We start from the raw sequence: 230,686 nt of genomic DNA, 5'->3' as shown, positions 1-230,686 counted from the left end.
GGCGCTCGGAGCGGCGCACATCACGGTGAACAAGAACGCCGTGCCGAACGATCCGCAGAGCCCGTTCGTCACCTCCGGCATCCGCATCGGCACCCCAGCGGTGACCACTCGCGGTTTCCGCGAGGGCGAGTGCCGCGAACTGGCTGGCTGGATCTGCGACATCCTCGACGATATCGACAATCCCGAGGTCGGCGAACGGGTCAGGGGCCAGGTCGGCGAATTCTGCCGGCACTTCCCGGTCTACGCTGATTGAACAGGAACGCCGCCGTGGTGGCGGCCAATCCGCAAGCGGAGACGAGCATGTCCCTGAGTGTCTTCGATCTGTTCAAGATCGGCATCGGGCCGTCCAGCTCCCACACCGTGGGGCCGATGCGTGCCGCCGCGCGCTTCGCCGAGGGGCTGAGGCGCGAGGGGTTGCTGGAGGCCACTGCCAGCGTCAAGGTCGAGCTGTACGGCTCGCTCGGCGCCACCGGCAAGGGCCACGGCAGCGACAAGGCGGTACTGCTCGGCCTGGAGGGCGAGCAGCCGGACACGGTGGATACCGCCGCGATTCCCGCCCGGCTCGATGCCATCCGTTCCAGCGGCGAGCTGCGCCTGCTCGGCGAGCGGCCGATCCGCTTCGTCGAGAAGGAACACCTGGCGCTGATCCGCAAGCCGCTGGCCTACCATCCCAACGGCATGATCTTCCGTGCCTTCGACGCCGCCGGCCTGCAGGTCCGCAGCCGCGAGTACTACTCGGTGGGCGGCGGTTTCGTGGTCGACGACGAGGCCGCCGGCCTCGACCGCATCGTCGAGGACCGCACGCCGCTGGCGTTCCCCTTCAAGACCGCGCGGCAACTGCTCGACCATTGCGTCCGCGAAGGCCTGTCGATCAGCCAGTTGATGGCCGAGAACGAGAAGGCCTGGCGCCCCGCCGAGGAAACCCGCGCCGGCCTGCTGCGTATCTGGCAGGTGATGCAGGATTGCGTCGAGGCCGGCTGCCGCAACGAGGGCATCATGCCCGGCGGACTGAAGGTCAGGCGCCGCGCGGCGGCGCTCCACCGCCAGTTGTGCCAGCGGCCGGAGGCCGGCCTGCGCGACGCCCTCAGCGTGCTCGACTGGGTCAACCTCTACGCCCTGGCGGTGAACGAGGAGAACGCCAGCGGCGGCCGCGTGGTGACCGCGCCGACCAACGGCGCGGCGGGGATCATTCCGGCGGTGCTGCATTACTACGCGCGCTTCATCCCCGGGGCCGACGACGATGGCGTGGTGCGCTTCCTGCTCACCGCCGCGGCGATCGGCATCCTCTACAAGGAAAACGCCTCGATCTCCGGCGCCGAGGTCGGTTGCCAGGGCGAGGTCGGGGTGGCCTGCTCGATGGCCGCCGGGGCGCTCTGCGAAGTGCTCGGCGGTAGTGTGCAGCAGGTCGAGAACGCCGCCGAGATTGGCATGGAGCACAACCTCGGGCTGACCTGCGACCCGGTCGGCGGGCTGGTCCAGGTGCCCTGCATCGAACGCAACGCGATGGCTTCGGTGAAGGCCATCAACGCGGCGCGCATGGCCCTGCGCGGCGACGGCCAGCACTTCATCTCTCTCGACAAGGTCATCCGCACCATGCGCCAGACCGGCGCCGACATGAAAAGCAAATACAAGGAAACCGCGCGCGGCGGCCTCGCCGTGAACATCATCGAATGCTGAACCGCGCCGCTGCGCCGGCGCTTCTTTTTTCTTTCCCGACAATCGATCGCGGCTCTCCGGCAGACAGGAGGCCGGGATGCCATGGAGTGAAACATGACCGCAGAAACCCTCGCCAAGACGCCCCTGCACGCCCTGCACCTGGAACTGGGGGCGAAGATGGTGCCCTTCGCCGGCTACGACATGCCGGTGCAGTACCCGGCCGGGGTGCTCAAGGAGCACCTGCACACCCGTGAGCAGGCCGGTCTGTTCGATGTCTCGCACATGGGCCAGATCCGCCTGGTGGGCGCCGATGCGGCGCTGGCGCTGGAAAGCCTGGTGCCGGTGGACATCCTCGATCTGCCGGTGGGCCAGCAGCGCTACGCGTTGTTCACCGACGAGCAGGGCGGGATCCTCGACGACCTGATGGTGGCCAACCTCGGCGATTGCCTGCTGCTGGTGGTCAACGCCGCCTGCAAGCACCAGGACCTGGCGCACCTGCGTCGTCACCTGGAGGGCCGTTGCAGCGTCGAGCCGCTGTTCGAGGAGCGTGCCTTGCTCGCCCTCCAGGGACCGGCGGCGGTGCGGGTGCTGGAGCGCCTGGCGCCGCAGGTGGCGCAGATGACCTTCATGCAGTTCGCCCGTGTCGAGCTGCTCGGCCAGGAGTGCTACGTCAGCCGCTCCGGCTATACCGGTGAAGACGGCTACGAGATCTCCGTGCCCGCCGCCCATGCCGAGGCCCTGGCGCGGCGCCTGCTGGCCGAGCCGGAAGTGGCGCCGATCGGCCTCGGCGCGCGCGACTCGCTGCGCCTGGAAGCCGGCCTGTGCCTCTACGGCCACGACATGGACAGCGCCACCACGCCGGTCGAAGCCAGCCTCGGCTGGGCCATTTCCAAGGCGCGTCGCGCCGACGGCGTGCGCGCCGGCGGGTTCCCCGGCGCCGAGCGGATCTTCGCCCAGCAGGCGCAGGGCGTTGCCAGCAAGCGCGTCGGTTTCCTGCCGCAGGGGCGGATGCCGGTGCGCGAGGGCGCCGAGATCGTCGATGCCCAGGGCCGGGCGATCGGCAAGGTCAGCAGCGGCGGTTTCGGTCCGAGCCTCAACGCGCCGTTGGCCATGGGCTACGTGCCGAACGAACTGGCCGGCCTGGGCAGCGAGGTGACGGCGATGGTGCGCGGCAAGCCGGTGACCCTGGTGGTCAGCAAGATGCCCTTCGTGGCGCAGCGCTACTACCGCGGTTGAGCCCCTGGCCCTCTCTCGCTTCGGCGGGAGAGGGCGGCGACCGGCCTCACGGGTGTTTCGGCCGCTGCCGTTGCAGGCCGAGCTTCTTGGCTCGGTGGAATACCGCCGCGCGGGTCTTGCCGGTCTGCTGCGCGCACCATAGCGAACCGCGCTGCTGGTAGTGCTGGCGCAGCAGGTCTTCCTCGGACTTGCTCCAGATCGCATTGTTGCGGTCGCGCTGGCTGTGCGGGGAAAGCTCCTCGGCCTTGCTGGCGACACTCTGGTAGCTGCGGCCGAGCATGTAGGCGCACCAGGCCAGGCTGCGCTTGCTGCCGTGGCGGCGGATGAACTCGACCTCTTCGCTGGACCAGGCGGCCGGTGCCTTCGGCGGCGCCTTGCGGTCCAGCGAGCGGGCGAGGGCGGCGCGGGCGCGCGCCACCGCCTGGTCGCCGGGATTGTTGCGGCGGGTCACGCCGAGGGCGCGGCGCCAGCGTCCCACCAGGCTCGGACTGAAACCCCACCAGAACTGCACCGACTCGGCGCATTCGGTACGTACCGCGCGCAGCAGGTCGCCGCAGAGGATCGGCGAAGGGCGGCCGCTGCGCTTGCGCGTCGGCCAGCGGAACAGGCCGTCGGTGAAGCCGCCGACTTCCACGGCGCCTTCCAGTTCGTCGACCAGCCAGTCACCGGGGATCACCAGTGGGCTGGTGTAGGGCGCGCCGAGCAGCAGGTGGTTGATGGTAGCGACAGAGGTAGGGGTGTCTGCAGTCATGGGACGATCCTTGCTGATACCGGGCCAGCTGGGCTGGCCATATCCCTGAGAGCGGCGTCGCTGCGGCGTGGCGGGCGACGGCGCGTTCGCTTCCCGTGGTTCGGGCGGTCTTCCGGCGGAGGGCGACTGCCTGTCGCGCCTCCTTGGGAATGGGCTAGAGGCCGTGCTCATGGACGGGCTCCACGATAGATGCGCCAGGCCAGCCGGCCGGGACGGGCGGCGATCGCCGCGTCCACCTCGATGCGCGGCAGGTCCAGCGGGTCGCAACGGGTATCCACCAGGCCATTGCGCGCGCCGAAGGCGAAGCGGTAGCCAAGCCGGCCGAGGGCGGCGCGCAGGCCGGGTTGCGCAGGCGTCGCGGCGGGCGTGGCGCGAGCTTGGCAGAACACCGGCAGAGGGGCGGCGCAATGCTGCTGGAGCTGGCGGTGGGCGCGGCCGAGACAGTCCTCGGCGCAAAGGCCTGTCGCTGGGTGCGGGTCCTGGCCGTGCAGGCCGAAGCGAACCAGGCCGCTGTTTTCCAGGCGGCGGACCCGTTCCCAATCGCCCGCGCCGTACGCCGCGGGGGCCGTGCAGGCCGCGCGCAAGGCCTGCTGCGAAGCCGGGTCGAGGCGTTCCAGCTTGCGCAGGAGGAGGTCGAGGCTACGGCTGCGACGCTGGTCGTCGCCGGTGCGTTCGAGCACCCGCATGAGCGCAGCGCCGCCGTAACGCTCCAGCAGTTCCAGCAATGGCTCGGCGGTAGCCGCATCGGCCTGCCAGAGGGTGTCGGCGACCGCTTCGCGCCAACTGCGCGGGTCGCCGCCGATGAAGGCGCTCGCTGGCATTTCGTAGCGCTCCAGCAGCGGGTAGACCAGCTCGGCCAGTTCCGCAGGGTTGCCGTCGACGCTCAGGGCGATCCGCAAGCAGGCTGGAGCGGGGCTCTCGAGCAGGTGTTCCAGGGGCACGCAGAGGAAGTGCCGCTGTAGCCACAGCAGCAGGGTTTCCAGGCCCTGACGGTCGAGGCAGCGCCCTTGCCGGTGCGGCAGGGCCGCGCGCCGGCGATCCGCGACTACCCGTCCCAGGCGCAGCACGATGCCGTTCTGGCGCAGCCGGCGCTGGCCCACGGAGGAGTTCAGGAACGTCATCCCGATCAGGCTTCGCATGGCATCCCCCGGCTCATCGACGATCCGTCACCGGCGATGGTTCCGCGTGCGCGGCAGGGCTTTCGCCAGCCTGTCCGGACGCTGCGCCGTGAACTCCGGCCCCGGCGGTCGATTCGGTCATGGGCGAGCCTCCTGGGTAATCCGCACAAACGTTTGCTGCGGCCACGCCAACGCGTGGCTCGAACCGGGGCTTGGCGGGGACCCGGCGGGTGTTCGGTAAGGACTGCATGGCACCGGATAACGCTGCAAAGGATCGATGTGATTCTTTTTTGACGCTACCACAGTCGATAGTCGAATTATTGACGCTTTGCCGCTGTTATAAAACCGTCAGGCTATGCGAAAAGTCCTGCTGGCTACGCGTGGAGGCCCGGAGCGGCGTGCCTTTGAGGGGGAAGCGGGGGAGCCGGCAGGCCTATGCGGATTGGTTATAAGAAATCCGTTTCGAATGAAAATTGCCGACGAATGGTCGTTTGCGCGGATGTCCGGTGGTTTTTCCCGACTGCTTAGAACCTTTCGGTTGGTCGGGGGCTTGCCAAGTGGGTTGCCCCCAGTCTTTCGTCTTCCAGTCAAGAGCCTGGGGATGCAGACTGTTTTTCAAATCATGACAACTTCTTAACGCGCATTGTTATAAAGTTGCGGACGTTTGCGCCGGCCTGGCCGGCACCTTCGAGTTTTGCCTGGAGTGAAGATGAGAGTCGACCTGGACGCCGAGGGCGTCGCCGCCGAATCGCTGCCGCGTTTCCAGCAGGCGCCCCGGCAGTTGCGCCAGTTGTGGCGATGGGCAGCGGCCAGCGTCGCATTGGCCGCCGCCTGCGCCGTGCTGGGGTTCTTCATCGGCCTGTTCGCCGCCGACTCGCTCTGGCCGCCGCTGCTGTACAACCTCGGCGCGGCCTGGCTGGTTCTGTTCGCCGGTCTGCACGCGGCCTACCGGGTCGCGGCCTGGCGTTGCGTGGTCCTCGGCGCGGAGGCAAGCGCGCGGCCTGCCTGGCTGCGCTGGCAGCGGGGCGAACCCGACGCCGCCGCCGACAGCGCCTATGAACGGCTTCTGGAGCGCCTGGGCCAGGCCATCGCCCACGGCCTGGCCCAGCTCGGGCACGCTGCGCTGTGGCTGGCGGCGAGCGCGGCGCTGGCGTTGTGCCTGGTAGCCGCCGGCTGGCGTCTCGACCTGCCGCCGGCCAGTTCCGGGCAAGCGGCCGACCTCGCCATCGGGATCTGCCTGCTGCTGGCCTTCGCGGTGCTGGTGCTGGAACGTCGCTTCGCCAGCCAAGGGCCGGCGCAGTGGCCGGAAGCCCCGGCCCTCGGGCAACTGGCGCGGGCGCTGATCGGTACCCTGGTGCTGGCCGCCCTCTGTCTGTTCCTGGCTCGCCAGGGACACCCCTGGGCCCCGCGCCTGGCGGTACTGCTCGGCCTGTTGCCGGCGGCGCTGGCGTTGGAGTTGCTGGGCAGGGCGATCCTGGCGATGTTCGCGCCGCAGCGTGCCGGCCTCGAACCGCGCCTGGTCGCCACCAGCCTGCTGGCCGACCTGTTGCGCTGGCCGCCGCGTCCCCTGCAGCGTCTGCAGCATGAGTTGCACCAGCGCTTCGGCATCGACCTGCGCCAGGTCTGGGCCTTCGGTTTCATGCGGCGGGCGTTCCTGCCGGTGCTGGCGGTGGTGTCGCTGAGCGGCTGGCTGCTCAGCGGCGTACGCGAGATCGGCATGGATGCACGGGGCGTCTACGAGCGCTTCGGCAAGCCGGTCGCGGTGCTCGGCCCCGGCCTGCACCTGGGGCTGCCCTGGCCGCTGGGGCGGGTGTTGGCGGTGGAGAACGGGGTGGTCCACGAGTTGGCCACCAGCGTCGCCGCCGGCGACGGCGGAGCCGAGCCGCTCGCGCCCGCCGAAGGTCCGGCCCCGGATAGCGCCAACCGCTTGTGGGACGCCTCCCACGTCAGCGAGAAATCGCAGGTCATCGCCAGCCTGGCCGACCGCCGGCAGAGCTTCCAGATCGTCAACATGGACGTGCGCATCGTCTACCGCATCGCTCTCGACGACGCGGCAGCGCTGGCGGCGACCTACCGCAGCGCCGACGTGCCGACGCTGGTGCGCAGCACCGCCAGCCGCGTACTGGTGCATGCCTTCGCCTCGCGGACCCTCGATGAGGTCCTCGGCGAGCAGCGCGCGGGCCTGGCCGAGCAGATCGGCCAGGCCGTGCAGGCCGATCTCGACCGCCTCGGCAGCGGCGTCGAGGTACTGGGCGCGGCGGTCGAGGCGATCCATCCGCCGGCCGGTGCGGCGAACGCCTACCACGCGGTGCAGGCCGCGCAGATCACCGCACAGGCGCTGATCGCCCGCGAGCGCGGGCAGGCTGCCGCGCAGCGCAACGAGGCGCAACTACAGGCCAGCGTGGCGCACGACCGGGCCAGCGCGCAGGCCCGCGAGACCCTGGCCGCCGCGCAGGCCGCCGACCGGCGCTTCGCCGCCGAGCGGGAAGGCTATGCCGACGCCGGCCAGGCTTTCCTGCTGGAGGCCTACTACCGCCAGCTCGGGCTCGGCCTGGGCAAGGCCAACCTGCTGCTCATCGACCACCGCATCGCCGGCGCCGGTGCGCCGACCATCGACCTGCGCAGCTTCGGCCTCGGCCGCCTGGATTCCCCGTCTTCGTCCCGTCCGTCCGCCGCTCCGGCGTCCGCGGCCGGGCAATCCGCACCATGAGGAGAGCGCTCTTGAGCCTCGGTCACTCCCACTCGCACAGCCACCACGAGCATCATCACGATCACGATCACGATCACGATCACGATCACGATCACGGCCATGGCGCACAGGCCGCGCCGCCCTGGCGCCGGCTGCTGGTCGCCGCGCTGCTGGTGCTGTTCGCCGTCGCCGCCGCTTGCCTGGTGCAGGTGCGTTCCGGCGAGGCGATGGTCATCACCCGTTTCGGCAACCCGGCGCGGGTCCTGCTCGAACCGGGCCTGGCCTGGCGCCTGCCGTTGCCGTTCGAGAGCGCGATCCCGGTCGACCTGCGCCTGCGCACCACCTCCAGCGGCCTGCAGGACGTCGGCACCCGCGATGGCCTGCGGATCATCGTCCAGGCCTACGTGGCCTGGCAGGTCCAGGGCGACGCCGACAACGTGCAGCGCTTCATGCGCGCGGTGCGCAACCAGCCGGACGAGGCTGCCCGGCAGTTGCGCACCTTCGTCGGCTCGGCGCTGGAAACCACCGCCAGCGCCTATGACCTGGCCGACCTGGTGAATACCGAGGCGTCGCGGGTGCGTATCGGCGACTTCGAAGCGCGCCTGCGCGAACAGATCGACAATCAGTTGCTGGCGACCTACGGGGTCAAGGTGGTGCAGGTCGGCATCGAGCGCCTGACCCTGCCCAAGGTGACCCTCGGCGCCACCGTCGACCGCATGCGCGCCGAGCGCGAGACCATCGCCACCGAGCGTACCGCCGAGGGCCGTCGCCAGGCCGCGGAGATCCGTTCGGCGGCGGAGCGCGACGCCCGGGTGATCCAGGCCGAGGCTTCGGTGAAGGCCGCGGAGATCGAGGCCCAGGCGCGGGTCGAGGCGGCGCGCATCTACGGCAAGGCCTACGCCGGTTCGCCGCAGCTGTACAACCTGCTGCGCTCGCTGGACACCCTCGGCACCATCGTCAACGGCGATACCCGCCTGGTCTTGCGCACCGATGCCGCACCGTTCCGCGTGCTGGTCGACGGGCCGCCGGCGCTCCCCGCCGAAGCGCCGGCCAACGGGCGCCGGCCATGAGCGACGAAGCGCACGAGGGGCTGCGCAGCCCCTGGCTGCAGGCCGGACGCCTGGCGTTCCTCGCACTGTTCGGCGTGACCCTCCTGGCGGCGCTGGCCTGGGCGTTTTCCAACGTCCGCCAGATCGGCCCGGAGAACCGCGCCGTAGTGCTGCGCCTGGGCGCGCTGGAGCGCCTGGCCGGTCCCGGCCTGCTGCTGGCCTGGCCGCAGCCGCTGGAGCAGGTGGTGCTGCTGCCGTCCGCCGAACAGGTGATCGAACGCCGCGTCGAGGGCCTGCTGCGTTCCGAGCAGGCGCGTCGCGCCGATCTCGACGTCAGCCTGTCCAGCGACGCGCTGGCCGGCTCCGGCTACCTGCTGACCGGCGACGCCGGGGTGGTGCAACTGGACGTGCGGGTGTTCTACAAGGTCGACGACCCGTACGCCTACGTCCTCCAGGGCGCCCACGTGCTGCCGGCGCTGGACCGCCTGGTGGCGCGCAACGCCGTGCAGGTCTGCGCCGCGCGCGACCTGGACACCATCCTGGTGGCGCGCCCGGAGTTGCTCGGCAACGACAGCGCGGTCGCCGAGCGCCGCGAACGCCTGCGCGGCGACCTGGTGCAGGGCATCAACCACAGCCTGGCGGCGCTGGCCGCGGCCGGCAGCGGGCTGGGCATCCAGGTGGTGCGGGTCGACGTGCAGTCGAGCCTGCCGCGCAATGCGGTAAGCGCCTTCAACGCGGTGCTGACCGCCAGCCAACTGGCCGAGCAGAACGTCGCCAAGGCGCGCACCGAGGCGGAGAAACTCACCCAGGCGGCCACCGAGGGGGCCGACCGCACCCTGCAGGTCGCCCGCGCCGAGGCCGGCGAACGGCTGGCCCAGGCGCGCCGCGACACCGCCAGCATCGTTGGCCTGGCCCCGGCGCTGGGTGCGACCGATCCCGGCCTGCTCTGGCGCCTGTACCGCGAGCGGGTGCCGGCGATCCTCGGCAAGGCCGGTTCGGTCGGCAGCGTCGATCCGCGTGATGACGGCCGCCTGATTCTGCAAGGCGGGCAGCCATGAGCCGCTGCCCGACGGCACCCTTCGCGGGCTGTGAAACAATGGACGGACAAGCGAACGTGAAACGGCTACCCTGCGTCGGCATCAACCTTCGGTACGCGCTTCCGCCAGCGGAACGCGGCGCCGAGTCGAACAACCAGGCGAACGGGACGGGCAATGACGGCAGGCGGTATTCCATTCACGGGCAACGGTGCGCGGCTATCACCGGGCAGGGCCCTGCTGTGCGGGCTGGCGCTGTTGCTGTGCGGCGGCGAGGCGCTGGCGCGGCAGTTGCCGAGCGACATGCTGGTGGGCTTCGTGGCCAGCGCGCAGTACCCGGTCATCACCCTGAAGAAGCCCAAGCAGAGCCTGCTGCGCAGCGTGCTCACCCTGGGGCTGGGGAAGAAGACCGTCAGCTATTCGGTGGCGCCGTCGGTGCGCATCCGCACGGCGCAGAACCTGTTCATCGTCTATGGCCGCATGCCCCAGCTCAAGGGCAGTTTCGTCGGCCTGAAGAGCGACAACAACGGGCAGGTCAAGCAGATCTGGGAACTCACCGAGAAGGAAGCCCTGGACTACGTACGCCGGCCGGACGCGCGCTTCCCGCAATAGCCGCCGCGGCTCGCCCCGGGAGGTGCGCATGAGCGAGCCGACCGCCCACGGCAGCCATGGCGGCTGCGCGCATCACCATCATCACCTGCCGTTCGGCGGCGGCCTGCTCAGCCGCGACGAGCAGCGCCGCGCCGCCCGCCAGCTGAGCCTGGCGATGCTCGCCCTTGGCCTGTTGCTGCTCGGCCTGGCCTGGCGCTGGCTGGCGGCGGACCAGGCCGGGGTCAGCCAGATCCTGCTCGGTGTCGCGTCGCTGCTGGTGGCGCTGCCGGTGGCCCGCTCGGCCTGGGACAGCCTGCGGCATCCGAGCCTGCACGGCGTCACCGACCAGTTGATCGCGCTGGCCATGCTCGGCGCCTGGGCCAGCGGCGACCTGCTGACCGCCGCGCTGCTGCCGATCATCATGATCTTCGGCCATGTGCTGGAGGAGCGCAGCGTGATCGGCTCCCAGGAGGCCATCGCCGCCCTCGGCGAGCTGACCCGCAGCCATGCCCGGCGGATCGAGGCCGACGGCAGCCTGAGCGAGGTGGACAACGCCAGCCTGCGGGCGGGCGACCAGGTGGAAGTGCGCGCCGGTGACCGGGTTCCGGCCGACGGGCGGGTCCTGCAAGGCCAGGCCAGTCTCGACACCGCGCCGATCACCGGCGAGTCGGTGCCGCTCGAGGTGGCGCCGGGGATGGAGGTCTACGGCGGCGCGATCAACCTCGACGGCCTGCTGCGCATCGAGATAACCCGTACCGGCGAGGCCTCGACCCTGGGCAAGGTGATCGGCCTGATGCAGCAGGCCGAGCGCGCCAAGCCGCCGATCACCCGCCTGCTGGAGCGCTACGCCGGGCAGTACATGTTGCTGGTGTTGCTGATCGCCGCGGTCACCTGGTTCGTCACCAACGATGCCCAGGCCATGCTCGCCGTGCTGGTCGCCGCCTGTCCCTGCGCCCTGGTGCTGTCCGCCCCGGCCACTGCCATCGCCGGGATCGCCGTGGCCGCCCGTCATGGCATCCTGATCCGCAGCTCGGCCTTCCTCGAGGAACTGGCGGACCTGACTTCGCTGGTGGTCGACAAGACCGGCACCCTGACCCACGGCAGCCTGCGTCTGCAGGCGCTGCGCCTGGCCGATGCCGCCGAGGAGGCGTCGGTGCTGCGCCTGGCCGCCAGCCTCGGCGCCGCCAGCAGCCATCCGGTGAGCCGAGCGCTGGCGGCCCTGGCGGCGCACGATGCCTATCATCCATTGAGCGATATCCGCGAACGCCAGGGGTTCGGCGTGGTCGCACGAACAGCGGCGGGCGAAGCCGCCCTCGGCCGGCCCGAGCTGTTCCAGCAACTGGGCATCGACGCCGGCGAGGTGCCGGCGCACGAGGGACCGATCGCCGGAATCGCCCTGGACGGGCGCTTCCTCGGCTGGCTGCTGCTGGCCGACAGCGTACGCGCGGAGGCCGCCGAGGCCCTGGCCGATCTACGCGAACTGGGTCTGGGCCGGCAACTGTTGCTGACCGGCGATCGCCAGGCGGTGGCCGACGCCGTGGCCAAGCAGGTGGGGATTCGCCAGTTGGTGGCGCAGGCGTTGCCGGAGGACAAGTTGCGCCAGGTCGGCGCGGAGATCGGCAGCGGTTTCCGGCCGATGGTGGTCGGCGACGGCATCAACGATTCGCTGGCGCTGAAGGCCGGTGTGGTCGGGGTGGCAATGGGCGCCGGCGGCGCCGACATCGCCCTGGCCTCGGCGGATATCGTGCTGATCGGCAGCGACCTGCGCCGCCTCGGCACCTGCGTGCGGCTCAGCCGGCAATGCCGGCGGACCCTGCAGGTCAACGTGGCGATCGGCCTCGGCTGGACCCTGGCGATCGTCGCCGCGGCAGCCTTCGGCCTGCTCGGCGCGGCCGGGGCGATGGTCGCGGCGCTGCTGCACAACCTCAGCACCTTGCTGGTGCTGGGCAATGCCGGACGCCTGCTGCGTTTCGAGGAGCCCCTCGGGCAGCCCCGGCCGGCCGTGGAGGGACGCGAAGAGGAGGGTACACCGTGAGGCAGGCGCAAACGCGACGCAACGGCTGGCGCTGGCTGGCCCTGGCGGTCGGCACGCTGTCCGCGCTGAGCCTGGCCGAGGCGTCGATGGCGCGCTGGCCGGCGGGCTGGCAGGTCAGCGACCTGCCCGCCGCGCAGCCCGGCCAGGCCGGCGCCGGCCAGCGCCAGCGCGCGGTCAAGTTGCAGGCAGACGGCTCCCAGGCACTGGTGATGGAAGTGACGCGGATGCCCCTGCAGAGCGGGCAGGCAGTGAACCTGGAGAAAGTCCTCGGGCACATGCGCAAGCTGGTGCAGATCGAGTTCCTGCGCAACGGCCTGCAGACCGCCTGCACCTCGCCGCAGCCGTCCACCACCGGCGGGCTGGCGGCGCTGGAGACCACCTGCACCATTCGCCAGCGCGGCGCCGTGGTGATGAAGCAGACCTTGCTCACCGCGGCCGGCAAGACCTCGGCCTATTCGCTGTCCTATGCCGGCCTGGCCGAGGCCTACGACGCCAGCCAGGCGGAAATCCGCGCGGTACGGGAAAGCCTGCGCTTCGAGTGAGCGAAATCGGACGCGGTCGGGGCGGGGGCTGGAGTGTCGGCGGATAACGCCTGCGGCGCTATTCGCCCTACGGAGGGTTGCATTGGGGTAGGGCGGATAACCGCTTGCGGTTATCCGCCTTGCGTCTGTCGCGGATCATTTCTTCCCGGCGTTCTGCAGGATCTGCAGGGCCTGGGTGGTGGCGGTGATGCAGCCCTTGGTGTCGCCGCTGGCCTGGTCCTGCCTGGCCTTGGCCTGGAGTTCCTTGACCTCGGTGACCCGCGCACCGGTGACCGAGGTCTTGCCGCGCACGGCGAGGATATCGTCCAGCTTCTGCAGGTTGGCGCCGCACAGGTCGGTGCTTTCGGCGGCTTGGGCGGTACCGCCGAGCAGGGCGGCGGCGATGAGCAGGGTACGCACGATCATGGCAGTTCTCCTTTGTGGGCCGGGTGGCCGGACGGGGGAGAGACGACAGGCTCCTGGGAGTCTTCTCCGCATGCCCAGTATCTGACCGGAGCGTCGCCGGAATGGTTCGGTCGCTCAGCCGTTGCCCCAGGGCGGGATCGACAGCGCCTGCTGGAGATGCTGGATGAACGCCTTGACCTTCGGCGACATCGCCGCCGCCCGCGAATACATCGCGTAGATCACGTCGTCGAGTGGGCGCAGGCCGGGCGCGGCGTCCACCAGGCGGCCGTTCTTGAGGTCCTCGGCGACGATGAACAGCGGCAGCAACGCCAATCCCTGGCCGCGCAGGGCGGCGTCGCGCATGGCCTGGCCGTTGTTGCTGCTGAAGCGTCCGCGTGGCGAGACGGCGCGGGGCTTGGCACCGGGGAACGCCGGTTCGAAGGTCCAGACCTGGCTCGGCGTGGCGTTGTTGTAGCCCAGGCACTCGTGTTGCATCAGTTGTTCGAGGGTGTCCAGCGTGCCGTGGCGTTCCGCGTAGTCGGGGCTGCAGCAGACCACCCGCTGGCTGTTGGCCAGCGGCCGGGCGATCAGCGAACTGTCGTCCAGGCGGGTGACGCGGATGCTCAGGTCGTAGCCTTCCTTCTCGAAGTCGGTGAGGCGGTCGTCCATCTGCAGGACGATCTCCAGGCGCGGGTGCTGGCTCATGAAGTCGGCGATGATCGGCGACAGCCAGAGGGTGCCGAAGCTCATCGGGGTGACGATGCGCAATTCGCCGCACAGGTCGTTCTCGCGCAGGGCGACGATCTCCGCGGCGTTGTTGAGTTCCTGCAGCGAGGCCTTGGCGGCCTTGTAGAAGAAATGCCCGGCCTCGGTCGGCTCGACGTTGCGCGTGGTGCGATAGAGCAGGCGGACGCCGAGGCGACGTTCGAGATCGCTGACGCGCTTGCTGATCACCGACTTGGACAGGCTCATGCGCTCGGCCGCCGACGTCACGCTGTTGAGTTCGGCGACGTTGAGGAAGGCTTCGATATCGTCGAAGCGCAGGCTCATCGGTGGGCCCACGATACAGTGGCAATCGCTCGACGCATTCTCGGCTCCTCCTGGTCGTTTTCCTTGGGCTTTCTATCCGCTTGATTCGCAAGCTAAATCGATCCAGCCCTGAGCAAGCTTACCCAATCGAAAGGCGCCGCAGCGTTCGTTCTCAGCGAAAACGGTTTTCGCCTGGACGCGCTACCGGGAAGGCCGCCGGGGCTTTTACCCTGTAGTCGCGACTCGTCGCTCCGTGGCCGACCGCACCTGCCCGCCCCCGTAGGCGGCCACGGATTTCCTTGCGCCTTCTAGACTGGAAGCCAACCCGCCGCATCAACCCCGAACGAGAAACCAGCATGTCGAGTCGCTTCATCGCCGCCTGGTCCGCGGCCAACCGTTGCCTGGAGGTGCGGGGCCGGGCATGGAAGGGCTGAAACTCTACGCCCGCTTGCTCTGGCGGCCGCCGCGGGAAACCCTGCTGTTCGCCCTGCGCACCGTCGCCGCCGGGCTGCTGACCCTCTACCTGGCCTTCCTCTTCGACCTGGAGCAGCCGAAGTGGGCGCTGATGACCGTGGTCATCGTCAGCCAGCCGCTGGCCGGGATGGCTCTCAAGCGCAGCTTCGCCCAGGTCGTCGGTACCTTCGCCGGCGCCGTGGTGGCGGTGCTGATCATGGCGCTGTTCGCCCAGCAACCGTTGCCGTTCTTCGTCGCCCTGGGACTCTGGCTGGCGCTCTGCACCGCCGGCGGCACCTTGCTGCGCTACACCGATTCGCACGCCTTCGTGCTCAGCGGCTTCACCGCGGTGATCGTCGCCGTGCTGTCGATTCCCGATCCGGAAAACACCTTCATGCTCGCCGTGGTGCGGGTCACCGAGACCCTGCTGGGCGTCGCCTGCGTGGCCCTGGTCAGCCTGCTCAGCGCGCGTCCGCAGGCGGTGGCGAAGGGCTACTTCGCCCAGGTCGACGGCCTGATCCGCAGTACCGCGCGGCACGCCGCGGCGGTGATCCGCGGCGACGAGGGCGACGAGTCGTTCAACCAGCGGCAGATGCAACTGGTCGCCAGCATCACCGCGCTGGACGGCCTGCGCCGGCACCTCTATTTCGACGCGCCGAACCTGCGCCGCGCCGATGGCCTGGTGCAGTTGCTGGGCAACCTGCTGGTGCTGATGGCCTCGCGGCTGTTGCTGCTGCGCCAGCATCGCCTGCTGGTGCGGGCGCACTGGGTCGGGCCGTTGCCGGCGGATATCCAGGCGCTGCTGGATCGTGCGCTGCGGGTGCTGGACGCGCTGGCCGAGCAGGGGCGGGCGGTACCCTCCGAGGTGCTGGAGGAGTTCCAGGCGGTGCGCCAGGCCTTCGATGCCGCGGCGACGCGCGCGGAGTCCTACGACGAGGCGCTGAGCCCGGCGCTACGCCCGCAGGTGGCGATCCTGCGCTGGGAATACGCGCGGCTGTTCCAGCGCCTGGGCGAAGTGCTCGAACTCAACGATGCGATCCAGTCCGGCCGCCAGGCCAGCAGTTTCTACCGCCGTGGCCAGGCGCAGGCGCTGCACCTGGACTGGGCGCTGGCCTCGATGAACGCCGTGCGCGCTTTCGTCGCCTTGTCCTGCGCCGCCTGGCTGTGGATCACCAGCGCCTGGAACGGCGCCCTCAGCAGCCTGCTGCTGGTCGGCGTGATGTGCTCGCTGATGGCGACCTTCCCGCGTCCGCTGCTGGCGGCGCAGAACTTCCTGCGCGGGCTGCTGCTGGCGATCCTGATCTCGGCGGCGCTGCTGTTCGTGCTGTTGCCGGCATCCGCCGACTTCGAGTGGCTGGCGCTGTGGATGGCGTTGCTGCTGTACGTGGTCGCGGTCGGCCTGAGCAGCCCGCTGAGCGCCGGGATCGCCATGGGCATCGGCCTGGAGACCCTGCTGATGGTGGCGCCGCAGAATATCGCGGTCTACTACAGCAACGCTTCGCAGTGGTTCGAGTTCGTCGGCGGCTTCCTCGCCGCGGCGGTCCTCGCCGTGCTGGTGTTCGCCCTGGTCTATCCGTTCCGCGCCGACCCGCGCCTGCGCCGGCTGCTCTACCTGTCGCGCCAGGACGTCGCGGAAATGTCGCGCTGCGAGGCCAGCGAGGCGCAGCGCTTCGCCTTCGAGACGCGGATGATCGATCGCCTGGCGGTGATGGTCGGCCTGCTGCCGGCGAGCCAGGAGCCGGCTGCGGCGGAACGTTTCCAGTGCGCCCTGGGCTGCGTGGTGATGGGCGTGGCGTTGAACCGCCTGCGCGAGCCGCTGCATGACGCCGGGGTGGTGCCGCTGGAGTTGCAGCCGCTGCTGGGCGAGGCGCTGCGCGAGGTCGCCGCCTACATAGCCGGCGGCGCGGACGCCCCGCGGCAGGACCTCGCCCTGGCCGCCCTGCGGCGTTTCGGCCGGGGCCTGGAGGCCTTGCTGGCGCAGCCGTCGAAGGACCTCGGGGCGACGCGGCAGCGCTTCATCATGAATGTCGCGGTACTGATCCTGCAGCAGTCGCTGCAACGCTATCGGACGTTGCTGGAGGAGGACCGCGGCGCACCGGCGGTCGTCGAAGAACCAGAAGAGGAGGGCGGACATGCCCGTTGATGTCGAGATCGGGGGCGCCTACCTGCCGCCGATCGCCCAGGCGCTGCTGCTGGCCTGGCTGATCCTGCTGCTGCTCAACCCGTTGTTGCGGCGCTTCGGCGTGTTGCAGCGGGTCTGGCACGAAGCGCTGTTCCAGGGCGCGTTGTACTGCGCGATCTGCGCCGGTCTGATCCTGTGGATGGGGGAGATGTCCCGATGAACCTGTTGCAAGGCAAATGGCCGCGCCTGGCCACCCTGCTGGTGGTGCTGGTGGCGGCGGCGCTGGTGTTCCTCGCCTGGGAACGCTACACCCGCACGCCGTGGACCCGTGACGCGCGGGTCCGCGCCGATGTGGTGACGCTGTCGGCGGACGTTTCCGGGCTGATCACCCGGTTGCCGCTGAGCGACAACCAGCCCGTGGAGAAGGGCGCGCTGCTGCTCAGCATCGACCCGGCGCGCTATGAACTGGCGGTGCTGCGCGCCGAGCGCGCGGTGAACGTGGCGCGGGCGGCGCTGGGCGAGTCGCGCGCGGCGATCGAGGCCAGCCAGGCCCAGTTGCGCCAGCGCCGCAGCGAGGCGCAGCGGCGCTCGGCATTGCAGAAGCGCTCGATGCTATCGGTGGAAGAGAACGAAAAGGCCCAGACCGACGTCAGCCTGGCCCAGGCCGAGTTGCTGAGGAACCAGGCCAGCCTCGGCCTGGCCCAGGCCAACGTGGAGCTTGCCGAAGCCGCCTTGCAGCAGGCCCGTCTCGACCTCGAACGTACCCAGGTACGCGCCCCGGTCAGCGGCTACGTGACCAACCTGCAGACCCGCGAAGGCGACTACGCCCACGCCGGGGTGCCATTGCTGGCGCTGGTGGACCGCGATTCGTTCTATGTCAGCGGATACTTCGAGGAGACCAAGTTGCCGGGCATCCGCGTCGGCAGCCGGGCGCTGGTGGAACTGATGAGCGGCGAGCGCTTCGACGGGCGCGTGCAGAGCATCGCCCATGCCATCACCGACCGGGAGAATGCCGAGGGCTCGCGCCTGCTGGCGAACATCAACCCGAGCTATACCTGGGTCAAGCTGGCCCAGCGAATTCCGGTGCGCATCGCCATCGATCCCGCCTATCGCCAGCGCAACACCTTGCGCGCCGGCGTGACTGCGACCATCCGGGTGCTGCCCGCGGAGGACACCGCGAAAGTCGATTCCGCGGCGCCCGGGACTGCCGTGCGGCCTTGAGTCAGGCCGAACCGGTCAGTCTGTGCCGGTCATGGCTCAGGGTTGTTCGCGGACGATTTCCGCCAGTTGCAGGATCAATCGCTCGTCAGCCTGGTTGCCGCTCTGCTGGCGGAATTGCCTGGCCTCCTCGCGGGCGCGCTGGAAGGCCGCATCGACGCTGGCCTGGCCATGGCTGTCGCGAATCCACAGGTAGAGGCCCATGACCAGGCTCTGCAGGGTGGCCAGGTCGCTGCTCTGGGCGTTCAGCGCATCGATGAGTTGCTGTTTGGAAAACGCTTGCATGGTTGATCTCCGATCAATGGCGCCGCAAGGGCGCGGTTCGCCCCGGCGGTCGCCGGGGTGCGCGGAGCATGTGGAAAGTGCGGAGAGGCTGGCCAGCTTAGGCCAAGTCATTCAAATGATTAGGGAATTTTCTGACTTTCAGTGACCTTTTGACTGTTTTCGACGGCGAGCGATCGCTACGTTTTCATCGAACCGTCACCAAACCGTCATGAAGACGCGCCTAGCATTCGCGGTATTTCGGCATGACGTGGAGAGCAGCGCATGGACTCCTATGGCGATACCTCGGGCCGCATCGGTCGCGACTGGCTCGATCGACACGACGAAGAGCTGGAGCAGGAACTGCTCGACGACGAGCTGAACCTGGACGAGCTGTTCGGTCCCGAGCAGGAGGATGCGCCCGGCGAGTTGAGTCGGCGCCGCTATTTCCGCGAACTGTTCCGCCTGCAACGGGAACTGGTGAAACTGCAGAACTGGGTGGTGCACACCGGGCACAAGGTGGTGATTCTCTTCGAGGGGCGCGACGCGGCGGGCAAGGGCGGCGTGATCAAGCGCATCACCCAGCGCCTCAACCCGCGGGTCTGCCGGGTCGCCGCGCTGCCCGCGCCGAACGACCGCGAGCAGACCCAGTGGTATTTCCAGCGCTACGTCTCGCACCTGCCGGCCGGCGGCGAGATCGTCCTGTTCGACCGCAGCTGGTACAACCGTGCCGGGGTCGAGCGGGTCATGGGTTTCTGCAACGACGAACAATACGAGGAATTCTTCCGCAGTGTGCCGGAGTTCGAAAAGATGCTGGCGCGCTCGGGCATCCAGTTGCTCAAGTACTGGTTCTCCATCTCCGACGCCGAGCAGCACCTGCGCTTCCTCAGCCGTATCCACGATCCGCTCAAGCAGTGGAAGCTCAGCCCGATGGACCTGGAGTCGCGGCGGCGCTGGGAGGCCTACACCAAGGCCAAGGAAACCATGCTCGAACGCACCCACATCCCCGAGGCGCCCTGGTGGGTGGTACAGGCCGACGACAAGAAGCGCGCGCGGCTGAATTGCATCCACCACCTGTTGCAGCAGATGCCCTACCGGGAAGTTCCGCAGCCGCCGGTACACCTGCCGGAGCGCCTGCGCCACGCCGATTACGTCAGGCATCCGACGCCCGGTGAGATCATCGTGCCGGAAGTCTACTGAGCTAGTAGGCGCCGCGTACTTCGCTCACTCGGGTTCTTCCTTGTTCCTCCGGCCGCGCCTGTGGATGACGCTGGCGACTCGACCGCGCGCGTTGCCGCCTGGCTCGCGCGAGCGCTTAAATTTCCTCCTTCACATGACGTTCCTCTGAGAACAACTCCGTGTCTCGAGTCCGATCATGCCCCTGTTGAATTCCCTGACTGTATTGCCGTTGCCTGGCGGGCAGCGTTTGAGTGGCGACGAAACCGATAGCCGGCTCAGCCTTGCCCTGGATGGTGCGTTGCTGTTGCGCCTGCGCCTGGAGCGCACAGACACGGAAATACGGCTGGCGGTGGAGGAGCTTCCCGGCGGCGATGCCGAGCATGCGTTGTGGGCCGCCAGCTACTGGCTGTTCGCCCGCGATCCGGATTGCCAGCGGCTCGCCTGGTCGCTGTCCTGGGAGCCCGAAGAGTCCCTGGCGAAGGGGATGCTGACAGGAGCCGCCGCAGCGGGCACCTATGTCTGCGAGAGGGGCCGGTTCTGGCAGTTGCCATGGCCCTGGCTGCCGCTTGCCCAGCCGTGCTATCCCCAGTCGATGCAACTTACCGATGGAAAGCGTCATCCACTGCGCCGGCCGAAGCCCAGGGGAGAGGTCTATCGGCGCTTCGATGCGCGATTGGGGTGCTGGATATCCTTGCGTACCTTGGACATCGAGAGGGACCTGGAACGTTTTCATCGCTGGCAGAACTCGCCCAGGGTGGCGGAGTTCTGGCAGGAAGATGGAAGCCTGGAACAACATCGCGAGCGTTTGCGCCAGCTCGAAGCGGATCCTCATGCACTGGGGCTCATCGGCTGTTTCGACGATGAGCCCTTCGCCTATTTCGAGGCCTACTGGGCGAAGGAGGATCGCATCGCGCCGTTCTACGCGGCCGAAGACTACGACCGCGGGATCCACATGCTGGTCGGCGAGGAGGCCCACCGGGGGCCGCACAAGGTCGCCTGCTGGCTATCGGCACTGGTCCACTACCTGTTTCTCGACGACCCGCGCTCGCGGCGAGTGGTGGCGGAACCGCGCGCGGATAACGCGCGGATGATCGGTCACATGCACAACCTGTGCTTCCACTGCGAGAAGGAGTTCGACTTTCCGCACAAGCGGGCGGCACTGATGATCATCGGCCGCGAACGGTTCTTCGAGCGCTGTCGCCTGGCCTGACGGGGCGGGAAGAAGCTCGAGGCGTCCGGCGGACGCCAACAGAAGAACGGGCAGGCGCAATCCCTGCCCTTGTGTCTCAGCGACGTGCGCTCAGGTTCGTCAGATTGTCGCCCTGGCGCTCGGCGGTGACCTTGCGGCAGTGCACCAGGGCGTCGCGGATCATGAAGTTGACCAGGGTCGGCGAGACGCCCAGTTCCTTGGCGATGTCCTTCTGCGGCACGCCGTGCAGGCGGTACATCTCGAAGGCGTAGCGGGTGCGCTTGGGCAGCTCGGTGAGGGCATCCGCGATGTGTTCGAGGGTCGCGTAGTTGATGTGCGAGGTTTCCGGCGAGGCGCCCTGGATCACCACGTTCAGGCCTTCTTCCTCCGGCCCCGAGTATTTCTGTTCGAGCGCCTGCTTGCGGTAGTGGTCGATGGCCAGGTTGCGGACGATCTGGAACAGGTAGCTGAGCTGTGCCTTGAACGACGAAGTGATCTGCGGCGCCGACTGGAGCCTGAAGAACGCATCCTGGACCACATCTTCGGCTCGCGAGCGGCAACCGGTAATGCGGGCGGCGATCTTCACCAGGATCGTGCGGTTATCGACGAAAGCCTGGAGGAGCGGGGTATCGCATCTGCGGGTAGACAGTTGTTCCGACATGGAAATCACCTTGCTGCGGAGGGGGCTGCAGAGCACTGGCGGTGGGGGAGACCCACACATGGCGCAACAAATTATGTTGAATGATAATGATTGTCAATTACGAAGAAATAACCAATCTCACCTTTATTCGTGAATGGTCCGCATGCTGGCAAATAGCCGCTGCGAATGATGGAGGGGAGAAATTCTTCGGCGTTTCAGAAGGATGGCCGCGCCAATGTTGCAGTCATGCGTCGCAGACGAAATTTTTTTAATAGTCTTTAGGAATCAGCTAGTTAGAAATCGGTATTGAATGCCTCGCCGCTCCTGCCGGTGTTCCGCGCAAGAACTGCGCGAAGGCGCTGCGACAACCGTCCCCGGCTGCTCCATGGCGTACATCGCTATCGCCGATGCGGCGATAGCGCCGGGCACAACCCATCAGAATGGATAGGGGTTGGCGTCCTTTCGCGCAATGCTCCGCGGTTGCCCGGAGATTGCGGTTACATGCGCTAATTATTTGCCGTTGTTATCCGTTCCCCTCTGTGACAGCGCGGGCAGGTGCCCGGCGCCCCGGCGTGCGCAGCAGGAGATGGAAATGCCGATCGATCATGGGAAAGCGCTCTGCCCCGGACGAGGGCCACGACAGCGGCGCAAGGAGGTCGGCAGGTGAGCCCGGCCGTTTCCCTGCAATTGTTCTGCCTGCCTTATTCGGGGGCCAGCGCCACGCTGTTCCGCCGCTGGCAGCCCAGCCTGCCGAGCTGGATCCGCTTGCTGCCCCTGGAATTGCCGGGGCGCGGCCTTCGCTTCGGCGAGGCCCTGCATACCGATGCCGCCAGCCTGGTCGCGCAATTGGCCGGCGAACTGCACGGCACCCTCGACAGCGCTTCTCCCTACGCCTTCTTCGGCCACAGCCTGGGCGGGCTGCTGGCCTTCGAACTGGCCCATGCCATGCGCCGGCGCGGCCTCGAAGGGCCGCTGGCGCTATTCCTCTCCGGCGTATCCCCGCCCGCCGAAAACGATGTCAGCGGCTACCGGCGCGCCAAAGCCGACGCCGAACTGGTCGCCGCGTTGCGCGACTACCGGGGTACTCCGGAGGCCGTCCTCAACGATCCGTCGCTGATGCAGATGCTGTTGCCAGTGGTGCGAGCGGACTTTCTCGTCACCGGCAGTTACCGCTACCAGGCGCATGGGCCGCTGGACGCGGCGCTGCACCTGTTCGGCGGACGCGAGGACAGCCTGCGCAGCGCCGAGTTGCTCGGCTGGCTGCATGAGGCCGGGGGCGACTTCACCCTCGACCTGCTCGACGGGCAGCACTTTTTCATCCGCGAACAGCAGGGGCAGTTGCTGCGCCTGCTGCGTCGCTACGCCGGCCAGCATCTGCTGCGCTGGCACAAGGACAAGGTCCGGGGAAGCATGCGCGCCGCCAGTTGAGGGGCGGCCGCGACGACTGTTTCCGGAGACTCACTAGAACTCGATTGCAAGCCGAATTCAGGCAGGAAAACACATGATGGACGCCTTCGAACTTCCCACCACCCTGGTCCAGGCCCTGCGTCGCCGCGCTGTCCAGGAGCCCGAGCGCCTGGCGCTGCGCTTCCTCGCCGAGGACGATGGCGAAGGCGTGGTCCTCAGCTATCGCGATCTCGACCTGCGCGCGCGGAGCATCGCCGCGGCCCTGCAGGCCCATGCGCAGCTGGGCGATCGCGCGGTGCTGCTGTTTCCCAGCGGCCCCGACTACGTCGCGGCGTTCTTCGGTTGCCTGTATGCCGGGGTCATCGCGGTGCCGGCCTATCCGCCGGAGTCGGCGCGCCGCCATCACCAGGAACGCCTGTTGTCGATCATCGCCGACGCCGAGCCGCGCCTGGTCCTGACCACCGCTGACCTGCGCGAGCCATTGCTGCAGATGAACGCGCAACTGTCCGCCGCCAACGCCCCGCAACTGCTCTGCGTCGACCAGTTGGACCCGGCCGTTGCCGAGGCCTGGGACGAGCCGCAAGTGCGTCCCGAACACATCGCCTTCCTCCAGTACACCTCCGGTTCAACCGCACTGCCCAAGGGCGTGCAGGTCAGCCATGGCAACCTGGTCGCCAACGAGGTGCTGATCCGCCGAGGCTTCGGCATCGGTGCCGACGACGTGATCGTCAGCTGGCTGCCGCTGTACCACGACATGGGCCTGATCGGCGGCCTGCTGCAACCGATCTTCAGCGGCGTACCCTGCGTGCTGATGTCGCCGCGCTACTTCCTCGAACGTCCGGTGCGCTGGCTGGAAGCCATCAGCCAGTACGGCGGCACCGTCAGCGGCGGTCCCGATTTCGCCTACCGGCTGTGCAGCGAGCGGGTCGCCGAGTCGGCCCTGCAGCGTCTCGACCTGAGCGGCTGGCGGGTAGCCTTCTCCGGTTCCGAGCCGATCCGCCAGGACAGCCTGGAACGCTTCGCCGAGAAATTCGCCGCCAGCCGCTTCGAGGCGTCCAGTTTCTTCGCCTGCTACGGCCTCGCCGAGGCGACCCTGTTCGTCACCGGCGGCCAGCGCGGCCAGGGCATTCCCGCCCTGGCGGTGGATGGCGAGGCGCTGGCGCGCAACCGCATCGCCGAAGGCGCAGGCAGCGTGCTGATGTGCTGCGGCCGCAGCCAGCCGGAACACGCCGTGCTGATCGTCGACGCGGCGAGCGGCGAGGTTCTCGGCGACGACAACGTCGGCGAGATCTGGGCCGCCGGGCCGAGCATCGCCCACGGCTACTGGCGCAACCCGGAAGCTTCGGCGAAGACCTTCGTCGAGCGTGACGGGCGCACCTGGCTGCGCACCGGCGATCTTGGTTTCCTCCGCGACGGCGAACTGTTCGTCACCGGGCGCCTGAAGGACATGCTCATCGTCCGCGGCCACAACCTCTATCCGCAGGACATCGAGCGCACCGTCGAGAGCGAGGTGCCGTCGGCGCGCAAGGGCAGGGTCGCGGCCTTCGCGGTCACGGTCGATGGCGAGGAAGGTATCGGCATTGCCGCCGAGATCGGTCGCGGCGTCCAGAAATCGGTGCCGGCCCAGGAGCTGATCGACTCGATCCGCCAGGCGGTGGCCGAGGCCTACCAGGAAGCGCCGAAGGTGGTGGCGCTGCTCAATCCCGGCGCCTTGCCGAAGACGTCCAGCGGCAAGCTGCAACGTTCCGCCTGCCGCCTGCGCCTGGAAGACGGCAGCCTGGACAGCTATGCGCTGTTTCCCGGCCTCCAGGCCGTGCAGGAAGCGCAGCCGCCGGCAGGCGACGACGAACTGCTGGCACGCATCGGCGAGATCTGGAGGGCCCGGCTGGGCGTGGCGCAGGTAGCGCCGCGCGATCACTTCTTCCTGCTCGGTGGCAACTCCATCGGCGCCGCCCAGGTGGTCGCCCAGGTGCGCGACAGTCTCGGCGTCGCCCTCGACCTGCGCCAACTGTTCGAGGCGCCGACCCTGCAGGCCTTCAGCGCCACGGTGGCCCGCCAACTGGCCGCCGGCCTGCCGGCCGAGGCACCGATGGCGCACCTGCCGCGCGGTGTCGACCTGCCGCAGTCGGCGGCGCAGCAGCGTCTCTGGCTGACCTGGCAGATCGATCCGCAGAGCGCCGCCTACAACATCCCCGGCGGCCTGCGCCTGCGCGGCGAGCTGGACGAAGCGGCGCTGCGCGCCAGCTTCCAGCGCCTGGTCGAACGCCACGAAGCGTTGCGCACGCGTTTCCTCGAGCGCGACGGCGCGGCCTTGCAGCGTATCGAAGAGCGGGGCGAGTTCGCCTGGCAGTTCGTCGACCTCGCCGCGCTGGCCGAGCACGAACGCGCCGCGGCTGCCGCGCAGCGCCGCGAAGCCGAGGCGCAGCAGCCGTTCGACCTGGAAAAGGGGCCGCTGCTGCGGGTCAGCCTGGTGCGCCTGGACGAACAGGAGCACCAGCTCTGGGTCACCCTGCATCACATCGTCGCCGATGGTTGGTCGCTGAACCTGCTGCTCGACGAATTCTCTCGGCTCTACGCCGAAGCCTGCGGCGGCCAGCCGGCCGACCTGGCGCCGCTGGAACTGCACTACGCCGAGTTCGCCGCCTGGCAACGGCAGTGGCTGGACGCGGGCGAGGGCGCCCGCCAACTGGCCTACTGGCGGGAGTGCCTGGGCGACGCGGCGCCGGTGCTGGAACTGGCCACCGACCATCCGCGCACGGCGCGCCAGGCGTCGCCGGCCGCGCGCTACAGCCTGCGGGTCGACGAAGCCCTGGCGCGGGCTATCCGCGAGGCCGCGCTGGACCATGAGGCGAGTGTCTTCATGTGGCTGCTGGCGGCGTTCCAGGCGCTGCTGCATCGCCACAGCGGGCAAGGCGAGATCCGCATCGGCGTGCCCAGCGCCAACCGCCAGCGCCTGGAGACCCAGGGGCTGGTCGGCTTCTTCATCAACACCCTGGTCCTGCGCGGCACGCCCCGGGCGCGCCAGCCGTTCGCCGCGTTGCTCGGCGAGGCTCGCGAGGCGACCCTCGGCGCCCAGGCCAACCAGGACCTGCCGTTCGACCAGGTGCTCGCGGCCTGCGGCCAGGGCGGCCAGTTGTTCCAGGTGCTGTTCAACCACCAGCAGCGCGACCTGTCGGCGTTGCGCCGGCTGCCCGGCCTGCTCGCCGACGAGCTGCCCTGGCACAGCCGCGAAGCCAAGTTCGACCTGCAACTGCAGAGCGAGGAGGACGCTCGCGGTCGCCTGACCCTGAATTTCGACTACGCCGCGGACCTCTTCGACGAGGCCAGTATCCGGCGTTTCGCCGCGCAATACCTGGAGTTGCTGCGCCAGGTCGCGGAAGACCCGCAGCGCTGCCTCGGCGATATCGCCCTGGTCGACGCCGAGCAGGCGGCGCGCCTCGCCGAGTGGGGCAGCGCGCCCTGCGAGCCGGCGCGCGCCTGGCTGCCGGAGCTGCTGGAGCGGCAACTGGCGCAGTCCGCCGAACGCATCGCCCTAGAGTGGGACGGCGGCAGCCTCGGCTACGCCGAACTGCACGCCCGGGCCAACCGCCTGGCCCACTACCTGCGCGACAAGGGCGTCGGCCCGGACGTGCGGGTAGCGATCTGCGCCGAGCGTTCGCCGCAACTGCTGGTCGGTCTGCTGGCGATCGTCAAGGCGGGCGGCGCCTACGTGCCGCTGGACCCGGACTACCCCAGCGAACGCCTGGCCTACATGCTCGCCGACAGCGGCGTCGAGCTGCTGCTGACCCAGGCCCATCTGTTCGAGCGCCTGCCTGGCGCGGAGGGCGTCACGCCGATCTGCCTGGACAGCCTCAAGCTCGACAACTGGCCGAGCCAGGCACCGGGCCTGCACCTGCACGGCGACAATCTCGCCTACGTCATCTACACCTCCGGCTCCACCGGCCAGCCGAAGGGCGTGGGCAACACCCACGCGGCGCTGGCCGAGCGCCTGCAATGGATGCAGGCGACCTACGCCCTCGACGGCGACGACGTGCTGATGCAGAAGGCGCCGGTGAGCTTCGACGTGTCGGTGTGGGAGTGCTTCTGGCCGCTGGTCACCGGTTGCCGGCTGGTCCTCGCCGCCCCCGGCGAGCACCGCGATCCGGCGCGCCTGGTGGAACTGGTGCGGCAGTTCGGGGTGACCACGCTGCACTTCGTGCCGCCGCTGCTGCAACTGTTCATCGACGAACCCGGTGTCGCCGCCTGCGGCAGCCTGCGCCGCCTGTTCTCCGGCGGCGAGGCGCTTCCGGCGGAGCTGCGCAACCGCGTGTTGCAACGCCTGCCGGCGGTGGCCCTGCATAACCGCTACGGGCCGACCGAGACCGCCATCAACGTCACCCATTGGCAGTGCCGCACGGAAGACGGCGAGCGTTCGCCGATCGGTCGGCCGCTGGGCAACGTGGTCTGCCGCGTGCTGGACGCCGAGTTCAACCTGCTGCCGGCCGGCGTCGCCGGCGAGCTGTGCATCGGCGGCCTGGGCCTGGCCCGTGGCTACCTGGGGCGCCCGGCGCTGAGCGCCGAGCGCTTCGTCGCCGATCCGTTCTCGGCCGGCGGTGAGCGCCTGTACCGCACCGGCGACCGTGCGCGCTGGAACGCCGACGGCGTGCTGGAATACCTCGGCCGCCTCGACCAGCAGGTCAAGCTGCGTGGCTTCCGCATCGAGCCGGAGGAGATCCAGGCACGCCTGCTGGCGCAGCCGGGGGTGGCCCAGGCGGTGGTGGTGATCCGCGAAGGCGTGGCCGGCAGCCAGTTGGTCGGCTACTACACCGGCGCTGCCGGCGCCGAGGCGGAAGCCGAGCAGAACCAGCGCCTGCGCGCCGCGCTACAGGCCGAACTGCCGGAATACATGGTCCCGGCGCAGTTGATGCGCCTGGCGCAGATGCCCCTTGGCCCGAGCGGCAAGCTGGATACGCGGGCGCTGCCGGAGCCGGTCTGGCAGCAGCGCGAGCACGTCGAGCCGCAGACCGAGCTGCAACGGCGCATCGCAGCGATCTGGAGCGAAGTGCTCGGCCTGCCGCGGGTCGGCCTGCGCGACGATTTCTTCGAACTCGGCGGGCATTCCCTGCTGGCCACCCGCATCGTCTCGCGCACACGCCAGGCCTGCGACGTCGAACTGCCGTTGCGCGCGCTGTTCGAGGCCAGCGAACTGGAGGCCTTCTGCGAACAGGTCCGCGCAGCCCAGGCCGCCGGACGTACCGACAGCCACGGCGCGATCCGCCGCATCGACCGCGAGCAGCCGGTGCCGCTGTCCTACTCGCAGCAGCGCATGTGGTTCCTCTGGCAACTGGAGCCGGACAGCCCGGCCTACAACGTCGGCGGCCTGGCGCGCCTGAGCGGGCCGCTGGACGTGGCGCGCTTCGAGGCCGCGCTACAGGCCCTGGTGCAGCGCCACGAGACCCTGCGCACCACGTTCCCCAGCGTCGACGGCGTGCCGGTACAGCGCGTACATGGCGATGGCGGCCTGCACATGGACTGGCAGGACTTCTCCGCGCTCGACCGCGACAGCCGCCAGCAGCACCTGCAGACCCTCGCCGACAGCGAGGCGCACCGGCCCTTCGATCTTGAGAGCGGGCCGTTGCTGCGGGTCTGCATGGTGAAGATGGCCGAGCGTGAGCACTACCTGGTGGTGACCCTGCACCACATCGTCACCGAAGGCTGGGCGATGGACATCTTCGCCCGCGAACTGGGCGCGCTCTACGAGGCCTTCCTCGACGACCGCGAATCGCCGCTGGAGCCGTTGCCGGTCCAGTACCTGGACTACAGCGTGTGGCAGCGCGAGTGGCTGGAGAGCGGCGAGCGCCAGCGCCAGCTCGACTACTGGAAGGCCCAGCTGGGCAACGAGCATCCGCTGCTCGAACTGCCGGGCGACCGGCCACGCCCGCCGGTGCAGAGCCACCAGGGCGACCTCTACCGCTTCGACCTGAGCCCCGAGCTGGCCGAGCGCGTGCGCCGCTTCAACGCCGCCCGCGGGCTGACCATGTTCATGACCATGACCGCCACCCTTGCGGCCTTGCTCTACCGCTACAGCGGCCAGCAGGACCTGCGTATCGGCGCGCCGGTGGCGAACCGCATCCGCCCGGAGAGCGAAGGGCTGATCGGCGCCTTCCTCAATACCCAGGTGCTGCGCTGCCGGCTCGACGGACAGATGAGCGTCGGCGAGCTGCTTGAGCAGGTGCGGCAGACCGTGATCGATGGCCAGTCGCACCAGGACCTGCCGTTCGACCACCTGGTGGAAGCCCTGCAACCGCCGCGCAGCGCCGCCTACAACCCGTTGTTCCAGGTGATGTGCAACGTCCAGCGCTGGGAGTTCCAGCAGACCCGGCAACTGGCCGGGATGACCGTCGAGTACATCGCCAACGATGCGCGGGCGACCAAGTTCGACCTCAACCTGGAGGTCACCGACCTCGACCAGCGCCTCGGCTGCTGCCTGACCTACAGCCGCGACCTGTTCGACGAACCGCGCATCGCGCGGATGGCCGGACACTGGCAGAACCTGCTGGAGGCGCTGCTGGGCGACCCGCAGCGGCGCATTGCCGAATTGCCGCTGTTCGCCGCCGAGGAGCGGAAGCAACTGCTGCTCGCCGGCACGGCCGGCGAGGCAGGGCTCCAGGACACCCTCCATGGCCTGTTCGCCGCCCGCGTGGCGGCCAGCCCACAGGCCCCGGCGCTGACCTTCGCCGGACAGACCCTGAGCTATGCCGAACTCGACGCCCGCTCCAACCGTCTGGCGCGCGTCCTGCGCAGTCACGGCGTCGGCCCGGAAGTGCGGGTCGGCCTGGCCCTGGAGCGTTCGCTGGAGATGGTCGTCGGCCTGCTGGCGATCCTCAAGGCCGGCGGCGCCTACGTGCCGCTGGACCCGGAATATCCGCTGGAGCGCCTGCAATACATGATCGAGGACAGCGGCGTACGCCTGCTGCTCAGCCACGCGGCGCTGTTCGAGGCCCTCGGCGAGCTGCCGGCGGGCGTGGTGCGCTGGTGCCTCGAGGAGGACGGCCCGGCGCTGGACGCCGAGGACCCCGCGCCGCTGGCAGCGCTGAGCGGGCCGCAGCACCAGGCCTACCTGATCTATACCTCCGGCTCCACCGGCAAGCCGAAGGGCGTGGCGGTCTCCCACGGCGAGATCGCCATGCACTGCGCCGCGGTGATCGAGCGCTTCGGCATGCGCGCCGACGATTGTGAACTGCACTTCTATTCGATCAACTTCGACGCCGCCAGCGAGCGCCTGCTGGCCCCGTTGCTGTGCGGCGCCCGCGTGGTGCTGCGGGCCCAGGGCCAGTGGGGCGCGGAGGAAATCTGCGAGCTGATCCGCGCGGAGGGCGTGAGCATCCTCGGCTTCACCCCGAGCTACGGCAGCCAGCTCGCCCAGTGGCTGGAGAGCCAGGGCCGGCAGTTGCCGGTGCGCATGTGCATCACCGGCGGCGAAGCGCTGACCGGCGAGCACCTGCAACGGATTCGCCAGGCCTTCGCCCCGGCGTCGTTCTTCAATGCCTACGGACCGACCGAAACGGTGGTCATGCCGCTGGCCTGCCTGGCTCCCGAACGCCTGGAGGAGGGTGCCGCCAGCGTGCCGATCGGCAGCGTGGTCGGCGCGCGGGTCGCCTACATCCTGGATGCCGACCTGGCCCTGGTGCCGCAGGGCGCGACCGGCGAACTCTACGTCGGCGGCGCCGGCCTGGCGCGCGGCTACCATGAGCGTCCGGCGCTCAGCGCCGAGCGCTTCGTGCCCGATCCCTTCGCTGCCGAGGGCGGCCGCCTGTACCGCACCGGCGACCTGGTGCGCCTGTGCGACAACGGCCAGGTGGAATATGTCGGCCGCATCGACCACCAGGTGAAGATCCGTGGCTTCCGCATCGAACTGGGCGAGATCGAGGCGCGCCTGCTGGAGCATCCGCAGGTTCGCGAAGCGCTGGTCCTGGCGCTCGACAGCCCGAGCGGCAAGCAGTTGGCCGGTTATGTCGCCAGCGCGGTGGCCGAGCAGGACGAGGACGCCCAGGCGGCGCTGCGCGAGGCGCTGAAAACGCATCTCAAGCAGCAATTGCCGGACTACATGGTGCCGGCCCACCTGCTGTTGCTCGCCAGCCTGCCGCTGACCGCCAACGGCAAGCTCGACCGCCGCGCGCTGCCGGCGCCCGACCCGGCGCTCAACCGGCAGGCCTACGAGGCCCCGCGCAGCGTGCTGGAGCAGCAACTGGCCGGGGTCTGGCGCGAGGTGCTGAACGTCGAGCGGGTAGGTCTCGGCGACAACTTCTTCGAACTGGGCGGCGATTCGATCCTGTCGATCCAGGTGGTCAGCCGCGCCCGCCAGCTCGGCATCCACTTCAGCCCCCGCGACCTGTTCCAGCACCAGACCGTGCAGAGCCTCGCCGCGGTGGCCCGGCACAGCCAGGCCAGCCAGGCCGAGCAGGGGCCGGTGCAGGGCGACAGCGCGCTGACGCCGATCCAGCACTGGTTCTTCGACCTGCCGCTGGCGCGCCGCGAACACTGGAACCAGTCGCTGCTGTTGCAGCCGCGGCAGGCCATTGACCTCGGCCTGCTGCGCAAGTCCCTGCAACGCCTGGTCGAACAGCATGATGCCCTGCGCCTGGCGTTCCGCCAGGTCGACGGCGAGTGGCTGGCGCAGCATCGTCCGCTGCGCGAACAGGAACTGCTCTGGCACGTCCCGGTGCAATCCTTCGACGAATGCGCCGAGCTGTTCGCCAAGGCCCAGCGCAGCCTCGACCTCGAACAGGGGCCGCTGCTGCGCGCGGTGCTGGTGGATGGCCCGGCCGGCGAGCAACGCCTGCTGCTGGCGATCCACCACCTGGTGGTGGACGGGGTGTCCTGGCGGGTGCTGCTGGAGGACCTGCAACAGGTCTACCGTCAGTTCGCCGAGGGCGCCGAACCGGCGCTGCCGGCCAAGACCAGTGCCTTCCGCGACTGGGCCGGACGCCTGCAGGCCTACGCCGGCAGCGAATCGCTGCGCGAGGAGCTGGGCTGGTGGCAAGCCCGGCTGGGTGGGCAGCCGGTCGAGTGGCCGTGCGACCGCCCGCAGGGCGACAACCGCGAGGCGCTGGCGGAAAGTGTCAGCCTGCGGCTCGACCCGCAACGTACCCGGCAATTGCTGCAACAGGCGCCGGCGGCCTACCGCACCCAGGTCAACGACCTGCTGCTGACCGCCCTCGCTCGCGTGCTCTGCCGCTGGAGCGGGCAGCCGTCGACGCTGGTGCAGTTGGAAGGGCATGGCCGCGAGGCGCTGTTCGACGATATCGACCTGACCCGCAGCGTCGGCTGGTTCACCAGCGCCTACCCGTTGCGCCTGACCCCGGCGCAGAGCCCGGGCGAGTCGATCAAGGCGATCAAGGAACAGCTCCGCGCGGTGCCGCACAAAGGCCTCGGCTACGGCGTGCTGCGCTACCTCGCCGATCCGGCGGTGCGCCAGGCGATGGCCGCGCTGCCCACGGCGCCGATCACCTTCAACTACCTCGGACAGTTCGACCAGAGCTTCGCCGACGCCCTGTTCCAGCCGCTGGACCAGCCCACCGGGCCGATCCACGACGAGCAGGCGCCGTTGCCCAACGAGCTGAGCGTCGATGGCCAGGTCTACGGCGGCGAGCTGGTGCTGCGCTGGACCTACAGCCGCGAGCGCTACGACGCGCAGACGGTGAACGAGCTGGCGCAGGCCTATCTCGCCGAACTGCAGGCGCTGATCGAGCATTGCCTGGAAGACGGCGCCGGCGGCCTGACCCCGTCCGACTTCCCGCTGGCGCAACTGAGCCAGGCGCAACTGGACGCCCTGGCGGTGCCGGCCGGCGAGATCGAGGACGTCTATCCGCTGACCCCGATGCAGGAAGGGTTGCTGTTGCACACCCTGCTGGAACCGGGCACCGGCATCTACTACATGCAGGACCGCTACCGGATCGACAGCCCGCTCGATCCCGAGCGCTTCGCCGCCGCCTGGCAGGCGGTGGTGGCCCGCCACGAGGCGCTGCGCGCGTCGTTCGTCTGGAATGCCGGCGAAACGATGTTGCAGGTGATCCACAAGCCCGGTCGCACCCGCATCGAGTTCCTCGACTGGAGCGAACTGCCGGAGGACGGCCACGAGGAACGCCTGCAAGCGCTGCACAAGCGCGAGCGCGAGGCCGGCTTCGACCTGCTCGAACAGCCGCCGTTCCACCTGCGCCTGATCCGCCTGGGCGAGGCGCGCTACTGGTTCATGATGAGCAACCACCACATCCTCATCGATGCCTGGTGCCGTGGCCTGCTGATGAACGACTTCTTCGAGATCTACAGTGCTCTCGGCGAAAGCCGCCCGGCGAACCTGCCGACGCCGCCGCGCTACCGCGACTACATCGCCTGGCTGCAACGCCAGGACCTGGAGCAATCGCGACGCTGGTGGAGCGAGAGCCTGCGCGGCTTCGAGCGGCCGACCCTGGTACCCAGCGACCGACCGTTCCTCCGCGAGCACGCCGGCGAGAGCGGCGGGATGATCGTCGGCGACCGCTACACGCGTCTGGACGCCGCCGACGGCGCGCGCCTGCGCGAACTGGCGCAGCGCTACCAGCTCACCGTCAACACCTTCGCCCAGGCCGCCTGGGCGCTGACCCTGCGCCGCTTCAGCGGCGAGCGCGACGTGCTGTTCGGCGTCACCGTGGCCGGGCGCCCAGTGGGCATGCCGGAAATGCAGCGCACCGTCGGCCTGTTCATCAACAGCATCCCATTGCGCGTGCAGATGCCGGCCGCCGGCCAGCGCTGCACGGTGCGCGAGTGGCTGAACCGGCTGTTCGAGCGCAACCTGGAGTTGCGCGAGCACGAGCACCTGCCCCTGGTGGCCATCCAGGAAAGCAGCGAGCTGCCCAAGGGCCAGCCGCTGTTCGACAGCCTGTTCGTGTTCGAGAACGCCCCGGTGGAAGTCTCGGTGCTGGACCGCGCGCAGAGCCTGAACGCCAGTTCCGACTCCGGGCGTACCCACACCAACTTCCCGTTGACCGTGGTCTGCTATCCGGGCGATGACCTCGGCCTGCACCTGTCCTACGACCAGCGCTACTTCGAGGCGCCGACCGTCGAGCGCCTGCTCGGCGAGTTCAAGCGCCTGCTGCTGGCCCTGGCCGACGGTTTCCATGGCGAACTGGAGGCCTTGCCGCTGCTCGGCGAGGACGAGCGCGACTTCCTCCTCGATGGCTGCAACCGCAGCGCCCGCGACTACCCGCTGGAGCAAGGCTACGTGCGGCTGTTCGAGGCGCAGGTGGCGGCCCATCCGCAGCGCATCGCCGCCAGTTGCCTGGAGCAGCGCTGGAGCTACGCCGAGCTGAACCGCCGGGCCAACCGCCTCGGTCACGCCCTGCGCGCCGCCGGCGTCGGCATCGACCAGCCGGTGGCACTGCTGGCCGAGCGCGGCCTCGACCTGCTCGGCATGATCGTCGGCAGCTTCAAGGCCGGTGCCGGCTACCTGCCGCTCGACCCCGGCCATCCGACCCAGCGCCTGACCCGGATCGTCGAGCTGAGCCGCACGCCGGTACTGGTCTGCACCCAGGCCTGCCGTGAGCAGGCGCTGGCGCTGTTCGACGAACTCGGCTGCGTTGACCGGCCGCGCCTGCTGGTGTGGGACGAGATCCAGCAGGGCGAGGGCGCCGAGCATGATCCGCAGGTCTACAGCGGGCCGCAGAACCTCGCCTACGTGATCTACACCTCCGGCTCCACCGGACTGCCGAAGGGCGTGATGGTGGAGCAGGCGGGCATGCTCAACAACCAGTTGAGCAAGGTCCCGTACCTGGAACTGGACGAGAACGACGTGATCGCCCAGACCGCCTCGCAGAGCTTCGACATCTCGGTCTGGCAATTCCTCGCCGCGCCGTTGTTCGGCGCCCGCGTGGCGATCGTGCCGAACGCCATCGCCCACGATCCGCAGGGCCTGCTGGCGCACGTCGGCGAACAGGGCATCACGGTGCTGGAAAGCGTGCCGTCGCTGATCCAGGGCATGCTCGCCGAAGAGCGCCAGGCCCTCGACGGCCTGCGCTGGATGTTGCCCACCGGCGAGGCGATGCCGCCGGAACTGGCGCGCCAGTGGCTCAAGCGCTACCCACGGATCGGCCTGGTGAATGCCTACGGGCCGGCGGAGTGTTCCGACGACGTGGCGTTCTTCCGCGTCGACCTGGCCTCCACCGAGAGCACCTACCTGCCGATCGGCAGTCCCACCGACAACAACCGCCTGTACCTGCTCGGCGCCGGCGCCGACGACGCCTTCGAACTGGTGCCGCTGGGCGCGGTGGGCGAGCTGTGCGTGGCCGGCACCGGCGTCGGTCGTGGCTACGTCGGCGATCCGCTGCGCACCGCCCAGGCCTTCGTCCCGCATCCGTTCGGCGCGCCGGGCGAGCGTCTGTACCGTACCGGCGACCTGGCGCGGCGGCGCGCCGACGGAGTGCTGGAGTATGTCGGGCGGATCGACCACCAGGTGAAGATCCGCGGCTTCCGCATCGAACTGGGCGAGATCGAGGCGCGCCTGCACGAACGCGCCGACGTCCGCGAGGCGGCGGTGGCGGTCCAGGAAGGGGCGAACGGCAAGTACCTGGTGGGCTACCTGGTTCCCGGCGAGACACCGCGTTCCAGCGCCGACTCGCCGGCCGGACTGATGGTGGAGCAGGGCGCCTGGTTCGAGCGGATCAAGCAGCAACTGCGCGCCGACCTGCCGGACTACATGGTGCCGCTGCACTGGCTGGTGCTGGACCGGATGCCGCTCAACGCCAACGGCAAGCTCGACCGCAAGGCGCTGCCGGCGTTGGACATCGGCCAGATGCAGAACCAGGCCTACCAGGCCCCGCGCAACGAACTGGAGGAAACCCTGGCACGGATCTGGGCCGAGGTGCTGAAGGTCGAGCGGGTCGGGGTGTTCGACAACTTCTTCGAACTCGGCGGGCATTCGCTGCTGGCCACCCAGATCGCCTCGCGGGTGCAGAAGGCCCTGCAACGCAACGTGCCGCTACGGGCGATGTTCGAATGCACCACGGTGGAAGAGCTGGCCAGCTACATCGAGTCCCTGGCCCCGAGCGAGATCAGCGAGCAGAAGGCCGAGCGCCTGAACGACCTGATGTCGAAGCTGGAAATGCTCTGATCGGATCCGGCCGCCGAGCCCTTCGCGGGGGGCGATGAAAATGGCCGGAAGGGAATGTTCCATACTCCCTTCCGGCCATTCTTCATATATGTGCGTATATATAAACGCCGATATATGGGTCGGCTTTATTCATTACAACGCGATATTCCCGACTTTCGCCGAAGCTGCGTTGTAACGCTGGTGCTGTTTACGCTTGACCGAAGAACTGCGCTTGAAACGCCGGGTCGCCGTAAAGATGTTCTTCAAGGTGATCGGGAATACCGTGATCAATCCGTTGCCCTTGTGATATTCCGGGTTCCGATCGAGGAAGAAACGCACATTCGGATTGCTGTGCGTAGCCCAGCGTGCCCGTTCGTGATCGGCCTCGGTGGTGGTCCAGCCGGTGTCGACCACCAGCGGATCGTTGCTGCTGCGCTTGAAGCTGAACTGGGCGATCAGGTGTTCGAGGAACTTCACGTGGTGGCTTTCCAGGTCGCAGTGGCAGGGCCAGACGTCATCCACGTACTTGGTCACCAGGGCGTAGCTGGAGGGATGGATCAGCGTGTCGAGGAACAGCAGGCGCTTGCCGGGGTTGAGCAACTTGTAGCGCAGCACCTGGCGGGTAAGGAAGGGAATGCTCTGGTTGCTCCCGCGGTACTCCGGGAGGATCCCCGACTCGGCGCGGATCACGCAGGCCTTGCTGTACTGGAAGACTTCCGAGTCGTGGAAATGCACGGCGCAGTAGCCGACGATCTCGTGCTGGCGGTTGCGGTAGATGGCGATGCGGGTGAGGCGGGCGGTGGAGTGGATGACCTCGCGAGCGAAGGATTCATACTGGACGCCATGAAAGATCCTGGCGTGAATCGCGTAGAGTTCGCTTGCGAGGTTTCCCCTCTGTGTTTCGTCGAGTTTTCCCGGGTTGACGACTTCCCGGTAGATCCTGGCAGTCATAATCTTCTCCGAAGGAATCATCCAATATTAATTTTCGAATTTTTTTCATGCCGATGACTTCTTGTTGTTGTGCGTGGAGGTGAGGCTAGGGAAAGTCTATTTCCATATTGTTAACTGGCGCCGCCATACGCCTTAAGCTGCCAGATCTGACAGGGTATTAACTTATATTCGGAACTTGCTTCGGCTCGCTGCGCTGGCGGTCGCTCTTCGCCGCCGGCCCTTATTCTTTCGCTGTCCTTCCGGGAGGTGGCAGATGACGCAGAACATCCACGATCGCGACGACTTCTTCGCCGCCTGCCGGTCAACCTGCACGCCATACCGCTGCCCGGCGTCTCCATCGAGCAACCTGTCTACAGGTGGTCCCGCCAGCCTGGCTGGCGCACCTGCCGGACCGCTACTCGAACGAAGGGCCGCGTACCACCGACTGGCTGGCCAGCGGCGTGGTCAAGCGTCACCGCACGCTGGGCAGCCTGCTCAACCTGTTGATCGGGTTCGGGCTTTCGTCTCGAACGGGTGGAGGAGTGGAGCCCCGGCGACGAGCAAGTGGCCGCTCGCCTAGAGCGGCCGCAACTTGCGCAACCAGCGTCGCCAACCCAGTTGCACCATGGGCTCGCCCTGGCGTTCGAGGAGGTCGGGCATCTCGCTGAAATTCACCCAGAGCTTGCCCTGCCAGTCGAGCATGTGCACCACCTGGCGCTCCCAGCGCAACTTGACGTAGCGTGGCATGCCGCTGTCGTCGGTGGCGCTGCGCAACTCCGGCACCACCTCGCCACTGAGCCAGCGGCGCAATTCGCCGCCATCGCCGCGCTGCTGGTAGATCAGCGCGGCATACGCGCCGGACTCGCTGATCAGCCACTGCGCCTGGTCTTCGCCACGTTCGGAACGCAACGACTCGCGGCGCGCCTGGTCGTCGTCCAGGCGGGCGAGCATCTGTTCGGGCTGGCTGTGTTCGATCAGCCGGGCGAAGTCGTCGAGGACGAACCAGGCCTGGTCGTCGATCAGCAGCGCGCGCAGCAATCGCTGCTGTCGGAAGAAGTAGTGCGGGGCAAGCTGGGTATGGCCGTGCATAGGAGAAATCCTTCTCTGAGCTGTCCGCTGCCTGGCTTCTGCCGGCGCGGCAGGGAGACAGGCCGCTCGTGGGTGTTGGGCCAGCAGGCTGTGGCCTGCCGGGAACCGAAGTCGCCGGCGAAAAAAGCCTACTGACAGCGCCTGTAGGACGGCAATGGCTAAGCCTTGTACGAAGTCTCCGATGGCACAAGCCCGCTGAACAGCTAGGCCTATGAGGGTAGGCTCTTGTCCACTGTCTATATGGCGGTGAACTGCTCGCAGCCGAACCCGTTCCCTGAGCATTTCCTGGTTATCTGCGTGGCACTGGGCTGGCCCGGAAAACCTATAGCCATTTGGTGGAAAACAGGAGCGGCGGGTTTTTCCCTGCCAGAAACCCTCTTTTTTCGAGGTCTCGTAACTTGCTGATTTATAAGGGCGTAAGAAATCGTCCGAAAAAAGGGTCGGAAGCTTCGGGCAATTGGCGGCCGTTTCGCGAGGACCGGGACGGCGATCAACCGTGCCGTTCGGGCGCGAAAGGTCCTGTGATGGGCGATGCCGCAAAGCCCCCGGCCAGGCCGGGGGCGTCGCGCCGGGAAGCGGCGCTACAGGCTCGGGTGGCCCGCCTCGATTTCGGACAAGGCATCGCTGAGCAGCGACAGCAACGCACCGTTGATGTAGGCCAGGGTGCCGCCGGGCTCTTCTTTCTCATCGAGCAAACGGGTCATGGCCAGGATGTTGATCGCCGACCTCAAGCGCACTTTCGCGTTGTCGAACAAGTGCGTGGGGAGTGCATGGGTGTCCACGTACAGGGTGGCGCTACGCGGACACATGTCGGCCTGGGAGGTGGGGAGCAGCGGGACGAAGCGGGGGGACGATTCTGTTACCTCGGGGTTGGACGTATCATTCGGCTTAGCCATGGGTCAGCTCCTTTATAAGCTGGTTTGTGGTTAGCGGGTCGTAGGTGTTCCCGCACCTGCGGCCCGCGTCTTTTTTGCCCTCAGAAAATAGAGGGCAGTGCCGTTCGGTCCTGTCCCTGCGGGATGGATTTGCCGGCCCCTCCATCATCCTCCTACTGGGTTTTTATCCAATTCCCGGGCTTCTGAGAGAGCCTGCGGAAATGTCCGGGGGAGCTGTCCGGCGTTTCCAGGGCCTGTAGGGCGAATACCGCCACAGGCGGTATCCGCCGATACCCCGGATAAGCGGCGGATAACCGCGAGCGGTTATTCGCCCTACGGAGTTGGGACGTTGTCCGGCGTTTCCGGGGTGCGTAGGGCGAATAACGCCATGGGCGTTATCCGCCGATATCGCGGATAAGCGGCGGATAACCGCGAGCGGTTATTCGCCCTACGGAGTTGGGACGTTGTCCGGCGTTTCCGGGGTGCGTAGGGCGAATAACGCCATGGGCGTTATCCGCCGATGTCGCGGATAAGCGGCGGATAACCGCGAGCGGTTATTCGCCCTACGGAGTTGGGGAGGTGTCGGCGTTTCCAGGGCGTTATCCGCCGATTCAGAACGCCAGCAGGTAGCGCAGGGTCAGTTGGTTGCCTTCGCTGCGGTTGCGCGCGCCGCTTTCGGCGTAGAGGTTGGCGAACAGCGTTTGCCTGCCCTGGCTGTACATCACCCCCGGGCCTATGCCGAAGACCTGCTCGCGCGAGTCGGCCTGCCGGTGGTCGTCGATGCGGTCGGCGCTGATCTGTTTCAACTGGTAGCCGGCCAGGCCGATCCGCCAGTGCGGGTCCAGCGCGTAGGAGATCGAGAAGTTCGCGTGCAGCGCCTGTCCCGGCTGTACGTCGTTTGCGCCCAGGCGCGGCGAGGGGTCGTCGTTGCGGCTGATCCAGGCGTAGTGCAGGCGGCCGCTGAGTTCCAGGCGCTCGCCCAGTTCCCAGGTGAAGGCGTAGTGCGGGTTGAAGATCCAGGTGTTGCTGCCGGTGTTGATCGCGGCGTCCTTGTCGTAGTCGCCGGTGGGCAGGGAGAAGACGAAGTTCAGGCGCTGCCAGTAGGGGCGGCCGAACAGTGTAGCGGGGCCCCATTGCAGCATCAGCGGACTGACGATCAGGTCGCCCTGGCGGGTGCGCCGGCCGTCCGGGCCGCCGTCGATATCGAGGTCCAGGCGTACCAGCGGCAGCAGCACTTCGGCGCCGTAGTGGGCGCCGAGCAGGGTGTTCTGGCTGAGGTAGGCGAAGTGCGGCAACAGCGTGGTGCCACGAACCCGTTGCCGACCGGGAACCGAATGCCCGCCGGCGTCGCTGGCGTTGTTTGCCCGAACGTATTGCAGGGGCAGTTCGAAGAGCATGCCGGGACGGCTGACGCCGTCCATGAAGCTGGCGTTGCCGAGCGCCAGCGGCGGCAGCGCGACGGCGTCGGCGCGGGCCTCCAGGCAGAGTGCGGCGGAGAGGGCGCCGAAGGTGGGTAGCAGGGCTGCACGCATGAGGGAGTTTCTCTTTTTTCTGGTTCCGTGGGTTCAGAGCAACCTGATCGGGTAGTCGACCACCACCCGGTATTCGTCGGAGCTGGAGTTGCCGCGGGTGTTGCCGGGGGCGGTGTAGCCTTCGCCGGGGCGGTGGGTGGCCCAGCGCAGGGTCACGCTGAGGCCCTTGGCCGGGCCGGCGGGGAAGGCGTAGCGCAGCGACAGGTCGCGTTCCCAGTGCTGGGCGTTCTTGCCATTGGGGTTGTAGAGGTAGCCGTAGCCCGCGCTGTCCGGGTCGACCCGGGTCAGGTCGGCCTGGCCACGGCCGTAGGCGGCGCCGAACTGCCAGTCCGGGGCGGCGAGGAAGGCCAGGCTGGCCTGGTACTGGATCTTCCACGAGCGCTCGCCGGGGCCGTTGAAGTCGGCGTACTGCATGGCGTTGCTTTCGTAGAGGAAGGTCCGGTCGTTCTGCGCGATGAAGTCGAACGGGGTGTCGCCATCGACCTTTTGCAGGCTGAGGCTCAGCGACTGGCCGCCGCCGGCCAGGGTCAGCCCGGCGTTGTAGAGGTCGTTGTCGATCCGGCCGAGCTGGCTGCGGCCCTGGTCGCGGGTCTTGTAGTAATGCAGCCAGGGCGTCAGGGTCAATTGGCTGGAAAGCCGCCACGGCTGGCTGAGGCCGAGGTAGTGCTGGTTCCAGATATCCTCCAGGCGGCCGCTGTAGAGCGTTGCCTGGCTGCCGCCGGGGGCGCTGTAGCTGGCGCCCAGCCAGGCGATGTGCGGGCTTTCGCGATCGGCGGCGATACCGCCCTTGGTGCCGTTGCCGTAGCCGCTGGTGAGATGACTGTGGCCGCTCTGGTTGCGTAGGCGGGTGGCTTCGACGAAGCCGGCGTCCAGTTCGAACGCGCGGAAATGGTAGTTCTTCAGGGTCACGCCACGGTAGCTCTGCGGCACCATGCGACTGACGCCGCTGGCGATCACCGGGTTCTCCAGCAACTGGTCGCCGATCTTCAGCAGGCTGTCCAGGCCGCGCAGCTTGAGGGCCGCGCCGGCGGCGGAGAAGCTGTCGGCGGGGCGACCGGCGGAGTCCAGCGGCAACACGCCGGCGCCGCCGCTGCCGCCACCGCCGTCCAGGCGCAGGCCGTAGAAAGCGTGCGCATCCAGGCCGACCCCTATCGGCGTGTCGGTATAGCCGGAGCGGAACGACAGCATCAGGCCCTGGGCCCATTCGCGCTGGTCGCGGCGGGACGGGGTGTCGTGGTTGTCGCGGGCGAAATAGTAGTTGCGGAGGAAACCGTTCAGCGTCGAGCCTTCGACGAAGCCCGGCGGCACCTTCATTTCGGCTTTCTGCCGTTGGTTCAGGCCGGTGCTGATGTTGTCGCGATGGCCCAGGGAGTCGTCGGCCAGGAGCGAGCCCGGACCTATGGCAAGGGCAACGCAGAGCGTAGCCCCGCGCTTCGTGGAGGAATCAGGCATGGGTCCGGTCCGTAGTCGTTGCTGTCCACCAAGCACCCGCTCGGGAAGGAAGGGGCATGCCGCCCCTTCCTTCCCATGGATCACTTGCGCTGCGAGTCCAGTTGCTCGTGGTTGGTGACCACGGCCTGGGCCTTGGCGTAGCTCTCGATCAGCAGTTGGTAGTGCGGGAAGACCGCGCTGTAGGCCTCGGCGAACTGCACAGCGTCGTCGCGGTTCCAGGTGCGCTGGATTTCCGAGCAGACCGCGGCGGTGTCCATCGGCACCACGCCGGCCTGGACCACCCGTGCCAGGGTGATTTCCTGGGCCATCTTGGAGTAGGTGCCGGAGGCGTCGATCACCGCGAACACCTGATAGCCGTCGTGTACCGCGGCGATGCTGGGGAAGGCCATGCACACACTGGTGATGGTGCCGGCGATGATCAGTTGCTTCTTGCCGGTGGCCTTCACCGCGGCGACGAATTCCGGGTTGTCCCAGGCATTGATCTCACCCTTGCGCGCGACGTACTGGGCGTGCGGCGCGGCCTCGTGGATCTCCGGGATCAGAGGGCCGTTGGGGCCCTGCGGTACCGAGGCGGTGGTGATCACCGGGATCTTCGCCAGGGTGGCGACCTTGGCCAGGGTGGTGGCGTTGGCGCGCAGTTCGGTCATCGGCATGTCCTTGACCGTCTGGAACAGGCCGCTCTGGTGGTCGATCAGCAACATGGCGGCGTTGGCCGGATCGATCTTCGGGGTCTGGCCGTTGAAGTTGGCGGGAGCGCTCATTTCCATTTCCTCTTGCAGGGTGGTCGTCCGTGAATTTCGGGCAAAGCCCGGCCGGGCCCGCGCTTCCTGCGCGGGCCATGTCGTAGGGGGGCGGACTTCAGTGGGCGCGGATGAAGCGCCCGTTCTCGAAGTCCTCGATGGCCTGGTCGATTTCCTCGCGGCTGCTCATCACGAAGGGGCCATAGCCGATGATCGGCTCGTCCAGCGGCTCGCCGCTGAGCACCAGCAACTGCACGTCGTTGTTGGCTTCCAGTTCCAGCCGCGGGTCGTCGCGGTCGAGCAGGGCGACCTGGGCTTCGCGAACGATCTCGTCGCCGACCGCGAGGGTGCCGCGCAGGACCACCACGGCGCAGGTATGTCCCTTGGGCAGGTCGAGGGCGAGGTGCTTGCCGGCCTTCAGCTGCACGTCCCAGACCGCCAGCGGCGAGTGGGTCAGCGCCGGCCCCTGGTGGCGGCCGTAGCGTCCGGCGATCACCCGCAGTTCGCCGGCCCTGTCGGGCAGGCCGACGCGGGGAATGTCGGCATCCAGCAGGGTCTGGTAGCGCGGCGGGTTCATCTTGTCGCTGGAGGGCAGGTTGACCCATAGCTGGACCATTTCCAGCGTTCCACCTGTGCTACGGAAGCGTTCCGAGTGGTACTCCTCGTGGAGGATCCCGGAGGCCGCCGTCATCCACTGCACATCCCCCGGCCCGATGCGTCCGCCGGCGCCGGTGGAGTCGTGGTGCTCGACCTCGCCCTGGTAGACGATGGTCACCGTCTCGAAGCCGCGATGAGGATGCTGGCCTACGCCGCGGCGCTGCTGTGCGGGGGGGAAATCAGCAGGCCCGGCGTAGTCCAGCAAGAGGAACGGGCTGATATGCTGGCCCAGTGTGTTGTAGGAAAAGAGCGAACGAACGGGGAATCCGTCGCCCACCCAGTGGCGGTTGGCGTTGCCGTAGATTCCCAGGACCTTTTTCACGTCGGTGCTCCTCGATTGAGTCGATGGAGCGATACGCTAGTTCCCGGGAGTGGGAACCGGTAGTCCGCAAATCAAGTCTCAGAGTCTCGCAGGTGGAACGATGAGTGGTGAGCTGGTGTTCGATCTGAACGCGCTTTTCATCTATGCCAAGGTGGTCGAGCACGGTGGCTTCGCCCCCGCCGGGCGGGTGCTGGGGATTCCCAAGTCGACCATCAGCCGCAAGGTCGCGCAGCTCGAGGCGCGCCTGGGCGTACGCCTGGTGCAGCGCTCGACGCGGCAATTCCAGGTGACCGAGATCGGCCAGGCCTACTACCGTCATTGCGTGGCGATGACGGTGGAAGCGGAGGCTGCCGAGGACGTCATCGAACAGAACCGCTCGGAGCCGTGCGGAATGGTCCGCCTGACCTGCTCGACGCCGCTGCTGCACTTCGAACTGGCGCCGATGCTGGCGCGCTTCATGGCGCAGTATCCGAACGTCGAGCTGTACGTGAAGACCTTCAATCGCCGGGTCGACGTGATCGCCGAAGGCTACGACATCTCGCTGTCGCTGCGTTTCCCGCCGCTGGAGGACAGCGACCTGGTGATGAAGGTGCTGGCACGCAGTCCGCAGGTGCTGGTGGCCAGCCCGGAGCTGCTGGCCCGCTACCGCCCGCCGGAGCTGCCGGCCGACCTGTCGGCGATGCCCTACGTCGGCTGGGAGCGTTCGCGCCTGGACGGCAGCCTGCGGCTGGTCGGCGCGGATGGCAGCAGCGCGGCCCTCAACCTGCGCCCGCAACTGCTCAGCGACGACCTCGGCACCTTGCGCCAGGCGGTGCTGGAGGGCGTCGGGATCGGCGGCCTGCCGCTCTGCGTGGTCAGTCGCGACCTGGCCGAGCGCCGGCTGGTGCGGGTGCTGCCGGAGTGGACGCCGGTGGAAGGCATGGTGGTGGCAATGTTCCCTTCGCGGCGCGGGCTGTTGCCTTCGGTCCGCGCGCTGATCGACTTTCTCGCCGCAGGCTTCGCCGACGCCGCGCAGCGCCAGTACCCGGCGCCGGGCTGAGGCTCAGCGACCGGCGCCCGGGCCGTAGAGTCGGAGCAGTTGCAGGGTCACGCCGTTGGACCAGCCGAAGCCGTCCTGCAGCGGGTACTCGCCACCGCCGCCGCCGCCCTGGTTGCCGCTGATGTCGTATTTCTCCACCAGTTTTCCTTCGCGGTCGTAGACCTGCTGCACCTGGGCGAGGAATCGCCGGCCGATGTCTTCCGCCAGGGCGTCCCGGCCGTAGGCGCGCAGGCCCTGTACGGCGACCCACTGCAAGGGTGCCCAGCCGTTCGGCTCGTCCCATTGCTGGCCGCTGGCACGGGTGGTGGTGGCCAGTCCGCCCGGGCGCAGCAGTTGGGCGGCGACGCTGTCGGCGGTACGACCGGCGCGTTCGGCGGAGGCCAGCCCGGTGAATAGCGGGAAGAGGCTGGCGGCGTTGATCCGCTCGATGGGCCGCCGGCGTTGCCAGTCGTAGTCGGCGTAGTAGCCCGCCGGGTGCCAGAGGTGATCTTCGATGGCCTGTCGTCGCTTCTCCGCGCGGGCGCCGTAGCCTTGCTCGCAGGCCTTCAGCGCGCTGCTGGCGCAGGCCTTGGCGATGGTTCGTTCGAGATGGTAGAGCAGGGCGTTGAGGTCCACCGGGACGATGGCGGTGGTGCGGATGCTGGCCAGCTCGCGGTCGTCGTCCAGCCAGCGGGAGGAGAAGTCCCAGCCGCTTTCCGCGCCGGCCCGCAGGTCGCGATAGACCTCGCCCGCGGGGCGCTGCGGGGCGCGCGCGGCGGTCGCCCGGTCCTCCAGGAAGGACTCCTGGCGCGGTGTGTCACGGTTGTCCCAGTAGCGGTTCAGCAGGCTTCCGTCGGCCAGTTTCACCACGTGCAGGCGCGCCTCGTTGGGGCGCAGCCCGGCGGAGCCTTCCATCCAGTAGGCGTATTCCTTCTGTAGCTGCGGCAGGTAGCGCCGGTAGGCGGCGTCGCCTTCGCGTCTTGCCTGGAGGTCCACCATGTAGGCGAAGAACGGCGGCTGCGAACGGCTCAGGTAGTAGCTGCGGTTACCGTTGGGAATGTGCCCGTAGGTATCGATCAGGTAGGCGAAGTTGTCGAGCATGTCGCGCACCCGCTGGTGCTGCCCGCTCTCCGCAAGGCCGAGCATGGTGAAGTAGGAGTCCCAGTAGTACACCTCGCGGAAGCGTCCGCCGGGGACCACGTAGGGTTTCGGCAGCGGCAGCAGGCTGCTGTGGGCCGGCACCTGCTCGTAGTGGCGGGTCAACGCCGGCCACAGGTCGCTGATGTGGCTGGCGAGATCGGCGCCCGCTTCCGGCGGGGCGGTCTCGACGCTGCCGGACTCCTCGAAGTTGCGGCCGACGAAGGCGCGCAGGTCGAAGCCGGGCCGCTCCCTCTCGCGCAGGTAGTCGGCGCGGATCCGTGCAGGCTCGCGCAGCGGGAGCGCATCGACGAAGTGCTTCTGGTCGCTGAACAGCCGGCTTTCCTGCACCGCCTGGAACAGCTCGGGATAGGCTTCGTCGGGGGCGATCGCGCGTTCGCCGCTGGCGTCCTGCCAACCCCAGGACGCGGGCGGGGTAGGCGCCGGGCCCTGGCTGCAGGCCGCCAGCAGGAGCAGGACCCAGGCTGCGAGCATGGCGCGGGGCAGAGCGGTTCGATCAGGCATCGGCTGTCTCCTCTTCGGCAAACGCCGGGCGCGGATCGGTCGCCGGCGGGGTGTGCCTGGGGCGGCGCGGCAACCCGGCGGGAGGGCCGGGAAGGGCGCTACCCCTGTTTCGGTGAGTCGCGGCGCACGAAGTTCCATCGGAAGGATCGCCAGCGTACCTATCGCTTCCGACAGGTCCTTGCGGATGAACTCCAGCGTTTCGCGCAGGTCCGTCGCAGAAGGGGCGCGAGCGCCCCCAGTTGCCGTTTCGCCGTGTCGCTCCCCGCCGCCTGCGTTTTGTGCAGGGCCTCGGCGGCGCGTATCTCCTGCCCGTCCCTTCACGTCGGGAAGCCTGCGTTTCCCGAGAGGAGTGTTTCGCAATGGCCACTGCACTACGCTTCAGACCCCTGGACGCCTTCTACAACGTCCTCAACCCGGTTCCCTTCGGTTTCTTCGTCGCCGCCCTGGTCTTCGATGCCATCTATTTCGCCACGGCGGAGGTGATGTGGGGCAAGAGCGCGGCCTGGCTGATCAGTCTCGGCCTGCTGTTCGCCATCCTGCCCTGCATCGTCGACCTGTGCCGCGTATGGCTGCTGCGGCGCGCGGCGGTCGTCGCGGCGGCCAGGGTTTCCTCCTTGCTGAAGTTCGCCGGCATCGTCCTGGCCATCTTCAATGCCTTCGTGCACAGCCGCGACGCCTATGCGGTGATGCCGGCCGGGCTATGGCTGTCGATCGCGACGGTGCTGCTGCTGGCACTGGGAGAGGCGCTCCTGGCGGTATCCGCGGAGGAGGTGGCGCATGGCTAGCCTCCACTCGCTGCGTCCCGTCGCGCTTGCCCTCGGCCTGGTCCTGGCCGGCTGCAACCAGGGGTCGCAGAACGATCCGCAGCAGCAGACCGGCGCCAATCCGGCGCTTCCGGAACCGAAGCACTTCCTTCTGCCGCCGATGAAGGTACCGGAAGGCGTGGGCTGGTCGGGAGAGGCCAAGCCGACGGTGGCCCAGGGCCTGAAGATCGAGAAGATCGCCGATGGCCTGCAACACCCTCGCCAGTTGCTGGTCTTGCCCAACGGCGATGTGCTGGTGGTGGAGGCCAACTCGCCCGGCACCGCGCCGGTGACCACGCCGAAGCAACTCATCGCGGGGATGGTCAAGGGCCAGTCCGGCAAGGCCGGCAAGGGCGGCAACCGCATCACCCTGCTGCGCCGAGCCGGCGCCGGAGGCCAGTGGCAGAAGTACGTGTTCCTGGAAGGGCTGGACTCGCCGTTCGGCGTGCAGCGGGTGGGGGATTACCTGTATGTCGCCAATACCGGGAATATCATGCGCTACCGCTACGTGCCGGGTGAAACCCGGGTCGCCGACCCGGGGATGGAGTTCACCGACCTGCCGGACACCATCAACCACCACTGGACCAAGGCGCTGCTCGCCAGTCCCGACGGGCGCAAGCTCTACGTGGGCGTCGGTTCGAACAGCAACATCACCGAGAACGGCGCGGCGATCGAATACCGTCGCGCGGCGATTCTCGAGGTGGACGTCGCCAGCCGCGGCAGCCGCATCTACGCCTCCGGCCTGCGCAACCCGACCGGCCTGCAGTGGGAACCGGTCTCCGGCAAGCTGTGGACCATCGTCAACGAGCGCGACGAGATCGGCAACGACCTGGTCCCGGACTACCTGACCTCGGTACGGGAGGGCGGCTTCTACGGCTGGCCCTACAGCTACTTCGGCCAGCACCTGGATTCGCGGGTGAAGCCGCAGCGTCCCGACCTGGTGGCGAAGGCCATCGTCCCCGACTACGCGCTGGGTTCCCACGTGGCTGCGCTGGGCCTGTTCTTCTACACCGGCGACGAGTTGCCCGAGCGCTATCGCAACGGCGCCTTCGTCAGCGAGCACGGCAGTTGGAACCGCTCACCGGTCAGCGGCTTCCAGGTGGTCCATGTGCCGTTCGCCGACGGCAAGCCCGCCGGTGCGCCGCAGCCGGTGGTGACCGGGTTCGTCTCCGCGGACGAGAAGCAATTGTTCGGCGCGCCGGTGGGGTTGGCGCAGGCGGCCGACGGGGCGTTGCTGATCGCCGACGACGTCGGCAACGCGATCTGGCGGGTGAGCGCTGCGGGCACCGACTAGCGGCCCGCTCGACGGTGTCCGGGCCGGAGCTGGCGGTCCGGGCACGGTGCTGCGGTCCGGCGCAGTAAATCCGTGCGTCCCTCCTGCGTCTCCTGTGCATCCGATCCGCGAATGCCGCCCCTGGCGGCCGGATCGCCGGTTGCCAGTGGAACACCACCACGCCTTGAGGGTTGAAGACATGCACGTCGCCACCAGCGTCATCGAAGACCAGCCGCTCCGCGCCACCCCGGCGGAGGGCGAAACGCTCTACGAATTCTCCCAGTCGCCCTTGCTGGAACGGCAAAGCCGCCAGGAGTCCAACGCGCGCAGCTATCCGCGGCGGATTCCGCTGGCGCTGAAGAAGGCCAGGGGGCTGCTGGTGGAGGACGTCGAGGGGCGTACCTTCATCGATTGCCTGGCCGGCGCCGGCACCCTGGCGCTGGGGCACAACCATCCAGTGGTGATCGAGGCGATCCGCCAGGTTCTGGCCGACGAGCTGCCGCTGCACACCCTCGACCTGACCACCCCGGTGAAGGACCAGTTCGTCCAGGACCTGTTCGGCCTGCTGCCGCCGGCGCTGGCCGCCGAGGCGAAGATCCAGTTCTGCGGCCCGACCGGCACCGACGCGGTGGAAGCCGCGCTGAAACTGGTACGCACCGCCACCGGGCGCAGCACCATCCTGTCGTTCCAGGGCGGCTACCACGGCATGAGCCAGGGCGCGCTGGGGCTGATGGGCAATCTCGGACCGAAGAAGCCGCTGGGCGCGGTGCTCAGCACGGGCGTGCAGTTCCTGCCGTATCCCTACGATTACCGTTGCCCGTTCGGTCTCGGCGGCGAGGCGGGGGTCAAGGCGAACCTGCACTACCTGGAGAACCTGCTGAACGATCCGGAAGGCGGCGTGCAGTTGCCGGCGGCGGTGATCGTCGAGGTGGTCCAGGGCGAGGGCGGCGTGGTTCCGGCCGATCTCGACTGGCTGCGCGGCTTGCGGCGGATCACCGAGCAGGCCGGGGTGGCGCTGATCGTCGACGAGATCCAGAGCGGCTTCGCCCGTACCGGCAGGATGTTCGCCTTCGAGCACGCAGGCATCGTCCCCGACGTGGTGGTGCTGTCCAAGGCCATCGGCGGCAGCCTGCCGCTGGCGGTGGTGGTCTACCGCGAATGGCTGGACAAGTGGCAGCCCGGTGCCCACGCCGGCACCTTCCGCGGCAACCAGATGGCCATGGCCGCCGGTTCGGCGGTGATGCGCTACCTGAAGGAACACGACCTGGCGGCCCACGCGGCGGCCATGGGCGAGCGCCTGGCCGAGCACCTGCGCATCCTCCAGCGCGACTATCCGCAACTGGGCGATATCCGTGGTCGGGGGCTGATGCTCGGGGTCGAGATCGTCGACCCGCAGGGCGAGGCGGATGCCCTCGGTCATCCGCCGACCGACGGCGCCCTAGCCTCGCGGGTCCAGCGCGAGTGCCTGAGGCGCGGCCTGATCCTCGAACTGGGCGGCCGCCACGGCAGCGTGGTGCGCTTCCTGCCGCCGCTGATCATCGGCGCCGAACAGATCGACGAGGTGGCCCGGCGTTTCGCCCGCGCCCTCGGCGCGGCGCTGGCCGGCTAATTTTCCCGCCGGGCTTTTCGTTATCCAACGCAAGGGCCGTGCTGCGCGCGGCCGTTCGATCCCATCAGGAGCAAGCAATGACTTCAGTGTTCGACCGTGACGACATCCAGTTCCAGGTAGTGGTCAACCATGAGGAGCAGTATTCCATCTGGCCGGAATACAAGGAGATTCCCCAGGGCTGGCGGGCGGCCGGCAAGAGCGGCCTGAAGAAGGACTGCCTGGCCTACATCGAGGAAGTCTGGACCGACATGCGCCCGCTGAGCCTGCGCCAGCACATGGACAAGGCGGCCGGCTGAGTGGGCGGTACGCCCGTACGGCTGTTCTGCCTGCCGTATTCCGGCGCCAGCGCCATGACCTACAGCCGCTGGCGGCGCAAGCTGCCGGCCTGGCTGGCGGTGCGTCCGGTGGAGTTGCCGGGGCGCGGGGCGCGGATGGCCGAGCCGTTGCAGACCGACCTGGCGAGCCTGGCGCAGCAACTGGCGCGCGAGCTGCACGACGAGGTCCGCCAGGGCCCCTACGCGATGCTCGGCCACAGCCTCGGCGCCTTGCTCGCCTGCGAGGTGCTGTATGCCTTGCGCGAACTGGGTTGCCCGACGCCGCTGGGGTTCTTCGCCTGCGGCACCGCGGCGCCCTCGCGACGCGCCGAGTATGACCGCGGTTTCGCCGAACCGAAGAGCGACGCCGAGCTGATCGCCGACCTGCGCGACCTGCAAGGTACGCCGGAAGAGGTGCTGGGCAACCGCGAGCTGATGAGCCTGACCCTGCCGATCCTGCGCGCCGATTTCCTGCTCTGCGGCAGCTATCGTCACCAGCGGCGCCCGCCGCTGGCCTGTCCGATCCGAACGCTTGGCGGCAGGGAGGACAAGGCCAGCGAGGAACAGTTGCTGGCCTGGGCCGAGGAAACCCGCAGCGGTTTCGGACTGGAGCTGTTCGACGGCGGGCACTTCTTCATCCATCAGCGCGAGGCCGAGGTGCTGGCGGTCGTCGAGCGCCAGGTCGAGGCCTGGCGCGCGGGGCAGGGCGCCGCGGCGTTGGTGGTGGAGTCGGCGGCGATCTGCTGATGCCCGCGAGGGCGCCATAGGCCCTGCGGCGGGTCCGATGTCGACGAAAAAAAGGCCGGTGAGCAGCGCTCCCCGGCCTTTTTCGTTACGAGGCGCGGCTCAGCCTTTACCGGCCAGCAGCCCTTCGACTATCGCTTTCATGTCGCTTTCCAGGCCGGCCACCGGGTCCGCCGCCTCGGTGTCCACCACTACCAGGCGTGCGCCGCTGGCGGCGATGGCATCGGCGAGGGGCTTCGGTGGTTGGCGATGGTGCAGGACCAGGGCGATGTCCTCGCTCTTCAGCTCCTCGGCGAAAGCCTGGATATTGGTCTCGGTCCAGCCGTCGTCGGCCTGGATCTCCACGTCCAGCGGGTCCAGGTTGAGCCCGGCGAGCAGGTAGCCGAGGCGTTCGGAGAGGCTGATCACGCTGAGGTTGTCGGCCTTCGCCAGGCGAGTTTCGTTACTGGCGGTCGCTTCCAGCAATTGCTTCTTCAGCGTCGCCAGGTTGGCCTGGATGGTCGCTGCGGCGCCGGGCGCCAGGCGTTCCAGGTCGCTGGCAAGGACATCGGCCATGCGCCCCAGGTTGGTCGGGTTGAGCCAGGGGTAGGCATGCAGGTCGCTGCCGGGGCGCAGGGCGATGCCGGGTAGGGCGCCGTCCACCGGACGCGCGGCGTCGATCTCGACGATACGGATATTGCTACGGCGGGCCAGCGGGTAGAGCGGGTCGTCGCTCCAGATCGAGCGCAGGTCGATCACCGCGTCGGCCTGCCCGGCGGCCTTGGCCAGGCCGCCGGCGCCGCGCCCGGCGAAGAACGAGGCCTGGCGGCTGGCCGGCAGGTTGGCCGGGGCGACCCGTTGCAGCTTGACCTTGGTGTCCCGCAGCAGGCGTTCGGCGAGGGCGTGGGTGACCGGCAGGCTGGCCAGTACCGTGACTTGCGCGGACTGAGCCGCGGCCGGCGTCGCGGCGAGGGCCGGGAGCGGGCCGGCGAGTCCGGCGCAAGCCAGGGCCAGGGCGAGGCAATGGGGTTTCAGGTTCATCCGGGGGTTCCTTTCAGGTGCGGCAGGCAGCCGCGAGCGATGGCGGCGAGGCCGAAGGCCAGGCCGGCGACCAGGATGATCGCGGCGCCGGAGGGAATCGGCAGGTCGAACATGATCGGCAGCAGGATACCGGCCAGCGTGCTGACGGTGGCGATCAGCACCGCCAGCCAGAAGAACCCTTTCAGCGACTGGCTGACCAGGCGCGCCGCCGCCGCCGGGATCACCAGCAGGGCTCCGACCAGGATCGCGCCGATCACTTTCACCGCGGCGACGGTGACCAGGGTCACCAGGGCCACGAACAGGTAGTCCAGGCTCTTCACCGCGACCCCGCGCACCGCCGCCAGTTGCGGGTTGAAGCTGGCCAGCATGATGCGGTTGTACAGCGGCAGGGCCAGGCACGGCACCAGCACGGCGACCGCCGCCAGCACCGCGAGGTCATGGCCGTTCACGGTCAGCACCGAGCCGAACAGCACGTTCTCGAGGATATGCACGTTGATCTTGCCCGCCAGCACCAGCAGCAGGCTGGCGCCGAGCGCCAGGGACACCGAGAGGAACACCCCGATCAGGGTGTCCGGGGCCAGGCCGGTGCGGTTGCGCAGGTAGTTGAGCAGGACGCCGAACAGCAGGCAGTAGCCGAACAGGCTGCCGTAGGGCCCGGTGTAGGGCTCGCCGAGGAGGATGCCGATGGCCACGCCGGTGAGCGCGGCGTGGCCGACCGCCTCGGAGAAGAAGGCGAAGCGCTTGACCACCACCAGGGTGCCGAGGCCGCCGAGCACCGGGCCGATCAGCAGTCCGGCGAGGAGCGCGTTGACGACGAAGCCGTAGGCCAGGGTCTCCGGCAGGTAGCCGGCGGCGGCCCAGGCCTGGACGGCCTGGCGCAGTTGTTCGTAGGCGTCGTTCATCGGCTGGCCTCCGCGTTCTTCCGGGGCTGGGTGGAGAACAGCGTGAGCAGGCGTTCCGGGGTCAGGCTGCTGGCCGCCGGACCGTCGAACAGCAGGTGGCGGTTGAGACCGCTGACCCGGTCGGCGAGGCGGCCGACGGCCTCCAGGTCGTGCTCGATCCAGAGCACGGTGACGCCGGCCTGGCGCCAGTCCAGCAGCAGCCGCTCGAAGACCTGGATGCCGCCCTCGTCGAGGGCCGACATCGGTTCGTCCAGCACCAGCAGTTGCGGCGGCGGTACCAGGCCCTGGGCCAGCAGCACGCGCTGGCGCTCGCCGCCGGAGAGGGCGCCCATGCGCCGACCGCGCTTGGCCAGCATGCCGACCCGCTCCAGGGCCGCGTCGATCGCCGGGCGCCGGCTGCGCGACAGGCCGAGGAAGGCCGGACGGCGCTGGCACATGGCGGCCATGAAATCGTCGACGGTGAGCGGCAGGCCGCGGTCGAACTCCAGCGCCTGCGGCACGTAGCCGATGCAGCCGGGCGCGCCGGGCCACTCCAGGCGCAGCTCGCCGCGATGCGGCATCTGCCCGAGCAGGGTCTTGACCAGCGAACTCTTGCCGCCGCCGTTCGGTCCGACCAGCGCGTGCACGCTACCGGCCTCGACGCGCAGGCGCACGCCATCGAGGATGCGGCTGCCGCCGAGACTCAGGTCGATCCCGGCGAACTCGATGGCCGGCCCGCAAGGCGTGGCGCAAAGCCGTTCGGCCACGGTCATGCGCCGGACTCCTGGATGGCGCGGACCACGGTGTCGAGGTTGCGCGCCATTTCTTCCTCGTACTTGCCGGCGCTGTAGTCGCCATAGGAAATGTGCGACAGCGAATAGAGCTTCACCCCGGACTCGCGCTGGATGGTCTCGACGTAGGTGGAGGGGAAGTCGATCTCGGAGAAGATCACCTTCACGTCCAGCGCCTTGAGCTGGTCGATGGTCTTCTTCAACTGGCTCGGACTCGGCTCGATGCCGTGGGCCGGCTCGACCACGGCGGTGACTTCCAGGCCGAATTCGCGCAGCAGGTAGTCGTAGGCGCCGTGGATGGTGGCGACGCGGAAGTCGGCGGCCGGGGCCTTGTTCAGCCGCGCCAGGGCGTCGGCGCGCAGGGCCCGCAGGCGCTTGGCGTAGGCCCGGGCGTTGCGGGTGTAGGCCTTGGCGTTGGCCGGGTCGAGCTTGCCCAGTTCGCGGGCGATGGTGTTGACCTGGGTGATCGAGGCGCTGATGGACAGGAAGGTATGCGGGTTGACCACCTTGCCGGCGCCGCGCGCGGCCATGCCAGTGGCGGCCAGCAGCGGCACCTTGGCATTGGCCTCGATCACCGGGATGCCGGGCTTTTCGCTGGAGGCGATCATGCGCTCGGCGAAATCGTCGTGGCCGACGCCGTTGAGCACCACCACGTCGAGCGTGCCGATGCGCTTGATGTCCTCGGCGCGCGGCTCGTAGGCATGCGGGTTGAAACCGGCGGGGATCAGCGGCACCACCTCGGCCTTGTCGCCGACGATGTTGCTCACGTAGCTGTAGTAGGGATGCAGGGTGATGCCGATGCGCAGGCGCTTGCCGTCTTCGGCCTGGGCCAGCGGGGCGAGCAGGGCCAGCAGCAGGGCGGCCAGCAGGGCGCGGCCCGGGAGGAGGGCGGCGAAGCCGCGCGGACGGGATGAGCGACGGGAGAACAGCATGGAAAAACGCCTTCTGTGGAGTCGATGTGCGATCAATGGCGGTGCTGACGGGTCACGCCGGCGTCGAAGCGGCTGACCACCTGGCGCCAGCCGGCATCGGCCAGGGCTCGGGCGTCGCCCGGTACGGCGCCGGCAGCGGCCGCGGCGGGCTTCAGCCAGACTTCGGCGGGGCCGAGCAGCAGGAGGAACGAGCCGGCCACCTCGGGCTTGCCGCTGACGCCCAGGTAGCTCGGACGCCCGGCGGTTTCGCCGTGGCTCCAGCGGTGCTCGCCGCGGCTGCTCGCGGCGACGTCGGCGACGAAGGGCGGGAAGCCCTCGGCGGCCAGTTCGTCGACGGAGGGCGCGGCTTCGCCGTCGTCCAGGCGCGCCTGGATGTCTTCGGCGGCGACCTGCAGGTCGGCATAGATGCCCTGTTCGGCGGCATTCAGGTCGAGCCGGGCGTCCACCTGGTGGGCGTCCAGGGCTTGCGCTTCATGGGACTGCTGGCGCAGCCCGACCACCGTGGCGGCGAGGGCCAGGATCAGCACACTGCCGAGCAGTACGTAGAGGGTCTCGTGGCCGGCGCCGGCCGGGCGGACGGTTTCGACGCTCATGGCGCGGCGATGTCGGCGTGGTCGATTTCCACCACGTGGCCGGGACCGGCGTCGAACAGCACGTAGAACTCGCCGTCGGGACGCTTGAAGGTCAGGGTCGAGTCGGCGCCGAGCTTGCCGGGAACCAGGATCTGCTCGTCGTAGCCGATCACGTCGAGGGTTACGCCGGGGGCGCCGCTGCCGTCGGAGAAGCCGCCCTTGCAGCGGATCTCGCCGGCCTGCACTTCCTCGCATTCGCAGATCGGGTTGTGCGCCAGGGCCGCGCCGCTCAGGCCGAGCAACAGGGCGGCCAGGGGCAGGCGCCAGGGGCGGGTGTGGATGCTCATTGCTTACCTCGTTTGTTCAGCCAGGCCACGGTGGCGGGGGATGCCTCGGCCAGGGGAATGGAAGCCTGGTGCATGGAGCCGTCCCAGCCTTCCATGGTGATCCACAGCTCGGCGTCGGGCCGGGTGCGCGGCGGGATCGGCACGCTGGTGCCCATGCGGTAGGGGCTGCCGAAGAAGATCACCCCGGCGGCACGCAGGCTGCGCGGCTTGCCGATGCGCAGGTAGGTCGCCTTGACCTGGGGAATGCAGGCCTGGCAGAGGGCGGCATTGAAGTCCTTCATGAAGCCGGCGGGGCCTTCGTCGTGCGGCGGTTCGATACGCATTTCCGCCAGGCGCAGGCTCCAGGGGCCGACCTGGATCTCGCCCGCCTCTCGTTCGCCGAGGCCGCTGGTGCCGCGGAACAGTGCGACGTCGGCGAAATAACGCGGCATGAAACCGAGTGGGATCAGGATCAGCAGAACGTTCAGGTGGAAACGCCAGCGCAGCCAGAACTGGCGCAGCGGCGAAACGGGCTGGGCAACGGCGGCCTTGCTCATGGCTGTCCCTCCGCGGTCTGGTTGGCCATTACCGGCGCCGGCTTGGCCGGTTTCGGCTGGCGCGCCGGGCGCTTGCCGCGCTTGACCAGCGCGGCGGTGGCCTGTGCGGTGCGCCTGCTCCAGATCAGCAGGCCGCTGAGCACCATCATGCTCAGCAGCAGGCCGAAGACGAACCAGATCAGCTTGACCCAGATACCGCCGAAATCGCCGGTGTGCAGGGGACGCATGGATTCGGTGACGAACTCCAGCGGGGTGCGGTCGCCGAGCAGGCGGGAAGACTCGATCCTGCCGTTGTAGGGATTGATCGCTGCCGACTGGTACATCAGCGGGTACCAGCCGCGGCCATAGACATAGAGCGGGCTGTAGGCGTTGCCGGGGAGGAACAGCCCGCTGGCTTCCAAGCCGGAAATGTCCCGGGTGGCGATGCGCACGGCCTCGTCGAGGTCGATCTGCACAGCCGGCTGGCCGGAAGGCGAGAGCGGCACCTCGCTGCGGGCGATGACCGGCGGCGGGCCTTCGCTGGAGAGAGTGATGTGATTGTCGGCGAGGATCGCCTGGATCAGGAACCAGGTGCCGGTGATGGAGATCACGGCGATGAACCAGATCGACCAGATGCCGCTCAGGCGGTGGAAATCGCCCCAGAAGATGCGTGCGCCCTGGCTGATGCGCAGGCGTGGTCTGAAGAAACCCTTCCAGAATCGTTTATAGACCACCAGACCGGTGACCAGCGAGGCCAACATCGGCAGGCCGAGCAACGAAACCAGGTACCAGCCCCAACTGTAGCCATTGTTGAACGGAACCAGCCACCAGCCGTGCAAGGCACGGGTGAACTGGCGGAAATCGAAGTTCGGGCTCTTGCCCTGGATGGTGCCTGTGTAGGGGTTCACGTAGAGCGCAGCGCTGCTGCCGTCGGGATAGCTGACATCCACGGTCAGGGCGAAGTGGGATTCGTCGGGGCGTTCTATCGATTCGACCTTCAGCTCGGGCCGGGCCTGGTTGATGCTGGCGAGGACCTGGCTGTAGCTCAGCGGTTCGGCGGAGTCGCTCGGCTTGCTGGCGCGGATTTCCGGGTTGGCCAGCCAGACGATCTCCTGGCTGACCACCGCCAGGGTGCCGGTGACGCAGACGATCAGGACGAAGAACCAGATGGGCAGGGCCAGCCAGCTGTGGACGAGGAACCAGAGTCTGGAGCGGGACTTTTTCGACATGAGGCTAACGGTAGGTTAGGGGTCGTGGGCACCGACCATGGGTTGCGGGGACTGGATGCGCCCCGTTCATCCATATAGGACGAATGAGGCCGGTAGAACCTGAAGGGGAAGATGAAAGCAAATGTTTCGCAGTTGCTTTCAGCCTGGCGCCGGCGGCTTGTCCGAGGGCTTCCGTAAACGCCTGATGGCTATGCAAAAAAACCGATCGGCCAAGGTGCGACCGGAAGTCGCTGTCCGGTTAATTTTCACGATGTGTCGTCCGTTTCACATGAATGACCGAGCCCCGCGCTCGTTGCCCATGTGCACGGAAGAAGACCGATGAACGCAGAAGATTCCCTCAAGCTCGCCCGCCGCTTTATCGAATTACCCGTTGAGAAGCGTCGGGTCTTCCTCGAAACCCTGCGAGGGGAGGGAATCGATTTCTCGCTGTTCCCGATTCCGGCCGGCGTGTCTTCGGCCGAGCGCGACCGCCTGTCCTACGCCCAGCAGCGCATGTGGTTCCTCTGGCACCTGGAGCCACAGAGTGGCGCCTACAACCTGCCCAGCGCGGTGCGCCTGAACGGACCGCTGGATCGCCAGGCGCTGGAGCGCGCCTTCGCCAGCCTGGTGCAGCGTCATGAAGCCCTGCGTACGGTGTTCCCGCGCGGCGCCGACGACAGCCTGGCGCAGGCGCCCCTGCAACGCCCGCTGGAGGTTGCCTTCGAGGATTGCAGCGGCCTGCCCGAGGCCGAGCAGGAAGCCCGCCTGCGCGAGGAGGCGCAGCGCGAGTCGTTGCAGCCGTTCGACCTGTGCGAGGGGCCGTTGCTGCGGGTCCGCCTGATCCGCCTGGGCGAGGAGCGGCATGTGCTGCTGTTGACCCTGCATCACATCGTGTCCGACGGCTGGTCGATGAACGTGCTGATCGAAGAATTCAGTCGTTTCTACAGTGCCTATGCGACTGGCGCGGAGCCCGGCCTGCCGGCCTTGCCGATCCAGTACGCCGATTACGCCCTGTGGCAGCGCAGCTGGCTGGAGGCCGGTGAGCAGGAGCGCCAGCTGGAGTACTGGCGCGGCAAGCTCGGCGAGCGGCATCCGGTCCTGGAGTTGCCGACCGACCACCCGCGTCCGGCGGTTCCCAGCTACCGTGGCAGCCGTTACGAGTTCAGCATCGAGCCGGCCCTGGCCGAGGCCCTGCGCGGCACCGCCCGACGCCAGGGGCTGACCCTGTTCATGCTGTTGCTCGGCGGCTTCAATATCCTCCTGCAACGCTATAGCGGGCAGACCGACCTGCGGGTCGGCGTCCCCATTGCCAACCGCAACCGCGCCGAGGTGGAAGGGCTGATCGGCCTGTTCGTCAACACCCAGGTGCTGCGCTCGGTATTCGACGGCCGCACGTCGGTGGCGACCCTGCTGGCCGGGCTCAAGGACACCGTGCTTGGCGCCCAGGCCCATCAGGATCTGCCGTTCGAGCGCCTGGTCGAGGCGTTCAAGGTCGAGCGCAGCCTGAGCCATAGCCCGCTGTTCCAGGTGATGTACAACCACCAGCCGTTGGTGGCCGACATCGAGGCGCTGGACAGCGTGGCCGGCCTGAGCTTCGGCCAGCTCGACTGGAAGAGCCGTACCACCCAGTTCGACCTGAGCCTGGATACCTACGAGAAGGGCGGCCGCCTGTACGCCGCGCTGACCTACGCGACCGACCTGTTCGAGGCGCGGACCGTCGAGCGCATGGCGCGGCATTGGCAGAACCTGCTGCGCGGCATGCTGGAGAACCCGCAGGCCAGCGTCGACTCGCTGCCGATGCTCGATGCCGAGGAGCGCTACCAGTTGCTGGAAGGCTGGAACGCCACTGCGGCCGAGTACCCGCTGCAACGCGGCGTGCACCGGTTGTTCGAGGAGCAGGTCGAGCGCACGCCGACGGCGCCGGCGCTGGCCTTCGGCGAGGAGCGCCTGGACTACGCCGAGCTGAACCGCCGGGCCAACCGCCTGGCGCATGCCCTGATCGAGCGCGGGATCGGCGCGGACCGCCTGGTGGGCGTGGCCATGGAACGTTCCATCGAGATGGTCGTGGCCCTGATGGCAATCCTCAAGGCCGGCGGCGCCTACGTTCCGGTGGACCCGGAGTATCCCGAGGAGCGCCAGGCCTACATGCTGGAGGACAGCGGCGTGCAGCTGCTGCTCAGCCAGTCGCACCTGAAGCTGCCGCTGGCGCAAGGCGTGCAGCGGATCGACCTGGATCGCGGTGCGCCCTGGTTCGAGGATTACAGTGAGGCGAACCCGGATATTCATCTCGATGGCGAGAACCTCGCCTATGTCATCTACACCTCCGGTTCCACCGGTAAGCCCAAGGGCGCCGGCAACCGCCATTCGGCGCTGAGCAACCGTTTGTGCTGGATGCAGCAGGCCTATGGCCTGGGCGTCGGTGACACGGTGTTGCAGAAAACCCCGTTCAGCTTCGACGTGTCGGTCTGGGAGTTCTTCTGGCCGCTGATGAGCGGGGCGCGTTTGGTGGTGGCCGCGCCGGGCGACCATCGCGACCCGGCGAAGCTGGTGAAGCTGATCAACCGCGAAGGGGTCGATACGCTGCACTTCGTGCCGTCGATGCTGCAGGCCTTCCTGCAGGATGAAGACGTCGCCTCCTGCACCAGCCTGAAACGCATCGTTTGCAGCGGCGAGGCGCTGCCGGCGGACGCGCAGCAGCAGGTGTTCGCCAAGCTGCCGCAGGCCGGCCTCTATAACCTCTATGGCCCGACCGAGGCGGCCATCGACGTCACCCACTGGACCTGCGTGGAGGAGGGCAAGGACGCGGTGCCGATCGGCCGGCCGATCGCCAACCTGGCCTGCTACATCCTCGATGGCAACCTGGAGCCGGTGCCGGTGGGCGTGCTCGGCGAGCTGTACCTGGCCGGTCGGGGCCTGGCCCGTGGCTACCACCAGCGTCCGGGGCTGACTGCCGAGCGTTTCGTCGCCAGCCCGTTCGTGGCTGGGGAGCGGATGTACCGCACCGGCGATTTGGCGCGCTACCGCGCCGACGGGGTGATCGAGTACGCCGGGCGGATCGACCACCAGGTGAAGCTGCGCGGCTTGCGCATCGAGCTGGGCGAGATCGAGGCGCGCCTGCTGGAGCATCCGTGGGTGCGCGAGGCGGCGGTGCTGGCGGTGGACGGCAGGCAGTTGGTCGGCTACGTGGTGCTGGAGAGCGAGGGCGGCGACTGGCGCGAAGCGCTGGCCGCGCACCTGGCGACAAGCCTGCCGGAATACATGGTGCCGGCGCAGTGGCTGGCGCTGGAGCGGATGCCGCTGAGTCCGAACGGCAAGCTGGATCGCAAGGCGCTACCGGCGCCTGAAGTAAGCGTGGCGCAGGCAGGCTACAGCGCACCGCGCAACGCAGTGGAGCGAACCCTGGCGGAAATCTGGCAGGACCTGCTGGGCGTCGAGCGGGTCGGCCTGGACGACAACTTCTTCAGCCTCGGCGGCGACTCGATCGTCTCGATCCAGGTAGTCAGCCGTGCGCGCCAGGCCGGATTGCAACTGAGCCCGCGCGACCTGTTCCAGCACCAGAACATCCGCAGCCTGGCCCTGGCGGCCAAGGCGGGTGCGGCGACGGCGGAACAGGGGCCGGCAAGCGGCGAGGTGGCGCTGGCGCCGGTACAGCGCTGGTTCTTCGAGCGGGCGATTCCCAACCGCCAGCACTGGAACCAGTCTCTCTTGTTGCAGGCGCGCCAGCCGCTCGACGGCGACCGGCTGGGGCGTGCCCTGGAACGCCTGCAGGCGCAGCACGATGCCCTGCGCCTGCGTTTCCGCGAAGAGCGCGGCGCCTGGCACCAGGCCTACGCCGAGCAGGCCGGCGAGCCGCTGTGGCGCCGGCAGGCGGGGTCCGAGGAGGCGTTGCTGGCGCTTTGCGAAGAAGCCCAGCGCAGCCTCGACCTCGAACAGGGGCCGCTGCTGCGTGCGCTGCTGGTGGACATGGCCGACGGCAGCCAGCGCCTGCTGCTGGTCATCCACCACCTGGCGGTGGACGGGGTGTCCTGGCGCATCCTGCTGGAAGACCTGCAGCGTCTCTATGCCGACCTCGACGCCGATCTCGGGCCGCGTAGCAGTTCCTACCAGGCCTGGAGCCGGCACCTGCACGAACAGGCCGGCGCGCGCCTGGACGAACTCGACTACTGGCAGGCGCAACTGCACGACGCTCCGCATGCGCTGCCATGCGAAAACCCGCACGGAGCCCTGGAAAACCGCCATGAGCGCAAGTTCGTCCTGACCCTGGACGCCGAGCGTACCCGGCAGTTGCTGCAGGAAGCCCCGGCGGCCTACCGGACCCAGGTCAACGACCTGCTGCTGACCGCCCTGGCCCGTGCGACCTGCCGCTGGAGCGGCGACGCCAGCGTGCTGGTGCAGCTCGAAGGGCACGGCCGCGAGGACCTCGGCGAGGCCATCGACCTGAGCCGCACGGTGGGCTGGTTCACCAGCCTGTTCCCGCTGCGCCTGACCCCGGCCGCGGACCTCGGCGAGTCGCTGAAGGCGATCAAGGAGCAACTACGCGGCGTGCCGGACAAGGGCGTCGGCTACGGCCTGCTGCGCTACCTGGCTGGAGAGGAGGCTGCGACCCGCCTGGCCGCGCTGCCGCAGCCGCGGATCACCTTCAATTACCTGGGCCGGTTCGACCGTCAGTTCGATGGGGCGGCGCTGCTGGTACCGGCCACGGAAAGCGCCGGCGCCGCCCAGGATCCGTGCGCCCCGCTGGCCAACTGGTTGAGCATCGAAGGCCAGGTCTACGGCGGCGAGCTGAGCCTGCACTGGAGCTTCAGCCGGGAAATGTTCGCCGAGGCGACCGTCCAGCGCCTGGTCGATGACTACGCGCGGGAGCTGCACGCGCTGATCGAGCATTGCTGCCAGGAGGGCAACGTCGGCGCCACGCCGTCGGACTTCCCCCTCGCGACGTTGCGCCAGGAGCAGTTGGATCGCCTGCCTCTGGCGCGGATCGAGGACATCTACCCGCTGTCGCCGATGCAGCACGGCATGCTGTTCCACTCGCTCTACGAGCAGGCTTCCGGCGATTACCTGAACCAGCTCCGAGTCGACGTCCATGGACTCGATCCCGCGCGCTTCCGCGCCGCCTGGCAGGCGGCGCTGGACAGTCATGACATCCTGCGCGCCGGTTTCCTCTGGCAGGGCGATCTGGAGCAGCCGCTCCAGGTGATCCACAAACACCTCGAACTGCCGTTCGCCGAGCATGACTGGCGTGGTCGCGAAGCGCTCGCCGAGGCTCTCGACGAGCTGGCCGCGAGCGAACGCCGGCGGGGTTTCGAGCTGGAGCAGGCGCCCTTGCTGCGGCTGGTCCTGGTGCGTATGGACGAAGAGCGCTACCACCTGGTCTACACCCACCACCACATCCTGCTGGATGGCTGGAGCAGCGCGCAGCTGCTCGGCGAGGTGCTCGCTCGCTACACCGGCGAACAGGCCGAGCGCACGGGTGGGCGCTACCGCGACTACATCGCCTGGCTGCAGGCACAGGACAAGCGCGTCAGCGAAGCATTCTGGAAAGAACAACTGGCGGAACTGCTGGAGCCGACACGCCTGGCCCAGGCGGTCGCCGCCGAGCGCGAGCAGGTCGGCAGCGGCCAGTTCCAGCGCAGCCTGCCGCCGGCACGCACTGCGCGGCTGAAGACGTTCGCCCAGCGGCACGCGGTGACCCTCAATACCCTGGTGCAGGCCGCCTGGTCGCTACTGCTGCAACGCTACACCGGGCAGGATACGGTGGTCTTCGGCGCCACCGTCGCCGGCCGTCCCGCCGAACTGGCCGGGATCGAAAGGCAGATCGGCCTGTTCATCAATACCCTGCCGGTGGTCGCCACGCCGCAACCGGGCATGCGCCTCACCGACTGGTTGCAGGAGGTGCAGGCGCGCAGCCTGGCGCTGCGCGAGCAGGAGCACACGCCGCTGTTCGAGATCCAGCGTTGGGCCGGGCTCGGCGAGGCGCTGTTCGACAGCTTGCTGGTATTCGAGAACTACCCTGTGGCCGAAGCCCTGGAAAAGGGCTCGCCAGGCGGCGTGCGCTTCGGCCCGGTGAGCAATCATGAACAGACCAACTACCCGCTGACCGTCGCCCTGGGCGTCGGCGACAGTCTGACGCTGCAATACAGCTATGACCGCCAGGCGTTTTCCGATGCCGCGGTCGAGCAGTTGGACCGGCACCTGCTGAACTTGCTCGAAGGCTTCGTCGACAACGCCGAACGGACACTGGTCGAGCTGAGCCTGCTGGATGCCGAGGAGCGCGCGCTGATCGATTCGCTGTGGAACCGCAGTGAGTCGGGCTTCCCCGCTTCGCCGCTGATCCACCAGCGGGTGGCGGAGCGCGCGCGCCTGGCCCCGGACGCGCCGGCGGTGCTGTTCGACGACCAGGTGCTGAGCTTCGCCGAGCTGGACAGCCGGGCCAATCGCCTGGCTCACGCGCTGATCGCCCGCGGCGTCGGTCCCGAGGTGCGGGTGGCGATCGCCATGCAGCGCAGTGCGGAAATCATGATTGCCTTCCTCGCCGTGCTGAAGTCCGGCGGCGCCTACGTGCCCCTGGACATCGAGTACCCGCGCGAACGCCTGCTGTACATGATGCAGGACAGCCGCGCGCACCTGCTGCTGACCCAGAACCACCTGCTCGACCGACTGCCGATTCCCGACGGACTGTCCTGCCTGTGCCTGGACCGCGAACAGGAGTGGGCCGGTTTCCCCGCCCATGATCCAGAGGTGGCGCTGCATGGCGACAACCTGGCCTACGTGATCTACACCTCCGGCTCCACCGGCATGCCCAAGGGCGTGGCAGTGTCCCACGGCCCGCTGGCCGCGCACATCGTGGCTACCGGCGAGCGCTACGAGATGACCCCGGCGGACTGCGAGCTGCACTTCATGTCGTTCGCCTTCGACGGCTCCCATGAAGGCTGGATGCACCCGTTGATCAACGGTGCGCGGGTGCTGATCCGCGACGACAGCCTGTGGCTGCCGGAGCAGACCTACGCGCAGATGCATCGCCACGGCGTCACCGTCGCGGTGTTCCCTCCGGTCTATCTGCAGCAACTGGCCGAGCACGCCGAGCGCGACGGCAACCCGCCGGCGGCCCGGGTCTACTGCTTCGGCGGCGACGCGGTGGCGCAGGCCAGCTACGACCTGGCCTGGCGCGCGCTACGCCCGCAATACCTGTTCAACGGCTACGGACCGACCGAAACGGTGGTCACCCCGCTGCTCTGGAAAGCCCGCCCGGACGACCCCTGTGGCGCCGCCTACATGCCGATAGGTACGCTGCTGGGCAATCGCAGCGGCTACATCCTCGATGCCCAGTTGAACCTGCTGCCGGTCGGCGTGGCCGGTGAGCTGTACCTTGGCGGGGAAGGCGTGGCGCGCGGTTACCTGGAGCGTCCGGCACTGACCGCCGAACGTTTCGTGCCGGATCCCTTTGGCGCGCCCGGCAGCCGCCTGTATCGCAGCGGTGACCTGACCCGTGGGCGGGCGGATGGCGTGGTGGACTACCTGGGACGGGTAGACCACCAGGTGAAGATCCGCGGTTTCCGTATCGAGCTGGGCGAGATCGAAGCACGCCTGCGCGAGCAGGCGGCGGTGCGCGAGGCGGTGGTGGTCGCCCAGGCGGGTGCCAGCGGCCAGCAACTGGTCGGCTATGTGGTCCCGCAGGATCCGGCGCTGGTCGAGGATGCCGGTGCCCAGGCGGCCTGCCGCGACGCCTTGCGCAAGGCGCTGAAGGAACGCTTGCCCGAGTATATGTTGCCGGCGCACCTGCTGTTCCTGGCGTGCATGCCGCTGACCCCCAACGGCAAGCTGGATCGCAAGGGCCTGCCCAAGCCAAGCGCCGATCAGCAGCAACGCGACTACCAGGCACCGCGCAGCGAAGTGGAAAGACAACTGGCGACGATCTGGGCGGAGGTGCTGAAGCTGGAGCAGGTCGGCCTGGCCGACAACTTCTTCGAGATCGGCGGCGATTCCATCATTTCCCTGCAGGTGGTCAGCCGTGCGCGCCAGCTCGGCATCCATTTCACTCCGAAGATGCTCTTCGAGGCGCAGACCATCGGTGCCCTGGCTCCGCTGGCCGAGAGCGGTACGCAGGTGCTGGCTATCGACCAGGGACCGGTGACCGGCGTCACGCCGTTGCTGCCGATCCAGCAGGGTTTCTTCGCCGAAGAGGTCGCCGAGCGCCACTGGTGGAACCAGTCGGTGCTCCTGGAAGCCCGCGAGCCGCTCGATGCCCGGCACCTTGAGCAGGCCCTGCGGGGCGTGCTGGCGCACCACGATGCGCTGCGCCTGTCCTTCACCCGCGAGGCGGCCGGCTGGACGGCGCGCCACCGGGGGGTGGAAGAGGGCGCTGCGGCGCTGCTCCGCGTCGCTCGGGTCGCCGACCTGGCGGCGCTGCGGGCGCTTGCCGACGAAGTCCAGCGCAGTCTCGACCTGGCCGATGGGCCGTTGTTGCGCGCCCTGCTGGCGACCTTCGACGACGGCAGCCAGCGCCTGCTGCTGGTTATCCACCACCTGGTGGTGGATGGCGTGTCCTGGCGTATTCTCTTCGAAGACCTGCAGACCGCCTACCGGCAGTTGCTGGCGGGTCAGGCCGTCGAGCTACCGGCCAAGACCAGCGCCTTCAGGGATTGGGCCGAGCGCCTGCAGGCGTTTGCCGGTGACGGCGGCCTGGATGGCGAACTGGCGTACTGGCAAGGGCAATTGCAGGGCGCCTCCAGCGACCTGCCGTGCCTCGACCCGCTGGGCGACCAGAGCAACCGCCATGCCCGTTCGGTCAGTTGCGGACTGGACGCCGAGGCGACCCGGCAATTGCTGCAGGAAGCGCCGGCCGCCTACCGCACCCAGGTCAACGACCTGCTGTTGACCGCGCTGGCGCGGGTGGTCTGCCGCTGGACCGGGCAGGTCGATGCGTTGATCCAGTTGGAAGGGCATGGCCGCGAAGAACTCTTCGCCGAGATCGACCTGACGCGCACGGTGGGCTGGTTCACCAGCCTGTTCCCGCTGCGCCTGACGCCGGCCGAGGGCATCGCCGCATCGATCAAGGGCATCAAGGAGCAACTGCGCGCGGTGCCGAACAAAGGCATCGGCTTCGGCGCCCTGCGCTACCTGGGCAGCGCGGCGAGCCAGGCAGCCCTGGCCGGATTGCCGATGCCGCGCATCACCTTCAACTACCTCGGCCAGTTCGACGGCAGCTTCGCCATGGACGAGGGCGCACTGTTCGTTCCGGCCGGCGAGCGCGCCGGCGACGACCAGAGCCCGGACGCGCCGCTGGCCAACTGGCTGGCGCTGAACGGACGCATCTATGGCGGCGAACTGCGCATCGACTGGAGCTTCAGTGGCGAGCGCTTCGAAACCACCAGCATCCAGCGCCTGGCCGACGCCTATCGCGACGAACTGCTGGCGCTGATTGCCCACTGCCGAGTGGCCGAGGGCCAGGGTCTGACGCCCTCGGACTTCCCGCTGGCGCGCCTTGACCAGGCGCGTCTCGACCAATTGCCGCTGGCGCCCTGCGAAGTCGAGGACCTCTACCCGCTATCGCCGATGCAGCAGGGCATGCTGTTCCACAGTCTGTACCAGCAGGAGGCCGGCGATTACATCAATCAACTGCGGGTCGACATCGACGGTCTGCATCCGGAGAGCTTCCGCGCGGCCTGGCAGGCGGCGCTGGACGAGCACGATGTGTTGCGCAGCGGGTTCCTCTGGCAGGGCGCCTTCGAGACGCCGCTACAGGTGGTGCGCAAGCGTGTCGAAGTGCCGTTCAGCGTACTTGACTGGCGCGGTCGCGAGGACCTGGCGGCGGCCCTCGACGAGCTGGCTGCCGGCGAAGGCCGGCTGGGCTTCGACCTGAGCGAGGCGCCGCTGCTGCGCCTGGTACTGGTGCGCACGGACGAAGAGCGCTACCACCTGATCTACACCAATCACCATATCCTGATGGACGGCTGGAGCAACTCGCAGCTACTCGGCGAGGTACTGCAGCGCTACCGTGGCGAAACGCCGCCGCGCTCCGGCGGCCGCTATCGCGACTACATCGCCTGGTTGCAGCGCCAGGACGCCGCGCTCGCCGAGGCCTTCTGGCTGCCGCGCCTGCGCCAACTGGACGAGCCGACCCGCCTGGGGCAGTCGATCGCCCAGGCCAGGCAGCGCGGCAAGGGCTACGCGGAACGGTTGCGCGAGCTCGATGGCGAGCAGACCCGGCGCCTGGCCGAGCTGGCCCGCGAGCAGAAGATCACCGTCAATACCCTGGTCCAGGCCGCCTGGCTGATGTTGCTGCAACGCTATACCGGACAGGACAGCGTGGCCTTCGGCGCTACTGTCGCCGGTCGCCCGGCGGAACTGAACGGTATCGAGGAGCAGATCGGCCTGTTCATCAATACCCTGCCGGTCATCGCTACCCCGCTTCCGCAGCAGAGCCTGGCGTCGTGGCTGCAGGCGGTGCAGGGCGAGAACCTGGCCCTGCGCGAATTCGAACACACGCCGCTGTACGACATCCAGCGCTGGGCCGGGCAGGGCGGCGAGGCGCTGTTCGACAATATCCTGGTGTTCGAGAACTACCCCGTTTCGCAGATGCTCCAGCAGCAGGCCTCGCAAGGCCTGGCTTTCGGTGCCGTGGGCAACCACGAGCAGACCAACTACCCGTTGACCCTCAGCGTAAGCCTGGGGCAGCGCCTGGAACTGCAGTTCGCCTATGACCGCGAGCATTTCGACGACGCCAGCGTGGCGCGCCTGGATCGTCACCTGACGCACCTGCTGGCGCAGATGGTCGAGCGTCCTGCCAGCACCTGCCTGGCCGAGTTCCAGCTGCTGGAAGCGGCGGAGCGGCGCCAGGCGATCTTCGACTGGGGGCGCAACCCGGGACGCTATCCGGACGAGCGCAGCGTCGAGCAGCTGTTCGCCAGCCGCGCGGCGATGGAGCCCGAGCGGGTGGCATTGCTCTTCGAGGAGCGCCAACTGAGCTACGGCGAGCTCAACGCCCAGGCCAACCGCCTGGCCCACCGCCTGATCGAGCTGGGCGTGGGGCCTGACGTGCTGGTTGGGATCGCCGTCGAGCGCGGGCTGGAAATGATCGTCAGTCTGCTGGCGGTGCTCAAGGCCGGCGGCGCCTACGTACCGCTGGACCCGGAATATCCGCAGGAGCGCCTCGGCTACATGATCGAGGACAGCGGCATCGCCCTGTTGCTCAGCCAGAGCCACCTGCTGCAACGCCTGCCAGCGGCCTCCGGGATCGCCTGCCTGGCGCTCGACCAGGCGCGGGACTGGCAGGACCGTCCGGCGAGCGACCCGCAGTTGCGGGCGCATCCGCAGAACCTCGCCTACGTGATGTTCACCTCCGGTTCCACCGGCCGTCCCAAGGGCGTCGGCATCAGCCGAGAGAGCCTGTCGCGGCATACCCACGTTTCGCTGGAGTTCTTCGGCATCGGGCCGGACGACCGGGTGCTGCAATTCTCCACCTTCAATTTCGACGGCTTCGTCGAGCAGCTCTACCCGCCGCTCGCCTGTGGCGCCTCGGTGGTGCTGCGCGGCACCGAGATCTGGGACAGCGAGACGCTGTACCGGGAGATCGTCGAGCGACGCATCACCACGGTGGACCTGACTACCGCCTACTGGAACATGCTGGCCAAGGACTTCGCCAACCAGGGCGTGCGCGACTACGGCGCGCTCCGTCAGGTCCACGCCGGGGGCGAGGCGATGCCGCCGGAAAGCCTGGTGGCATGGAAGGCCGCCGGGCTGGAGCATGTGCGCCTGCTCAACACCTACGGCCCCACCGAGGCGACCGTCACGGTCACCACCCTGGATTGCGCGCCCTACGTCGACGGCAGCAAGGCGATCCCGGCGACCATGCCGATCGGCAAGGTGCTGCCGGGCCGCGCCATCTATCTGCTGGACGATGCCGGGCAACCGGCGCCGGTCGGGGCGGTCGGCGAGCTGGTGATCGGCGCCGAGCTGCTGGCGCGTGGCTATTTCAAGCGTCCCGACCTGACGGCCGCACGCTTCATTCCCGATCCGTTCGACGAGCAGGGCGGCGGCCGCCTGTACCGCACCGGCGATCTGGCACGCTACGGCGCCGACGGGGTGATCGAGTACGTCGGCCGGGTCGACCATCAAGTCAAGGTCCGTGGCTTCCGCATCGAACTGGGCGAGATCGAGGCCTGCCTCGGCGAGCACCCGGCGGTGCGCGAGGCCCTGGTCATCGCCGTCGAGGGTGCTGCCGGGGCGCAGCTGGTGGCCTATCTGGTGCCGCAAGCGGAAGCGCTGGCTAGCGCCACGCTGGAGGTACAGGCCGCGCTGCGCAACGAGCTGAAGGCCCTGCTGCGCGACAGCCTCCCCGAATACATGGTGCCGGCGCACCTGCTGTTCCTCGAACGCCTGCCGCTGAGCCCCAACGGCAAGGTCGACCGCAAGGCTCTGCCGGCGCCTGACGCCAGTCTCCTCCAGGAGGCCTACGTGGCGCCGCGCAGCGAGCTGGAATGCCAGGTCGCGGCGATCTGGCAAGAGGTGCTGAAACTCCAGCGGGTTGGCCTCGACGACCATTTCTTCGAACTCGGCGGGCACTCGCTGCTGGCCATCAACGTGATTTCGCGCATTCAACTGGAGCTGGGCATGAAGCTCACCCCCCAACTGTTGTTCCAATTCCCGACCCTGGGGCTTTTCGTCAGCAATCTGGAAAAGGCCGGTGGGCAGGTCGACACATCGAAACTGAACAAGCTGGAAGCCCTGCTTGATGAAATGGAGGAAGTTTGAATGGACATGAGCGTAGCTTTGCGGGTTGCCCGGCGCTTCATCACGCTTCCTCTCGACAAGCGCAAGCTGTACCTGGCGAAGATGCAGGAGGAGGGCGTGACGCCGGCCAACCTGCCGATTCCCGAGGTGGCCTCGGCCTTCGAGCGTATCCCGTTGTCCTATGCCCAGGAGCGCCAGTGGTTCCTCTGGCAGATGGACCCGCAGAGCGCCGCCTACAACATTCCCTCGGCGCTGCGCCTGCGTGGCGAACTGGACGTCGAGGCGCTGTCCGCCAGCCTGGGCGCCATCGTCGAACGCCACCAGAGCCTGCGCACCGTGTTCGTCGAGGACGAACAACTGGATGGCTTCCGCCAGCAGGTGCTGGCGTCGGTCGACGTACCCGTCCCGGTTACGCTGGCGGGCGACGACGACGCGCAGGCGCAGATTCGCGCTTTCGTTGAAAGCGAGACGCAACAGCCCTTCGATCTGCGTAACGGTCCGCTGCTTCGCGCGCGCCTGCTGCGCTTGGCGGCCGACGATCACGTGCTGACCCTGACCATCCACCATGTGGCAGCCGACGGCTGGTCCATGCGGGTACTGGTGGAGGAACTCATTGCCCTGTACGGCGCGCGCCGGCAAGGCATCGAGGCGACGCTGCCCGATTTGCCGATCCAGTATGCGGACTATGCGATCTGGCAACGACACTGGCTGGAAGCCGGCGAACGCGAGCGCCAGCTGGAGTACTGGATGGCGCGGCTGGGCGGAGGGCAGAGCGTGCTCGAACTGCCGACGGACCGCCAGCGCCCGGCGCTGCCGAGCTACCGTGGCGCGCGCCATGAACTGCAGTTGCCGCAGGCGTTGGGCCGACAGTTGCAGGCGCTGGCGCAGCGCGAAGGGACGACGTTGTTCATGCTCCTGCTGGCCTCGTTCCAGGCGCTCCTGCATCGCTACAGCGGCCAGGACGAGATCCGCGTCGGCGTGCCGGTGGCCAACCGCAACCGGGTCGAGACCGAGCGGCTCATCGGCTTCTTCGTCAATACCCAGGTGCTGCGCGCCGATCTCGATGCGCAGATGCCGTTCCTTGACCTTCTACAGCAGACCCGTGTCGCCGCGCTCGGCGCCCAGTCACATCAGGACCTGCCGTTCGAGCAACTGGTCGAGGCTTTGCAACCGGAGCGCAGTCTCAGCCACAGCCCGCTGTTCCAGGCCATGTACAACCACCAGAACCTGGGTTCCGCAGGTCGCCAGTCGCTGGCGGCGCAGTTGCCGGGGCTGAGCGTCGAGGACCTCTCGTGGGGCGCGCACAGCGCGCAATTCGACCTGACCCTGGACACCTACGAATCGGAACAGGGCGTGCACGCCGAATTCACCTATGCCACCGACCTGTTCGAGGCTGCGACCGTGGAGCGCCTGGCACGTCACTGGCGCAACCTGCTAGAGGCCGTCGTCGCCGAGCCGCGAAGACGCCTCGGCGACCTACCGCTGCTCGACGCCGAGGAGCGCGCCACGCTGCTGCAACGCAGCCGTCTGCCGGCGAGCGAATATCCCGCCGGGCAGGGTGTGCATCGCCTGTTCGAGGCCCAGGCCGGGCTGACCCCGGACGCGCCGGCCTTGCTGTTCGGCGAGGAACGCCTGAGCTACGCCGAACTCAATGCGTTGGCCAACCGCCTCGCCTGGCGTCTGCGCGAGGAGGGTGTCGGCAGCGATGTACTGGTCGGTATCGCGCTGGAGCGCGGCGTACCCATGGTGGTGGCCCTGCTGGCGGTGCTCAAGGCCGGTGGCGCCTATGTGCCGCTGGATCCGCAGTATCCCGCGGACCGCTTGCAGTACATGATCGACGACAGCGGACTGCGCCTGTTGCTCAGCCAGCAAAGCGTGCTGGCGCGCCTGCCGCAGTCGGATGGGCTGCAAAGCCTGCTACTCGACGACCTGGAGCGACTGGTGCACGGCTACCCGGCGGAAAACCCGGACCTGCCGGAGGCGCCCGACAGTCTCTGCTACGCGATCTACACCTCCGGTTCCACCGGCCAGCCGAAAGGCGTGATGGTCCGCCATCGAGCCTTGACCAACTTCGTCTGCAGCATCGCCCGGCAACCGGGCATGCTGGCGCGGGACCGTCTGCTGTCGGTGACCACCTTCTCCTTCGATATCTTCGGCCTCGAGCTATACGTACCGCTGGCGCGTGGCGCCAGCATGCTGCTCGCCAGCCGCGAGCAGGCCCAGGATCCCGAGGCCCTGCTCGATCTGGTCGAGCGGCAGGGCGTCACGGTATTGCAGGCGACCCCGGCGACCTGGCGGATGCTGTGCGACAGCGAGCGTGTCGACCTGCTGCGTGGCTGCACCCTGCTGTGCGGTGGCGAGGCGCTGGCGGAGGACCTGGCGGCGCGTATGCGCGGATTGTCGGCATCGACCTGGAATCTCTACGGGCCGACCGAGACGACGATCTGGTCGGCACGGTTCCGCCTCGGCGAAGAGGCCCGGCCGTTCCTCGGCGGGCCGCTGGAAAACACCGCTCTGTACATCCTCGACAGCGAAATGAACCCATGTCCGCCCGGCGTCGCCGGCGAACTGCTGATCGGCGGCGATGGCCTGGCGCGTGGCTACCATCGCCGCCCCGGCCTGACCGCCGAACGCTTCCTGCCCGACCCGTTCGCCGCCGACGGTTCGCGCCTGTACCGCACCGGCGACCTGGCTCGCTACCGCGCCGATGGGGTCATCGAATACCTTGGACGGATCGACCATCAGGTGAAGATCCGGGGATTCCGCATCGAACTCGGCGAAATCGAGACGCGCCTGCTGGAGCAGGACAGCGTGCGCGAGGCGGTGGTCGTCGCCCAGCCGGGGGTGGCCGGGCCGACCCTGGTGGCCTACCTGGTGCCCACCGAGGCCGCGCTGGTCGGCGCCGAGTCGGCGCGCCAGCAGGAACTGCGCAGCGCATTGAAGAACAGCCTGCTGGCGGTTCTCCCGGACTACATGGTGCCGGCGCACATGCTGTTGCTGGAGAACCTGCCGCTGACGCCGAACGGCAAGATCAACCGCAAGGCGCTGCCGCTGCCGGACGCGAGCGCGGTCCGGGACGCCCATGTCGCGCCCGAGGGCGAGCTGGAACGGGCCATGGCGGCGATCTGGAGCGAGGTCCTGAAGCTCGGCCACATTGGTCGGGACGACAACTTCTTCGAGCTGGGCGGCCACTCGCTGCTGGTGACCCAAGTGGTTTCCAGGGTACGCCGCCGCCTCGACCTGCAGGTGCCGCTGCGTACCCTGTTCGAGCACAGCACCCTGCGCGCCTATGCGCAGGTCGTGGCGCAGTTGGCGCCGGCCGCCCAGGGCGGGATCGTCCGATGCGCCAGGGACGCATCGCCGCAGCTGTCGTTCGCCCAGGAACGCCAGTGGTTCATCTGGCGCCTGGATCCGCACAGCGCGGCCTACAACATCCCGGTGGCGTTGCGTCTGAAGGGACCGCTGCGGCGCGATGCCCTGCAGGGTGCCCTGGACCTGCTGGTGCAGCGCCATGAAACGCTACGCACCACCTTCCTCGAACACGATGGTGCGCCGCGGCAGGTCATCCACCCGACGCTGCCGATAGCCATCGAGGAGCGACGACCGCCGGTGGCCGGCGAAGACCTGAAGGGGCTGGTGGAAACCGAGGCCCATCGGCCGTTCGACCTGCAACGCGGACCGCTGCTGCGGGTCCTGCTGTTGCCGCTGGCGACGGACGAATGCGTGCTGGTGCTGACTCTTCACCACATCATCGCCGATGGCTGGTCGATGCAGGTTCTGGTGGACGAACTGATCCGCGTCTACGCCGCGCTTCGGCATGACCAGCCCCCCGCATTGGCGGAGTTGCCGATCCAGTACGCCGACTTTGCGGCCTGGCAACGCCAATGGATGGATGGCGGCGAGCGTGAGCGTCAACTGAACTACTGGGTTTCCCGCCTGGGCGGCGAGCAGCCGTTGCTGGAGTTGCCCAGCGACCGGCCGCGCCCGCAGCAGCAGAGCCATCGCGGCCGGCGCATCGGCATCCCGTTGCCGGCGGAACTCGCCGAAGCCCTGCGGCGGCTGGCCCAGGCCGAGCAGGGCACGCTGTTCATGCTGCTGCTGGCCTCGTTCCAGGCACTCCTGCATCGCTACAGCGGGCAGAATGACATTCGTGTCGGAGTACCCATCGCCAACCGCAATCGCGAGGAGACCGAGGGGCTCATCGGCTTCTTCGTCAACACCCAGGTGTTGCGCGCCGAACTCGACGGGCAACTGCCGTTCCGCGAGCTGCTACGGCAGGTCCGGCAGGCGGTGGTGGAAGCGCAGGGCCATCAGGACCTGCCGTTCGAGCAACTGGTGGATGCGTTGCAGCCGGAACGCAGCCTCAGCCATGCGCCGTTGTTCCAGGTGATGTACAACCACCAGCGCGACGACCATCGCGGTTCGCGTTTCGCTACCCTGGGCGAACTCGAGGTCGAGGACCTGGCCTGGGACGTGCAGACCGCGCAGTTCGACCTGACCCTGGATACCTACGAATCCTCCAATGGCCTGCTTGCCGAACTGACCTATGCCACCGATCTCTTCGACGCGTCGAGCGCCGAGCGCATCGCCGGCCACTGGCTGAACCTGCTCCGGTCGATCGTGGCCCGGCCGGAGGCGCGCATCGCCGAGCTGAAACTTCTGGACGAGGCCGAAGCGCGTGCCGACCTGCTGCAATGGAACCCCCATCCGCAGGACTTCCCCCCGGCCTCCTGCCTGCACCGCCAGATCGAGCGCCAGGCCGCCGAGCGGCCGCGGGCGACGGCAGTGGTCTACGGCGAACGCGCGCTCGACTACGGCGAATTGAACCTGCGGGCCAATCGCCTGGCGCACCGGCTGATCGAACTCGGTGTCGGCCCCGACGTGCTGGTCGGCCTGGCGGCCGAGCGCAGCCTGGAGATGATCGTCGGTCTGCTGGCGATCCTCAAGGCCGGCGGCGCCTATGTCCCGCTCGATCCGCGCTACCCCAGCGACCGGCTGGGCTACATGATCGAGGACAGCGGCATCCGCCTGCTACTGACCCAGCGCGCGGCGCGCGAGCGCTTACCGCTCGGCGAGGGCCTGCCCTGTCTGCTGCTGGACGCGGAGCATGAGTGGGCCGGCTACCCGGAGAGCGATCCGCAGAGCGCCGTCGGCGTCGATAACCTGGCCTATGTGATCTATACCTCCGGCTCTACCGGAAAACCGAAGGGTACTCTGCTGCCGCATGGCAACGTGCTACGCCTGTTCGATGCCACCCGGCACTGGTTCGGTTTCTCCGCGGACGACGCCTGGAGCCTGTTCCACTCCTACGCGTTCGATTTCTCCGTCTGGGAGATCTTCGGCGCGTTGTTGCATGGCGGCAGGCTGGTCATCGTCCCGCACGAGACCAGTCGTTCGCCAGAGGACTTCCTGCGCCTGCTGTGCCGGGAACGGGTGACGGTGCTGAACCAGACGCCGTCGGCCTTCAAGCAACTGATGCAGGTCGCCTGCGCCGGCCAGGAGGTTCCGCCGCTGGCCCTGCGGCATGTGGTGTTCGGTGGCGAGGCGCTGGAAGTGCAGGCCCTGCGCCCATGGTTCGAGCGTTTCGGCGATCGAGCGCCGCGCCTGGTCAACATGTATGGGATCACCGAGACCACGGTCCACGTGACCTATCGTCCGCTGTCGCTGGCGGATCTCGACGGCGGGGCGGCCAGTCCGATCGGCGAACCGATCCCGGACCTGTCCTGGTATCTGCTCGACGCCGGGCTGAACCCTGTGCCCAGGGGCTGCATCGGCGAGCTGTATGTGGGGGGCGCGGGATTGGCGCGGGGCTATCTGAATCGCCCCGAGCTGAGTTGCACGCGCTTCGTGGCCGATCCGTTCTCCACGACTGGGGGACGTCTGTACCGGACCGGCGACCTGGCCCGCTATCGTTGCGACGGGGTGGTCGAGTACGTCGGTCGGATCGACCACCAGGTCAAGATTCGCGGCTTCCGCATCGAACTGGGCGAAATCGAGGCCCGCCTGCTCGCACAGCCGGGCGTGGCCGAGGCGGTCGTGCTGCCTCACGAGGGGCCGGGCGCTACGCAACTGGTCGGCTATGTCGTGACGCAGGCGGCGCCAAGCGACCCCGCCGCGTTGCGCGACACGCTGCGCCAGGCCTTGAAGGCGAGCCTGCCGGAGCACATGGTGCCCGCCCACTTGCTGTTCCTCGAGCGCCTGCCGCTGACGGCCAACGGCAAGCTGGACCGGCGCGCCTTGCCCGCCCCGGACGCCAGCCGCCTGCAGCAGGACTATGCCGCGCCGCGCAGCGAGCTGGAGCAGCGCCTGGCGGCAATCTGGGCGGATGTGCTGAAGCTTGGCCGCGTCGGCCTGGACGACAACTTCTTCGAACTTGGCGGCGACTCGATCATTTCCATCCAGGTGGTCAGCCGCGCGCGCCAGGCCGGGATCCGGCTGGCGCCCAGGGACCTGTTCCTGCACCAGACGATCCGGGGCCTGGCCGGCGTGGCCGTCGAGGGTCGCGGCTTGGCCAGCGCCGAACAGGGGCCGATCAGCGGGAGCACGCCGCTGCTGCCGATCCAGCAGATGTTTTTCGAACTGGATATCCCGCGGCGCCAGCACTGGAACCAGTCGGTCCTGCTAGAGCCGGGGCAGGCGCTCGACGGTACGCTTCTGGAAACGGCGCTGCAGGCCTTGCTGGCGCACCACGATGCGTTGCGCCTGGGCTTCCGCCTCGAAGACGGGACCTGGTGCGCCGAACACCGCGCGGTCGAGGCCGGCGAGGCGTTGTTGTGGCAGCAGTCGGTCGCCGACGGCCAAGCGCTGGAAGCCTTGGCGGAGCAGGCCCAGCGCAGTCTCGACCTGGGCCGCGGGCCACTGTTGCGCGCGCTGCTGGCGACGCTCGGAGACGGCAGCCAGCGGTTGTTGCTGGTGATCCACCATCTGGCGGTGGACGGGGTTTCCTGGCGGATCCTGCTCGAAGACCTGCAGACCGCCTACCGCCAGTTGCAGGCCGGCCAGGCCGTTGCGCTACCCGCCAAGACCAGCGCCTTCAAGGCGTGGGCCGAACGCTTGCAGGCGCATGCCCGCGACGGCGGCCTGGAGGGCGAGCGCGGCTACTGGCTGGCGCAGCTCGAAGGCGTATCCACCGAACTGCCCTGCGACGATCGCGAGGGTGCGCAATCGGTCCGGCATGTCCGTTCGGCACGTACCGAGCTGACCGAAGAGGCCACGCGCCGGTTGTTGCAGGAAGCGCCGGCGGCCTACCGGACCCAGGTCAACGATCTGCTGCTCACCGCCCTGGCGCGGGTCATCGGTCGCTGGACCGGCCAGGCGGATACCCTTATCCAGCTCGAAGGACACGGGCGCGAGGAGCTGTTCGAGGACATCGACCTGACCCGCACGGTAGGCTGGTTCACCAGCCTGTTCCCGCTGCGCCTGTCGCCGGTGGCGGAGCTGGGCGCTTCGATCAAACGGATCAAGGAGCAACTGCGCGCGATTCCGCACAAGGGTCTGGGTTTCGGCGCCCTGCGTTACCTCGGCAGCGCCGAGGATCGGGCGGCGCTGGCGGCCTTGCCGAGTCCGCGCATCACCTTCAACTACCTGGGGCAGTTCGACGGCAGCTTCTCCGCCGATTCCTCCGCGCTGTTCCGTCCCAGCGCCGATGCGGCCGGCAGCGAGCGCGACAGCGACGCGCCGCTGGACAACTGGCTGAGTCTCAACGGCCAGGTCTATGCCGGCCGGCTCGGTATCGACTGGAGCTTCAGCGCCGCGCGTTTCAGCGAGGCGAGCATCCTTCGCCTCGCCGATGCCTATCGCGACGAGCTGCTGGCGCTGATCGAGCATTGTTGCGCCGCCGATGTCGAAGGCGTGACCCCTTCGGACTTCCCCCTGGCCGGGCTCGACCAGCGGCAACTGGACGCTTTGCCCCTGGCGGCGGGCGAGGTGGAGGATCTCTATCCGCTGTCGCCGATGCAGCAGGGTATGCTGTTCCACAGCCTGTACCAGCAGAACAGCGGCGACTACATCAACCAGATGCGTCTGGACGTGGAAGGCCTGGATCCCCAACGCTTCCGCGAGGCCTGGCAGGCGGCGCTGGATGCCCACGAAGTCCTGCGCAGCGGGTTCCTCTGGCAGGGTGCGCTGGAAAAGCCGCTGCAACTGGTGCGCAAGCGCGTCGAGGTGCCGTTCAGCGTGCACGACTGGCGCGACCGCGCGGACCTCGCCGAGGCGCTCGATGCCCTCGCCGCCGGCGAGGCCGGGCTCGGCTTCGAACTCGCCGAGGCGCCGCTGCTGCGGCTGGTGCTGGTGCGTACCGGCGAACGCCGGCACCACCTGATCTACACCAATCACCACATCCTGATGGACGGCTGGAGCAACTCGCAGTTGCTCGGCGAAGTCTTGCAGCGCTACCGCGGCGAGACGCCGTCGCGCTCGGATGGGCGCTATCGCGACTACATCGCCTGGCTGCAACGCCAGGATGCGGGTCGCACCGAGGCGTTCTGGAAGCAGCGCCTTCAGCGGCTGGGCGAGCCGACCCTGCTGGTTCCGGCGTTCGCCCACGGGGTGCGGGGTGCCGAGGGCCATGCCGATCGCTATCGTCAGCTGGACGTCACCACGAGCCAGCGCCTGGCAGAGTTCGCCCGTGAGCAGAAGGTGACGCTCAATACCCTGGTCCAGGCGGCCTGGCTGATACTGCTGCAACGCTACACCGGGCAGGACACCGTGGCCTTCGGTGCCACCGTATCCGGTCGTCCGGCGGAGTTGCGCGGGATCGAGGAGCAGATCGGCCTGTTCATCAACACGCTGCCGGTGGTCGCCAGCCCGTGTCCGGAGCAGCCGCTCGGCGACTGGCTGCAGGCGGTGCAGGGCGAAAACCTGGCGCTGCGCGAGTTCGAGCACACGCCGTTGTATGACATCCAGCGTTGGGCCGGGCAGGTCGGCGAGGCCCTGTTCGACAACATCCTGGTATTCGAGAACTACCCGGTTTCCGCAGCGCTGGCGGAAGAGACACCGACGGACATGCGGATCGACGCGCTTAGCAACCAGGAGCAGACGCACTATCCGCTGACGCTGCTGGTGAGCGCCGGAGAGACCCTCGAACTGCACTACAGCTATTCCCGCCAGGCTTTCGACGAGGCGGCGATCGAGTGCCTGGCGGAACGCCTCGAACGCTTGTTGCTGGGGATGTGCGAAAACCCGGGGGCGTCGTTGGGCGAGCTGGACAGCCTGGCTGCCGCCGAGCGCTACCAGTTGCTGGAAGGCTGGAACGCCACTGCGGCCGAGTACCCGCTGCAACGCGGCGTGCACCGGTTGTTCGAGGAGCAGGTCGAGCGCACGCCGACGGCGCCGGCGCTGGCCTTCGGCGAGGAGCGCCTGGACTACGCCGAGCTGAACCGCCGGGCCAACCGCCTGGCGCATGCCCTGATCGAGCGCGGGGTCGGCGCGGACCGCCTGGTGGGCGTGGCCATGGAGCGTTCCATCGAGATGGTCGTGGCCCTGATGGCGATCCTCAAGGCCGGCGGCGCCTACGTGCCGGTGGACCCGGAGTATCCCGAGGAGCGCCAGGCCTACATGCTGGAGGACAGCGGTGTGCAGCTGCTGCTCAGCCAGTCGCACCTGAAGCTGCCGCTGGCGCAAGGTGTGCAGCGGATCGACCTGGATCGCGGTGCGCCCTGGTTCGAGGATTACAGTGAGGCGAACCCGGATATTCATCTCGATGGCGAGAACCTCGCCTATGTCATCTACACCTCCGGTTCCACCGGCAAGCCCAAGGGCGCCGGCAACCGCCATTCGGCGCTGAGCAACCGCTTGTGCTGGATGCAGCAGGCCTACGGCCTGGGCGTCGGCGACACGGTGTTGCAGAAGACCCCGTTCAGCTTCGACGTGTCGGTCTGGGAGTTCTTCTGGCCGCTGATGAGTGGGGCACGTTTGGTGGTGGCCGCGCCGGGTGACCATCGCGACCCGGCGAAGCTGGTGGCGCTGATCAACCGCGAAGGGGTCGACACGCTGCACTTCGTGCCGTCGATGCTGCAGGCCTTCCTGCAGGACGAAGACGTCGTCTCCTGCACCAGCCTGAAACGCATCGTTTGCAGCGGCGAGGCGCTGCCGGCGGACGCCCAGCAGCAGGTGTTCGCCAAGCTGCCGCAGGCCGGCCTCTATAACCTCTATGGCCCGACCGAGGCGGCCATCGACGTCACCCACTGGACCTGCATGGAGGAGGGCAAGGACGCGGTGCCGATCGGCCGGCCGATCGCCAACCTGGCCTGCTACATCCTTGATGGCAACCTGGAGCCGGTACCGGTGGGCGTGCTCGGCGAGCTGTACCTGGCCGGTCGGGGCCTGGCCCGTGGCTACCACCAGCGTCCGGGGCTGACTGCCGAGCGTTTCGTCGCCAGCCCGTTCGTGGCTGGGGAGCGGATGTACCGCACCGGCGACCTGGCGCGCTACCGCGCCGACGGGGTGATCGAGTACGCCGGGCGGATCGACCACCAGGTGAAGCTGCGCGGCCTGCGCATCGAGCTGGGCGAGATCGAGGCGCGCCTGCTGGAGCATCCGTGGGTGCGCGAGGCGGCGGTGCTGGCGGTGGACGGCAGGCAGTTGGTCGGCTACGTGGTGCTGGAGAGCGAGAGCGGCGACTGGCGCGAAGCCCTGGCCGCGCACCTGGCGGCGAGCCTGCCGGAATACATGGTGCCGGCGCAGTGGCTGGCGCTGGAGCGGATGCCGCTGAGTCCGAACGGCAAGCTGGATCGCAAGGCACTGCCGAAGATCGAGGCGGAAGACGGACTCGGCGAATACGTGGCACCGGCCAGCGAACCGGAGCGGCAACTGGCGGCGATCTGGGCGGATGTCCTGGGGCGCGAGCGGGTTGGCGTGACCGACAACTTCTTCGCCCTCGGCGGCGACTCGATCGTCTCGATCCAGGTGGTCAGCCGAGCGCGCCAGGCCGGATTGCAACTGAGCCCGCGCGACCTGTTCCAGTTGCAGAACATTCGCAAGCTGGCCGAGCGCTGCAGCGCGGCGGCGCCCGTCGCAGAGCCGGCGAGCGTGCCCGACGGCGCCGTCCTGCACAATCTACTGCCGCAGCAAGTGCAGGCGCTGCCGTTGCCCCACGAACGGCTGGAACACCTCTACAGCCTCTCGCCGATGCAGCAGGGCATGCTGTTCCTCGGGCTGAACAGCCCGGACGCCGAGTTGTACATCAACCAATTGAGCATCGCGGTCGACGGACTCGATCCGCAGCGCCTGCAACGCGCCTGGTCGGCGGTGGCGCAGCGCCATGAAGTGTTGCGCAGCGGCTTCCTCTGGCTGGACCAGGAAGAGCCCCTGCAATTTGTCCTGGCCGATCCCGGGCTGCCGTTCGAGGTCCTCGACTGGCGTGGGCGGGCGATAAGCGACGAAGCGCTGGAACAGGTCGCGCAACAGGAGCGGCGCAAGGGCTTCGACCTGGGCCAGCCGCCGCTGCAACGGGTACGCCTGCTGCGCCTGGGCGAGGATCGCTACCAGTTGATCTGGACCTACCACCACATTCTCATCGATGGCTGGAGCACTTCGCAGCTGTTCGGCGAGATACTCGAACTCTATTCCGGCGGCAGCCTGCCGCCCGCCGTCCCTTACCGGCACTACATCGCCTGGCTGCGGGCGCGCGATGGCAAGGCCAGCGAGGCCTTCTGGCGCCGCCAACTGGCACGCATGGACGAGCCGACCTATCTGGCCGACGCCTTCAACGCTGCCCGCGAAGGATATGGGCACCAGGCGTTGTACACGCGCCTGGACAGCGATGCCACCGAGCACCTGAAACGTTTCGCCCAATCCCAGCGAGTGACGCTCAATACCCTGGTACAGGGCGCCTGGCTGCTCCTGCTGAGTCGCTACAGCGGCCAGCGCTGCGTGTCCTTCGGCGCCACCGTTGCCGGTCGGCCGGCCAGCCTGGAGGCGTCGGAACGGATCCTCGGGCTGTTCATCAATACCTTGCCGGTGGTCTGCGAAGTGGCGCCGGAACAGTGCGTCGGCGATTGGCTGAGAGCCTTGCAGGACTACAACCTGGAGATGCGCGAGCAGGAGTACACCCCGCTCAGCGACATCCAGCGCTGGGCTGGGCGCAGCGGTCAATCGCTGTTCGACAGCATCATCGTGTTCGAGAACCATCCGGTTGACCGGACGCTGCGTGACTGGCGCGACGATTCGCTGCGCTTCGGCGAGATGCGCAGCGCAGGCCTGACCAACTTCCCCATGGACCTGATGGTGACCAGCGACGATTCCGGCCTGGCGATCGAATACATGTTCCTGCGCGAGCACTTCGCCGTGGCTTCGGTCGAGCGTCTGCGTACGGACATGGAAGGGCTGCTCGCAGCCTTGAGCGGCGACGCCGAGTGCCGCCTGGGCAACATCGGCTTGCCGAGTGCCCGGGTGCCGTTGGCGGATGGCGCGTGTCCGGATCGGTATCCGCTGGTACACCAGCGCATCGGCGAGTGGAGCCGGCGCACGCCGGACGCCACCGCGCTGGTGTTCGACGAGCGCAGCCACTCGTTCGCCGAGCTGGACGCGCGGGCCAACCGCCTGGCGCATGCGCTGGTCGAGCGCGGCGTGGCGGCCGACGTGCGGGTCGGTGTGGCGCTGCCGCGCGGCACCGAGCTGGTCGTCGCGCTGCTCGCCGTGCTCAAGGCCGGTGGCGCCTATGTGCCGCTGGACCTGGCGTATCCGCGTGAGCGGCTGGCTTACCTGATGCAGGACTCCGGCATCGCCCTGCTGCTGAGCGAAACCCAGGCGCTGGTGCAATTGCCGGTGCCCGCCGGCGTGCCCGCCCTGGCCCTGGACCGCCTGGATCTGCTGGAGCATTCGGCGCAGGCGCCGCAGGTCGAGGTCCATCCCGCCAACCTCGCCTACGTCATCTATACCTCCGGCTCCACCGGCCTGCCCAAGGGCGTCGCGGTGAGCCATGGTCCTCTGGCGATGCACATCGACGCGGTCGGCGAGCGCTACGAGATGACCCCGGCCGATCGCGAGCTGCACTTCATGTCGTTCGCTTTCGACGGCGCCCATGAGCGCTGGCTGACCGCCCTGGGCCATGGCGGCAGCCTGCTGCTGCGCGACGATGCGCTGTGGACGCCGGAGCAGACCTACGCGGCGATGCAACGCCACGGCGTGACGGTTGCCGCGTTCCCGCCGGTCTACCTGCAACAGCTGGCCGAGCATGCCGAGCGTGACGGCAACCCGCCGCCGGTACGCATCTACTGCTTCGGCGGCGACGCGGTGCCGGTGGCCGGTTTCGAACTGGCCAAGCGCGCGCTGAAACCGCGCTACATCATCAACGGCTATGGCCCGACGGAAACCGTGGTCACGCCGCTGATCTGGAAGGCTGCCATGGACACTGAATGCGGCGCTGCCTATGCGCCCATCGGCAGCTTCGTCGGCGAGCGCTGCGGCTATGTCCTGGACGCCGACCTGAACCCGTTGCCGGCAGGCGTGGCCGGGGAGTTGTACCTCGGCGGTGTCGGCCTGGCGCGAGGCTATCTGCAGCGACCGGGGTTGAGCGCCGAGCGCTTCGTCGCCAACCCGTTCAGCCGTACCGGCGAGCGCCTCTATCGCACCGGCGACCTGGTTCGTCAGCGCGAGGATGGCACCTTCGACTACCTCGGGCGCATCGACAACCAGGTCAAGGTGCGGGGCTTCCGCATCGAACTGGGCGAGATCGAGGCGCGCCTGCAGGATGCCGGCGAGGTCCGCGAAGCGGTGGTGGTTGCCCGCGACGCGGCGAGTGGCAAGCAACTGCTCGGCTATGTGGTTGCGGAAGACGGCGTGGACGCCTCGGGCCTGCTCGAGCGCCTGCGCGAGCGCCTCAAGCGCGATCTGCCGGAGTACATGGTGCCGGCGCACCTGGCCCTGCTGCCGGCGATGCCGCTGACGCCGAACGGCAAGATCGACCGCAAGGCGCTGCCGGACATCGACGTCACCGCCAGCGAGGCCTACGTTGCGCCGCGCAATGAGCTGGAGCTGGCCCTGGCCGGTATCTGGCAGGAAGTGCTCGGCATCGCAAGGATCGGTGTGCACGACAACTTCTTCGAGCTGGGTGGCGACTCTATCCTCAGCATGCAGGTGGTGGCCAAGGCCCGTGCCCTGAAGAAGCTGGGCTTCAGCCTGAAGCTGCGCGACCTGATCCAGAAACCGAGCATCGCCGCCTTGTCCGGGTACGACGACAGTGCTGCGCCGCCGTCGCCGATCCTGGCGCTGAACGCGGCGGTGGACGGATGCCCGCCGCTGTTCTGCGTGCATGCCGGCTTCGGCACGGTGTTCGACTATGAACCGCTGGCCCGGCGCCTGAATGGCCGCCGCAGCGTACTGGCTATCCAGGCCCGCTCGCTGCTGGATCCGAACTGGCGGGACGTTTCCCTGCAACGGATGGCCGAGGATTACGTCGCGCTGATCCGCCAGCGCCAGGCCGAGGGTCCCTATCACCTGCTCGGCTGGTCGCTGGGAGGGACCCTGGGCATGCTGATGGCCGCCGAACTCGAGCGGCAGGGACAGCAGGTGGCCTTCCTCGGTCTGCTGGACAGCTATGTGCCGGGAACCGAGGCGCCTGCCGCCGATGACTGGCGCGAGGATCTGCTGGACTTCCTCAGCGTCAGCGCCGGCCTGGAAACCCGTCCGCCACTGGCCGCCGGGTTGGAGCAACGCGACAACGTCAGCGCCGCCATCGCCGAGTGCCTTGGCGTCGGCCAGACCGGGAAGGGAGGGCTGGGCTGCGACGAACTGGCCCAGGTATTCCTGGTCGCCCGGCAACTCAAGCAACTCTCCGGGCAACTGGATAGTTGCTCGCCGATCCAGGTCCGGCCGCTGTGCTGGTGGACGCGCGGGCGTGGTGAAGAGGTGCGGGCGCTGTCGCGGCAATTGGGTGGTCAGCCTCTGGCCGGTCGGGTCGCCGCGTGCGGGCATTTCCAGATACCCCATGCGCAGGAGGTGCTCGACTCCCTGGTGGAGGCGCTTGAAGAAATCCACGGCAGCCTCGTCTATTCATGACGAAGCTTTGGCCGGCCCCGCCGGGGCCGGCCCGTTGGAGACTATGAAATGGCCTTGAACCCCGATATCGCGGCATACCTGGAACTGGTCGGCAACGGCCGCAGCAGTGGCAAGAGCCTGCCCATGCACCAGTTGACGGTGCAACAGGCGCGCGAGCAGTTCGACCAGTCGTCGGCGTTGATGGACCCAGGCCTCGACGAGCCGCTGCCGCGCGTCGAGACGCTGTTCGTCCCGGCGCGGGACGGTACGCCGTTGCCGGCGCGCCTCTACAGTCCCCAGGGGCTGTCCGCGTCGCCGCGGTTGCCGGGCGTGCTCTACCTGCATGGCGGCGGCTACGTCGTCGGCAGCCTGGACTCCCACGACGCGCTGTGCGCCAGCCTGGCCGAGCGCGCCGGTTGCGTGGTGCTTTCTCTGGCCTACCGGTTGGCGCCGGAGTGGCGTTTTCCGACCGCCGCCGAGGACGCCGAGGATGCCTGGTGCTGGTTGGCTGCCGAAGCCGCACGGCTAGGCATCGATCCGCAACGCCTGGCGGTTGCCGGCGACAGCGTCGGCGGCAGTCTGTGCGCGGTGTTGTCGCATCGCTTGGCGCTGCGGGGAGACGCCTCGCAACCGCGTCTGCAGGTACTGATCTACCCGGTCACCGATGCCAGCCGCACGCACCAATCGATCGAGCGTTACGCCGTTGGCCACCTGTTGGAGAAGGACAGCCTGGAGTGGTTCTACCAGCACTACCAGCGTAGCCCCGAGGACCGTCAGGACCCGCGTTTCTCGCCGCTGCTCGGCGTGGTGCCGGCTGACCTGGCGCCGACGTTGCTGCTGGTCGCGGAGTGCGACCCGCTGCATGACGAGGGCATCGCCTATGCCGAGCACCTGCGCCAGGGCGGCGCCCGGGTGGAGTTGTGCGTCTATCCGGGGATGACCCATGATTTCCTGCGCATGGGTGCGATCGTCGACGAGGCGGACGACGCCAAGGACATGATCGCCGACGCGCTGGTGGCGGCCTTGGCACCCTGAGACTGCGGCATTCGCCATGAAAAAGCCCCGCCAGGTTCCCCTGGCGGGGCTTTTTCATGAAGGCTGGGGCGAGGGGAGGCCAGCGGCCTTCCGGGACGCCTTACCAGTTGTAGGTCAGGTCGGTGGTGATGGTACGGCCCTGGCCGTAGTAGCAGTCGAGATCAGAGGAGCAACGGCTGACATACTTCTTGTCCTCGAGGTTCTCCAGGTTGACCTGTACCTTCAGGCCTTTCACCTGCAGCGGGGATTTCTCGAAGTCGTAGGACAGCTTGCCGTCGTACAGCGTGTAGGACGGGATGGTGAAGTGGCCGTCGGCGGTTTCGGTGCCGTCGCTGCCGCGGGTGTAGCGCGCGCCGATCCCCGCGCCGAGGCCGGCGAACGCGGTATCCGCGCCGAGGGTGTAGTCCAGCCAGACCGCGGCGGTCATCGGCGGCGTGCCGGCCGGATGGCGGCCTTTGCGCCCGTCGTTGTCCTTGGTGTACTTGATGTCGTTGCGCGAGAACGAGGCGATGACATCGAGATTGTTGGTCAGGCTGGCCTTGCCTTCCAGCTCGAAGCCCTTGGAGCGCATGGCGCCGGACTGCTTGCTGAAGTTGGGGTTCAGCAGATCGGTGGTGAGCACGTTCTTCTTGTCGATCTGGTAGACCGACATCTGGATGAAGCTGTTCTGCCCCGGCGGCTGGTACTTGATGCCGGCCTCGTACTGCTTGCCGGTGGTCGGCTTGAAGGCCTTGTTGCCTTCGTCCATGTTCAACCCGCCGACCGGCTGGAACGACTCGGAGTAGCTGACGTAGGGCACGATGCCGTTGCTGAACTCGTAGCCGAAGCCGGCGCGGCCGCTGAACTTCTCGTCTTTGGCGTCGACCTTGCCGCCGGTTTCCTTGGTGTCGGTCTTGGCCCAGTCATAGCGACCGCCGAGGGTCAGGAACCATTGGTTCCATTTCATCTGGTCCTGCAAGTAGATTCCGGTTTGGTCGGTGGTGCGGTTCCAGCGATAGGGATTGGTGAAGGTGAACTTGCTGCCGTACACCGGCTTGTACAGATCGATGATCGTGGTGGGTTCCTGGTTCGAGTAGAGACCGAAGAACTTGGATTTGAAGTGGTAGTAGTCAATACCGATCAGCGCGGTGTGATCGATCGCGCCGGTCTTGAATTTGGCCTGGGCCATGTTGTCCATGCCGAAGGCCTTGTTGGTCTGCGACCAGTCCACGCCATAGCGTGTGGCATAGCGTCGGTCATCGGCACCGGTGTTCGGGTTGGGTACGAATCTGTAACCGTGCAGTGGTGCCACGTATTGGTCGTCGAGATAGGCGTAGCGGGTGTTCTGCTTGAAGGTCCAGACATCGTTGAATTCGTGGCTGAACTCGTAGCCGAGGACGAACTGGTCACGGTCGTAGGAGTTCAGCCCCGGCTCGCCGATGAAGGTGCTGCGCTTGATCCGCCCGTTGGGCGTACTGAACACCGTGCCGTAGGCCGGCAGGCCCTGGGCCTCGGGCACGTCGTTGTCCTTCTGGTACTGGCCGTAGAAGGTCAGGCTGGTCTGCTCGTTGGGGTTCCAGGTAAAGCTCGGCGCCAGCATGAAGCGTTTCTGCTCGGCATAGTCGATCTCCGAGTTGATGTCCCGGCCCACACCGGTCAGCCGGTACAGGTAGGTGCCCTGTTCATCGAGCGCGCCGCCGACGTCGAAGGCGCCGTAGCGGCGGTCCTGGCTGCCGCCGCCGAGCACCACTTCGCGGATCGGGGTGGCGGTGGGACGCTTGGACACCATGTTGACGATGCCGCCCGGTTCGTTCTGGCCGTAGAGCACCGATGCCGGCCCCTTCAGCACCTCGATGCGTTCCAGGGTATAGGGGTCGATCTGCAGGGCGCCGCCGGTACTGCCGCCGCCGTAGGGCATGTGCAGGCCGTCGAGATACATCGGCGCCGGGCTGAAGCCGCGCGAGGTCGGCTCGTCGAAGATCTTCACCCGGTCGGCGAAGCCGCCGCCGGTGATCCCCGGGGTGTAGCGCAGGGCCTCGGTGACGGTCTGCGAACCGCGCGCCTTGATCTCGTCCTGGGTGACCACGTTGATGGTCTGGGGGATCTCCTTGAGCGGGGTATCGGTCTTGGTGCCGGTACCGCTGCGCTTGGCCACGTAGCCGTTGACGTGACCCCAGGCCGACTCCTGGCTGGTGACGGTAATGTCGCCGAGGTCCACCGAGTCCGCCGAGCGCTGGGCGCTGATGGTAACGCTGGAGCCTTGCAGGCTGTAGCTGGCGCCGGTACCGCGGAGAAGTTCGGCGAGAGCCGCTTCGACGCTCAGTTGACCGCGGACCGCGTTGCTGCGCAGGCCTTGCACTTCATCGGCGCTGTAGAGCACCTGCAACTGGCTCTGCTGGCCGAACTGGCGCAGGGCGCTGGGCAGGGACTGGGCGCCGATGTCGAACTGGATCTTCTGCGCTTCGGCCTGGCTGGCGATCGGCGCCAACAGGGCCATGGCCAGGGCGGCGGTGCTCAGGCGCGGATGCAGCGTCAGGGTATTGCGCATCACTAGAGCCTTGGTGAAACGGGGGAGTGTGCGGAGTGCTGGCATGCTCTCTAGTACTCTTATGGATGTCATGATTGGGAATAATTGTTATTTGGTTTCCCATTGAGACGTTTGGTCGGCGCGAAACCGGAAAACAAAAATCGTTTTTCCCGTGTTCGCAGGCAGAGCGCTTCAGGCCGGTTGCAGCTCCTCGACCACTCGACCGCCGGCCAGACGCAGCAGTTGGTCGGCGCTGTCGAAGTAGCGGTCGTCATGGGAGATCACGATGATGGTCTTGCCCATTCGCTTCAGCTCGGGAAGCAGCTCGGTATAGAAGATCCGGCGGAAGGTGGGATCCTGGTCGGCGGCCCATTCGTCGAAGACCAGCACCGGGCGCTTCTCGATCCAGGCATTGACCAGCGCCAGGCGCTTGCGCTGGCCGGTGGAGAGGTCGGTGGTGGTGAAGCTGCCGTCGCTGACGCTGACCTTGTGGGCGATTTCCAGGCGCTTCAGGTAGCGCCCGGCTTCTTCCGGCAACTGTTGCTCGCCGTCGACGAGGTCATCGAACAGGTAGTAGTCGGCGAACACGGTGGTGAACAGCTGACGATAGTCGTCGCGCGCCTGTGCCGTCACTTCCTCTCCGTTGAGCAGCAGCGAGCCCTCGTGGGGCGTGTACAGCCCGAGCAGCAGCTTGATCAGGGTGGTCTTGCCGCAGCCGTTCTCGCCGACGATGAAGAGTATCTCTCCCGGGCGGATCGTCAGGTTGACCGGGCCGAAGCGGAAGGGCGTCGAGCCCGGCACGCCCGGATAGCTGTAGCCGACATCGCGCAACTCGATGCTGCGCACCTCTTGAGCCGGTCTGGAGACGTCGTTCTCGAGCAGCAGGTAGGGTTCGGGATTGGAGAACTGCTCGTTGAGTTCGGCGATCCGGCGCAGGGCGATACGGTTGCGACTGATCAGCGGCAACAGGCTGAGTACGCTTTCCAGCGGCCCCTTCATGAACAGCAGGGTCATGACGAAGCCGCTGAGCACGCTGCGGTCGGAGGTCGGCCACCAGGTCTGGACCGCCAGGGCGGTGCCGATGACCACGAAGAACAGCAGCGAACCGAAGGTGCTGGCAGTGAGGAATATATTCACCGAACGCACTTGCAGGCGGCAGATGCGCTCCACGGTCTCGTCCAGCAGTCGCCCGTGCAGGCGCTGCCGGCGCGGGCGGTTGATGCGCAGCTCCTTGGCTCCCTCGGCCATGCCGCGGTAGTGCTTCTGCAGCAGGTCTTCCTCTTCGCGCGCCGCTTCGAAACCGGCCATTCCATAGCCGCGGGCGACGTACTGGGCGATGGTGCCGAGCACCACGGCGCTGGCGGCGACCAGGAACATCGGCAGCGACAGGGTGGCCAGGTAGCCCAGGCAGCCAAGGGTCACGGTCAGGGAGATCACCAGTTGCGGCAGGCCGAAGGCAAGATCGCTGACCGTATCGATGTCGTGGGTGAGTACCGGGATCAGGCGGTGCGTGCGATAGCGTTCGAGTTGTTCGATCGGGGCGGACAACACCCGGCCGCCGAGGGTCTTGCGCAGCCGGGCGATGACCTTCTGGCCGACGTAGTTGGTGCCGATGTTGGACAGGATCGAACTGAGCAGGGCCAGCGCGCAGATCGCGCTGAAAGCCAGCATCATGCCGCTGGTCATGCCGCCCTCGGCGTTCAGTACGCGGTTGATCGAGGTGAGCAGCGCGGTGATGGCCAGGCCGCCGACGATACCCAGTCCGATCGACAGGCTGAGCGCTGGCCAGAAGGGTTTGAGAATGCTCAGGAGTTCTCGAGTGGCGCTACGGGGTGTTGCGGACATGGGGTTTCCTCGGCGCGGCCGACTGGACGCAAGGGCAGAGAGGCGGATGGCGGAGTGGCGCACGCTCGCGCCTGCCCTGAAGACGAGGCCGGGGAGGGGAAATTTAGCCTGTGGCGCTGCTTCGCCGAGGCGTCCGGCAAAAGCGCAGGGGACGATAAATTCGGCGGCCGGCCGTTCGTTGCGTTTAAGTGAGAGCGACGCTCGAGCGGGTTCCCCGGGAAGCCCTTGTCGAGTCCAACACTGTGCCGGAGCACGCGCTCAAGTCCGACCCATTCCCTGAGAAAGACGAGATGACGAAAAGGAAATTAGCCTATATCTGGTCCCTGAGAAACGCCGCCGCCGACAAGGCCGGACAACAGGTGGCCTACAAGGGCGAGCTGCGCTACATGAAGTCCCCGCTGGAGTTTCTCGCCGAATCGCTGAACCGGACGGCGCTTGGGGACGCCTACGAATTGGTCGGGGTGATCTACGACGACGACCCGGAGCTGCCCCGCGACCAGCAGAAGATCGAGGACTACGGATTCGCCTACCGGCCTGGACAGCAGTGGTTCTACCCGGCGGAACTGGAGGTACAGGGGCGGCGCATGAACGATCTGCTGCTGAACGTGCCTTCCACCTACCGTCGCCACCCGCGCGGGAGCGCGGAGCATGTGGCCGGCAAGCGCGACTTCGAACGACGCCTGTACGAGACGCTGGTCGAGCTGCGCGCCGAGGTCGTCGTCCTCGACGGCCTGCTGGTCATCCTCGATGAGTTGGTGCGGCCCGGGGCGCCATTCGCCCGACGGATCATGAATATCCATCCCGGGGTCACGCGCGCCGACTCGCCCTACGAACGGCGCGGCGCCTGGGCGACCCTGGATGCATTGCATGGTGCGCGGGGTGAGAAGATCGTCGACTGGGCGACGATGGAAAGCGTACCGGTCGAACCCTTGTACCTGACCGGCGCCTCGTTCCACTACGTGGACAACGGCATCGATTCCGGCGAGGTCTTCCACGACGTGCTGAAAACGAAGATATCTCCCGACGACACCATCCTCGAGCTACGCTGGAACAACTTCAACGACAGTCTGTTCCCGGCCTTGCATGAAGGCCTGGCGCTGCTGGCCGAGAAGGACTGAAAACGCCTGGTCGCGGATGCGCAAAGGCCGGAGCGACCCGCGTCGCTCCGGCCTTTCTTCGTCCGTATCAGAGTTCGCGGGCCACGCGGAAACCTATCCAGTCGCCACGGGCGTCGGGGTAGGCATTGTTGCGGTTGCCCGAGCGCGAGAAGATCGGCGGCTCGCCCCAGTCGTTGCCGCGGATCTGCACCAGCTCGCACTTGTCCTCCATCCACGCGCTGCCGTCGCTCGGCGCGCCGTTGTAGTGGTCGTGCCAGCAATCGGCGACCCACTCGTAGACGTTGCCGTGCATGTCGTAGACGCCGAAGGCGTTGGGCGGGAAGCTGCCCACCGGCGAGGTGAAGTTGTAGCCATCGCTGGCGCCGTAGGTGTTGGCGTGCTTGGCGATGCTGTATTCCTTGCCTTCGTCGAACGGAAAGGGGAAGGGGCCGGCGCTGCCGGCGCGGGCGCCGTACTCGCGCTCGGCCTCGCTGAGCATGCGGTAGTGTTTGCCGGTCTTCTTCGACAGCCAGGCGGCGTAGTTCTTCACGTCGTTGTAGTCGACGCATACCGCCGGCTGGCGAGGGTCTTGCTGGTAGCGCGGCTTGCCGGCGATGCATTCGCGGCCGGGGCGGGTATCGCCGTCGGCCAGCTTGACGCCGGTGGCCTTCAGGTAGGCGTCCAGTTCGCCGGCGGTGACCTGGTAGCGGCTGATGGCGAACGGCTTGGCGAAGGTCACGTCGTGCAGCGGGCCCTCGTCGGGCTGGCGGCCGACCTCGTCGTCCGGGGTGCCCATGGTGAAACTGCCGGCGGGCAGTACGACCATCTCCGGGCAGTCCTTGCAATCCTTGAACACCGTGCCGGGTTTCTTCGCTTCGTCGGCGAAGGCGGGGGCGGTGGCGACGATCAGTGCGGCCAGGGCCAGGGGCGATAATGCGTGCATGGCGGTTCTCGTTGAGTGGCGAAAGGGGTCAGGCGAGTTGCGGGGCGAGGATTTCCAGCACCCGGTCGATCTCCTCCTCGTCGTTCAGCAGGCTCGGCGCCAGGCGCACCACCGGGCCGACATCACGATCCACGGCGTCGCTGATTACCCGGTGCGCCATCAGGTGTTTGGCGACCGCCTCGCAATCGCGGCCTTCGACGCGGAAGAAGGTGAAGCCCGAAGACAGCTCGGGGCTGGTCGGCGTGACCAGGCGGACCTTGGGATGCTCGCCCAGGCGCTGCTTGAGGTAGGCGTTGAGCTGGTGGATACGCGCCTGGACCTCGGCCTTGCCCAACTGCAGGTGCAGCTCGAAGGCCGTGCCCAGGGCCAGGCGATGTTCGAAGGCGTGGTAGCCGCCAGGGGTCATCAGGGTGCCGAAGTTGTCGGCGCGGGAGAAGGTCGGGATGCTCGGCACCAGGTGCTCCTGGAGCTGTTCCGAGCGGGCGATGATGACCCCGGTGCCACGCGGACCGAACAGCCACTTGTGGGTGCCGGCGATGAAGTAGTCGCAGTCGAAGTCGGCGAAGCTGACGTCTTCCACGCCGAAACCATGCACGCCGTCGACCACGTAGATGATCCGGTCCTGTTCGTCGCGCTTCTGGTTGAGTTCGCGCACCAGCTTGCCGATCTCCCGGATCGGCAGCTTCACGCCGCTGCCCGACTGCACCCAGGTCATGCCCAGCACCCGGGTCTGCGGGCGGATCTGAGCGGCGATGCTGGACAGGATCTCGTCGACGGAAACCCGATGCGGGTCCTTGAACAGCGGGAACTCGCGGACCTGGGTACCCATGCGCTTGTGCCGGTATTCCAGGGTGGTGTAGGTGGAGTAGTGCTCGTGGGAGGAGGTCAGGATCTCCTTGCCCGGCTGCACCAGCAGGCCGCCGTAGATCGCCGCCAGGCCGTCGGTGGTGCTGCCGGTGAGCGCCACCTGGCCAGGTTGCACGGCGAAGTAGCGACCTGCCCAGGCGCGAGCCTCGTCCTCGTATTTCCAGATTTCCTCGCGATGCCAGTCCACCGCTTCGCCCGGGTTGCGGTCGAAGCGGACCCGCAGGCGCTCGATGGCCTCCCGCACCGGCCGAGGGTGGGAGGTGAGGAGGAAGTTGGCGAAGTGCAGATACTGCGGGTCGAGATCGAATTGCTGGCGCAGCGCTTTCCACTTATTGCCGGCGTCGCTCGGTGCGCCTTCGGCGCGGAGCGACTGGGCAGCGGAAAGCAGCGGCAGGCCGGCGGCGAGAATGCCGGCCTGCTTGAGAAAGGTACGACGGTCGTTCATCGGGAGGTCCGTTGCGGCGTGGTCAGGGGGTAGCTGTCGGCTTGGCGCGTTTTTGCACTTCGCCCCAGGCGCGCAGGAAGTTGCCTCCCCAGAGCTTGGCGATGTCGGCATCGGAATAACCGCGGGTGATCAGTTCGGCAGTGACGTTGCGGATTTCGCTGACATCCTTCCAGCCGTCCACGCCGCCACCGTCGTTGAAGTCCGAGCTGATGCCCACGTGGTCGATGCCGACCTTCTTCACCGTGTAGTCGATGGCGTCCACCAGTTCCTTGAGGCCGGCCTTGGGCTCCTCCTCCAGGATGCCGTAGAGGGCGCTGGCGTATTCACCGAAGCGTTGTTCCGGCCAGATGGTGATGATCGGATCGCCCGGCATCAGCGCATAGTCCAGGCCTTCCAGGGGCGGCAGGTCGAAGCGCGCGCGCAGGGCGTTGAGCTTGTCCAGGGTCGGTTTGCTCAGCGGACGCAGGTAGGCGGGGAAGCCGACCACCTGGATCACGCCGCCGCTGTCCTTGATCAGTTGCATCTCGTGGTCGCTGAGGTTGCGCTTGATGTCCACCAGGGCGCGTGGCGCGGAGTGCGAGGCGACGATGGGCGCACGGCTGAGGGCGGCGACCTGTTCCAGGGCCTTGGTCGACATCTGCGAGACGTCGATGATCACCCCGAGATCGTTGAGCCGTTCGACCGCCTGCTTGCCTAGCGGGGAGAGGCCGCCCAGGGCATCCGCCGTGTCGTTGAAGAACGGCAAGGGACGGGAAGAGTCGGACCAGTCGTTGTTGCCGACATAATTGAAGCCGAACATGCGCACGCCGCGGGCGGCCCATTTGTCCAGCTGGGACAGGTCGTCGCCCAGCGGGTAGGCGTTGAGCATGCTCATGACGATGGCGAACTTGCCTTCCATGGCCAGGCGGCGAAAGTCCTCGGGGGAGTAGGCGATGCCGACCTGGTTGGGAAAGTCGCGGACCATGCCGGTGAGAATCTTGTAACGAATTTCCTGCTGGTGACGAGCCTCGTCGACGAATCCTGGGGTCGGCTTGTGCGGCGCGTTCGGGCCGTTCCACATCTCCGGCCAGCCGAAGATCGCCAGGGCAGCGCCAGACAGGCGCCCGCGGCCCGCCTTGACCAGGTCGAGCTGGTTCGGTCCGTCCTTGTCGAACTCGTTGCCGGTGGTGCCGAAGTCCAGCGGCACGGTGATCCGGCTGTCGAAGGAGAGGATGCGTTCGTGCAACTCCTCTGCGTGTTGCATGACCTTGCGCGGGTAGCCGGCGCTGCCCAGCCACTGGGTCCAGGCCAGCCAGCCGCCGACGGCCAGCAGGACGATGAGCAGTGGCAGGCCGAGGTAAAGCGCTGTTCTTTTGCGAGTTCTAGTCATTGCCGTCCCAGTCAGGTTCGAAATCGGTGGACGCCGGTCGTTCCGCATTGCAGAGCGGGGCACCTGTCAGGGTGGGACGAGGGCAGGGACGGAAAATTTAGCGGGCCGACGAATTCGCCGGGTGCCGCCAGCGACGCCGGCTCCGGTAAATTTGCCGATGGACGGAACGTTCTAGCTGGATAAAGCGAGCTTCATGGCTGAACAGGTAGGACGATGACGGTTTCTCGACGCGGATTCATGGCGGGTTTGGCGCTCACCGGAGCGGCTGCCCTGCCGGTGGCTTACTACACACATCGTCATCTGGTCCGCCTGCGCGAAGACGAGGAGCACCCGGCCACGCCCGGCGAAGCGACGCTGGACCTGGCCGCCACCGAGGCCATGCGCCTGGGCGACCGCCTGCGCGGTATCTGGGACCTGCGCCTGCTCGGCGCCGACGCCGGCCTGCCGGGGTTACCGCTGGAGGGGTTGGAGCTGGTGCTCGACGTGGCGCCCAGGGGGCTGGGCCTGATCGGATACCTGGATACTCCGGAGCGCCTGAGAGGGCCGCAGGAACCGCGCTTCCGCCTGCTTGGCGACCTGGTCGGTGCGCGCTCCGCGCGCATCCGCTGGCGCCTGGTGGACGGCAACACCGCATCGATGACCCCGAGCTACGATTGCTCGGCGGTCTTCGACGAGGTCTGGGACAATCTGGCCAATGCCGGCGACGGCACCCTCAGCGGTCGCATTGAGCGCCTCGAGCGCTCGCCACTGCAAGCGCAGGAGGATTTCCGCTTCGTGGCGGTCAAGCGCCCGTTTCCGCTGGCTCGCGAGCGCATCGGCCTCAACGAGCGCTTGCTCGCCTGGCTGATCTCGCCGCAGCATCGCCTCTTCCACCAGCTCTGGCATGCCTCGCGGGACAAGTGGCATCGGCTTTCCGAGAAGCAGCGCAACGCCCTGCGCGGCGTCGGCTGGCAGCCCGGCCCACTGGACCGCGAACGTGACGCCCGTGGTCGTCACAAGGACCGCAATGCTTCCGGTATCGACTTCTTCTTCATGCACCGGCACATGCTGCATACCGCGCGCTCGATGCAGGACCTGCCGTCCTGGCGGCGCCTGCCGCTGCCGGGCGTACCGCTGGCCCACGACCGGGTCGGCTTCCTGCGCTACTTCGACAACCCTGACGGCTGTTCCGTCCCGCCGGCCTGGGTCGCGGTGGACGACGACGAATACACCGAGTGGCTGCGTGGGCTGAAAAGCGACGAGGGCTATCACGCCAATTTCCTGGTCTGGGAGTCGCAATACCAGGACCCGGAATACCTGGCGAAACTGACGCTCGGTCAGTTCGGCTCGGAGATGGAGCTGGGCATGCACGACTGGCTGCATATGCGCTGGGCTTCGGTGACTCGCGATCCTTCCAACGGCGCGCCGGTGATGAGCGACCGGGTACCATCGGACTTTTCCCCGCGCTGGTTCCGCCCGGAGAACGACTTCCTCGGCGACCCGTTTTCCTCCCATGTGAATCCGGTGTTCTGGTCGTTCCACGGCTGGATCGACGACCGCATCGAGGACTGGTATCGCGCCCACGAGCGTTTCCATCCTGGCGAAGTGCAGCGCCGCGAAGTGGAGGGCATCCAATGGTTCGCGCCCGGTCGATGGGTCGAGGTCGGCGATCCCTGGCTGGGTCCGGCGACCCATGGATGCGGGCTTTCGGATGTCCAGGCGAGCAGCAACTCGGTGGAGCTGGACGTGGAAACCATGAAGCTGGCTTTGCGCATCATCTTCAGCGAAGAAGATCAACTGAGCGGCTGGCTCAAGCGTGCGCCGCGGCGGCCCTGGTACGCGCGCAACCTGAAGCTGGCGCGCGACCAGCTCAGGCGCTGAACGGCGAAAGAGCGAGTAAGGATGGAGGAGGCCCGCGCAACGCGGGCCTCAGTCTTTCCGCGCGAGACCCTGGCGGTCGCTCTGCCAGCCGCCGCCGAGGGCCTTGTACAGGCCGACCGAGGCCTGCAGGCGGGCCAGTCGCAGTTGCACGGCGGCATCCTGCGCCGCGTACAGCGTGCGTTGCGTATCGAGGACCGTCAGCAGGGTTTCCGCGCCGGCCTGGTAGCGGCTGTCGGAGAGATCGAAGGCGCGCTGCGCCTGCTCCAGCTCCTGCTGCTGCCAGTGCAACTGGCGGTCGAGGCCGTCGATGCTGTTCAGCGAGCGTTCGGTGTCGGCAAAGGCGGTGAGGATCGCCTTGCGGTAGGTTTCCAGCAGTTCTTCCTGGCGCGCCAGGCTGCGGTCGCGCTCGGCGCGCAGGCGGCCGTGGTTGAAGATCGGGGCGAGCAGGTTGGCGCCCAGGTTGTAATAGGGGTTGCGGAAAGTGTCGGCGGCGCGGTTGGCGCCGGACGACAGCGAGGCGCTCAGGGTCAGCTTGGGGAACAGCGCCGCGCGCGCCACCTGCACGTCGGCCTGGGCCGCGGCCAGTTGCGCTTCGGCGTTGGCGATATCGGGACGGCGGCTGAGCAGTTCGCTCGGCAGGCCCGTTCCGGTCTCCGGCCAGCGCAGGCTGTCGAAAGGCCGCTCGGCCACCTGTAGCGCCTGCACCGGCTCGCCGATCAGGGTGGCCAGGGTAATCAGCGCCTCATGGGCCTGCTGCTCGAGCAGCGGCAGCTGCTTGCGCTGGCTGGCGACCAGGCTGCTCTGCTGGGCGACCTCCAGGGCGGTGGCCGAGCCCGCGGCATGGCGGGTCTCCACCAGGCGCAGGACGTGCTCGGCGTTGTCCAGGTTGAGCCTGGCGATGCGCTGCTGTTCGCGCAGCGCCAATACCTGCAGGTAGCTATTGGCGACGCCGGAGAGCAGAGTCAGCTCTACCGTGGCGCGGTCGTACTCGCTGGCCTTGAGGCTTTCCAGGGCACTGCGGTAGGCAGCCCGGCGACCGCCCCAGAAGTCCACTTCGTAGCTGGCGCTGAGGCCGGCGGAGAAGGAGTCGACGGCATCGTTGTCGGAGGTCGCATCGGTACCGCTGTAGCCCGAGTCGCGCAGGAGTTTCTGCCGGCTGGCGCCGAGCGTCGCATTCAGCTCCGGCAGCAACGGCGCGCCGGCGATCACCGCCGAGGCCTGGGCCTGGCGCACGCGGGCCACCGCCGCGCCGAGGTCCTGGCTGTTCAGCAGGGCGCGTTGCAGCAGGCTGTCCAGTTCCGGCGCGCCGAAGGCCTTCCACCACTGGCGGATGTCGCTGGCATCGCTGCGCCCGGCCGCCAGGTAGCGCCACTGAGGGGGCGCGGCCAGGCCGCTGTCGAGGGGCGCCGGCGTGCTGCCGCAGGCGCCGAGCAGCAGGCAGGCGGAAATCAGGGAAAGATTCTTCATGGACATGTCCGTCATTGGCTGGCCAGGGCGGCCACCGGGTCCAGCTGGGCGGCCTTGCGCGCCGGCATGAAGCCGAACACCAGGCCGGTGACCAGCGCGCAACTGAAGGCGCCGACGATGGCCGACAGGGAAAAGGCCACCGCGACCTGGCCGAGCAGCAGCACGCCGCCGATGCACAGGGCCAGGGCGATCCCGGCCAGGCCGCCGACCACCGAGAGCATCGCCGCCTCGGTGAGGAACTGGCGGAGGATATCGCCCTGGCGGGCGCCGGTGGCCATGCGGATGCCGATCTCGCGAGTGCGTTCGCGCACGGTCATGAGCATGATGTTCATCACGCCGATCCCGCCCACCAGCAGGGAGATCGCGGCGATCGAGCCGAGCATCAGCGACAGGGTGTTCTGGGTCTTCGCCTCGGCCTGGATCATCGCCGCGTTGTTGGTCAGCTCGTAGTCGCGCTGGCCGCGGTGCAGGCGCAGCATCAACTGGTCGATGGCGCGTTCGGCCTGGTGCACGCGCTGGGCGTCGGCGGCGGCGATGATCACGTACTCGGGGTTGCGCGTGCCGAACAGGCGGATGCTGGCAGCGGAGTAGGGGATGGCGATGCGGTTGTCGGCATCCTTGTCGCCGGAGCTGGAGCCTTTCTCGGCGAGCACGCCGATGACCTGGAACGGCACGTTCTCGATGAGGATGTAGCGGCCGATCGGGTTGGCGCTGCCGAACAGCTTCTTGCGCACCTTGTAGCCGATCACCGCGACCGTGGTGGCGGCGTCTTCGTCGCGCTCGGTGAAGTAGCTGCCCTCGGCCACCGGCCAGTTGAGGATTTCCGGGAAGTCGGTGTTGTTGCCGCCGACGTAGGCGTGGTAGTCGATGTTGCCGTAGCGCACCACCAGCTCGCCGCCGTTCACCGGCATGACCTTCTTCACCTGGGGCAGGGTGGCGATGGCGGCGACGTCGTCGCTGCTGACGATGCCCATCGGCGCGCGCGGGTTCGGCGAGTAGCCGCTGAGATAGATGATGTTCGAGCCGAACGCGCCCATCTGCGCCATCACCTGGCGCTTGCTGCCCTCGCCGACGGCGAGCATGACCACCACCGAGGCGACGCCGATGATGATCCCGAGCAGGGTCAGCGCGGTGCGGAACCGATTGATCCACATCACCCGCCAGGCGGCGCGCACCGCCTCCAGCAGTTCGGCGCGCCAGGCCCCCGAGGGTTCGCTGCTGCCCTCGGCGAGGCGCTGGCTGAGATCGTCGGCCTGCAGGTGGCGCTCGACGCCGGCGCTCGGTTGCGCCGGGCGCTCGTCGTTGGCGCTGTCGCTGACGATCTCGCCGTCGCGCACCTCGATGATGCGCTTGGCGCGGGCGGCGACGTCGCGGTCGTGGGTGATCAGGATCACCACGTGGCCCTGGCTGGCCAGCTCGTCGAGCAGCGCCATGACTTCCGCGCCGCTGTGGCTGTCGAGGGCGCCGGTGGGTTCGTCGGCGAGGATGATATGGCCGCCGTTCATCAGCGCGCGGGCGATCGACACCCGCTGTTGCTGGCCGCCGGACAACTGGTGCGGACGGTTGGCGGTGCGCTCGGCCAGGCCCAGGCGTTCGAGCAGGGCCCGCGCACGGGTGTGCCGCTCGCTCGCCGGGGTGCCGGCGTAGATCGCCGGCATCTCGACGTTTTCCTGGGCCGAGGCGGAGGGGATCAGGTGATAGCCCTGGAACACGAAGCCGAATGCCTCGCGGCGCAGCCAGGCCTGCTCGTCGCTGTCCAGTTCGGCGACGTCGTGGCCGGCGAAGTGGTAGCTGCCGGAGCTGGGCCGGTCGAGGCAGCCGAGGATGTTCATCAGGGTCGACTTGCCGGAGCCGGAGGCGCCGACGATGGCGACGAACTCGCCGGCGTGGATCGACAGCGATACGCCCTTGAGTACCTCGACTTCCGGAGTGCCATTGCCGCCGTAGCGCTTGCGGATGTCGCGCAGTTCGATCAGGGGGACGGGTTGCGTGGCGTTTTCCATCAGCTGTCGCTGCCGTCGGGAGCGGCCATCAGCAGGCGGTCGCCTTCCTCCAGGCCGGCAAGCACCTGTACCCGCAGGCGGTCGCTGATGCCGGTCCTGATCTGGCGGCTCTGCGGCTTGCCATTGCTGCCGACCACCCAGGCGACCTGGCCGCCCTTGCCGTCGTCGTGGATGGCGGCGACCGGCGCGGTGAGGATGTTTTCCGCGGTGGCGGCGACGAAGAACACCTGGGCGGTCATTTCCGCCATCAGTTGGTGGTCGCCGTTGTCCACGTCGACCAGCACGGTATACAGCACCACCCGGCCGCTGCCGCTCTGCCCGCCGCTGCCGCTGGTGGGGCTGCCGCCGCCCTGGTTGCTCTGGTCCAGCGGCTTGGGTGGCACCGGGAGGATCTGCCGGACCTTGCCGGTCCAGCGCCGGCCTTCGCCGCTGAGGGTCGTGAAGTAGGCCGGCATGCCGGGCTTGACCCGGCCGATGTCGGCTTCCGAAACCTGGGCCCAGACGGTCATCGGCGACAATTTGGCGATCCGCAGGATCAACGGGGTCTGCTGCTGGGCATTGAGGGTCTGGCCTTCGCGCGCATCGACCGCCACCACCGTGCCGGACATCGGCGCGTAGATGCGGGTATAGCCGAGTTCGGCTTCGTCGCTGCGCAACGAGGCCTGGGCCTGGCGGATCTGCGCCTGGTACATCTCGATCCGCGCCTGGGTGGCGAGCATCTGCGCCTGGGCGCTCTGCACGTCCTCGGTACGCGTTGCGCCGCCGGCGGCCAGCCGCTGCTGGCGCTGGTACTGCTGGCGGGCGAGGGTGTACTGGGCACGTTGCTCGGCCAGCTGGGCCTTGAGCATCTCGATCGAATAGCGGCCGGCATCGACCTTGGCCTGCTGGGTGGAGGGGTCGATCTCGACCAGCAACTGGCCTTCCGTCACATCGTCCCCGGCCTCGACGTGCAACTTGCGGATCTGCCCGGAGGCCTGGGCGCCGACGTCGACGTAGCGCCGCGGTTGCAGGGTGCCGAGCGCCGAGACGCTGCTCTCGATGCTGCCGCGGCTGACGCTCACGGTATCGAAGCTGTTGCTGCGGAACGGATAGGCCTGCCAGGCGGCGAGGGCGATCAGGGGGCTGAGGCAGACTGCGACGAGCAGTGCGCGACGAGTACTACGGGTTCGTCTCATTCGGGAATCCGGCCGGTGCGTGGAGAGACCGCCGCTGTATGTCGGGCGGGCTGGCGCTCCCAGGTATACGAAGGCGGAAGCGGATAATTTAGCGTCGGATCAGAGCTGGGCGTAGCGGCTGCTGATGCGGATGCTGCCGTCGTCGCGGTGCTCGAGATCGACCGGCAGGACCTTCGGCAGGGCCTCCACCAGGTTGCGTATCTCGCGGGTGCTGTAGATGCCGCCGATGCGCAGTTCGGCGCTGGTCTTGTCGGTGAGGACCAGCGGATGCTCCAGGTAGCGGTTGATCAGCGGTAGGGCCTGAGCCAGCGGCAGGTCGTCGAGAATCAGGCGGCCTTCGCGCCAGGCCAGTGCCTGACGGGTATCGACCGCCTCGACCAGCGGTTGCAGCAGCCCGGGGTAGTAGCTGGCCTGCATGCCCGGGGTCAGGCTGCTGTCGTTGCCCGAGCCTTCGCTGCGGACCTTCACCGAGCCTTCGGTCACGGTGACGACGACGTTGTCCTGGTACTTCCAGACGTTGAAGCGGGTGCCGGTGACGGTGATCGAACCCTTGCCGGCCCTGACCACGAAGGGGTGGGCCGTATCGTGGGTGACATGGAAATAGGCCTCGCCGTCGTCCAGTACGACGCGGCGGATGTCCCTGAAGTTGGCGAAGCTGAGGCGGGTCTTGAGATCCAGTTCTACCTCGCTGCCGTCGGGGAGGGTGACGTGGCGGATATTGTCCTGCGCCGTGTAGCGTTGATAGCTGGAGGGAATCCAGCCCTGCAACCAGCCCAGGTAGGCCGAGGCGGGGAGCAGGAACAGGGCGAGCGCGGCAGCTCGCGCCTGGTTTCTCCAGTGGCGCCTGCGGGAAGTACGCGGGCGCGGCCATGCCGGGGCGGCCGCCGGGGTGTCGGAGCGGCGGGGCAGCAATTCGCTGAGTTGCCAGATTTCTTCCATTGCTGCGTATTCGTCGGCGTGCCTCGGATCGCTCGCCAGCCAGCGACGGAACTCGGCACGCTCTTCCTCGCTACAGTCCTCGGCATGCAGGCGCATGCACCAGTGTGCGGCGTCCTGGACCAAGGTGTCGCTGTCGGCGGGGAGGGGTGTCTTCATCGAGGGTTCCGTTTGCGCCCTGTCGTCTCTGTTCGATGGCAAGGCTTTAAAGCTGGATGAGAATTATTATAAATTTAATGATTTCAGGCTGCCAACATCGCCTGTGGGGTTTCCCATTCTGTCAAGGATAGCGCTCACGCGGTAGCGAGCAGGAGTTGTCTTGGAAAACCATTATCGGGAGCTGTTGCGCTTTCTCAGCGCCAGGCTCGGAGACCGACAGGCGGCGGCCGACGTTGCTCACGACGCGTATTTGCGCGTGCTGGAACGCTCCAGTCAAGCGCGAATCGAGCATCCGCGGGCGTTCCTGTACCGGACGGCGCTCAATCTCGCGGTCGACGAGCATCGCCGCAGCCGGGTGCGCAAGGCCGAGCCCTTGCACGTCCTCGACGAGGAGGAGGGTATGTCCGAGCCTTCCCCCCAGGTACTCGAGGACCAGCGTCAGCGCCTCGACCTCCTGACCCTGGCGCTGAACGAACTGCCGCCGCTGTGCCGCGAGTCCTTCCTCCTGCGCAAGCTGGAAGGTCTTTCCCACAACGAGATAGCGGCGCACCTGAATATCTCCCGCAGTCTCGTGGAAAAGCACATCGTCAATGCGATGAGGCACTGCCGCCTGCGCATGCGAGCCTGGGAGTCCAGTTGATCCAGCGCGGTTAAATTTCGTTTCCCGGTCCTCGTTCCTAGTCAACAGACGCCCTTACGGGCCGCTCTTGACCTATCGCTCCCCGGTTTCGGGAGCCTATCCAGAGGACACTGGAAATGACCCAGGCTACAGCAACCGCCGTCGTTCACGACCTTATCGGTATCGGCTTCGGCCCCTCGAACATCGCCCTGGCGATCGCCCTTGAGGAACGCGCGAGGACCCAGGGGGAACTGCAAGTCCTGTTCCTCGATAAACAGGCCGACTATCGCTGGCACGGCAATACCCTGGTCAGCCAGAGCGAGTTGCAGATTTCCTTCCTCAAGGACCTGGTATCCCTGCGCAATCCAACCAGTCCCTATTCCTTCGTCAACTACCTGCACAAACATGGGCGCCTGGTGGACTTCATCAACCTGGGCACCTTCTACCCCTGCCGCATGGAGTTCAACGACTATCTGCGCTGGGTCGCCGGCCACTTCGCCGAGCAGAGCCGTTATGGCGAGGAAGTGCTGTCGGTCGAGCCGATGCTGGTCGAGCGCAAGGTCGAGGCGCTGCGGGTGACTTCGCGCAACGCCGAAGGCGAGGAGCTTGTGCGGACCACTCGCTCGGTGGTGGTCAGCGCCGGCGGTACGCCACGAATTCCCCTGGCGTTCCGCCACCTGAAGGATGATGGCAGGGTCTTCCACCATTCGCAGTATCTGGAGCGCATGCTCAAGCAGCCCTGTGTCAACGGCCAGCCGATGAAAGTCGCGATCATCGGCGGCGGACAGAGTGCCGCCGAAGCCTTCATCGATCTCAACGACAGCTATCCATCGGTACAGGTCGACCTGATCCTGCGCGGTTCGGCGCTGAAGCCGGCGGACGACAGCCCGTTCGTCAACGAAGTATTCGCGCCCGAGTTCACCGACCTGATCTACAACCAGGAAGGCGCGGAGCGTGAGCGCCTGGTGCGCGAGTACCACAACACCAACTATTCGGTGGTGGATATCGACCTGATCGAGCGTATTTACGGCATCTTCTATCGCCAGAAGGTTTCCGGAGTCCCGCGCCACGCCTTCCGTAGCCTGCGCTCGGTGGAGAAGGCCACGGCAGGCGCCGAGGGTATCGAGCTGGCGCTGCGTAATACCGCCAATGGCGAACTGAGCGTGCAGCGCTACGACCTGGTAATCCTCGCCACCGGTTATGAGCGGCAGTTGCATCGTCAACTGCTGGAGCCGATGGCCGACTACCTCGGGGACTTCGAGGTCGACCGCAACTATCGTCTGATCACCGACCAGCGTTGCCAGGCGTCGATCTACATGCAGGGCTTCTGCCAGGCCAGCCACGGCCTCAGCGACACCCTGCTGTCGGTGCTGCCGGTGCGTGCCGAGGAAATCTCCGGCTCCCTGTACCAGCACCTGAAGCCCGGTACTGCGGCCCGCGCCCTGCACGAGCACGCCCTGGCCAGCTGATCGGCGCCACGCCGCCACGCCCTGTGTTGCCCGTTTCCCCGCCAGGGGATGCCCGGCACGCAGGGCGTTTTCGTTGTATGTCCCGGCCGTTCCGGCCACCACTTTGCAGAGAAACGACATCGATGGGGATGCGTACCGTACTGACCGGCCTGGCCGGCATGCTGTTGGGTTCGATGATGCCGGTCCAGGCCGATATGCCGCGGCCGACCGGGCTGGCCGCGGATATCCGCTGGACCGCCTATGGCGTGCCGCACATCCGGGCCAAGGATGAGCGCGGCCTGGGCTACGGCATCGGCTACGCCTATGCGCGCGACAACGCCTGCCTGCTGGCCGAGGAGATCGTCACCGCGCGCGGCGAGCGGGCGCGCTATTTCGGCAGCGAGGGCAAGTCGTCGGCGGAGCTGGACAACCTGCCGTCCGACATCTTTTACGCCTGGCTCAACCAGCCCGAGGCGCTGCAAGCCTTCTGGCAGGCGCAGACGCCCGCGGTGCGCCAGTTGCTCGAAGGCTACGCCGCCGGTTTCAACCGCTTCCTCCGCGAGGCCGACGGCAAGACCACCAGTTGCCTTGGCCAGCCCTGGCTGCGGGCCATCGCGACCGATGACCTGCTGCGCCTGACCCGGCGCCTGCTGGTCGAAGGCGGGGTCGGCCAGTTCGCCGACGCGCTGGTGGCCGCCGCGCCGCCCGGCACGGAGAAGGTCGCCCTGAGCGGCGAGCAGGCGTTCCAGGTCGCCGAGCAGCGGCGCCAGCGCTTCCGCCTGGAGCGCGGCAGCAACGCCATTGCCGTTGGCAGCGAACGTTCGGCGGACGGCAAGGGCATGCTCCTGGCCAACCCGCACTTCCCCTGGAACGGCGCGATGCGTTTCTACCAGATGCACCTGACCATTCCCGGCCGGCTCGACGTGATGGGGGCCTCGCTGCCCGGCCTGCCGGTGGTCAACATCGGCTTCAGCCGCCACCTGGCCTGGACCCACACGGTGGATACCTCCAGCCACTTCACCCTGTATCGCCTGGCGCTGGACCCGAAGGACCCGCGGCGCTACCTGGTCGACGGTCGTTCGCTGCCGCTGGAGGAGAAGTCCGTCGCGATCGAGGTGCGCGGCGCCGACGGCAAGCTGTCGCGCGTCGAGCACAAGGTCTACCAGTCGATCTACGGCCCGCTGGTGGTCTGGCCCGGCAAGCTGGACTGGAACCGCAGCGAGGCCTATGCGCTGCGTGACGCCAACCTGGAGAACACCCGGGTACTGCAACAGTGGTACTCGATCAACCAGGCCAGCGACGTCGCCGACCTGCGCCGGCGCGTCGAGGCGCTACAGGGGATCCCCTGGGTCAACACCCTGGCTGCGGACGAGCAGGGCAACGCCCTGTACATGAACCAGTCGGTGGTGCCCTACCTGAAGCCGGAACTGATTCCCGCCTGCGCCATTCCGCAACTGGTCGCCGAAGGCCTGCCGGCCCTCCAGGGGCAGGACAGCCGCTGTGCCTGGAGCCGCGACCCGGCCGCGGCCCAGGCTGGCATCACCCCGGCGGCGCAACTGCCGGTGCTGTTGCGCAGGGACTTCGTGCAGAACTCCAACGACAGCGCCTGGCTGACCAACCCGGCGAGCCCGTTGCAGGGCTTTTCGCCCCTGGTCAGCCAGGAGAAACCCATCGGTCCGCGGGCGCGCTACGCCCTGAGCCGGCTACAGGGCAAGCAGCCGCTGGAGGCGAAGACGCTCGAGGAAATGGTCACCGCCAACCATGTCTTCAGCGCCGACCAGGTGCTGCCGGACCTGCTCCGCCTGTGCCGCGACAACCAGGGCGAGAAGTCCCTTGCCCGCGCCTGCGCGGCCCTGGCGCAGTGGGACCGTGGCGCCAACCTCGACAGCGGCAGTGGCTTCGTCTACTTCCAGCGCTTCATGCAACGCTTCGCCGAACTCGACGGCGCGTGGAAGGAACCGTTCGATGCGCAACGTCCCCTGGATACGCCGCAAGGCATCGCCCTCGACCGGCCGCAGGTGGCGACCCAGGTGCGCCAGGCGCTGGCGGACGCGGCGGCGGAGGTGGAGAAGAGCGGGATTCCCGACGGCGCGCGCTGGGGCGACCTGCAAGTGAGCACCCGTGGCCAGGAACGCATCGCGATTCCCGGCGGCGATGGCCATTTCGGGGTCTACAACGCGATCCAGAGCGTCCGCAAGGGCGACCACCTGGAGGTGGTCGGCGGCACCAGCTACATCCAGCTGGTGACCTTCCCCGAGGAAGGGCCCAAGGCTCGCGGGTTGCTGGCTTTCTCCCAGTCCAGCGATCCGCGCTCGCCGCACTACCGCGACCAGACCGAGCTGTTTTCCCGCCAGCAATGGCAGACCTTGCCGTTCAGCGACAGGCAGATCGACGCCGACCCGCAACTGCAACGGCTAAGCATTCGCGAATGATAAGCAATGCCTATCAGATCTGATGGGAAAAAAACTGACGGTTTTTCCGCGCTCGTTCGTCTTTAACCATAGAGGCGGCCCACAGCCGCCCGGTTCCAGGGAACACGTGCAGGCAGCGAGCAGGGATGCTCGGCTTCGGCGGGGACCCGCTACCCACTCGTCCACGAAAGGAGCGTCACGATGACCCATTCGCCCGTCAAACAGATGTTGAAGGAGGCCGGCCTGAAGATGAGCCTGGCCCGGCTGAAAGTGATCGATGCGCTCTGGGAAGCCTCGGGGGAGCAGGGCCGGGTGCCGATCCGCACCCTGCACCGGCGTCTCTCCGAAACCGGTACGCCGTTGTCCCTGGTGAGCATCCGCCAGGTCCTCGGGCGCCTGGTAGAAAGCGGCCTGGTGACCCTCGACGAACAGGATGTCTACAGCCCCGGCAAGGCTTCCTGGGGCGGTGCCGCCGGTTCCGCGGCGCCCGAGCGCCGCGCCGCGGCCAACGAGCAGCGGCTCTGACGCGGTACCCCTGATCTTGGGCAGCGGGTAAAGTCTGCCCCATGCTCAATCCCGACGATTTCCGTTTTCCTTCCATCGAAGCGTTGCAGGCGTTCGAAGCGGCTGCCCGGCTGGGTACCTTCGAGCGCGCCGCCGAACTCCTGTCGATCACCGGCAGCGCCGCCAGCAAGCGGGTTTCCGGTCTCGAGGGGATGCTCGGGGTGAGCCTGTTGCAGCGCGACGGCCGCTCGCTGGCGCTGACTTCCCACGGCCGCGAGTACCTCGAACAGATCGCGCCGATCCTCGCCCAGCTCGCGGCGGTTCCGCTGCATCGTCGCCAGGTCCAGCGCCAGCAGCGACTGACCCTGCGCACGCCGCCGACCTTTGCCCGGCAGATCCTGATTCCGCGCCTGGCGTCCTTCGCCGAGGCCTGTCCGGAAATCGAGCTGGAGATTCTCCTGTCGAGTCCTTCGGACGGCCAGGACCTGCCGCTGGCCGATGTCGAGGTGCGCGGCGACAGCCATGGCGTGGCGGCCGGCGAGCGGCTGCTGGAGGAGCGCGTGCTACCGATGGCCGCGCCGGGGCTGCTGCTCGGCCTGCCGCGGCCCTGGACGCCAGCCATGCTCGCCGGCCTGCCGTTGCTGCGCTCGCCGCTGGAACCCTGGCAGCCGTGGTTCCGCGTGGCCGGGCTGGACTGGCCGGAGCCCTGCGCCGGGCCGCGCCTGCTCGATTTGGGCATGACCCTGGAAGCCGCCGCCAACGGCCAGGGCGTGGCCCTCGCGCGACCCTCGCTGGCGCGCGCCTGGCTTGCCGAGGGGCGGCTGGTGGTGCTGTTCCCGCTGCGTTCGGCGCCGACCCACCATTACCACCTGCGCAGCCACCAGGCCTCGCCGGCCAGCCAGCGTTTCGCTGCCTGGCTGGCGGCGATCTGCCGCGAGGCGGTGGTCCAGGGCAGGGAATTCCTTCCGGCGGCGGACGACTGAAACGGCGGAATTTCCTTCCGCCGATGCCGACAATTATTCCGCCTGCGGCGGTACGTCGCGCTCTACCATCCAGCCACCCCCGAAGGAGTGGACTGCATGAGCGTCATCACCGATATCGAAGACCTGCGCCGCCTGGCGCGCAAGCGCGTGCCGCGGATGTTCTACGACTACGCCGACTCCGGTTCCTGGAGCGAAGGCACCTACCGCGCCAACCAGGACGACTTCGCCGCGATCAAGCTGCGCCAGCGGGTCGCGCGGAACATCGAGAACCGCTCGCTGCGCACCCGCATGCTCGGCCAGGAGATGGCCATGCCGGTGGTCATCGCGCCCACCGGGCTGGCCGGCATGCAGCATGCCGACGGCGAGATCCTCGCCGCCCGCGCCGCCGCCGAGTTCGGCGTGCGCTACACCCTGTCGACCATGAGCATCTGTTCCCTGGAGGACATCGCCACGGAAGTCGGCCAGCCGTTCTGGTTCCAGCTCTACGTGATGCGCGACCGCGATTTCATCGAACGCCTGATCGACCGCGCCAAGGCCGCCGGCTGCGACGCGCTGGTGCTGACCCTCGACCTGCAGATCATCGGCCAGCGCCACAAGGACCTGAAGAACGGTCTCTCGGCGCCGCCGCGGCCGACCCTGGCCAACCTGCTGAACATCGCCACCAAGCCGCGCTGGGCGCTGGGCATGCTCGGCACCCGGCGTCGCGGTTTCGGCAACATCGTCGGGCACGTCAAGGGCGTCGACGACATGGGCTCACTGTCCGAGTGGACTGCCCGCCAGTTCGACCCGCGGCTGAACTGGGGCGACGTCGAATGGATCAAGCGCCTCTGGGGCGGCAAGCTGGTGCTCAAGGGCATTCTCGATGCCGAGGATGCGCGGCTGGCCGCCGACTCCGGCGCCGATGCGCTGGTCGTCAGCAACCATGGCGGACGCCAACTGGATGGCGCGCCCTCGACCATCAGCGCGCTGCCGGCGATCGTCGAGGCGGTGGGCGAGCGCATCGAGGTCTGGCTCGACAGCGGCATCCGTTCCGGGCAGGACGTGCTCAAGGCCATCGCCCTCGGTGCGCGCGGGACCATGATCGGCCGTCCCTATCTCTACGGGCTGGGCGCGCTGGGGCAGGCCGGAGTGACGCGGGCGCTGGAGATCATCGCCCGCGAGCTGGACCTGACCATGGCCTTCTGCGGCCATACCGACATCCGCGAGGTCGGCCGGGACATCCTGTTGCCGGGAAGCTATCCGCGATAGCCGCGAACGGCGAAGGGGAGGGAAGAGGGCAAGCCGCGCGGCTCGACGGCCGCGCGGCAAACAGGATCAGGCGGCGGAACTCCAGCGCAGGACGATGCTGCCGTCGCGCTGCGGGTCGAGCAGCCACTGGTTGGAACGGTCGAAGCTTTCCAGCAGGTGGGCCCAGTCGCCCTCGTCTTCGCCGGGCAATCGGGAAATGCAGGCCTGGCAGGCCTGTTGCGCAGCCGGGGCGTGGATGATGCGCTGGATGCGGGTGTTCAGCAGGTCATAGGCCGTGGGCAGGGCGGGGATCGATGCAGTGTGGTTCATGGGTGCCTCCGCTTGCTTTCTCGGTTATGGGTGGGTGGACAAAGGAACCCTCGGTTCCGGCGAGATACCTTTGTAGCGGAACTCGTGTGAAGAAAGTATTGCAACGTTGTCGCAGGGGCGCGCCGCAGGGATGTACGGCTCTTGGCAACGGCTCTGGCGGTAGGCGACACTGCGTCGCGAGGAAAATCGTTGCGCATTGTTTCAATTCGCGGAAAGGCGTTTTTCCAGGGATGGGCTTTGACCGGCACCCAGTGCAAGGCAAGGTGACCGGTACTTCTCGACGGATACGACTGCATGGCGTTAGAACCTTCCGATGTTTTGCTCGAATCGGTGTTTTGTCAGCTGGATGCCGACACCCCGCGTTCCCTCCATGATCTCAAGGGCGACCCCAGGGCCAACCTGCTGGCGATCCGCCTGCTGTTCCGCCAGGGCCGCATCACCGGCGTGCTGCTGGACGACCCTAGCGGTGCCGAGGACCAGCATGGGCCGTTGATCTACCACGCCGAGCGCCTGCGCCTGCGCGTGCGGCGCGGCTAACGCCGTTTCCCCTGGCCGAGCCGCTCGCTTTCCGGCGAGCGGCGAGGAGCGGGCCACCGGGAATGCTGCCTCGCCCGGGCGATTCCCGCCCGGCTTGGGTATCGTTGAATTCCATTCAACGATACGTTCAGTTCTGCCAGGTTATCCGCCGCAGTCCTCTCGCCAATAATCTCCCTTCAGTCCGATGAGAGACTCGCCGCGCCCATGGGGGGCGGCGCAGTCGCCGTGCGACTCCATAACCAGAAACCAGAAAAGGCGTGCACCGATGATTACCCTGAACCTCAATGGCAAGGATCATCAGCTCGATGTCACCGAGGATATGCCCTTGCTCTGGGCTATCCGCGACGTCGTCGGCTATACCGGGACCAAGTTCGGCTGCGGCATGGGCCTGTGCGGCTCCTGCACCATCCATATCGACGGCCAGGCCACCCGTTCCTGCATCACGCCGGTGAGCCTGGCGCAGGGCAGGAAGGTCACCACCATCGACCACCTGCACACCGACAAGGTCGGCGAAGTCGTCCAGCAGGCCTGGCTGGACATCGGCGTGGCGCAGTGCGGCTACTGCCAGGGCGGGCAGATCATGTCGGCCACGGCGTTGCTGAAGAGCAACCCCGCGCCCAGCGACGAGCAGATCGAGGCGGCCATGGCCGGCAACATCTGCCGCTGCGGCACCTACAACCGGATCAAGACGGCGATCCACAACGCCTCCGCCAAGTTGCAGGAGGCCAAGGCATGAAGCGCTCGTACCCCGACGATCTGGTCATCGGCAATCTCAGCCGCCGCGGTTTCCTCAAGGGCGTCGGCGCCACCGGCGTGCTGCTGGTGGCTGCCAACTGGGGCTGGCGCGACGCCCTGGCCGCCGAGAAGAAGGCCTTCGGCGCCGACGCCATGCCCCATGGCTGGGTGGACAACCCGAAGATCTACGTGAGCATCGACCGGGACGGCACGGTCGGCATCGTCTGCAACCGCTCGGAAATGGGCCAGGGCGTGCGCACCAGCCTGGCGATGGTGGTGGCCGACGAGCTGGAGGCCGACTGGAGCCGGGTCAAGGTGATCCAGGCGCCCGGCGACGAAGCGCGCTACGGCAACCAGGACACCGATGGCTCGCGCAGCATGCGCCATTGGTTCGAACCCATGCGCCGCTGCGGAGCGGCGGCGCGACAGATGCTCGAACATGCCGCGGCCAACCAGTGGAAGGTCCCGCTGGGCGAGTGCCGCGCCGAACAGAACAAGGTGCTGCATGCGCCCAGCGGCCGTTCGCTGTCCTTCGGCGAACTGGCCGAGGCCGCCGCGGGCCTCGAAGTGCCGGCGCGCGACAATCTGCTGCTGAAGAAGCCCGAGCAGTTCCGCTACATCGGCAAGGACGTGGCGCGCGCCATCGACGGCGCCGATATCGTCAATGGCCGCGCCGGCTTCGGCTTCGACGCGCGCTTCGACGACATGCTCTACGCCGTGGTCGCCCGGCCGCCGGTCTACGGCGGCAAGCTCAAGCGCTACGACGCCGCCGCGGCGCTGAAGGTGCCGGGGGTGGTCAAGGTGATCGAGATCGAGGGCCGGCCGATCCCGTCCGAGTTCCAGCCGCTGGGCGGGGTCGCCGTGGTGGCGCAGAACACCTGGGCGGCGATCAAGGGGCGCGAGGCGCTGGTGGTCGAGTGGGACGCCGGGGTCAACGGCGGCTACGACTCGGTGGCCTACCGCAAGCAACTGGAAGAGGCCGCGCGCAAGCCGGGCAAGGTGGTGCGCGACAGCGGCGATGCCGCGGCGCTATTCGCCAAGGGCGGGGATATCGTCGAGGCCGAGTACTACCTGCCGCACCTGGCCCAGGCGCCGATGGAACCGCCGGTCTCCACCGCCTGGTACAAGGACGGCGCCTGCGAGGTCTGGGCCCCGACCCAGGCGCCGCAAGTGACCCGCGAGCGCATCGCCGAGCGCCTGAAACTGCCGTTCGACAAGGTCACGGTCAACGTGACCCTGCTCGGCGGCGGTTTCGGCCGCAAGTCCAAGCCCGACTTCGTGCTGGAAGCGGCGATCCTGGCCAAGGCGTTCCCCGGTCGCCACCTGCGCGTGCAGTGGACCCGCGAGGACGACCTGCATTTCTCCTATTTCCACACGGTCTCGGTGGAGCGCCTGCAGGCCGTGCTTGGCGCCGACGGGCTGCCGCAGGCCTGGCTGCATCGCTCGGTGGCGCCGAGCATCACCGCACTGTTCGGCCCGGACAGCAAGCACCAGGGCGCCTTCGAACTGGGCATGGGCCTGACCAACCTGTCGTTCGCCATCCCCAACGTGCGCCTGGAGAACCCCGAGGCCCCGGCGCACACCCGGGTCGGCTGGTTCCGCTCGGTCTCCAACATCCCCCACGCCTTCGCCATCCAGAGCTTCGTCGGCGAACTGGCGGCGAAGGCCGGCCAGGACCCGAAGGACTACCTGCTCAAGCTGCTCGGCCCGGCGCGGCGGATCGACACCGCCGAACTCGGCGACAGCTGGAACTACGGCGAGTCGCCGGAGCGCTACCCGCTCGATGTCGGCCGCCTGCGCGGGGTGATCGAGGAGGCGGCGCGCCAGTCCGGCTGGGGCGGCGAGCTGCCCAGGGGCAGGGCGCGGGGAATCGCCGCGCACTACAGCTTCGTCACCTACGTGGCGGTGGTGATCGAGGTGGAGGTGAAGGACGACGGCGCGCTGCTGGTGCACAAGGCCACCATCGCCGCCGACTGCGGTCCGCAGATCAACCCCGAGCGCATCCGCTCGCAGCTCGAAGGCGCCTGCGTGATGGGCCTGGGCCTGGCGGCGCTGGGCGAGATCAGCTTCAAGGATGGCAAGGTCCAGCAGGACAATTTCCACCAGTACGAGCTGGCGCGCATGCCGCTGGCGCCCAAGGCGGTGTCGGTGCATCTGCTCAAGCCGGATGGCGACCTGCCGTTGGGCGGGGTCGGCGAGCCCGGCGTGCCGCCGATAGCGCCGGCGCTGTGCAACGCGATCTTCGCCGCCACCGGCAAGCGCATCCGCGAGTTGCCGATCCGCAATCAGTTGCAGGGGTGGCGGAAGGCCTAGGTCCTTCGTCCTGGTCGTCGCCTGCGTGAGTTCGCGCGAGCGCAGGCGATGGATCAGGTTCTACGCGGAAGTCGTTGTCGAAGAAGAGTTTTCCGTGCCGCCGTCCCTCCCTGGCAGAGGCCTGTCGGCGGATAACGCGCGTGGCCTCGTTCGCCCTGCGCAGCGAAGGCGGTAAGCGGATGCCACGGCGGACAACGGGTAGCGTTATGCGCCGCCTTGTCGTTTCAACTTAAAGTGAATTCTAGTATTTTATTTATCTTATTAATCAATAGGATAAATCGTTTATTAAAAGTATTTTATAAGAAGTGGGGGTCTTCCCAGCCGCTCCAGGCCGCCTGCTTGCCGTCGAAACCTGATTGGCAATTCTCCAGGATCGACGACCCCGCGTCGTCCGTGCGCGAGGCCGTCATGGCGGTTCAGTAGATCGGCAGGTCCGGTTCGGGCAAGGCGACGATGTCGTTCGCCGTCAGCCCCAGCAGGCTCATCAGCGCCGGGTCGCGCAACGGCGACTCGCCGCGTACCGGGCCGAAGATTTCCGCCATGTGCCTGCGCAGGCTGGCCACCCGTTGGCGATCGGCCATCCAGCGGGTGAAATCGTGCACATCGACGTTCTTCAGCGACTCCAGTGGCGGCAGCCCAGGCGCTTCGCCGACGTCAGCGCGGGCGCGCCAGCCGCCGTAGCTGGACTGGAACTCGGCCGAGCCCAGGTAGGACAGCAGCAGCTTGGCCGTGGCCGGATGACGGGCGGCCTTGAAGATCGCCGCGCGCTGGTTCCAGACGATGAACGGCTCGTCGGTCGGGATGAAGTAGCCGGCCGGCGTATCGCTGTCGGTCGCATAGCCGGTCAGGTTGCCCAGCGAACCGATGGAGTCGGTGCCCACCGAGGCCGCCGGCGCCGCCGTGCCGCGCAGGAAGTTCGGCTTCTGCGCCGCCAGGGCGCGCAGGAAACCGCTGCCGTAGCGCCGTTCCAGCTTGTCGTAGACGTACAGCACCGCATCGTCGTCATGGGGGTAGGTCAGCACCAGCTTGCCCTTGAAGGCCGGCTTCAGGTAATCGGCGAAGCGCGTCGGATAGCGCTCCGCTGGCAGCCGGACGGAAGCGTAGGTCGGCACGAAGGCGTTGTTGTAGGCCGTGACATAGGCGCCGTCGGGATCGGCGTAGCCTTTCTTCTGCCGGGCGAAGCCGATCGGCTTGTAGCGCAGCAGCACGTCGCGGGCCTTCCATTTGTCGAAATCGAAGGTGGTTTGCAGCATCGCCACGTCCGGCGTCAGGGTGCCGGCGGCGAGTTCCTGGTCGATGCGCAGGTCGTGGAACTTGGAGAGGTCCACCGTGACGTCCAGGGTCACGCCGGGAAAGCGGCTCTCGAAGGCCGTCTTCAACCAGTCCATCTGGTTCGGCGCGTCGCCGCCGGCCCAGAGCACCACCTTGCCGCCTTCGCCCCGTGCGCGGGCGTAGAGCGAGGCGAGCCTGTCGGTCTCGCCGGGAATGACCAGGGTCGCCCCCGCGGTTTCCGGCCCTAGAGCTGGCTTTCGTGGCAATTTCCCCGCCGTTTCGCCGGCGAACGAAGAAGATGCGAAGACCAGAACCCATGCCGCCATCAGCGGCTTCACCCTGTCGATCATGTGCCGTTCCTCTGCTGAAAACGAGCGTCGCCGCTCCCGGTGAGGCCGGCGCGCAGGCGCGCCCCTCATGGATGGGACTGGTCCGCCGCGACGGGCTTCAGCGCCGCGAGGAGACTTCGCGGAAAATCGCGGCAGACTTCTCGTTTCGGCATTCCCGGATGCTTGCGCGGGAACTCCGGGTACGGCCGCGTGGAACCTGCCTAGAAGCCGGCCTTCACCGCCAGCGCCGCGGCGGCCGTCCGCGTGTTCACTTCCAGGGCGCGCAGCAGCGAGGAAACGTGCACGCGCACGGTGAACGGCGAGATCGACAGCGCGCGGCCGATTTCCTTGTTCGACAGGCCATCGGCGATCAGCCGCAGTACCGCTTGCTCCCGTGGGGTCAGGGCGTCCAGGAGGGCGCGTTGCCGACTGCCGGCGCTCGACCCGCCGCGCAGGCGCACCACCGGTTCGCCGCTGCCGAGCGTCTGCAACGCCGTGCCGATCTCCCCGGCCTCCAGGGATTTGCCGAGGTAGCCGTCGGCGCCGGCGGCCAGCACCTCGTCCACCAGACGCGGGTCGTCGAGCATCGAGACGATGACGATTGCGCTGTGCCGATAGGCGCGACGCAAGCGCTCGATGGACTGGGAGGCGGCGAAGCCGGGAAGCAGCAGGTCGAGGACGAAGAGGGCGGGAGGTTCCGGCGAGACGCTCGAGGCCAGGCGTAGCACCTCGTCGAAGCTGCCCGCTTCGCTTACGGCGGCTTGCGGGAGGTAGCGGCGGACGACCCGTCTCAGGCCATCGCGGAACAGGGGATAGTCATCGGCGACGATGACCCGTGCGGGGAGGCTTCTTGTGCTAGGCATTGTCGTCCCGTCCTTGGGGGCGGCCAGGGTGCGGCAACCCCTGCATCGACCGGCCGCAGGCCGGCCGGCGAGGGCGCTGCGGGCACCGTTCGATCCGCCGAAAATCCTTTTTCGTCGATCCCTGTCGCGGGGCTCCGCCCCGCATGACAGCGGAATTCTAGCGCCGCTGGCGACACGCATGTCGGGCATTCGTCAGAAAAACAGCAAGCCAGCCCCACGGCGAGCGCGATGGGCTGGTCTATCCTGCTACAACGCCATCGCGCTCGGGAGGACGGCATGGGCTGCCCGCAGGTCTGCGCCGGCGCCACCCTGCAATGCAGTTTCGGGGCGGCGCCGACGGTGCTCAACGTGTTGCCGCAGAACCGCACCCTGACCAGCGGGATGCCGGCGGCGAACATCATGGACCACATCCCGCTGCTGAACATTCCCACCTTCGGCCTCTGCCAGAGTCCGGCCAACCCCGTGGTGGCCGCCGCCACCGCCGCCGCCCTCGGCGTACTGACGCCGATGCCGTGCATTCCCGCCACCGCCAGCCCGTGGATCCCCGGCGGTCCGCCGACCCTGCTGCTGGGCGGGATGCCCGCGCTGGACGCCAACGGCACGCTGATCTGCACCTGGGGCGGGGTGATCAAGATCAGCGTGCCGGGACAGGTGCAGATGCTGATTCCCTGAGCGCCGCCTGGCCGATGCGCGCCTAGGGCTCCGCCAGCCTGATCCACCACCAGCGCCAGCGCGCCATGGGTCTGCCCTCGTTGTCCAGCGGCCGGCCGTCATCGGCGAACGGCTGGGCGCCGTCCAGTAGCTGGCCGTTCAGGTAGCGTCCGTCGAAGGCCAGTTGGCCATTGCCATGGAAGCGCTGGTAGACCCCGTCGCGCACGCCGTCGCGGTAATGCTCGCGCTCGGCCACCTGGCCGTTGGCGAAATAGGTGAGCGCTTCGCCGTGGAGCAGCCCGTTGCGGTAGTGCGCCTTGCGCTGCAACCAGCCTTCCGCGGCATGGAAACTGACCGGCCCGTGCAGCTTGCCGTCGACGAAGGCGAGTTGCGCGGAGACCTTGCCGTTGGGATGGAACAGGGTGCTGGCGCCGTGCAACTGGCCCTGCCGGTAGCCGAGGCTGGCCTGCGGCCTGTCGTGCTCGTCGATGCGCAACGGACCTTCCAGGCTGCCGTCGAGCAGGTTACCAGCGAGATGGCTGTCGCCACGAACCAGGTCGAGCTTGCCGGATGCCGCCATGCGCTTCTCCTCAGTTGACCTTTACCAGGCCGCCCTTGATGGTCAGCATGCCGCCGCCGTCCACCGTCTGTTCGGCGCCGGCCTTGTTGGTCAGGCTGACGCCGGCATCGTTGGTCAGGCTGGTGCCGGCCTTGTTGGTGAGGGAGGTGCCGGCCTGGTTGGTCAGCGACGTCCCGGCCTTGCTGGTCAGCGAGGTGCCGGCCTGGGCGGCGAGGTCGGCGTCGCTCTTCAGGGTCAGGCTGCCGCCGCTCTGCAGGGCGAGGGTGCCGCTGACCTTGATGGTCAGGTTGCCGTCCACCGTCAGCTCGAAGTTGCCGCTGACCTTGTGGCTGTAGTTGCCGCCGGTGCTGTGGGTCTGGTCGGCGCCCACCGTCACCGTGCGCGTGTCCTTCACATCCAGACTGTCGCTGCCGGTCTGGATGGTCACCGTGCGCTTGCCTTTCTCCAGGGTGACGGTCTCGTCGCCTTCCTTCACCGTGCGGGTGCGGGCGTTCTGCACCGTCAGGGTCTCGTCGTGGCCGATGCTGGCGGTGCTGTCGTTGAGCACGTTGACGTTGAAGTCCTTCTGCGCCTGGAGGAAGACTTCCTCGGCGTCCTTCTTGTCCTCGAAGCGCAGCTCGTTGAAACCGCCGCCGCCCTTCGACGAGTTGGTCTTGATCCCGGACTGCGTCTGATTGTCCGGCAGCGCGTAGGGCAGGGCGTTGTCGCCGTTGTAGACGCAGCCGGTGACCAGCGGGCGGTCCGGGTCGCCGTCGATGAAGGTGACGATCACTTCCTGGCCGATGCGCGGCACGAACTGCATGCCGAAGCCCTTGCCGCTCCAGGGCAGCACCACGCGCACCCAGCAGGAGGAGGTCTCGTCGTTCTTGCCGTCGCGGTCCCAGGGGAACTGGATCTTGATCCGGCCGTACTGGTCGGTCCAGATCTCCTCACCGGCCTTGCCCACCACCAGGGCGGTCTGGGTGTGCATGCGCGGCTTGGGCGTGACCCGCGCGGGGCGGTAGGCGGTGGCCTTGGGGATCGCCTCGAAGCGATTGCGGTAGTGCGCGTGACTGGCGTCATGGGTGACCGAGGTCAGCACCCAGTCGATATTCAGCGAATCGTCGTCATGCCCGCTGAGGGTGAACCAGTGGCCGGGCACCAGCCAGCGGCAGTCGCTCTCGCCGATCAGGCGCGTCTCCTGGCTGCGCAGGCCGTCGATGCGTTGCTTGGTCAGGCTGTCGCCCTGGGCCTTGGCGGTGTAGCCGCCGGGGTGCTGGTAGACGCCGGCGGCGCCGGAAACCGCCTCGGCCTGGGAGTACAGCGAGGTGCCCGGGGTGGTGAACTCGTAGTCGGTGGCGCTGTAGGTCCCGGATACCGCCTGGAGGCTGTACTGCGCCGAACGCACGCCCTGCAACTCGCGCACGCCGATTCCTTGGCCCAGGTAGGCCACTTGCGGGCCGTTGGGAATCGGCGGGAAGGCGTCGTTGCTGTCGGCCAGCACCAGGGTGTGCTTGCCGGCGGCATGGGTGAAGAACCAGAAGATGCCGTCTTCCTCCAGCAGCCGCGAGACGAAGGCGAGGTCGCTCTCGCCGTACTGCACGCAGTATTCGCGGGGCTGGTAGCTGCCGCTGAGCTGCAACTGGTAGTCGCTGAAGCCGTGCTGGTCGAAGACCTGGGTGACGATGTCGCTGGTGGCCAGGTTCTGGAACACCCGGTTGTTGCTGGCCAGCGTCAGCCACCAGAGCCAGGGGCGCAACAGCACCTGGTAGCGCTCGGCGCTGGCATCGCCGGGGAGTTGGCGGATCTCCGCGACCAGGCCGTCGAGCGGACGCTGGTCGGCGTCGTTGTGCAGGGTGGCGGTGAGATGGGTGGCGATTGCGCCGTCCAGGGCTAAGGGGCTGGCGCTGTAGCCCAGCAGTTCCCAACCGGGCAGTGCGTTCAGGCGTTCTTCCCCGGCCAGACGCTCCGGGAACAGGGCTGCCAGCGCCGAGGCGGTCAGGGAGAGGCTGGTAGTGCTATCGGTGGGACGGGGCATCTGGGTCCCTCGTTTCTGTCGGGACAGCGGCGACAACTACATGTAACTGATGCGTTTGCCGATGGCCTTCCTGTTCTCTGGGTCGCTTCCGGGCACCTGCTGGCAGGCATAGCTCCACCATTCTTTGCGTAGGGCATTTTCCGATAATGGTGCTTCGTCCCAGGGGCCGAGGCCGACGCAGCGGTATTCGAACAGTACCGTGGAGTAGTGGTTGTCGTCGTAGCCGGGTTGTGCGCCTCGGCAACTGTAGTAGGCATGCAGCAGCTCATGAGCCAGGCCGATTGCCGGAGGACGTATCCGGTTCAGCGGGTTGGTCGCTGTGGGGTTCCATCTCACATGGGCGGAACAGCCAGCCGAAGGCGGCGAAACGTCCTTAAGGGCAACTATGGTCGCAAGCCGCGCATGGTTCTGCTGGGCATCGCTGAGGCGGTGGGGTAGCGGCTGTCCGGCAAGCCAGGCCGCCACTTCGTGGTTGGTGATGGCGATGTTGTGGGCGGAGATACTGAAATGTCCGCTGTAGCTCTGCTCATTGAAATAGCCTTCATTGCTGTCGCTCCAGCGGAAGTAGCGGTGGTCGAACAGCAGCATCCAGCGGTTGGCATACTGGCGGGCGCGCTCTAGATAGCCGTAAAGGCCACCACCGTTGCCCGGCACGCCGTCCAGGGCCCAATGCGGCGAACTGTTGATGACATAGGTCAGCCACTGGGTCTGCGCCTGCGGGGCGATGCCTGTCTGATTGAGCGCGATCTGGGTCTGGGGGCCGGGACCGGTTCCTACGATGATTTCTCTGGCGACCTGATTGAGCGCCATGGGCTGATTGGTGGACTGGACATTGTTGCCCAGCGACGAGGGGGTGATGTCGACGAAATTGTTCGTCGTGTAGAGGTTCCAGAGCAGCGATGCGCCCGTCGGCGTAGCGTTTATGTAGTTCAGCGCGCGATACACCTGTCCCTTGAAGGCGGAGGGATACGGGCTTTCCTCGTAGAAGCCGGTGGCTTCGTTGAGCACCTCCCAATCGCTGTCCTGGGTCAGCACGGCGATTCCGGGCGGGGTCGCATGATACAGGCCGTTCGTGGGGCGCCAGTATTCGATGGTTCGGGGCATGACGGCAGTCCTCGAAGGTGGGGCAGTTCGGCGGGCGTTCAGCGTCGGTAGAACACCAGCCCGGTGGGTGCGAAGAGGAAGATGGTGTTGTCGGGGGCGCCGTCGTAGCCGTCATCGCTGGAGACGACGATAGTATGTGGTCCGTTCTGGGCGAGCTGGCGGTAGCCGGCGCGGCAGCGCGTACAGGGTGCGACGCTCTGGCGCACGATGATGTTGCCAACGATGGCGTTGATGCGACCGACCAGGGCATCGTTGAACAGTGTGTTCTCGTAGCACACGGCGGAGCCGGCTTTCTGACCGACGAACTGGCTGGTGATGGTCAGAGACGCGCCACCGGGCACGTATTGGGCGATGTGGAAGGAAATACCGTCGGACACACCACCGCGCCTGGTCCTCGGGGCCTCGGTCAGACGTAGGGCGTCGGCAGCGTTCATCATGGCGGTCAGCGTCGCGCCGTTGGGCATTCCGGTCCTTCCACGTCGGTCGTGGTCGACGCCGGGACCGACCAGGGTCGGGATGTCTATGGCTTTTCCGGCTACCGTGTTTATTCCGCAAAGATCGTTCCAGTTCATGAATTCGTCCGCTGTTCTCTAGCCGATACGTTCTCCATCGGAAACGGGCGGATGCCGCGATGCCTCGGGACGCTCATTCGAGTACCCACTCCGCCAACTTCCCCGTCACCTGCGCCATCAGCACGTTCTCGATATCCCGCGCGCCCGCCGCGCTGCACTTGGCGAGCACGGCCTTGACGATGGCCGGGTCGAAGTCGAACTGTTTGCCGGTAGCGGCCTTGTAGCGTTCCCGCAGTTTTTCCAGCTTGGCCACGACGATGCCTTCCAGGGTGGCTTCCTCCAGCGGCCGGTAAGGCACCACGGTCATGCGCGCGAGGAACGCCGGGCGGAAGGTTTGCAGCAAGACTTTGCGCAGGCGCTCGTCGAAGGCCGGGGTGGCGACCTGTTCGGCCGGGCTGTCCAGCAGCAGTTCGGCGCCGACGTTGCTGGTGGCGAGGATCACGGTGTTCCTGAAGTCCACCACCAGGCCGGTGCCGTCTTCCATCACACCCTTGTCGAACACGTTGTAGAAGGCTTCCAGCACGTCCGGATGGGCTTTCTCGATCTCGTCCAGCAGCACCACCGAATAGGGCTTGCGGCGCACCGCTTCGGTGAGCACGCCGCCGCTGCCGTAGCCGACGTAGCCGGGCGGGGCGCCCTTGAGCTGGCTGACGGTGTGGGCCTCCTGGTACTCGGAGAGGTTGATGCTGATCAGGTTGCGTTCGCCGCCGTAGAGGGCGTCGGCCAGGGCGTAGGCGGTCTCGGTCTTGCCCACGCCGGTGGGGCCGGGCAGGAGGAATACGCCGACCGGCTTGGCCGGGTCGCTGAGTCCGGCGCGATAGGCCTGGATGCGCTGGGCGATGGCGCCCAGGGCGGCCTCCTGGCCCATCACCCGCTGGCCCATTCGTTGCGCCAGGGAACGGATGGCGTGGGCTTCGTCGGCGAGCATCTTGCCCACCGGGATGCCGGTCCAGCCGGCGATCACCGCGGCCACGGTACGCGAGTCCACCTGCTCGGGAACCAGCGGGTCGTCCTGGCGGATGGCTTCGAGGCCGGCCGCCAGGCGCGCCAGTTCGGCGGCCAGGTGGTCGATGCGACCGTCCAGTTCCTCGTCGGGCTTGGCCGCGTCGGCGCTTTCGCTGAGGGCCAGCAATTCGCGGCGGGTGTCGAGCAGTTCGCGCACCGCTTCGCGTTCCTCGTCCCAGCGGGTCTCCAGCTCGCGGATGGTCCGGCGGTTATCGCCCGACTCGCTTTCCAGGGCGGTGATACGCGCGCTGTGGTCGAGGCCGGTGGCCTGTTCCCGGCGCAGCCGCTGCAATTCCTCTTCCAGCGCCTGCTCGCGGTGGCGCAGGCTTTCCAGCGGCGGCGGCACGTCGTGCTGGCCGAGGGCGACCCGCGCGCAGGCGGTGTCGAGCACGCTGATCGCCTTGTCCGGTAACTGGCGGCCGGAGATGTAGCGGTGCGACAGCTTCACCGCATCGACGATGGCCGCGTCCATGATCTGCACGCCGTGATGCAGTTCCAGCTTGCCGGCGATGCCGCGCAGCATCTCCACGGCGGTGGCCTCGTCCGGCTCCTCGACCTGGACCAGTTGGAAGCGCCGGGTCAGCGCCGGGTCCTTCTCGAAGTATTTCTTGTATTCCAGCCAGGTGGTGGCCGCCAGGGTGCGCAACTCGCCGCGCGCCAGGGCCGGCTTGAGCAGGTTGGCGGCGTCGCTGCCGCCTTCCGCGCCGCCGGCGCCGATCAGCGTGTGCGCCTCGTCGATGAACAGGATGATCGGCTGCGCGCTGTTGCGCACGGCGTCGATCACGCCCTTGAGGCGCTGCTCGAACTCGCCCTTCATGCTGGCGCCGGCCTGCAACAGGCCGAGATCGAGCACCCGCAGGATCACCTCCTGCAACGACGGCGGCACCTCGCCGGCGGCGATGCGCAGGGCCAGGCCCTCGACCACCGCGGTCTTGCCGACGCCCGGCGCGCCGACCAGGATCGGGTTGTTCTGCCGCCGGCGCAGGAGGATGTCGACGCACTGGCGGATCTCCCCGTCGCGCCCGACGATGGGGTCGATGCGCCCGGCGCGGGCTTCGGCGGTGAGGTCCTGGGTGTACTGGTCGAGCAGCGGGTCCGGGGCGCTTTCCGGCTTGTCGCCGCCTGCCGCCGGGCGGTTCGGCGCGGCCGGCTGTTCGCGGGAGGCCTGGATCCACTCCAGCAGGTTGGCCTGCAAGGCCTCGTGGGGAATCCGCAGTAGCGACGACGCGCTGTTCAGCAGCAGGGCGCGGCGCTCCTCGCGGTCGAGCAGGGCGAGCAGCAGCAGGCCGGAACGGATCTGCGCCTGGCCGAGCACGCTGGCGTGGACCACGGCGTCCTCGAGCAGGCCGATGGTGTGCGCGGACAGCGCCGGAGTGCGGGTATTGCCGGCCTTGAACAGCTCCAGCGACAGGTTGATCTCGGCGACCAGGGCGTCGCGCTCCAGGCCGAAGCGCGGCAGCAGGCAGGCGAAGTCGCCGCCGTCGATGTCCAGCAGCTCCAGCAGCAGGTGCTCGATCTCTACGTAATGATGGGTGCGTTGCAGGCAGCGTTGCGCGGCGTGCTCCAGGGCGCGGCGACAGTCCGGGTTGAGGCGGCCGATCAGGGCGGCGAGTTCCATTTCAGGCTACCTCCGGCTGCCGCAGGTCAAGATCGATGCGCTGCCGCTGGCCGTCTTCGACGCGCTGCAGGCCGGTGTTCCAGCTCAGCCTGGGCGGTGCACCGCGCTCCAGGCGCAGCGGCGCGCCGCCGCTCACCAGCAGGCTCAGGCGACAATCCAGGTCGGGGCCGAAGTACAGCGCGGCGAGGCTGGCCAACTGGCCATGGGCGTCGCCGTCGGGGAAGAAGCGGGCGGCTTCGCGGGCATCCAGCGGACCGAGACTGAGGGCGATGCCGGCGTGCTCGTCCCAGGTGCGCGTGCCGGCTATGGCGTCGCGACCCAGGCGCAGGTTGCGTCCGCCGCGTTGCAGCCGGCTGCGGCTGGCCGCGGGGATTTCCTTCCAGGCGCCCTGGTAGGCGTCCAGCCGTGCCTCCACGCCGAAGTGCTGGCGCACCAGGCCGGCGAAGCCGGCCAGGGAGCGACGCCCGCCGGCGAACAGCGCGGTGCGTGCCAGCACCGCGCTGTCCGGCAGCGCCAGGCGCTCTTGCAGGGCTTTCGGCAACAGGCCGCTGAGGGCGCGTAGCTGCGCCTGCACCGGGGTCGCCGCCGGCACCGCGAAACCGAGCGCCACGCGATGCTTGCGCAGTACCCGGTAGAGCAGGCTGAGCAGGCGGTGCTGGAACAGGTCGAGGAACTCGGCGGGGGCATGGTCCTTCTGCCGGGCACGCTGTTGCAGCCATTCCTGGTAGGCATAGGGCAACGGGCCGTCGGGGCCGCCGAGGCCGAACACCGGGGTGGACAGCACCGGTTGCTGCGGGTCGTCGAGCAGGCTTTCCACCTCGCTCGAGGCGAACAGCGGCAGCAGCGGCCCGCGCAGGCGCAGGGCCTCCGCCCGCGGCGCGTTGCCGGTGCCCAGCGGCAACGCCTGGGGACGCTCGCGTTCGAGCAGCAGCAGCGCCTGCAACAGTTCGAAGCGCTGCGGCGTGCGGCGCAGCCGCTGACTCAGAGGGAGAGCGGCGAGCCGGCCTGGGGTTGCCATGTCTTCACCTCCTTGTCGGCTTCCACCAGGACCGTGCGCACGAAGCGGTTGGCGGTGGCATACAGCGAGAAGAACTGCGCCAGCACGGCGGAGAACAGCACGCCGCTGGCGCCGACGAAGTGTTGCGGATCGAGTCGCAGGCGGATTTCCAGGCCATTGCGCCAGCCGCGCCAGGCATCCTCGCCGACGTGCGCCACCACCCGCTGGCAGTCGAGTTGCCGCAGGCCTTCTATCTGCCGGCGGGCGCTGGCGTCGTCGCGCAGGTTGTGCAGGGCGAGGATTTCCCGCAAGGCTTCGAGGGCGCGCGGACCTTCCACCAGCGAGAGGTGGTTGAGGGTCAGCTGCGAGACCAGTCTCCAGCGCGACTGGCCGTCCAGGCGCGGCTGGCTCTGCGCGCTGGGCGCGTTGCGCAGGCGTGCGGCGGCGACCGGCCCGGGCCGTTCGAAGCCCAGCGCGGTGCCGGCACCCAGGCGCTCGGCCAGATAGCGATTGGTGCATAGCAGCTCGGCGGTCAGGCTGAAGGCCGGGGCCTCGCGCAACGGGTCGAAGCCGGTATCCACCAGGCTCAGCAGCAGGTCGCTGCCCAGCCGGTTCGGGGTCAGCCCGGCGATGCGCCGGGCGTGCCAGTAGAGCGTGCCGAGGTGGCTGTCGTGGCGGCAGCCATAGTAGGCCGGGACTGGCTGCACGGTGCTCCCGGCAACCGAGCGCACGGCGCGGATGCTATGGATTTCCACGCTGTTCTCGCGGTGACTGTCGGCGACCAGGCGGTACTCGCTGCGGGTGCCGTCCGGGCGCAGCGGCTCCGAGGTCCGCGGAAAGAGGTTGATCGCCGGCGCGCAGCCGAGCTGGAAGTCTTCCGCCTGCAAATGCAGGCGTGCCGTCGGTGCGCGATCGAAGACCAGGTACAGGTAGAGCGTCTGTCCGTCGGCGAGCGCGCCGGACAGCGGCAGGTCGAAGAAGTGGAACTTGTCGGGGAAGGCGAAGTACTCGGCGAGCAGGCGCAGGCCCGGATGTCCGCCGTCTTCCTCCGGCAGCAGCGCCTCGTCGGCGGCGAAGCCGACGATCTCCGGCAGTCCGCGGAGCGCCGCCGGCGGCGTGCCGGGCGCCCCCGCCATGACCTGCACGGCATGCGCGGCGAGCAGGTCGTAGAGGATCGCGCAGCCCATCGGCGAAGCCGCCAGGTGGATGCGCAGGCGCTCGATCGACAGTTCGTCCCAGCGGTACTCGCCCAGGCAGCGCAGGCTCAGGCGCAACGCCGAGCGGGCGGCGCCGACTCCGGTCAGGGCTTGCGCCTCCTCGCCGCCGAGCAGGGTCGCCTCGTCGATCGCCAGCGGCCACAAAGTCGCCTCGGCGCTGCTGCGGAAATGCACGCTGTCGCCGCCGCGGGTGGTGACGAACAGCGCGGTGTCGCGCGGCAGCCGGTAGCCCTCGGCGAGGTTGCCCTGGGTCGGGTCCGGTTCGAACTGGACGATCGCGCAGGACGGCAGCGGGCGCAGCGCCAGGGGGTAGAGCTGTTCGAGGAGGGCGTCGCTGAACTCTGCGTAGTCGTCGTCGAGGCGCCGTTGCAGGCGCGCGGTGAGCAGCGAGAAGCCTTCCAGCAGACGCTCGACGTGCGGGTCGGGGCATTCGCCGGGGGCCAGTTGCAGGCGCCGGGCGACCTTCGGATAGCGCTCGGCGAAGGCGCCGCCGGCATGCCGCAGCCAGGTCAGCTCGCGCTGGTAGTAGTCGAGCAGGTCGGCATCAATCGAATCGCTCATGGCGCACCTCGAGGCCATCGTTGCCCTGTTCGATGACGAATAGCGCAGGCATCAGGCGCGACCCGCTGCGCAGGCGGCCACCGAGCTGGATACGCAGGCGCTGCGGATTGCCCGGGTCAGGTTCGACCTCGACCTCGGCCAGTTGCAGGCGCGGCTCGAAATGCTCGACCGCCGCCCGCACCTCGCGTGCCAGCTGGCGCCGGTCCTCGGCGCGCAGGCGTTGCACGGCGGTCCAGTCGGCGAGCCCGTAGGCGAGGATGCCGCTGCGCGCATGCGCCGGGCGCCGTGTGTTGAGCAGGCGCAGCAGCTCGCCGCGGACCGACTCGGCCAGCGCCCGGTCGTCGAACGCGGGACGTTCGTCGGCCTCGGCGCTGAGGCGCTCGAACAGCGGCGGCAGGGCTCCGGACATGTCGGCGCCCGGTCACTTGACCAACTGGTTGGCGGCCAGGTCCCAGGTCGAGGCGGCCGTGCCTTCCTTGGTGCCGTCGTCCTTCTGCGCGGTCAGCTCCCACTTGATCTTGGTGAAGTTCAGCGACAGGGTCTCCACCGGCTTGCCGCCGGCGCCGCCGCTGACGCTGACGTTGGAGAGCACCACGTTGTTCAGGGTGTAGACGATGAAGGGCATGATCTGCCCGTTGCCCTCGGCGGCGTTGCGGCCGATGGTGATGGTCGCCTCGGCGATCGGCTTGCCGGCGCAGCAGTATTCGTTGAGGGTCGGGGTCGAGGTGTCGATGAACTTGGTGAGGGTGAATTCGCCGACGTGGGGTTTGCCGGAGGTGCGCTCCGAGTTGCTGACGTCGTTGGTGACCTGCATCGCCACGTTGTGGCTGTAGGACATGATTTCGATCTTGTTTTCGTAGCCGACGAGCAGGCTGTCGCCTTTGATGTCGCTGCCGAAATCGAGAATGATCGCATCCATCGCATCTGACTCCTGGAGAGGGGCTGTCTGGAACGGGAAGGGCGCCCCGCCGGCGCTGCCGGCGGGGGCGGACTCACGCCGCTACCGGCGGCGGCAGGTTGGCGACCAGGCGGATCGACGCGCTGAGTTCCTCGAGCTGGAAGTGCGGCCGGAGGAACACCGTGGCGCGGTAGGCCCCCGGTTTGCCGGCCACCTCGCTGACATCCACCCGCGCCTCGCGCAGCGGGTACTGCGCCTTGATTTCCTGCGGTGCGTTGTCGTTGATCAGCACGTAGTCGGCGATCCAGTTGTTCAGGTAGGTCTGCACGTTGTCGCGGGTCATGAAGCTGCCGACCTTGTCGCGCATGATCACCTTCAGGTAGTGGGCGAAGCGCGATGCCGCCAGCACGTACGGCAGCATCGCCGACAGGCGCGCGTTGGCGTTGGCCTCGTTGGTGTTGTAGAGCCTGGCCTTGTTGGTGGTCTGGCCGCCGAAGAACACCGCCACGTCGCTGTTCTTCTTGTGGCACAGGGAAATGAAGCCGAGATCGTTGAGTTCCTTCTCGCGGCGGTCGGTGATCGCCACCTCGGTCGGGCACTTCAGCGACAGGTCGCCGGAGCTGGTGCGGAACGTGTGTGCCGGCAGGCCCTCGACCGCGCCGCCGCCTTCCGCGCCGCGGATCGCCGCGCACCAGCCGTACTTGGCGAAGGCCTCGGTGATGCGCTGCGCCAGGACCCAGGCGGCGTTGCCCCAGAGGTACTTGGAGTGGTCGGTGCCGTTGACGTCCTCGACATAGTTCATGCCTTCCACCGGTCGCGTCTCCGGGCCGTAGGGCAGGCGCAGGAGGAAGTTCGGCAGCACCAGGGACACGTAGCGCGAATCCTCGCTCTCGCGGAAGGCGCGCCACTTGATCAGCTCCAGGCTCTCGAAGATCTTGGTCAGGTCGCGCGGCACGGCCAGTTCGGTGAAGCTGTTCATGTCGAACAGGCGTGGGCTGGCGGCGGCGATGAACGGCGCGTGGGCAGCCGCGGCGACGTTCGACAGCTTCTCCAGCAGGCCGATGTCCTGCGGATGGCGGCCGAAGGTGAAGTCGCCGATCAGCAGGCTGAAGGGGTGTCCGCCGAAGGTGCCGTATTCCTCTTCGTAGATCTTCTTGAACAGTGCGCTCTGGTCGAACTCGACCGCCTTCTCCAGATCGTTCTGCAGTTCGTTCTTGCCGACGTTCAGCAGGCGCAGCTTGAGCCGCGCGCTGGTCTCGGTGTTGCTCACCAGTTGGTGCAGGCCACGCCAGGAGGCTTCCAGCTTCTGCAACTCGGGGTGGTGGATGATCTGGTTGAGCTGGTCGCTGATCAGCGCATCGATCTGGCTGATGCGGTCGTTGATCATCGCCACGGTGTCCTTGTCGACGGCCATGCCCTCGTCGAGGACCTGGGTGGCGAATTCCGCGAGCATGTCGCGGGCGTAGTCCTGCTGGCTGTCGTCGTGGGCCATGCGGCCCTTGGCAATGATCTCGTCGAGCAGGGACAGGGTCTGGGTCGAACTCTCGCCGGATTGTTCGGCGGCGGATGACTTGGGCATGGCGGCTTCTCCGGGAAGAGGGTCAGGCCGGCTGGTCGGCCGGGGGTTCGCTGTCACCGGCCGGGGCCGCTTCGGCTTCCGGGCGGGCCGCTTTGATTTCCTGCAGGCCTTCGGTGTTGGCCACCACGTCCTGCAGCAGCTGGTCGAGGTCGTCGTTGCCGTCGAGCTTGGTCAGCAGGTCGCGCAGGCGCTGGCGCGCCTCGAACAGGCGACGCAACGGGACCACCTGCTTCACCAGGTTGACCGGGTCGAAGTCCTCTATGTGGTTGAAGCGCAGCTCGACGTTCAGCTTGCTGTCGTCGCCGCTGATGGTGTTGTCGACCTGCAGGGTGGCGCGGGGAGAGATGGAGGAGAGGATCTCGTTGAAGTTGTCGCGGTCGATGTCGACGAAACGCCGTTCGACCAGCTTCGCCGGCGGGGTATCCGGCTTGCCGGAGAGGTCGGCGAGGATGCCGACCACCAGGGGCAGCTCCTTCTTCTCGATGGCGTTGCCGATCTCGACGTCGTAGGTGATCTGCACGCGCGGCGGGCGCACCCGGTCCAGCTTGTGCTGCGTACTCTCGGCCATGGCGGCTGACTCCGATGCAATGGTGGGGGCGCAATGCATCGGGGGATGCCCTGATCATCGCAGTCCCTTGCTGGATCACAGGCATGACAGGGAAAACGGCGCAGAACCTGTCCTTGGCGATCCCTCTGGTCCGTCACTGGCGACGAACTACAAAAGACGCTAGAACAGGTCTATGGATTTGCAAAATAAAATTTTCGTTGGACTCCCATGAAGCACGGATGTTTCACCATATGTCGGAAATTCTCCCTGGCGCTGGCGATCCTGGCGCTGGCCGGCTGCTCGTATTTCTTCGCGCCGCGGGTCGAGTTGCAGCGGCTGACCCTGGATGTCGCCGCGCGCGCCAACGACGACTCGCCGATCGCCGTGGACTTCGTCGCGGTGAAGGATGCGGAGCTGTTCAAGGAACTGGCCGGACTGCCGGCCAGCCAGTGGTTCGCCAATCGCGAGCAGTACCGTCGCGACTACCGGCAGCAGTTCGCGGTATGGAGCCTGGAGCTGGTCCCAGGGCAGTTCATCGAGTCGGAGTCCTTCCCCTTGCGCGGCGACCGCGCAACTGGACTTTTGGTCTTTGCCGGCTATAACACACCCGGCGCGCACCGCTTGCGCCTCGACCAGCAGCAGCGCGTCTGGCTGCGTCTGGATACCCGGGAAATGCGACTGGTCAACGATCCCGCCGCGCCCTAGCGAAGGGGCAGGCGAGCGACCGTCGTGCACGACAACGTAGGACGTCGAAGGGGAGTCGTATGAGTGTTCTGCCTGACGCGGTGTGCTGGCACGAAGGGATGCAACTGCTTCCCCAGCATTTCCAGTTGCAGGGATTGCGTGCCGAGGCGCTGGCGGCGCGCACCGGACAGGCCTGCAACCCTTGGTTCTGGGGCGTGACCGCCCTGGAACTGGACCCCTCGGCGTTGTGCGCCGGCCAGGTGCGGGTCCTGCACCTCGAAGCGATCCTGCCCGACGGCCTGCCGGTGAGCGTGCAGGCTGGTGTCGACGCACCGCTGGAGTTCGACCTGGAGACTGCGCTGGCGGCCGCCGAAGGGCCGCTGCTGAACGTCCACCTGGCGGTCAGTCCGCTGTGGCGGGCGGGTCAGTTGCTGCCGCTGAAGGGCCGTCTGCAATCGCGGGTCGGCGCGCCGCTGCCGGACCTGGCCAGCGGCGAGCACCCCGAGCCGATCACCGTCTGGCGAGCGTCGCTGCGGCTGGTCGGCGACGACGGCAAGGCCGACTCCGTGTGCCTGCCGTTGCTGCGCGTGGCGAAGGAGGGCGGCGCCTATGTCAGCCTGCCCTACGTCCCGCCGACGCCATTGGTGCTGCCGGAGTCGCCCCTGGGCAGGCGCGTGCAGTCGCTCTGCGCGCGGGCCCGGGAGAAGGCGCTGTTCCTCGGCGGGCGCCTGCGCCTGGCGCAGCAGGCGGGTAACCAGGACGACGCCGTGGAAGTCCGTCGCCAGCTCGCCGCGCTCTGGACCCGCCTGCCGGAGGTGGAAGGCCTGCTGGCAAGCCGCGCGGCCTCGCCGCTGGCCCTGCACGGCAGCCTGCTGGGCCTGGCCGGGGCCTGGGCGGCGCTCGATCCGCTGGCCGGCGTGCCGGCCTTCGAAGCGCTCGACTTCCTCGACCTGCGGCGTGGCTACGAGCCGCTGCTGGACTGGCTGGAGCGCGCCATCGAGTCGATCCGCGCGGGCTACCGCTGCCTGCCGTTCGAGCAGGAGGAACAGGTGTTTTCCGTGCGCCTGCCCGATCCGGCGCCGCGCCAGCGCCTGGTGGTCGGCCTGCGGATGCCCGCCGGCGCCGGCGAACAAGCGGCGGCTGACTGGCTGGAGCGCGCCATCGTCGCCTCCGATCCGCACCTGCCGTTGCTCGCCCGGCAGCGCATGAGCGGGCTGGCGCGGCAGCCGATGAATCGCCAGGAACAGGTGGCCTACAGCGTCGGCGACGACACCCGTTTGTTCGTCGTGCAGGGCGCCGGCGACTGGTTCGATGCCGGCCAGCCGCTGCGCATCGTCGCGCCGGTCTGCGGGGTTGCCAGCAGTCCCTGGCAGATCGTGCTGTTCGTCGCCGACGGCAGCGACAACACCTAGACAGGAAGGAGCCGCCAATGCCCGAAGGGAGTGCAGGGCCTTTTTCCCAGGCGTACCAGGAGCAGCCGCTCAGCACGGCATTCCGCCAGGCCTGGCAGGAATGGCTGGAGGCCTGGGGCGCCCTCGACCGCGACGCCCAGGATGTGCCACGGATGGTCGAGCGCGCCCTCGAACTGTCCACCCGCATTACCCGGCGTCTGTGGCGCAGCGCCTTCGCCAGCGTCGGCGACGCGGCGGGCGTGCAGGTCAAGGCGATGGTCTATGCCTTCGTCGCCCTGGTCGACGAGACCCTGGTCTTCAGCGCCTGGCCGGGGCAGGGCGCCTGGCAGGAAAAACCGCTGGAGTCGCATCTCTACGGCAGTCGCCAGGCGGGCGAATACCTGCCGCTGGCGATCAAGCGCCTGCTCGACGAACGCGCCCCGGCCAGTCGCGACCTGGCCAACGTCTACCTGCAATGCCTGATCCTCGGCTTCCGCGGTCGCCTGCGCGGGCCGCGCGGCGAGGCGCTGCACGAGAAGTGGCGGCAGGCGCTGTTCGCCTTCGCCTGGCAGCGCGAGGCGGACGCCGCCGACCTCGGCCGTCGCCTTGAGCAGCCTGCCGCCGCGCCGCCACGGCGCCTGCCGGTGCGCGCGGCGCTGCCGGACGGTTTCCGCCTGGGCCTGGCGGTGCTCGGCCTGGTGCTGCTGATGAGCGGCATCGGGCACCTGTTCTGGCGCGACATCCAGCATGAAATGGCGGCGGTGACCCACCTGGCCGATGCGGAGCAGGCGCCATGAGCGGCGCGACGCTGTTCATGCTGGTTCTCCTCCTGGTGCTGCTGGCGCTGCTGCTGGGGGCGCTGGGCTGGTGGTGGCGGACCCGGGGCGGTACGGAGATCCGCAGCTTCTACGCGGCGGTCCGGCAGATGGAGCGCGAGCAGGGCTGGCAGGGCCGCTACGAAGCGCCGTGGCTGCTGATGCTAGGCAACGAGACCGAGGGCGAGCAGTTGTGCGCCACCTGGCGCCTGCTGCCGGTGGCGCGTCCGGCCTGGTTCGGCCGCTGGTGGTCGGACGGCGAGGGGGCGATCCTGCTGGTGCCCGAGTCGGTGTTCCTGCCCGACGAGGGCCTGCGCCGGCAAAGCGGCGCCTGGCTGCGCCTGTTGCGTCTGTTCCTGCGCCTGCGCGGCAGGCGCGCGCTGGACGGAGTGGTCTGGAACATTCCGCTGGCGCGGCTGCAGGATGGCGAGCAGGCGGCCAACCTCGGCCTCGCCGCCCGTCGTCGCTACGTGGAACTGACCCAGCGCCTTGGCCTGAGCCTGCCGGTTTACGTGGTGATCACTGGCCTGGAAGACCTGCCGGGTTTCCAGGAGCTTCTCGCGGCGCTGCCCGAGGAGGCGCGCGAGCGCGCCCTCGGCTGGTCCTCGCCGTTCGCCGCCGAAGCGGCCTGGCAGTCGCGCTGGTGCGAGCAGGCGCTGGAGGAAATCACCGCCACCCTGACCGAGTCGATCGTCGAACTCGGTACCTTGCGCGGCCAGGTGAACAACGACCTGTATTGCCTGCCGCCACGCCTGGAAAGCCTCCGCGGTTCGTTGCAGGCGCTGCTCGAACCGGTCTTCCAGGGTAACGCCAGGGGTGAGGCGCCGCGCTTTCGCGGTCTCTACCTGAGCGGCAGCGAGGCGGCGGGGGCGGCAAGCGACGAAGCCCTGCCGGCGGTCGACGCGCCGCGTCGGCGCAGCAGCTTCGCCAGCCAACTGTGGGCACGGCGGATCCTTGCCGAGGAAGGCCTGGCCCAGGCGGTGCCGCGCATCCTCCAGCTGCGCCAGCGCTGGCAGCGCGGTATCGGCCTCGCTGCGCTGTGCCTGTGCCTGCTCTGGGGCGGCCTGATGACCTGGGTCTGGCGTGACGCGCTGCGCGACGCCGGCGAACTGTCGCAACTGCTGCATGGCGCCAGCGAGCGCTACCAGCCGCTCGACGACGACACCCGGCGCGCCGCCCAGGTCCGGCAGAACGTCCAGGCCTGGTGGCAACTGGTGGCACAGGCGCCGCGCTGGCGCTTCACCTCGCTGGCGTTCCCCAGTTCTTGGTTTTCCTCCCTGGACGCACGCATCGACAGCGCGTATCGCCGCGTTTCCGAGCGCCTGCTGGTACGCCCGCTGCGCAGCCTGCTGGAAGGCGAGGCGAGCGACCTGCGGGCGATCCGCAGCGACGGCCAGCCCGGCCTGAAGGAGGGCGACGACCCCAGCCAGTGGAAGGACTACCTGGCGGCGAAGGACCTGGTCGCCCGCGCCACTACCCTGGAGCGCCACAATCGCCTGTTCGCCCAGGCCATCGACAACCGCAAGACGCCGCTCGACGATCTCCTGCAACTGAGTAACGATGCCTTGGGCAGCAGCTACAACGCCGGCAGCCTGGCGCGCCTGGCCTATTACAACCGCACGCTGTTCGCCAAGCGTCCGGCCGATCTCGCCGCCCTCGACCTGGGCCGGGTCGGCGCCACGGCGGCGGATAACTTCCATGACCTGATGGCCCGCTGGCTGAACGCCTACTTTCTCACCGACAGCCTGGAACGCACCGGCAATGCCCTGACCCAGGAACTCGCGCAGCTCGGCCAGGAACGAGATGCCACGGCGGCCCAGTTGCTGGGGGTCGGCGAATTGATCAACCACCTGCAGCAGCAGGTCAACCGCATCAACCTGATCTGGGGCAATGGCGTCGGCCAGGATCTCGTCCCTGGCTACCAGAACCTGCTCAAGAGCGCCCAGCAAAGCAGCCTGCTGGGAGACCGCGTGGAGGAACTGCAGAACCTCACGGTGCAGTTGCAGCAGCAGTTCCGCAGCGAATGGATCGCGCCTCCGGAGGCTGCCGGCGACGGCCTGCTGGTGAAGCAGGGGGCGACGCTCAAGCTGGCCGATGACCTGCTCGGCCTGAAACGCGCCATCGATGACCTGAAGACCAAGGACTTCGTCTCGGTGGCCCTGGCCGGCAAGACGCTGGCGGAGCACTCCCTGCTGAGCATCGACGACATCGGCGTGACCCAGGCGTTGAGCTTCTTCAACGACTTCAGCGGCTACTACGAGAGCACCCTGCCGTCGCTCAACCCGCGCTATCGCTACTCGGTCCTGCACGCCGCCGCCAGCGCGACGACCGAGGCCATGTGGCAAAGCCTCGGGCCGCGCAGTCGCAGCCTGACCAGCCGCAATGCCTCGCGCTTCGACGTGCAGGTCAAGCAGGTCCAGGCATTGCAGGCGGCGCTGCTGGAGTTGCAGGACATGCAGGCCGGCGCGCGCCTGCTGGCCAGCCTCAACGCGCTGGCCGTGGCCGATATCGGCCAGGCCCTGCGCGACATCGACGAGCAGGCGGTGCTGCGCGAGCCGGTCGATTTCAGTCGCTGGTCGGGCGCGCCGAATTTCGGCCTGCAGGCGTTCCGCGCCCAGGACAGCGCCGAGCTGAAGCAGAGCCTGACCAGCCAGTTCAATGCCATGGCCGCGGTCGCCGAGCGCCACGCCCCGGCGCTGGAGTGGCTGCAGGCGCAGCAGTCCAGCCTGGCCACCGCCGACTACAACGCGTTCGTGCGCTTCAGCGCGCTCAACGCCGAACTGCAGAAATTCAAGGCCGACAACCCGGCGAGCACCGCGGCGCAGCTGGCGAAGCTGGTGGGTAACGATTTCAACCAGATGGACATCGGCAGTTGCGCTGACATTCTCAACGGCGTGCTCCTGCCGTCCAGCCGCAGCGACCTGGCGACGCGCCTGGTGGACCTGCGCCAGGGCGCGCTCGGGCGCTGCCAGTCGTTGCAACAGCAGCAGGCGGCGCAGGCCTGGAAGGACCTCGCCGACTACTTCAACCAGTACCTCGCCGGACGCTTCCCGTTCGCCTACAGCCTGGAAGCGGCCGATGCCGAGCCGGGGCGGGTGCGGCACCTGCTGAAGCTGATGGAGACGCGCTTGCCGCAGGTGCGCGAAGGGCTGGCCCAGGTTCGCTCGCCGGACCTGCCGGCCGCCGAGGACTTCGTCCGCCGCCTGGAACAGGCGCAGGGCTGGCTCGGCCCGCTGTTCGAGCGCGACAAGTCGGGCCTGCTCGGCGTCGCCCTGGACATCGACTGGCGCAGCGACCGCAGCCTGGAACGCGGCGCCGACCAGGTGATCGCCTGGAGCCTGTACTCGGGCGACCAGGAAAGCCGGTTCCCCGGCGCGCAGGACAAGGGCCTGACCTGGAATGTCGGCGATCCGCTGAAAATCATGCTGCGCTGGGCGAAGAACGGTTCGCAGCGTCCGGCAGACGACCCGCGCCAGGCCAGCCTGGCGGTGGCCGACCTCGAGGCCGGCTGGAGCTACCAGGGCTCCTGGGCGCTGCTACGCATGATGCGCGCGCACTTCTCCCGGCAGCGCCCGCCGAACGTCGACTACACGGAGTTTCCGCTGGTCCTGCAACTGCCGGTGTATGCGCCCTACAGCCCGGAAAACGAGGCGCGGATGTTCCTCCGCCTGTCGTTGATGAGCCTGGGCGGCAAGACCCCGCTGTCCATCCAGCCGCTGCCGGTGCGCGCGCCGCAATCGCCGTTCGCGACGCTGTTGCCGGCCACCGTCGCCAGCACCGGAGGTATCCCATGACCCTGCCTCTTTCCGGCAACGCCCTGTCCCTGGAAGTGCTGCTCGAACCGATCGACCCCGGACAGCCGTGTGGCCCCAGCCTGCGCTACGACCCGGACTACGACCGCCTGCGCGAGTTGCGCCGGGAGGACGACAGCAGCCTGCCGACCGGCGTCTGGCAGGCGGAGGCCAAGCGCGCCGACTGGGCCGCGGTGGAGCAGTTGGCCAGCGAACTGTTGCAGCGGCGCAGCAAGGACCTGATGCTCGCCGCCTGGCTCGGCGAGGCCTGGCTGCAACGCGGCGGGCTGGGCGGATTGCAGCGCGCGCTGGTGCTGCTGGCGGAACTCTGCGAGCGCTACCCCGAGGAGGTGCATCCGCAAGCCCAGGACGGCGATCAGTCGTGGCGGGTGCCGCCCATCGACTGGCTGTTGCGCCGCTATGCCGAGCTGCTGCACACGCGCCTGCCGCTGATGGGGCAGGGCGCCTTCGCCGAGATCACCCTCTATGCCTGGCAGAGGTTGCAGCGCCAGCAGGTCGCCAGCGGCGACAGCAAGAGCGCCAAGGCGGCGCTGGAAGCGGCGCAACTTCAGCAGAAGAAGCTCGACGAAGCGTTGCGCGCGGAGCCCCTGGTGCAATGGCAGCGCAAGCAGGCCAGCCTGCTCGCCTGCCAGCAGCAACTGCAACGCCTGGAACAGTGGTGCGACCGCTGCCTGGGCGAACTCGCCCCCAGTTGCCAGCCGCTGCGCGAGGTCATCGCGCAATGGCTGGCCTTGCTCAAGGAGTTCATCGCCATGCACCCGCAAGCGCCGCTGCCCGAAGAACAGCCACCGGTCGCGGAGGCGGACGCCGCCGAAGGCGACGCGGACGGCGAGGAAAGCGTCCCGGCGAGCGCGCCGAGCGGGCCGGCTGGCGCGCCGACCAGTCGCGAGGACGCCTATCGGCAACTGCTGCTGATCGCCGACTACCTGGCGCGCACCGAGCCGCACAGCCCGGTTCCCTACCTGATCAAGCGCGCGGTGGAATGGGGCAACAAGCCGCTGAGCGAGCTGCTGGCGGAGCTGATCAATGCGGACTCGGAGGCGCGCCGGGTCTGGTCGCTGCTTGGCGTACTGCCCTAAGGAGCGGGGTTATATTTTTTATTCGAATATATAAATACGAATTCAGAATTTTTTAATCTATGGGTTCCTGGGGCAAGATGGGCGCACATTCCCCGGCTCGGAACCCTGCATGTCCGTCATCACCCATCCCCACGCCCGCGAGCTGACCAAATCGGTGCGCGCCACCGTGCTGGTGTTCAACGACCCCCGTTCCCGCGAGCTGCTGGAGCGCATCGAGCGCCTGGCGCCCAGCGAGGCCAACGCGCTGGTCATCGGCGAGACCGGCACCGGTAAGGAGCTGGTGGCGCGCCATATCCATGCCCTCAGCGGACGCAGCGGCGGCCCGTTCGTCGCGGTCAACTGCGGTGCTTTCGCCGAGAGCCTGGTGGAGAGCGAGCTGTTCGGCCACGAGAAGGGCGCCTTTACCGGTGCGTTGCAGAGCAAGGCCGGCTGGTTCGAGGCGGCCAACGGCGGCACCTTGTTCCTCGACGAGATCGGCGACCTGCCGCCGAGCATCCAGGTCAAGCTGCTGCGCGTGCTGCAGGAGCGCGAGGTGGTGCGGCTCGGTTCGCGCCGGCCGATCCCCATCGACGTGCGGCTGGTGGCGGCGACCAACGTCGACCTGGCCGACGCGGTGGTCGCCGGGCACTTCCGCGAGGACCTGTTCTACCGCCTGCACGTGGCGACCATCCAACTGCCGCCGTTGCGCGAGCGCCGCGGCGATATCCTGCCGCTGGCCGAGTACTTCATCGTCGAGCACTGCCGGCGCCTCGGCTACACCAGCGCGAGCCTGAGCCCGGAAGCCGAGCGCAAGCTGCTCGGGCATTCCTGGGCGGGCAATATCCGCGAGCTGGAGAACGCCATCCACCACGCGCTGCTGGTCTGCCGCAACCGCCTGATCCAGCCGGCCGACCTGCACCTCATCGACATGCGTGCGCGCCAGGAGCCGAGCGGCTTGCGCCGCGCCCCCGAGAGCGCCGCCGGCTCGGCGCTGGAAGCGGCGCTGCAGGCACTGTTCGAGGAAAACCGCGAGGATCTCTACGAGCACATCGAGGAAACCGTGTTCCGCGCCGCCTATCGCTTCTGCCACGGCAACCAGTTGCAGACCGGACGCCTGCTGGGGATCAGCCGCAACATCGTGCGCGCCCGCCTGGAGAAGATCGGCGAGCTGGAAACCTCGCCACGACACAACGTGGTCTCGCTGGTGGGCAAGTGAGCGTGGTGCTTTACAGTCTTTCACAATTCCCCCACAAAACCGGCAAGAACCCGGACGGCGGCTGTTCTACAACGGAGCGGTGAATCTCGTTGGCCGGACCAGGGACGTCGCCATGCCTCGCTCCGCTCGCCTGTGTCGCTCGCTCCCGGTAGCCGCTTTCCCGGCCGCGCCGAGTCCGCCCGGTCCTCCAGTCACAGCAACCTTGGTTTCCCGACCCGGCGAAGAGGATCGCTGCATGCCGTACTGTTCGCCGGAACAACTCGCCGACCTCGGCCCGCTGCTGGATTGCCTGCGCCGCTGGCCGCGCATCCGCGAGCCGCGGCCGGGGGTGTTCTACCTGGGCGACCAGCCGTTCTGCCAGTTCCATTCGCGCAATGGCCAGCGCTGGGCCGACGTCAAGCGCCGCAAGGGGCGCCTGCCGCCGTTCGTCCTGCCGCCGGGCGACCAGTATTCGGCGCGGGCATTCCAGATATTCCTGCTCCAGGCCTACAAGCTGAACTGAACTGTTGCCCGGGCAACAGTCGGACAGCAGCGCTGTTGCGTGGCTGACAGGCCGAGGCCGGAAACCCGCCGCAACTGCCCGGAAAACGCACATTTCCCCGTTGGTACGGCCCTTGCTCCAGGGCACTGCACCTAGCGCAACAGTCCACAGGGAAATCCCATGACCAGCCCCTTCAAAGTCGTCGCCGTCTCCGGCGGCACCTATCGCCCGTCCCGCACCCTGGTACTCACCCAGGCCCTGATCGCCGAGCTTGGCCAGTCGCTGCCGATCGACAGCCGAGTCATCGAGCTGACCGACATCGCCGCGCCGCTGGGCGCTACCCTGGCGCGCAACCAGGCGCCGGCGGAACTGCAGGCGGTGCTCGACGAGATCGAAAGCGCCGACCTGCTGCTGGTCGCCTCGCCGGTCTACCGTGGCTCCTATCCGGGCCTGCTCAAGCACCTGTTCGACCTGATCGACCTCAACGCCTTGATCGACACCCCGGTGCTGCTCGCCGCCACTGGCGGCACCGAGCGCCACGCGCTGGTCCTCGACCACCAGTTGCGCCCGCTGTTCAGCTTCTTCCAGGCGATCACCCTGCCTATCGGGGTCTACGCCAGCGAGGCCGACTTCGACAACTACCGGATCGTCAGCGAGCCGCTGAAGGCGCGCATCCGCCTCGCCGCCGAGCGCGCCGCGCCGCTGTTCGGCGGACGCTCCGAACTGTTGAAGATCGCCTGAGGTGCGCCGATGAACGTGTTCTGGTTCCTCCCGACCCACGGCGATGGCCACTTCCTCGGCACCAGCCAGGGCGCGCGGCCGGTCTCGCTGCCTTACCTGAAGCAGGTGGCTCAGGCGGCCGACAGCCTCGGCTACCACGGCGTGCTGATCCCCACCGGACGCTCCTGCGAGGACTCCTGGGTGGTGGCCTCGGCGCTGGCGCCGCTGACCGAGCGCCTGCGCTTCCTGGTGGCGATCCGTCCGGGAATCGTTTCGCCGACCGTCTCGGCGCGGATGGCGGCGACCCTCGACCGCCTGTCCGGCGGGCGCCTGCTGATCAACGTGGTCACCGGCGGCGATCCCGACGAGAACCGCGGCGACGGCATCCATCTCGGCCACGCCGAGCGCTACGAGGTCACCGACGAGTTCCTTCGGGTCTGGCGGCGCGTCCTGCAGGGCGAGGCGGTGGACTTCCACGGCAAGCACATCCACGTGGAGAACGCCAAGGCGCTCTATCCGCCGCTGCAACGGCCGTATCCGCCGCTGTACTTCGGCGGTTCCTCGGAGGCCGCCCACGAACTGGCCGGCGAACAGGTGGACGTCTACCTGACCTGGGGCGAGCCGTTGCCGGCGGTGGCGGCGAAGATCGCCGACGTGCGCCAGCGAGCGGCTCGCCATGGGCGTACGGTGAAGTTCGGCATCCGCCTGCATGTGATCGTCCGCGAAACCGCCGAAGAAGCCTGGCGCGCCGCGGACAGGCTGATCGAGCACATCTCCGACGAGACCATCGCCGCCGCGCAGCAGTCCTTCGCCCGTTTCGACTCCGAAGGCCAGCGACGCATGGCCGCGCTGCACGGCGGCCGCCGCGATCGCCTGGAGATCCAGCCGAACCTCTGGGCCGGGGTCGGCCTGGTGCGCGGCGGCGCCGGCACCGCGCTGGTCGGCGATCCGCGGCAGGTGGCGGAGCGGATCGGGGAGTACGCCGAGCTTGGCATCGACAGCTTCATCTTCTCCGGCTATCCGCACCTGGAAGAGGCCTACCGCTTCGCCGAACTGGTCTTCCCGCTGCTGCCCGAACCCTACGCCAGCCTGGCCGGCCGTGGGCTGACCAACCTGACCGGGCCGTTCGGCGAAATGATCGCCAACGACGTGCTGCCGGTTCGCGCCGGCGCTTGAGCAGCCGGGCCCCCGAGGAGAAACGCCCTGTGAATGCGAAGACCCGCCCCGAGGCGCAAACGCCGTTGCAGATTGCCCGGCGCCTGGCCGCCGATTTCGCCGAGAACGCCGCCGAGCGCGACGTCGCCGGCGGCACCCCGAAGGCCGAGCGCGACGCGTTGCGCCGCAGCGGCCTGTTATCGCTGATCATCCCGCGCGAATACGGCGGCCTGGGGGCGAGCTGGAGCGAAACCCTGCAAACCGTACGCGAACTGGCCCGGGTCGACAGCTCGATCGCCCACGTCTACGGCTTCCAGCACCTGATGCTGGCCACCGTGCGCCTGTTCTCGCGGCCCGAGCAATGGCAGCCATGGTTCGAGCTGACCGCGCGCAACCGCTGGTTCTGGGGCAACGCGCTGAACCCGCTGGACAACCGTACCGTGGCTCGGCGCTTCGACGGCTGGCGCGAGTTCTCCGGGAAGAAGAGCTTCTGCTCCGGCGCCCGCGATTCGGAGATGCTCATCGCCTCGGCGCTGGACGGCGAGGGCGGGCCGCTGCTGATCGCCGCCATCCCCACCGCGCGCAGCGGTATCAGCCTGGGCCAGGATTGGGACAACATGGGCCAGCGGCAGACCGACAGCGGCAGCGCGATCTTCGAGCGAGTGCGGGTGGAGGAGAGCGAGTTGCTGCTCGATCCCGGGCCGCTGAGCACGCCGTTCGCCTGCCTGCGGCCGCTGATCGCCCAGTTGATCTTCACCGAGGTGTTCCTCGGCATCGCCGAAGGCGCCTTCGAGGAGGCTCGCCAGTACACCCTGCGCGAAGCGCGACCGTGGTTCCGCTCCGAGGTCGCCGAGGCCAATGCCGACCCCTATGTGCTGGCGCGCTACGGCGAATTCTGGGTCGGCCTGGAAAGCACCCGGGCGCTGGTCGAGCGCGCCGCGCAACGCCTTGACGCCGCCTGGTCCAAGGGCCCGGCGCTGGACGCCAGCGAGCGCGGCCAGTTGGCCCTGGCCATCGCCGCCGCCAAGGTCGCCGCGACGCGCAACGGCCTCGACCTGTGCAACCGCATGTTCGAAGTCACCGGCGCCCGCTCCACTCACGCCGCCCTGCGCCTGGACCGCTACTGGCGCAACCTGCGCACCCAGACCCTGCACGACCCGCTGGACTACAAGATCCGCGAGCTGGGCGACTGGGCGCTGAACCAGTCACCGCCGCAACCGACCTTCTACTCATGAACGCTTCTACCCATACTCCCGACCGGCTGCTGACGCTGCCACGTTCGCCGAACCTGGCGACCTCGATCCGCGCCACCGCCCAGGTCTTCGAGGACCCGAAGTCCCAGGCCCTGCTCGAACACCTGCGCCAGGTGGCGCCGAGCGAGGCCAGCGTGCTGGTGATCGGCGAGACCGGCACCGGCAAGGAACTGGTGGCGCGGCATATCCACAACCTCAGCGCGCGGCGCAACGGCCCGTTCGTGGCGGTCAACTGCGGGGCTTTCTCCGAGTCGCTGGTGGAAGCCGAGCTGTTCGGCCACGAGAAGGGCGCCTTTACGGGCGCCCTGGCGGCCAAGGCCGGCTGGTTCGAGGAAGCCAACGGCGGTACCCTGTTCCTCGACGAGATCGGCGACCTGCCGATGCCGATCCAGGTCAAGCTGCTGCGCGTGTTGCAGGAGCGCGAGGTGGTGCGCCTGGGTTCGCGCAAGAGCATCCCCATCGACGTGCGCGTGCTGGCGGCGACCAACGTGCAACTGGAGCGGGCGATCAACGCCGGGCACTTCCGCGAGGACCTGTACTACCGGCTCAATGTCGTCAGCCTGGAGCTGTCGCCGTTGCGCGAGCGACCCGGCGACATCCTGCCGCTGACCCGCCACTTCATCGCCGAATACAGCCGTCGCCTGGGCTACGGCCAGAGCCAGTTGAGCCCGGAGGCGGCGCAGAAATTGCGCGCCTATTCCTGGCCGGGGAACATCCGCGAGCTGGAGAACGTCATCCACCATACCTTGCTGATCTGCCGCGACGGGCTGATCCGCGCCGATGACCTGCACCTGTCCAACCTGCGCCTGGAGCGTGGCGAGGAGCTGGCGCGCGGGGTCCCGGCGAGCGGCGCCGCCGAGCACTTGTTGCAGCAGGCTTTCCAGCGGCTGTTCGAAGAGCAGGGCGAGAACCTCCATGGGCGGGTCGAGGATGCCCTGCTGCGCGCGGCGTACCGTTTCTGCCATGGCAACCAGGTGCATACCGCCAACCTGCTGGGACTCAGCCGCAACGTCACGCGCACGCGGCTGATCGCCATCGGCGAGCTGGTGGTGAACAAGCGCGGTGGCCAGCGGATCGATGGCGAGCGGGCGGTGCGGTTGTCGATCTGAGTTCAGGCGCTCGGGATCGCGGCGGATAAGCGCAAGCGGTTATTCGGCCAACCTCCCGCGACTATCCGCCGTGCCGGCGCTGCGGCATTCGCCCAAACCCAGCCGGGCGCAGTAGACTCGGCGCTTTGCGGAGCGTCTGGCTCCGCGCTCTGCGCCAGGTGGAACCGCCCGATGCCCGATACCTCTCCCGATCTGCCGGCCACGTCGCCGCTCGCCGCCTATCGTCAGGCCGTGGAACAGCGCGGTTTCGCTCCCGACGAGGCGCAGCGGCGCGCCGCCGAGGCGCTGGAGCGTTGTTTCCAGGCCCTGCACGAGCCGCACCGCCACGGCGCGATCCAGGGCGTCTACCTGTGGGGGCCGGTGGGGCGCGGCAAGACCTGGCTGATGGACCACTTCTACCAGTGCCTGCGCGTGCCCGCGCGGCGCCAGCACTTCCACCACTTCATGCAGTGGGTGCACCAGCGCCAGTTCGAACTGACCGGCACCGCCGACCCGTTGCGCGCCCTGGCCCGCGAGTTGGCGCGGGACGTGCGGGTGCTGTGCTTCGACGAGCTGTTCGTCAGCGATATCGGCGACGCCATCCTGCTCGGCAGCCTGCTGCGCATCATGTTCGAGGAGGGCGTGGTGCTGGTCGCCACCTCCAACCAGCCGCCGGAGCAGTTGTACGCCGACGGTTTCAACCGCGAACGCTTCCTCCCGGCGATCGAGGCGATCCAGCGGCACATGGTGGTGGTCGCGGTGGATGGCGGCCAGGACCACCGCCTGCATCCCGGCCGGGCCGAGCAACGCTACTGGGTGGTGGAGGCGGGGCAGGCGGGCGGTTTCGCCGAACTCTTCGCGCGCCTGAGCGCCGGCGAAGTGGTGTCCGCGCAGCCCATCGAGCTGGGGCACCGCCCGCTGGCGGTGCGCCGGCACAGCGAGTCGGTGCTCTGGTGCAGCTATGCGCAGCTCTGCGAGGTACCGCTGTCGGCGCTGGACTTCATCGGCCTTTGCGACCGCTACCGGGCGATCCTGATGGACGACCTGCCGTGCCTGAGCGCCAGCCAGCGCGAAGGCCGCATAGCCCGTGGCACCGAGGACGGCGCGCAACTGGTGGAGGCGGGGGATCGCGAATTGCCGCAGTTGTCGGTGCACGACGACGGCGTGCGGCGCTTCATCGCCCTGGTGGACGAATGCTACGACCGCAAGGTGCCGCTCTACCTGGAGGCCAGGGTGCCGTTGGAGGCACTTTATACCGAGGGCTACCTGGCCTTCGCCTTCCGTCGCACCCTCAGCCGGCTGCGCGAGATGCAGCTGGCACGCTTCGGCAGCGACAGCGCCGGCTAGCGCCGCGCCGCCGAAGCGGGAACTGCGGATGGCCGCCCGCGCTCATCCGCCGGCCAGGCCGAGGCTCAGTAGCCGTGCCGGCGCAGCAGCGCGTCCATGTCTTGCGCCGCCGGGCGGCCCTGGAACTTCAGCAGTTCCGAGGTGCGGTTGGTGAAGAAACCGTCGACGCCGGCCGCGCCTAGGGCCTTGAAGTCTTCCGCCGAGTCCACCGAGTAGGCATGGATGAACAACCCGCGCGCGTGGGTCATGCGGTTCATCCAGGGTTTCACCAGGTCGGCGTAGCTCTGTTCGCCGCGTTCGCTGAGGGTCGCCGAGGGCCCGGTGCCCAGCGCGCCGTGGGCCTTGGCCCAGTCCAGCCAGGCGCCGAACTCGGCTTCGGACTTCACTTCCTGCCTGGCGTAGAAGGCCGCCTTGTCGGTTTCCCCGGATTCCTTGAAGGTCACTGGCGAACGGGCTTCCAGGTAACCGTCACCGAGCCACAGCAGGAGAATCTTCGGCACTTGCGGCATGCTTTCTTGCAGCAGTTCCAGGCTGCTCTTCTCGAAGGTCTGCAGGATCACCCGGCCATTGCCGTGGGCCACGTCGACATGCCCGGCGGCGGCGCGCTCGCGGGGTTGCAGCCAGCCGCGGCGTTCCAGCAGCTTGCGCAGGTCGTCTTCGATGCCGGGGAATTGCGCCGGTACCTTGGTCTCCAGGTACAGGCCCGGCTTGTTGGCGCCGCCCTCGGCGATGTCGAGCATCTCGTCGAGGGTGAGGATGCGCAGGCCGACGAAGCCGGGCCGGGCGCGCTCGGGGAAGGCGCGATTGAACCAGGAGCCGGCGTCCAGGCGCTTGAGTTCGGCGAGAGTGAAGCTGCTCACCGGGTCCTTGGCGCGTCCCGGGAAGACCTCGGCGACGTCGGTGGTGCGCTCCAGGGTGTCGTCGTGGAGGGCGACCAGCACGCCGTCGCGGCTGCGCTGCACGTCGGCTTCCAGGTAGTCGGCGCCGAGGTCGCGGGCCAGCAGGTAGGCCGCGGCGGTTTCCTCGGGGGCGTCGTACGAGGCGCCGCGGTGGGCGATGACCGCCGGCCAGGGCACGCCGGCGGCGGCGCTGAGGGCCTTGCCGGACGGCTCCGCGGCCTGGGCGGCGAGCCCCGCCGTCAGGCCGAGGAGGCCCAGGGTCTTGAATGTTCCTTGCCAGAATCTTTGCCGCATGAGGCGCCTTTCCTTCTTTCTTTTTCACGGGATTGCCGACCAGTCTGGCGTCGCCGGATGACCGGAGGACGACAGATACAGGTCTGTCCGGCGCGGGGAAAGATGCGCTGTCGCGGCGACGCTGGTTCCTGTCGCCCTCGGCAAAGCGCCAGCCCTCCCAGGCCGGGAGGGCGGATTCTACAGGCGTTTGTTCAGCAGGCGGGCCAGGCGGTCGCCGCCGAACTGGATCAACGTGACCAGCAGCACAAGGACGATGATCACGGTGAGCATCACCTGGGTGTCGAAGCGCTGGTAGCCGTAGCGGTAGGCCAGGTCGCCCAGGCCGCCGGCACCGATCGCGCCGGCCATGGCCGAGGAATTGATCATGGTCACCAGGGTGATGGTGAAGCCGCCGACGATGCCCGGTCGCGCCTCCGGTAACAGTACGTTGCAGATGATGTGGCGGCGTTCGCAGCCCATCGCCTGGGCCGCCTCCACCAGGCCGTGGTCGACTTCGCGCAGGCTGACCTCGGCGATCCGCGCGAAGAACGGCGTGGCGGCGATGGTCAGCGGCACCACCGCGGCCCAGACGCCATAGCTGGTGCCGACGATCATCCGGGTAAAGGGAATCAGCGCCACCATCAGGATCAGGAAGGGTACCGAGCGCAGCACGTTGACCAGACCGCCCAGGATGCGATTGAGCAGGCGCGCCTCGAAGATCCCGCCCGGCCCGGTGGTGACCAGCACCAGGGCCAGCGGGATACCCACCAGCAGGACGATGGCGGAGGACGCGCCGATCATCAGCAGCGTATCGAGGAAACCTTGCCAGAGCCGTTCAAGCATGGGCGACATGGCCGAGCACCTCCACCTTGTCCGCCACCAGCGCGGCCTTGGCCAGCACGCCGGGAAGCTCGCCGGGCGGCGCGCCGACCTGTAGCAGCAGGCGCCCCAGGGCGCGGCCCTGGATCCGCTCTATGCCGCCGTGGAGCAGGTCGACGCGCTGGCCGATGGCCCTGGCGATGGCCAGCAGGTCCGGCACCCGTCGGTTGGCGCCGGTGTACTGGAGATCGAGCAGCACCGGGTCGCCGGCGCCGGGAGCCTGGCGCAGGCGCGCCTGGAGGTCGGCCGGGAGGGCGGCGCGCAGGCTGCCGAGCAGGCTTCGGGTGACGGCATGGCGCGGATCGCCGAAGACTTCCCAGACTTCGCCCTGTTCGACGATGCGGCCGCATTCGAGGACCACCACGCGGTCGCAGATCTCGCGGATGACCGCCATCTCGTGGGTGATCAGGACGATGGTCAGGCCCAGCCGGTGGTTGATGTCGCGCAGCAGCGCGAGGATCGCCTGGGTGCTCTCCGGGTCCAGCGCCGAGGTGGCTTCGTCGCAGAGCAGTATCTGCGGCTGGTGCACCAGCGCGCGGGCGATGCCGACGCGCTGTTTCTGCCCGCCGGAGAGCTGCGCCGGATAGGCGTCGCGTTTTTCCTCCAGGCCGACCAGTTGCAGCAGCCCGGCGACCCGCTCCTCGATCCGTGCCCGGGGCACCCCGGCCACCCGCAGCGGCAGGGCGATGTTCTGCCGCACGGTCTTGGCCGACATCAGGTTGAAGTGCTGGAAGATCATGCCGATGCGTCGGCGCAGGGCGACCAGGCGCTGGCCGTCGTAGCCGCCGATGTCCTCGCCGTCGATCAGCACCTGCCCCTCGCTGGGACGCTCCAGGCGATTGAGGGTGCGGATCAGCGAGGACTTGCCGGCGCCGCTGCGGCCGATGATGCCGAACACTTCGCCGCGGCGGATCTCCAGGTCGATCTCCCGCAGGGCCTGGACCCCGCCGGGGTAGCGCTTGCCCAGGCCGTGGAGGCGGATGTGCGGTGTGGAAGCGCGCGTGTCGGGCGCCGTCGGGAACGGTTCGAGGGGCAGCAGGCTCGGGGGAACGGTCATGGTCGTCACTCCCAGCCCGGCTGGTACAGCGTGCCATGGGCCTTGTCCAACGCGGCGCGGACCACCGGCGAATGCTGGTAGATGTCGACGAAGCGCGCCAGGCGGCCGTCGCGGTCCTGGTAGTCGCCGCGGGTGACGAACTGGATCACGTATTCCCGGTTGTCGATCCCGTCGAACAGCAGCGCCCGGGTCGGGTCGATGGTCCCGGCCAGGCGCAGGTAGTGCGGGTAGCCCTGGGCCAGGTCGAAATCGTCGAGGGCGCGCGCCAGTTGCACCGCCTCCAGCTCGGTGATGCGGATGTCCTTCGGGTTGTCGACGATATCGTCGAGGGTCGCCTTGTAGCCGACGCCGTCCCTGAGCTTCAGCAGGCCGGCCTTCTGTAGCAGTTGCAGGCCGCGGCCGCCATTGATCGGGTCGTTGGCGATGGCCACGCTGGCGCCTTCCGGCAACTCTGCGAGGCTGGCGTAGCGCTTCGAATAGAGCCCGACGTTGTTGATGATCCCCGGCGCGAACGGCTTCAGCCGGAAGCCGCCTTCGCGGTTGGCGTTTTCCAGGAAGGGCACGTGCTGGAAGTAGTTGGCGTCGATGTCGCCCTGGGCGAGGGTGATGTTGGGGGCGTTCCAGTCGCTGAACTCGACCAGTTCGACCTTCAGTCCCTGCTTGCCGGCTTCGCTCACGGCGACTTCCAGCGGCGGGGCGAAGGCGGCGGTGGTGCCGATCTTCAGCGGGGCGTCGGCGGCCTGGACCGGGCCGCTGCCGAGGAGGACGGCCAGGCTCAGGGTTTTCAGGGTGTTCAGCATGGTGGGCTCCTGAACGAAAGGGAAAGTGGGGTCAGGCCTGGCGCTGGTGCGCGGCCGGGGGCTGGCGGAAGGCGGCGCCGGCGTGTTCCGCCTGCAGGCGCGCGCGGCCGCCGCCGAAGAGCTTCTCCCGCAGGGTGCCGGGGGCGTAGGCGGTCTTGTAGCTGCCGCGTGCCTGCAACTCGGGCACCACCAGGTCGATGAAGTCGGCGTAGCTCTCCGGCTCCACGGTGCGGGTCAGGTTGAAGCCGTCCAGGCCGGTATCGGCGATCCAGCCTTCGAGATCGTCGGCGACCTGGCGCGGGTCGCCTACCAGGGTCACGTAGCGGCCGCCCAGGGCCAACTGGTCGAGGAGCTTGCGCACGGTGGAGTCGGTGCGCGCCACGGTGAGGTTCTTCACCACCGACTCGATGGCGTTGTTCTTCTCGTAGCGGATCGGTTCGTCGAGCCCGTAGCGCGACAGGTCGATGCCGCTGGAGCTGGCGAAGTGCGCCAAGCCGGCCTCGGGGCTGGCGTAGCGGCGGTACTCGGCATGCTTGTCGCGGGCCTCGGCCGCGGTGGCGGCGACGATCACGTTGATACCCATGAAGATCCTGATGTCCTCGGCGCGACGGCCGGCGCCGACCACCGCCGCGCGGATGCGCTGCACCAGTTGGCGGGTGGCCTCGCGGGTCTGTCCGGAGACGAACACGCATTCGGCGTGGCGCGCGGCGAAGGCCAAGCCACGCTCCGAGGAGCCGGCCTGGAACAGCACCGGGGTGCGCTGTGGAGAGGGCTCGGCGAGGTGGTAGCCCTCGACCTGGTAGAACTCGCCATGGTGGCGGATCTTGTGGATCTTCTCCGGCCGCGCGTAGACCCGTCGCTGGCGGTCGGCGAGCACCGCGTCGTCTTCCCAGCTGCCCTCCCAGAGCTTGTAGAGGACCTCCAGGTACTCGTCGGCGCGGTCGTAGCGGCGGTCGTGCTCGATCTGCGCGGACTGGCCCATGGCCTTGGCCGCGCTTTCCAGGTAGCCGGTGACGATGTTCCAGCCGATCCGCCCGTCGCTCAGGTGGTCGAGGGTCGAGAGCCGCCGGGCGAACGGGTAGGGCGCCTCGTAGGTGAGGTTGGCGGTGACGCCGAAACCCAGGTGCTCGGTGACCCCGGCCATGGCCGAGACCAGCATCAGCGGGTCGTTCACCGGCAACTGGACGGCTTCGCGGGCGGTCACCTCGATGCCGCCCTGGTAGACGTCGTAGACGCCGAGGATATCGGCGATGAACAGGCCGTCGAACAGGCCGCGCTCCAGCAGCCGGGCCAGCTCGGTCCAGTGGCGCAGTTTGCGGTAGTCGCTGGAGCGGTCGCGCGGGTGGGTCCAGAGGCCGTGGTTGATATGGCCGACGCAATTCATGCTGAAGGCGTTTAGGAGAATCTGCTTCTTGCTCATGGCGGTTCCTTCGGCGTTCAGAGCGTGCCGCGGCGTGGCGGCAGGCGGCCGTTGAGGTAGTAGTCGCCGACCGCGTGGTACTTCCAGCGCACCGGGTCGTGCAGGGTGTGTACGCGGGCGTTGCGCCAGTGGCGGTCGAGACCGAGTTCGGCGAGACAGGCGCGGCTGCCGCCAAGCTCGATCAGCTTGCTGCCGGCCAACAGGGCGACCTCGGTGGTCAGCGCGCGGGCTTCGGCGACGGCGATCGAGGCGGCCGCCACGCTTTCCGCGTCCGGCTCGGCGGTGGCCCGGTCGAGCACCCGCCCGGCACGCTCCAGCAGCGCTTCGGCGGCGTGCAGGCGGATCGCCAGGCGGCCGATCTCGTGGATGGTCAGTGGGTCGTCGCTGGCCTTGTCGACGCCGGAGTCGACCCAGGGCCGGGCGCGCTCGCGGACGAAACGCAGGGTGTCCTCGAAGGCGCCGCGGGCGATCCCGGCGTCGATCGCCGCGTGGAGGATCTGCGCCAGCGGGCCGACGGTGGTCGGGCGCTCGAAGGCGTCCTGGAACGAGACCACGTCCTCGGCGGCCACCGCTACCCGGTCGAACAGCGCCGAACCGCTGCCGGTGGTGCGTTGACCGAAGCCGGACCAGTCGTCGACGATTTCCAGCCCGGCGCTGTCGCGCGGGACGAAGGCCAGTTGCTGGCGGCCCTCGTCGTCCACCGCCAGGGTCGGCACCCGCTGCGCGTAGAGTGCGCCGGTGCAGTAGAACTTGCGCCCGTCCAGGCGGTAGCCGTCGCCGTCGGCGCGCAGGCGGGTACGGCGCTCGCTGGCGGTACGCGTGCCGATCTCGGCCAGGGCGTTGCCGAAACGCTCGCCGGCCAGGGCGGCGCCGAACAGGCGACCTTTCTGCGCCGGCGAGCCGTTCACCCGCAGCACTTCGAGGGCGTAGAAATGGTTCTGCGGAATCTGCCCCAGGGAACTGTCGGCGGCGCTGACGATCGCCACCACCTTCGCCAGGGTCACCCGCGAGACGCCGGCCCCGCCGTATTCGCGGGGCACCGCGATGCCCCACAGGCCGGAGCGGGAGAACAGTTCCAGTTCTTCCAGCGGCAGGCGCCGCTCGCGGTCGCGCTGGATGCTTTCGCGGGCGAACAGGGCGGCCAGCTCGCGGGCCGTTTCCAGGGCTTCGTCGTCGCTGCCGATGCGATGGGCAGCGGCCGTGGGATTGTCGCGCGTAGCGTGTGCGAGGCTCATCGGGCGCTCCTCAGATCCATGAGTGACGCGCCGGACGGGCGCCGTTCAGGTAGTAGTCGCCGACCGCGTGGACCTTCCAGCGTACCGGGTCGTGCAGGGTGTGGGTGCGGGCGTTGCGCCAGTGCCGGTCGAGGTTGAACTCGGCGAGCGTGGCGCGGCTGCCGGCCAGCTCGAAGAGCTTCTCGCTGGCCGCCAGGCTGATCTCGGTGCTCAGCACCTTGGCCTCGGCCACGGCGATCGAGGCGCGTGCCGCCGACTCGGCGTCCACCGGCCGCGCGGCCACCTCGTCGAGGACCTGGCCGGCCTTCTCCAGCAGGGCGTTGGCGGCGTGCAGCTCGATTTGCAGGCGGCCGACCTCGGCGATGCTGTAGAGCTCATCGCTGGCGCGTTCGACCTGGGCGTCGATCCAGGGCCGGCTGCGTTCGCGGACGAACGCCTGGGCGTCGTCCAGAGCCGCCTGGGCGATGCCGGCGTCGATGGCGGCCTGGATCAGTTGCGAGACGGCGCCCTGGAGGCTCGGGATCTCGGCCAGCAGGCCGTTGTGGATCAGCATGTCGCCGGCTACCGGAACCTCGTCCAGCAGCACCGTGCCGCTGGCGGTGGTGCGCTGGCCGAAGCCGGACCAGTCGTCGACGATGCGCAGGCCGGGAGCGCCGCGCTCGACGAAGAGCATCACCGCGCGCTCTTCCTCGTCGATGGCCTTGACCGCCACCCAGTGGGCGAACAAGGCGCCGGTGGAGTAGAACTTCTCGCCGCTGACCCGGTAGCCGTCGCCGTCGCGACGGACCCGCGCCTTCAGCTCCAGGGTATGGCGGGTATTGCGCTCCGGGCCGGCGTTGGCCAGCCGGCGGCCGTCGAGGATGCCACGGAACAGCTTGCGTTTCTGCGCCGGGCTGGCGACGTTGTCGATCACGCTGAGCAGGCCGAACTGGTTCTGCGGAATCTGTCCGAGGGCCGGGTCGGCGGCACAGATGACACGGAACACCTCGGCCAGGGTCACATGGGAAACCTGCGCGCCGCCATAGGCGCGGGGAATGCCGATGCCGCCCAGGCCGAGGCGGGTGAAGAGTTCCAGTTCCTGCCAGGGCAGGCGTCGTTCGCGGTCGCGTAGCGCCGCTTCGCGACGGGCCAGCCCGGCTACCTCGTGGGCGGCCTGCAACGCCTGGGCGTCGTTCTCGATGAGGCGTGCCGGGAGTAGCCGGGGCGCCTGGTCACGAAGATCCTTGGGTGCGGTTTCGTCGGTCATGGTTCAGCCTTGCAGCGTGGTGGTTCCGCCAGCGGCATCGGTGCGGCGCGGCTCGCGGGTTCGGTGGTGCGGGTGGAACGCCTGGAGGAGGGAGGGGAAACAGGCGGTAACGACATGCTCGCTGGGCACCTCTGGCAGTTCGGATAGGTGGCTGGCGCGATCGCCAAGCCTCTGCCAGGTCTGTTTGCACAAGCCGTGCCGTTTGCTAATCCATAGGAAAATCAAAGGGTTGTCGATTTACTCCAACAGTTTTTGCTGGTCCGCGGGCGCTGCCTGTTGCTCCGCTGTTGCCAGGGCAACAGTTACCGGCGGATTACAGCCGGATGCCGCGCGCCGGCGCCGTGCTGCTAGGGTGATAGGGTTTCGCGCGCGGCGGCCTGGCGCGCGCCCACCCACTCGGATCGTCGAAGGAACTCCCATGCAGAGCGCTAACGCTTCAGAACTCACCACCGACATCGCCGTGATCGGCGGCGGCGCGGCCGGCATCGGCGTGATCGCCAGCCTGCTGAAACGTTCGCCGGGGTTGCGTATCAGCCTGATCGAGCCGGCGGACACCCACTACTACCAACCGGGCTGGACCCTGGTCGGTGGCGGCGCCTACGCCCAGGGCGACACCGCGCGGCCGATGGCCGGGCTGGTCCCGCCCGGCGTGGAGTGGCTGCGCACCCGTGTCGAGCGGGTCGACCCCGAGGCGCGCCGGCTGCTGCTGGAGAGTGGCGGCAGCCTGGAATACCGCAACCTGATCGTCTGCCCCGGCCTGCGCCTGGCCTGGGAGCGCATCGAGGGCCTGGAGGAGACCCTCGGGCGCAACGGCGTCACCTCCAACTACCGCTACGACCTGGCGCCCTACACCTGGGAGCTGGTGCGCGGCCTGCGCGGCGGCAAGGCGCTGTTCACCCAGCCGGCGATGCCGATCAAGTGCGCCGGGGCGCCGCAGAAGGCCATGTACCTGTCCTGCGACCACTGGCTGCGGGAGGGCGTGCTGCAAGACATCGAGGTCGAGTTCGACCTGGCCGGCGCGGCGTTGTTCGGTGTCGCCGATTTCGTTCCGCCGCTGATGGAGTACGTGCGCAAATATTCGGCCGAGCTGGCGTTCAATTCCAACCTGGTGAAGGTCGACGGCGCGGCGCGCAAGGCCTGGTTCGAGGTGAAGGACGCCGACGGCAACACCAAGCTGGCGGAAAAGGACTTCGACCTGCTGCACGTGGTGCCGCCGCAGCTGCCGCCGACCTTCGTCGCCGCCAGCGGCCTGGGCGACGCGGCCGGCTGGTGCGAAGTCGACCCGGCGACCCTGCAACATGTCCGCCATGGCGAGATCTTCGCCCTCGGCGATGTCTGCGGCACCGCCAACGCGAAGACCGCGGCGGCGGCGCGCAAGCAGATCGTGGTGGTGGCCGAGAACCTTCTCGGCCTGCGCAGCGGCCGTGGCCTGCCGCTGCGCTACGACGGTTACGGCGGTTGCCCGCTGACCGTCGAGCGCGGCCGGGTGGTGCTGGCGGAGTTCGGCTACGCCGGCAAGCTGCTGCCGACCTTCCCGCTGGAGCCCACCGCGGCCAGCCGCTTCGCCTGGCTGCTCAAGCGCCACGTACTGCCCTGGGTGTACTGGAACGCCATGCTCAAGGGCCGGGAGTGGCTGGCGCGGCCGGGGCGCTAGACCGGGCGGCAGCCCTCGGCCTGACCGGCCTCAAAGCTCGTGGGCGAACGGCAGGTCCGGCCCCACCCGCGAGCAGGTGACCGCCGCCGCGCGGATGGCGAAGGCGAGCATCGCGTCGATCGCTTCCCGCGACAGCGCGGCTAGCCTGGCCGGGCTGTCGGCGTCGAGGCGGCGGAGGTAGGCGAGGGTCGCCGCCTGGAAGGTATCGCCGGCGCCGACCGTATCGCGCAGCGCCAGGGCGGTATCCGCCGGGCGACTCCAGCTGCCGTGGGCGCAGTGCACGCTGGCGCCGGCGCCGCCGTGGGTGACGAAGACCAGCCGGCAGCGCGGGTTCAGCCAGCCGCGGGCCACCTCGCCGGGATCGCGGTCGGGGTAGAGCAGGGCCAGGTCTTCCTCGCTGGCCTTGATCAGGTGCGCGTGGCTGGCGAAGGCCTCGACCCGGCGCCGCCAGAGGTCGATGTCCGGTTGCGGGTCGAGGCGCACGTTGGGGTCCAGGCTGACCAGGCGCCGGTCGCTCTCGCGCCGGACCAGCGCCAGCAGGGTGTCGGCCACCGGCGTCACCACCAGGGTGTAGGAGCCGACGTGCAGCCCGCGTATCCGCCCATCCAGCGTCGGCAGGTGTTCCAGGCGCACCTGGCGGTCGGCGCAGCCCTCGCCGCGGAACTGGTATTGCGCCGAGCCGCTGGCGTCGAGGCCGACCATCGCCAGGGTGGTCGGGGCGTCGCTGGGCACCAGGAAGCCGCAGTCCACGCCTTCTTCTTCGAGCACCCGGCGCAGCCGCGCGCCCAGGTAGTCGCTGGACAGCCCGCCGAACAGCGCCACCTCTACGCCCAGCCGGCGCAGGCCGACGGCGACGTTGAACGGCGAGCCGCCGGCGATCGCGGTGAAGCCCAGCTCGTTGCTGCGCGCAGCGCTTTCCAGGCTGAAGACATCGAAAAGGGCCTCGCCACACACCAGGTACATGCAGATCTCCAAAACGCCAGAAGAGGAAGGAAAGCCGGCCATTATCGCGGAGGCAGGTGCTCCAGGTAACGCCGGTAGGCCTGTTCGTAGGCTGCCTGTCGTCGCGCCTGGGGCTGGGTGCGGGTCGCCTCGTCGAGCGCCACGCAGCGCCGGCACAGGGCTTCCAGGCTTTCACCGGCGCCGCTTTCGCGGCCCAGGCTCCAGGCCGCCTGGAGCGCCGCGCCAAGGGCGGCGGCCTCGGTCTGCCGTGGACAGACCAGCGGCAGGCCGAGCAGGTCGGCGAGCGTCCGCCGCCACAGCGGGCTCTTCGCCGCGCCGCCGACCAGGCGGATTTCCTCGCCCGGCAGGCCGCTGGCGCGCAGCAGGTCGAGGCCGTAGCGCAGGCCGAAGGCGGTGCCTTCGAGCACCGCCCGGCAAAGATTGGCGCGGCTCAGGTTGGCCGCGGTCATGCCATGCAGGCTGGCGCTGGCGTGCGGTAGCGCCGGAACCCGCTCGCCGTCGAAGAACGGCAGCATCAGCAGACCTTCGGCGCCGACCGGCGCCTGGGCGGCCAGCCGGGAGAATTCGTCTAGATCGAGGTGCAGCAGGTCCTGTACCAGGCCGCAAGCGCCGGTGAGGTTCATCGTGCAGGCCAGCGGCAGCCAGCCGCCGGACGAGGCGCAGAAGGTCGCCAGCTCGCCGTGCGGACTGACCAGCGGCCGCTCGGCATAGGCGGCCAGGGTGCCGGAGGTGCCCAGGCTGGCGGTGAGCAGGCCGGGGCGGATGTTGCCGGTGCCGATGGCGGCGAGCATGTTGTCGCCGCCGCCGCCGGCGACCCGCGTGTGGGGAGCCAGGCCAAGGGCGGCGGCCGCTTCGGGGCGCAGGTTGCCGATGCAGGCGCCGGGCTCGATCAGCTCCGGCAGCGCTGCCGCCAGGCGTCCGCCCGGCTCGACCAGCTCCAGCACGTCGCTGGCCCAGGTGCGCCGGCGCACGTCGAAGTAGCCGCTACCGGAGGCGTCGCCCGCTTCGCTACAGACGCGGCCGGTGAGCCAGTGGTTGAGGTAGTCGTGGGGCAGGAGGATATGCGCGACGCGGGCGAACAGCTCGGGAAAGCGTCGCTTGCTCCAGAGCAGCTTGGACAGCGTGTAGCCCGGCGCGGGCACCAGCCCCAGGCGTTCCAGCGAGCCGGCCGGGCCGCCGAGGGCTTCCAGCAGCTCGCGGTTCTCCGCCGCGCTCTCGGTGTCGCACCAGAGCTTGGCCGGGCGCAGCGCCCGGCCCTCGGCGTCGAGCAGGAGCAGCCCATGCTGCTGGGCGGAAACCGCCAGGGCGCGGACCTCGCGGCCGTCCACCGCGGCTTCTTCCAGGGCCATGCGTACCGCGCTGGCCATGGCTTCCAGCCAGTCCGCCGGGTCCTGCTCGCGGCGTCCGTCGCGGCCTTCCGGCGGGCGCTGCGCGGCGCTGCCCAGGCCCAGCGTGCGGCCGCTGCCGGCGTCGAGCAGCAGCGCCTTGCTGCCTTGGGTGCCGCAATCGATGCCGAGGAACAATCCGTGCATGCGGCCCTCCGGAGTCATTCGCCGAGTACCTGGCGCAGGGTTTCGCTGACGCCGTGTCGGCGCAGGCTGTCGTAGAGGCGCTCGAAGGCCTCGACGAAGGCCGCCGAGGCCGGGATCGCCGGGCCGAACACGGTCTCCACGCCGAGCAGGCGCCGGCCCAGGCCGTGGCGTTCGGCAACCAGCGCCTGGCATTCGGCGGCGCGCGGATCGGGAATCGGGTAGTGCTCGCCATGCTCGTCGACCCCGCCCAGGTACAGCGCCCAGGCCGCCACCACCAGGGCCACCCGTTCCAGCGGCCGGCCGGCGGCGATCAGCCGATTGGCGGTGGGGACGATGAACTTGGGAAACTTCGACGAGCCGTCCGAGCAGACCCGTTCCAGTTGGTCGGCGATGGCGCGGTTGGCGAAGCGCTCGACCAGGCTGTCCTTGTAGCGCTCCAGGTCGATCCCCGGTACCGGTGCCAGCAGCGGGGCCACGTCGCGGTCCATGAAGGCCCGCACGTAGCGGCGCAGCAGCGGGTCGCCGAGGGTTTCGTGGACGAAGCGGTAGCCGCGCAGGAAGCCCAGGTAGGTGAGCGCCAGGTGGCTGCCGTTGAGCAGGCCGATCTTCATCTCCTCGTAGGGCGTGACGTCGTCGGTGAACTGCACGCCGACCTTTTCCCAGGCCGGGCGCCCGGCGCTGAAACGATCTTCCAGCACCCATTGCACGAAGGGTTCGCAGACCACCGGCCAGGCGTCTTCCACGCCGTGCCGTTGGGCCAGTTGGCGGCGGTGGGCGGGGCTGGTCATCGGCGTGATGCGGTCGACCATGGCGTTGGGAAAGCTGACGTGCGTCGCGATCCAGCACGCCAGCCCCGGGTCGAGCCGTTCGGCGAAGGCCAGCAGCGCCTTGCGCGCCACTTCGCCGTTATGCGGGAGGTTGTCGCAGGACATCACGGTGAACGCCGGCACGCCTGTGTCGCGGCGCCGCCGCAGAGCCTCGCAGAGAAAGCCGAAGACCCCGCGCGGGGTCCGCGGGTTGGCCAGGTCGTGGCGCACCAGCGGCAACTCGGCGAGGAACTCGCCGCTGCCGTCGTCGATGCAGTAGCCGCCTTCGGTGATGGTCAGCGAGACGATGCGGATGGCCGGCTCGGCAAGCTTTTCCAGCAGCGCCTCGGCGCCGTCCTCGGCGAGCAGCATGCCGCTGATGGCGCCGATCACGCGGACCTCGGTGTCCGGCTGGTCGCCCAGCTCGTAGAGGGTGTAGAGGTAGTCCTGGGCGGCCAGGGCGTCGCGCATGGCGCGGTCGTCGCTGCGCAGGCCGGCGCCGCAGATCGCCCAGTCGAGGGCTTCGCCGCGGTTCATCAGAGCGTCGGTGTAGGCCGCCTGGTGCGCGCGGTGGAAGCCGCCGACGCCGATGTGGACGATGCCCTGGCGCAGTTGCGCGGGGTCGTAGGACGGGCGGGCGACAGCGGTCGCCAGCAGGGGGAGGTGCTGCCGGTTGAGTTTCATCGGTGGGTTCCCGCTGGCGGCTTCAGGCCGCCTGTTGCAGTCGTTTGTCGAGGGCCTGGCCGTTGCTGTCGAACAGATGGCAGTGCGCCGGATCGAAGCCCAGCTCCAGGGGGGCGCCGTAGTCCGGTGCGAAATCGCCGCGCACGCGCAGGGTGAGCATTTCCCCCGAGTCGGCGCGGACATGGCAGAAGCTGTCGCTGCCCAGGCGCTCGCTGACGTCGGCGGCGACCCGCAGCAGGCCCTGGAAGGCATGGCCCGGGCGGGCGATGTTCAGGTGTTCCGGGCGGATACCGAGGGTCACCGGGCTGCCGGTGGCCAGCTCGCCGGCGCATAGCGGCAGGCCGACGCGCGCGCCGCATTCGAGGGCGACCTCGCAGCGCTCGCCCTGGTTGCGGCTGAGATGGCCGCGCAGGAAGCCCATCTTCGGCGTGCCGAGGAAGCCGGCGACGAACAGGTTGGCCGGATGGTGGTAAAGCTCCAGCGGCGAGCCGACCTGCTCGACGCGCCCGCCGTTGAGCACCACGACCTTGTCCGCCAGGGTCATCGCCTCGACCTGGTCGTGGGTCACGTAGATCATGGTCGCCGCCAGTTCCTGGTGCAGCCGCGCCAGTTCCAGGCGCATCTGCACGCGCAGGGCGGCGTCGAGGTTGGACAGCGGTTCGTCGAAGAGGAATATCTTCGGGTTGCGCACGATCGCCCGGCCGATCGCCACCCGCTGCCGCTGGCCGCCGGAGAGCTGGCGCGGCTTGCGCTCCAGCAGCGCTTGCAGTTCGAGGATGCGTGCGGCGGCGTCGACCTTGGCGGCGACCTCGCGCTTGTCGACGCCGGCCAGGTCGAGGGCGAAGGAGAGATTCCTGCGCACCGTCATGTGCGGGTACAGCGCGTAGGTCTGGAAGACCATCGCCAGGTCGCGCTTCGCCGGCGGGGTGTCGGTGATGTCCGTGCCGTCGAGGGCGATGCTGCCGCCGCTGGCCTCTTCGAGGCCGGCGATCAGGCGCAGCAGGGTCGACTTGCCGCAGCCGGAGGGGCCGACGAAGACCACGAACTCGCGGTCGCGGACGTCGAGGTCGATGCCCTTGATGATGGCCTGGCCGTCGAAGCCTTTCTGCAGGTTGCGGATCTTGAGATCAGCCATGGCGGAATACCTCCGTGGACGAAAGGATGGGGATGCGCTTCATTTCACGGCGCCGAAGGAAAGGCCGCGTACCAGCTGCTTCTGGCTGATCCAGCCGAAGACCAGGATCGGCGCGCAGGCGAGGGTGGAGACGGCCGAGAGCTTGGCCCAGAACAGTCCTTCGGGGCTGGAATAGGAGGCGACCAGGGCGGTCAGCGGGGCGGCGGCCGAGGAGGTCAGGTTGAGCGACCAGAAGGCCTCGTTCCAGCACAGGATCAGCGACAGCAGCAGGGTCGAGGCGAGCCCGCCGCGGGCGATCGGCAGCAGCACGCGGACGATCTCCTGCCAGGTGCCGGCGCCGTCCAGGCGCGCCGCTTCGAGGATGTCCACGGGGATGTCCTTGAAGTAGGTGTACACCATCCAGACCACGATCGGCAGGTTGATCAGGGTGTAGACGATGATCAGCGCCAGCCGCGAATCGAGCAGGCCGAACTGCTTGGCCAGCAGGTAGATCGGCATCAGTACGCCGACCGGCGGAAGCATCTTGGTCGACAGCATCCAGAGCAGCGTGCGCCTGGTGCGGCGGGTCTCGAAGAAGGCCATGGAGTAGGCCGCCGGCACCGCGACGAGCATGCACAGGAGGGTCGCCGAGGAGGAGATCAGCAGCGAGTTCCAGGCATAGGCGAAGTAGTCGCTGCGCTCGTTGATGTGCAGGTAGTTCTCCAGGGTCGGCTGGAAGATGAACTGCGGCGGCGTGGCGAAGGCGTCGATCTCGCTCTTGAAGCTGGTCAGCAGCATCCAGAAGATCGGGAAGAACAGCAGCAGGGCGATGCCCCAGCAGAGCAGGCCGAGCAGGGCGTTGCGCAGGCGGCGGGATTGCTTGAGTGTCAGCATGGCGGGTTCCTCAGCTGCGCTCGGTAAGGTTCTTGCCGATCATCCGCACCAGCACGATGGCGGCGATATTGGCGATCAGCACCGCGATCAGGCCCCCGGCCGAGGCCATGCCGACATCGAACTGCAGCAGCGCCTGGTTGTAGATCAGGTAGGCGAGGTTGGTCGATTCGTAGCCGGGGCCGCCGCTGGTGGTGGTGAAGATCTCGGCGAACACCGAGAGCAGGAAGATCGTCTCGATCATCAGCACCACCGCGATGGGCCGCGCCAGGTGCGGCAGGGTCAGGTGCCAGAAGATCGCCAGTGGACCGGCGCCGTCGAGGCGGGCGGCCTCCTTCTGCTCCTGGTCGAGGGACTGCATGGCGGTCATCAGGATGAGGATGGCGAAGGGCAGCCATTGCCAGGAGACGATGAGGATGATCGACAGCAGCGGATAGTGCGCCAGCCAATCCACCGGCTCGGCGCCGAACAGGCGCCAGACGGCGGCGAGGATGCCCGAGACCGGGTGGAAGATCAGGTTCTTCCAGAGCAGCGCGCTCACCGTCGGCATGATGAAGAACGGCGAGATCAGCAACACCCGCACCGCGCCGCGACCGAAGAACTCGCCGGCCTCCAGCAGCGCGGCGATGAGCACGCCGAACGCCACGCTGATCGCCAGCACGCTGCCCACCAGCAGCAGGGTGTTCAGCGCGCCGGGCAGGAAGCCGGCGTCGGTGACGAAGAAGGTGAAGTTCTCCAGGCCGACGAAGGCATTCTCGCCGGGATACAGCAGGTTGTAGCGGATCAGCGAGAAATACAGGGTCATGCCCAGGGGCACGATCATCCACAACAGCAGCAGCGCCACCGAGGGGCTGACCAGGAGCCAGCCAGGGCCGCGCCGGCGGCGCTGGAGGCGACGGTGGGCGGGACGGGCCGGGAGCGGGGTATCGAGGGCCGAGGTGTTCATGGCGACTCCGTCTGGATCTTCAAGGGCAAGCGCTCGAGCAGGGCCGCGCCGGGCGCGGCTGCGCCCGGCGGCGGACTACTTCGGATAGCCGGCGCGCTTCATCTCGCGGGCGGTGCTCTGCTGCGCGGCGGCGAGCGCCTGGTCGCTGCTCATCTGCCCGGTGAGGGCGGCGGAGAACAGCTTGCCGACCTGGGTGCCGATGGCCTGGAACTCGGGGATGGTGACCAATTGGATGCCGACATAGGGCACCGGCTTCAGCGTCGGATGGTTGGGATCGACGCGCTTCAGCGATTCCAGGGTGACCCGCGCGAACGGCGCGGCGGCCAGGTAGGCCTCGCTGTAGGTCGAGGCGCGGGTGCCGGGCGGCACGTTGGCCACGCCTTCCCTGTCCGCCACCAGCTTGCCGTACGCCTGCGAGGTGGCCCAGGTGGCGAAGGCCTTCGACGCGTCCTTGGCGCGCGAGCTGGCGGGAATCGCCAGGGCCCAGGAATACAGCCAGGAGGCGCCCTTGTCGGTGACTTCCCGGGGCGCGAAGGCGAAGCCGGTGGCGTCGGCGACCTTGCTCTGGCTCTTGTCGGTGACGAACGAACCGGCGACGCTGGCGTCCACCCAGATCGCGCACTTGCCGCTGTTGAACAGCGCCAGGTTCTCGTTGAAACCGTTGCTGGAGGCGCCGGGCGGGCCGTACCGCTTGAGGGTGGAGACATAGAAGTCGAGAGCCTTCTTCCATTCGCCGCCGCTGAATTCGGGCTGCCATCGCTCGTCGAACCAGCGTGCGCCGAAGGCGTTGGCCAGGGTGCCGATCAATGCCATGTTCTCGCCCCAGCCGGCCTTGCCGCGCAGGCAGATGCCGTACTGGCCCTGGTCCGGGCGGTTGAGCCTGGCGGCGAACTCGCCGAGCTGGGTCCAGGTCGGTTGCTCGGGCATCCGCAGCCCGGCCTGCTGGAACAGGTCCTTGCGGTAGTAGGTGATCGAGGCTTCGGCGTAGAACGGCAGGGCGTACAGCGTGCCCTTGACGGAGAGACCGTCGCGCACCGAGGGCAACAGGTCGTCCACGGCGTAGTCGGCGGGCAGCCCGCTCATCGGCTCCAGCCAGCCCTTGGCGCCCCACAGCGCGGCTTCGTACATGCCGATGGTAAGCAGGTCGAACTGTCCGCCCTGGGTGGCGATGTCGGTGGTCAGGCGCTGGCGCAGGACGTTCTCTTCGAGCACCACCCATTTCAGCGCGATGTCCGGGTGGCTTTCCTCGAACACCTTGGACAGGCGTTGCATGCGGATCATGTCGTTGTTGTTGACCGTGGCGATGGTCAGGGTCTCGGCGCCCTGGGCCAGCAGCGGCAGGGCGAGGCAGGCGGCGGCCAGGCAGGCCTTGATCGAGTCGTTCATCGGTGAACTCCTCTTCCGGGTCGGCGGGCGGCGCGGAAGACATTATTGTTTTTGTGTCGCTCGCTGCCGATTACACAGGCGCGTCACGCAACCGACAAAGCCTCGACTGCACTTCGACCGATACTTTTTTGCACCGCCGGGGTGGGGCGCTGGAGGCTCAGAGCAGGTTCTGCTCGGTCAGCCGCTGGGTCACCAGGCGCCGGTAGCCGGTGGGCGTCATGCCCTTGAGCTGCTGGAAGCGCCGGTTGAAATTGGACAGGTTGCTGAAGCCCGACTCGAAGCACACCTCGGTCACCGGTAGCTCGCTGCGGGCCAGCAGCTCGCAGGACTTGCTGATGCGCAGGCGGTTGACGAACTCGACGAAGCCGCGCCCGGCGGCCTGCTTGAAGAAGCGCGAGAAGTAGGTGGGGGTCATGCCCAGGTGGGCGGCGACCTGCTCCTGGGTGAGGTCCTGGGCGTAGTGCTGGAAGATGTAGTCCACCGCCCGGTTGATCCGTTCGACGTTGTGCTCGTCGGCCAGTTGCGAGGACGTGACGGTAGAGAGCAACTGGTAGTCCTCGCATTCGGCGAGCTGTTCCATGAGGATAAAAAAGTATCCCAGGCGGGTCATGCCGCCGCTGTCGGCGATGCGTTGCAACAGTCGCCGGCTTTCGCCGATCAGCGCCGGGTCGCGAAACTCGATGCCGTAGCGCGCCCGCGCCAGCAGCGGGGCCAGGCGGTTCAGCTCGGAGAATACGCCGCTGCCGTCCTCCAGCACCTCGTCGGTGAAGTTCACCAGCATGTCGCGCCGGGCCACCACCTCGTCGGGCTCCACCTGGCTGATCCAGTTGTGCGGCAGGTTGGGGCCGGTGAGGAACAGGGTGTCGGGGGCGAAGTTGCCGATGTAGTCGCCGATGAATACCTTGCCGGAGCTGGCGACGATCAGGTGCAGTTCGTATTCCTTGTGGAAGTGCCAGCGCACCAGCGGGCTGGGGAAGCCGTGCTGGCGGTAGATCAGCGAATGGCCTTCGTGGTCGTCCATCAGCTCGTAGGACGGATCGGTGACTTTGCTGGCTCTGGGCATGGGCGCGGGCCGACCGGGGGAACGAAGGCACATCCTAGCCCGAAGCGGCGGGGCTGTGCAGGGGCGGGCAGCGGCCGTGGCGCTGTCCGCCGCCATCCACCCCAAGGCCGGGGCGTGGCGTGTTCCGGGTTGCCGTTGCGGACCGGGCGCTTGACGAGGCGCGCGCTCTTCGACCCCGCTTCAGCGCCGTTGGCCTGCTCGGTGCCGGCCTCCGCTGATCAGCGGCTGGCCTTGCGATAGGCCCCCGGTTGCTGTCCGGTGGCCTTGTGGAAGGCACGGGTGAAGGCGGCGGTGGACTGGTAGCCGACCGCCGCGGCGACCTCGGCGACGCTGGCGTCGGCGCGCAGCAGGGCGCAGGCGCGGTGCATGCGCAGGGCCAGCAGGACCTGTCCCGGCGACTGACCGCTGAGTTCGTTGAAGCGCTTGAAGAAGGCCGAGCGCGAGAGTCCGGTGCGTTCGGCCATCTGTTCCAGGCTCCAGGGCTGTTCGGGTGCCTCGATCAGCGCTTCCAGCAGGCCGGCGAACTGCGGCTGGCGGGCCAGTGCCACCAGGCCGCCGAGGGTCGGGTTGTCGAGCACCTGCTGGCGCAACACGTAGAGGAACAGCAGGTGGCTGAGGCGCTCCAGCAGAACCGGCGACGGCGCCGGCTGGCGGCGGCACTCGTCGACGATCAGGGCGAACAGGCGTCGCGCCGCGTCCAGCGCCGGATCGCCGGCGCGCAGGATCAGCCAGTCGGGCAGGGCGTCGACGATCAGCCCGGACAATCCCGAATGGAAGTGGAAGAACCCGCAGACCAGGCCGGCACCGTCCGCCGCGTTCCACTCCAGCGCCTGCATTTCGCCGCGCGGCTGGCAGCGCGCGGCCTCGGCGGTGGCCTCGCTGGACAGGCGGAACTCGACGTCGCGCAGGAAGAACAGCGCGTCGCCGCTGTCCAGTCGCCAGCCCCGGGCGCTTCCGGCGACGTGCGCCCAGCAGTGTCCCTGCACCACCAGGTGGAAGCTGGCACGCGCCAGGCCGTGGGTGGAGGCATGCCAGCCGCCGCAGTAGCGACCGACATGGAACAGGCTGGTGTCGACTTCGAGGCTGTCTAATAACCAATCGACAAGCGGGTTGGACGAATTCATCTAAGGGAAAGACTCAAGAGCAAGTGATAGCGACTTTAGAATATTGAATGGATTTCTTATTACCAAGAGACTTCTTCGACACCTCAACCACCGGAGTCGAAAGCATGTCACGCGTTCCCGTGCTCACCCTGGAAAACGCCCCCGAGGCGGCGCGTCCGTTCCTCCAGACCGCGCTGAACAACTCGGGTTATATCCCGAATCTGCTCGGCGTGCTGGCCAATGCGCCGGCCGCCCTGGAAACCTACCTCACCGTGTCCGGGCTGAACGCCAAGGCCAGCCTCGGCCTGCCCGAGCGGGAAGTGGTGCAACTGGTGGCGGCCACCACCCATGGCTGCGACTTCTGCGTTGCCGGGCACACCGCGGTGGCGCGCAACAAGGCGCGCCTGCCGGAGCCGGTGATCGAGGCCCTGCGCGCCCGCGGCGAACTGCCCGATGCCCGCTACGAAGCCCTGGCCGACTTCACCCGCGCGGTGATCGCCAGTCGCGGCGCGGTCACCGACGAACAGTTCGAAGCCTTCCGCGCCGCTGGTTTCGACCAGGCCCAGGCCCTGGAAGTGATCCTCGGGGTGAGCCTGGCGACGCTCTGCAACTTCGCCAACGTGTTCGCCCGCACGCCGCTCAATGCCGAGCTGGAGCAATATCGCTGGACCAACCCGCAGGCCTGAGCCTGCGCTTGCCGGGCGGCGTGCCGCGCCGGCGCAAGGAGTGACGACCATGCTTGACCCGACCCTGAGCGACTGGCTCGACCGCCAGGCCGACGCCCTCGACCGCGGCGACGCCGATCCCGCCGCGCTGCTGCCGCGCCTGGCCGCCGCCGGCGTGCTCGGCGTGGCGGTGGAGGAACGCCTCGGCGGCGCCGGCGGCACGCTCGCCGACGCGGTGGAGCGGGTGGCCGCGGTGGCGGCGCGCTCGCTGACCGCGGCGTTCGTCTTCTGGGGCCAGCGCGCCTTCATCGAGTACCTGTTGCAGAGTCCCAACCAGGAACTGCGCCAACGCCTGCTCGGCGACCTGCTGGCCGGCCGCCTGGCCGGCGCCACCGGGCTGTCCAACGCGATGAAGTTCCTTTCCGGGATCGAGGCGCTGCAGGTGGTGGCGCACGCGGAGGAGGCCGGCTGGCGCCTGGACGGTCGCCTGCCGTGGGTGACCAACCTGCGCAGTGGCGATTTCGTGGTGGCGGCGGCGATCGAACGCGGGGAGGGTGGCAGTCCCTTCGTCCTGGCGATTCCCGAAGGCCTCGCCGGCTTGCAGCGCTCGGCGGACCTGCGCCTGCTCGGCCTGCAATGCAGCAACACCGCCGCCCTTGACCTGCGCGCGGTGGCGGTCGGGCGCGACTGGCTGTTGCACGACGACGCCCGGCAGTTCCTGCCACGGGTGCGCCCGGCCTTCCTCGGCCTGCAATGCGGCATGGCCATCGGCCTGGCGCGCCGCGCGCTGGACGAAGTGCAGCGGCACCTGGGCGGCAGCCGTTCGCTGCTGGATGGCGAGCTGGCGGCACAGCGCGAAACCCTCGACGGGCACGTGGCGGCGCTGCACGCCGGACTGGCCAGCGGCGAGTTCGCCAGTCAGCCGGCACGCCTGTTCCGCATCCGCATCGGGCTCGCCGAAGCCGCCGCCAATGCCGTGCAACTGGAGTTGCAGGCCAGCGGCGGCAAGGCCTACCTGAGCGAGCACGGCGCCGGTTTCGCCCGCCGCTGGCGCGAGTCGGCGTTCGTCCCGATCGTTACGCCGAGCCTGGTGCAACTGCGCGCCGAACTGCAACGCCAGGCCGAGGCCAAGGCATGAGCGAGGCGCTCCTCGACGCTCGCGGGATCGCCCTCGGCTATCCGCGCGGTGCCGGCTGGCAGGCGGTGCTCGGCGATTTCGAATTGCGCCTGGGCGCCGGCGAGGTAGTCTCGATCCTCGGTCCCAGCGGCGTCGGCAAGTCCAGCCTGCTGCGCGTGCTGGCTGGCCTGCAGGAGCCGGCCGCCGGCAGCGTGCGGGTACTCGGCGAGCCCCTGCGCGGCCCGCATCCGGGCGTCGCGGTGGCGTTCCAGGACCCCAGCCTGTTGCCTTGGCTGAACCTGGAGAAGAACGTCGCCTTCGGCCTCGATTTCGCCCGTCAGCCGCACCTCGACGCGGCCACCCGCCAGGCCCGCGTCGACCAGGCGATCGCCGCGGTCGGCCTGGAGCACGCCCGTGCCCGCTACCCGGCACAACTCTCCGGCGGCATGGCCCAGCGCACCGCGCTGGCCCGCTGCCTGGCACGGCAGCCGAAGGTGCTGCTGCTCGACGAACCTTTCGGCGCGCTGGACGAAGTGACCCGCGCCGACATGCAGCAACTGCTGCTGCGGGCGATCCACGAGCGCGGCACCGCCGTGGTCCTGATCACCCACGATATCGACGAGGCCCTGCTGCTCTCCGAACGCATCCTGCTACTGGGTGACAGCCCGGCGCGGACCCTCGGCGAGTGGCGCATCGACCTGCCGCAGCCACGCGCGGAGCTGGTCGAGGAACTGGGCGCGTTGCGCATCGAGATCCTGAAAACCCTACGGCGGGCGAGCCGCACCCATGCCCATCCCATCGCTCAGCCGGAGGCCTCCCATGTGCCTGGACGACCCGACCCATTCCCGACGTGACATCCTCAAGCTCGCCGCGCTGCTCAGCGCCGCCGGCGCGTTGCCGCTGCTGAGCAGCCTGCAGGCGCGTGCCGCCGCCGAACCCGACGCGCCGGTGCGCATCGGCTACCTGCCGATCACCGACGCCACGCCCTTGCTGGTGGCCCATGCCAACGGCCTGTTCGAGGCCGAGGGCATCCAGGCCGAACGGCCGGTGCTGTTGCGTAGCTGGGCGCAGGTGATCGAGGCGTTCATCTCCGGCCAGGTCAACGTCATCCACCTGCTGTCGCCGATGACCGTCTGGGCCCGCTACGGCAGCAAGGTGCCGGCCAAGGTGGTGGCCTGGAACCACGTCGGCGGCTCGGGGCTCACGGTGGCTCCGGAGATCGCCGACGTGCGCCAGCTCGGCGGCAAGAGCGTGGCGATCCCGTTCTGGTACTCGATCCACAACGTGGTGTTGCAGCAACTGCTGCGCGACAACGGCCTGCGCGCGGTGAGCCGTGCGGTGGGCGCGGCGCTGGCCGGCGACGAGGTCAACCTGGTGGTGCTGCCGCCTTCGGACATGCCGCCGGCGCTGGCCAGCAAGCGCATCCACGGCTACATCGTCGCCGAGCCGTTCAATGCCCTGGCGGAGAACCTCAAGGTCGGCCGGGTACAGCGCTTCACCGGCGATGTCTGGCGCAACCACGCCTGCTGCGTGGTGTTCATGCACGAACACGACCTGGAGCGGCGGCCGCAGTGGTCGCAAAAGGTGGTCAACGCCATCGTCAAGGCCCAGCTATGGACTCGCGAGCACCGCGCCGAGGCCGCACAGTTGCTGTCCAAGGCCGGAGCCAACCGCTACACGCCGCACGCGCCGGAGGTCCTCGGCCGGGTGCTGGCGCCGGGCGCCGAGGAGCAGCAGGCCTATCTCGCCAGCGGCGCGATCCGCCACGCCGACTGGCAGGAGCGGCGCATCGACTTCCAGCCCTATCCCTATCCGAGCTATACCGAGGAACTGGTGCGGCGGCTGAAGGACACCCTGATCGAAGGCAATAATGCCTTCCTCGCCAGCCTCGATCCGCGCCAGGTGGCCAGTGACCTGGTGGACGACCGCTTCGTCCGCCAGGCCCTGGCAGAGGTCGGCGGGTTGCAGGCGTTCGGCCTCGCCGAGGGCTTCCAGCGCAGCGAGGAGATCAGCCCGTGAGGCAGACCCTGCGCCAGGGCGCGCTGGGCGTTGCCGGGCTGCTGGCGCTGTTCGCCCTGTGGTGGCTCGGCGTGGCCCTGTTCGGCGCCGCCGACGGCCTTTCGGCACGCTTCTCGCCGCAGGCGACGTTGCTCAGCCTGGGTGAACTGCTGGAGCGCCGCGAACTCTACGAGCATGTGCTAGTGAGCCTGAAACGGGTCCTGCTGGGCTTGTTCCTGGCGCTGCTGGTGGGAGTGCCGCTGGGGCTGCTGGTGGGCGCCTCGCGCAACCTGGAAGCGGCGACCACTCCGGCGTTCCAGTTCCTGCGGATGATCTCGCCGCTGTCGTGGATGCCCATCGCGGTGATGCTGATGGGCGTGGGCGACCAGCCGATCTATTTCCTGCTGGCCTTCGCCGCGCTCTGGCCGATCCTGCTGAATACCGCCGCCGGCGTGCGCCAGCTCGACCCGCGCTGGCTGCAACTGAGCCGCAGCCTCGCCGCCACGCCCTGGGAAACCCTGCGCCGGGTGATCCTGCCGGGCATCCTCGGCCATGTGCTGACCGGCGTGCGCTTGGCCATCGGCATCCTCTGGATCGTCCTGGTGCCCTGCGAGATGCTCGGCGTCAGCGCCGGGCTCGGCTACTACATCCTCGACACCCGCGATCGCCTGGCGTACTCCGAGCTGATGGCGATGGTGCTGCTGATCGGCCTGCTCGGCTATCTGCTCGACGCCGCGGCGCGCGGACTCTACCGGCGCTGGGCGCACGGAGCGCTCGGGTAGGACGAGGTACCGGTGCGCTGGCGGATAGCGCCGGGGCGCTATTCGCCCTACGGGTAATGGAGAGGTTCGGGTAGGGCGAATAGCCGCTCGCGGCTATCCGCCGGACGGGGTTCCGGTGCGTTGGCGGATAGCGCCGGGGCGCTATTCGCCCTACGGGTAATGGGGATGCTCGGGTAGGGCGAATAGCCGCTCGCGGCTATCCGCCGGGCGGGGTTCCAGTGCGCTGGCGGATAGCGCTGGGGCGCTATTCGCCCTACGGGTAATGGAGAGGTTCGGGTAGGGCGAATAGCCGCTCGCGGCTATCCGCCGGACGGGGTTCCGGTGCGCTGGCGGATAGCGCCGGGGCGCTATTCGCCCTACGGGTCAATGGGGATGCTCGGGTAGGGCGAATAGCCGCTCGCGGCTATCCGCCGGGCGGGGTTCCGGTGCGTTGGCGGATAGCGCCGGGGCGCTATTCGCCCTACGGGTAATGGAGAGGTTCGGGTAGGGCGAATAGCCGCTCGCGGCTATCCGCCGGGCGGGGTTCCGGTGCGCTGGCGGATAGCGCCGGGGCGCTATTCGCCCTACGGGGTTCGGGGCTCGGGTGGGGCGGGCGAATGTGTTGATCCGCCAACACTTGCCCAGCAGTTGCGCCCGCCCAGCGACAGGGGCTTGCCAGCCAGGCCTTGCCCGGCGCGGCCCCGCAGCCCGGCACGGGCTGTGCACGGGGTGCCGGATGCACAGGCAAGCCAAGGAGTCCCCATGCCGCGCGAAATCCGTCTCAACGCCTTCGAAATGAACTGTGTCGGCCACCAGTCGCCCGGCCTCTGGGCGCATCCGCGCGACCGCTCCTCGCAGTACAAGGACCTGGAGTACTGGATCGACCTGGCGCGGTTGCTCGAACGCGGCCGTTTCGACGGACTGTTCATCGCCGACGTGCTGGGCATCTACGATGTGCTCGACGGCAATGGCGACGCGGCGATCCGCCAGGCCGCCCAGGTACCGGTGAACGACCCGCTGGCGCTGATCACGCCGATGGCCGCGGTGACTCGCCACCTGGGCTTCGGCCTGACCGCCTCGCTGTCCTTCGAGCATCCCTATCCCTTCGCCCGCCGACTCTCGACCCTGGACCACCTGACCAAGGGCCGGATCGGCTGGAACGTAGTGACCTCCTACCTGGAAAGCGGCGCGCGCAACCTCGGCCAGCAGGCCCAGCTCGACCACGACCGCCGCTACGACTATGCCGACGAATACCTACAGGTGCTCTACAAGCTCTTCGAAGGCAGTTGGGAGGACGGCGCGGTGCTCCGCGACCGTCGCCGACGGATCTTCAGCGACCCGGGCAAGATCCACGAGATCCGCCATGTCGGCGAGCACTTCCAGGTACCCGGCATCCATCTCTGCGAACCATCGCCGCAGCGCACGCCGGTGCTCTACCAGGCCGGCGCGTCGAGTCGCGGCAAGCGCTTCGCCGCCGAGCACGCCGAATGCGTGTTCGTCGCCGCGCCGTCGAAGACCGTGCTCAAGCAGGCGGTCGCCGACATCCGCCAGCGCGTCGCCGAGGCCGGTCGCGATCCGCGCAAGGTACTGGTGTTCAACCTGCAGACGGTGGTGCTCGGCGAGACCGACGCCAAGGCCAGGGCCAAGTTCGACGAATACCGCGCTTTCGCCAGCTACGAAGGCGCCCTGGCGCTGATCTCCGGCTGGACCGGGATCGACTTCGGCCAGTATCGGCCGGAACAGGTGCTGCGGCACATCCACACCAATGCGATCCAATCGGCGGTGGAGGCGTTTTCCAGCGCCGATCCGACGCGCACCTGGACGGTCCGCGAGCTGGCCGACTGGGTCGGTATCGGCGGCTTCGGCCCGCTCTTCGTCGGCAGCCCGGCGACCGTCGCCGACCTGTTGCAGGAGTGGGTGGAGGACACCGACGTGGATGGCTTCAACCTGGCCTATGCGCTGGCCCACGAAACCTTCAGCGACGTGGTCGAATTGCTGGTGCCGGAGTTGCAGAAGCGCGGGGTGTACAAGACCGAATATGCGCCGGGGACTCTGCGCGAGAAGTTGTTCGGCGACGGCCCGCGGCTGCCGGATTCCCATCCGGCGGCCGGCTATCGCGACCTGCGGGCGCTCTGGGAGAAGGAGGCCGGGCGCAACGCGCTGCCGGCCTGACCTGGGCGGACGGCGGATGACGCCGGTGGCGCTATCCGCCCCAGGGCCCGGGACGGCTCCTAGAGCCAGGCGTGCCGCGGTGGCTTCACCCCATTCAACTGGTAGTTGCCGATGGCATGGTATTTCCAGCGCACCGGGTCATGCAGGGTGTGGGTGCGGGCGTTGCGCCAGTGGCGGTCGAGATTGAGTTCCTCCAGGGTCGAGCGCGTGCCGACCAGTTCGAACAGCCGGTTGGCGGCGAGCAGGGCGGCTTCGGTGGTGAGCACCTTGGCCTCGGCCACGGCGATCGAGGCGGCGGCCACGCTCTCCTCGTCGGGGGCGGCGAGCGCCGCTTCGATGGCGTCGGCCGCCAGGTCGAGCACGGCTTCTGCGGCGCGCACGCGGATGCGCAGGTCGCCGACCTGCTGGATGGTGTAGGGGTCTTCCCAGGCATGCTGCTGGTTGGCGTCTATCCATGGCCGCGCGTGGCGGCGCACCTGCTGCACGGTCTCGGCGAGGATGCCACGGGCGATGCCGGCGTCGATGGCGGCCTGGATGAACTGCGATACGGCGCCGGCGGCGGTGGGGCGGTCGAAGGCGCGGTGCACCGGGATGACGTGCTCGGCCGGCACCCGTACGTTGTCCAGGATGACGGTGCCGCTGGCGGTGGTGCGCTGGCCGAAGCCGGACCAGTCGTCGATCACCGTCAGCCCCGGCGCGTCGCGCGGGATGAACGCCAGGTGCGCGCGCTGCTCGGCGTCGAGGCCGACGGCCGGTACCCAGTGGGCGAGCAGGGCGCCGCTCGAATAGAACTTGCGGCCGTCGATGCGGAACCCGTCGCCATCCGCCAGCACTCGTGTCTGGAATTCGGCGACGGTACGGCTGTGGCGTTCGGAGAAGGCGTTGCCGAAGCGCACGCCGTCTAGCACCAGGCCGTAGAAGAAGCGTTTCTGCTCCTCGCTGCCGTCCAGGCGCAAATGGTCGAGCACCGCCAGGTGGTTCTGCGGCAACTGCGCCAGGGACGGGTCTACCGCGGCGATGGTCTTCAGTACTTCGGCCAGGATCCGGTAGCTGACCTCGGCGCCGCCGTAGGCGCGCGGTACGCTGATGCCCCATAGGCCGCTCTGCGAGAAGGCTTCCAGTTCGGCCACCGGCAGCCGGCGCTGGCGGTCGCGCAGCGAGGCTTCCTCGGCGAACAGCCCGGCCAGTTCGCGGGCGACGCGGATCGCCTCGGCGTCGTCGGCGATGCGCCGGGCCGGGGTCCGTGGCAGCGGTTGCCGATAGGGATCGGCGGCGTTCTTTTCCAGTGCGCTCATGGCAACTCCTTGCGATGGGATGGGCGAGGTTCAGCGGGACGCCGAGGCCGGACCGCTGCCGATCTGCCAGACGTAGGGCGGCTCGCTGCCGTTGATCTCCCAGTCGCCGACGATCCGTTGCTTGTAGATCAGGGGATTGTGCGAGGCGGCGGTGCGCGCATTGCGCCAGTGGCGGTCGAGCTGCTTGCCGCGGCCGACGGCGGAAGCGCCGCTGGCGTCGAACAGCTCGCTGGTGGCTTGCAACACCAGTTCGGCGACGATCGCCTGGGCCTTGGCCGATTCGATCTCGGCGGCGATATTGGCCTCCTTCTCCGCCTGCGGGTCGCCTACGAAGCGCGCCAGGTAGGCGCGCTGGGCCGCTTCGGCGGCGTGCAGGGTGGCCGCCTCGGCGGCGTAGACGCGCGCGGCGATGCGCCCGACCACCTGCTGCACCTGGGGATCCTGGCTGACTCGCGGGGCATTGCCGTGGCTGTAGATACGGGTCCGCCCGCGCACCTCGGCGGCGACGTCGCGCAAGGCGGCGCGGCCGGTGCCGGCCAGCACCGCGAGCAGGACCAACTGGTAGAACGCGGTCTGGTACTTGAAGCGGCTGGCGAAGTCGATGAGGTTCTCTTCCTCCACCTCGGCGTCCTCGAACCGCGACGTGCCACTGCCGGTGGTGCGCTGGCCGAAGCCGTCCCAGTCGTCGCTCTGGCGCACGCCGGGCTGGTCGGTGCGGATCGCCGCGATCACGTCGGCGCCGGTGTCGTCGCGCTGGGCATACAGATCGATCCAGTCGGAGAAGAGGCTGCCGGTGCTGTAGTACTTGCTGCCGTTCACCACCCAGCGACCGTCGTCCTTGCGCGAGACGCGGGTGAGCACTTCGCCCAGCCGTACCGAACCGACCTCGGTCCAGGCGCAGCCGACCAGGTCGCCCTCGACGAAGCGCCGCAGCCAACGGTCGCGGCCAGGGCCGGGCTCGGCATTGAGACGGTCCTCGACGAAGGCGAAGTGGCCGCGCAGGGCCTGGGTGATGTTGGAGTCGGCCTCGGCCAGTTCGATCAGCAACTGAACCAACTGCGGCAGCGAGGCGCCGGCGCCGCCGTGCTCGCGCGGCACGCGCACGGCGCCGAAGCCGGCCTGCTTGAGCCAGGCGATCGCCTCGTGGGGCAGTTCGCGTTGCCGTTCGCGCTCGACGGCGCCTTCGGCGATGCGCGCGAAGATCGGTCGGAAACGCTGGGCGAGCAGTTCGTAGTCGGCGCCTTCGGAGAGACTGGCGGCGGTGGCTTCGGGATGGACGCGGGCGTTCATGCGGACTCCTGGTAGGCAGCGGGGCCGTCCGGTCGACGGCTACCCTGGAGTCCGGGCTGTTGCACAGCCTGTGCCGACCCGCGCAGGCCACTGGTTGCGCGGGTTCGCGCGAGCAGGAGGTGTTGCCGGGGCGGCAGCCTGTTGCGCGGCTGCTGCCTGGCGGACAGTGGGGGAGGTGGCGGCAGGTCCCTCTCCCGGCGGGAGAGGGACAGGCGCTTCAGAAGATGTAGTCGGTGGTGAGGAAGTTCGACGCGCGGTTGCGGATGATCTCGCTGACCAGGGTCTTGTTCGCCTCGGTGTCGCGGGTCGCCACCAGGGTGCGGATGGAGAACACCCGCAGCGCGTCATGGACCGACAGGGTGCCTTCCGCCGAATTCTTCCGGCCGTTGAACGGGTAGCTGTCCGGGCCGCGCTGGCACTGGGCGTTGACGTTGATCCGGCCGACCTGGTTGGCGAAGGCGTCGACCAGCCGGCCGATCTGCGCCGGGTCGTTGCCGAACAGGCTCAACTGCTGGCCGTAGTCGGAGCGCAGGACGTAGTCGATCACCTCGTCCAGCTCGCGATAGGGCACCACCGGCACCAGCGGACCGAACTGCTCCTCGTGGTAGAGGCGCATGTCCGGGCTCACCGGACTCAGCAGAGCGGGGTAGAAGAAACTTTGCCGATGCTCGCCGCCGCCCGCATTGACCACTCGTGCGCCCTTGGCCAGGGCGTCGTTCAGCAGGCCTTCGAGGTAGTCGACCTTGCCCGGCTCCGGCAGCGGCGTCAGCGCCACTCCCGGTTCCCAGGGCATGCCCGGCTTGAGGCTGGCCAGGCGCGCGCTGAACTTGTCGAGGAACGGTTGCAGCACGCTTTCGTGGACGAACAGGATCTTCAGCGCGGTGCAGCGCTGGCCGTTGAAGGACAGCGCGCCGGTGACCGCCTCGTTCACCGCGTTGTCCAGGTCGACCTGCGGCAGGACGATGCCCGGGTTCTTCGCGTCCAGGCCGAGGGCGGCGCGCAGGCGGTGCGGGCGGGGGTGCAGCTTCTTCAGGTCGCTGGCGCCGGAATGGGTGCCGATGAAGGCGAACACGTCGACCTTGCCGCTGGCCATCAGCGCCGACACGGTTTCCCGGCCGCGTCCGTAGATGACGTTGATCACTCCCGGCGGGAAGCTGTCGCGGAAGGCTTCCAGCAGCGGGCGGATCAGCAGCACGCCGAACTTGGCCGGCTTGAACACCACGGTGTTGCCCATGATCAGCGCCGGGATCAGGGTGGTGAAGGTTTCGTTCAGCGGGTAGTTGTACGGCCCCATGCACAGCGCCACGCCCAGCGGCACCCGGCGGATCTGGCCGAGGGTGCCCTGTTCCAGTTCGAAACGGCTGGAGCGGCGGTCGAGTTCCTTCAGCGCTTCGATGGTATCGACGATGTAGTCGCAGGTGCGGTCGAACTCTTTCTCGGAGTCCTTGAGGTTCTTGCCGATTTCCCACATCAGCAGCTTGACCACCGCCTCGCGTTGCTCGCGCATCCGCGCCAGGAAGCGTTCGACGTGCTGGATGCGCTCGGCCACCCGCAGGTTCGGCCACAGGCCCTGGCCGTGGTCGTAGGCCCGCACCGCGGCGTCGAGGGCGGCGAGCGCGGCGTCGGCGTCGAGCAGCGGGGTACTGCCGAGGATCACCTGGCGCTCGCCGTCGGCCTCGGCGAGGAATACCGGGCTGCGTACCGGCGCCAGCGGGCCGTCCCAATGTCGCAGTTGGCCGTCGACCAGGTAGTCGCGCTGCTCGATGGGGGCGTCGGGGCGGTACTGCTCGGGAATGGCGTCGAGGCTGGGAAACAGCGAATCGAGGTGGAGCGGGGCGGTCATGGCGGGTCCTCGAATGACGTGGATGAAAGGCGTGGGACTGTTGTAGCGCGGTCCGGATCGAAGGTAAATCGTTTCAGCAGGAAAACCGTCGCGCCCTTGCCGGAAATCAGCCTTTGCTCCCGCTTCGTGGGGGGCGGGAGCAAAGGCATGGCGCCGGCTGGCTTCAGGCGTCGGCGGTAGGCTCTTCGCGGGGCCGCGCCGGCGGTGGCTCAAGCAGTTCCTGCTGCTCGGCATAGCGCTGGCGGATATCGAAGTCGCGCGGCCAGCGCGAGGCTTCGTGGTCGGGGCGTTGCATTGGTTCGGTCATGGCTGAACTCCGGTCGGGCTGGTGCTCAGAGCACCAGCGACAGCAACAGGATGAAGACCAGGCCGACCACGGAGAGGATGGTCTCCATCGCGGTCCAGGTCTTGAAGGTCTCGCTGACGCTCATGTTGAAGTACTGCTTGACCAGCCAGAACCCGGCGTCGTTGACATGGGAGAGGATCAGCGAGCCGGCGCCGGTGGCGAGCACCAGCAACTCGCGGTTGACGCCGGGAATCAGGTCGATCACCGGCACCACGATGCCGGCCCCGGTGATGGTGGCGACGGTGGCCGAGCCGGTGGCGATGCGGATCACCGCGGCCACCAGCCAGGCCAGCAGGATCGGCGAGATCTGCGCGTTCACCGCGAGATGGCCGATGACGTCGCCGACCCCGCTGGCCACCAGCATCTGCTTGAAGCCGCCGCCGGCGCCGATGATCATCACGATGGCGGCGGTCGGTGCCAGGCTCTGGTCGAGCAGCCTGAGGATCTTCTTCGAGTCGAAGCCACGGGCGTAGCCGAAGGTATAGAGCGCCACCAGCAGGGCCAGGAGCAGGGCGCTGATCGGATGGCCGATCATGTCCATCCAGGCGCGGAACGCGTGGCCATCGGGGAAGGCGACGTCGGCGAAGGTCTTCAGCAGCATCAGGAACACCGGCAGCAGCACGGTCGCCAGGGTCACGCCGAAGCTGGGCAGGTCCTGGGTCTCGGGCTTGTGGGCGATCTGCTCGACCAGTTCCGCCGATGGCGTGCCGGGTATGTAGCGCGAGACCAGCGCGCCGAACAGCGGGCCGGCGATGGCGGCGGTGGGCAGGGCGACGATCAGGCCGTAGAGGATGGTCTTGCCGATGTCGGCGCCGAACACGCCGATCGCCAGCAGCGGGCCGGGATGCGGCGGCACCAGACCGTGCACCGCGGAAAGGCCGGCGAGCAACGGGATGCCGATCTTGATCAGGGACACGCCGCTGCGCCGGGCGACGATGAACACCAGCGGGATCAGCAGGATGAAGCCGATCTCGAAGAACAGCGGGATGCCCACCAGGAACGCGGCGAGCATCATCGACCAGTGCACCCGCTCCTTGCCGAAGGCGCGGATCAGGGTGCGGGCGATCTGGTCGGCGCCGCCGGAATCGGCCATCAGCTTGCCGAGCATGGTGCCCAGGGCGAGGATCACGCCGACGAAGCCGAGCACGCCGCCGAAGCCGTCCTGGAAGGATTTGACGATCTTCTCCACCGGCATCCCCGAGGTCAGGCCGAGGAAGCCGGCGGCGATGATCAGGGCGATGAAGGGATGCACCTTGAAGCGGGTGATCAGCACGATCAGGCCGATGATGGTCACCAGGGCGTCGAGGAGCAGGTAGGCATCGTGTGACATGCCGAACATGGAGGGCTCTCCTTTTGTCGTTGTTCTACCGGAGTTGCTGTTTCATTGAAGCGCTTTTTCGGGGTAGCGCTATCTTTGTCGGACAAGCGAAAGACTTCAGGCGGCGGCGTGCTCCAGCCACCAGGCGTGGGCGGCCTGCGCCAGGCATTCCACCGGCAGGGTGGCGTCCAGGCGCAGGGTCAGGGGTTCGTCGAGCGGCGGCTCGAGGGCGGCGAACTGGCTGTCGATCAGGGTCGCCGGCATGAAGTGGCCGGGGCGCTGGGCGACGCGCTCGGCGGCGACCGCCGGGGTCAGTTCCAGGTAGACGATGCCGAGGCCGGGCACCGCGCGGCGCAACCGGTCGCGGTAGGCGCGCTTGAGGGCGGAACAGGTCAGTACCGGCAGCTTGTCGGCGGCCACCGCCTGGCGCAGCTGCTCGGCGAGGGTGTCCAGCCAGCCGGCGCGGTCGTCGTCGGTGAGGGGGATGCCGGCGCTCATCTTGCGGATGTTGGCGGCGGGATGGAAGCTGTCGCCTTCGATGCCGTGGGCGCCGCTGCGCTGGCAGAGGGCCTGGCTGACGCTGGACTTGCCGCAACCGGCGACACCCATGATGACCAGGGCTTGGAGGGGTGGATGCATGGAACACCTCAAGCGTGAGACAGCGCTGTCTTTGCGACCTGGAAAAAATCGCGCGAGCCTGGCTCCGCCTTCTTGTCGTTGTGGTCTGTCGAATCCCGCGCGGGCAGTGGCGGACAGGCCGCCTCAGGCGATTGCCCAGGTCGCGAGACAGCGCTACCTTAGTGCCTGGAATTTTGTTTGGCAAGCAGGCCACGATGAGCATCACCAAGAACGACAAGAACACGCGAACCACCGGACGTCCCACCCTCAACGAAGTCGCGCGCCGCGCCGGGGTCAGCCCGATCACCGCGTCGCGCGCGCTGCGCGGCGTCGCCAGCGTCGCCGAAGAACTGGCGCAGAAGGTCCGCGACGCCGCCCGCGAACTCGGCTACGTGGCCAACCCCGCGGCGCGCGCGCTGGCCTCGGCGCAAAGCCACAGCGTGGCGGTGCTGGTGCCGTCGCTGGCCAACCTGCTGTTCATCGAGACCCTCGAGGCGATCCACGCGGTACTGCGGCCACAGGGCCTGGAGGTGCTGATCGGCAACTTCCACTACTCGCGCAACGAGGAAGAGGACCTGATCCGCAACTACCTGGCCTACCAGCCGCGCGGCCTGCTGCTGACCGGCTTCGAGCGCACCGAGAGCGCCCGGCGGATGATCGAGGCCAGCGGCATTCCCTGCGTGTACATGATGGACCTGGACTCCGGCGCCGGGCTCAATTGCGTCGGCTTCTCCCAGTTGCGCGCCGGCGAGGCCGCTGCCGAGCACCTGCTGGCACGCGGCCGCAGGCGCCTGGCCTACATCGGCGCCCAGCTCGACCAGCGCACCCTGCTGCGCGGCGAGGGGTTCCGCCGCGCCTTGCAAAAAGCCGGCTGCTACGACCCGGGGCTGGAAATCCTTACGCCGCGGCCGTCCTCGGTGGCCCTCGGCGGCGAACTCTTCGTGCAGTTGCTGGCCAGCCAGCCGCAGGTCGACGGGGTGTTCTTCTGCAACGACGACCTGGCCCAGGGCGCGCTGTTGGAGGCCCTGCGCCGTGGGGTCAAGGTGCCGGAACAGATCGCCGTGCTCGGTTTCAACGACCTGCCGGGTTCGGACTGCACGGTCCCGCGCCTGAGCAGCATCCGCACCCCGCGCGAAGCCATCGGCCGGCGCGCGGCGGAGCAGTTGCTGGCGCTGATCGCCGGCAAGGAGGTGCGCGATAGCGCGCTGGACATGGGGTTCGAGCTGATGGCGCGGGAGAGCACCTGAACCCGCGGCCCGACGGTGCGGCCGTTCAGGGACATGTCGAGGGTTGGGCAGCGCCGCCGGACGGAACGGCTTGCCGGGTAGGGCGAATAGCGCCGCGGGCGCTATCCGCCGTTACGCCGGGTTTCACGGCGGATAACCGCGAGCGGTTATTCGCCCTACGGGGACATGTCGAGGGTTGGGCAGCGTCGCCGGGCGTAACGGCTTGCCGGGTAGGGCGAATAGCGCCGCAGGCGCTATCCGCCGTTACGCCGGATTTCACGGCGGATAACCGCGAGCGGTTATTCGCCCTACGGGACATGTCGAGGGCTGGGCAGCGCCTCCGGGCGGAACGGCTTGCCGGGTAGGGCGAATAGCGCCGCAGGCGCTATCCGCGGTTACGCCGGGCTTCACGGCGGATAACCGCGAGCGGTTATTCGCCCTACGGGGACATGTCGAGGGTTGGGCAGCGCCTCCGGGCGGAACGGCTTGCCGAGTAGGGCGAATAGCGCCGCAGGCGCTATTCGCCGTTACGCCGGATTTCACGGCGGATAACCGCGAGCGGTTATTCGCCCTACGGGGGCGTGTCGAGGGCTGGCAGCGCCTCCGGGCGTAATGGCTCGCCGTTACGCCGGTGTCTCAAGCCACCGCGTAGTAATGCTTGACGAAGCCGCCGTCGGCAACCTCCCAGAGCACCGGGGTGCCCTTGCTGACGAACCAGCTGTCGCCGGCCTTGTAGAGCGTGCTCTGGCCGGTGGACTCGTCGGTGAGGCGGACCTCGCCGCTGACCACCGTGGCCTGTTCGCTGAACGGATAGGTCATGCGAAACTTGCCGGCGGTGGTGCCGAAGTAGGCGGCGCTGACCGGGTCGGTGGGGGCTCCGGCGGTCATCTTGCCGAAGGCTTTCACCTCGCCTTCGAGGATCTCCGAGCCGAGGTCGGCGACGCTGCCCCAGGCGTCCAGTTCGTCGAGGGTGATGCCGTGGCGGATAACGGTAATGGCCATGGGAATGCTCCTTGTAGAGTGATCGGTAGGTTTCAGCGCCGGCCGTTCCAGTAGCCGGAGAGCTGGTGCCAGGTCTTGCCCGCGCTGAGCAGCAGCGGGCGGAAGTGGTCCTTGCCGTGGATCGGGATGCGGCGCACCGAGCTGAGCAGGTCGTAGCGCGCCGAGCCTTCGCTCATGCCTTCGGCGAGGACCTTGCAGACGATGTGGCTGGGGGTCACGCCGAACCCGGAATAACCCTGGACGAAGAACGCGTTGGGCCGCCCCGAGAGGCTGCCGATCTGCGGGAACAGGTTGGCGCTGCAAGCCATCGGCCCACCCCAGGCGAGGTCGATGCGGACGTGCTCCAGGTAGGGGAAGATCTTCAGCATCAGCTTGCGGTTCCAGGCCTTGAGGTCGCCGGGGATGCGTTCGACGAAGGGTGTGGCGGCGCCGAACAGCAGGCGGTTCTCGTTGGTCACCCGGTAGTAGTCGATGACCGGGCGGATGTCGCTGTAGGCGCCGCGGATCGGGCTGATCCGCTGGATCAGTTCGTCCGGCAGCGGCTCGGTCATCATCTGGAACGCGTAGGTATTGATGGTGGTGCGGTGCAGCTCGGGTTCGAGCCGGTTGAGGAAGCTGTCGCAGGCCCAGAGCAGCTTGTTCGCGGTGACCGAGCCCTTGGCCGTGCGCACGCGGATGCGCTCGCCGTATTGCACCTCCAGCGCCGGGCTGTATTCGAATATCCGTGCGCCGAGGCCGGCCAGCGCCTTGGCTTCGCCGAGCAGCAGGTTGAGCGAGTGCACATGGCCGCCGCCCATGTGCAGCAGGGCGCTGCCGTAGGCGTCCGAGCCGATGATCTGGCGCACCTCGGCACCGTGCAGGTAACGGATCTCATGGGGCGAGCCGAGCGACCGGAATTCCTTTTCCCAGGCCTGCAGGGTCTTCGCCTGGCGTGCGTTGAAGCCCATGTAGCCGTAGCCGTGGCAGAAGTCGGCGTCGATGGCGTACTTCTCGATACGGCCCTTGATGATGTCGGCGCCGAGGTCGCTGATCTCGAAGATCGCCCGCAGGCCGTCCTCGCCGACGTCCTTGCGGATCTTCTCCAGGTCGTGGCCGATGCCGGCCATGATCTGCCCGCCGTTGCGCCCGGTACCGCCGAAGCCGAGGTGGCGGGCCTCCAGCACGACGATGTCGGTGATGCCGTGCTCGGCCAGCTCAAGCGCGGTGTTGATCCCGGAGAAGCCGCCGCCGATCACCACCACGTCGGCGTCCAGGTCGGTTTCCAGGGAGGGGAAGGACAGCTCGTACTTCTTGGTCGCCGTGTAGTAGGTCGGCGTCTCGATGTTGATCATGGATGCGGCCTGGCAAGGGGTGGATGTACCTATTAGACGCTCCGTGGCCGCCGCGGTCTTGCTCCTGTCTGCCGCCGGCTTGACCGGCCCTGCCAGGCGCGCTTCAGCCCAGCGTGGCGATCACCCGTGGCGCGACGAAGTCGATGAAGGCGCGCAGCTTGGGCGAGACCTGGCGGCCGGACGGCCAGAGCAGGAAGAATCGCGCGCGGCGCTCGCAGAAGGTGTCGAGGACGCTGACCAGGCGCCCTTCGCGTAGCGCCTCGCGGATCGAGAAGTCCGGCAGGCAGGCGATGCCCTGGTCGCGCAGGGCGAAGCAGACGCGGGTCTCGATGTTGTTGCAGACCATTGACACCGGGATCTGCGGCGGGGCTTCGCCGTCCGCGCGGCGCAGCGGCCATTCCTCGAGGCGGCCGGTGTTGGAGAAGCGGTAGTGCAGGCAGGTGTGCCGCAGCAGGTCTTCCGGGCAGCGTGGCGTGCCGTGGCGGGCGAAGTAGGTCGGCGAGCCGACCAGCTTCAACTGGAACTCGCCCAGTTCGCGCATGGACAGCCGCGAATCCACCGGCTGGCCGGTGCGCAGGACCACGTCGAAGCCTTCGTCGACGACATCCACCACGCGATCGCTGAAGTCGAGGTCTAGCTCGATGTCCGGATAGGCCTGCATGAAATCGGCGAGCGCCGGCAGGACCAGCCCGCTGACCAGCGGCAGGCTGACCCGCAGGCGCCCGCGCGGGGTCTCGCGGCTTTGCGACAGCTCCAGCTCGGTGGCTTCGATCTCGGCCAGGATGCGCCGGCTGCGCTCGAGGAACAGGCTGCCTTCGGCGGTCAGGGTGATGCTGCGGGTGCTGCGGTGGAACAGGCGCACGCCGAGCTTCTCTTCCAGGCGGGCGACCCGCTTGCCCACCGCCGAGGCGCTGACCCCGAGGGTCCGGGCGGCGCCGACGATGCTGCGGGTCTCGGCGACGCGGACGAAGACGGTGAAACCGCTGAGGCTGTCCATGCAAGGCTCCGATTACGGACATCAAGGTCCGGATAGAGCGGAACTCTATCCGTCTTTTTCCGCTTTTGCAGCGCTCTTAGCCTGTCCGCATCCTTCATCGTCCGCGGAGAGTCCTGCATGTCAGGTTTCGAACGAGGGCCAGGGCGCAGCCTGGCGGAACATGTCGATCAGGCGATCGAGGCGGCATTCGCCGACCAGCGCCTGGTGGGAGCGGTGGTACTGGTGGCGCACCGGGGGCAGTGGCTCTATCGACGGGCTGCCGGCCTGGCCGACCGCGAGGCCGGCCGGACAATGGGCGAGGACAGCCTGTTCCGCCTGGCCTCGGTGAGCAAGCCGATCGTCAGCGTCGCCGCCCTGAGCCTGGTGGACGAGGGCCGGCTGGCCCTCGATGAGCCGATCGCCGACTGGTTGCCGGCGTTCCGTCCGCGCCTGGCCGACGGCCGCGAGGCGCGCATCACGCCGCGGCAGTTGCTGAGCCACAGCGCCGGCCTCGGTTATCGCTTCCTCGAAGCCGACGCAGACGGCCCCTATGCCCGCGCCGGGATTTCCGACGGCATGGACCTGCCGGGCTTCGACCTGGCCGAGAATCTCCGTCGCCTGGCCTCCGTGCCCTTGCTCTACGAGCCCGGCCGCGCCTGGGGCTATTCGCTGGCCACCGACGTGCTCGGCGCGCTGGTGGCGCGGGTCGACGGGCGGCCGCTGGCGGAAGCGCTGCGGCAGCGGGTCGGGATTCCAGCCGGCATGCGCGACAGCGGCTTCCTCTGCGCCGACGCGCAACGCCTGGCGGCGGTCTACGTCAGCGACCGGCCACGCCCGCGGCGGATGGCCGAGCGGGAGACCGTCACGCCGTTCGAGGACTGCGTCGGCATTCGCTTCGAGCCGCGTCGGGCCTTCGAGCCGTCTGCCTATGCGTCTGGCGGGGCGGGGATGATCGGCAGCGCCGGCGACGTGCTGCGCCTTCTGGAGGTCCTTCGCCAGGGCGGCGCGCCGTTGCTGACGCCTGGCCTGGTGGAGGAAATGGGCCGCGACCAGGTACCCGGCCTGGAACTGCCGGCCAATCCCGGTTTCGGCTTCGGTCTGGGCTTCTCCGTGCTGCGTGACCCGGCCATCGCGCAATCGCCGGAGTCTCCCGGCACCTGGCGCTGGGGAGGCGCCTACGGGCATTCCTGGTTCGTCGACCGGGCCCGCGAACTGTCGGTGGTGGCGCTCACCAACACCCTGTTCGAGGGCATGTCGGGACGCTTCGTCAACGACCTGCGCGACGCCGTCTACCGTTCCGCGGAGCTGCGCTGATGGGACGCCGCGAAGCATTTCCGGAGAACGCCGGGGCCGCTGCGTCGGCCGTGGCGCCGCGGCTGCCGCTGAGCGCGTTGCTGGCGATGGCGATGTCCGGCTTCGTCGCCATTCTCAGCGAAACCCTGCCGGCCGGCCTGCTGCCGCAAATCGGCGCGGGGCTGGCGGTCAGCGAGGCGCTGGCCGGGCAGTTGGTCAGCGTCTATGCCCTGGGTTCGCTACTGGCCGCGTTGCCGGCGGCGAGCCTGACCCAGGGCTGGCGGCGGCGCCGGGTGCTGCTGCTGGCGCTGCTGATCTTCTTCGTCTGCAACAGCTTCACCGCCGTTTCCTCGGATTACCGCCTGATCCTGCTGGCGCGCTTCGGCAGCGGCGTCGCCGCCGGCCTCGCCTGGGGCCTGCTGGCCGGCTACGCGCGGCGCCTGGTGCCGCCGGAGCAGCAAGGGCGGGCGCTGGCGGTGGCCATGCTCGGTGCGCCGCTGGCGTTGTCGCTCGGCGTTCCGCTGGGCACCTGGCTGGGCGGCCTGCTCGGCTGGCGCTGGGCCTTCGGCCTGTTGTCGCTGATCGCGCTGTTGCTGGTCGGCTGGGTGCTGCACAGCGTGCCGGACTTCCCTGGCCAGCCGGCCGGGCGGCGCCTGCGCCTGCTCGGGGTGCTGCGCACGCCGGGCGTGCGTCCGGTATTGCTGGTGATCGTCGCCTGGGTGCTGGCGCACAACATCCTCTACACCTATATCGCGCCGTTCCTCGCCAAGGTCGGCCTGGGCGCCTCGGTGGACCTGGCCCTGCTGGTATTCGGCAGCGCCGCGGTGGCGGGAATCTGGCTGGTCGGCGCGCTGGTCGACCGGCACCTGCGGCGGATGGTCCTGGCCAGCCTGGCGCTGTTCGCCGTGGCGGCGCTGGCGCTGTGCCTGGGCGCTCGCTGGAGCTGGCTGGCGTTCGCCGGCCTGGCCCTCTGGGGACTGACGTTCGGTGGCGCGGCGACGCTGCTGCAGACCGCCTCGGCGGACGCCGCCGGGGAGGGCGCCGACCTGGCCCAGTCGATGATCGTGGTGGCCTGGAACCTGGCCATCGCCGGCGGCGGAGCGTTGGGCGGCATGGTGTTGCAGCGCTGGGGCAGCGAGATGCTGCCCTGGACCCTGCTGCCGCTGATCGGCCTGGCCGCGGCGCTGGCCTGGGGCAATGCCGCGCACGCGTTCCGCGTCGGCCCGCGCGGTTTCCCCAGGGCATCGTCCGAACGCCGGAAAGCGGCGGAATAGAGGGGCGGCGCCGGGCGAGGCAAAAAACGCGACGGGTCTTAGAACGTTTATTCACTTGGGTTATTTGGATAGGCCCGATTCGAATATCCATCGCGTCGAAATACCTGTCGCGACGATGCTCTCCTCCGTCATGCAGCGGAATCCGCTGTCATTGCGCCGAACGCCTTCGCTGCCTCGCCGGTAGCCGCCATGCAGCGCCCGGCGCGGCTGTTGCACCGGCATCTTGCCGGTGCGCCGGCGCTGCCTAGAATCGGCCCCAGTCGCACTTACCCCCGCTTCGCCTACAGGAGTTACCGCCATGATGAATGCCATGCAGATGCCGATGAACATGAATGCCGCCATGCCGATGATGCCCATGATGGGCATGCCGATGATGATGGCGAGCATGCAGTGCGAAACGATGGACGACGGCATGCTGTGCAAGATGATGCCGGCGATGGGCATGGACATGGGCCAGTTCCGCAACAGCGCCGAGATGATGGCGATGATGATGAACTGCGGCATGCCCATGATGATGCAGTGCGGCAACCTGGCGATGATGGGCATGTCCCAGGCCTGCATGGCGATGATGCCGACGATGGGCATGGGGATGGGCATGCCGATGATGGGCATGGCTCCGATGAAGTGCATGATGGAGTGCTCCATGCAGGGCGACGCCCTGCATTGCAGGATGATGCCGATGCAGGGCATGGACATGGAGATGTTCAAGAATTGCTGCATGCTGATGGCGAAGATGATGGAGTGCGGCATGCCGATGATGATGAGTTGCAACGGCATGCCGATGATGTGCTGCACCTGCTGATCCGTCGCCGGATGGAAAAGGCCCGCCCGGGATGACCGGGCGGGCCTTTCTTCGTCCATGGCAGCAAGGCCGGGGGTCAGTCCAGGCGCTCCGGGTAGGTCATCACCAGGTACGCCAGCGCTTCGCTATCGGCGGGATTGCGGTAGCTGTGCGGCTGGTCGGCGTAGAACAGGATCGAGTCGCCGGTGGCGAGCAGGAAGCGCTCTTCGTTGACCCGCACTTCCAGTACCCCTTGCGCCACCACCAGGTTCTCCTGGGTGCCGGGGGCGTGGGCCTCGGCGTCTTCCTGGCCGAGGCCGCGCAGGCGCAGTTCGTAGAACTCCACCTGGCGCGCCACATCGAAGGGGAACAGCGCGCGGCTGGTGAAGGCGCCGTCGGCGCTGACCAGGCGCTTGCTCTGTTGCGCCGGCAGCACGGCGACGCCGGCGAAGGCGCGATCGTCGAGGAAGGCTGCCACCGACACCTTGAGGCCCTGGGCGATCTTGCACAGCACCTTGATCGACGGCACGCTGCGCCCGGACTCGATCTGCGCCAGCATCGCCCGGCTGACGCCGGAAATCCGCGCCAGGGCGTCCAGCGAGAGATTGCGCTTGCCGCGCAGGCGCAGCAGGTTGTGGGCGACGCGCTGGCCAATCAGATCATCGGGTTCAGTATGCACGCCGGCGGCCAGTTCCAGGTGGGCGACGCCATCGCTGGCGGGCAGGTTCATCGGTCAGGCCCGGCGGCTGCGCTCGTCGTGCCTGGCTGGCGGTTGCGGCACGGCGTAGCCGGCCCGCCAGGCGTACACCGCCCACATCATTTCGCCCAGGCGGCGTGCCTGGCGGCGCGAGCGGTAGCGGGCGAAATCGATGACGTTGTCGGTGCGGTCCATGAGGCATTCCTCGGGCGGCGGGTTCGATGGCAGCCAGACTATCCCTTCGCCGCTTAGAGCCATAAATACTAAGTTTTTATTTATTAATTCATTTTTGTGCTTACAAGGAACGCCGAACCGTACCGAGCAGCATATTTATATTCTTTAAAGGTATTTAAATTAATTTTCTTATTCCAATAAATTAAAGACTCTCGCGTACCTGCCGACCAATCGGCGCGCCGCACCGAATCCATGCCGCCTCGCGCGGTATCTCGTGCCCGGCGTGTCCGGGCTTGCGTGGGAGTCAGCGATGTCCGTTTCCCTTCCGGCGCCAGCGCGCGCCGACGTTCCCTTGCAGATCCGTGCCCTCGATGCCGCGTTCGGCGCCGAGGTGCTCGGCCTCGACCTCGGGTTGCCCCTGGCCGCCGAGGACTTCCGCCGTATCCATCGGGCGCACCTGGACCACCATGTGCTGGTGTTCCGCGAGCAGCGCATCACCCCGGCGCAGCAGATCGCCTTCAGCCGGCGCTTCGGTGAGTTGCAGATCCATGTGCTGAAGCAGTTCCTGCTCCCAGGGCATCCGGAGATCCTCATCGTTTCCAACATCGTCGAGAACGGCCAGCCCGTCGGTCTCGGCGATGCCGGCAAGTTCTGGCACTCCGACCTTTCCTATAAGGAGCTGCCGAGCCTCGGCTCGATGCTGCATGCCCAGGAGCTGCCGAAGGAGGGCGGCGATACTCTGTTCGCCGACATGCACAAGGCCTGGGACAGCTTGCCGGAGGCCCTGCGCAAGGCGATCGAGGGACGCACGGCGGCGCATTCCTATACCGCCCGCTACAGCGAACCGCGCTTCGAGGGCAACTGGCGGCCGACCCTGAGCGCCGCCCAGCTCGCCGAGGTGCGCGAAGTGGTCCATCCGATCGTGCGCACCCACCCGGAAAGCGGGCGCAAGGCGCTGTTCGTCAGCGAAGGTTTCACCACCCGCATCGTCGGCCTGCCGGCCGACGAGAGCGCCCAACTGCTCGCCGAGCTGTATGCGCACAGCGTGCGCCCCGAGCACATCTACCGGCATCGCTGGCAGGCGCATGACCTGGTGTTCTGGGACAACCGCTCGCTGATCCATCTCGCCGGCGGTTGCCCGGCCCACCTGCGGCGCAAGCTCTACCGCACCACCATCCAGGGCGACGCGCCGTTCTGACGACGGCGCGCGCTTCCCCCTTTTCGCCAGGAGCGTTTCCATGAACCGCATTCCCCGTTTCACCCGCCTGGTCGCCGCGCTCGGCCTGGGCCTGAGCCTCGCCACCACGCTGCTGGCCAGCCGGCCGGCGCAGGCCGAGGGCGAGATCCGCATCGCCGAGCAGTTCGGCATCGTCTACCTGCTGCTCAACGTGGTCCGCGACCAGCGCCTGATCGAAAAGCACGGCCAGGCCGAGGGCCTGCAAATCAAGGTCGACTGGACCCAACTGTCCGGCGGCGCGGCGGTCAACGATGCACTGCTGTCCGGGGCGATCGATATCGCCGGTGCCGGCGTCGGTCCGCTGCTGACCATCTGGGACCGTACCCGCGGGCGCCAGAACGTCAAGGCGGTGGCCTCGCTGGGCAACTTCCCCTACTACCTGCTGAGCAACGACCCGCGGGTCAGGAGCATCGCCGACTTCGGCGCCGGGGATCGCATCGCCGTGCCGGCGGTGGGGGTTTCGGTGCAGTCGCGCTTCCTCCAGTACGCCGCGGCGAAGCAGTGGGGCGACAAGCAGTTCGACCGCCTCGACAAGTACACCGTGGCGCTGCCGCACCCGGACGCCACCGCCGCGCTGGTGGCCGGCGGCACCGAGCTGACCGGGCATTTCTCCAACCCGCCGTTCCAGGACCAGGCGCTGGCCAACCCGAAGGTCCACGTGGTGCTCGACAGCTACGAGCTGTTGGGGCCGAATTCGCCGACCGTGCTGTTCGCCACGGAGAAGTTCCGCCAGGACAACCCGAAGACCTACCGGGCCTTCGTCGAGGCGCTGAAGGAAGCGGCGGCCTTCGCCCAGAACGACAAGGCGGCGGCCGCCGACACCTATATCCGGGTGACCGGGGCGAAGATCGATCGCGCCGCGCTGCTGAAGATCATCGCCAATCCGCAGGTGGAGTTCAGCGTCACGCCGAAGAACACCTATCCGCTGGCGGAGTTCCTCTACCGGGTCGGTGCGATCCGCAACAAGCCGGCCTCCTGGCAGGACTATTTCTTCCAGGACGGCGCGCCGTTGCAGGGGAGTTGAGACGCCGATGAACGCTGCCTCCCGCCAACCTTCCACGCTCCCCGCCGACGCCCTGCTGGCGGTGGACGGAGTCAGCCTCGAATACCGCACCCGCTCGCGCGTGGTGCGGGCCACCCAGCGGGTCAGCTTCGAAGTCGACCCGGCCGATCGCTTCGTCCTGCTCGGCCCGTCCGGCTGCGGCAAGTCGACCCTGCTCAAGGCGGTGGCTGGCTTCATCACGCCCAGCGAGGGCGAGATCCGCCTTCAGGGACAGGCGGTCAGGGCGCCCGGCCCCGACCGTATCGTGGTGTTCCAGGAGTTCGACCAGTTGCCGCCATGGAAGACCGTACGGCAGAACGTGCTGTTTCCCTTGCGGGTGTCCGGCCAGGTGGCGCGCGACGAGGCCGAGCGACGCGCCGACGAATGCCTCGAGAAGGTCGGCCTGGCGGGCTTCGCCGAGGCCTACCCGCACACGCTGTCCGGGGGCATGAAGGCGCGGGTGGCGATCGCCCGGGCGCTGGCGATGCAGCCGAAGATCCTGCTGATGGACGAGCCGTTCGCCGCGCTGGACGCGCTGACCCGGCGAAAGATGCAGGAAGAGCTGCTGCGCCTGTGGGAAGAGGTGCGTTTCACCCTGCTGTTCGTCACCCATTCCATCGAGGAGGCGTTGGTGGTGGGCAACCGCATCCTGCTGCTGTCGCCGCACCCGGGGCGGGTCCGGGCCGAAGTGCACGGCCACCCGTTCGGGCTGCACAGCCTGGGCGGCGAAGCGCTGCAAGCCGCGGCGCGACGCATCCACCGCTTGCTGTTCGACGAGGGCGGCGAACCGACGGCGGCCGAGACGCTCGACTTCGCCGATATCCGGCTGGCCCACTGAGCAGAGGAACCGATCGATGAGTCGAGTCACGCGCGTCCGCGAAGAATACGAAATCCAGCTCGAACCCCTGCTGGAGGTCCCCCTGGAGCGGCGCCTGCCCCTGGGCCAGCGTCTCTGGCAACAGGGCTGGCTGCGCAAGGGGCTGATCCTGGCGCTGCTGGCGCTGGCCTGGGAGCTGGCGGCGCGGGTCCAGGGCAACGACCTGCTGCTGCCAGGCTTCCTGCAGACGGCCAGGGCCCTCGGCGAGGGCCTGGCCAGCGGCGAACTGCCGGCCAAGGCGGGGATCTCCCTGCTGGTGCTGTTCAAGGGCTACCTGCTGGGGATCGTCCTGGCCTTCGTTCTGACCAGCCTGGCGGTCTCCACGCAGTTGGGCCGCGACCTGCTCGGGACCCTCACGGCGATGTTCAACCCGCTGCCTGCGATCGCGCTGCTGCCGCTGGCGCTGCTCTGGTTCGGCCTGGGCCAGAGCAGCCTGATCTTCGTGCTGGTGCATTCGGTGCTCTGGGCGCTGGCGCTGAACACCTATGCCGGTTTCCTCGGTGTCTCGGAGACCCTGCGCATGGCCGGGCGCAACTACGGCCTGCGCGGCCTGCGCTTCGTCCTGCTGATCCTGGTGCCGGCGGCGCTGCCGTCGATTCTCGCCGGGCTGAAGATCGGCTGGGCCTTCGCCTGGCGCACGCTGATCGCCGCGGAACTGGTGTTCGGCGCGAGCAGCGGCAAGGGCGGGCTCGGCTGGTACATTTTCCAGAACCGCAACGAGCTGTACACCGACAAGGTATTCGCCGGCCTGGCGGTGGTGGTGCTGATCGGCCTGCTGGTGGAGAACCTGGTGTTCGGCAGCATCGAGCGCCTCACGGTGAAGCGCTGGGGAGTGCAACGCTAGGGCGGCGGACGGGTGGAGTGTTACGGCAACTTTCTCGGCAACTGTTGCGCTGGCGCGGCGGCAAAGCGGAGTAACGTCTTGCCCGCACCCACTTCAAAGGATGGAACGAATGTCGCTCTCCGTGGATCTGCTGCTGGCGTTCTCCCTGTTCGCCTTCGTCACCTCCGTCACGCCCGGTCCGAACAACACCATGTTGCTGGCCTCGGGGGTCAACTTCGGTTTCGTCCGCTCCATCCCGCACATCCTCGGGATCAGTTGCGGCTTCTTCATCATGGTGATGGCGGTGGGCTTCGGCTTGGGCACGGTGTTCGAGGCCTACCCGGTGCTGTACACCATCCTGCGCTACGTCGGCGCGGCCTACCTGCTGTACCTGGCCTGGAAGATCGCCACCTCCGGCCCGGCCGGCAACGACCCGGAGGGACGTGGCAAGCCGTTGAGCTACTGGGGCGCGGCGGCGTTCCAGTGGGTCAACCCGAAGGCCTGGGTGATGGCGGTCGGCGCCATCAGCACCTACACCCCGTTGCAGGGCTACTTCACCAACGTGGTGGTGATCTCGACGGTCTTCGCCCTGATCAACGCGCCGACCATCGGAATCTGGGCCGGTTTCGGCAGCATGCTGCGCAACGTGCTGCGCGATCCGCGCTGGCTGCGGGTGTTCAACGTAGGGATGGCGCTGCTGTTGGTCGCGTCGCTGTACCCGATCCTGGCGGAAAATCATTCGGCCTGACCTGTCACCACCCTATCAGTTGTATTAGCTCGTAACTCGTCGCCATTTCGTGAAGAGTTTTTCGCTCGGTGCCCAGCCTCGGAAGGGGGAGAGCGATGCAGGAGCGACATGGCTTACCGTTACGCAGCTTTTCGTCGGGCAAGGCGCTGACCGCGGGACGCGCAGCGCGCCCGGAGGTTGCGCAGGAGCGACGCTACCTGCAAGGCGCCCCGCTGGGGCTGGAACTGCCGGGGCGGATCGCCTTGCGCGACCCGCATTGCGCCTGGCAATGGTTCGAGCCGGAGGCGGCCGCGCAAGCGTTCCCGGCGGCGCACTGGCTGGCGGCGTTCCTGGTACTGCTGGGACGCTACGGCAACGAAGAGATCACCCTGGGTTTTCCCGAGCCGATCACGGTGCGCGGGCGGCAGGCGCCCGCGCTGCTACGTTCCGCCTACCGGGCGCTGGAGTCGTCCGCCGAACGTAGCGCGCGGCTGGCGGAAGAACTCGACGATGCCCGGCGGCAGCTCTCCGCCGAGGGCCAGGAGCGCGCCGCCCTGGCCGGGCGCTGCGCGGTCCAGGTGCTGGCGGCGCGGCCGACGGCGAGCAGCCCCGGCTGGCTGGCCCTGGTGCTGGCGGCGGACGGCAGCGTCGGCCTGGCTCTGCGCGATCCCCAGTACGACGGATTGCGGCGCATCGCCGGCCATCTCGCGCGCCTGGCGCGCGGCCTGGTCGACGCCCAGGCCTGCGTCGGCCGGCTGCCCTGGCTGGACGCCGACGAAGAGCGCCGTTTGCAGGCCCTGCGCAGCGAGCCCCAGGCCGCGCCGCCGCGCGGCGTACTTCACCATCTGTTCGAGGCCCAGGCGCGGCGCACGCCGCAGCGCATCGCCGTGCACGCCGCCGACCGCAGCCTCAGCTATGCCGAGCTGGAGCGCGAAAGCGCCGCGCTCGCCGCGCGCCTGCGCGCCGCCGGGGTGGCTCCGGAGCAGCGGGTCGGGGTCTGCCTGCGGCGCGACAGCGGCCTGCTGGTCGGCCTGCTCGGCGTGCTCCGCGCCGGCGGTTGCTACGTCCCGCTGGACCCGGCCTACCCGGAGGAACGGGTGGCCTACATGCTCGACGACGCCGACTGCCTGCTGGTGCTGGTCGACGCCAGCACCCACGAGCGGGTCGCCGCGCTGGGCCGGCCATGCCTGGCGCTGGAGGAGGGCGGCGACCAGGCGAACGACCTGGCGCTGCCCGCGAGCGAGGTCGGCGCCGAGCACCTCGCCTACATCATCTATACCTCCGGATCCACCGGACGCCCCAAGGGCGTCGCCATCGAGCACGGCAGCGCCCATGCCTTCCTGCGCTGGGCCGGCCAGCACTACGCCGCCGAAGAATGGAGCGGGGTACTGGCGGCGACCTCGGTGTGCTTCGACCTGTCGGTCTACGAGCTGTTCGGCACCCTGGCCGAAGGCGGCACGCTGCACCTGGTGGAGAACCTGTTCAGCCTGCCGGACTACCCGCGCCGCGACGAGATCAGCCTGCTCAATACCGTGCCCTCGGTGTGCGCCGCGCTGCTCGCCCTCGGCGACCTGCCGGGCGGGGTGCGCACGCTGAACCTGGCCGGCGAACCGCTGCGCAGCCACCTGGTGCGACAGATTCGTGGCCAACCCCAGGTACGGCGCCTGGTCAATCTCTACGGGCCGACCGAGGACACCACCTATTCGACGGTGCACGAACTGGACCTGCACGCCGAAGCGCTCGACGAGCCGCCCATCGGCCGACCGCTGCCCGGCACCACGGTGGAGGTGCTCGACGGCTTCGAGGCGCCGCTGCCGCTGGGCGTGGCCGGGGAGCTGTACCTCGGCGGCATCGGCCTGGCGCGTGGCTATTTCGGCAAGCCGGAGCAGACCGCCGAGCGTTTCCGCGTCGATCCGGGCAGCGGCGAGCGCCGCTATCGCACCGGCGACCGCGTACGCATGCGCGAGGACGGCGTGCTGGAACACCTCGGCCGGCTCGACGACCAGGTCAAGTTCAACGGCTTCCGCATCGAGCTGGGCGAGATCGCCTCGTGCCTGGCGAGTTTTCCCGGGGTGAGCGAAGCCTGCGCCATGCTCACCGAGGACAGCGCCGGCCTGCGTCGGCTGGTCGGCTACCTGGCGGCGCCGTTCGCCCCGCCGCTCCAGGCGCTGAACGAGCACCTTGGGCAAAGCCTGCCGCACTACATGTTGCCGTCGGCGTTCGTGGTCCTGGCGGAGCTGCCCAAGACGCTCAACGGCAAGATCGACCGCAAGGCCCTGCCGCGTCCCCAGGCGACCGACGCCGAGCCGCAGGCGCTGCCCGGCGATCCGCTGGAACAGGCGCTGCACCAGGCCTGGCAGGCGCAGCTTGGCGCGCCGCCGCGCGCCGGGCAGGGTTTCTACGCCGCCGGCGGCGATTCCCTGCGGGCGGTGCACCTGCTCGCGACGCTGCGCCAGCGACTGTCCCGCCGCGTACCGTTGCAGGCGTTCGCCGGCGGCCCGGCGACCCCCGAGGCCCTGCTGGAACTGCTGCGCCAGGCCGCGCCCGAGGGCGACGAGCCGGAGCCGAGCGCCGGCGCCGCCGGGCTGAGCCTCGCCGAACGGCGCCTGTGGGTGGCCCAGCAACTGGCGCCGGAGGACACCTCCTACAACCTGCTGGCCCACCTGCGCATAGTCGGCGCCACGGCCGACGCCATCGAACAGGCCTTGCGCCAGTTGCTGGAACGGCATGTGGCGCTGCGCCGGCGTGTCGAAACGGGCGTCGACGGGCCGCAGCCGCATGCGCTGGCGGCGCATGCGGTGCCGCTGCAACGCCTGCTGGCGAGCGACGCCGCCCACGCCGAGCGGCTGCTGGAGGATGGCGTGCGCCGTGAGGGCGCGCGAGTCTTCGACCTCGCCCATGAGGCGCCGGCGCGCCTGCTGCTGGTCGTCACCCGCGACAGCGCGCGCGCCGACCTCCTGCTCAGCGTCCATCACTACGCCTTCGACGATGTGTCGCTGGCGGTCTTCGCCGCGGAGCTGAAGACGCTGCTCGATGGCGGCCGCCTGGCCGCGCTCGCCAGCACGCCGGAACAGGTCGCCGCCCGCGAGCGCGCGGCGTTGGCCTCGGGCCGCCTGGAGCGCGTCGCCGAGCGCTGGGCGGAGCGTCTGTTGCCGCTGGCGAAGGCTCCCGGCGCCGCGGCGGCGCGCCGGGAGGAGCGCGGCGGGCGCGCCGGCCAGCGCCTTGCCCTGCCAGTTTCCGCCGCCGCCCATGCCGCCTGCCGGACGCTGGCCGAACGCGCCTCGGTAAGCCCGTTCAGCGCTGCGCTGCAAGCCTTCGCCGAAGTGCTCGGCGCCGAACTGGGCGTCGACGACCTGCTCGTCGGCGTGGCCCTGGCCGGGCGTTCGCGCCTGGAAATGCAGGGGCTGGTCGGCTGCTTCGTCAACCTCCTGCCGCTGGCGGTCGGCCTGCGTCCGGGGCAGTCCGCGGAGTGGCGCCTGCGCCAGGTCGGCCATGACCTGCTGGAACTGCTCGAACACCAGGACGTGCCCCTCGAATGCGTGACCCAGGCCCTGCGCCAGCGCGGCGCCAGCGGCCTGCCGATCCGCATCGCCTGCGGCGCGCACAACGGTCGGGCGGCCCCGGCGGTGGATGCCGGGGTGCGCGTCGAAGCCGACTTCATCCCGGTGCCCGGCGCGCGCCTGGACCTGACGCTCTGGCTGGAAGACCAGCCGCAGGGCTGGCTGGCGGTCTGGACCGGGGCCAGCGCGATCTTCGACCTGCACCGCATCGAGCGCCTGCACCAGGCCTGGGAGCGGCGCCTGCTGGCGAACGCCGGCGAACCTACCTCGAAACGCATGTCGCCGGAGGGCTGCAACGCTTCCTGACGACTCGAGTCCCCCACGGAGAACAGCGATGGAACGAACAGCTCCCAGTCTCACCGGTCGCGGCTTCGCCCGGCCGCGCAATCTCACCCCGCGCAGCAGCGAGGCGTTGGTGCGGCGCCCGGCGGCGGAGCGCGACGGCCTGCCGCTGCTGATCGAGGCACAGGCTCCCGGCCTGTCCCTGGCCGACTGGATTCGCGAGCAGGGCCAGTCCCTGCACGACGACCTGAATCTGGCTGGCGGCCTGTTGCTGAGAGGCTTCGAGGTCGACTCGGCAGAGCGCTTCCGCGCCGCCGCCGCCGCCTTCGCTCCGCAACTGCTCGACTACAAGGAGCGTTCCTCGCCGCGCAGCCAGGTCAGCGGCGAGGTCTACACCTCCACCGAGCATCCGCTGGACCAGCCGATCTTCCTGCATAACGAGCAGTCCTATACCGCCGACTGGCCGCTGTACATCATGTTCCATTGCCAGGTGGCGCCGCTCGAAGGCGGCGCCACCCCGGTGGCGGCCAACCGGTTGGTGCTCCGCCACCTGCCGGACGAATTGCTGGAGCGCTTCGAGCGCCTGGGCATCCTCTACGTGCGCAACTACCGCGCTGGCCTCGGCCTGTCCTGGCGCGAAGCGTTCCAGACCGACAGCCGCGCCGAGGTCGAGGCGTTCTGCGCTGAGCACCGGATCGCCCATGCCTGGATCGGCGACGAGCACCTGCGCACCTGGCAGAGGCGCGCGGCGTTCCAGCGCCACCCGCATACCGGCGAGCGCCTGTGGTTCAACCACGGCATGTTCTTCCATGCCAGCAGTCTCGAGCCGGGCCTGCGCGATGCGCTGTTGCGCAGCGTCGCCGAGGAAGACCTGCCGTACCAGACCTACTACGGCGATGGCAGCCCGATCGAGGCGCAGACCCTGGCGACCATCCGCAGCGCCATAGACCGCGAGACGCGGCGCTTCGACTGGCGCGTGGGCGACGTGCTGATCCTCGACAACATGCTCGCCCAGCACGGCCGCGAGCCGTTCCGCGGGCCGCGCCGGATCCTCACCATCATGTCCACGCCGTATTCCGGCCTGGCCTCCGCCGATGTCCCGCCGACACCTTCGCGCCTGGCGCTCGGAGGTGCCGCATGAGCGCCTCGTTCAGCGCGCCGCGCCTGCGCCCCCGGCAGCTCTCGGCCGGCGACCTGGTGGAGGAGAGCCTGCTCGACCCGGCCAACGGCTACCTGCGCATCGTCCGTGCGCGCCAGCCGGGCATGGACCTGCGGCAATGGATCGCCGCCGCCGGCGCAGGGCTGCGCGACAGCCTGCTGCGGCATGGCGGCATCCTGTTCCGTGGCTTCGCGGTGGACGGCGCGGAGGGCTTCTCCCAGGCCGTGCAAGGCTTTTCGCCGAACATGCTCGACTACCTGGAGCGCGCGGCGGCGCGCCAGGAAGTGGCGCACCGGGTGTTCACTTCCACCGAGTTCTCGCCGGATGGCTGGATTCCGCCGCACCACGAAATGTCCTACTCGCACAACTGGCCGAGCTACATCCACTTCTACTGCCAGACGCCGCCCGCCACCCAGGGCCGCACGCCCCTGGCCGACGAGCGCCGGGTCAGCGCCCGGATACCCGAGGCGATCAGGCAGCGCTTCCTCCGCCATGGGGTGTGCTACGTGCGCAACTACGGGCCGGAGATCGACCTGACCTGGCAGGAAGGCTTCCAGACCGACAGCCGCGCCGAGGTCGAGGCCTACTGCCGGCAGACCGGTACCCAATGGACCTGGCTCGACGACCAGCGCCTGAATACCCGCCAGGTGCGCCAGGCGATGGTGCGCCACCCGCTCAGCGGCGAGCCGCTGTGGTTCAACCACGCGCACATGTTCCATGTCTCCAACATGCCGCCGGCCCTGGCCCGGGCCTTGCTCGACGAGGTCGGCGAACAGGGGCTGCCGCGCAACGCCTACTACGGCGACGGCAGCCCGATCGAGGCGGAGGTGCTGGACACCATCCGCGCCGCCTACCGCGAGGAAACCCGCGCGTTCGCCTGGGAGCGCGGCGATGTCCTGATGCTCGACAACTTCATCAGCGTCCACGGCCGCGAGCCGTACACCGGCGAGCGCAAGGTGCTGGTGGCGATGACCGACCTGCATGTCCACCAACCCTGAACCCGTGCGAGGGATAGCCATGAGTGCGTCAGAAGACCTGCAATCCGCTGTGCAACCGGCCGCGAGCGAAGCGCTCGAAGGATTCCCGCTGTCCCCCTTGCAGACCCGCGCCTGGCGCCGTCATGCCGAGCGGCCGGAAAATACCGTTGTCGGCGTGCGCCTGCACGCCCCGGCCGATCCCGCGGCGACGCTGGAGCGGCTGCGCCGGGCGCTGGACGGCGAGGCGCAACTGCGCGTGGCTTACCGGACGATGCCGGGCATGAGCCTGCCGGTGCAGGTACTGGATGGACGCGCGGCCGATCTGCTGGTCGAGCGCCTGCCGGGAGACGGCGACTGGGCCGGGCGCTTCGCGCGCGAAAGCGCACGTCTCGCCGCTGCGCCCCTGGGCGGGGAAGGCCAGCCGGTGCTGGCGCTCGGCCTGCTGCTGGACGCCGCCGGAGAGACGCTCCAGGGGCTGTTGCTGGCGGCGCCGGCGTTCGTCGTCGATGCGGCCAGCCTGGCGGCGCTGCTGCGCCGCGGCCTGGGGCAGGCCGGCCCGGCGAGCGTGGACGAGGGGGCCGAGGCGCTGCTGTTCCAGCATTTCTCCGAATGGGCCAACGAGGCGCTGGCCGGCGAAGACGGCGAAAGCGCCAGCGGCTACTGGCGCGAGCAGGCGGCCGCTGCGGCGGAGAATCCGCTGGCGCTGGCGGACGACCTGGGCGAAGGCGAGTGGACGGCGCGGCGCCTGCTGCCGCGCGCGCTGCTCGAAGGCCTGGCCGCCAACGGCTTGCCGGAGGCGGCCGCCCTGCTGGCCTGGACCCAGGTCGCCGGGCAGTTCCAGGGCGACGAGGGACTGCCGCTGGAAATGGCGCGACTGGTCTCGGGGCGCCTGTTCAACGAGTTCGCCGAGCTGGCCGGACCGTTCGCCGGGGTCGCGCCGCTGTGCCTGGAGAATGTCCGCGCGGGCAGCGTCGGCGAGCGGCTCGACGCCCTCCAGGCGGCGATCCTCGCCCAGGAGGAGGCGGCGGCCCTGCGCGATCCCTTTGCCCCCGACTGGCCGCTCGCCGAGTTGGGCTTCGCCTGGCTGGCGGGCGAACTGGATGGCGCCGGGGTGGCCGAGCTGGATTGCCGGCAGCCGCCGCTAGGCGGGTTCCTCGAGTTGCAGGTGCTGCCCCACGGCGAAGGCCGGCTGGCAAGCCTGCGGGTCCGCCGCGACCATGACGGAACGCTGGCCGGGCGCTTGCTCGACGCCTGGGTCGAATGCCTGGAAAGCATCGCCGCCGACAGGCAACTGCCACTGGCCGGGCTGCCGTTGATCGGCGCGGCCGAGCGCGAGCGCTACCAGGCCTGGCAGGGCGAGCGCGTGGAGCCCGCGCCGGTGGAATCCCTGGTGGCCGCGTTCGATCTGCGCGCCGCCCTGCAGCCGCAGGCGCCGGCGTTGCTGGATGCCCACGGCAGCCTGGATTTCGCCACGCTGCGCGCGCGCAGCGAAGCGGTCGCCGAAGCGCTGCTGGCTGCCGGCGTGCGGCCCGGCCAGGCGGTGGCGGTGATGACCGGGCGCAACCGCGAGGCGATCGTCGCCCTGCTCGGGGTGATGCGCGCGGCGGCGGTGTACACCCCGGTCAATCCGGAGTTTCCGGCGGCGCGGGTGGAGCGGATGCGCGAAGCGGGCGGGATCGTCTTCGCCCTTGCCGATGCCGAGTGCGCCGGGCGCGCCCGCGAGGCCTTCGCCGGGGCCTGCCTGGACCTGTCGACGCTGCCGCTTGCCGGCAGCGGCATGAGCCTGCCGGCGCCGGGCGGGCGCGATGCGGCCTACATGATCTTCACCTCGGGCACCAGCGGTCAGCCCAAAGGCGTGGTGGTCGAGCACGCCAGCGCGCTCAACCTGTCCCAGGCCCTGGCGCGCACGGTATACGCGAACGTGGTGGGCGAGGGCCTGCGGGTGACGGTCAACGCGCCGTTCTCCTTCGATTCCTCGATCAAGCAGATTCTCCAGTTGCTCTCCGGCCATTGCCTGGTCCTGGTGCCGCAGGAGGTGCGCAGCGATCCGCAGCGGATGCTGGGGTTCCTCGAAGAACGGCGCATCGACGTGCTCGACTGCACCCCGTCGCTGTTCCGCCTGCTGCTCCAGGCCGGCCTCGACGATGCCCACCCGGCGCTGCCCGGGCGCATCCTGGTAGGGGGCGAGCGCTTCGACGAAGCGTCCTGGGAGGTCGCCGCCGGCTGGCGCCGCTGCCAGGTGTTCAATCTCTACGGTCCTACCGAAGCCACGGTGAACGCCAGCCTGGCGCGGGTCGCCGAGCATGCGCGGCCGACCATCGGCCGCGCCCTGGCCAACGTCGACCTGCATGTGGTCGATGGCCTCGGTCGTCGCAAGACCCGTGGCGCCAGCGGCGAACTGTGGATCGGCGGCGCCGGGGTGGCGCGCGGCTATGCCGGCGACGCCGGCGAGGCGGCCGGGCGCTTCCTCGAGGAGGGCTGGCCGGGCAGCGGCCGCCTGTACCGCAGCGGCGACCTGGTGCGCTGGCGCGCCGACGGTTGCCTGGAGTTCCTCGGGCGGATCGACGAACAGGTGAAGATCAACGGCTACCGCATCGAACTGGGCGAGATCCGCAGCGCGTTGCTGGAACACCCGGCAGTGGGCGAGGCGGCGGTACTCACCGACGAGGCCGATGCGGCCGAGCCGGGCACGGATCGCCGGATCGTCGCCTTCGTCACCGCCGCCGGGGAGACCGCGGACGAGTCCTGGCTGGAAGTCGACCTGCCCAGCGGGCACCGGGTCGCCGGACTGAACCTCAACGAAACCGAGTACGTCTACCAGGAAATCTTCGTCGACGAGGTCTACAGCCGCGACGGCATCGTCCTGCCGCCGGACGCGGTGGTCCTCGACGTCGGTGCCAACATCGGCCTGTTCTCGTTGTACATCGCCAGCCGCGCGCCGCGCGCGCGAGTGGTCGCCTTCGAGCCGCTGGCGCCGATCCGCCGGCGCCTGGAGGCCAACCTCGGACGCTACGCACCGCAGGTCGAGGTATTCGGCATCGGCCTGTCCGACGCCGAGCGCGAGGAAACCTTCACCTACTATCCGGGCTACTCGACCTTCTCCGGGATCGCCGAGTACGCCGACGCCAGCGGCGAACGCGACGTCATCCGACGCTACCTGAGCAACCAGGGCGAGGAGGGCGGGGCCAACCTGCTGCTGGACAACATCGACGAAATCCTCGATGACCGCCTGCGCGCCGAAGCCCACCGCTGCCGCCTGCGCCGCCTCGACCAGGTGATCGGCGAACTGGGCCTGGAGCGTATCGACCTGCTGAAGATCGACGTGCAGCGCGCGGAAATGGATGTGCTGCTCGGTCTCGACGATGCGGCGCTGGCCAAGGTCCGGCAGATCGTCCTGGAGGTCCATGACAAGCGCGACGGTGCCACCGCCGGCCGCGCCGATGCCTTGAGCGACCTGCTGCGCCGCCATGGCTTCGAGGTGAGCATCCGTCAGGACGCGCTGCTGGAGGGTACCGACCGTTACAACTGCTACGCGGTGCGCCCGGGCTATGCCGAGTCGCTGGCCGAGCGCATCGACTGGCGTGCGCTCGCGCCGCGCCCCGCCGCGGCCCTTGGCGGCGAGCTGAGCGAGCAGGCCCTGCGTGGCTTCCTCGAGGCGCGCCTGCCGGCCTACATGCTGCCGAGCCGGATCGCCCGGGTCGAACGCCTGCCGCTGACCGCCGAAGGCAAGCTCGACCGTCGCGCGCTGTTGGCGGCGCTGGCCGCCGAGGCGGCCGCGCAGCCCCTGGAAGCGCCGGCCAATGCCACCGAGGCGGCCCTCCTGGATATCTGGAAGAGCGTGCTGAAACGCCCGGCGATCGGCGTCAGCGACAACTTCTTCCAGGTCGGCGGCGACTCCATCCGCCTGATCCAGATGCAGGTCATGGCGCGCCAGGCCGGGCTTGCCTTTACCCTGCGCGACGTGTTCAACCACCAGAGCATCCGCGAACTGGCGCGCCTGCTGGCCGCTCCGGCGAACCCGGCGGATGCGGCCGCGACCTCGGCGCCGCGGGCGCTGGAGCCGTTCGCCCTGTTGTCGGCGGCGGAACGCAAGCGCCTGCCGGAGGGGCTCGACGACGCCTATCCGATGACCAGCCTGCAACAGGGCATGCTCCTGCAAAGCGAGGCCAGCGGCGATCCACGGCTGTTGCACAACGTCGTCCTGCACGAGGTGCATGGACGCCTCGACGGCGAGTTGCTGGCGCGCGCCTGGGCGATCCTGATCGGCCGCCACGCGATCCTGCGTACCGGCTTCGACCTGCACGGCGGCCAGGCGCCCTTGCAATGGGTCCACCCGGCCACGGCGGTCGCCGCCGAAGTGCCGGTGCAAGACCTGCGCGGCCTCGATGAGGAAGCCCGGCGCCTGCGCCTGCGTGCCTGGATCGAGGAAGAGCAGGCCACCCCGTTCGACTGGAGCCGCCCACCGCTGGTGCGCCTCGCCGCGCTGGCGCTGGACGAGCGGCGCTTCGCCCTGGGCGTCGCCGAACACCATAGCGTGCTGGACGGCTGGAGCCTGCAAAGCCTGGTGGACGAGCTGCTGGCGGTCTACGCCGACCTCCTCGCCGGTGTCGTCGCGCGGGAAGCGGAAGCGCCCGCGGTAGGTTTCCGCGACTACGTGGCGCTGGAGCGCGAGGCCGAGGCCAACGCCGGCTCGGCGCTGTTCTGGCTCGACTACCTGGCCGGCGCCCGTTACCGGCCGTTGCCCGGCCTGGCGGAGGAGGGGCCCCGGCGCATGGCGGCGGTCCGCGTGGACGTGCCGGCCGACAGCCTGCCGCGCTTGCGCGCCCTGGCCGAACGCAGCGGCCTGCCCTTGCGTTCGTTGCTGCTGGCGGCGCATGGCCGGGCGTTGTGCCGCTTCAGCGATGCCGACGAAGTGGTCAGCGGCTTCGTCAGCCACGGGCGCCCCGAGGAGCCGGGAGCGGACCGCCTGCTCGGCCTGTTCCTGAATACCCTGCCGTGCCGGCTGTCGGCTTCCGTCGATCTGCTCGACAGCGCCCGTCGCGCATTCGACTACGAGCGCGCGAGCCTGGAGCATCGGCGCCATCCGCTGGCGGCGATTCGCAGGCGCAACCGCGAGTTGCGCCTGGACAGCCTGTTCAACTTCGTCGATTTCCACCAGGACGACGCCGCGCCGGCGGCGGGAGTAAGGCACGGCGGCCTCCTCGACCAGGTGGTGGTGGACGTCGACGTGCCGCTGGCGGTGGACTTCGAGGTGGCCGGCGAACGCCTCGAGGTGGGCTTCCAGTACGCCGCCGGACGTTTCCCCGCCGAGCGCGCCGAGGCATTGGCCGACGCCTACCGCGAGGCGTTGCTGGCGTTGCTCGAGGACCCGGCGCAGCCGCCCGCGGCGGTCCAGGCCGAGGACAGCGTGGAGCTGCGGCGGGTGCTCAAGGTGTTGTCCCGGGTGCTCGGCCGGCCGCTGGCGGCCGACCAGGGCTTCGCCAGCGCCGGCGGGCATTCGCTGTTGGGCGTGCAGGCGATCGCCGAATTGCGCCGGCTGACCGGCAGGCAACTGAGCCTGGGGCTGTTGCAGGGCGATCCGGATGCCCGCGAAGTGGTGCGCCGCTGCCATGCCGCCGACGCGCCGCCGTTGCCGCCTGCCACCGAGCGCGCCCGGGCCCTGTGGTTGCAGCGCAGCGGGAGCGCGCAGCCGCGCCTGCGCCTGATCGCGCTGCCGCCCGCGGGCGGCAACGCCGGCACTTTCCGCGGTTGGGACGCGCGCCTGCCGGCGGACGTGGAGCTGCTGGCGATCCAGTATCCGGGGCGCCAGGAACGCCAGGACGAGCCGTTCGTCACCGATGTAGAGGCCATGCTCTGTGCCATCGACGACGCGCTCCTGCCATTGCTCGACCGTCCGTTCGCCCTGGTCGGCGCCAGCCTCGGCGGCATGCTCGCCTACGAACTGGCGGCACGCCTGGAAAGCCTGCACGGTCTGCGCGCCAGGCAGTTGTTCGTGATCAGCAGCCGCGCTCCGGGGCCGGACCTGGAATACCCGCGCTTCCATGCGATGGGCGACGCCGAGTTGCTGCGAACCCTGCGCGAGTACGACGTGCTGCCGCTGGAAGTGCTCGACGACCCGGAGCTGCGCGAGATCAGCCTGGCCACCCTGCGCGCCGATTCGCGCCTGGCCGCCGACTATCGCTACCGGCCGCGCGAGCCGTTGGCGATACCGATCACCGCGATCCTCGGCGAGCAGGACCCGGGCGTCTCCAGGGCGGCCATCGACGGCTGGCGGCGGCACGCCAGCCGCTACGAGCTGGAGACCCTGGCCGGCGGTCACGGCCTGGTGGTGACGGCGGCGGAGGAGGTCTGCGCGATCCTGCGGCAGCGCCTGGCGCCCGATGTGCCTGGCGGCGTGCCGGCGAACCTGGCAACCTGAACCGCCGGCCCCTGCCGCCCGCCTGGCGGCAGGGGCCGGTGCCGTCCGTCTTCATTCGAGGTTGCCCATGGTTCTGCGCGAATACACCCAACGCCACCGGCTCGACGCCGTCGCCCCGGCCGACTACCACCGCCACCTGCCGGAGCAGGTCGCGCGCGGCCTGCCTTCCGCCGAGCTGGTGGTGTTCCGCGTCGCCGACGAGCATTCCGACACCGCGGCGTTCAGCGCACGCTACGGCTTTGGCCTGGAGGACTGCGCCAATACCCTGGTCCTGCGTTACAAGCGCGACGGCGCCGAAGGCTATGCCGCGGTGGTCAACCTGGGCTCGCGGCGGCTCGACGTGAACGGCGCGGTCAAGGCGTTGCTCGGGGCCCGCCGGCTGTCCTTCGCCGCCCGCGAGGTCGCCACCGAGCTGACCGGCATGCAGTTCGGCGGCATCACCGCGTTCGGCTTGCCCGAAGGCATGCCGCTGCTGGTCGACGCGGCGGTCTTCGAACGGCCGTTGGTGGTGATGGGCGCCGGGGTCCGCGAGACCAAGCTGCTGCTGTCCCCGGCACTGCTGAAAGACCTTCCCGGAGTGGTGGTCGCCGAACTCAGCGAAGCCGGTTGAACCCGGCGCGGAGCATCGCCGCCGCGACTCTGCCAATTGTGGTAGGTGAAGCCTTCCGCCGTCTCTGCAACCATGCCCCCGCCCTGATCGCGACAAACGCCGGAATGCCCTGCGGTAGACGTTCGCGCCTGTGTTTCGAGGCGTTCGCGGCGGCCAAGGCGGCGGTTCGTCGGACAGCCCCTCCGGATGCATTTCCTACCTTCATCCGAGGAGCGGTAAATGATCAGGATCGACTTTTCCCAGTTGCACCAGGCCCGCGAAGATGCCGCGGCGGCCATGCCGAGCATCGCCGGCAAGAAGATTCTCATGGGCTTCTGGCACAACTGGCCGGCCGGCGCCGCCGACGGCTACCAGCAGGGCTCGTTCGCCAACATCGCGCTGGAAGACGTGCCGAGCGAGTACAACGTGGTCGCCGTGGCCTTCATGAAAGGGCGCGGCATCCCGACCTTCCAGCCATACAACCTGTCCGATGCGGAGTTTCGCCGGCAGGTCGGCGTGCTCAACGCCCAGGGCCGCGCGGTGCTGATCTCGCTGGGGGGCGCCGACGCGCACATCGAGCTGCACGCCGGGCAGGAGCAGGCGCTGGCCGCCGAGATCGTCCGCCTGGTGGAAACCTACGGTTTCGACGGCCTGGACATCGACCTCGAGCAGAGCGCCATCGACCTGGCCGACAACCAGCGGGTGCTGCCGGCGGCCCTCAAGCTGGTGCGCGAGCACTACGCCGGGCAGGGCAAGCACTTCATCGTCAGCATGGCCCCGGAGTTCCCCTATCTGCACAAGAACGGCAAGTACGTGCCTTATCTGCAGGCCCTGGAAGGTGTCTACGACTTCATCGCGCCGCAGTACTACAACCAGGGCGGCGACGGCCTGTGGGTCCAGGAGGCGAACGGCGGCAAGGGCGCCTGGATCGCGCAGAACAACGACGCGATGAAAGAAGACTTCCTCTACTACCTCACCGAGAGCCTGGCCACCGGCAGCCGCGACTTCGTGCGGATCCCGGCGCAGCGCCTGGCCATCGGCCTGCCGAGCAACGTCGATGCGGCGGCTACCGGCTACGTGATCGATCCCGCCGCGGTGAGCAACGCGTTTCGCCGCCTGGAAGCCGCCGGTCATGCGATCAAGGGCCTGATGACCTGGTCGGTGAACTGGGACGATGGCCTGAACAAGCGCGGCGAGCGCTACAACTGGGAGTTCCGCAAGCGCTACGCCAGCCTGATCCATGACGGCGAGGGCGGCGACCAGCGCCCGGCGGCGCCGCAGGGCCTGCGTCTGCTGGAGCGCGGCGAGACCAGCCTGGTGCTGGCCTGGAACGCCTCCAGCGGGCAGCGTCCGATCGATTACTACAGCCTCTATCGCGACGGCGCCATGGTTGGCCAGAGCGCCGCGCTGGGTTCCACCGACAGCGGCCTGACGGCGGACACCCGCTACAGCTATTTCGTCACCGCCACCGATACCCAGGGCAACCAGTCGCTGCCCAGCGAAGGCCTGGAGGTCAGCACCAGCGGCGGGGCGGTGGATCCGCAATTCCCGCAGTGGCGGGAGAACCAGGCCTACCGGGTCGACGATGGGGTGACCTACGAGGGGCTGCGCTATCTCTGCCTGCAGGCGCACACCTCCAACAGCGGCTGGACGCCGCCGGTAGCCTTCACCCTCTGGCGGCCGCTGCGCTGAGGGGGCGGGCCGGTCCGCGCCGCGGGCCGGCCCTTTGGCCGGCGAGAACCACGCACGGGGCGGTGGCCTATCCATATGCGTTTTCGGTATTTCCGCTTGATCGTTCATGGCGTTTACCATCACAGCATAACTTGTTATAACAAGTGTCCGAGCCACTCCGACGAGCGAATCCGACCATGGGCAAACTGCTCCCGCTTTCTCCCGTGCCGCTGTACAGCCAGCTCAAGGAGCTGCTGCGCGGGCGCATCCTCGACGGCGTCTACCCGCCGCTCAGCCGCATGCCTTCGGAGAACGAGCTGGGCAAGGCCTTCGACGTCAGCCGCATCACCGTGCGCCAGGCGCTTGGCGACCTGCAGAAGGAAGGGCTGATCTTCAAGATCCACGGCAAGGGCACCTTCGTCGCTCGGCCGAAGGCATTCCAGAACGTCAGCACCCTGCAAGGCCTGGGCGAGTCCATGACGCAGATGGGCTACGAGGTCATCAACCGCCTGCACGGCCTGCGCTACGTGCCGGCCGGCGCGCAGGTGGCCGAGCGCCTGCGGGTGGAAGAGGGCAGCCCTGTGTGCGAGATCAAGCGGGTGCGCCTGGTCAACCGCGAGCCGGTTTCGCTGGAAGTCACCTACCTGCCGCAGGCGCTCGGCGAGCGCCTGGAGAAGGCCGACCTGGTGACCCGCGACATCTTCCTGATCCTCGAGAACGATTGCGGCATTCCCCTCGGCCATGCCGACCTGGCCATCGACGCGGTGCTCGCCGATGCCGACCTGACCCGCGCCCTGGCGGTCGAGGAGGGCGCGCCGATCATGCGCATCGAGCGCCTGACCCATGCCGCCGACGGCGCGCCGCTGGACTTCGAATACCTCTACTACCGCGGCGACGCTTTCCAGTATCGCCTGCGCATCGATCGGCAGAAGGGAGAGCGGGCATGAACACCCTGGAGCAGGAATACGACATCGTGGTGATCGGCGGCGGCACCGCCGGGCCGATGGCGGCGATCAAGGCCAAGGAACACGACCGCGAACTGCGCGTGCTGCTGGTGGACAAGGCCAACGTCAAGCGCAGCGGCGCCATCAGCATGGGCATGGACGGGCTGAACAACGCCATCGTCCCCGGCCACGCCACGGCCGAGCAGTACACCCGGGAAATCACCGTGGCCAACGACGGCATCGTCAACCAGGCGGCGGTCTACGACTATGCCAGCCACAGCTTCGAGACCCTGCGGCAACTGGATCGCTGGGGCGTCAGGTTCGAAAAGGACGAGACCGGCGACTATGCGGTGAAGAAGGTCCACCACATGGGCGCCTATGTGCTGCCGATGCCGGAAGGGCACGACATCAAGAAGGTGCTCTACCGCCAGCTCAAGCGTGCGCGGATCCCCATCGCCAACCGCCTGGTCTGCACCCGCCTGCTCACCGATGCCGAGGGCGCGGTGAACGGCGTACTCGGTTTCGACTGCCGCAGCGGCGACTTCCATGTGATCCGCGCCAAGGCGGTGATCCTTTGCTGCGGCGCGGCGGGCCGCCTGGGCCTGCCGTCCTCGGGCTACCTGATGGGTACCTACGAGAACCCGACCAACGCCGGCGACGGCTACGCCATGGCCTATCATGCCGGCGCCGAGCTGGCCAACCTGGAATGCTTCCAGATCAACCCGCTGATCAAGGACTACAACGGCCCGGCCTGTGCCTACGTCACCGGCCCGCTGGGCGGCTATACCGCCAACGCCAGGGGTGAACGCTTCATCGAATGCGACTACTGGAGCGGGCAGATGATGTGGGAGTTCCACCAGGAACTCGAAGGCGGCAACGGCCCGGTGTTCCTCAAGCTCGACCACCTGGCGGAGGAAACCATCCAGACCATCGAGGACATCCTCCATGGCAACGAACGCCCCAGTCGCGGGCAGTTCCACGCCGGGCGCGGCACCGACTACCGCCAGCAGATGGTCGAGATGCACATTTCCGAGATCGGCTTCTGCTCCGGCCACTCGGCCTCCGGCGTGTGGGTCAACGAGAAGGCCGAGACCAGCGTGAAGGGCCTCTACGCCGCCGGCGACATGGCTGCGGTGCCGCACAACTACATGCTCGGCGCCTTCACCTATGGCTGGTTCGCCGGGTGCAACGCCGCCGAATACGTCGCCGGGCGCGCCTTCAGCGCGGTCGACCGCGCCCAGGTCGAGCGCGAGCGTGCGCGGATCGAGGCGCCGCTGCTGCGCGAGCACGGCCTGCCGGCGGCGCAGGTGGAGTACAAGCTGCGCCGGCTGGTCAACGACTACCTGCAACCGCCCAAGGTGACCCGCAAGATGGAATTGGGCCTGCAACGCATCCAGGCCATCGCCGAGGACCTGGAGCGGATCAAGGCGGACAACCCCCACGAGCTGATGCGCGCCCTGGAGGTCAGCGCGATCCGCGACTGCGCGGAGATGGCCGCGCGCGCCTCGCTGTTCCGCACCGAGAGCCGCTGGGGCCTGTACCACCATCGGGTGGACTATCCGCGGCGCGACGACGAGGCCTGGTTCTGCCACGCGCACCTGAAGAAGGACGAACAGGGGCGCATGGCCAGCTTCAGGAAACCGGTCGAACCCTACCTGTTCGCCATCGACGAGGACGAACAGCAGGCCTACCAGCGCCTGCGGCTGAGGAACGACGCCGCCTAGGCCCCGCGCCCCGGCGTAGTACCGCTAGACACCGAGCCCGCCGCCACGAAAGCGGGCCAGATCGAACCACGAGGACCGCGTGCCATGGCCTACCGACCCCAGGACATCTTCTTCCGCAGCAGCGCCCCGGTGACCATCGACGAAGACCGCTGCATCGCCGACAAGGGCTGCACCGTCTGCGTCGAGGTCTGCCCGATGGACCTGCTGGCCATCGATCCGACGACCCGCAAGGCCTACATGGCCTACGACGAGTGCTGGTACTGCATGCCTTGCGAAAAGGACTGCCCGACCGGCGCGGTGAAGGTGGAGATTCCCTACCTGCTGCGCTGACGCCCGCTCCCGGCAAGCGAGGCACAACCCGCCATCCGGCCACTCCCGGACGCCACCCTGAAACACCCCTCGTTTCCCTCCACCGTCCGGGTGGCGGAGACGATTCCCATGACCCTGATTCGAGGGGAAACCCCATGCGACTGCGTGCAATCCTGGCCAGCCTGGCGCTGGACTTCCCGCGCCCTCGCGACACCCGGCTGGTGACCAGCGCCGACTTCGTGCGCCTGAAACGCCACTGCCTGGAACTGCTCGACCACGACGACGGCCGCCAGTGGCCGCGCCTGACCCCGCTCGGCTTGCCGCCGGGCATCACCCCGGACCGACTGCGGATCGCCATATGACCTGTGAAAACGCCACCCTGCCCGAAATCCTCGAACTGTCGCCGCGCCTGGAGGACGCCGACCCCGGCGTACGCCGCCTGGCGCTGATCGAACTGGCCGACCTGGAGCTGCCGGAGGCGCTGCCGTTGCTGGTTGCGGCCCTGCGCGGCGATCCCGACCCCGGCGTGCGCGGCGAGGCCGCGCGCCTGCTGGAGGCCTGGGAGGAAGACGCGGTGGTCGATGCGCTCTGCGCGGCCCTGGCCGATCCGCTGCCGGCGGTGGCCGAGGCCGCCGCGCAGAGCCTTGGCGAACTCAAGGAACCGGCCGCCGGGCGGCGCCTGCTGCCGTGGCTCGAGCATGCCGATTCCTTCGTCCGTGCCAGCGTATTGCGTGCGTTGCGCGAACTGCGCCTGGAGGAAAGCGCCGCACCGGCCCTAGCCGCCCTCGGCGACCCGCAGGCGGCGGTGCGCCGCGAGGCGGTGGCGGTGCTCGGCTGGCTCCGCCACCAGCCGGCCCTGGCCGAACTGGCCAGGCTGGCCAGCGCCGACGCCGACCCGGAGGTGCGCCGGGCGGCCACCGGCGCCCTCGGCCTGAGCCGCGAGGCGGCGGTGCTGCCGGCGCTCTGCGCGGCGCTGGAGGACGCCCAATGGCAGGTTCGCGAAGAGGCGGCGACGACCCTTGGCAAGCTGGGCCGGGAGGAGGCCGGCGAGCCGCTGCTGAAAGCACTGGCGGACGACTACTGGCAGGTCCGCCTGCGCGCCGCGCGGGCGCTCGGGCGCTTGCGCCACCGGCCGGCGCGGGAGGCGCTGGAAGCGTTGCTCGGCCATCCCATCGGCAACCTGCGCAAGGAGGCCGCCCTGGCCCTCGGCGAACTGGCGGACCCGGCCTCGGCCCAGGCCTTGCGGGTCGCCGAAGGCGACGGCGATCCCGAGGTGCGCAAGGCGGTGCGCATCGCCCTGGCGCAACTGCGGGTGCCGGCATGACCCAGCCGCCGCTGCGCCTGCGCAATGCCGCCAGGGACGGCTGGCTGATTCTCGAATGGGCGGACGGCGCGGTCAGCCGGATCGACCATGCCCGCTTGCGCGCCGCCTGTCCCTGTGCGCAATGCCGGGCGCAGCGCCTGCGCGGACGGATCGACGCGGCGGAGCAGGGCGTGCGCCTGCGCGATATCCGCCTGCAGGGCTACGGCGTGCAGTTGCTGTTCGACGATGGTCACGAGCGCGGTATCTACCCCTGGTCCTATCTGCGCGACGAACTCTGAGCGGAGGATTGTTTCGCTATCGGAAACAACGTGAAGCGCGCTCATGGGTATCAGGTTGTTTCCGCGCTCCGCGATCTTCCCCGTGACCGCTCTGCGCCTCGGTCGTCCGGAGCGAGAGCGCCAGGGCTTGGCTTCGTTGTCGTTTACGTAACAGTGTTTTCCAGCCTGAAACGTTTCAGCTTTGCCCGCAAAGTCCTTATCATTCGCAAATTAACCATTGTTCTGCTTGGCTCAGATCATGAGCCCTCTTCATATACCCTTGTTCCTGGCAAGGGTATCGAGGGAGTAGAGCGGTCGCTGCATGCGGCCAGTCGACCATTCGCAACGAGGAAGCGTTCGCGTGAAATCCCATCTTCTCCGTCCGGCCCTGCGCCCCGTGGCGGGCAGCCTGCTGTCCGCCTCCCTGCTGTGCAACGCGGCGCACGCCGCCGAGGCGTTCTCGCCGAACTCGAAATGGATGCTCGGCGATTGGGGCGGCAAGCGCACCGAGCTGCTGGAGAAGGGCTACGACTTCAAGCTGGAGTACGTCGGCGAGGCGGCGGCCAACCTCGACGGCGGCTATGACGACGACAAGACCGGGCGCTACACCGACCAGTTCGCCCTGGGCGTGCACATGGACTTGGAGAAGATCCTCGGCTGGAAGGCCGCCGAGTTCCAGTTCACCGTCACCGAGCGCAACGGCAAGAACCTTTCCAACGACCGCATCGGCGACCCGCGTGCCGGGCACATCAGCTCGGTGCAGGAGGTCTGGGGCCGCGGGCAGACCTGGCGGCTGACCCAGCTGTGGCTCAAGCAGCAGTACTTCGACGGCGCGCTGGACGTGAAATTCGGCCGTTTCGGCGAGGGCGAGGACTTCAACAGCTTCCCCTGCGATTTCCAGAACCTGGCCTTCTGCGGCTCGCAGGTGGGCAACTGGGCGGGGAGCATCTGGTACAACTGGCCGGTCAGCCAGTGGGCGTTGCGGGTGAAGTACAACTTCGCGCCGGACTGGTACGTGCAGGTCGGCGCCTACGAGCAGAACCCGTCGAACCTGGAGACCGGCAACGGCTTCAAGATGAGCGGCAGCGGGACCAAGGGCGCGCTGCTGCCGGTGGAGCTGATCTGGCAGCCGAAGGTCGGCGCCGAGCAACTGCCGGGCGAGTACCGGCTGGGCTACTACTACAGCACGGCGAAGGCCGATGACGTCTACGACGACGTCGACGGCCAGCCGCAGGGGCTGACCGGCAACGACTTCAAGTCGCGCGGCAGCAAGCATGGCTGGTGGGTGGTGGCGCAGCAGCAGGTCACTTCGCACAACGGCGATGCTTCGCGCGGGTTGAGCCTGTTCGCCAACCTGACGGTCCACGACAAGGCGACCAACGTGGTGGACAACTACCAGCAGCTCGGGGTGGTCTACAAGGGTCCGTTCGATGCGCGGCCGAAGGACGACATCGGCCTGGGCATCGCGCGCATCCACGTCAACGACGATGTGAAGAAGCGCCAGCGCCTGGTGAACCAGGTGAACGGCATCGACGATTACGACAACCCGCTGTACCAGCCGCTGCAGGACACCGAGTACAACGCCGAGCTGTACTACGGGGTGCATGTGACCGACTGGCTGACGGTGCGGCCGAACCTGCAATACATCAAGCAGCCGGGCGGGGTCGACGAGGTCGACAACGCGCTGGTGGCGGGGATCAAGATCCAGACGGTGTTCTAGGCTGTTGCTTCGGACAACCGCGATTCGGTCATGGCCAGCGGCCATTTCTTCAGCGCCGCCCAACGCGGCGCGGCGGGCTGAACAGCCCGGCGTGCAGAACGTAATAGGAGAGTAAGCAATGCCTGTCATCAACCCCGAAGGGAGTACCGGACGATGAGCGAAGGTAACCGCAGTCGATCGCGCCTGCTGCCGAGCCTGCTCGGCCTGTTGATCCTGCTGTCCGGCCTGGCGCTGCTGGCCGGCGGCATCAAGCTGGCGAGCCTGGGCGGCTCGCTGTACTACCTGCTGGCCGGCATCGGCCTGGCCCTGAGCGGGCTATTGCTGCTGCTGGGCAAGCGTGCGGCGCTAGGCCTGTACGCTCTGGTGCTGTTCGCCAGCACCGTCTGGGCGCTGTGGGAAGTCGGCCTGGACTGGTGGCAACTGGTGCCGCGCCTGGCTCTGTGGTTCGTCTTCGGCCTGCTGCTCTGGCTTCCCTGGTTCCGCCGCCCGCTGCTGGCCGATGGTCCGGCTCCGCTGGGCACCGCGGCGCTGGGCGTGGCGGTGGTCCTGGCCGGCGCCGCCGCGGTGGGCAGCCAGTTCACCAATCCGGGGCAGATCGTCGGTCGCATCGACCGCGACAGCGGCATGACCAGCACCGCCCCGGCGATGCCGGACGGCGACTGGCAGGCCTACGGCCGCACCGAGTTCGGCGACCGCTACTCGCCGTTGAAGCAGATCACCCCGGCCAACGTCGGCCAGCTCGAGGAAGCCTGGCGCATCCGTACCGGCGACCTGCCGACCGCCGACGACCCGCTGGAACTGACCAACGAGAACACCCCGCTGAAGGTCAACGGCATGCTCTACGCCTGCACCGCGCACAGCAAGGTGCTGGCCCTCGACCCGGACACCGGCGCGGAAATCTGGCGCTTCGATCCGCAGATCCAGAGCCCGGTAGGCTTCAAGGGCTTCGCCCACATGACTTGCCGTGGCGTCTCCTACTACGACGAAGAGCAGTACGCCAGGAGCGATGTCGGCGCGCCGCCGGCCGCGCTCTCCGAGGCCGGCAAGGCGGTCGCCGCCAGTTGTCCGCGGCGCCTGTTCCTGCCCACCGCCGACGCCCGCCTGATCGCGATCAACGCCGACAACGGCAAGGTCTGCGAGGACTTCGGGGTCAAGGGCGCGGTCGACCTGACGGCCGGCATCGGTCCGTTCACCCCGGGCGGCTACTACTCCACCTCGCCGGCGGCGGTCACCCGCAACCTGGTGATCATCGGCGGCCACGTCACCGACAACGAGTCGACCAACGAGCCGTCCGGGGTGATCCGCGCCTTCGACGTGCACGACGGCAAGCTGGTGTGGAACTGGGACAGCGGCAACCCGGACGAGACCGAGCCCCTGGCCCCCGGCAAGTTCTATACCCGCAACTCGCCGAACATGTGGTCGCTGGCCAGCGTCGACGAGAAGCTCGGCCAGGTCTACCTGCCGCTGGGCAACCAGATGCCCGACCAGTGGGGCGGCAACCGCACCCCCGGCGCCGAGAAGTTCAGCGCCGGCCTGGTGGCCCTCGACCTGAACACCGGCAAGCTGCGCTGGAACTACCAGTTCACCCACCACGACCTGTGGGATATGGACGTCGGCAGCCAGCCGACCCTGCTCGACCTGAAGACCGCCGATGGCGTCAAGCCGGCGCTGATCGCGCCGACCAAGCAGGGCAGCCTGTACGTGCTGGACCGCCGCGACGGCACGCCGATCGTGCCGATCCGCGAAGTGCCGGCGCCGCAGGGCGCGGTGGAGGGCGACCATACCGCGCCGACCCAGGCGCGTTCCGACCTCAACCTGCTGCGCCCGCCGCTGACCGAGCGCGACATGTGGGGCAGCAGCCCGTTCGACCAGATGCTCTGCCGCATCCAGTTCCGCTCGCTGCGCTACGAGGGCCAGTACACCCCGCCGTCGGAGCAGGGCAGCCTGATCTATCCGGGCAACGTCGGGGTGTTCAACTGGGGCGGGGTGTCGGTCGACCCGGTGCGCCAGATCCTCTTCACCAGCCCCAACTACATGGCCTTCGTCTCGCAGATGGTGCCGCGCGACAAGGTGCCCAGCGGAAGCAAGCGCGAGGGCGAGACCAGCGGCGTGCAGCCGAACACCGGCGCGCCCTACGCGGTGATCATGCATCCGTTCATGTCGCCCATCGGCCTGCCGTGCCAGGCGCCGTCCTGGGGTGACGTGGCGGGTATCGACCTGACCACCGCCAAGGTCGTCTGGCAGCACAAGAACGGCACCAGCCGCGACAACACCCCGGTGCCGATCGGCCTCACCGTCGGCGTACCGAGCATGGGCGGCTCGATCACCACCGCCGGCGGCGTGGCCTTCCTCAGCGGCACGCTCGACCAGTACCTGCGCGCCTACGACGTGAAGGACGGCAAGCAGCTCTGGCAGGCGCGCCTGCCGGCCGGCGGCCAGGCCACGCCGATGAGCTACACCGGCAAGGACGGTCGCCAGTACGTGCTGATCGTCGCTGGCGGACACGGCTCCTTCGGCACCCGCATGGGCGACTACATCATCGCCTACGCCCTGCCCAGGCAATGACCCGTCCACCGGGAGCCCACAGCCGGCTCCCGGCCTTCCGGGCTTCGGCCCGGAAGGGGCTTTGCCAAGGGGAGGCGCGTTCCCGCCCTTGGCAAAGCCCCTTCGATACCTTGCGATCCGCGGAACCCTGCATGCCGTCCCGACCCCGTCCCAGCTTCGTCTCCCACCTGTTGCCCGGCTCCCTCGCGCTCTGCGGCCTGGCCATCGCCTGCGCCGTCCAGGGCGAGGAGCGACGCAGCCTCGAACCCATGGTGGTGACCGGCAGCTACAACCCCAGCGACACCTTCGACCTGCCGTTCTCGGTGGATAGCATCGAGCGCCGGCAGATCGCCGACGGCCAGCTCGGCATCAACCTCTCCGAAGTCCTGCCGCGGGTACCCGGCCTGGTGGTGCAGAACCGCCAGAACTACGCCCAGGACCTGCAAATCTCCTCGCGCGGCTACGGCGCCCGCTCGGCCTTCGGTATCCGCGGGCTGAAGCTGCTCGCCGACGGCATCCCGGCCAGCACGCCGGATGGCCAGGGCCAGGCCGCGACCCTCAACCTCGACGTCGCCGAGCGCATCGAGGTACTGCGCGGGCCGGCCTCGACGATCTACGGCAGCAACGCCGGCGGGGTGATCCAGATGTTCTCCCGCGACGGCCAGGGCGCCCCGCGGGTCGGCGCGGAAACCACCGTCGGCAGCGATGGCCTGAGCCGCAACCACCTGTACACGGAAGGCGAGGGCGACGGGGTCGGTTTCCTGGTGGATGCTTCGCGGATGGACACCGACGGCTACCGCGACCACAGCGCCGCGCGCCGCGACCAGACCTTCGCCAAGCTCAACTTCAGGCCCGACGCCGACAGCCGCCTGGCGCTGATCTACAGCAGCCTGGAGCAGAACGACACTGAAGATCCGCTGGGGCAGACCTGGGACGCCTACAAGCACGACCCGCGCTCCGTCACCGCCAACGCCGAGCTGTACGACACGCGCAAGAGCATCGACCACCAGCAGGCCGGGATGAACTACGAGCGCTACTTCGGCGAGGCGACCTTGCAGGTCAACGCCTACGTGGGCAAGCGCAGTGTCGTGCAGTACCTGTCGATCCCCAGGGGGGTGGTCTCCAACAGTCAGCGTGGCGGCGGCGTGGTGGACTTCGACCGCGACTTCCACGGTGGCACCGTGCGCTGGCTGCAACCGGTACGCCAGGCGCCGGGCGAGCTGAACCTGACCGTCGGCCTCGACTACGACCAGAGCCGCGACGACCGTCGCGGCTACCAGAACTTCAACGGCGACCAGCTCGGCGTGAAGGGCGAGTTGCGCCGCGACGAGGTGGACACCGCCACCAGCCTCGATCCCTACCTGCAGGCGAGCTGGGCCATCGACGCCTGGACCCTGCAGGCCGGGGTGCGCCACAGCACCATGAAGATGGAGGTCGACGACCGCTACTTGAGCAACGGCGATGCCAGCGGCTCGCGGCGCTACCGGAAGAACACCCCATCGTTCTCGGTGATGTACGCCTTCACCCCCGACCTGCACGGCTACCTCAGCGCCGGCAAGGGCTTCGAGACCCCGACCCAGGCGGAGATGGCCTATGCGCCGGTGGCGGCGAACGCGCCGGACGTCTTCAACTTCGGCCTCAAGCCGGCCACCAGCAGCCAGTACGAAGCCGGGCTGAAGGCGCGCCTGTGGGGCAATACGCGGGTCAACGCGGCGATCTTCCAGATCCGCACCGAGGACGAGATCGTCGTCGCCAGCTCCCTCGGCGGTCGCACCAGCTACCAGAACGCCGGCAAGACCCTGCGCCGCGGCTTCGAACTGGGCGTGGAGAGCGAACTGAGCGAGCACTGGAACGCCAACCTGGCCTATACCCGGCTATCCGCCACCTACGATTCGGATTTCGAGGCCGGCGGCAAGACCATCGGCAAGGGCAAGCACCTGCCGGGCGTGCCGGCAAGCAGCCTGTTCGGCGAACTGGTATGGAAGCCCGTGGAGGGCATCAGCATGGGCTGGGAAGGCATGTACCGCAGCCAGGTCTACGTCGAGGACAGCAACAGCGAAAAGGCCGCGCCGAGCTATGCGGTATTCAACTGGCGCACCCGCTTCGAACAGCGCCTGGGGGCCTGGACCTTCCACCAGCTGGTGCGCCTGGACAACCTGTTCGACCGCCAGTACGTCGGCTCGGTCATCGTCGGCGACGGCAACCGGCGTTACTACGAAGCGGCCCCCGGGCTGTCCTGGTACGCGGGAGCCGGGGTCGAATACCAGTTCTGAAGTGCCGGGCGCGCTTGTTCGAGCTACCCGGCCAGCCCTTGTCAGTGTCGTCAATTCCGATTACTGTATGAATGTACAGTAATCGGAAATCGCCTGCCTGCGCGACAAGGAGCACCGATCATGAGCCACAACCTTGCCGAACTGCCGCTGTCCCGACGCCGCGCCCTGGAGCGCGAGAAACAGGCCTGCCTGCGCCTCCACCTGTCCCGCAATCGTGCCAGCGAACGCCTGGAGCGCGCCGTGCGCGACGAAGTCGAGCGCCTGCTGGGTGCCCGCGAACGCCAGGGGGCCGGCTGGCCGGAGTGGGTCAGCGCGGAGCTCTGCGTGGCGGACGACCCGCTCTTCGTGCGCAAGGTGGTGGCGCGCCTGAAAGCCGCGGTGGACTGGCAACGCCAGCGCGCAGCCTGAGCGTTGCTCGCTTCAGGCCCCGCTGCCGTCGCTCCCGGGCGCGCGATGATGTTGCAGGGCGCGCTGGCGATGGCCGGCGAGGATGTACCGGTAGATCAGTCGTGCGAGTGGCTCCAGTTCCATTTTCTGGCCGTTCAGCGCGGCGCCGCAGAGTGCCAGCTTGACCCGCTTGCCGCCGGCCACCGCACGGGCTTCGGGGCGGGCGAAAGCCCGCGGGTCGAAACGGGCATGGCTGTCGAAGCGCGGTGCCGTGCAATCGAAGGTGGTCGCGAAGGTGAGTTCCAACCAGCGCCCGCGCTCGATCTCCAGCGACTGGAAGGTGTACATCGGCACCTGCGGCGCGTTGGCGAAGGCGATGCTCTCCGGCGTCAGGGTGAGCGCGACCTGGCCGTGGCGCCGGTAGAGGAACACGCCCGCCAGGCAGGCGTACAGGCCGCCGCCCAGCAGCAGCGCGGCTGGCAGCCAGAACAGCCATTGGCCACTGGCCAGGCGCCAGGCGTGGGGCAGCGAAGCGAGCCAGAGACCGGTGGCGCCAGCCACCAGGCCAGCGAGCAGGGCAACGCAGGCGGTGCCCCGCGAGACCTCGCGGATCTCGCAGCGGGCTTCCAGCGGCGGCAGTTCGTCGAGGGTTTCGTCAGTTTCTTGCATGGGGATTCTCACAGGTCTTGCCGAGCAGGTCGGCGCTGAGCGCTCGGCTCAACGCCAGGGGGGCGCCGAACCAGACGCTCAGTGCCTGGCTCGGCGGTCGTGTCGGAACGGCCCGGCCGGCGGTCCCGGCCCAGGTGCGTTCGAAGCTCTCTCCCAGCGCCGTGCAGCGCAGGCCCAGCGGAGGGTGGGTATCCTGCGGATGGACCTGGAGTCCCTCCGCCCCGGGGTCCGGTGCTTCCAGGCCGGACTGGCCCAGGTAGACGTGGATGGCGTCCACCAGGTTGTCCGGCGCGCGCGCCGGAGCGAGCAGGCAGTGTTCGAGGAACGCCCGTATCGGCGCGCCGGCCGCCGCGCTGCGCAGCAGGGCCGAGGCCATCGCCGGCGCACCGGCCAGTTGTGCGGCGCGGCGGTCGGCGGCGAATTCGCGCAGGCGGCTCCAGTGGTTCACGGCGAGGCCGAAACGTTCGAGGAAGTACCCGGCCAACAGTCGCGCCGGTTCCAGTGCCGCACGTTCGAAGACGTTGGCTTCCTGCTCCTCGATGGCGGCCAGTTGGCTCGCGGCGCCCTGGTAGATCGGCAGGAAGCGCAGGCTGTAATGGGCGTCGCGGCCGGCGAAGTGGGCCAGTTCGTGAGCGATGACTGCACTCAGTTCGGCGCGGTCCAGCAGGCTCAGCAACGGTAGCGAGAGGTACAGGCTACGTCCTTCCAGATGCTCGCCGGAAGGTTGCAGGCAGACGCGGTTGGCGGTCACGTAGAAGCCGTCGCAGAGGCCCACCAACAGGTGCTGCGGGGCTGGCGTATCGAGGCGCGCCGCCAGCTCGCGCAGCAGCGTCCAGAGTTCCGGTGCATCCTCTTCGCCCAGCCGGCGGCCGATGACATCCAGGGCCGGCGCCGGGCGCAGGCGCAAGCGGCCGATCTTCGCCAGCATCTGCACCGCCGACGCCAGCAGACCGAGCAGGATCAGCGCCACGCTCAGCTGGGTGCGTCCTTCGCTGACCGGAACCTGGCCGACCCGCCATAGCCCGAGGATCTCGAACGTTCCGGCACAGGCCAGGGCCAGGGCGAGCAGGCCGATCTGGGCGAGGAGCAGGCAGGGCAGCAGGCGTCGGCCCAGCTCGAACCACAGGAGCAGGCAGCGACGCGAGCGCAGTGCGCTGCGTGCGGCGCCGGCGATGCCGGCCAGGGAGACGGCTCCCAGTACGGCGACCAGCGCCGCCAGGCAGGCTCCGCTATCGGCGAGGACGGCGGCGAAGTGATTCAGGCGCTGTGCGCTTCGTGTGTCGGCGAGTTGCTCGTCGAGCCGCGCCAGGGCCAGGTCGCGCACATAGGCCCGGCCGTCCACCCGGACGCTGGCCCTCGGCGGCAGCGCCCGCGCTTCGGCGAGCGCGCGCTCGACCCGCTGCTGCGCGGCGCCCAGTCGCTCGGCCTGCTGCTCGGCGCGCCAGGACTGCCAGGCGCCGAGCCCCGCCAGCAGCGCTGGAACCAGCACCAGGCAAAGCAGCAGCCTTCGCGGATGGACCGCGCCCTTCACTCAGCCCTGGCTGCGCAGTTGTTGCAGGTAGCGCTGGGCGTGGGCGGCCTGGATGTAGGCGTCGAGGATCGCCGCCATGTCGTCGCAGTCCAGCTTCTTGCCATCGCTCTGCAGGCCGGCCGACATGATGGTGATGCGCGGGTCCTTGCCTTTGAAGGCCATGGCCTGGGAGGCGAACACCTGGCGTACGGCGCGATGGGTCGGCAGCGGCGTTTCGGGCCGCAGGTGGAGGGTCTGGGTGGTTTGCAGCATGTCGGCCTTGACGCTGAAATCGATGACGTCGGCCAGCTCGACCGGAGCCGACAGGCTGTCGGCCCAGAGCTGGGTACGGGTCAGGCGCATGAAGGGGGTCTTGCCGGAGTTGCGATGCTGGTAGCCGAGGAACAGCCCGAACAGGCCGAGCAGCAAGCCGACGACGCCGACCCCCGGCTTGCCCTGGGAGAACCACATGCCGGTCATGATGAAGGGCACGATGCTCAGCAGCGGACCCAGCACCACGTACTTGCGGGTATTGGTGAACTCGGTGGCCGGCGGTACGTTGGCAATCACCCGCTCCAGGTGGGCGATGACCTCGGCGGTCTTCGCCTGGTTCAGCTCTTCGTGTTCGGCACCGAGGGTTTCGGCGAGGTTGGAGACGAGGTCCCGGGGTTCCTGGTTGCTCATGGAAATATCCTTGGAGTTGGGAGTGAAGAGGAAGCACTGGGCGGGATCTCGCCCAGTTGGCGGAGCCGGGCCTGGGCGCGGGCGATGTCCAGGTAGAGGTCGATGACCTCCGCGGCTTCCAGTAGTGACAGGTTGCGACCGTTGAGGCGCCAGCCGGGGGACAGCAGGCGAACCTGTGGGCCGTCCCGGCATTCGCTGACGGCACGCGCGGCGAACGGGTCGAGCGGGCGCGTGGATGGCGCCGGTAGTGCCTTGCCGTGCAGTTCGAGGACTATCGCGGAGAACCAGACTCCGTCCTCCAGGCGCAGGTCGGCGACCTCCAGCAGGTCCAGCGGCGCCGACAGGCTGCGGGCGCGCAGGCGCCCCTGGCCGAGGACGAGGAACGGCGCGTTCCTGGCGTTGCGCTGCAGGCAGGCCAGGCACATGAGGAGGGCGGCCGCCGCCAGCAGGCACAGCGCCGCCGCCTCATGCCCGGGACCGGGGTGGTCGCGCAAGGTCCAGGCGCCGCCAAGCAGCAGCAGGCCGAGCAGGGCGGACAGCGGCGCCGCGCCACGGGCGGCGCCGATGCTTATCCGGTTGGGAACGCTGGCGACGAAGCGCCGCAACCGCGTGGCTTCGTCGTCCCTTGCCCCGGCGGGGCAGGGTGCTTGCGCGCCCGGCGGGATCATCGGCTTTCCCCGTGGCCTGCATCGAGCAGGCGGTTGAGCCACTGCGTGTCGTCGGCGCTGACGATGCGCCTTGCCTGTCGCAGCAGGTCGTCGTCGAGCGCCAGGGAAAGGTCCGCGATCCGCTGGTAGGTCGGCGGGTGGCTGTCGAAGGGGTGTTCCAGGCGGCGCGCGCTGTCCTGTTCGTCCAGTTCCAGGGAGTTCCCGCGCAGATGGTCGGTCAGCGCATGCACCAGGTTGCGCGTCTGCGGGCTGGCCAGCAGGCGTTCGATCAGTCCTGCCAGGGCGCAGGTGCGTAGCAGCGCGATGGCGAAGACCCGCGCGCCGGCTACCCGCGCCCCGACCTTGTCGGCGGCCAGTTCCTGGTGGCGATTCCAGTGCAGGTAGGCGCGCTCGAAGCGTTCGAGGAAGTACAGCGCGGCCCACAGGCCCGGCTTGCCGAGCAGGCCGACACGCCCATCCTCGGGTGCGGCGATGCGTTCGATGCGCAGGCGCACCTGCCGCTGCAGGAGCGACAGGGAGGCGCCGTGGGCGGTGTCGCCGGCGGCGAAGTGGCCCAGTTCGTGGCCGATGATCGCGGCGCTTTCGGCCTCGCTCATGACCGTGGCGTAGGTCAGCGGGATGTACAGGGTACGCCCCTCCAGCGGAATGCCGCGGGGCGCCAGCAGGACCTTGGCCTGGGTGACGAAGTAGCAGTGCTCGATGCCGGTGACGACATGGTCCGGTAGCGGCGCTCCGGCGCGGTCGGCGATCTGTCCCAGCCATTGCCAGAGGCCGGGCGCGGCGACGCGGTCGAGTTCGCGGCCGAGCAGGTGGAGCACCGGTTCCTCCAGCGGCAGCAGTTCGCCGCGCAGGCGCCGCAGCATGAGCAGGCCGCCGAGGAACAGCAGCCACAGCGGCAGTGAGAAGAGCAGGGCGACGAAACCGTGACTGTGCCAGTGGCTGTAGCTCCACAGCGCTTCGTAGAGCAACTGGCTGGCCAGGGCGGCGACCAGCAGGCCGGCGTGCAACGGGACCAGTCGACCGAGGCGCCGCCAGGCCGGCGCGAGGTGGCCGAGCAGGTAGGCTTGCGAGCGCATCGAGCGGCGCCCGTCGTATTCCAGTCTCGCCAGCAAGGCGGCCGCGACCAGCGCCGACGCCAGCGCACAGAGCTTGCCGAAAGCGGCCAGCCAGCCACGCAGGGCCAGCCAAGGATGGTCGCGGCGGATGGCCTCGGCGTCTTCGGCGAACTGGTGAAGATGACCTTCGACGCCATAGGCCGGGCGGAACAGGTGACGGGGAATGGCGCCGGCGGCGTCCGGGTCGTTGCGCGCCGAGGCGCTCCAGTCGCGCATGAACTGTTCGTCGCGCAGGGTCGAGTCGACCCGGAAGGCCTGCACGGCGGACCAGGCGTAGAGCGCCAGGGGAATCAGGAAGAGGAACGCGAGCAGCCTTACCCGCAGCGTATCGTGGCTCATCCGCGTTTATTTCTGCTCGAGGTAGTCGGTCAGGAATGCCTGGGGCTCGCCTGCGGACGACAGCGACTCGCTATAGGCGACCTGCCGCGTCTGCTGTTCGCCGGGCAGGTAGAGCTCGCCCCAGCCGTCGCGCACGATCAGGATCACATACTTGCTGCCGTTCAGTTCGGTGGAGTAGCGACTGTCCCTGGCGCTCTTTTCCACCTTTACCTTGTGGATCAGGCGGTCCCAGTCGTGGTCCAGTCCTTCGACCTGCAACAGCGCTTCGCCGGCCGCCGCTTCGCCGATACGCAGGGTCCAGACCTTGAGCCCCTGCTGGCCCTGGTAGGCCACCACCTTGTCGGCGACTGGCGGCCGCGCCTCTTCGGCCTGCGCCGTGCAGGATCCCCAGGCCAGCGCGCCCATCAGCAGCGCCGCAGTCCACTTTGCTATCATTCTCGCCCCCTTTGGCAACGCGATGTAAAAGGGGCGCATCTATTAATACAGGCTCGGACCATGAACAACCGAGGCGGCCGCCGCTCACAGGAAAAGCGTCGTCGCCCACAGGTTCGGTTCGATCAGCGCACGGAACCATCCTGGAAAGCCGCTGCCTGAACCGGTTCAGATGGTTGCGTCCCACCGATACCTACGCCATGGAAAGCTGGAATCCCTACCACGACACGGAGCTTTATTTCGACGCTCCTTCGCCCCTGTGCCAGTCGCAGATCCTCGACGCGCGCGAAATGCTCGGCAGCGCCACCGGTCACTACCAGGCGCGGACGGTGCGCCCGTCGATGCAGTATTTCGATTGCGACCTGAGCTTCACCGAGCCGCTGCGAACCCACAAGGTGCTGCCGGAAGGCCTGTGCATCGTGCAGATGTTCGACGGCCAGTGGCGGCACAGCGTCGACGGCGGCGAGCCTTATCTCTACAACCTGGGCGGTCCTTCGGTGCTCGGCACCGGCGAGCCGATGGAGGCCTTCGATATCCTGCCGGCGGGCAGCCGCGTGCGCCTGGGCGGGCTGCGGATCGCCGCCAGCTATCTGGAAGAGGAACTGGAAACCGGCGATGGCGCCCTGCGGCCGCTGGCGCGGCTGAAGGGCGACGGCGCGAGCTTCACCCAGTTGTCCCGTTGCGGCGCCATCACCGCCCTGTTCGAGCGCCTCTACCAGAATCCATACCGCGGCGCCCTCGGACGCCTGCACGAAGAGAGCCTGACCCTGGGCCTGCTGGTGGAGCTGGCCGCCTACCTGGGCGGCGCGGACCTTCGTCGCGCGCGCACCCCACGCGCCCAGCGCGACCTGGCCCACGAAGCGCGCCGCCTGCTGGAGGCGAACCTCGGTGAGCCGCCTGCCAGCCTCGAACTGGCGCGCCAACTGGGGGTCGGCGAAACCACCTTGCGGCGGATTTTCAAGAACGAGTTCGGTCGCTCGATGTTGCAGTACGTCCGCGACCGGCGTCTCGAGATCGGCCGGCAGATGGTCCGCGAGGGTCGCTGGCAGATCGCGCAGATCGCCTACCGCCTGGGCTACTCCAGTCCGGAAAACTTCACCCATGCCTACCGCGCGCGCTTCGGCCATCCGCCGGGGCGCGAGTGAGGCGGACGCGGCTCAGAGCGAACGCTGGTCGACCCGCGCGGAAAGCTGCTCGGCGCTTTCCTTGCGCTCCGAATAGCGGTTCACCAGGAACTCCGTGCGCTCGCGCAGGAGCAGGGTGAACTTGAACAACTCCTCCATCACGTCGACCACCCGGTCGTAGTAGGGCGATGGCTTCATCCGGCCCGCTTCGTCGAACTCCAGGTAGGCCTTGGGAACCGAGGACTGGTTGGGGATGGTGAACATGCGCATCCAGCGACCCAGCACGCGCAACTGGTTGACCACGTTGAACGACTGCGAGCCGCCGCAGACCTGCATCAGCGCCAGGGTCTTGCCCTGGGTCGGGCGCACCGCCCCGAGCGCCAGGGGAATCCAGTCGATCTGCGCCTTGAATACCGCGGACAGCGCACCGTGGCGTTCGGGCGAGCACCAGACCTGGCCTTCCGACCACTGCACCAGGTCGCGCAACTCGCGGACCTTGGGATGCTCCAGCGGTGCGTCGTCGGGCAATGGCAGCCCGGAAGGGTCGAAAATCCGCGTTTCGGCACCGAAGCGTTCGAGCAGGCGTGCGGCCTCCAGCACCAGCAGGCGGCTGAAGGAGCGCTCGCGGGTCGAGCCGTAGAGCAGGAGGATGCGCGGCCTGTGCCCGGAGACGGGGGGCAGGTCGCCGAGCAATGCGGAATCGAGGTTGGGTAGTCGTTCGGGCATGTTGCCTCCGGTCAGAGCGAGCCGATGCGCTCCAGCTCGCGCTTGAGCTGGTCGCGATCCAGGGTGGCGAAGGGCAGGCCGAGGAAGGCCCGGCAACGCTGTTCGATGCGTGCCAGGGTGGCGTGGAACGCCGCATCCCGCAGGGCTTCGTCGCCATCCAGGGCGGAGGGATCGGCCAGGCCCCAATGGGCCTTCAGCGCTGCGCCGAGATACAGCGGGCAGGCTTCCCCCACGGCGGCGTCGCAAACGGTGATGACGATGTCCGGCGGTGCGCCTTCGAAGGCTTCGCTGCCCTTGCTGTACAGGCCGTGGGTGGCGATGCCGGCCTGTTCGAGGGTCGCCAGGCTGCGCGGATGCACCCGCCCGCTGGGCTGGCTGCCGGCGCTGCATGCCTCGAAACCCGGCGGGGCCAGGTGGTTGAACATGGCTTCGGAAAGAATGCTGCGGCAACTGTTGGCCGTGCACATGAACAGGACTCGCATGGGATGCTCCTGCCGCCGTCGCCGGCGGCCGTCAGATGGCCAGGCGCAGGGCCAGGGCCGAAAGGGTCGCCAGCAGGACCGGCAGGGTCAGCAGGGCGCCGACCCTGAAGTAGTAGCCCCAGGTGATGCGCATGCCTTTGCGCGCCAGCACGTGCAGCCAGAGGAGCGTCGCCAGGCTGCCGATAGGGGTGATCTTCGGACCCAGGTCGCAGCCGATGACGTTGGCGTAGATCATCGCTTCGCGCACCGCGCCGGCGGTGTCGCTGGCCTGGATCGACAGGGCGCCGAGCAGCACGCTGGGCATGTTGTTCATTACCGACGAGAGGGCGGCGGAAAGCAGTCCGGTACCCAGCGCGGCCGCCCATACGCCGTGCTCGGCCAGGCGGTTCAGGAGCTGCGCCAGGAGGTCGGTGAGACCGGCGTTCTTCAGGCCGTAGACCACCAGGTACATGCCCAGCGAGAAGACCACGATCTGCCAGGGCGCTTCGCGCAGCACCCGCCGGGTCGAGATCACCCGCCCGCGCCCGGCCACCGCCAGCAGCAGCGCCGCACAGGTCGCGGCCACCGCGCTGACGGGGACGCCCAGCGGCTCCAGGGCGAACAGCCCGGCGAGCAGGACCAGCAGCATCCAGCCACCGACGACGAAGGTCGCGCGGTCGCGGATCGCCGCCCGCGGCGGCTTCAATTGCTCCAGCGCATAGACCGGCGGCAGGTCGCGGCGGAAATAGAGGAACAGCACCAGCAGGGAGGTCGCGACGCTCACCAGGTTTACCGGCAACATCACCGCGGCGTACTCGCCGAAGCCGAGCCCGAAGTAGTCGGCCGAGACGATGTTCACCAGGTTCGAGACCACCAGCGGCAGGCTGGCGCTGTCGGCGATGAAGCCCGCCGCCATGACGAAGGCCAGGGTCGCCGCCGGGCTGAAGCGCAGGGCCAGCAGCATCGACATCACGATGGGCGTGAGGATCAGCGCCGCGCCGTCGTTGGCGAACAGCGCCGAGACCGCCGCGCCGAGCAGCACGCAGAAGGCGAACAGGCGCCGGCCGTCGCCGCCGGCCCAGCGCGCGACGTGCAGTGCTGCCCATTCGAAGAAGCCGGCCTCGTCCAGCAGCAGGCTGATGACGATCACCGCGATGAAGGTGGCGGTGGCATTCCAGACGATGTTCCAGACGGTCGGGATGTCGCCCGGCGCGACGCTGCCCAGCGCCAGGGCGAGCAGGGCGCCGATGCTGGCGCTCCAGCCGATGCCGAGGCCCCTGGGCTGCCAGATGACCAGGACCAGGGTGAACAGGAAGATGGCGAAGGCGATCAGCATGGGGCGGCTCGCGCTATTGGCAGCAGGCGGAGGCGCGCTGCGGGCGGCCGTCCATGTCGCGCAGGCGCGCGGCGTCGGCTTGCAGCCAGTCGCCGTTGGCCCGCAGGGTCACTTGCAGGACTTCGTGGATCCAGGCCGGCAGCGCAGGGTTCAGGCGGTAATACACCCACTGGCCCTGGCGACGGTCGAGGAGCAGCCCGGCACTGCGCAACTGGGCCAGGTGGCGGCTGATCTTCGGCTGGCTGTCGGCGAGGGCGCACATCAGTTCGCAGACGCACAGTTCGCCCTGGTCGACGATCAGCAGGGTGGCGCGAACGCGCGTCTCGTCGGCCAGGCACTTGAACACTTCGGCGGGGCTGGGCATCGCTGGGCCTTCCTGGATATATGGAAAGCTTAATATACGGATATCCGTATGTATTGCAAGCGCCCCCGATCCTGCCGGCTAGCGGCGGGCGGCCTGGACTTCCTCGCTCGGCGTGCGCCCGAAGTAGCGCTTGAACTCGCGGCTGAACTGCGAGGGGCTCTCGTAGCCGACCTGGTTGGCGGCGGTACTGGCATTCAGCCCGTCCTGCACCATCAGGCTCCAGGCCTTGTACAGGCGCACGCTCTTCAGGTACTGGAGGGGCGAGGTGAAGGTCATCGCCTTGAAGTTGTGGTGGAAGGTCGACACGCTCATGTTCGCCTCGCGAGCCAGGGTGTCGATGTCCAGCGCACTGGCGTAGTCGGTGTGGATGCGCCGCAGGGCCCTGGCCATGCGCCCGTAGCCGCTGTGCCGGCCGGCCACCGCACGCAGGGCGTTGCCCTGCTCGCTGCGCAGGGCGCGGAAGATGATCTCGCGGACCAGTTGCGGGCCGAGGATATGGCTGTCCAGCGGGCTCTGCAGGCAGCGCAGCAGGCGCATCACCGCATCGGCCATCCCCGCGTCCAGCGGTACCGAAGCCATCGGCGCGCTGGGCGCCAGTTCGTTGTCGTCGTCGCTGCCGGGAGCCTCTTCCATCTGTAGCAGCAGTTCCTTCAAGGTGCCGATTTCCACGTCGACGCTCACTCCCAGCAAGGGCTCGGCGGCGGAGGCGTGGGTTTCGCATTCGAACGGCAGGGGCACCGACATCACCAGGTAGCGTTCGGCGTCGTAGCGGTAGGTTTCGCCACCGAGGAAACCGATCTTCTGGCCCTGGGCGAGGATGCAGATGCGCGGCTCGTAGAACACCGGGCTGCGCGGATAGGCCTGTTCGGCGCGCATCAGGCGGACGCCGGGGATGCGGGTGGAGTCGAAACCCGGTTCGCCTTGCAGGGTGGTGATCAGCGACGCCATGTCGGTGGAAGTAGTGCTCATGCCTTGGCTGTTTCTCCAGGAGGGGAGGCAAACGTAGCAACCCCGCGCGCGCCTGGGCAGTGGCGGGACGCAACATCGGCACGAATGGGCAAGGCTTCGACAGGAATGGACATTCTGCGGCGGCGCCCATCCGGCGAACAATTGCCCCCCGAACGGACCGCCGCCAGCAGGTCGTCGCGGCCCGCCAACCTGCGAAGAGGACACACCGATGACCCTACAGATCCGCGGCTACGCCGCCCAGTCCGCCAGCGCCCCGCTGGCCGCCCATCGCTTCGAACGCCGCGCGCCGCGCGCCGACGACCTGGTGATCGACATCCTCTACTGCGGCGTCTGCCACTCGGACCTCCATCAGGCGCGCAACGAATGGCACAACAGCCTGTACCCGCTGGTGCCGGGCCACGAGATCATAGGCCGGGTCGCCAGCGTCGGCGAGGCGGTGAGCGGTTTCGCGGTCGGCGAACTGGTCGGCGTCGGCTGCATGGTCGACTCCTGCCGGCACTGCGCCGCCTGCTCCGAGGGCCTGGAGCAGTATTGCGCGGAATACCCGACCCTGACCTACAACGGCCGCGACCGCCACGACGGCCTGCCGACCTTCGGCGGCTACTCGGAGCGCATCGTGGTCTCGGCCAGGTTCGTCCTGCGCATTCCCCAGGGACTCGATCCGAAGGCGGCGGCGCCGCTGCTGTGCGCCGGGATCACGTCCTACTCGCCACTGCGTCACTGGAAGATCGGCCCCGGTAGCCGGGTGGCGGTGGTCGGCCTGGGCGGCCTCGGTCACATGGGCCTGAAGTTCGCCAGGGCGCTCGGTGCCGAGGTGGCCCTGTTCACCCGCTCGCCGGGCAAGGAAGAGGAAGCGCGGCGGCTCGGCGCCGACCAGGTGATCCTTTCCACCGACCCACAGCGGATGGCCGCCGTCGCCGGACGCTTCGACCTGATCCTGGACACTGTGCCGCACCAGCACGACCTCAATCCCTACCTGGCGACCCTCAAGCGCGACGGCACCCTCGTACTGGTCGGCCTGCTCGAGCCGCTGGAGCCGGCGGTGCACGGTGCGCAACTGGTGATGGGACGCCGCTCGATCGCCGGCTCGGCCATCGGCGGCATCGCCGAGACCCAGGAAATGCTGGATTTCTGCGCGGCCCACGGGATCGCCTGCGACATCGAGATGATCGAGATCCAGCAGATCAACCAGGCCTACGAGCGGATGCTGGCCAGCGACGTGAAGTATCGCTTCGTGATCGACATGGCCTCCCTGCCGAAGTCCTTCTGAGACGGGCCGTCGGCGCCGGCGGGCTCAGCAGCCCTCGGCGTCGACCAGGAAGGTCTCGAAACGCACGCTTTTCGCCCCCAGCCGCCAGACGCCCGCGCTCAGCGGGCCTTGCGCGTCCTCCCGGGCTTGCCAGGCGCGTTCGCAGTCCTCGCGTGAACGCCAGCAGGTGTAGTTCAGCACGTGCTGGCCGTCCTCGCTGGGGTGCAGGCTGGCGGACAGGTAGCCCGGGCAGTTCCTGAAGCAGCGTTCCAGGCGTTGCAGGTGCGCGTTCTGTTCCAGCGCCAGCGACAACTGGCTGGCGGGTTCCACCTCGATATCGATGAGTTGCGCGTAGCACGGCGACCGCTCGCTAGCGGCCGGGCACTGGTCGTCGGTGCAGCAGTAGGAGGAGGGGATGAGCATGGCGGGTTACTCCGGGTGACTTGTGTCGAGGGCCGGCCCAGGGTAAAACCTCAAGCAAACTTGAGGTCAAGTCAATCATGAAGAATTCCTGCGCATCCCGCGAACTGAGCGTCGGCGAACTGGCCAGGCGTGCCGGCGTGGCGGTCTCCGCCCTGCATTTCTACGAAACCAAGGGGCTGATCAGCAGCCAGCGCAACGCCGGCAACCAGCGGCGCTTCAGTCGCGAGACGCTACGCCGGGTGGTGGTGATCAAGGTCGCCCAGCGGGTCGGCATTCCCCTCGCGGAGATCGCTCGCGCCCTGCAGACCCTGCCGGCGGGGCGTAGCCCTAGCGCGGCGGACTGGGCGCGCCTGTCGGCGCAGTGGAAGGAGGATCTCACCGAGCGCATCGACAAGCTGCTGCTGTTGCGCGACCAACTGGACGGCTGCATCGGTTGCGGCTGCCTGTCGCTCCAGGCCTGCCCGTTGCGCAACCCCGGCGACCAGCTTTCCGCCGAGGGGCCGGGAGCGCACTGGCTGGACGCCGAGGGCCGCGAGCACGACGGCTAGGCAGCGGTCAGCCGTGGTGCTGGCGGTCGGCGACGGCCGGGCTGTCCTGCAGGTTGTCCGGCGGGATCGCCAGGGCGCGTAGCGATCCGGCCATGATGTCGCTGAAGGTGGGCGCCGAGACCAGGCCGCCGAAGTAGCCGATCCTGGTCGGCGAATCGATCATCACCGCCAGCACCAGTTGCGGGTCGGACGCCGGCGCCATGCCGACGAACAGCGAACGGTAGGACTTGTCCGCGTAGCCCCGGCCCGAGGCCTTGCGCGCGGTGCCGCTCTTGCCCGCCACGTGGTAGCCCGGCACGCGGGCGCGGATCACGCCCTTCGGGTCTTCCACCACGGTTTGCAGCATCGCCCGGATGCGCCGTGCGATCTGCGGGTCCATCGCCTGGCGCACTTGGTTCTGCGGGTTGTCGCGGAGCAGGCTGAGCGGCACCAGCTTGCCGTCGTTGGCGAACACCGAGTAGGCCTGGGCCAGCTCGGCGGTGTTCACCGCCAGGCTGTAGCCGAACGACATGCTGGCGGTGGCGATGTTCGACCATTTCTCGTGGAACGGCAGGTAGCCCGGGTTCTCGCCGGGGAAGCCCAGCGACAGCGGCGCGCCGAAACCGACCCGGCCGAGCTGTTCGAGGATCGGCTTGGGTCCGATCTGCAGGGCGACCTTGCTCATGCCGATGTTCGAGGAGTTGATCAGCACCCCGGTCATGGTCAGTACGTCGCGCCGGGCGACGTCGTGGATGGTGTGCCCGTCGATGGTCATCCAGCCCGGAGCCACGCTGACTT

The 230,686-nt window shown here is 68.5% G+C and carries 169 protein-coding genes and 3 pseudogenes (2 of these 172 cut by a window edge); 86 read left to right on the top strand and 86 right to left on the bottom strand.

Annotation, left to right across the window (positions count from 1 at the left end; genetic code table 11):
• From glyA to gcvT, 3 genes are all read left to right on the top strand, one after another.
• A protein-coding gene (gene glyA / locus VQ065_RS17900) for a serine hydroxymethyltransferase (protein ID WP_003162506.1) crosses the window boundary here: on the top strand, positions 1-253 show its 3' portion. Its footprint begins 1,004 nt before the window's first position; only the last 253 of its 1,257 coding nucleotides appear in the window; its start codon lies off the left edge, out of view; the stop codon is at positions 251-253.
• A gap of 47 nt (positions 254-300) precedes the next feature.
• Positions 301-1,677, top strand: coding sequence for an L-serine ammonia-lyase (locus VQ065_RS17895; protein WP_003112071.1), 1,377 nt, complete (start codon positions 301-303; stop codon positions 1,675-1,677).
• A gap of 93 nt (positions 1,678-1,770) precedes the next feature.
• On the top strand, positions 1,771-2,892 hold the full coding sequence (gene gcvT / locus VQ065_RS17890; protein ID WP_003089701.1) for a glycine cleavage system aminomethyltransferase GcvT: 1,122 nt from the start codon (positions 1,771-1,773) through the stop codon (positions 2,890-2,892).
• A 46-nt stretch (positions 2,893-2,938) separates the two neighbouring features.
• Here gcvT and VQ065_RS17885 read toward each other — a convergent pair whose 3' ends face one another.
• Entirely contained in the window at positions 2,939-3,814 is an 876-nt protein-coding gene (locus tag VQ065_RS17885; protein ID WP_003139207.1) for a hypothetical protein, read from the bottom strand.
• Positions 3,811-4,782, bottom strand: a complete 972-nt coding sequence (locus tag VQ065_RS17880) for a polysaccharide deacetylase family protein (protein WP_003139209.1) — start codon at positions 4,780-4,782, stop codon at positions 3,811-3,813. Before VQ065_RS17880 ends, VQ065_RS17885 begins: the two co-directional genes overlap by 4 nt.
• Before the next feature lie 688 nt (positions 4,783-5,470).
• Between VQ065_RS17880 and hflK (VQ065_RS17875) the strand changes: the two genes are divergently transcribed.
• The 6 genes from hflK (VQ065_RS17875) to VQ065_RS17850 all read left to right on the top strand — a co-directional run bounded on the left by hflK (VQ065_RS17875) (position 5,471) and on the right by VQ065_RS17850 (position 12,701).
• Positions 5,471-7,471: a protease modulator HflK gene (gene hflK, locus VQ065_RS17875; protein ID WP_003136341.1), complete on the top strand. Its 2,001-nt coding sequence runs from the start codon at positions 5,471-5,473 to the stop codon at positions 7,469-7,471.
• 11 nt (positions 7,472-7,482) lie between these two features.
• Entirely contained in the window at positions 7,483-8,520 is a 1,038-nt protein-coding gene (hflC, locus tag VQ065_RS17870) for a protease modulator HflC (protein ID WP_019484597.1), read from the top strand.
• Positions 8,517-9,557 (top strand): protease modulator HflK, encoded by a 1,041-nt coding sequence (gene hflK, locus VQ065_RS17865; protein ID WP_003162246.1) that lies wholly within the window; start codon positions 8,517-8,519, stop codon positions 9,555-9,557. The genes hflC and hflK (VQ065_RS17865) overlap by 4 nt, the downstream gene beginning before the upstream one ends.
• 153 nt (positions 9,558-9,710) lie before the next feature.
• A complete protein-coding gene (locus tag VQ065_RS17860; RefSeq protein ID WP_003089693.1) occupies positions 9,711-10,145 on the top strand; it encodes a hypothetical protein in 435 nt (144 codons plus the stop codon).
• A 28-nt stretch (positions 10,146-10,173) separates the two neighbouring features.
• Positions 10,174-12,159 (top strand): cation-translocating P-type ATPase, encoded by a 1,986-nt coding sequence (locus VQ065_RS17855; protein ID WP_003139213.1) that lies wholly within the window; start codon positions 10,174-10,176, stop codon positions 12,157-12,159.
• Positions 12,156-12,701 carry a DUF4946 domain-containing protein gene (locus tag VQ065_RS17850; RefSeq protein WP_003116899.1) on the top strand — a complete coding sequence of 182 codons (546 nt, stop codon included), beginning with the start codon at positions 12,156-12,158 and terminating at the stop codon, positions 12,699-12,701. The genes VQ065_RS17855 and VQ065_RS17850 overlap by 4 nt, the downstream gene beginning before the upstream one ends.
• A 135-nt stretch (positions 12,702-12,836) precedes the next feature.
• On the opposite strand, the gene VQ065_RS17845 is transcribed toward VQ065_RS17850, so the two are convergent.
• Together VQ065_RS17845 and VQ065_RS17840 are read right to left on the bottom strand one after the other, a co-directional pair.
• A complete protein-coding gene (locus VQ065_RS17845) occupies positions 12,837-13,106 on the bottom strand; it encodes a hypothetical protein (RefSeq protein ID WP_003089681.1) in 270 nt (89 codons plus the stop codon).
• 114 nt (positions 13,107-13,220) lie between these two features.
• Positions 13,221-14,135 carry a LysR family transcriptional regulator gene (locus VQ065_RS17840; RefSeq protein WP_003089677.1) on the bottom strand — a complete coding sequence of 305 codons (915 nt, stop codon included), beginning with the start codon at positions 14,133-14,135 and terminating at the stop codon, positions 13,221-13,223.
• A 400-nt stretch (positions 14,136-14,535) separates the two neighbouring features.
• Between VQ065_RS17840 and VQ065_RS17835 the strand changes: the two genes are divergently transcribed.
• The 3 genes from VQ065_RS17835 to VQ065_RS17825 are packed head-to-tail and all read left to right on the top strand — an operon-like array spanning position 14,536 to position 17,910.
• Positions 14,536-16,710 carry an FUSC family protein gene (locus tag VQ065_RS17835; RefSeq protein WP_014603847.1) on the top strand — a complete coding sequence of 725 codons (2,175 nt, stop codon included), beginning with the start codon at positions 14,536-14,538 and terminating at the stop codon, positions 16,708-16,710.
• Positions 16,700-16,909: a DUF1656 domain-containing protein gene (locus VQ065_RS17830; protein WP_014603846.1), complete on the top strand. Its 210-nt coding sequence runs from the start codon at positions 16,700-16,702 to the stop codon at positions 16,907-16,909. The genes VQ065_RS17835 and VQ065_RS17830 overlap by 11 nt, the downstream gene beginning before the upstream one ends.
• Complete coding sequence (locus VQ065_RS17825; RefSeq protein WP_014603845.1) at positions 16,906-17,910, top strand: HlyD family efflux transporter periplasmic adaptor subunit; 1,005 nt, start codon at positions 16,906-16,908, stop codon at positions 17,908-17,910. Before VQ065_RS17830 ends, VQ065_RS17825 begins: the two co-directional genes overlap by 4 nt.
• Positions 17,911-17,946: 36 nt before the next feature.
• Here VQ065_RS17825 and VQ065_RS17820 read toward each other — a convergent pair whose 3' ends face one another.
• Positions 17,947-18,192: a hypothetical protein gene (locus VQ065_RS17820; protein ID WP_003089668.1), complete on the bottom strand. Its 246-nt coding sequence runs from the start codon at positions 18,190-18,192 to the stop codon at positions 17,947-17,949.
• A 261-nt stretch (positions 18,193-18,453) separates the two neighbouring features.
• On the opposite strand from VQ065_RS17820, the gene ppk2 reads away from it, so the two are divergent.
• Positions 18,454-19,368, top strand: coding sequence for a polyphosphate kinase 2 (gene ppk2 / locus VQ065_RS17815; protein WP_003089666.1), 915 nt, complete (start codon positions 18,454-18,456; stop codon positions 19,366-19,368).
• A gap of 175 nt (positions 19,369-19,543) precedes the next feature.
• A complete protein-coding gene (locus tag VQ065_RS17810; protein WP_003089663.1) occupies positions 19,544-20,557 on the top strand; it encodes a GNAT family N-acetyltransferase in 1,014 nt (337 codons plus the stop codon).
• Between the two features lie 76 nt (positions 20,558-20,633).
• Here the strand turns inward: VQ065_RS17810 and pvdS are convergent, their stop codons facing one another.
• Entirely contained in the window at positions 20,634-21,197 is a 564-nt protein-coding gene (gene pvdS / locus VQ065_RS17805) for a pyoverdine signaling pathway sigma factor PvdS (protein WP_003089661.1), read from the bottom strand.
• A 642-nt stretch (positions 21,198-21,839) separates the two neighbouring features.
• On the opposite strand from pvdS, the gene pvdG reads away from it, so the two are divergent.
• Both pvdG and pvdL read left to right on the top strand, forming a co-directional pair.
• The gene (gene pvdG / locus VQ065_RS17800; RefSeq protein ID WP_003089659.1) at positions 21,840-22,604 is read left to right on the top strand and encodes a pyoverdine biosynthesis thioesterase PvdG; all 765 of its coding nucleotides are present in this window, start codon (positions 21,840-21,842) and stop codon (positions 22,602-22,604) included.
• 73 nt (positions 22,605-22,677) lie between these two features.
• Positions 22,678-35,706 carry a pyoverdine non-ribosomal peptide synthetase/polyketide synthase PvdL gene (gene pvdL / locus VQ065_RS17795; RefSeq protein WP_014603843.1) on the top strand — a complete coding sequence of 4,343 codons (13,029 nt, stop codon included), beginning with the start codon at positions 22,678-22,680 and terminating at the stop codon, positions 35,704-35,706.
• Positions 35,707-35,838: 132 nt separating this feature from the next.
• On the opposite strand, the gene VQ065_RS17790 is transcribed toward pvdL, so the two are convergent.
• The 7 genes from VQ065_RS17790 to VQ065_RS17760 form a co-directional block, all read right to left on the bottom strand.
• Complete coding sequence (locus VQ065_RS17790; protein WP_003102987.1) at positions 35,839-36,636, bottom strand: hypothetical protein; 798 nt, start codon at positions 36,634-36,636, stop codon at positions 35,839-35,841.
• A gap of 555 nt (positions 36,637-37,191) precedes the next feature.
• Positions 37,192-37,704 carry a BRO-N domain-containing protein gene (locus VQ065_RS17785; protein WP_003089651.1) on the bottom strand — a complete coding sequence of 171 codons (513 nt, stop codon included), beginning with the start codon at positions 37,702-37,704 and terminating at the stop codon, positions 37,192-37,194.
• 581 nt (positions 37,705-38,285) lie between these two features.
• Positions 38,286-38,600 carry a hypothetical protein gene (locus VQ065_RS17780; protein ID WP_003113065.1) on the bottom strand — a complete coding sequence of 105 codons (315 nt, stop codon included), beginning with the start codon at positions 38,598-38,600 and terminating at the stop codon, positions 38,286-38,288.
• 590 nt (positions 38,601-39,190) lie between these two features.
• Positions 39,191-40,111 carry a SphA family protein gene (locus VQ065_RS17775; RefSeq protein ID WP_003089649.1) on the bottom strand — a complete coding sequence of 307 codons (921 nt, stop codon included), beginning with the start codon at positions 40,109-40,111 and terminating at the stop codon, positions 39,191-39,193.
• 33 nt (positions 40,112-40,144) lie between these two features.
• Entirely contained in the window at positions 40,145-41,563 is a 1,419-nt protein-coding gene (locus VQ065_RS17770; RefSeq protein ID WP_003089648.1) for an OprD family porin, read from the bottom strand.
• Between the two features lie 80 nt (positions 41,564-41,643).
• Positions 41,644-42,324 (bottom strand): hydrolase, encoded by a 681-nt coding sequence (locus VQ065_RS17765; RefSeq protein ID WP_003089647.1) that lies wholly within the window; start codon positions 42,322-42,324, stop codon positions 41,644-41,646.
• A gap of 97 nt (positions 42,325-42,421) precedes the next feature.
• Positions 42,422-43,282 carry a pirin family protein gene (locus VQ065_RS17760; RefSeq protein ID WP_003089646.1) on the bottom strand — a complete coding sequence of 287 codons (861 nt, stop codon included), beginning with the start codon at positions 43,280-43,282 and terminating at the stop codon, positions 42,422-42,424.
• 100 nt (positions 43,283-43,382) lie between these two features.
• On the opposite strand from VQ065_RS17760, the gene VQ065_RS17755 reads away from it, so the two are divergent.
• Complete coding sequence (locus tag VQ065_RS17755) at positions 43,383-44,321, top strand: LysR substrate-binding domain-containing protein (RefSeq protein ID WP_003105956.1); 939 nt, start codon at positions 43,383-43,385, stop codon at positions 44,319-44,321.
• A gap of 3 nt (positions 44,322-44,324) precedes the next feature.
• On the opposite strand, the gene treA is transcribed toward VQ065_RS17755, so the two are convergent.
• Positions 44,325-45,962, bottom strand: a complete 1,638-nt coding sequence (gene treA, locus VQ065_RS17750; protein ID WP_003089644.1) for an alpha,alpha-trehalase TreA — start codon at positions 45,960-45,962, stop codon at positions 44,325-44,327.
• A gap of 359 nt (positions 45,963-46,321) precedes the next feature.
• Here treA and VQ065_RS17745 point away from each other — a divergent pair, with 359 nt between their 5' ends.
• The 5 genes from VQ065_RS17745 to VQ065_RS17725 all read left to right on the top strand — a co-directional run bounded on the left by VQ065_RS17745 (position 46,322) and on the right by VQ065_RS17725 (position 50,708).
• Positions 46,322-46,747, top strand: a complete 426-nt coding sequence (locus tag VQ065_RS17745) for a hypothetical protein (RefSeq protein WP_003089642.1) — start codon at positions 46,322-46,324, stop codon at positions 46,745-46,747.
• Positions 46,740-48,059 carry a PQQ-dependent sugar dehydrogenase gene (locus VQ065_RS17740; protein WP_003089641.1) on the top strand — a complete coding sequence of 440 codons (1,320 nt, stop codon included), beginning with the start codon at positions 46,740-46,742 and terminating at the stop codon, positions 48,057-48,059. Before VQ065_RS17745 ends, VQ065_RS17740 begins: the two co-directional genes overlap by 8 nt.
• 178 nt (positions 48,060-48,237) lie before the next feature.
• Positions 48,238-49,647, top strand: a complete 1,410-nt coding sequence (locus VQ065_RS17735) for an aspartate aminotransferase family protein (protein ID WP_003089638.1) — start codon at positions 48,238-48,240, stop codon at positions 49,645-49,647.
• Positions 49,648-49,724: 77 nt separating this feature from the next.
• Positions 49,725-49,943 (top strand): MbtH family protein, encoded by a 219-nt coding sequence (locus VQ065_RS17730; RefSeq protein WP_003089636.1) that lies wholly within the window; start codon positions 49,725-49,727, stop codon positions 49,941-49,943.
• The gene (locus tag VQ065_RS17725; RefSeq protein ID WP_003089632.1) at positions 49,944-50,708 is read left to right on the top strand and encodes a thioesterase II family protein; all 765 of its coding nucleotides are present in this window, start codon (positions 49,944-49,946) and stop codon (positions 50,706-50,708) included.
• Positions 50,709-50,807: 99 nt separating this feature from the next.
• Here VQ065_RS17725 and VQ065_RS17720 read toward each other — a convergent pair whose 3' ends face one another.
• The 8 genes from VQ065_RS17720 to VQ065_RS17685 are packed head-to-tail and all read right to left on the bottom strand — an operon-like array spanning position 50,808 to position 56,992.
• A complete protein-coding gene (locus tag VQ065_RS17720; RefSeq protein WP_014603842.1) occupies positions 50,808-51,725 on the bottom strand; it encodes a metal ABC transporter solute-binding protein, Zn/Mn family in 918 nt (305 codons plus the stop codon).
• Positions 51,722-52,627, bottom strand: a complete 906-nt coding sequence (locus VQ065_RS17715) for a metal ABC transporter permease (protein WP_003106903.1) — start codon at positions 52,625-52,627, stop codon at positions 51,722-51,724. Before VQ065_RS17715 ends, VQ065_RS17720 begins: the two co-directional genes overlap by 4 nt.
• Positions 52,624-53,379 carry a metal ABC transporter ATP-binding protein gene (locus tag VQ065_RS17710; protein ID WP_003106905.1) on the bottom strand — a complete coding sequence of 252 codons (756 nt, stop codon included), beginning with the start codon at positions 53,377-53,379 and terminating at the stop codon, positions 52,624-52,626. The genes VQ065_RS17715 and VQ065_RS17710 overlap by 4 nt, the downstream gene beginning before the upstream one ends.
• Entirely contained in the window at positions 53,376-54,329 is a 954-nt protein-coding gene (locus VQ065_RS17705) for a metal ABC transporter substrate-binding protein (RefSeq protein ID WP_003089628.1), read from the bottom strand. The genes VQ065_RS17710 and VQ065_RS17705 overlap by 4 nt, the downstream gene beginning before the upstream one ends.
• 32 nt (positions 54,330-54,361) lie before the next feature.
• Positions 54,362-54,922: a DUF6162 family protein gene (locus VQ065_RS17700; protein WP_003089625.1), complete on the bottom strand. Its 561-nt coding sequence runs from the start codon at positions 54,920-54,922 to the stop codon at positions 54,362-54,364.
• Positions 54,919-55,248: a hypothetical protein gene (locus VQ065_RS17695; protein ID WP_003089624.1), complete on the bottom strand. Its 330-nt coding sequence runs from the start codon at positions 55,246-55,248 to the stop codon at positions 54,919-54,921. Before VQ065_RS17695 ends, VQ065_RS17700 begins: the two co-directional genes overlap by 4 nt.
• On the bottom strand, positions 55,245-55,784 hold the full coding sequence (locus tag VQ065_RS17690) for a hypothetical protein (RefSeq protein WP_003089621.1): 540 nt from the start codon (positions 55,782-55,784) through the stop codon (positions 55,245-55,247). Before VQ065_RS17690 ends, VQ065_RS17695 begins: the two co-directional genes overlap by 4 nt.
• Positions 55,781-56,992, bottom strand: a complete 1,212-nt coding sequence (locus VQ065_RS17685; RefSeq protein ID WP_003089618.1) for a PepSY-associated TM helix domain-containing protein — start codon at positions 56,990-56,992, stop codon at positions 55,781-55,783. Before VQ065_RS17685 ends, VQ065_RS17690 begins: the two co-directional genes overlap by 4 nt.
• A gap of 318 nt (positions 56,993-57,310) precedes the next feature.
• Between VQ065_RS17685 and VQ065_RS17680 the strand changes: the two genes are divergently transcribed.
• The 5 genes and pseudogenes from VQ065_RS17680 (at position 57,311) to VQ065_RS17670 (ending at position 85,711) form a co-directional block, all read left to right on the top strand.
• Positions 57,311-69,721, top strand: coding sequence for a non-ribosomal peptide synthase/polyketide synthase (locus VQ065_RS17680; RefSeq protein ID WP_023098655.1), 12,411 nt, complete (start codon positions 57,311-57,313; stop codon positions 69,719-69,721).
• Positions 69,722-75,928 (top strand): annotated as a pseudogene (locus tag VQ065_RS32010) (amino acid adenylation domain-containing protein); the annotation flags it as partial.
• Positions 75,929-75,937: 9 nt separating this feature from the next.
• A pseudogene (locus VQ065_RS32005) lies at positions 75,938-82,072 on the top strand (amino acid adenylation domain-containing protein); the annotation flags it as partial.
• An 18-nt stretch (positions 82,073-82,090) separates the two neighbouring features.
• Positions 82,091-84,697 (top strand): amino acid adenylation domain-containing protein, encoded by a 2,607-nt coding sequence (locus tag VQ065_RS32000; protein ID WP_372052613.1) that lies wholly within the window; start codon positions 82,091-82,093, stop codon positions 84,695-84,697.
• Positions 84,698-84,745: 48 nt separating this feature from the next.
• Complete coding sequence (locus VQ065_RS17670; protein ID WP_003089564.1) at positions 84,746-85,711, top strand: alpha/beta hydrolase; 966 nt, start codon at positions 84,746-84,748, stop codon at positions 85,709-85,711.
• A gap of 100 nt (positions 85,712-85,811) precedes the next feature.
• Here VQ065_RS17670 and VQ065_RS17665 read toward each other — a convergent pair whose 3' ends face one another.
• Together VQ065_RS17665 and VQ065_RS17660 are read right to left on the bottom strand one after the other, a co-directional pair.
• A complete protein-coding gene (locus VQ065_RS17665) occupies positions 85,812-88,238 on the bottom strand; it encodes a TonB-dependent siderophore receptor (protein ID WP_003089561.1) in 2,427 nt (808 codons plus the stop codon).
• 171 nt (positions 88,239-88,409) lie between these two features.
• Positions 88,410-90,062, bottom strand: a complete 1,653-nt coding sequence (locus VQ065_RS17660) for a cyclic peptide export ABC transporter (RefSeq protein WP_003089559.1) — start codon at positions 90,060-90,062, stop codon at positions 88,410-88,412.
• 290 nt (positions 90,063-90,352) lie between these two features.
• Between VQ065_RS17660 and VQ065_RS17655 the strand changes: the two genes are divergently transcribed.
• Complete coding sequence (locus VQ065_RS17655) at positions 90,353-91,180, top strand: pyoverdine synthetase F (RefSeq protein WP_003110605.1); 828 nt, start codon at positions 90,353-90,355, stop codon at positions 91,178-91,180.
• Between the two features lie 67 nt (positions 91,181-91,247).
• On the opposite strand, the gene pvdO is transcribed toward VQ065_RS17655, so the two are convergent.
• Genes pvdO through pvdM form a run of 3 tightly spaced genes read right to left on the bottom strand, consistent with a single transcriptional unit; the run spans position 91,248 to position 94,783 of the window.
• A complete protein-coding gene (pvdO, locus tag VQ065_RS17650) occupies positions 91,248-92,102 on the bottom strand; it encodes a dihydropyoverdine dehydrogenase (protein ID WP_003089555.1) in 855 nt (284 codons plus the stop codon).
• 28 nt (positions 92,103-92,130) lie between these two features.
• Positions 92,131-93,414, bottom strand: coding sequence for a pyoverdine-tailoring periplasmic protein PvdN (pvdN, locus tag VQ065_RS17645; RefSeq protein WP_003089554.1), 1,284 nt, complete (start codon positions 93,412-93,414; stop codon positions 92,131-92,133).
• Positions 93,415-93,436: 22 nt separating this feature from the next.
• The gene (gene pvdM / locus VQ065_RS17640) at positions 93,437-94,783 is read right to left on the bottom strand and encodes a pyoverdine-tailoring dipeptidase-like protein PvdM (RefSeq protein ID WP_003089553.1); all 1,347 of its coding nucleotides are present in this window, start codon (positions 94,781-94,783) and stop codon (positions 93,437-93,439) included.
• 213 nt (positions 94,784-94,996) lie between these two features.
• On the opposite strand from pvdM, the gene pvdP reads away from it, so the two are divergent.
• On the top strand, positions 94,997-96,643 hold the full coding sequence (gene pvdP, locus VQ065_RS17635) for a pyoverdine maturation tyrosinase PvdP (RefSeq protein ID WP_020750878.1): 1,647 nt from the start codon (positions 94,997-94,999) through the stop codon (positions 96,641-96,643).
• A 48-nt stretch (positions 96,644-96,691) separates the two neighbouring features.
• Here pvdP and ompQ read toward each other — a convergent pair whose 3' ends face one another.
• The 4 genes from ompQ to VQ065_RS17615 all read right to left on the bottom strand — a co-directional run bounded on the left by ompQ (position 96,692) and on the right by VQ065_RS17615 (position 102,383).
• Positions 96,692-98,116 (bottom strand): pyoverdine export/recycling transporter outer membrane subunit OmpQ, encoded by a 1,425-nt coding sequence (gene ompQ / locus VQ065_RS17630; protein WP_073660165.1) that lies wholly within the window; start codon positions 98,114-98,116, stop codon positions 96,692-96,694.
• 5 nt (positions 98,117-98,121) lie between these two features.
• The gene (pvdT, locus tag VQ065_RS17625; protein WP_003089549.1) at positions 98,122-100,113 is read right to left on the bottom strand and encodes a pyoverdine export/recycling transporter ATP-binding/permease subunit PvdT; all 1,992 of its coding nucleotides are present in this window, start codon (positions 100,111-100,113) and stop codon (positions 98,122-98,124) included.
• Positions 100,113-101,288: a pyoverdine export/recycling transporter periplasmic adaptor subunit PvdR gene (gene pvdR, locus VQ065_RS17620; protein ID WP_003089547.1), complete on the bottom strand. Its 1,176-nt coding sequence runs from the start codon at positions 101,286-101,288 to the stop codon at positions 100,113-100,115. Before pvdR ends, pvdT begins: the two co-directional genes overlap by 1 nt.
• 99 nt (positions 101,289-101,387) lie before the next feature.
• Complete coding sequence (locus VQ065_RS17615) at positions 101,388-102,383, bottom strand: FecR family protein (RefSeq protein ID WP_003089544.1); 996 nt, start codon at positions 102,381-102,383, stop codon at positions 101,388-101,390.
• Positions 102,384-102,543: 160 nt separating this feature from the next.
• Between VQ065_RS17615 and VQ065_RS17610 the strand changes: the two genes are divergently transcribed.
• The 6 genes from VQ065_RS17610 to lldA all read left to right on the top strand — a co-directional run bounded on the left by VQ065_RS17610 (position 102,544) and on the right by lldA (position 109,596).
• Positions 102,544-103,023: a sigma-70 family RNA polymerase sigma factor gene (locus VQ065_RS17610; protein ID WP_003089542.1), complete on the top strand. Its 480-nt coding sequence runs from the start codon at positions 102,544-102,546 to the stop codon at positions 103,021-103,023.
• Positions 103,024-103,139: 116 nt separating this feature from the next.
• Positions 103,140-104,471 carry a lysine N(6)-hydroxylase/L-ornithine N(5)-oxygenase family protein gene (locus tag VQ065_RS17605; protein ID WP_003089540.1) on the top strand — a complete coding sequence of 444 codons (1,332 nt, stop codon included), beginning with the start codon at positions 103,140-103,142 and terminating at the stop codon, positions 104,469-104,471.
• Positions 104,472-104,593: 122 nt separating this feature from the next.
• Positions 104,594-106,882, top strand: a complete 2,289-nt coding sequence (gene pvdQ / locus VQ065_RS17600; RefSeq protein ID WP_003139299.1) for a bifunctional acylase PvdQ — start codon at positions 104,594-104,596, stop codon at positions 106,880-106,882.
• A 180-nt stretch (positions 106,883-107,062) separates the two neighbouring features.
• On the top strand, positions 107,063-107,386 hold the full coding sequence (locus VQ065_RS17595) for a transcriptional repressor (RefSeq protein WP_003089535.1): 324 nt from the start codon (positions 107,063-107,065) through the stop codon (positions 107,384-107,386).
• 41 nt (positions 107,387-107,427) lie between these two features.
• The gene (locus VQ065_RS17590) at positions 107,428-108,348 is read left to right on the top strand and encodes a LysR substrate-binding domain-containing protein (RefSeq protein WP_003114511.1); all 921 of its coding nucleotides are present in this window, start codon (positions 107,428-107,430) and stop codon (positions 108,346-108,348) included.
• Between the two features lie 96 nt (positions 108,349-108,444).
• Complete coding sequence (gene lldA / locus VQ065_RS17585) at positions 108,445-109,596, top strand: L-lactate dehydrogenase LldA (protein WP_003089528.1); 1,152 nt, start codon at positions 108,445-108,447, stop codon at positions 109,594-109,596.
• 66 nt (positions 109,597-109,662) lie between these two features.
• Here lldA and VQ065_RS17580 read toward each other — a convergent pair whose 3' ends face one another.
• Positions 109,663-109,905 carry a DUF1654 domain-containing protein gene (locus VQ065_RS17580; protein ID WP_003089526.1) on the bottom strand — a complete coding sequence of 81 codons (243 nt, stop codon included), beginning with the start codon at positions 109,903-109,905 and terminating at the stop codon, positions 109,663-109,665.
• 294 nt (positions 109,906-110,199) lie between these two features.
• Between VQ065_RS17580 and VQ065_RS17575 the strand changes: the two genes are divergently transcribed.
• From VQ065_RS17575 to VQ065_RS17565, 3 genes are all read left to right on the top strand, one after another.
• The gene (locus VQ065_RS17575) at positions 110,200-110,442 is read left to right on the top strand and encodes a hypothetical protein (RefSeq protein WP_003089523.1); all 243 of its coding nucleotides are present in this window, start codon (positions 110,200-110,202) and stop codon (positions 110,440-110,442) included.
• A 265-nt stretch (positions 110,443-110,707) separates the two neighbouring features.
• A complete protein-coding gene (locus VQ065_RS17570) occupies positions 110,708-111,178 on the top strand; it encodes a (2Fe-2S)-binding protein (RefSeq protein WP_003089521.1) in 471 nt (156 codons plus the stop codon).
• Positions 111,175-113,490, top strand: coding sequence for a xanthine dehydrogenase family protein molybdopterin-binding subunit (locus VQ065_RS17565; protein WP_340080438.1), 2,316 nt, complete (start codon positions 111,175-111,177; stop codon positions 113,488-113,490). Before VQ065_RS17570 ends, VQ065_RS17565 begins: the two co-directional genes overlap by 4 nt.
• A gap of 416 nt (positions 113,491-113,906) precedes the next feature.
• Here the strand turns inward: VQ065_RS17565 and VQ065_RS17560 are convergent, their stop codons facing one another.
• Positions 113,907-115,112: an ABC transporter substrate-binding protein gene (locus VQ065_RS17560; protein ID WP_003089517.1), complete on the bottom strand. Its 1,206-nt coding sequence runs from the start codon at positions 115,110-115,112 to the stop codon at positions 113,907-113,909.
• A gap of 200 nt (positions 115,113-115,312) precedes the next feature.
• The gene (locus tag VQ065_RS17555; RefSeq protein WP_003089515.1) at positions 115,313-115,954 is read right to left on the bottom strand and encodes a LuxR C-terminal-related transcriptional regulator; all 642 of its coding nucleotides are present in this window, start codon (positions 115,952-115,954) and stop codon (positions 115,313-115,315) included.
• A gap of 276 nt (positions 115,955-116,230) precedes the next feature.
• On the opposite strand from VQ065_RS17555, the gene VQ065_RS17550 reads away from it, so the two are divergent.
• Entirely contained in the window at positions 116,231-116,626 is a 396-nt protein-coding gene (locus tag VQ065_RS17550; protein WP_003089513.1) for a DUF4280 domain-containing protein, read from the top strand.
• 22 nt (positions 116,627-116,648) lie between these two features.
• On the opposite strand, the gene VQ065_RS17545 is transcribed toward VQ065_RS17550, so the two are convergent.
• From VQ065_RS17545 to tssB, 11 genes are all read right to left on the bottom strand, one after another.
• Positions 116,649-117,185, bottom strand: a complete 537-nt coding sequence (locus VQ065_RS17545; RefSeq protein WP_003089510.1) for a toxin-antitoxin system YwqK family antitoxin — start codon at positions 117,183-117,185, stop codon at positions 116,649-116,651.
• A gap of 10 nt (positions 117,186-117,195) precedes the next feature.
• Positions 117,196-119,202, bottom strand: a complete 2,007-nt coding sequence (tssI, locus tag VQ065_RS17540; protein WP_003089509.1) for a type VI secretion system Vgr family protein — start codon at positions 119,200-119,202, stop codon at positions 117,196-117,198.
• Positions 119,203-119,238: 36 nt separating this feature from the next.
• Entirely contained in the window at positions 119,239-120,306 is a 1,068-nt protein-coding gene (locus VQ065_RS17535) for a M91 family zinc metallopeptidase (protein WP_023098657.1), read from the bottom strand.
• A gap of 38 nt (positions 120,307-120,344) precedes the next feature.
• Positions 120,345-120,878 carry a hypothetical protein gene (locus VQ065_RS17530; protein WP_003089506.1) on the bottom strand — a complete coding sequence of 178 codons (534 nt, stop codon included), beginning with the start codon at positions 120,876-120,878 and terminating at the stop codon, positions 120,345-120,347.
• A 73-nt stretch (positions 120,879-120,951) separates the two neighbouring features.
• Complete coding sequence (gene tssH / locus VQ065_RS17525; RefSeq protein WP_014603835.1) at positions 120,952-123,501, bottom strand: type VI secretion system ATPase TssH; 2,550 nt, start codon at positions 123,499-123,501, stop codon at positions 120,952-120,954.
• 1 nt (position 123,502) lies between these two features.
• Positions 123,503-124,519 carry a type VI secretion system baseplate subunit TssG gene (gene tssG, locus VQ065_RS17520; protein ID WP_003089501.1) on the bottom strand — a complete coding sequence of 339 codons (1,017 nt, stop codon included), beginning with the start codon at positions 124,517-124,519 and terminating at the stop codon, positions 123,503-123,505.
• A complete protein-coding gene (gene tssF, locus VQ065_RS17515) occupies positions 124,483-126,276 on the bottom strand; it encodes a type VI secretion system baseplate subunit TssF (protein ID WP_003089497.1) in 1,794 nt (597 codons plus the stop codon). The genes tssG and tssF overlap by 37 nt, the downstream gene beginning before the upstream one ends.
• Positions 126,260-126,685, bottom strand: a complete 426-nt coding sequence (gene tssE, locus VQ065_RS17510) for a type VI secretion system baseplate subunit TssE (protein ID WP_003089496.1) — start codon at positions 126,683-126,685, stop codon at positions 126,260-126,262. Before tssE ends, tssF begins: the two co-directional genes overlap by 17 nt.
• Positions 126,686-126,697: 12 nt before the next feature.
• Positions 126,698-127,195 carry an Hcp family type VI secretion system effector gene (locus VQ065_RS17505; protein ID WP_003089495.1) on the bottom strand — a complete coding sequence of 166 codons (498 nt, stop codon included), beginning with the start codon at positions 127,193-127,195 and terminating at the stop codon, positions 126,698-126,700.
• Positions 127,196-127,268: 73 nt separating this feature from the next.
• On the bottom strand, positions 127,269-128,753 hold the full coding sequence (gene tssC / locus VQ065_RS17500) for a type VI secretion system contractile sheath large subunit (protein WP_003089494.1): 1,485 nt from the start codon (positions 128,751-128,753) through the stop codon (positions 127,269-127,271).
• A 22-nt stretch (positions 128,754-128,775) separates the two neighbouring features.
• Complete coding sequence (gene tssB, locus VQ065_RS17495; protein WP_003089493.1) at positions 128,776-129,321, bottom strand: type VI secretion system contractile sheath small subunit; 546 nt, start codon at positions 129,319-129,321, stop codon at positions 128,776-128,778.
• Positions 129,322-129,528: 207 nt separating this feature from the next.
• Between tssB and VQ065_RS17490 the strand changes: the two genes are divergently transcribed.
• The 12 genes from VQ065_RS17490 to zapE all read left to right on the top strand — a co-directional run bounded on the left by VQ065_RS17490 (position 129,529) and on the right by zapE (position 144,320).
• The gene (locus VQ065_RS17490) at positions 129,529-130,005 is read left to right on the top strand and encodes a hypothetical protein (protein ID WP_003089492.1); all 477 of its coding nucleotides are present in this window, start codon (positions 129,529-129,531) and stop codon (positions 130,003-130,005) included.
• A gap of 59 nt (positions 130,006-130,064) precedes the next feature.
• Positions 130,065-131,396 (top strand): type VI secretion system baseplate subunit TssK, encoded by a 1,332-nt coding sequence (gene tssK, locus VQ065_RS17485; RefSeq protein ID WP_003089486.1) that lies wholly within the window; start codon positions 130,065-130,067, stop codon positions 131,394-131,396.
• Positions 131,397-131,413: 17 nt separating this feature from the next.
• On the top strand, positions 131,414-132,172 hold the full coding sequence (locus tag VQ065_RS17480) for a DotU family type IV/VI secretion system protein (protein ID WP_003131567.1): 759 nt from the start codon (positions 131,414-131,416) through the stop codon (positions 132,170-132,172).
• Positions 132,169-135,984 (top strand): type VI secretion system protein, encoded by a 3,816-nt coding sequence (locus VQ065_RS17475; protein WP_003089484.1) that lies wholly within the window; start codon positions 132,169-132,171, stop codon positions 135,982-135,984. Before VQ065_RS17480 ends, VQ065_RS17475 begins: the two co-directional genes overlap by 4 nt.
• Positions 135,981-137,081 carry a type VI secretion system protein TssA gene (gene tssA, locus VQ065_RS17470; RefSeq protein WP_003089482.1) on the top strand — a complete coding sequence of 367 codons (1,101 nt, stop codon included), beginning with the start codon at positions 135,981-135,983 and terminating at the stop codon, positions 137,079-137,081. The genes VQ065_RS17475 and tssA overlap by 4 nt, the downstream gene beginning before the upstream one ends.
• A gap of 109 nt (positions 137,082-137,190) precedes the next feature.
• A complete protein-coding gene (locus VQ065_RS17465) occupies positions 137,191-138,276 on the top strand; it encodes a sigma-54 interaction domain-containing protein (protein ID WP_003089480.1) in 1,086 nt (361 codons plus the stop codon).
• Between the two features lie 235 nt (positions 138,277-138,511).
• Entirely contained in the window at positions 138,512-138,778 is a 267-nt protein-coding gene (locus VQ065_RS17460) for a hypothetical protein (protein ID WP_003089476.1), read from the top strand.
• A 159-nt stretch (positions 138,779-138,937) separates the two neighbouring features.
• A complete protein-coding gene (gene msuE, locus VQ065_RS17455; protein ID WP_003089470.1) occupies positions 138,938-139,498 on the top strand; it encodes an FMN reductase in 561 nt (186 codons plus the stop codon).
• A gap of 9 nt (positions 139,499-139,507) precedes the next feature.
• Positions 139,508-140,653 (top strand): FMNH2-dependent alkanesulfonate monooxygenase, encoded by a 1,146-nt coding sequence (gene ssuD / locus VQ065_RS17450; RefSeq protein WP_003089466.1) that lies wholly within the window; start codon positions 139,508-139,510, stop codon positions 140,651-140,653.
• A 29-nt stretch (positions 140,654-140,682) separates the two neighbouring features.
• Complete coding sequence (locus tag VQ065_RS17445) at positions 140,683-141,867, top strand: acyl-CoA dehydrogenase family protein (protein ID WP_003089464.1); 1,185 nt, start codon at positions 140,683-140,685, stop codon at positions 141,865-141,867.
• Positions 141,864-142,994 carry a sigma-54 interaction domain-containing protein gene (locus tag VQ065_RS17440; protein ID WP_003089463.1) on the top strand — a complete coding sequence of 377 codons (1,131 nt, stop codon included), beginning with the start codon at positions 141,864-141,866 and terminating at the stop codon, positions 142,992-142,994. Before VQ065_RS17445 ends, VQ065_RS17440 begins: the two co-directional genes overlap by 4 nt.
• A gap of 171 nt (positions 142,995-143,165) precedes the next feature.
• Positions 143,166-144,320: a cell division protein ZapE gene (gene zapE, locus VQ065_RS17435; protein WP_014603833.1), complete on the top strand. Its 1,155-nt coding sequence runs from the start codon at positions 143,166-143,168 to the stop codon at positions 144,318-144,320.
• A gap of 65 nt (positions 144,321-144,385) precedes the next feature.
• Here zapE and VQ065_RS17430 read toward each other — a convergent pair whose 3' ends face one another.
• From VQ065_RS17430 to VQ065_RS17400, 7 genes are all read right to left on the bottom strand, one after another.
• On the bottom strand, positions 144,386-145,513 hold the full coding sequence (locus VQ065_RS17430; RefSeq protein ID WP_003124592.1) for a glycerophosphodiester phosphodiesterase: 1,128 nt from the start codon (positions 145,511-145,513) through the stop codon (positions 144,386-144,388).
• A 177-nt stretch (positions 145,514-145,690) separates the two neighbouring features.
• Positions 145,691-146,344 carry a methionine ABC transporter permease gene (locus tag VQ065_RS17425; RefSeq protein ID WP_003111646.1) on the bottom strand — a complete coding sequence of 218 codons (654 nt, stop codon included), beginning with the start codon at positions 146,342-146,344 and terminating at the stop codon, positions 145,691-145,693.
• The gene (locus VQ065_RS17420; protein WP_073660164.1) at positions 146,328-147,437 is read right to left on the bottom strand and encodes a methionine ABC transporter ATP-binding protein; all 1,110 of its coding nucleotides are present in this window, start codon (positions 147,435-147,437) and stop codon (positions 146,328-146,330) included. The genes VQ065_RS17425 and VQ065_RS17420 overlap by 17 nt, the downstream gene beginning before the upstream one ends.
• Positions 147,434-148,228 (bottom strand): MetQ/NlpA family ABC transporter substrate-binding protein, encoded by a 795-nt coding sequence (locus tag VQ065_RS17415; protein ID WP_003089461.1) that lies wholly within the window; start codon positions 148,226-148,228, stop codon positions 147,434-147,436. The genes VQ065_RS17420 and VQ065_RS17415 overlap by 4 nt, the downstream gene beginning before the upstream one ends.
• Before the next feature lie 31 nt (positions 148,229-148,259).
• A complete protein-coding gene (locus VQ065_RS17410; protein ID WP_003089459.1) occupies positions 148,260-149,648 on the bottom strand; it encodes an LLM class flavin-dependent oxidoreductase in 1,389 nt (462 codons plus the stop codon).
• Between the two features lie 17 nt (positions 149,649-149,665).
• The gene (locus VQ065_RS17405) at positions 149,666-150,883 is read right to left on the bottom strand and encodes an SfnB family sulfur acquisition oxidoreductase (RefSeq protein ID WP_003089457.1); all 1,218 of its coding nucleotides are present in this window, start codon (positions 150,881-150,883) and stop codon (positions 149,666-149,668) included.
• Between the two features lie 10 nt (positions 150,884-150,893).
• A complete protein-coding gene (locus VQ065_RS17400; protein WP_003089455.1) occupies positions 150,894-152,129 on the bottom strand; it encodes an SfnB family sulfur acquisition oxidoreductase in 1,236 nt (411 codons plus the stop codon).
• A 418-nt stretch (positions 152,130-152,547) separates the two neighbouring features.
• Here VQ065_RS17400 and VQ065_RS17395 point away from each other — a divergent pair, with 418 nt between their 5' ends.
• Positions 152,548-153,783: an NAD(P)/FAD-dependent oxidoreductase gene (locus VQ065_RS17395; RefSeq protein ID WP_003089452.1), complete on the top strand. Its 1,236-nt coding sequence runs from the start codon at positions 152,548-152,550 to the stop codon at positions 153,781-153,783.
• A gap of 30 nt (positions 153,784-153,813) precedes the next feature.
• On the opposite strand, the gene VQ065_RS17390 is transcribed toward VQ065_RS17395, so the two are convergent.
• The 9 genes from VQ065_RS17390 to VQ065_RS17350 form a co-directional block, all read right to left on the bottom strand.
• Positions 153,814-154,746, bottom strand: a complete 933-nt coding sequence (locus VQ065_RS17390) for a carbohydrate kinase family protein (RefSeq protein WP_003089451.1) — start codon at positions 154,744-154,746, stop codon at positions 153,814-153,816.
• A gap of 41 nt (positions 154,747-154,787) precedes the next feature.
• Positions 154,788-156,296, bottom strand: a complete 1,509-nt coding sequence (xylB, locus tag VQ065_RS17385) for a xylulokinase (RefSeq protein WP_073660163.1) — start codon at positions 156,294-156,296, stop codon at positions 154,788-154,790.
• Positions 156,293-157,768: a mannitol dehydrogenase family protein gene (locus tag VQ065_RS17380; RefSeq protein ID WP_003089448.1), complete on the bottom strand. Its 1,476-nt coding sequence runs from the start codon at positions 157,766-157,768 to the stop codon at positions 156,293-156,295. The genes xylB and VQ065_RS17380 overlap by 4 nt, the downstream gene beginning before the upstream one ends.
• Before the next feature lie 22 nt (positions 157,769-157,790).
• Entirely contained in the window at positions 157,791-158,903 is a 1,113-nt protein-coding gene (locus VQ065_RS17375) for an ABC transporter ATP-binding protein (protein WP_003089446.1), read from the bottom strand.
• Positions 158,904-158,942: 39 nt separating this feature from the next.
• Complete coding sequence (locus VQ065_RS17370) at positions 158,943-159,776, bottom strand: carbohydrate ABC transporter permease (RefSeq protein WP_003089444.1); 834 nt, start codon at positions 159,774-159,776, stop codon at positions 158,943-158,945.
• 10 nt (positions 159,777-159,786) lie between these two features.
• Positions 159,787-160,719 (bottom strand): carbohydrate ABC transporter permease, encoded by a 933-nt coding sequence (locus VQ065_RS17365; protein ID WP_003089441.1) that lies wholly within the window; start codon positions 160,717-160,719, stop codon positions 159,787-159,789.
• 75 nt (positions 160,720-160,794) lie between these two features.
• On the bottom strand, positions 160,795-162,105 hold the full coding sequence (locus VQ065_RS17360; protein WP_003089439.1) for an ABC transporter substrate-binding protein: 1,311 nt from the start codon (positions 162,103-162,105) through the stop codon (positions 160,795-160,797).
• Positions 162,106-162,262: 157 nt separating this feature from the next.
• Positions 162,263-163,168 (bottom strand): AraC family transcriptional regulator, encoded by a 906-nt coding sequence (locus tag VQ065_RS17355; RefSeq protein WP_003089438.1) that lies wholly within the window; start codon positions 163,166-163,168, stop codon positions 162,263-162,265.
• A gap of 218 nt (positions 163,169-163,386) precedes the next feature.
• Positions 163,387-164,292 (bottom strand): AraC family transcriptional regulator, encoded by a 906-nt coding sequence (locus tag VQ065_RS17350; protein ID WP_003089436.1) that lies wholly within the window; start codon positions 164,290-164,292, stop codon positions 163,387-163,389.
• A gap of 104 nt (positions 164,293-164,396) precedes the next feature.
• Between VQ065_RS17350 and VQ065_RS17345 the strand changes: the two genes are divergently transcribed.
• The 6 genes from VQ065_RS17345 to VQ065_RS17320 all read left to right on the top strand — a co-directional run bounded on the left by VQ065_RS17345 (position 164,397) and on the right by VQ065_RS17320 (position 170,984).
• Positions 164,397-164,957 carry a carboxymuconolactone decarboxylase family protein gene (locus VQ065_RS17345; protein ID WP_003089433.1) on the top strand — a complete coding sequence of 187 codons (561 nt, stop codon included), beginning with the start codon at positions 164,397-164,399 and terminating at the stop codon, positions 164,955-164,957.
• Positions 164,958-165,006: 49 nt separating this feature from the next.
• Positions 165,007-166,074 carry an acyl-CoA dehydrogenase family protein gene (locus tag VQ065_RS17340; protein WP_003139356.1) on the top strand — a complete coding sequence of 356 codons (1,068 nt, stop codon included), beginning with the start codon at positions 165,007-165,009 and terminating at the stop codon, positions 166,072-166,074.
• Complete coding sequence (locus tag VQ065_RS17335) at positions 166,071-166,907, top strand: ABC transporter ATP-binding protein (protein ID WP_003115101.1); 837 nt, start codon at positions 166,071-166,073, stop codon at positions 166,905-166,907. The genes VQ065_RS17340 and VQ065_RS17335 overlap by 4 nt, the downstream gene beginning before the upstream one ends.
• Positions 166,873-168,072 carry an ABC transporter substrate-binding protein gene (locus tag VQ065_RS17330; protein WP_003089429.1) on the top strand — a complete coding sequence of 400 codons (1,200 nt, stop codon included), beginning with the start codon at positions 166,873-166,875 and terminating at the stop codon, positions 168,070-168,072. The genes VQ065_RS17335 and VQ065_RS17330 overlap by 35 nt, the downstream gene beginning before the upstream one ends.
• Positions 168,069-168,833: an ABC transporter permease gene (locus VQ065_RS17325; protein ID WP_003089428.1), complete on the top strand. Its 765-nt coding sequence runs from the start codon at positions 168,069-168,071 to the stop codon at positions 168,831-168,833. The genes VQ065_RS17330 and VQ065_RS17325 overlap by 4 nt, the downstream gene beginning before the upstream one ends.
• Before the next feature lie 741 nt (positions 168,834-169,574).
• Positions 169,575-170,984: an LLM class flavin-dependent oxidoreductase gene (locus tag VQ065_RS17320; RefSeq protein WP_003089425.1), complete on the top strand. Its 1,410-nt coding sequence runs from the start codon at positions 169,575-169,577 to the stop codon at positions 170,982-170,984.
• 59 nt (positions 170,985-171,043) lie between these two features.
• Here the strand turns inward: VQ065_RS17320 and VQ065_RS17315 are convergent, their stop codons facing one another.
• From VQ065_RS17315 to VQ065_RS17290, 6 genes are all read right to left on the bottom strand, one after another.
• The gene (locus tag VQ065_RS17315; protein ID WP_003089423.1) at positions 171,044-172,279 is read right to left on the bottom strand and encodes an SfnB family sulfur acquisition oxidoreductase; all 1,236 of its coding nucleotides are present in this window, start codon (positions 172,277-172,279) and stop codon (positions 171,044-171,046) included.
• A gap of 30 nt (positions 172,280-172,309) precedes the next feature.
• Positions 172,310-173,569: an acyl-CoA dehydrogenase family protein gene (locus VQ065_RS17310; protein WP_014603829.1), complete on the bottom strand. Its 1,260-nt coding sequence runs from the start codon at positions 173,567-173,569 to the stop codon at positions 172,310-172,312.
• Positions 173,570-173,786: 217 nt separating this feature from the next.
• Entirely contained in the window at positions 173,787-175,412 is a 1,626-nt protein-coding gene (locus VQ065_RS17305) for an NADP-dependent glyceraldehyde-3-phosphate dehydrogenase (RefSeq protein ID WP_003089420.1), read from the bottom strand.
• A gap of 163 nt (positions 175,413-175,575) precedes the next feature.
• A complete protein-coding gene (locus VQ065_RS17300) occupies positions 175,576-175,719 on the bottom strand; it encodes a hypothetical protein (protein WP_003089416.1) in 144 nt (47 codons plus the stop codon).
• A 25-nt stretch (positions 175,720-175,744) separates the two neighbouring features.
• Positions 175,745-177,097, bottom strand: coding sequence for a GntP family permease (locus VQ065_RS17295; protein ID WP_003089414.1), 1,353 nt, complete (start codon positions 177,095-177,097; stop codon positions 175,745-175,747).
• Between the two features lie 96 nt (positions 177,098-177,193).
• Positions 177,194-177,715: a gluconokinase, GntK/IdnK-type gene (locus VQ065_RS17290; RefSeq protein ID WP_003089412.1), complete on the bottom strand. Its 522-nt coding sequence runs from the start codon at positions 177,713-177,715 to the stop codon at positions 177,194-177,196.
• Positions 177,716-177,909: 194 nt separating this feature from the next.
• On the opposite strand from VQ065_RS17290, the gene gntR reads away from it, so the two are divergent.
• On the top strand, positions 177,910-178,941 hold the full coding sequence (gene gntR, locus VQ065_RS17285; RefSeq protein ID WP_003111384.1) for a LacI family DNA-binding transcriptional regulator GntR: 1,032 nt from the start codon (positions 177,910-177,912) through the stop codon (positions 178,939-178,941).
• 615 nt (positions 178,942-179,556) lie between these two features.
• Here gntR and VQ065_RS17280 read toward each other — a convergent pair.
• The 3 genes from VQ065_RS17280 to VQ065_RS17270 form a co-directional block, all read right to left on the bottom strand.
• The gene (locus VQ065_RS17280) at positions 179,557-179,922 is read right to left on the bottom strand and encodes a cupin domain-containing protein (RefSeq protein WP_003089408.1); all 366 of its coding nucleotides are present in this window, start codon (positions 179,920-179,922) and stop codon (positions 179,557-179,559) included.
• A gap of 32 nt (positions 179,923-179,954) precedes the next feature.
• Positions 179,955-181,253, bottom strand: coding sequence for an NAD(P)/FAD-dependent oxidoreductase (locus VQ065_RS17275; protein ID WP_003089406.1), 1,299 nt, complete (start codon positions 181,251-181,253; stop codon positions 179,955-179,957).
• 103 nt (positions 181,254-181,356) lie between these two features.
• Positions 181,357-182,250, bottom strand: a complete 894-nt coding sequence (locus VQ065_RS17270; protein ID WP_003089404.1) for a LysR family transcriptional regulator — start codon at positions 182,248-182,250, stop codon at positions 181,357-181,359.
• A 117-nt stretch (positions 182,251-182,367) separates the two neighbouring features.
• Here VQ065_RS17270 and VQ065_RS17265 point away from each other — a divergent pair, with 117 nt between their 5' ends.
• The gene (locus VQ065_RS17265) at positions 182,368-183,543 is read left to right on the top strand and encodes a serine hydrolase domain-containing protein (RefSeq protein ID WP_014603828.1); all 1,176 of its coding nucleotides are present in this window, start codon (positions 182,368-182,370) and stop codon (positions 183,541-183,543) included.
• Positions 183,543-184,796, top strand: coding sequence for an MFS transporter (locus VQ065_RS17260; RefSeq protein WP_014603827.1), 1,254 nt, complete (start codon positions 183,543-183,545; stop codon positions 184,794-184,796). The genes VQ065_RS17265 and VQ065_RS17260 overlap by 1 nt, the downstream gene beginning before the upstream one ends.
• A 60-nt stretch (positions 184,797-184,856) precedes the next feature.
• On the opposite strand, the gene VQ065_RS17255 is transcribed toward VQ065_RS17260, so the two are convergent.
• Positions 184,857-185,183, bottom strand: a complete 327-nt coding sequence (locus VQ065_RS17255; RefSeq protein ID WP_162471440.1) for a hypothetical protein — start codon at positions 185,181-185,183, stop codon at positions 184,857-184,859.
• On the opposite strand from VQ065_RS17255, the gene VQ065_RS17250 reads away from it, so the two are divergent.
• Positions 185,095-185,598, top strand: a complete 504-nt coding sequence (locus VQ065_RS17250; protein ID WP_003089400.1) for a hypothetical protein — start codon at positions 185,095-185,097, stop codon at positions 185,596-185,598. The two genes, VQ065_RS17255 and VQ065_RS17250, sit on opposite strands and share 89 nt — an antisense overlap.
• A gap of 76 nt (positions 185,599-185,674) precedes the next feature.
• Here VQ065_RS17250 and VQ065_RS17245 read toward each other — a convergent pair whose 3' ends face one another.
• Together VQ065_RS17245 and VQ065_RS17240 are read right to left on the bottom strand one after the other, a co-directional pair.
• Positions 185,675-186,256 (bottom strand): helix-turn-helix domain-containing protein, encoded by a 582-nt coding sequence (locus tag VQ065_RS17245; RefSeq protein WP_003122724.1) that lies wholly within the window; start codon positions 186,254-186,256, stop codon positions 185,675-185,677.
• Positions 186,257-186,310: 54 nt separating this feature from the next.
• A complete protein-coding gene (locus VQ065_RS17240) occupies positions 186,311-186,469 on the bottom strand; it encodes a hypothetical protein (RefSeq protein WP_003089396.1) in 159 nt (52 codons plus the stop codon).
• A 289-nt stretch (positions 186,470-186,758) separates the two neighbouring features.
• Here VQ065_RS17240 and VQ065_RS17235 point away from each other — a divergent pair, with 289 nt between their 5' ends.
• From VQ065_RS17235 to VQ065_RS17135, 21 genes and pseudogenes are all read left to right on the top strand, one after another.
• A complete protein-coding gene (locus VQ065_RS17235; RefSeq protein ID WP_003089391.1) occupies positions 186,759-187,646 on the top strand; it encodes a TauD/TfdA dioxygenase family protein in 888 nt (295 codons plus the stop codon).
• 40 nt (positions 187,647-187,686) lie between these two features.
• Positions 187,687-188,709 carry an ABC transporter substrate-binding protein gene (locus VQ065_RS17230; protein ID WP_003089389.1) on the top strand — a complete coding sequence of 341 codons (1,023 nt, stop codon included), beginning with the start codon at positions 187,687-187,689 and terminating at the stop codon, positions 188,707-188,709.
• Positions 188,710-188,716: 7 nt separating this feature from the next.
• Complete coding sequence (locus tag VQ065_RS17225; RefSeq protein WP_003089387.1) at positions 188,717-189,565, top strand: ABC transporter ATP-binding protein; 849 nt, start codon at positions 188,717-188,719, stop codon at positions 189,563-189,565.
• A 16-nt stretch (positions 189,566-189,581) separates the two neighbouring features.
• Entirely contained in the window at positions 189,582-190,448 is an 867-nt protein-coding gene (locus tag VQ065_RS17220; RefSeq protein WP_340080437.1) for an ABC transporter permease, read from the top strand.
• A gap of 109 nt (positions 190,449-190,557) precedes the next feature.
• A complete protein-coding gene (locus VQ065_RS17215; protein ID WP_003089383.1) occupies positions 190,558-191,175 on the top strand; it encodes a LysE family translocator in 618 nt (205 codons plus the stop codon).
• 95 nt (positions 191,176-191,270) lie between these two features.
• Positions 191,271-195,020: a non-ribosomal peptide synthetase gene (locus tag VQ065_RS17210; protein WP_023098658.1), complete on the top strand. Its 3,750-nt coding sequence runs from the start codon at positions 191,271-191,273 to the stop codon at positions 195,018-195,020.
• Positions 195,021-195,048: 28 nt separating this feature from the next.
• Positions 195,049-196,137, top strand: coding sequence for a TauD/TfdA family dioxygenase (locus VQ065_RS17205; RefSeq protein ID WP_003089373.1), 1,089 nt, complete (start codon positions 195,049-195,051; stop codon positions 196,135-196,137).
• Positions 196,134-197,153 carry a TauD/TfdA family dioxygenase gene (locus tag VQ065_RS17200; RefSeq protein WP_003089370.1) on the top strand — a complete coding sequence of 340 codons (1,020 nt, stop codon included), beginning with the start codon at positions 196,134-196,136 and terminating at the stop codon, positions 197,151-197,153. Before VQ065_RS17205 ends, VQ065_RS17200 begins: the two co-directional genes overlap by 4 nt.
• 19 nt (positions 197,154-197,172) lie before the next feature.
• Positions 197,173-203,550 carry a non-ribosomal peptide synthetase gene (locus tag VQ065_RS17195; RefSeq protein ID WP_014603824.1) on the top strand — a complete coding sequence of 2,126 codons (6,378 nt, stop codon included), beginning with the start codon at positions 197,173-197,175 and terminating at the stop codon, positions 203,548-203,550.
• A gap of 67 nt (positions 203,551-203,617) precedes the next feature.
• The gene (locus VQ065_RS17190) at positions 203,618-204,160 is read left to right on the top strand and encodes a YbaK/EbsC family protein (protein WP_003089366.1); all 543 of its coding nucleotides are present in this window, start codon (positions 203,618-203,620) and stop codon (positions 204,158-204,160) included.
• Positions 204,161-204,379: 219 nt separating this feature from the next.
• The gene (locus tag VQ065_RS17185) at positions 204,380-205,831 is read left to right on the top strand and encodes a carbohydrate-binding protein (RefSeq protein WP_003089363.1); all 1,452 of its coding nucleotides are present in this window, start codon (positions 204,380-204,382) and stop codon (positions 205,829-205,831) included.
• A gap of 176 nt (positions 205,832-206,007) precedes the next feature.
• Positions 206,008-206,757: a GntR family transcriptional regulator gene (locus VQ065_RS17180; RefSeq protein WP_003089358.1), complete on the top strand. Its 750-nt coding sequence runs from the start codon at positions 206,008-206,010 to the stop codon at positions 206,755-206,757.
• On the top strand, positions 206,754-208,478 hold the full coding sequence (locus tag VQ065_RS17175) for a fumarate reductase/succinate dehydrogenase flavoprotein subunit (RefSeq protein ID WP_003089356.1): 1,725 nt from the start codon (positions 206,754-206,756) through the stop codon (positions 208,476-208,478). The genes VQ065_RS17180 and VQ065_RS17175 overlap by 4 nt, the downstream gene beginning before the upstream one ends.
• An 84-nt stretch (positions 208,479-208,562) precedes the next feature.
• Positions 208,563-208,808 (top strand): 4Fe-4S dicluster domain-containing protein, encoded by a 246-nt coding sequence (locus VQ065_RS17170; RefSeq protein ID WP_003089354.1) that lies wholly within the window; start codon positions 208,563-208,565, stop codon positions 208,806-208,808.
• A gap of 149 nt (positions 208,809-208,957) precedes the next feature.
• Positions 208,958-209,149: pseudogene (locus tag VQ065_RS17165) on the top strand (ABC transporter ATP-binding protein); the annotation flags it as partial.
• A complete protein-coding gene (locus tag VQ065_RS17160; RefSeq protein WP_014603823.1) occupies positions 209,146-210,111 on the top strand; it encodes a HEAT repeat domain-containing protein in 966 nt (321 codons plus the stop codon). The pseudogene VQ065_RS17165 and the gene VQ065_RS17160, both read left to right, overlap by 4 nt.
• Complete coding sequence (locus tag VQ065_RS17155) at positions 210,108-210,389, top strand: DUF971 domain-containing protein (RefSeq protein ID WP_003117826.1); 282 nt, start codon at positions 210,108-210,110, stop codon at positions 210,387-210,389. Before VQ065_RS17160 ends, VQ065_RS17155 begins: the two co-directional genes overlap by 4 nt.
• A gap of 301 nt (positions 210,390-210,690) precedes the next feature.
• Entirely contained in the window at positions 210,691-212,088 is a 1,398-nt protein-coding gene (gene oprB, locus VQ065_RS17150; RefSeq protein WP_198037222.1) for a carbohydrate porin OprB, read from the top strand.
• Positions 212,089-212,241: 153 nt separating this feature from the next.
• The gene (locus VQ065_RS17145; RefSeq protein WP_003089344.1) at positions 212,242-214,653 is read left to right on the top strand and encodes a glucose/quinate/shikimate family membrane-bound PQQ-dependent dehydrogenase; all 2,412 of its coding nucleotides are present in this window, start codon (positions 212,242-212,244) and stop codon (positions 214,651-214,653) included.
• A gap of 131 nt (positions 214,654-214,784) precedes the next feature.
• Entirely contained in the window at positions 214,785-216,905 is a 2,121-nt protein-coding gene (locus VQ065_RS17140; protein WP_003089339.1) for a TonB-dependent receptor family protein, read from the top strand.
• A gap of 120 nt (positions 216,906-217,025) precedes the next feature.
• Positions 217,026-217,313 carry a hypothetical protein gene (locus VQ065_RS17135; RefSeq protein WP_003089338.1) on the top strand — a complete coding sequence of 96 codons (288 nt, stop codon included), beginning with the start codon at positions 217,026-217,028 and terminating at the stop codon, positions 217,311-217,313.
• Between the two features lie 12 nt (positions 217,314-217,325).
• On the opposite strand, the gene VQ065_RS17130 is transcribed toward VQ065_RS17135, so the two are convergent.
• The 6 genes from VQ065_RS17130 to VQ065_RS17105 are packed head-to-tail and all read right to left on the bottom strand — an operon-like array spanning position 217,326 to position 222,712.
• Entirely contained in the window at positions 217,326-217,961 is a 636-nt protein-coding gene (locus tag VQ065_RS17130; RefSeq protein ID WP_003089334.1) for a hypothetical protein, read from the bottom strand.
• Complete coding sequence (locus tag VQ065_RS17125) at positions 217,948-219,492, bottom strand: M48 family metallopeptidase (protein ID WP_014603819.1); 1,545 nt, start codon at positions 219,490-219,492, stop codon at positions 217,948-217,950. The genes VQ065_RS17130 and VQ065_RS17125 overlap by 14 nt, the downstream gene beginning before the upstream one ends.
• On the bottom strand, positions 219,493-220,155 hold the full coding sequence (locus VQ065_RS17120) for a hypothetical protein (protein WP_003089328.1): 663 nt from the start codon (positions 220,153-220,155) through the stop codon (positions 219,493-219,495).
• Entirely contained in the window at positions 220,152-220,823 is a 672-nt protein-coding gene (locus VQ065_RS17115; protein ID WP_014603818.1) for a hypothetical protein, read from the bottom strand. The genes VQ065_RS17120 and VQ065_RS17115 overlap by 4 nt, the downstream gene beginning before the upstream one ends.
• Entirely contained in the window at positions 220,820-222,277 is a 1,458-nt protein-coding gene (locus tag VQ065_RS17110) for a M48 family metalloprotease (RefSeq protein ID WP_003089325.1), read from the bottom strand. Before VQ065_RS17110 ends, VQ065_RS17115 begins: the two co-directional genes overlap by 4 nt.
• A gap of 6 nt (positions 222,278-222,283) precedes the next feature.
• The gene (locus tag VQ065_RS17105; RefSeq protein WP_003089323.1) at positions 222,284-222,712 is read right to left on the bottom strand and encodes a hypothetical protein; all 429 of its coding nucleotides are present in this window, start codon (positions 222,710-222,712) and stop codon (positions 222,284-222,286) included.
• A gap of 287 nt (positions 222,713-222,999) precedes the next feature.
• Here VQ065_RS17105 and VQ065_RS17100 point away from each other — a divergent pair, with 287 nt between their 5' ends.
• A complete protein-coding gene (locus VQ065_RS17100) occupies positions 223,000-223,854 on the top strand; it encodes a helix-turn-helix transcriptional regulator (RefSeq protein ID WP_003122741.1) in 855 nt (284 codons plus the stop codon).
• 12 nt (positions 223,855-223,866) lie between these two features.
• Here VQ065_RS17100 and arsH read toward each other — a convergent pair whose 3' ends face one another.
• The 5 genes from arsH to VQ065_RS17075 all read right to left on the bottom strand — a co-directional run bounded on the left by arsH (position 223,867) and on the right by VQ065_RS17075 (position 227,689).
• On the bottom strand, positions 223,867-224,559 hold the full coding sequence (gene arsH / locus VQ065_RS17095) for an arsenical resistance protein ArsH (protein ID WP_003089320.1): 693 nt from the start codon (positions 224,557-224,559) through the stop codon (positions 223,867-223,869).
• Positions 224,560-224,570: 11 nt separating this feature from the next.
• Complete coding sequence (locus VQ065_RS17090) at positions 224,571-225,041, bottom strand: arsenate reductase ArsC (RefSeq protein ID WP_003089317.1); 471 nt, start codon at positions 225,039-225,041, stop codon at positions 224,571-224,573.
• Positions 225,042-225,072: 31 nt separating this feature from the next.
• Positions 225,073-226,356, bottom strand: coding sequence for an arsenic transporter (locus VQ065_RS17085; protein ID WP_003089314.1), 1,284 nt, complete (start codon positions 226,354-226,356; stop codon positions 225,073-225,075).
• 13 nt (positions 226,357-226,369) lie between these two features.
• On the bottom strand, positions 226,370-226,720 hold the full coding sequence (locus tag VQ065_RS17080; protein ID WP_003089312.1) for a metalloregulator ArsR/SmtB family transcription factor: 351 nt from the start codon (positions 226,718-226,720) through the stop codon (positions 226,370-226,372).
• A 78-nt stretch (positions 226,721-226,798) separates the two neighbouring features.
• Positions 226,799-227,689: an AraC family transcriptional regulator gene (locus VQ065_RS17075; protein ID WP_003089309.1), complete on the bottom strand. Its 891-nt coding sequence runs from the start codon at positions 227,687-227,689 to the stop codon at positions 226,799-226,801.
• Positions 227,690-227,897: 208 nt separating this feature from the next.
• Here VQ065_RS17075 and VQ065_RS17070 point away from each other — a divergent pair, with 208 nt between their 5' ends.
• Positions 227,898-228,959, top strand: coding sequence for an NAD(P)-dependent alcohol dehydrogenase (locus tag VQ065_RS17070; protein ID WP_003089306.1), 1,062 nt, complete (start codon positions 227,898-227,900; stop codon positions 228,957-228,959).
• 24 nt (positions 228,960-228,983) lie between these two features.
• Here VQ065_RS17070 and pumA read toward each other — a convergent pair whose 3' ends face one another.
• Positions 228,984-229,361: a monooxygenase PumA gene (gene pumA, locus VQ065_RS17065; RefSeq protein WP_003089304.1), complete on the bottom strand. Its 378-nt coding sequence runs from the start codon at positions 229,359-229,361 to the stop codon at positions 228,984-228,986.
• Positions 229,362-229,438: 77 nt separating this feature from the next.
• Between pumA and soxR the strand changes: the two genes are divergently transcribed.
• Positions 229,439-229,909 (top strand): redox-sensitive transcriptional activator SoxR, encoded by a 471-nt coding sequence (soxR, locus tag VQ065_RS17060; protein WP_003089301.1) that lies wholly within the window; start codon positions 229,439-229,441, stop codon positions 229,907-229,909.
• 7 nt (positions 229,910-229,916) lie between these two features.
• Here soxR and VQ065_RS17055 read toward each other — a convergent pair whose 3' ends face one another.
• Positions 229,917-230,686, bottom strand: the 3' portion of a protein-coding gene (locus VQ065_RS17055) for a peptidoglycan D,D-transpeptidase FtsI family protein (protein WP_003089297.1). It continues 928 nt past the right edge of the window; only the last 770 of its 1,698 coding nucleotides appear in the window; its start codon lies off the right edge, out of view; its stop codon occupies positions 229,917-229,919.

Origin of the sequence: Pseudomonas sp. KBN10P06128, assembly GCF_037574945.1 — a bacterium.
GTDB classification, from domain to species: domain Bacteria; phylum Pseudomonadota; class Gammaproteobacteria; order Pseudomonadales; family Pseudomonadaceae; genus Pseudomonas; species Pseudomonas aeruginosa.
The sequence above is the reverse complement of the archived record's forward strand: the minus strand, read 5'-3'. Positions and strand labels throughout refer to the sequence as shown.

Excerpts from the sequence above, each read along its gene's own strand:
- VQ065_RS17895 (WP_003112071.1), top strand. The coding sequence starts at position 301 with ATGTCCCTGAGTGTCTTCGATCTGTTCAAGATCGGCATCGGGCCGTCC.
- gcvT (WP_003089701.1), top strand. The coding sequence starts at position 1,771 with ATGACCGCAGAAACCCTCGCCAAGACGCCCCTGCACGCCCTGCACCTG.
- VQ065_RS17885 (WP_003139207.1), bottom strand. The coding sequence starts at position 3,814 with ATGAGCACGGCCTCTAGCCCATTCCCAAGGAGGCGCGACAGGCAGTCG.
- VQ065_RS17880 (WP_003139209.1), bottom strand. The coding sequence starts at position 4,782 with ATGCGAAGCCTGATCGGGATGACGTTCCTGAACTCCTCCGTGGGCCAG.
- hflK (WP_003136341.1), top strand. The coding sequence starts at position 5,471 with ATGAGAGTCGACCTGGACGCCGAGGGCGTCGCCGCCGAATCGCTGCCG.
- hflK (WP_003162246.1), top strand. The coding sequence starts at position 8,517 with ATGAGCGACGAAGCGCACGAGGGGCTGCGCAGCCCCTGGCTGCAGGCC.
- VQ065_RS17860 (WP_003089693.1), top strand. The coding sequence starts at position 9,711 with ATGACGGCAGGCGGTATTCCATTCACGGGCAACGGTGCGCGGCTATCA.
- VQ065_RS17855 (WP_003139213.1), top strand. The coding sequence starts at position 10,174 with ATGAGCGAGCCGACCGCCCACGGCAGCCATGGCGGCTGCGCGCATCAC.
- VQ065_RS17845 (WP_003089681.1), bottom strand. The coding sequence starts at position 13,106 with ATGATCGTGCGTACCCTGCTCATCGCCGCCGCCCTGCTCGGCGGTACC.
- VQ065_RS17840 (WP_003089677.1), bottom strand. The coding sequence starts at position 14,135 with ATGAGCCTGCGCTTCGACGATATCGAAGCCTTCCTCAACGTCGCCGAA.
- VQ065_RS17835 (WP_014603847.1), top strand. The coding sequence starts at position 14,536 with ATGGAAGGGCTGAAACTCTACGCCCGCTTGCTCTGGCGGCCGCCGCGG.
- VQ065_RS17830 (WP_014603846.1), top strand. The coding sequence starts at position 16,700 with ATGCCCGTTGATGTCGAGATCGGGGGCGCCTACCTGCCGCCGATCGCC.
- VQ065_RS17825 (WP_014603845.1), top strand. The coding sequence starts at position 16,906 with ATGAACCTGTTGCAAGGCAAATGGCCGCGCCTGGCCACCCTGCTGGTG.
- VQ065_RS17820 (WP_003089668.1), bottom strand. The coding sequence starts at position 18,192 with ATGCAAGCGTTTTCCAAACAGCAACTCATCGATGCGCTGAACGCCCAG.
- ppk2 (WP_003089666.1), top strand. The coding sequence starts at position 18,454 with ATGGACTCCTATGGCGATACCTCGGGCCGCATCGGTCGCGACTGGCTC.
- VQ065_RS17810 (WP_003089663.1), top strand. The coding sequence starts at position 19,544 with ATGCCCCTGTTGAATTCCCTGACTGTATTGCCGTTGCCTGGCGGGCAG.
- pvdS (WP_003089661.1), bottom strand. The coding sequence starts at position 21,197 with ATGTCGGAACAACTGTCTACCCGCAGATGCGATACCCCGCTCCTCCAG.
- pvdL (WP_014603843.1), top strand. The coding sequence starts at position 22,678 with ATGATGGACGCCTTCGAACTTCCCACCACCCTGGTCCAGGCCCTGCGT.
- VQ065_RS17790 (WP_003102987.1), bottom strand. The coding sequence starts at position 36,636 with ATGACTGCCAGGATCTACCGGGAAGTCGTCAACCCGGGAAAACTCGAC.
- VQ065_RS17785 (WP_003089651.1), bottom strand. The coding sequence starts at position 37,704 with ATGCACGGCCATACCCAGCTTGCCCCGCACTACTTCTTCCGACAGCAG.
- VQ065_RS17780 (WP_003113065.1), bottom strand. The coding sequence starts at position 38,600 with ATGGCTAAGCCGAATGATACGTCCAACCCCGAGGTAACAGAATCGTCC.
- VQ065_RS17775 (WP_003089649.1), bottom strand. The coding sequence starts at position 40,111 with ATGCGTGCAGCCCTGCTACCCACCTTCGGCGCCCTCTCCGCCGCACTC.
- VQ065_RS17770 (WP_003089648.1), bottom strand. The coding sequence starts at position 41,563 with ATGCCTGATTCCTCCACGAAGCGCGGGGCTACGCTCTGCGTTGCCCTT.
- VQ065_RS17765 (WP_003089647.1), bottom strand. The coding sequence starts at position 42,324 with ATGAGCGCTCCCGCCAACTTCAACGGCCAGACCCCGAAGATCGATCCG.
- VQ065_RS17755 (WP_003105956.1), top strand. The coding sequence starts at position 43,383 with ATGAGTGGTGAGCTGGTGTTCGATCTGAACGCGCTTTTCATCTATGCC.
- treA (WP_003089644.1), bottom strand. The coding sequence starts at position 45,962 with ATGCCTGATCGAACCGCTCTGCCCCGCGCCATGCTCGCAGCCTGGGTC.
- VQ065_RS17745 (WP_003089642.1), top strand. The coding sequence starts at position 46,322 with ATGGCCACTGCACTACGCTTCAGACCCCTGGACGCCTTCTACAACGTC.
- VQ065_RS17740 (WP_003089641.1), top strand. The coding sequence starts at position 46,740 with ATGGCTAGCCTCCACTCGCTGCGTCCCGTCGCGCTTGCCCTCGGCCTG.
- VQ065_RS17735 (WP_003089638.1), top strand. The coding sequence starts at position 48,238 with ATGCACGTCGCCACCAGCGTCATCGAAGACCAGCCGCTCCGCGCCACC.
- VQ065_RS17730 (WP_003089636.1), top strand. The coding sequence starts at position 49,725 with ATGACTTCAGTGTTCGACCGTGACGACATCCAGTTCCAGGTAGTGGTC.
- VQ065_RS17720 (WP_014603842.1), bottom strand. The coding sequence starts at position 51,725 with ATGAACCTGAAACCCCATTGCCTCGCCCTGGCCCTGGCTTGCGCCGGA.
- VQ065_RS17715 (WP_003106903.1), bottom strand. The coding sequence starts at position 52,627 with ATGAACGACGCCTACGAACAACTGCGCCAGGCCGTCCAGGCCTGGGCC.
- VQ065_RS17710 (WP_003106905.1), bottom strand. The coding sequence starts at position 53,379 with ATGACCGTGGCCGAACGGCTTTGCGCCACGCCTTGCGGGCCGGCCATC.
- VQ065_RS17705 (WP_003089628.1), bottom strand. The coding sequence starts at position 54,329 with ATGCTGTTCTCCCGTCGCTCATCCCGTCCGCGCGGCTTCGCCGCCCTC.
- VQ065_RS17700 (WP_003089625.1), bottom strand. The coding sequence starts at position 54,922 with ATGAGCGTCGAAACCGTCCGCCCGGCCGGCGCCGGCCACGAGACCCTC.
- VQ065_RS17695 (WP_003089624.1), bottom strand. The coding sequence starts at position 55,248 with ATGAGCATCCACACCCGCCCCTGGCGCCTGCCCCTGGCCGCCCTGTTG.
- VQ065_RS17690 (WP_003089621.1), bottom strand. The coding sequence starts at position 55,784 with ATGAGCAAGGCCGCCGTTGCCCAGCCCGTTTCGCCGCTGCGCCAGTTC.
- VQ065_RS17685 (WP_003089618.1), bottom strand. The coding sequence starts at position 56,992 with ATGTCGAAAAAGTCCCGCTCCAGACTCTGGTTCCTCGTCCACAGCTGG.
- VQ065_RS17680 (WP_023098655.1), top strand. The coding sequence starts at position 57,311 with ATGAACGCAGAAGATTCCCTCAAGCTCGCCCGCCGCTTTATCGAATTA.
- VQ065_RS17670 (WP_003089564.1), top strand. The coding sequence starts at position 84,746 with ATGGCCTTGAACCCCGATATCGCGGCATACCTGGAACTGGTCGGCAAC.
- VQ065_RS17665 (WP_003089561.1), bottom strand. The coding sequence starts at position 88,238 with ATGCGCAATACCCTGACGCTGCATCCGCGCCTGAGCACCGCCGCCCTG.
- VQ065_RS17660 (WP_003089559.1), bottom strand. The coding sequence starts at position 90,062 with ATGTCCGCAACACCCCGTAGCGCCACTCGAGAACTCCTGAGCATTCTC.
- VQ065_RS17655 (WP_003110605.1), top strand. The coding sequence starts at position 90,353 with ATGACGAAAAGGAAATTAGCCTATATCTGGTCCCTGAGAAACGCCGCC.
- pvdO (WP_003089555.1), bottom strand. The coding sequence starts at position 92,102 with ATGCACGCATTATCGCCCCTGGCCCTGGCCGCACTGATCGTCGCCACC.
- pvdN (WP_003089554.1), bottom strand. The coding sequence starts at position 93,414 with ATGAACGACCGTCGTACCTTTCTCAAGCAGGCCGGCATTCTCGCCGCC.
- pvdM (WP_003089553.1), bottom strand. The coding sequence starts at position 94,783 with ATGACTAGAACTCGCAAAAGAACAGCGCTTTACCTCGGCCTGCCACTG.
- pvdP (WP_020750878.1), top strand. The coding sequence starts at position 94,997 with ATGACGGTTTCTCGACGCGGATTCATGGCGGGTTTGGCGCTCACCGGA.
- ompQ (WP_073660165.1), bottom strand. The coding sequence starts at position 98,116 with ATGTCCATGAAGAATCTTTCCCTGATTTCCGCCTGCCTGCTGCTCGGC.
- pvdT (WP_003089549.1), bottom strand. The coding sequence starts at position 100,113 with ATGGAAAACGCCACGCAACCCGTCCCCCTGATCGAACTGCGCGACATC.
- pvdR (WP_003089547.1), bottom strand. The coding sequence starts at position 101,288 with ATGAGACGAACCCGTAGTACTCGTCGCGCACTGCTCGTCGCAGTCTGC.
- VQ065_RS17615 (WP_003089544.1), bottom strand. The coding sequence starts at position 102,383 with ATGAAGACACCCCTCCCCGCCGACAGCGACACCTTGGTCCAGGACGCC.
- VQ065_RS17605 (WP_003089540.1), top strand. The coding sequence starts at position 103,140 with ATGACCCAGGCTACAGCAACCGCCGTCGTTCACGACCTTATCGGTATC.
- pvdQ (WP_003139299.1), top strand. The coding sequence starts at position 104,594 with ATGGGGATGCGTACCGTACTGACCGGCCTGGCCGGCATGCTGTTGGGT.
- VQ065_RS17595 (WP_003089535.1), top strand. The coding sequence starts at position 107,063 with ATGACCCATTCGCCCGTCAAACAGATGTTGAAGGAGGCCGGCCTGAAG.
- VQ065_RS17590 (WP_003114511.1), top strand. The coding sequence starts at position 107,428 with ATGCTCAATCCCGACGATTTCCGTTTTCCTTCCATCGAAGCGTTGCAG.
- lldA (WP_003089528.1), top strand. The coding sequence starts at position 108,445 with ATGAGCGTCATCACCGATATCGAAGACCTGCGCCGCCTGGCGCGCAAG.
- VQ065_RS17580 (WP_003089526.1), bottom strand. The coding sequence starts at position 109,905 with ATGAACCACACTGCATCGATCCCCGCCCTGCCCACGGCCTATGACCTG.
- VQ065_RS17575 (WP_003089523.1), top strand. The coding sequence starts at position 110,200 with ATGGCGTTAGAACCTTCCGATGTTTTGCTCGAATCGGTGTTTTGTCAG.
- VQ065_RS17570 (WP_003089521.1), top strand. The coding sequence starts at position 110,708 with ATGATTACCCTGAACCTCAATGGCAAGGATCATCAGCTCGATGTCACC.
- VQ065_RS17565 (WP_340080438.1), top strand. The coding sequence starts at position 111,175 with ATGAAGCGCTCGTACCCCGACGATCTGGTCATCGGCAATCTCAGCCGC.
- VQ065_RS17560 (WP_003089517.1), bottom strand. The coding sequence starts at position 115,112 with ATGATCGACAGGGTGAAGCCGCTGATGGCGGCATGGGTTCTGGTCTTC.
- VQ065_RS17555 (WP_003089515.1), bottom strand. The coding sequence starts at position 115,954 with ATGCCTAGCACAAGAAGCCTCCCCGCACGGGTCATCGTCGCCGATGAC.
- VQ065_RS17550 (WP_003089513.1), top strand. The coding sequence starts at position 116,231 with ATGGGCTGCCCGCAGGTCTGCGCCGGCGCCACCCTGCAATGCAGTTTC.
- VQ065_RS17545 (WP_003089510.1), bottom strand. The coding sequence starts at position 117,185 with ATGGCGGCATCCGGCAAGCTCGACCTGGTTCGTGGCGACAGCCATCTC.
- tssI (WP_003089509.1), bottom strand. The coding sequence starts at position 119,202 with ATGCCCCGTCCCACCGATAGCACTACCAGCCTCTCCCTGACCGCCTCG.
- VQ065_RS17535 (WP_023098657.1), bottom strand. The coding sequence starts at position 120,306 with ATGCCCCGAACCATCGAATACTGGCGCCCCACGAACGGCCTGTATCAT.
- VQ065_RS17530 (WP_003089506.1), bottom strand. The coding sequence starts at position 120,878 with ATGAACTGGAACGATCTTTGCGGAATAAACACGGTAGCCGGAAAAGCC.
- tssH (WP_014603835.1), bottom strand. The coding sequence starts at position 123,501 with ATGGAACTCGCCGCCCTGATCGGCCGCCTCAACCCGGACTGTCGCCGC.
- tssG (WP_003089501.1), bottom strand. The coding sequence starts at position 124,519 with ATGGCAACCCCAGGCCGGCTCGCCGCTCTCCCTCTGAGTCAGCGGCTG.
- tssF (WP_003089497.1), bottom strand. The coding sequence starts at position 126,276 with ATGAGCGATTCGATTGATGCCGACCTGCTCGACTACTACCAGCGCGAG.
- tssE (WP_003089496.1), bottom strand. The coding sequence starts at position 126,685 with ATGTCCGGAGCCCTGCCGCCGCTGTTCGAGCGCCTCAGCGCCGAGGCC.
- VQ065_RS17505 (WP_003089495.1), bottom strand. The coding sequence starts at position 127,195 with ATGGATGCGATCATTCTCGATTTCGGCAGCGACATCAAAGGCGACAGC.
- tssC (WP_003089494.1), bottom strand. The coding sequence starts at position 128,753 with ATGCCCAAGTCATCCGCCGCCGAACAATCCGGCGAGAGTTCGACCCAG.
- tssB (WP_003089493.1), bottom strand. The coding sequence starts at position 129,321 with ATGGCCGAGAGTACGCAGCACAAGCTGGACCGGGTGCGCCCGCCGCGC.
- VQ065_RS17490 (WP_003089492.1), top strand. The coding sequence starts at position 129,529 with ATGAAGCACGGATGTTTCACCATATGTCGGAAATTCTCCCTGGCGCTG.
- tssK (WP_003089486.1), top strand. The coding sequence starts at position 130,065 with ATGAGTGTTCTGCCTGACGCGGTGTGCTGGCACGAAGGGATGCAACTG.
- VQ065_RS17480 (WP_003131567.1), top strand. The coding sequence starts at position 131,414 with ATGCCCGAAGGGAGTGCAGGGCCTTTTTCCCAGGCGTACCAGGAGCAG.
- VQ065_RS17475 (WP_003089484.1), top strand. The coding sequence starts at position 132,169 with ATGAGCGGCGCGACGCTGTTCATGCTGGTTCTCCTCCTGGTGCTGCTG.
- tssA (WP_003089482.1), top strand. The coding sequence starts at position 135,981 with ATGACCCTGCCTCTTTCCGGCAACGCCCTGTCCCTGGAAGTGCTGCTC.
- VQ065_RS17465 (WP_003089480.1), top strand. The coding sequence starts at position 137,191 with ATGTCCGTCATCACCCATCCCCACGCCCGCGAGCTGACCAAATCGGTG.
- VQ065_RS17460 (WP_003089476.1), top strand. The coding sequence starts at position 138,512 with ATGCCGTACTGTTCGCCGGAACAACTCGCCGACCTCGGCCCGCTGCTG.
- msuE (WP_003089470.1), top strand. The coding sequence starts at position 138,938 with ATGACCAGCCCCTTCAAAGTCGTCGCCGTCTCCGGCGGCACCTATCGC.
- ssuD (WP_003089466.1), top strand. The coding sequence starts at position 139,508 with ATGAACGTGTTCTGGTTCCTCCCGACCCACGGCGATGGCCACTTCCTC.
- VQ065_RS17440 (WP_003089463.1), top strand. The coding sequence starts at position 141,864 with ATGAACGCTTCTACCCATACTCCCGACCGGCTGCTGACGCTGCCACGT.
- zapE (WP_014603833.1), top strand. The coding sequence starts at position 143,166 with ATGCCCGATACCTCTCCCGATCTGCCGGCCACGTCGCCGCTCGCCGCC.
- VQ065_RS17430 (WP_003124592.1), bottom strand. The coding sequence starts at position 145,513 with ATGCGGCAAAGATTCTGGCAAGGAACATTCAAGACCCTGGGCCTCCTC.
- VQ065_RS17425 (WP_003111646.1), bottom strand. The coding sequence starts at position 146,344 with ATGTCGCCCATGCTTGAACGGCTCTGGCAAGGTTTCCTCGATACGCTG.
- VQ065_RS17415 (WP_003089461.1), bottom strand. The coding sequence starts at position 148,228 with ATGCTGAACACCCTGAAAACCCTGAGCCTGGCCGTCCTCCTCGGCAGC.
- VQ065_RS17410 (WP_003089459.1), bottom strand. The coding sequence starts at position 149,648 with ATGAGCAAGAAGCAGATTCTCCTAAACGCCTTCAGCATGAATTGCGTC.
- VQ065_RS17405 (WP_003089457.1), bottom strand. The coding sequence starts at position 150,883 with ATGAGCCTCGCACACGCTACGCGCGACAATCCCACGGCCGCTGCCCAT.
- VQ065_RS17400 (WP_003089455.1), bottom strand. The coding sequence starts at position 152,129 with ATGACCGACGAAACCGCACCCAAGGATCTTCGTGACCAGGCGCCCCGG.
- VQ065_RS17395 (WP_003089452.1), top strand. The coding sequence starts at position 152,548 with ATGCAGAGCGCTAACGCTTCAGAACTCACCACCGACATCGCCGTGATC.
- VQ065_RS17390 (WP_003089451.1), bottom strand. The coding sequence starts at position 154,746 with ATGTACCTGGTGTGTGGCGAGGCCCTTTTCGATGTCTTCAGCCTGGAA.
- xylB (WP_073660163.1), bottom strand. The coding sequence starts at position 156,296 with ATGACTCCGGAGGGCCGCATGCACGGATTGTTCCTCGGCATCGATTGC.
- VQ065_RS17380 (WP_003089448.1), bottom strand. The coding sequence starts at position 157,768 with ATGAAACTCAACCGGCAGCACCTCCCCCTGCTGGCGACCGCTGTCGCC.
- VQ065_RS17375 (WP_003089446.1), bottom strand. The coding sequence starts at position 158,903 with ATGGCTGATCTCAAGATCCGCAACCTGCAGAAAGGCTTCGACGGCCAG.
- VQ065_RS17370 (WP_003089444.1), bottom strand. The coding sequence starts at position 159,776 with ATGCTGACACTCAAGCAATCCCGCCGCCTGCGCAACGCCCTGCTCGGC.
- VQ065_RS17365 (WP_003089441.1), bottom strand. The coding sequence starts at position 160,719 with ATGAACACCTCGGCCCTCGATACCCCGCTCCCGGCCCGTCCCGCCCAC.
- VQ065_RS17360 (WP_003089439.1), bottom strand. The coding sequence starts at position 162,105 with ATGAACGACTCGATCAAGGCCTGCCTGGCCGCCGCCTGCCTCGCCCTG.
- VQ065_RS17355 (WP_003089438.1), bottom strand. The coding sequence starts at position 163,168 with ATGCCCAGAGCCAGCAAAGTCACCGATCCGTCCTACGAGCTGATGGAC.
- VQ065_RS17350 (WP_003089436.1), bottom strand. The coding sequence starts at position 164,292 with ATGAATTCGTCCAACCCGCTTGTCGATTGGTTATTAGACAGCCTCGAA.
- VQ065_RS17345 (WP_003089433.1), top strand. The coding sequence starts at position 164,397 with ATGTCACGCGTTCCCGTGCTCACCCTGGAAAACGCCCCCGAGGCGGCG.
- VQ065_RS17340 (WP_003139356.1), top strand. The coding sequence starts at position 165,007 with ATGCTTGACCCGACCCTGAGCGACTGGCTCGACCGCCAGGCCGACGCC.
- VQ065_RS17335 (WP_003115101.1), top strand. The coding sequence starts at position 166,071 with ATGAGCGAGGCGCTCCTCGACGCTCGCGGGATCGCCCTCGGCTATCCG.
- VQ065_RS17330 (WP_003089429.1), top strand. The coding sequence starts at position 166,873 with ATGTGCCTGGACGACCCGACCCATTCCCGACGTGACATCCTCAAGCTC.
- VQ065_RS17320 (WP_003089425.1), top strand. The coding sequence starts at position 169,575 with ATGCCGCGCGAAATCCGTCTCAACGCCTTCGAAATGAACTGTGTCGGC.
- VQ065_RS17315 (WP_003089423.1), bottom strand. The coding sequence starts at position 172,279 with ATGAGCGCACTGGAAAAGAACGCCGCCGATCCCTATCGGCAACCGCTG.
- VQ065_RS17310 (WP_014603829.1), bottom strand. The coding sequence starts at position 173,569 with ATGAACGCCCGCGTCCATCCCGAAGCCACCGCCGCCAGTCTCTCCGAA.
- VQ065_RS17305 (WP_003089420.1), bottom strand. The coding sequence starts at position 175,412 with ATGACCGCCCCGCTCCACCTCGATTCGCTGTTTCCCAGCCTCGACGCC.
- VQ065_RS17300 (WP_003089416.1), bottom strand. The coding sequence starts at position 175,719 with ATGACCGAACCAATGCAACGCCCCGACCACGAAGCCTCGCGCTGGCCG.
- VQ065_RS17295 (WP_003089414.1), bottom strand. The coding sequence starts at position 177,097 with ATGTTCGGCATGTCACACGATGCCTACCTGCTCCTCGACGCCCTGGTG.
- VQ065_RS17290 (WP_003089412.1), bottom strand. The coding sequence starts at position 177,715 with ATGCATCCACCCCTCCAAGCCCTGGTCATCATGGGTGTCGCCGGTTGC.
- gntR (WP_003111384.1), top strand. The coding sequence starts at position 177,910 with ATGAGCATCACCAAGAACGACAAGAACACGCGAACCACCGGACGTCCC.
- VQ065_RS17280 (WP_003089408.1), bottom strand. The coding sequence starts at position 179,922 with ATGGCCATTACCGTTATCCGCCACGGCATCACCCTCGACGAACTGGAC.
- VQ065_RS17275 (WP_003089406.1), bottom strand. The coding sequence starts at position 181,253 with ATGATCAACATCGAGACGCCGACCTACTACACGGCGACCAAGAAGTAC.
- VQ065_RS17270 (WP_003089404.1), bottom strand. The coding sequence starts at position 182,250 with ATGGACAGCCTCAGCGGTTTCACCGTCTTCGTCCGCGTCGCCGAGACC.
- VQ065_RS17265 (WP_014603828.1), top strand. The coding sequence starts at position 182,368 with ATGTCAGGTTTCGAACGAGGGCCAGGGCGCAGCCTGGCGGAACATGTC.
- VQ065_RS17260 (WP_014603827.1), top strand. The coding sequence starts at position 183,543 with ATGGGACGCCGCGAAGCATTTCCGGAGAACGCCGGGGCCGCTGCGTCG.
- VQ065_RS17250 (WP_003089400.1), top strand. The coding sequence starts at position 185,095 with ATGATGAATGCCATGCAGATGCCGATGAACATGAATGCCGCCATGCCG.
- VQ065_RS17255 (WP_162471440.1), bottom strand. The coding sequence starts at position 185,183 with ATGCTCGCCATCATCATCGGCATGCCCATCATGGGCATCATCGGCATG.
- VQ065_RS17240 (WP_003089396.1), bottom strand. The coding sequence starts at position 186,469 with ATGGACCGCACCGACAACGTCATCGATTTCGCCCGCTACCGCTCGCGC.
- VQ065_RS17235 (WP_003089391.1), top strand. The coding sequence starts at position 186,759 with ATGTCCGTTTCCCTTCCGGCGCCAGCGCGCGCCGACGTTCCCTTGCAG.
- VQ065_RS17230 (WP_003089389.1), top strand. The coding sequence starts at position 187,687 with ATGAACCGCATTCCCCGTTTCACCCGCCTGGTCGCCGCGCTCGGCCTG.
- VQ065_RS17225 (WP_003089387.1), top strand. The coding sequence starts at position 188,717 with ATGAACGCTGCCTCCCGCCAACCTTCCACGCTCCCCGCCGACGCCCTG.
- VQ065_RS17220 (WP_340080437.1), top strand. The coding sequence starts at position 189,582 with ATGAGTCGAGTCACGCGCGTCCGCGAAGAATACGAAATCCAGCTCGAA.
- VQ065_RS17215 (WP_003089383.1), top strand. The coding sequence starts at position 190,558 with ATGTCGCTCTCCGTGGATCTGCTGCTGGCGTTCTCCCTGTTCGCCTTC.
- VQ065_RS17210 (WP_023098658.1), top strand. The coding sequence starts at position 191,271 with ATGCAGGAGCGACATGGCTTACCGTTACGCAGCTTTTCGTCGGGCAAG.
- VQ065_RS17205 (WP_003089373.1), top strand. The coding sequence starts at position 195,049 with ATGGAACGAACAGCTCCCAGTCTCACCGGTCGCGGCTTCGCCCGGCCG.
- VQ065_RS17200 (WP_003089370.1), top strand. The coding sequence starts at position 196,134 with ATGAGCGCCTCGTTCAGCGCGCCGCGCCTGCGCCCCCGGCAGCTCTCG.
- VQ065_RS17195 (WP_014603824.1), top strand. The coding sequence starts at position 197,173 with ATGAGTGCGTCAGAAGACCTGCAATCCGCTGTGCAACCGGCCGCGAGC.
- VQ065_RS17190 (WP_003089366.1), top strand. The coding sequence starts at position 203,618 with ATGGTTCTGCGCGAATACACCCAACGCCACCGGCTCGACGCCGTCGCC.
- VQ065_RS17185 (WP_003089363.1), top strand. The coding sequence starts at position 204,380 with ATGATCAGGATCGACTTTTCCCAGTTGCACCAGGCCCGCGAAGATGCC.
- VQ065_RS17180 (WP_003089358.1), top strand. The coding sequence starts at position 206,008 with ATGGGCAAACTGCTCCCGCTTTCTCCCGTGCCGCTGTACAGCCAGCTC.
- VQ065_RS17175 (WP_003089356.1), top strand. The coding sequence starts at position 206,754 with ATGAACACCCTGGAGCAGGAATACGACATCGTGGTGATCGGCGGCGGC.
- VQ065_RS17170 (WP_003089354.1), top strand. The coding sequence starts at position 208,563 with ATGGCCTACCGACCCCAGGACATCTTCTTCCGCAGCAGCGCCCCGGTG.
- VQ065_RS17160 (WP_014603823.1), top strand. The coding sequence starts at position 209,146 with ATGACCTGTGAAAACGCCACCCTGCCCGAAATCCTCGAACTGTCGCCG.
- VQ065_RS17155 (WP_003117826.1), top strand. The coding sequence starts at position 210,108 with ATGACCCAGCCGCCGCTGCGCCTGCGCAATGCCGCCAGGGACGGCTGG.
- oprB (WP_198037222.1), top strand. The coding sequence starts at position 210,691 with ATGCGGCCAGTCGACCATTCGCAACGAGGAAGCGTTCGCGTGAAATCC.
- VQ065_RS17145 (WP_003089344.1), top strand. The coding sequence starts at position 212,242 with ATGAGCGAAGGTAACCGCAGTCGATCGCGCCTGCTGCCGAGCCTGCTC.
- VQ065_RS17140 (WP_003089339.1), top strand. The coding sequence starts at position 214,785 with ATGCCGTCCCGACCCCGTCCCAGCTTCGTCTCCCACCTGTTGCCCGGC.
- VQ065_RS17135 (WP_003089338.1), top strand. The coding sequence starts at position 217,026 with ATGAGCCACAACCTTGCCGAACTGCCGCTGTCCCGACGCCGCGCCCTG.
- VQ065_RS17130 (WP_003089334.1), bottom strand. The coding sequence starts at position 217,961 with ATGCAAGAAACTGACGAAACCCTCGACGAACTGCCGCCGCTGGAAGCC.
- VQ065_RS17120 (WP_003089328.1), bottom strand. The coding sequence starts at position 220,155 with ATGAGCAACCAGGAACCCCGGGACCTCGTCTCCAACCTCGCCGAAACC.
- VQ065_RS17115 (WP_014603818.1), bottom strand. The coding sequence starts at position 220,823 with ATGATCCCGCCGGGCGCGCAAGCACCCTGCCCCGCCGGGGCAAGGGAC.
- VQ065_RS17110 (WP_003089325.1), bottom strand. The coding sequence starts at position 222,277 with ATGAGCCACGATACGCTGCGGGTAAGGCTGCTCGCGTTCCTCTTCCTG.
- VQ065_RS17105 (WP_003089323.1), bottom strand. The coding sequence starts at position 222,712 with ATGATAGCAAAGTGGACTGCGGCGCTGCTGATGGGCGCGCTGGCCTGG.
- VQ065_RS17100 (WP_003122741.1), top strand. The coding sequence starts at position 223,000 with ATGCTCGGCAGCGCCACCGGTCACTACCAGGCGCGGACGGTGCGCCCG.
- arsH (WP_003089320.1), bottom strand. The coding sequence starts at position 224,559 with ATGCCCGAACGACTACCCAACCTCGATTCCGCATTGCTCGGCGACCTG.
- VQ065_RS17090 (WP_003089317.1), bottom strand. The coding sequence starts at position 225,041 with ATGCGAGTCCTGTTCATGTGCACGGCCAACAGTTGCCGCAGCATTCTT.
- VQ065_RS17085 (WP_003089314.1), bottom strand. The coding sequence starts at position 226,356 with ATGCTGATCGCCTTCGCCATCTTCCTGTTCACCCTGGTCCTGGTCATC.
- VQ065_RS17080 (WP_003089312.1), bottom strand. The coding sequence starts at position 226,720 with ATGCCCAGCCCCGCCGAAGTGTTCAAGTGCCTGGCCGACGAGACGCGC.
- VQ065_RS17075 (WP_003089309.1), bottom strand. The coding sequence starts at position 227,689 with ATGAGCACTACTTCCACCGACATGGCGTCGCTGATCACCACCCTGCAA.
- VQ065_RS17070 (WP_003089306.1), top strand. The coding sequence starts at position 227,898 with ATGACCCTACAGATCCGCGGCTACGCCGCCCAGTCCGCCAGCGCCCCG.
- pumA (WP_003089304.1), bottom strand. The coding sequence starts at position 229,361 with ATGCTCATCCCCTCCTCCTACTGCTGCACCGACGACCAGTGCCCGGCC.
- soxR (WP_003089301.1), top strand. The coding sequence starts at position 229,439 with ATGAAGAATTCCTGCGCATCCCGCGAACTGAGCGTCGGCGAACTGGCC.